This window comes from Paenibacillus sp. FSL M7-0656, assembly GCF_038003225.1.
GTDB lineage: Bacteria > Bacillota > Bacilli > Paenibacillales > Paenibacillaceae > Paenibacillus > Paenibacillus amylolyticus.
Window position 1 is genome coordinate 980415 of sequence record NZ_JBBOOT010000001.1, and the last position, 230686, is coordinate 1211100.

Genomic DNA, 230686 nt, shown 5'->3' on the forward strand with positions numbered 1-230686 from the left:
TGCTCGTTGTGTGTAGTATTCATGGCTATTCAATCCTCCGCTTTCATCAGAACATCTCTCGGCTTAATTGTAACGCCACAACTAGTTTACCTTGGCTGTCGTGACCGGCGAGAATCAGTCTTTCTTGTTCCTGCTCATCAATATGTGTAAGTCCTTCGGCGTAAAGCCATCCCTGCGTTGTTTTCAGACCAACACGGTATGGACCTGTACCTGAAATGGACCCCTGCGTATATCGTATGGCCGCATTAGTAATGAATGCCGATGCTGGATGTTTTGTACTGTCCATATGTTGTGCGTAAGCACCTGACGTAAGTTCTAGATGTACGTATAAGTCCTGATCAGCAAGATTATTGATCCGGAGCTGAATGTCTTGAGGTTTAATCGGTTGCATAGCGGCCTCCTTATCTAATGTAATTGTACAAATTTCATTTTAACATAACCACAAGAGAATATACATGGAGTGACCCTGTCGACCTCACATAGAGCCCTCTCATGATGATTCCAGTTTGAAAACAAGAACAGATTTGCGTGGTTTTTTCTCTTTTTATTCATGGATCATATCTATATTATGAAGTGTAGGCAAAAACGCCCGTGATGAAGAACCTTAAATCTGAAATGCATCTTGCTCCAACATGTTTGGAAAGGAGTTTAACTCGACTTGAAATCTCTAATACAACTACTTCATTTTGGCTATCATCAGGCCATGAGCTGCATATTTCCCGTAGCGATCTTTGGAACACTGGCCCTGTCCAGTGTAATTCCTATTCCTTTCCTTCATCGATATGATGCTATTCTGCTCGTATTGCTTGCTGTGCAGTACCTGATGTATCGAAGCGGCTTGGAAACCAAGGATGAAATCAAGGTCATCTGTGTATTTCACATTATTGGCCTGGTGCTAGAAATCTATAAAGTATGGATGGGATCATGGTCATACCCTGAGCAAGCATACAGCAAAATCCTGGGTGTCCCTCTTTATAGCGGATTCATGTATGCAAGTGTAGCCAGTTTTATGTGTCAGGTGTGGCGAAGACTGCGAATGGACATGACCGGATGGCCTGGTTTTGCACCTTCGATGCTGCTCGGAGCAGCCATCTATATTAACTTTTTCACTCATCATTTTATGCCCGATTTCCGCTGGTGGCTGACGGCGCTTGTATTTATTGTCTTCTGGAAAACCTGGATTATTTACCGGGTACGAGCAACGACCTATCGAATGCCCTTATCGCTTGCTTTTATCATTGTCGGATTCTTCATTTGGACTGCTGAGAACGTCGCTACATTTTTCAATGCCTGGAAATATCCTGATCAGCATGATGCCTGGCAACTGGTTAGCTTTAGCAAAATTAGTTCGTGGTTCCTGCTGGTCATCATCAGTGTCATCATCGTTGCACAGCTCAAATATGTGAAGGCCAATCGAACCGCAGATGATTCAAAGTCCAGGTAACTATTTATTCTCTAACCGTAAAACAGCAACAATCTTAGACTCGTACCTAAAGTCTTCGAATGCCGCTGTTTTTTACTGGAGTTCTATTTGAGATTATTCAATAAATAATGAGCCAAAGCCATCTGCCTCTTCAATGTCTTTATTGATTAAGAGGTTCTCCTTTTCATCATATGCTTTGATTGTATAAGGAGGAGTAGCTGATGAAGGCAGGAATGCATACCAGATTTGTTGGTTCTCACCTGCCTCAACCAGCTTCGCATCGAAAGTTTCGGGCTTTTCATTTTGCTTGATTTCAATAGTTACACGTTTGATAGTGGAGTCTATGATGTCACCAAATAACATCGGTAACGGGGCCGAGACTTTTTCCAATTTCGGTATGCTCATATAATTCAACGCAAACTTGGATTCAACTGATTCATTAATGGAATATCCTCCACCCCATACCCATTTCCATCCGAAAATGTTCTTGCGGGTATACTCCATCTGAAGATTACTGTTGTTTTCCCGACCCTTTTTGTGCGTAAACAAAATCATGCCCCCGTCCACAGCCTCCTGATGAATGAATTGGGAGGTATAAGATTCACCTCTAAATTCTTGAACGGCCCCTTGAGGACTGTTCGCTATAGGAATATGTATAGGTTCATTCAATCCCCAAACTTTGGATATCCGTTGATCGGCTAGCCCGCCAGCTCGTTCATTCATATACATATATGCCAAGATTGACAGGGGCGATAGTAAAATTACCATTGCAGTGATTAGCAGAATTCTCCTGTTACGCTTGATTATCTCCATGTACACTCCTTATGATAACGATGAAATATTAAATACAATCACTCTGATATTACCATAATTAGCATATTAGTTCTTGTTTAAATATAATTCGGACAACAAAAAAGGCCGCCATTGGCGACCTTTCAAGTCATTCATTGAAGCTATTCTCCCAGAAAGATTACTTCGGTTTCCAATTCAACTTGGAACGTATCATATACTTTCTTCTGAATAAATTGGATCAGATCCATATAATCCTGGGCAGTAGCATGATCCACATTTACGATAAAACCTGCATGCTTCATGGAGATTTCAGCACCTCCGATGCGAGTGCCCTGCAAGTTACAATCCTGAATCAGTTTACCGGCAAAATGTCCTTCGGGTCGTTTAAATACACTTCCACAAGAGGGGAATTCAAGCGGCTGCTTGGATTCTCTTAGGAACGTTAATTCCTTCATTTTGCTTGCAATATCTTCCTTGTTTCCTTTTTTGAGCCCGAATTCGGCCTCCAGTATGATATAGTGATCCATCTTGAAGAGACTATTTCGATAACCAAACTTCATCTCTTCTCGCGGAATCTCCAACACTGCGCCGTCTTTGGTGATCACAGTCGCACGTTCCACAACATCGGCGATCTGACCGCCATAAGCACCCGCATTCATGTAAAGTGCGCCCCCCGTGCTGCCAGGAATGCCACAAGCAAACTCCAAACCGGTCAAGCTATGCCCCAAAGCAAGTCTGGATACCTCAATGATATCAACGCCGCTTTGCGCAATCATGCTCTCCTCATTCACTTTAATTTGATCAAAGTGGCTAAGAGAAATCGTTACTCCCCGGATACCCCCGTCTTTAATAATGACGTTTGAGCCTTTTCCAATGACCGTCAGAGGTAACTGATGTAAGTTGGCAATTTCCACGATTTTAGTGATTTCGTCTATCGTTGTTGGATGGATGAGAATATCTGCGTTGCCACCTATTTTAATAAACGTGTGATTTTTTAGTGGTTCATTGAATTTCACTTTTTCCAAAGGTATCTGATGCTCAAAAATATTCATGATTTTCTCTCCCTGAATTCATAAAGAAATGATTGCACCATCGCGAAAATGAGATGCTCCTTCTTTATTATATGCTAAATAGGAGATTTTGTTTGAAATTATGTTGTTTTCATTATAATTAATCACATTCTCTTTAGATTTTGAACTTTTCCGTGAGTCCCTGCATGGAAGCAAGCTGTTGCTCTGTTGCCGCAACTACATGATTATGAGAATTCTATGTCTGTTTGAGTCAGCTTGGCTGATAGCTCCCATAAACGAATAGCTTGCTCAGGGTCGATGGCATACTTCTTGACCCCATAGAAACCTCCATCCTCTGGAGCCATTTCACTGATGTCACAATCCTCGCAGTAGACACCGCCTTTTCCCTCAAGCTGAGGAGAGGTTGCTGCCCAGACCTGCGTCGCTGCCCCCTGCTCAGGTGTTTTGAACGCAGGGTTGGCCACTTGTCCAGATTCATCAATCCAGCCCAGAGCAATCATTTCCTCTTTTGGCATATGACGCTGTAGTGGTGTCATAATTCCGCCTGGATGAACTGAGAAAGCCCGTACGCCGTGCTCTGCACCTCGACGATCCAGCTCAACGCTGAATAAAATCGTTGCTGTTTTGGACTGTCCATAGGCAGGGAATTTCTCATATCCATGTTCAAATTGGATGTCATCCCAACGAATCGGTGAGAAATGATGTCCCGCTGATGCCAAGGAAACAACACGTGCTCCCCCCTGACTTGCAAGTGCTGGCCATAACAGATTAGTCAGGGCAAAGTGGCCCAGATGATTGGTTGCAAATTGAGCTTCCCAGCCAGGACCAACCCGCGTCTCCGGGCAAGCCATGATGCCCGCATTAAGAATCAGCATATCAATGTTCCGATCACTCGCCAGAAACCGCTCCGCAAAAGCACGAACGCTGGATAAATCAGCGAGGTCCAATTCATCTATTTCGACACCTTCCAGACCCGAAAGTGCTTCCTTCGCAACCGCTGGACGACGTGCAGTCACCACTACACGGGCTCCCGCATTAACAAGCGCACGTGTCGTCTCCAACCCCAGGCCGGAATATCCACCCGTTACAATAGCAAGCTGTCCGGACAAGTCCAGATCCCTCAATACATCCTCCGCTGTACTATTATGGTTGAAGCCAGAGTCCATTTTAAGTTGTAAAGTTCTAGTATTATTTTCCTGTGTCATTCTGTTCATCTCCTTAGTAATATTTCTACTTTTTCAAAGTCTACACCCTAGAGCGTACTCTAAGTCAAATGGAAGTGAATACATCACCTGCAACTTCTCCGTGCAATCTGCAAAAGTAAAAAAAGCCGCCAGTTGGCGACTTTCGTTGAAATGATTATAGTCATCCACGTTACGAATCACCCTGAACGGTGGATAACGAAACAAGGACCGGACTGGCGAAATCAGAGGCCTCTTCTCCTTTTGGATTATGAAGACGGAATAGAAATGCTTCCTCTTCTTCTGATTTCCAGACCATATAATCGCTAATGCCTTCTTCACCAGAGGCCTGAAGATAAAGCTCGGCATGACCAAGCGGGTGTTCTACCAGTTCTCCACTATAATCAGATACCTTACCGGCTTTTTCTAATTCTTCTTTACCCGCTGTCTCCAGTTCTGCCAGATTATAATCCGAAGGCAGTGGTTCAATATCTACATAATAGTCAGCGTTACTAGTCAGTGACAGACGGCCTTGAGCAGCATCAAATGTGAATTTCTCGAATACGTACAAGGAAAATCCTTCTCCTTGTTGCAAGGTCGCCTCTAGTGATTGATTGCCATCTGCGGTCAACATTTCAAAACTTGAGGTCTGTGGACGCTCCGTTTCATTTGCTTCTTCTGTTCCATCTGTTTCAGATGGTTGTTCATTTTCTGTTGAAGGTGCTGGAGCAGGTTCACCTACTGGCATTGATGGTTGAGGGCTAGGCAAAGGTTCATTACTACCAGAGCAAGCTGCAAGCGTTAGAACTATAACGATTAACGAGATACTCATCATAATAGAACGTGGTTGAAACATCAGGTTCATTCCCCCTGTCTATATTCTGTGCTTACATGTTATTACCCATAGCAGAGACTCGGAATCCATAGGTCCAACCTATGAGTTTATCCATAATCGGTATTTCCCTAGGGTCAGGGAAGAACCCTTGATACAGACACCTCGGCATCGATCGAAAGACGCAAGGTGGATATCAATGCCACGCTGGAGGATCAATTGATGTGGTTGGAGGAAGCGGGGTTTCGTGTGGCAGATTGCATGTAAAAATACTTGGACTTTGCAGTGTTTTATGCGCAAAAATAAAAAAAGACCGGATTATAAGCAAGCTATGCCGTAATCCAGTCTTCTCACATATTTTTCATCTTAAATCACTTATTTCAGCGATGCTGGCAGCTTAACGCCGAGAAGTTTGCCTTCGGTTTGGATGATGATCATTCCGTTTGTCTTTAACGTCGTGTTATGCAGATCTCCACCGGTGGAGACGCGGAAGACCGACTGACCCGACATCATGTTGAGGACAAGCAGTGTGCCGTTACGTTGTGCTCGATACATCCCTTTGCCGTAAACATCAATCTGAGAAACGGGGGCATCACCATGCCACTGGACCTCTTGACTATTAGCCAGCTTGATGCCTGTAAGTTCTCCCGTGTTTCCGTTTTTGAAGATCAACCTTTCCTGTGTAATGCCAAGCCACACCATATTTTCTCCGTAAGGGCGCTGAAAAGTTCGAAGTGGCGCGGGACCCAGCTTGGTTGAGGTCAACGAATACTCCGCTATCTTATCCCCTTGTAGAATGTATAGTTTGTCTTTATTGGAAAATATCCCTCCATACCCATTCACATACGGTGGATCCCCCGGCATGGTCCACTTATACTCCTGACTTCCTTTTAACACACCGGTCTTCAAGTTGTACGCATTAACTTTCCATTTGCGTTCTGGTGAAGACTCGTCATTTTCCAACATCGAAGAATAGTAGTCCGCTGAGTAAACAAGACCATCTTTGATCTGAATAGCTTCCCCCTGACCAAAATGACCCCATAGCTTCTTGCCCGTTTTCTTGTCATATGCATTAAGCTGTAAGGATGTAAGTGCCCCTTGGACAAAAAAGGTTCTCAGCACCACACCATTAGATTCTCTCAAATACTCAGTACCATTACCTTCACCTAATGGTTCATCTGCTTCCCAGCGCAGTTTGCCTGACTGGATGTCCAGTGCAAACGTTGTACTCCCCTTAATCACGTAGAGGGTATCCACCGTTGGAATCAGAGCTTCCGTACGGTTATACGTATCAATCCAGGTGGATGTGCCTGACTGCCATTTTGCTTTGCCTGTCTTCGCATTCAAGGCATATGGCTTGTGATCAATGGTCAGTCCGTAGAGAATCCCGCTTTGATAGGTAATATATGGAGTCAGGTCTTTGCCGTAAGTCCACAGCCGTTTACCTGTTGTCGCATCGAGTGCAATCAACTTCGATCCAGCAAACGTGAATACTTTTCCTTCTTCTGCGATGGCATTAACTCCAACATACGTCTCGTTCATATTCAGATAGTTATCTACTTTTGCTGTCCAAGAAGGTTTCAGTTCAGGTACAGTGATTCGTTGATACGAATACCAGTTACGGATGGATACATCCGATGCTTCAGCATGTGCCTGCGATGGCAACACGCCGATAACGCCGTGAACCATCAGCATTCCGGCAGTAATGCCTGCAATGATGGGTCTTCCTGCTCTTTTTTTCCATTCCTTATTCATTTGACGTTTATGTATATTGACCATGGTAAATGAATTCCTCCTGTTATTAAAATCCTGAGATATAACTACATAAACATAACGTGTGATGGGTCCAAATAGTTACGGGATTGTTAAATTATTCAAAGAAAATATCAAAAAAGCCGCCACTAGGCGACTTCTTGATAAATGTATTTTTTCGGAGATAAGTTGCGAACGTGACTCATTAATGAAGTTTCTACTTTACTTTAGTTGAATCTGGAATACATCACCGGAGTCCCCACCAAAAACGATAAAACCACTTTTCGGGAGTTTCGTCGATTCCTGATTGGTTGCTACAGAGAAGTCAACCATTTCCCCTTTATCATTATACACTGCATAACCTCCGGTCTTGGGAGAATCCACCGTGATGGATTTGTTACCCGATCGGGCGTCGATCGCATACCACCGGGCTTGACCGTTTGCCGGAATAGTCGTAATTCCTTTTTTTCCACCAAAGATTGGAGTAATCGCATCCTCGGCAATGTATTCTTGCCCATCCTGGAGCAAAATCTCGGCGCCATTCTTTGTGTAAAATTGCAGATCAAACGCGTCTCTTCCGTTCATTACAGGAATCTCGGCGATATTCTCTGCGTTGTTTGCATCCATGATTTGCGTGCCATTAGCATAGCCATTTTTGGCATCAACAGACAAGTTCTTGATCAGCATCGATGGAAGCAGATAAAAAATCGATGTTATTTTTTCATCCAACGCGTAATATTTCGAGCCGTCACGAGCTGTCCATTTCTCTTTCGTTGCTGCGTCAAGCGCATTATGATCCAGTTTTTGATAATCATACGTGTTCATTACCGTTTGGCCTATGCCGGGTAACGTAATCATACCCTGAACTTTAACATATACCTTGTCATTACGTTCCTTCACAAAACTAGCTTTCACACTGCCATCCGCACTTGTAAAATGTTCGTCGCCTGTGTACACATATTTCTGCTCTGGAATAATTCCACCCAACAAGTCTGGCAGTTGCATCTCACCATCCTTAATCGTTATATCCAATGTCTCTCCTACCGTACCATAGAGACCGGAGTACGCGCTTAATTCTGTTGGCATCTTCACTTTGTCGGGTGACGAGAAGGTCTGATCGGGTTTAACCTTGTCGATGATGCCTTGATCCGCCAGAACTTCCAGCAGCACTTTGCTGGCAAACATCTGATTGTAGATGGAAGATCCGCCAGATGATAGAACCGCCATTGAAATATCATGTTCGGGTATAGTGATTAACACGGCGTGGTACAACATGGTATCCCCGCCTTTGGCAAGCGCGGTAACCCCATAATCGCTGAAAGGTGCAAGGTCAACCGAATCCCATCCCAAGCCATAATTGATCGTATTTTGCTCATCAGATACCCATATGCCCTTACGATATTCATGAGATTGCATGGCCTTCACAGCAGATTCGGACAGAATATCCGGTCTGTTCCCCATTAAAACCTCTCCGAATTGACTCAATTCTTCTGCGGTAGAGTACACTCCGCCTGTGCCGATAATGTTTGCATTTTCGGTAGGCATCTTCATCTCAAGTGTAGGCCAATAGGTTTCGGATAATTGCGCTCTGTCAAAGGAATCTAGTGGTGTCTTCGTTGATTCCAACTTCAACGGCTCGCTGATGAACTTGACGATATATTCGCTGTAGCTTAATCCACTCACCCGTTCAACCAGGATTTCAAGCAATTGAAAACCGTCATTGGCGTAGACGGAGTATGCGCCAGGTTTGGATTTCAGTTTTTCGGACTGAAGTTTGAGCAATAACTCATCATGATTGCGGGTGTCATTATCTTCAAACAACATGCTGTTTCCATAATGTGTACCGTAAAGACCGGATGAATGATTCATCAACATGCGCGGTGTGATTTGAGTATAGCGCGCATCTGCCATTTTAAAGTCCTTGATATACGAAGTAAGTGGCTCATCCAGATCTATTTTACCGGAATCAACCAGCTTCATGGCGGCTGTCGTAACAACCATTTTGCTAACCGAGCCTATGCCATACATGCTATCCTTGTCTATTGGCTTCTGTGATGCCTTATCGTGCAGTCCGACACTATCTGATAAAATATATTCCCCTTCATCCATGATCGCATATTGCACACTGGTGACACCGTAGTTTTGCACCATCTCCTTGGCGATCTGCTCCGCCCGTGCCTCAATCGTACCGCTGTTATTCGCCTCTGCTCTGACATCTGCCAGCGGTGTAATTACAAGCACCGCTGTACATAAAAGACTAATTAGTTTCTTCATCCTATGTCCTCCCTCAAATGTTCTTATGAATGAATTCATCATATCCGGGAAGAGACTGATCAAACGCAAACGGACCCTGAATGGAAAAAAACAACCCCTGAACGGCAGGTTCAGGGATTGTCGGTGTGGAACGGAAGCACGACCATGTTGTTAAATTTCCGATGCTGATGCTCAATACTCATATGTCCACCATATTTCTCGCACATTCGCGATATATTGGTTAGACCGATCCCATGGTACTCCGGATTGGGCTTGTCACTTTTCAAGTCAACGATCGGTTGCTCCACATGATTCATAATCTGGATGACCAGTGTAGATGATGTGGAGTGAATGGCAATCAGGATATATCGATCCTCAGCCTGTCTAACCTTCTTGGAGGCCTCAATTGCGTTATCGAGCATGTTACCCAGCACCACACACAGATCGTACCGATCGATCTGAATATGTTGTGAGTGGAGCTGGATTTTGGTGTCGATTTTGATCCCGTTTGCCTGCCCCATAGCCAAGGTATTTGTAACGAGTGCATCAATGACCAGATTGCCGGAGTTCACCCGCTGGTACGCACCTTCAATGGTATTTAATGTTGACTTGATATGGTCACCTGCCGCTGCCAGTTCGTTACGCTGGATACATTCATCAATATACAGAAATTGCTGATTGATATCATGGATGATGGATTTAATGTTTTTGAAACTGTGAACGGTCTTCTCATAGTTGGCATCCTGGTAGTCCATCTGACGCTGTAACTGGGTATTTTCATGCGCAAGCTGTACCTTTTCCACCATATTATCGAATACATATACAATGAACACGTTGAGAAATAGAGAGCCTAGTACGGAAAAGACGTAGAATATGTTTTTTTCACTATATATGGAGGCCACATTGATCTGATAGATCGTAATAATGGGTACGATGAGAAACAGCAAATAATAACGATAATGCACGGCAAAACTTCTGCGTTTAGCCACTAAACGTACAATTTGAATAACAATGAACATGATACTGCAACCAACCAGCATCACCTTGGAGAGAATCCAGTGGTTTTCTCCGTTGAACTGTTCCCATGAAATGAATTCTGTGGATTCCAAAACTCCGAGAATATATACAGCTATCGTATTTGCCATTGTAATCAGAACCGCATACAGGATGGTAAAAACAAGCTTGATTTTAAACTCCACTTCATAGGACTGTGCCAGACTGAAGATTAACAGCAGAGCAACAGCAGTAGAAATGATATCAGAGAAGGAAGAGACCAAATAAAAATAACCCAACATGAGAAATACTATGAAATAGATCGCTCTGCGCGGCTTTCGTCTGGACTTGCCCAACACAGAATCAAAATAAAAATTCGCCTGAAATGCCATAAGTAAGGTCACAAAAATGATGGAAAAGATCATATAGGTACCCATATCATTGAATCCTCATGATCATATATTTGGTGTAGGCATCCTTGATTTCTTTGACCTTGGATCGACCTATGGGCAGTTCCGTTCCATTCAACATAATGACTTGGGTACCGGAAAACTTCTGAACATGCATAAGGTTAATGATAATCGAGCGATGGATCTGCAAAAAACCATGGTCTTTCAAACCGGTAGCATAACTAGATAGAATGCCTTTGGTCTCATGTACATTTTCCTGTGTTACAAAATTCAACTTGTTCTTGATTGTTAAACTTTTGACGACCTCAATCCAGAGAATATCATCATATTTCAGCAACAGTTCATCATAGTCTGATTTGATTAGTACATACTTTTTGTCCAATGCCTGAAAATATTGACACAGCTTAATCATCTTTTCCTCGAAAACTTGCGGCTGGATTGGCTTGATCAGATATTGAAAGGTGATGACATCAAAGCTCTCCACCATATATTCCGGGTAACTGGTCAGAAACATAATCTGTACATCCAGAAACTTCATGTTCCTGATCTCTTTAGCGGTCTGAATCCCGTTCATTCCGCCCATCTCCACATCCAAGATGAGAATATTGAATGTATCCCCAACCTCTCTGTAGTGTGAGAGCAATTGTTCACCAGATGTGAATAGGCTAATTTGAAAATCAAAATTGGTTTTTAGAGATAAGGAGACCAGCATGGATTTCACACGTTCTCGTTGCTGCTCCTCATCATCACAGATTGCAATATTGAACATGGGGGAACATCCGCCTTTCATCGACATCGACTCTGAATTTCACTCTCGAATATACTATTTTAGCATAGGTTTCGGAGTCGAATGGGGATGAAATGCATTATTCCGACCCTAAAACGCAGATCAACAAAAAAAGTCGCCACATTGGCGACTCTTGAGCTTGTAACCTTCTCCAGCATTCCTATGAAAAGTCCGGTCTGTTATTTTGTTTTTTTGGGCACAGCATGACGGTAATATCGTATTACCTTGCGATACATCGTCTTGTCCTTTAATTGATTGAATATATATGGGTCAGGTTTGACATTCACTTCAATAATCCAGGGTTTCAGACTGTGGTCAAGGCCGATATCTACACCGATTTGCTTAAGATGCGGGTACTTTTTTTTCATATGACGAGCTATGCGCAGGCTAAGCTCATTCATTTCTTGAATCAGTTCATTTCTGCGTTTGGTGGATGCATGTGATTTTAGCAGCTTGTGAATATCCATCGGTGTACCACCACTATGATAATTGGTTACGATTTTCTTTGGATGACCCAGTCGCCCGATGATTCCGGTGGCTTCCCAATGTTTGGTCGGGCTTAGCTGTATCATGACACGGATGTCAAAAGGTCTGTTATTGTGCTTAAGCAGATGGATTCCTCTCTGAATCAGATAACTTCTTTTATTCACCAGACGAGTCAGACTGTTATAAAACGATTCAAAACTGTCAAACGTCAGACGTTTTTGCTCTATCTGATAGACAAAATGTTGCTGACTTTCCATCTCCGCCTTAATAACACCCATCCCGAAAGTACCTCTCTCGGGTTTGACATAGACCATCCCATATTTGCTGATCATGGATTTCAGATTCGTTTTGTTATATTTCTGTGTGTCGGGGATGAACGGTTTAATTAATTCATTATTAATGATCAATTTTGTTTTTAACCACTTGCTTCTTAACGGCTGCAACTTATCAACTCCCATGTCGTAAACTCTCCCTTCAGCAACCGCATCAAAGCCTGCTGTTTGATCAAGATCCTGCAAGCATTATATGTAATACCGATAAAGGAACCCTCAACAAAAGCCCCTATTCGTAAAAATGTATATTTGCACATGCCCTGACCAAAACACTTTTGCACACATACCATATAATGAGTCATCACGATTTGTGCAAGGAGTTGAGAAGATGTCTGTCCAGCCTGGAATCCGGTTGAACAATGCGCCTAAGATTGATGTTCTTATACCAGCGATCGAGAAAGATTTGGCTACCCTACCCCTCGTCATCGATAACATTCGCCGTTATGTAAAACATCCCATTGGAAGCATATATATTGTTTCTCCGGTCAGCACCAAGATCAGAAAACTCTGTTCCCTTAAAAACTGCATTTTTGTTAATGAGCGATCCGTCCTGCCTATAACCAAAAACGACATACACTACCAGTCCTCCCGATGGAATCGGTCAGGCTGGTTATATCAGCAGTTGCTCAAAATGAACGGAGATTCCATTGTGAAGGCAAAGTACTTTCTAGTCATGGATGCAGATACCGTACTGATTAAACCTCATTCATTTCTTGTAGAAGGCAAAACAGTCTTTTACTGCCGTGACTGGAGCCAGCCGGAATATTTCAATACCTACCGCAAGTTGTTAGGCATGAAAGCTCCGCGCCCCCGCTCTTTTGTCACCCATTATATGCTGTTCGACAAATCAAAACTCGCTGCCTTAAAACAGAAAATTGAAGCGGTTCATAAGCTGCCATGGTACAAAGCGATCATCTCCAATATCAATAAGAAGAAACAGTTTGGTTTCTCCGAATATGAAACGTATGCCAATTTTATGTATACGAAAAACCCAGGCAGCATGGTCCTTAGAAGTTCCAAGAATAAAAGTCTGAATGTGAACGCTTCTTCGTTAAAAGAGCAACAAATCCGCAATCTGGCTCTTAAATATCGTTCTCTTTCCTTTCATAAACGGAAAATCTATAGTAAAGCTCCCTGAGCTTAAGGAGGAAGCCCATGCATATCGTAATGCTGTGCGGCGGCTCTGGCAAAAGGCTCTGGCCGTTATCCAATGAGCTTCGCTCCAAGCTGTTCATAGATATACTTCCATCACCCGCTGGAGGTAGGGAATCCATGATCAGCAGAGTATGCCGCCAGCTTGACAGTTCATCCCTAACGGATTCAACACTCATTATTTCACATCAAGATCAGGCTAATATTACGGCACGACATACTCAAGGCAAAATACCAGTCATTGGGGAACCTTATAAACGAGGCACTTTTACTGCGGCGGCCTTAGCGACGTTATATCTGCAATCCTTCCGAATGGCCAAAGATGACGATGTGATCTGTATCGCGCCAGCTGATGTGTTCGCAGGTGAAGATTTTTTCAGCAACTTCCAATTACTGCCGGATATACTGAAACACTCTCAAGCCGATATCGCTTTAATTGGGACAAGGCCTACACATGCTTCAGAACAGTATGGATACATCCTGCCGGATGGGGAAGAACGTAATGCTTATGCGCCCATAACACAATTTATAGAAAAACCCGAAGCCTCCATTGCTGAAACGCTGCTACAACGTGGGGCACTATGGAACTGCGGTGTGTACGCGTTCACTGTCGCGTTTATGATATCCCATATTAAAAAAATGGGGCTTCCGGTTCATTATGATCAATTGTCGTCCCTGTATGAAGCGTTGCCTGAACGGAGTTTTGACAAGCATGTTGCAGAAAAGGCACAGCGAGCCGTAGTCCTGCCTTATGAGGGAGTATGGCAGGATATTGGAAGCTGGGATACGCTGTGCGCACAGTTAGATACCCATGTAATCGGACATGGCGGAATCTCGGGTTCTTCCTCCGATTCCTATATTATTAACGAGCTTCCCTACCCCATCCAAGTCATTGGCGTGCCAGGTATTATCGCTGCCGCAAGTCCGGATGGCATTCTCATTGCCAACAAAAATAATTCAAATGAAATTAAAGCGCAATTGGGTAACTTGCCATTAAAACCGATGTATGGTGAAGCAACCTGGGGCAGTTATCGTGTCATTGAGAGTTCGTTAGACAATGAGAATACAACTGTAACCACATTAAACATAACGGTTCTACCGGGCAAACATATCGGGTTGAACTGGCATAGAACTGGGTGTAGAGCATGGACCGTGCTTGCAGGCAGTGGGCAAATGCTTGTCAACGGAAAGGTCATGCAAGTGAGTATGGGCAATCAGTTCGCGATTACCAAGGAGAGTCTCTTTTCTATTCTGGCTGAAACCAGGATGGTGATCCTTGAGGTCCGGATCGGAGTAACAGAGGAGAAAGACAACATACTTTTTGAAGAAAAAGATTGGAATGTAATCCTAAAAAGTGCAGGTTCATTTAACGCATAATGATAGAATGAACCGGTTCAATCTGCGTGTCTTATAGCCCCTTCCATTCGCGGAAGGGGCTCATTGGCATAATTAAGGGAAACCTGACACTTCTTCTCCCTATATCTTAGTTAAACAACTTGCGAAGTTCCTCTACTTCCAGACGTGCAACTGGCTGGTAAGCGGAACTTTGTACATAACGCTGGAAGCTGTATAACAACTGTCTGCCCTCCAATGTAGTCATCAGACGCTCCAGATTCAGCGCTCCCATCAGCACTCTCCCCTTCCGAACCCGACACTCCATCAACAGGCCGAGCTTGTGGTTTCGCTCAAAATTGTCAATGGTCTGCACGATCGGATTCAAGTCTTTATCCAACTCATCCAAGATGATCGATGACGACTCGGACACGATGCTCCACCACGGATAAGTTGAGTGCTCCTCTGTGACAAAATGTTCGAAGGCCGGATGATCCTGTTGAATTAACAAGCCCATTGTGCCCACAGGAACTTCTCTTTTCATATTCTCCGAGATGGATCGGAACATAGGGTAAGACCAGAAATCGGTGCTATAGAAACCTTGGATCGCGTGTTGAAGCTCATTGGGATTCGGGAAAAGTAAAATATCCTCGCCCTGCTCAAGCAGCGCCAACGCCTGTTCCGAGAGTTCGGTAAATAGATTCAAACCGCTCAGGTCCACTTCCTCCTGTCTCGGGTAGATCCACAGGTCGTAAGACTTACGGATATCCGTGCCCGGAATGGACAGTCTAAGCTCCACTTTGGTCATATTGGAGACTTCAGGAATGCGAATGCTGAGATCCGCGACATTCACATAATGTTCTCCATGGGTCGCTGGCAGGTCTGCTTTCCCTTCTGTAAGGGTGGAATCCTCACCATGTAGCTCCCACTTCAGATGACGTCCGTCCAATGCCTGTCTGCGGAAGTAACTTAGTTCAATGCGTGCTTCGAACAATTCACCCGCTTGATAATTATATTTGGGGAATCTCGCCAACAACACAGCGTCGGAACAAAACGTTCTCCACTCCTCAGGTGTAATCATGCCTTTGGAATCCATGAATGCGTCCAGTACACCCACCAGCGCCGTTCCCTGACCACTGAAATCCTGAAGATCCAGCAGCTGGAACCCGGCTAGTTGCTTCGAACGAAAAGCAGCTTCCAGTTCTTCCTTGTAACATGCGACCGCGAGTTTACCAGAGGCTCTGAAGTATGCTTCCGCCAGATGTCCCAGCCCGTTGGCATTCAGACGCTCTCGAAACACTTCGAAATTCTTGGCTTTGAGAGAACCCGTATACTTGTTGATCTCCTCGAAATTAGGAAACGTGGCGTACTGTCCAATTTCATGCGAGATGATTGGTACGTGTGAGACAAGTTGGTCACTTCCAGCTTCGGCCTGCACTGTTTTGGAACCTGTCCCATACTGAATCTGAATCTCTTTGTCCCCAGTCTGACCAGAAGGGTCAGCATCGCTGCCTTGCTCAGGTACAATGTTTGAATCGTAATCTTTCAATGTATTTGGCAGGTCGGTCTGCACGTGACCGAGCGGAGCATCACACATCGCATATGAACCTCTGAACAGGCGCTCTTTGGAGAAACGAACCCCGCAGAAGAATTCACTTTCCTCCAGAATGTCCGGCACAAACTGAAAGTTATTCGAACCTTCGGTGTATAGATGACGATGATCATATGCTTTGTATGCCTTCAGGATCGAATTCAATCTGTCCTTGCTTCCCCATAGTTCATTCCCCATGGACATCATGACAAACGAAGGATGATTACCAAAAGCACGCAGCATCGCAAATCCTTCGCTAATCAAGTAATCCTGCTCGGCTTGATTATGCCCATCCGAAGATTCATCCGTAATGGTTCCCCAGAACGGAAGCTCAGGCTCCATGTAGATGCCGAGCAGATCCGCTGCAATAAAAGCAGCCTCCGGAGGACAACAGGTATGGAAACGGTAGTGATTGATACCGTAGGACTTGGAGATAGCGAGAATACGAACCCATTCATCCACATCTGTTGGCGCGTATCCCGTGAGCGGAAAGATCAGCCCGTCATGTTTGCCTCGAAGAAACGTTTTGCGACCATTAATAGTGAATTTGTCTCCGGCAGCCCGGAATTCCCGTAATCCCGTCCATACTTCGGTGGAATCCAGCACTTCGCCGTCCTGATCTTGCAGTTGAATGTGAAGTTGGTACAGGTTAGGTTCATCATCACTCCATAACATAGCATCTTCACCAATCTTGTACGTCAGCTGGATTTCCTGCGAATTCGGGGCGAAAATCTGTTCCTCGGTCGTATACACCGGATCTGCACTGACTGCAACAGCTGAAACCACGATTCGTACTTCTTGCAGGTCACCAACAAGTGCTGCCTTGATATCGAAAGATCGAGTCGCAAGATCGGGATAGACCTGAACATTATCCAGGAAAACACGCTCGAAAAATTGAAGTTCCAATTTCCCTGTGATGCCGTTCCAATTCGTCTGTGTGTCTTCGGATGTAAGGTGACCCCCTTTGGTTGGATAATTGGTATTGTCCACTCGAATGGTAATTGTATGAGTCCCAGCGGTTAGCCCTGCCTCAATCTCGTAACGGTGAGGTGTGTTCAGACTGTTTTGTGTTCCGCATTCCACCCCATCGATCCAAACTGTGGTTACTCTTGTTCGTTCCAGATGCAAGAAGCAACATTTTCCAGCCAAGTGTTCGGGAATTTCAATCTCTCGTGAAAACCAGGCATAACCCTCAAATAAGTACTCATCCGTCAGCGCACCGATTAACACATTCTCGTTTTTCTTGCCCTTGGCCGCATGAGATGTAGTATTTGGCAATGTAATAACGTCTGAGAAATTCAAACCACGTTCCGCCTTATGTTCATCAAGTTGGAGTTTCCATATGCCTTCCAGATTTATTGCTTCTATCATGATAGTGTCCCCTTTTAGATTCATATAATCGATAAAAGTAATCGCTTCCAATGAATAGAAATCGTTTTCGAAAAACATACCTGTATTATAAACTCGATTGACGCCCTCGCATAGATCATTTACAAATAAAAAAGTCGCCAATGCTGGCGACATCTTATGGATACCTATCCTGTATCCTGAACAATTTTAAAATATGGTGGGAACCATACCCCCGTCCATCCGGATGGGAGAGCCTCTGAAGGCTGAAGCATATGGGCTGCATACAAATGCAGCGAGTCTGCCTATTTCACTTGGCTTGATGAATCGCTGTAATTCGGACTGTGGCAGATTACTCTTCATAAAGTCTTTCTCCTTTTCCTCGAAAGTGAGTGCCTCATCAGGGTATATGCCCTCAATGATTTCTTGTACGTTTTCAGACAGTGTTGGACCTGGCAGGATCGTATTGATCGTAACCTCGGTCCCTGCTGTCAGTTTGGACAAACTTTTGGATAATGACAGCAGCATTGACTTGGTCATGCAATACTGAGGCATCTGGCCTGAAGGCATAAGGGCTTCTTCACTTGCGATGAAAATAATACGCCCGTCATTGTTCTTCACCATTTTAGGTAAATAAAATTGAGACAAGCCATTGGCAGCTAGTACATTAATACGGAAATATTTCTCCCACACTTCATCATTTATGTCTTCATAACTCATGATTTCATATATCCCCATGTTATTGATTAATATATCAACTTCAGGAAATTTCTCGAATAAAGCTTGGCGTTGCCCCAGATCCACAAGATCAGCGGTAGCCTTTTGCGGAGAGGTCTTTGGAAAAGTGGACTTGATTTCACGAACGGTTTGTTCCACCTCTTCATCATTACGTCCATTAATCAGAACATTTACTCCTTCTCGAGCGAGCTCAAAAGCTATTGCTTTACCGATTCCTTTTGTTGATCCTGTAACTAAGGCTGTTTTCTCTTTTAGTCCCATATCCATCCTGCATTTCTCCTTCATGATTACAACTATCCGGCAGCTGCTTCTGGACATTGCCAATAGCTTCATGCACCGGATAGGTATAATATTACGTAGTCTGAAGGGCCTAGTAACTAGCACTTTGCGCCAGAGTTATTGCCTGACACGCCAATTTGAAGGTGTATCCCCTTCCCAGATCTTGAAAGCACGATAGAACGAATTCTGATCTTCATATCCAACCAGAAATGCCACTTCTTTGATATCAAGTGAAGGATCTGCAAGGTACGCTCGAGCCTGCTCACGTCTGGCCTCGGTTAATAATTGCTTGAAGTTTGTGTTCTCCTCCGTCAGTCGCCGCTGCAAAGTACGATCACTCATGCGAAGCTCTTTGGCGACCGTCTGGATGTCAGGGCGCTTTCCTGTGAGGCTGCGTTTCATAATCCATTTGACCACTTCAGTAATGGAACGATTGCTCTCTTGTTCGTCGAGCGACCGATCCAGTGCCGGGGTCAGAATCTCCAGTAACTCCTCGTTATACGATAGAAATGGAAGACTCAGATCTTTCCGTTCCAGCGTCAGCCGATTATAGTTGGAATTCGTATCGACTCGGCAGCCGAAGTAATCCTCAAGGGTGGCTACGTCACCCATCGGTTGGGAGAACTCAGCCCGTTTTGCAATCAAAGGCTGTCCTGTGCCCCTCCGTCCAAGTTCGATCAGAAATGCCAGCGTAATACCGACCAGTAATGGCGGACCTGGTTGCTCCTTATGTAACCATCCTAGTTCAATGATACATTCCTCACCTGCTTCGGTAATCTGCAAACTCTCGGGAGGACACATCTGCTTGTAACGCACCATGCGATTCAACGCATCACGATAATCACGAGCATGGTACATCGCCAGTACAGGCGGAGGATACTTCGATATTTCATATCCGGTTGCAAGTTTGATGATGCCCTCGGCGGTGTCCCCATTGAGATCAGAGTAGGCCTGCCAGATTGCGAAGTATTGAGATTGGGTCACTACAGGTTTATTTATTGTCTCAAGAGATAGTTGTGCTGTACGAGCGATGTCATCAGCACCAATCCCTAATTGATGTAATCCAGCCCAAAAGCCTGGATGAACTTTAATCCGATCATTCGGTTGAGGTTGCATGTATACAGACTCCTTTAACTTGTTCCATTTTTATTCTGATTTCTAATTATAGAATGGATGTACCTATTTTTGAAACTTACCTCAGCGAGCCATTTCCGGGTAATACGAAAACACGACTAACCATGAATGGTCAGTCGTGTTCAAGTCAATCATTCAGAATATTATGAAAGAATGCACATTTTGTATGTTCAGCTACTCATTCAACGCAGTTTTGATCAAAGCATTCACTCGTGAGTTAAACAGCAGACCGATATGGGATACGAGGGAAACCGAAACGTTGTTCGCCCCGTTCAACCGGGAAAGTACCGGGGACACAATCGTGTCACTGGTGGAATAGATCGAAGTCACCTTTATTCCACTCGGAGCTGTCGTTGTGGTCAATCGATTAGCCCCGCCAAGGGTAATCAACTTATCCACTTTGGAAGCGCCTCCACGGTTAAGTATGTAATAGAGACTATTAGCTCCACCCATGCTATGAGCTATAATATTGACTTTTGTATGACCCGTTTGGCGCAGAACATCATCTACGAATCGACTAATTGCTGCGGAGTTCAACAGCTGGTTTCCTTGTTTGCTAGGAAGGTCAATCGCGAATAATTCGTCTCTTGTCCACCCTTGGCTACGCAAATAACTCTCAATTGCTGTAAAATTGCTATCTGAACCGGTCAATCCATGTACCAATACAATGGGTGTACGTGCCGTAGCTGCAGAAGCCTTTGAACTCGATCCTATTCCAGTTATTGATAAGGCAAGGATCATACTCATGAATACAACAAGTATTAATTTGGTCTTTTTCACTTCATTACCCTCCTGTAAAATGTTTTATATTCCATATATTACAATCTAACATATGGAATATAAATGAATCTTTAGTCTCATTTTTACAGGAATGTCTAAAGGATACTACAACTAACATCATTACATTTTTATCAAACTCTAGTTCTCTACTTCTTATCCTTCAACGATATCTGCACGTAGATCTGTTGCAATCTCAATCATTTTGGGTACAATAGCTTCGTTAGAAATAGCTACATACAGATCCCCCATGTACAAACGAAAAGCAATCTGTGCACCCTCAAGGTCCCACATAAAAAAGTCCCCCTCAATGGTCATGGTGCTCTCTGCTCCTACAATGTTAAGAACCGGTGAATAGGTAAAATCGGGTTGGGATTCGAAGTAGAGTTTGCACTCTTCCAGCGAGATGGATTGTTCGGCATTACTATCTTGCATGGATCGGGTAATTCGAAAACGCTGATTCATTGATTTGCCTCCAAAACTTTATTAATATATACATGTTGCACAGCATTATATTTTCTCATTTCCGTCTTCCACTGTCAAAACCATACATGATCGATTCTTCAAATTCATATATACTGAATACAGTGCACAACGAATTTCTACAATCAGGAGGAGTCAAATCAATATGTTAAAAACAGAATTCATTGATGTACTATCCCTTGTCTCACATAAATTATATGATTCGGCTGCTAACGTTATGGACACGGCAAGCAGGTTAATTCCTGCAAACACGTTTTGTATTGCCCAGTTGGATCATCTATCCACCAAAGTTCTGAACGTATATAATCGTGACAAACTAATTCTGGGTGAGGGGCTGGTCGTTGACAACGCCGAGTCATACTGTGCACTTGTGACTGAACATTCCCAAGGCCCGTTAGTAATCAATAATAATCTAACACATCCATTAACCAGACATATGGACGCAACCGAATTCGTAGGTGGGTGTTCATTTGTCGGTGTGCCTATACATAATGAGAACGGAGAAATTTACGGCTCCCTTTGCTCATTTGATCAGGATTTCTATTCCTATCAACAAAAGGACGTGGATCTGCTTCTCTCCTTGTCTTCCTTTTTCACGAGTCTTCTTGAGATGGAAACAACTCTGCAACAATTAAAACAGGCGGAAGAGACCGCTGCAAAAGTGCTTGAAGAAAAGAAAAATTTGCTGGCCGTTCTCAGCCATGAAATCCGGACGCCAATGAATGGTGTTCTTGCAATGGCCAATCTGTTGCAATCTACCAGGCTGAGTGAGGATCAATCGTTATATGTTAATGTCATTGAGTCAAGTGGCGCCAGCCTTCTGTCGATGATGGATCAGATTCTGGACTACTCCAAAGCAGAAGCTGGTGCGATCTCTCTGGAGATCAAGCCCTATAGTGTCTCTGACACAGTTGAACATGTATTACAATTATTCTCTTCTGAAGCACAGAAAAAAGGAATTAGGTTGTACGCAGAATATAATATTAATGATCATCTGATGCTTATGGGCGATCAGCACAAAGTTCGTCAGATTTTAATCAATCTCGTTGGGAATGCACTTAAATTTACGGAGAAAGGTGAAGTATGCATCTCTACTGAGGTATCTGCTGATACCAAAGGTACTCTCCATGCATCCTACGAAATAAAGGATACGGGCATCGGCATCCCACAGGATCGTCAGGATCTGTTGTTCAAATCCTACTCCCAGATTCATGGTAATTCAGGAAAGTATGGCGGAGCAGGGCTTGGCCTGTCCATCTGTAAACAACTCGCCGAATTAATGGGTGGCATTGTATGGCTTAAAGAGTCCAGTCCTATGGGCAGTCGGTTTGTCTTTAATATTTCCAGCGCTTCACCCAACGTCCATACGAATATCTGAATGATGAATATATTATTCTATCTGAAACAGATAGGAGGTATATACGTTGACTCAATTTCTGGATGCAAGATCATCGCAAAATGCCGCCTTGTTTAATTCTATCTCCATACCGATTCCAGTGATTTTTACGCCACAATTATTCGGCCAGATTGGTCTCATCACCGCTGGAGCCGGAACCAATCTAAGAGTTTCATTAAAAGGAACCATCACGGTGCAATTGCCACGTGCACTTTTTATAGTGAGGATTACTGTGGTAAGAGGAACAATCGCAACCGATCCAATTGTATACTCGGGAAACCACACATATGGTCTGAATGGTCTGCTTAACCCTGAAGTGATTGTCTTCTCTTCCACTGACTATAACCCACCACTTATGCCTCAATTAACCTATACCGCTTTTATCAGCACAAACCTGCTCGGTACTACTCGGGTGGGACCCGAGAGTTTCGACGGATTTGTCGTTTCAGATTGAACAAACACGTACAACCCCATACCTCTAATCGGTTTCCCGTAGATTAGAGGTATGGGGTTGTTTTTACGATTAACATAACTATTTTTAGAGCGAGCTATTAATCAGAGACCACAAATCCATCAAAATTCTCGGGACCAACACGGACTGTTCCCAGCAAGTTGGAGCTTATAAAAGCAGTGTAAGTTAATTGTGGTAAAATCGGTGGATTAAAATCATTTCCAGAGAATGTTATTACTTGTGGTGCCAATACACTTAAACCAAATGTGGACGTTGCGGAGTAAATAACCGGGTCCGTTGACAAGGTACCTCTTACAACGGTAATCGTTATTCCCGCAAGAGCTAAAGGTAATTGTACAGAAACCGTTCCTTTAAATTGAACTCTGGGATTCGCTCCTGCTCCGGCAGTTTGCAGACCGATTTGACCAAAGAGCTGTGGGGTGTTCAGTAATAATATTGGAATAGCTATTGAGTTGGCCAAACTGGCATTTTGTGATGTTCTTGCATCCAGAAATGTGCTCATCAATCTACCTCCTAATGTTGGGATAGGATAGTATATTCGTAGCGTACTATTGTGTTTGGACTTCTAGCCAACAACTCACCAAAGCTATCATTTAATTTCACTATCGTCGGAAGAATCTATTAAACAGCGATATGATATATATGACTATATTCCAGACTCTTATATTGGAACGATATGAAAATTTTGTTATGATACATATGCTAGATTACTAGATATGGTTATAAAATATAATTCTACTATTATGTACGGAGTTGGAGGAGACATACGATGCTTATTAAACGTGTAGGAAAAATCGCCGCGGTTACTGTAATTGCTCTCTCTATTCTTGGAAGTACCCCCAATATCGGTGGAGCCTATGCTGCCCCGGCCATCTCAGTTCAATTGGATGATGTGGCCCTGAAATTTGATGCAGCTCCACGAGTTGATAAAGGTGTCACTTATGTTCCGTTTCGGACGGTCGGTGAAGCCCTAGGTATCGATATTACCTGGAACAGCAAATCACAGACTGTAAAAGCAACGAACACGGTGAAAGGACAAACTACCGAGGTACTATTACAAGTTGGCAGCACCACAGCGACCGTAAATGGAAATAAAGTTACACTCGCAGCTGCACCCGTTCAGCGGGAGGGCCGCGTACTTATTCCACTAAGTTCGTTCAGTAACCAATTCGGTGTACAAGTAAGCTGGAATCAAGCAACCAAGACGGTCTCCCTTGTCTCCCCACAACGCGAGATGCACCTGAGAGCCTTCTATGCATTGCAATCCTTTCAAGAAAAGGACCTTATTACTTCCATGAATTCCGTAGCCTTTGGCTGGAGCCGCATTGATCGTGAAGGTCAGTTTACGCTCCAAGGAGATGAGTACCGCCTCCCTGCTGCTGCGGGTGATATTACACCGCAGTCCATCGTTGCTGATGCAGCAGATCAACAGATCCAACCACAGCTCATGGTGTATGCCTTGGATGGAAACGGAGAACTGACCAAAGTTCTGAGCGACAAGAGCCTGCGGCAGAAATCGATTGAAGGTATAACTGCTGCTGTCACAGAGCATGGTTTTGACGGAGTTGTTCTGGATTTTGAAGGACTGGGCTTTAAACTGGATGTAGTAGAACAACAGAAGCTGCTCAATGCTTACGTGAAACAATTAAAAAGTTCCTTGCCCCAGGACACAGCTTTATCTCTGGCAGTACCGCCGCTAAATAGTGCTTATAAAGGTTATGATTATAAGACACTTGCCTCTATTGCAGATGATCTTATCATTATGGCCTATCAGTATAATCCGGTTGGCACCAAATCTCAGGTACCTGAGCCAAATAGTCTTGTAGATCAGGCAATTCAATTAGCCATACAGGCCGGTGTCCCAAAGAGTAAACTTCTGCTCGGTATCAGTCTAAGCAGTGAAACGCCGCCCTCTGTTGATGATAAGCTGGGTCTCGCCAAACGTTATGACCTCAAAGGAGCCGCGTTCTGGCGTCTGGGTCTGTTCCGTTCCTACAATACGAAAATGGAAGATGCCGTGAACGCTTCTGTGATTAAAGAGTAAACATTCTGACTGGATGCAACTCACTACTCACTTAAATAAAAGAAGGACCAAGCCTCTGGTACGCAGAGACTTGGTCCTTCTTGTTCCCATCATCTTACTTTATAAATTTATCCACACTTCCAAATATAAGCTTCACAAACTGGGTAGGACCAGGCAAACGGGGCTGAAAGAGAAGAATGATCCCAATTACTGCCGCCACAGCAGTAAATCCCGCGCTCACTATTCTGGCTCGCTTCTCTTTGCTGCTCTTCCACTCTCCATACACTATCGCAGTCGCCAGCATCAATATTCCAAGGATTGAGCCTAGTTTCATTCAATCACCTCTCTTCCAGGCTTGTACAGGAGCCGATTCTGTTCAACTTTCGTCCTCATTAGGTATCCCCTGTGGTCCTGTTGATTTTCCGGTACGTACTACATGTGCATCTACGTTGACTTCCACGTCCATATCAGGATAGATGGTTTCCCAGTTCTTCTCCTGCGCTTTCCATTGATGCGGGTAATATCTGCGGAATTCAACTGCGAATTTGAAGAAATCGGAGCGCAGCTCTTTCTGGGACATGTCTAAAGCATCATGAGCCAAAGATGTGAGTTTAGCCGACCATTCCTTTTCCAGTTTAGTTAATACAGCGGGATCAGTCAGATTTGCATCCGTCGTATTTAACACCACTTCTCCCCTGGTTTGGATGTCGACCTTCATACTCCACTGTTTGTTTACAATTCGCGGCTTCAAGGAGGTTTTATTTTCAATGAGTCTTATCGAAAAAGAACCCTTTAACGGCTCAAACTCAACGGGCATGATAATGCTGTTCAGTTCTTTTGCAAGTAGTAATACACCTACGCTTAGTGGTTCTTTGACCGTCTTGACATAACGATCCTTCTTATACATACTCAGACCTTTCACATATGGCGTAGTGGTCAGTTTATCCTGATCGGGCTCCGGGGGTAAGATTAACATGCGAGACAAAATGGCTGAACTGCTCGGACCTTCAATAGATTTAGCCAGTTCAAGCGCAGTAACACGTGTACCTAACTTCAGATTGGCCATCTCACGTAGCGATTCAGCAGAACTTCGCTCCAGCGGATCAAGTAACGCAAGGATATCTTTCGCAGCCTTTTCGCTGGAAAAGACATATGCATGCTCCCTGAACTGGGGGTAACGCAGGAAGAAATCGATATACTCGCGGATACCGCGTTTGCCGGCTTGCTCACTGATGATGATGACTTCGCAGTGGCCCCAGAACATATTCCGGGGAACTTTACGTTGTAACCGATTCAATGCCTCGGCAATTGTACGTCCTTCCGCTGTTCGAATCATTGTTACCCCGCTTGGACTGCCTCCACTCCCACTGCTATCTCCTGCACTCGCCTTCCGCGGAATGAAAATCTGTGAAGTCAATTGTACTTTGCCATCTTCATAATCTATCCCTGTAGCCAGCACGATAGCCAAATCGTTTATCTCGATACGATCCCAGCATCCACTTAAAAGCACACAACACAATATTGGCATTAGTAGTACTCTATATATTCGCAAGTGCTCCTCCCCCATCAATCAGGTGTTCGCTCGATTCTTCCGAAAATGTGCCCACCCTTTCTTCAGCCATGCGACACCGTAGATCATAGCCGGAAGGATTAATAAAATGCTGATCGTATACAAGTTGGCTGAAGCGCTAACCAAACTGGAAATACCGGATCCACCGGACACAACCCAGTAAGCAAATACCATGCACAGGAACGAAAGTGGCGCAACCACAGGTTTGTAGTCCCGCAAACCAAACCATTCCGCGGTTGATGTAGCAAAGATATATAAAAAAACGGAAATTTTAACGAAAATACCGAAAATCCAGATAGCAATAATAAGGGATTCGATATGTTGCAGAAAGTCCGCAATGGTTATGTATCTTGCTGCGATCATGACCGGAAATACAAATGTATCCGTCAAATCACCAATTAAAAACAGGCAAAACAGATTGGTCACTGTCATCGCAGTTGTTGTAAATACAAGGGAACCCAGCATGACCCGGGTTATTCGTTTTTTTTCATTCACATAAGGTAGCAGAAAAGCCAACACGATATATTCACTAAACCATGCAGCAGGTGCAGCAGCCCCCGTAATAATGGGAATTGGACCCTTCTCCATAAAAGGAAACAGCTCGGCAGGATTCAGTTCACCAATCAACAATATAAAGATCAAAGCCAGCAGAACGATCAGCAGGGTAACAAACACCTGAGCGGTTCGTCCGACAACTTCAATCCCGAGTCTGACATTAATCGCACATACAACAACCATCGTCCCCATCACAACAAACAAAGGTGTACGCGGAAGTGCATTATTGACAATGAATTCACCGTATTCCCGAATAATCAAGCCCGTCAGGTGGGGCAAAAAAGCGATATATATCAGACCGAATAACTTGCCTGGAATCCGACCAATAATCAATACGCTGGATTGAATGAGCGTTTTTCCAGGGTACAGACGATCAAGTCCAACGGAAATACCAATAGCAGCCAATCCAACGATTGAACCTATAATTGGGGTCATCCACATGTCATGTCCTGCATAGTGCATTGTAATTCCAGGCACAGACAGGATAGCCGTCGCGAGAATGGCGGGAAAGACCATAAATGCCAATTGAGTCACCGATATTTTCCCTTTGTCCGTCAACATATGTAATCCCGCTCCCTTGTTTGCTTGAATGTAGATTGTTCTAGTGTGGTTTGTTCCTTGGGGATGGACGCCACCATACATCCTTAAGTTCCTTAGCCATCGTCGGTGCTACCGGTGAGAGATAAGGTGTTCCAAATGAACGAAGACTGCTTAGATGAATGACAACCAAGATGACTCCCAGCATGACACCCGTGAGTCCCAACGTTCCTGCAAGAAACATCATGGGAAAACGTAGTAGACGGGTCGCGATGCTGGCAGCATAGCGAGGGATCATGAAAGAAGCGATACCGGTAATCGCTACAATGATAATCATGGGGGCTGAGACAATTCCGGCACTCGTCGCCGCTTGCCCAATAATTAAGGCCCCCACAATACTGACCGCTGATCCGACCTGCTTGGGCAATCGGACGCCAGCCTCACGCAATGCTTCAAAGGCAATTTCCATAATGAGTGCTTCCACCAGGGCAGGAAAAGGGATCTCTTCTCTCGCCCGAGCAATACTGAGAAGTAATACGGTAGGAATCATCTCCTGATGAAACGTCGTAATCGCTACATAAGCCGATGGAAGCAGCATGGATAAAACAAAAAAAATGTATCGCAGCCAGCGTACAAAAACACTCATGAACACATTTTGATAATAATCTTCGGGAGATTGTAACATGGAAAAAATGGTTACTGGCGCGATAAGGGTAAACGGCGTTCCGTCAACGAGAATAGCAAACCGACCTTCCAGCAAGTTGGAAACAACAACATCCGGGCGCTCCGTCGCAATCATCTGTGGAAATGGTGAATATCGCTGGTCAACAATGCCTTCTTCAATGTACTGACTCTCCAGTACGTCTCGGAGCTTTAAATCGCCAAGTCGTGTCTCCACTTCCTTAACAAGTTTGGGATCAATAATCCCCTCCATGTATACAAGTGAAATACTCGTGTTTGTACGATCTCCCATGTTACGTGTATGAATCTTCAATGCAGGTGTCTTGAGACGTTTGCGCAATAAAGACATATTCATGGTCAACGACTCTGTGAACCCATCCCGTGCACCACGCACGGTCGATTCAGCTAACGGTTCTTCCGTTGAACGATTTGCAGCTAGGTATAGAGGGTATGTAGTTCCTCCTATTGAACCGTCCAGTAGTAACAGAGCTTCTCCTTCAAATATGGCCTGTACTGCCTGAGTAGTCGTTTCAACTTGCTTAACAGAAGCTAGCGGAACATGCGCAGCTTTGATCCCCATTTCCTGAAGGGGCGTTAGTACCTGTCGTTCCAGCCGCTCCGTATCGCATACCCCAACACAATATACGCATAACGCTGAAGTAAGACACGCGGTTTGGAATGTATGAAATACAACGTCCGAGCAACCCGCAAAAACGGAGCGTAACATTTCTTGATCAATAACAAGTTGTCCGGTTAATGGCAGGTCCTGTTGTGTTATTGCTGATGTGTCCATGACGCCTCCCCTTTCCGTAAACGCTCCGTCCAGATATTCTCAGTTAAAGGTATCCTTTACTTATCAGATGGGATATATACGCAAAATATAGAATCCAAAAAAAGCCGCCCTCATGAGCGACTCTGATGATATAAAACGCTATTCATCCCTATCCTTTCACAGCACCCAAAGCAACACTCCCAATAATCTGTTTGGAAAATATAGAGAATACAATAATAATAGGCAGGATTGAGATCGCTACACCCAAATACAAGAGCCCATAATCCATCCCATAGTACCCCTGCACTAGCGCAACCAATACCGGAAGTGGATATTTATCCAGGGAGAAAAATAGCACCAGCGGTGTTAGGAAATTATTCCAAGATCCGATAAACGTGAATATGCCAAGGGCGGCGATTGCCGGCCCCAGAATAGGCAGTACAATCTGATTGAACGTCCGGAACTCACCGGCACTGTCCACCCGCGCAGATTCAATAATCTCATCCGGGATGCTGCTCTCCATGAACTGTTTGATAAAAAATACATTAAACGCGTTAGCCGCAGCAGGCAAAATAATTGCGGCATAACTATCCAGAAGTCCCATCATGCTGAATAGTCGATATACGCCAATGAGAGCCAGTTGACCCGGTACCATCATGGTTGCTAACAGAAACAGGAACAACCCGTTTCGTCCTTTGAATTTAAATTTGGCAAATCCATACGCAGTTAAGGCCCCAATATACAGAGATAATACGGTCGATGTTCCGGCAATAAATATGCTGTTGGCAAACCCACGCCAAATGTTGATTTTGGATACCATGTTCATATAGTTATCAATCAAGAATGATCCGGGAAGAAATGTAAACGTCGAAGCAATCGTTGCATTGTTATGTGTGGAATAGATGAGCATCAGATAAAATGGAATAATGCAGAGCACGGCAAGACCTGTCAGCAACAGATAGATGATGATTTTGCCTGCCGTCAGGCCCCTTGTATTGGCATATTGCTGAATCGCCGCATTTGGTTGTTCAACTGATTTTGCAGTTTGCATAAGAACTCCCCTCCCTATGAACGGCTCTTCCGCTTGGTCATGATGAAGGATGCAACAGACAACAATATGATAATGATGAACAGGCAAAATGCGATGGCAGCGCCGTAACCAAATCGTGTGCTCTGAAATGCTACATTATAGAGATACATAATGCTCGTCATGGCTGCTCGGTCAGGACCGCCATTGCCGTTGGTTAGTGTAAATGGCTGATCGAAAATCTGGATGCCACCAATAATGGATGTAATCATCTGAAACAGAATAATTGGACGGAGCATCGGCACGATAATATGGATGAAAATATGTTTCTTTTTCGCACCATCCATCTGGGCAGCCTCCAGCAGAGAAGGGTCAATGCCCTGAAGACCGGCTAGGTAGATGACCATCGAATAGCCAAAGTATTGAAAAAACAAAATGGATGATACAATCAGACGCATAAACCAGGGGTCATTTTTCCAGTTAATTGGATCTTGTATTATGCCGGTCTGCACCAAAAAATGGTTCAGTCCGCCAGACTGCCAGTCAAAAATCAAGCTGACAAGCAATCCAAGTGATGCCGCCGTAACGATGTTGGGAAAAAAGTATACGGCTCTGAAAAAGTCCCGTCCTTTGAGCAGCTTATCATTCAAGATAAAAGCCAACACAAGTGAGATTGTGAGCTGTGGAACTACAGATACGCCCCAGATGAATAACGTATTAAACAAGGTTTTGTAGAACAACGGATCTTGTAATACGGCAACGTAGTTACCGATCCCTACAAAATCAGGTGTCGTGATCCCATCAAAGTTGGTGAAACTGATGTAGAGGGAATATAAAATGGGATACAACCCAAAAGTGGTGAAAATAATAAAAAACGGAGCAATGAAGTAGTAGCCGTAATGGTCCTTGCGAATCGTTTTGGCAAACATGTTCTATCCCCCCAGTTATCATCGGATGTGTATATTCAATCGCTTACTTCTAGGGCGTGTCTGAGAACTCCGAAGGAAGCAGATTTTGCCGAATCTTCGTTCCAAGCAAGAAAGTTTTCCGCAGGCGTGCCGGGGCACGTCAAGGGAAAGTGACGCAGCAGGGGGCGAAAAGGCGGTAAAAGATGCACTTCAGTGAGTTTTGAGACATGTCCTAAGCTAATCCACTTCCAGCTCCGGAAATCTCAAGGTAACATCACGTTTGATTCGCTTTACGACTTCATCTTTGGTCTGAATGTCCTTATTGAGATATAACTGGAGTACAATCTTGTAGATATCATTGTTAATCGTGGCATCATATTTGGTGCGTTCGTATACAGGTACCCGTTTTGCAGCCTCCGAGAAAAACTCGAAATGCTTTTGTCCTCCCAAATAAGATGATGAGAGAGACGGGGCAAGTTCATCATTCACAACCATGTTACTGGTGAAATAATCCTGTTCTTTCGCTAACTCGGATAGAAAATCGTGGTCAAAATTATAGAACTCAATAAACTTCCAGGCCAAATCCTTTTTCTCACTTTTACTGTACATCGCGATATAGGTTCCACCTGAACTAAAGGCTGACGGTCCCTGTGCCAAGCCCCACATGCCTTCGGTATCCGGAGCGTTTGCCTTGAACGTATATTGCAAACCCCAGGTTGCCCCGGGATAAAACATGACCTCTCCTTTTTGCATGGATGCAGCGTAACCGGCACTTCCATCTTCATACTCGGCAAGTACATTCCGCTCACGTGCTTCACGTACAAGATCGAGCACTTCCAAGTACGTTGGATCGATAACAAGTTTGCCGTCCTTCACCCAAGGTATACCATCATATGAATTCGATATAGCATTCCAATTCGCCAATGCATGTACTTTATTCCCGCTAAGTTGCTGTACCTTCTCTCCGATCTCGAAGATCTTCTCCCATGTATCGATCTGTGAACCCACCTTCTCAGGATCATCGGTGCCCAGATATTTCTTCGCCAAATCCCGACGATAGTAGATGCCCCCTGGTGTTCCCTGATAACCTATCGCTCTGACATTTCCCTCACTGTCCTGTTCATTGGCCTGAACAAAAGCATATTGTTCCTGGATAAGTTCATTGGCGTTATACGGCGAAGCTGATAAATTCTCCAGATATGGAACGTCAATCAGCTCTCGAATATTCGCATTTTCAATCATAAATACATCTGGAGCCTTCGAGGTTGTCTGTAGCGCAGATTTCAGCTTGGTGATATAGAAATTACCGGGGATGTTGACAAAGTTCACTTTGATGTCAGGATATTTCTGTTCAAATTTCTCGATGGCGTACCCTGCTTCATCTGTAAAACTCCACACGGTAATCTCCTGTTGCTTGGTTTGATTCGATGGGCTGAACTGACAACCAGCTAACAACATCGCTGCACATACCAATACAATAGTTGGCTTAAACCACTTCTTCATAGGCCCCCTCCTTCAAAAAGGAAACGCTTACAATTTATTAGAGTATATTGATTTTGGAGAGGGCTTTCTCCACAAATATTGTGCATTACCCTCCATATTTTGTGATATTCGTACGATGTTTCTTACGAAATTCGGACGGTGTGCAGTCATTATATTTTTTAAAAAGACGATTATAGGAGTTAACATTGTTAAATCCGTGTCCGATCGCAATCTCCAGAATCGTATCCTGACGGAACAATAAGGCCCACTCGGACTTGATAATTCGAAAATGATTCAAGTATTCCATCAGTGTTACTCCCTTGATCTCTTTGAACAGCTTGCAGACATGGAACTTGCTGAATTTAATATGTTCCGCCACCTGTTCCAGCTTAATGGGCTCAGCATAGTGCTCCTCCAGGTATTCACAGACCGATTCAAGGAATTCAAATTTTTTGGAGGAAGTACATGCCCATCCTGAAGATGAAGATTCATCGGTGGTAACCGGTACTTTGGTACGTAATAAAAGTATGATGAGATCATACAACCTAGATACCATTAACCATCGGTATCCCGGCTTCTGATTTTTCTTCTCGGTAATGATGTCATCTATATATTGAGTCAGATTGCTCTGACTTCCCGTATTCGAGGGAATAACTGTTGTTTTGTTGAAAAGTTGTCCGAGATCCTGAATTTCGGCTTCGGTCGTGAAACTCCCGGTTAACAATTCGAGTCGGAACAAGATAATGGTCAAATGTTCGGTCCCCGGCAAAAAGCAGTGTACATCCCCTGGTTTGATCAGCAACACATCCCCCTTTTCTAACTCACACACGTGGTCGTTCACGCCAATTCTGGCGCTCTTACCATTGACGAGAACCAGTTCAACCTCATCATGCCAGTGTGCAGCATAATTGAACTGATTTCCTGTATGAATTACCCGAATGGGAAAACCTTCTTGCATATGGCCTGTCTCCAAAAAAGTGGGTACGCCCATCGTATCAACCTCCATTTATTTCCAATGCAAAATACTCCTCGTCTTTATATTATGCATTAATGGCTACTCTCCTTTCTTTTTAAGAATTTAAAATTCTATAGAATACAAAAAAACTCCTCAACTCAGGTTGAGGAGCCGAACAGAATCACGTTCCACGCATTGGATGTCCAGTGTATATAACGTCTCTACGATCTCTCCATTCAGCAGTTGGAAGAGAACATGACCTGCAAGCTGGCCTGCATCCCTCTTCGGCTGACGAAATGTGGTTAGAGGTGGATTCATGTACTGAGATGCAGGTATATTGTCAAAGCCAATTACGGATAACTGCTCAGGTATTGAGATATCATGCTCCCTGAAGGCTTCCAAGCCGCCGATCGCCATCTCATCATTTGCAAAAAATACAGCGGATGGCAACTCTCCTTCAAGCAGTTTCTTGGCTGCATCGTACCCATCTTGCTTCATGTATTGTCCGCCAATTTTCCATTCGGGGTTCTCTTCGATACCTGCCTCCTTCAGGGCTTTCAAATAACCTTGATAACGATGGAGATTACATTCCGATTGTGACGGGCCACTAATATAAGCTATTGTACGATGCCCTTTATCGATCAGATAACGGGTAGCCAAGTAACCGCCTTGCGTATCACTCATCAAAACCTTTACAATATGTTGAGCATCCAGATCCCGATCCATGACAACAATCGGAAACCCTGCTTCAGATGCTTCAATCAGCAACTGATCTTGAATATTCTGAGCAATAACAATAGCTCCGTCAATTCTTCGTTCACGAATGTAACGATGGGCTGTCGACTTCTCTCCACCCAACGAACTACATACGATCATATCGTATCCATGACTCATAACGACGGTTTCTATTCCGTTCACCAAATCCGAGAAATACGGACTGGACATGTCATGGACAATAATACCAATGGTTTGTGTACTATTTCGTTTTAATTCCGATGCAGGACCATGCTTAACGTAATTGAGTTGACTCGCTGCCTCAAGTACTCGGAGTCTTGTCGGCTCACTTACATTCCCTTTATCGTTGAGTACGCAAGATACGGTCGAACTAGCTACACCAGCCATCTTGGCTACATCTTTAATCGTTGTCATCATATATACTCCTCAAAAACAGTTTCATCTGTTTAGTTCATTATGGCAGTAACACAGCAATACACACGGGATAGTTCACTAGCATTTTAACACGTCAGTCCAGTCATGTCTCTTAGCAAAACATCAACTACGAAAAAACATATTTAAGAAACCGAGGTGCCTTCATGAGATTTAGTGAATATGTAATAGGTCAGCGTTACGAAACCACATCCTTGGCATTATCCAAGCGTGATATTATTGAGTTTGCCACAATCTATGATCCACAGTACATGCATTTGGATGAGGAAAAGGCCAAACAAGGCCGATTCGGCAGTTTAATTGCTTCTGGCATGCAAACGATGAATATCTCCTTTAAATTATGGATTGAGGTTGGGGTCTATGGAGAGCATGTCGTGGCGGGCACTGGAATGAATAACATTCAATTCCTGAAACCGGTCTTTCCGGATGATGAACTTCATGTCATTGCAGAAGTCATTGGGCTGACTCCCAGACGAAAAGGAAATGGGATTGTTACAGTGCTGCTGAGTACTTTCAATCAGAAGAATCAAAAGGTATTTCAGGCAGAATTAAGTGCTTTAATCGATAATTAAGGCTGAGAAAAAGCTCAAAAAAGCCGCCAATTGGCGGCTTTTCGTAGATATATCACATTGAAGCATTTTTAAGCGTTATATCCTTTCAATACCTGCCCCAAAATCTCTACACCCTTGACAATCTGTTCGTCTGAAGGGGTTGAGAAATTAAGTCTGATGGCATTACAAGGGTCTTGCTCGTTCACCAGGAATGCATTTCCCGGTACAACCGCAACCCCTTGTGCTGCCGCTGTCTTGGCATAATCAAGCATTGGCACATGTGCTGGCAGATCACACCAGAGGAACAGTCCACCATCCGGTTGGGTATAGGTAATGGACTCACCCATATGCTCTTGCAGCTTGTCCATCATCAATGTTGCTTTTCTCCGATAGACCTCACGAATGCTGTTAATGTGCCCCGCGTAATCATACTCTGTCATGAACTTATATGCCAGAATCTGTGGAAGCATGGCCGTATGTACGTCTTCTCCCTGTTTGGCAACAACCATCTTCTCCACGACTTCATGGGGCGCTTGTACAAAACCAACGCGCAGTCCTGCCGACAAAATTTTGGAGAATGATCCAACATAGATGACCAGACCCTCATCATCCATAGACTTGATGGTTGGCACATCGTCTCCATTGAATCGAAGTTCTCCGTACGGGTTATCTTCCAAAATCATAACGCCATACTTCTTAGCCAGCTCGTATATGGCCTTACGTTTTGCAAGACTCGTTGTTACACCGGTAGGATTCTGGAAACTTGGGATCACGTAGATCATTTTCACATTAGGCTCCGTTTGCAGCGCCTGTTCCAGCTTCTCGATATCCATACCGTCCATCTCCATCGGAACACCTGCAAGCTTTGCACCAGATGCCCGGAAGGAGTTCAGGGAACCAATAAAGCTCGGGCTCTCACAGATGATCGTGTCCCCTTCATTACAGAATACTTTACAGGCCAGTTCAATCCCCTGCTGCGCTCCAGATACAATGAACAATTGATCGGATGGTTTACCTGTATCAAAACCTGTCTTCAAATGTTGAGTCAATGCTTCCCTGAGGGGAACATATCCTTCCGTAATCCCATATTGCAGAGCTGTGACGGGGTCATGCTCCAGAATGGATTGAGTGAATGTGCGAATCGCCTCAATAGGAAAGGTTTCCGGAGCAGGATTTCCCGCGGAGAATGGAATCACATTTTGCCCCGAAGAAGCCTTCAGAATCTCACGAATAATGGATGGTTGCAGTGCTGCGATACGATTGGAAAATGAATAGTTCATCTTAAATAGTGCCTCCCGACATTTCATCTGAATTAACTCTCTATCATTACATTAGATTCTATTATACGAGCATTTCCCGAATTTCCAAACTGTCTCCACAAAATTAATGCTTGTACGCCAAAAAAGAGGCCGCCGTCAGCAACCTCTTTCGCATAAGTATTGAGCAAACATTCAGCCTGTTAGCGCGCTGCGTTCATCTCGGATAGCCGTGTGGCCTTCACAACATAAGCGGCTAGACCGGGGATCATCCGAGCCAGACCAGGATAGAATTTATTGGTTTTGGCAAAAGCCAGCTTTTGAATTCTTCTTGCGCGTCTGAGCAATTGAGTGAATTCCCGGCTTGCTTCCAGCGTGTAATTACTCTGCCAATCGGCATGTTCAATGTCACCTTGCAGGTACTTGTCAGTCCACCTTGCACACAGGAGTGAGGAGCGAAGAGCAATGGACATTCCGTCTCCACATAAGGGTGGTATCATCAGCATGGCATCCCCAATATGCGGATATTGGGACCACGGCTCAGGAACGTTGGACAGATGCAAGGGCGCAATCGACACTTGCGTTCCATCTACAGGTTTTCCCTCGGCTAAACGGGCTGCCAAGCTCACGTTTGTCAGGGATGCCGCCTGTAAAATATCGTTTACAGACTTGCCACTTCCCTGGACGGTATCCAGTGTCAACAATGCGGCGACATTCACAATACCATCCTCAATCGGAGAAATGCCCACGTAACCACCCTCGCAAAAATATAACTCTACCCGTGCGGGAATCTCTATCCCGCTGAAGTGGGACTTAACGCCAACGTATACGGTTTGGTCCCGCAGATCAGGTGCGGAAGCCATCCCGCGCGGCTTTTTGGTCCCATGTGCCCCGATAACGGCTTTGGCTCTGTAGCTGATCCGCTCATCTCCCTGTTTCACCTGAACCTCATAACTGGCATCCTCAAGCTGCTCGATGCTCGTTAAGGTCGCTTTGGTCACAATCTGGGCTCCGGCCTCCAGAGCCTTCTGATGCAAAATCTGGTCCAGCTCATATCGACTTATGCCATATGCGAATCCCGGCAGCGGTGCTTCGATCACTCCGCCTTGTGGCATAACGATTTTGGCATGATCCATCGTGCTAGGTTTCTTCGACTGGTCCAGTAGGTGAATGTCCAGAACTTCTAACATCTCCTTGGTTTCGGGTGACATGAACTCACCGCAGGTTTTGTGCCGCGGGAACTCCTGGCGATCCAGCAGAAGGGTCCGATGTCCTTTCCCTGCCAGTTGCATTGCACATGTACTGCCGGCAATTCCGGCTCCGATGACAATCACATCTATCGATTTCGACACGTAAGATCACCTGCCTTTCGTGGGAATTACAACAGAATAACGGAATAAGGGCTTCCATTCATAGGTCATCGTATCATGATTGAGACGTTGTTTAAGTTCCTTCCAATCCCTCCCTGTAAAACCTTTGGCTACGGAAAGAGGCCCATCATGACGAATATAACGATTGCGCGAGATCATCCGTGTAGTAATCCAGACCGCCTTATAGGATACGGGGTGGCGGTGAATATCATTAATAACGACACCGTATCTGGATGCTCTTAGCATATGAGAAACCATATCAACCAGCTGATCTCCGTCAAAATGATGTACAAACTGGGAACCTGTCACAATATCTGCTGAAGCATCCGGCAGTTGTGTAAGATCGGCACGTTGTACCCGGACTCGGGATTCGTCACGGAATAGTTGTCTCGCTTCATCACACGCTTCTTCCGTCAGATCAACCAGCGTAATTTCAAGCTGAACACCCTGACGATCTGCCCATTGCAGTAGTTTCTGGTTCACATCTCCTGAACCTGCCCCCACATCCAGCAAGGTCAGCTTATTCGGCTTACCGACTGAGTTCCACAACTTCTCTACACCAGCCAGAGTTGGGCCAGGTGCTGCAAATATTTTGTTAAGACGTCTCAGATGTCTAAGCGCTTCACGCAGCTCCTCCCCTCCCAGAGAGAAGTCATCCATCAGTTCATCTTCCTTGGCTCGAATGGACAATGTTCTAAAAAAGGACATGATCGTGCTCCTCCATCACTGAAGATAATGAGGGGACATAAGTGAATTTCATCAACTCTGCGGTGAGTCCCGGTCCAAATGCCATGGCTACACCATCTGTGGAGGATTGACCCTGTGCCTTCATGTCCTCACGCATCGCGTTCAGTACAAACAGAATGGTATTGGAAGATAAGTTACCATACGTTCTGAGGACATCCCTGCTATACTTCGTTTGCTCGTCTCGCAACTTCATTACATTCTGCACAGAGTCCACAATCCCGCGTCCTCCCGGATGAATGGCCCATAGTTCAGGAAGCTGTTCACTTTGCAATAAGAGACGCAGTTCCTCTTCCAGATGAACACCTAACAGCTTCGGAATACGAGGGGATAGATACAGGTCATACCCCAGATTCCCCACCTCCCAGGTCATATCTTCAGTCGAATCCGGAAGAAGCACAGAATAACCCGTTCCCAGACTCAAATAATTCTTGTGCTGAGATTCTGGTGTGCCCACTACACAAGAAGAAGCAGCGTCTCCGAAGAATGAAGCTGCAAACAGCGCTTCCCGATCTTGTACGGGCTGAAAATGAATGGTGCACAACTCTACACAGACCACAAGGACCTGTGATCCGGGAGCTCCCTGCACCACATCTCGTGCCATCTGAACGGCTTTCAGCCCTGCGGCACAACCCTGAAAGATTAGCGGCAGTCGATTAACTCGGGCAGACAAACCCAAATGACGGATGAGCATAACATCAAGACCCGGCAGATACTGACCGGTGCAGCTGACCGTGATGATATGTGTGATGCTCTTTGGAGATACGCCTGAATCTTCCAGGGCTTTCTCTGCCGCCTCAATCCCGAGTGGAAGCGCCTCTCGCTTGTATGTATTCATTCGTTCTTCGGTTGTCGGGATGTCTGATCGCTCACCAGAGGGCAGATAACGGCATTCTTCCAGTGAACCCAGATAGCTCGGTTCCACGGTATATCGTGTTTCAACACCACAGGACTTGAATATTCGCTTGGCAAAACGGGCCAAATCTGGCCGATCCTGAAGAGAAGAAGCGATTAATTCTGCAATATCTGACTGCGCTACGGAGTGAGCAGGTAGAGCCGTCCCCATGCCAAGAATCGCGATATCGGATGGACTGTTATATTGGTTCATAATAAACCTCCTGGTATTGGTCATTATTTCCTCTAATTTAACAACTCTTACCCTTAACGATATCGTTATAATCTCAATAAGGCTCCTAATCTAGTTTATTAACACATCCGCAAGCTCAGAAGCTTGGTTTCGCCAAGCCATTGAAGCAATCACACCAATGAACGAAAAAAAGCCGCCATTAGGCGGCTTCAAGGTAACCAGATTCCTACTAAGCGTCATTCTGATACACGTTATTTGGAAAATGCTTCTATGATCTTGTCACTCATTCGGTACCAGGCATCCTCAGCCATCTGGAGATCCCCAGAATGCGTAAATCCATGAGCGGCTCCCTCGTACTCCTTAAGTGTCACCTTCACACCGCTTGCTTCCAGCCTTGCTGCATATGTTCTTGCTTCTTGGGCCAGTGAATCTTTCTCCGCGGTAATGATCAATGCTTCTGAAAGTCCCTCTACTGATGTTGCAAGCACAGGTGAAGCCAACGGGTCTTGCGCCTCTTCTGACGTTTCAAGGTACATAGCATTGAACGTTCTGGCGATATCGGCTGGAATGGCTTCTGCAAAACTCGGTTTCTCGGCCGGATCTGTAGCCACATCCAATACGGCATAATCCATAATTTGCAGAACAATTGGCAGCTCGCTACCTCGTTGCTGATTCAGTAAACACACTGCTGCAGCAAGATTACCACCAGCGCTATGTCCCCCAATAGCGAATAGAGACGGGTTAACCGAGAAGGATTGCGGGTTGGCATGGACCCACTGTACAACGTCGTAACATTCATGAACCGCCGTTGGGAACTTGTGCTCTGGTGCAAGACTGTAATCGATATTAACGACCACACAATCAGATCGATCAGCAATCAAGCGACACCATGGATCATCCATCTCTGCTTGTCCCAAGATGAAACCACCCCCATGCATATTAAAGAAGACCGGCAGAGGCGCGGAATGCTCCCTATCCGGTGTATACACAAGTACACGTGTATCCCCTTTAATTGTAGGAATCATGACTTCTTTTACTGTGACCGCATACGTGGAACTGGGTTGAAGAGCTGCACCTGTACCGACGACATTTTGACGCATACGTTGTACCATTGCCAATTGTTGTTGTTGATCCATAGATATCACTCCTTTAGTGGATTGCCAATACGCCTTCTTCCGTTGTCACTTTAAGTATAGATGACACTTGTCTATTCCGTCATGTGCAAATCATTTGATATGTATTGATCAACATGCTGAAACGTCAACCAAAATTACCTTCCCCTGCTCTTAATGCTTCAATGTTAACATTCAGTGCCAGGAGATTGGTTTGGGTCCGTGCTTGTTTCCTTTTTTTTGTGGAACATCATCCAGCCCCCCATCAAACAAAATAAAACGCTGCACCCCATGCCAAACAAGCTACTGGTTTTTAATGCAAGAGGTGAGCCTTGCATGGTAAGTAACGTCGCTTGGGTCACCACGATGGATACCATCGCATCGGTGAAGTTAATCATTTTCAATGTAGATATGATCGGGTTATGGAGATGACGGTTCGCCCAGGTACCATACACGGCAAAAACCAGCTTGGTAAAAGCAACTGTAGATACGATATACACGATGTTACCCTCATATATGAAGGCATCGCCGATTAGATACATTCGCAGGCAGACCATCGAATAGGACACGCCTAGTAAACACAGGAACAGACCTCCGCGCTTATATACCGTAAGTTCTAATCTATATCTTTCTTCGGGAGAGTCCATTCTCTTGGTAACTGTATATTTATGGAGCACTTGTCCTTTTGCCACACACAGAATCAGATAATATACAGCATTTGTAATGAACCATCCCGAAAGCAGATATATGCCCAGGATTAACTTGCCTATCCCTGTTACAGCATTGATAACAAGGGAAGCCACATTAAACAAGGCCGTTCGATCTTGTTTATTTCCAAGGTAATGCAACCAAATGGACTTCAAATATGTCTTCATTTTCATAGGATATTCATTCTGTTAGAGAAGCAGACCATTAGCCTTTTCACCTACCTCTTAAATGTCAATAACATGATGAATGAGGTGTAGAGAAAGTGGTATATGTTCTCCTCATTCGGCCAAAGACTCCCGAACGCTTTTTGGAAGGGATTTGACAACCATATCATACGAGTGATCGATCATGACATAGACATCTTCATCGGACAATGAACCATCCAGCGTAATGGTATTCCAGTGTTTTTTGTTCATATGATATCCTGGTCGAACCGCTTCATGCTGCTCTCTCAGGTTCTCTGCAATAATGGGATCACATTTTAAGTTTAATAGACCATTTTCTTCTTTGTCTTCGAAAAGTAATGCGAATATTTTCCCTCCGACCTTCATCGCGACTGGATCAGGCCCAAATGGATAATCCTTGGTCGCACCTTTCTTCTTCAAACTGTATTCAATCATCGTATCCTTCAAGTCAGTACCTCCCTTTCACCAGTGGACGATATAATGATACCGAATGTAAGTTCGTATGTAAATAAGCTCGTTGCACATAAAAGCACATAATAAAACCTCCTCCAAATGAATGGAGAAGGTTTTATCTGGATTTATTTAGATCTTAATTGGCTCTATCATTCCTAGTTTTGCTGCTGCGGCTGAATGAGCCATGGTTAGATTTACTGCTACTACTGTTTGATCTACTGCTATTGGGTCTACCGTCGTTTGAACGACTACTGTTTGATTTACCACTCTTGGCAAACCATTCGGATTTGGGCTTGCGTGCCGGGTTAGCTTTGGACTTCGCCGGTTTGCCTGCAGCCGATTTGTTGAACGAAGGTTTACTGCCTGATGCTTTGCTGGTTTTATCAAACACAGGTACACCTGTCATTGGATACGGATGACCTTTTACTTCAGGAATCGTCTTTTTGATTACTTTCTCGATATCCTTCAGGAATGGAAGTTCGTCCTTCTCGCAGAACGAGATGGCCATCCCGCTTTTGCCTGCTCGACCTGTACGGCCAATACGGTGAACATACGTTTCCGGAATGTTAGGCAGGTTAAAGTTAATGACATGTGAAAGTTCCTCTACGTCAATTCCTCTTGCCGCGATATCCGTCGCAACTAATACACGTGTTGCACCACTCTTGAAGTTGTTCAGTGCCCGTTGTCTCTCGTTCTGAGACTTGTTGCCATGAATAGCCTGTGCCGTAACATTCGCTTTGGCCAAATCACGTGTAACCCGGTCAGCGCCGCGCTTCGTGCGTGTGAACACCAATGCCGTGACGATGGATTTATCCTCCAAAATTTGGTTCAACATATGTTGCTTCTTGCCGTTTTCCAACAAATAAATAGACTGCTCAATGCGGTCTACCGTTGAAGATACCGGTGTGATTTCTACTTTGACTGGATCAACCAGCAGGGTTTTAACCATTTTGGTGATTTCAGGAGGCATCGTAGCTGAGAAGAACAGCGTCTGCTTTTTGTTCGGCATTTTGGCAATGATTCTTTTCACATCATGAATGAAGCCCATGTCTAACATCCGGTCTGCTTCATCCAAAACGAGAATCTCAACCATCTTCAGATCAATACGTTTCTGGTTAATCAGATCGTTCAATCTACCAGGCGTTGCGATAATAATATCTGCACCTTGATTCAACGCACGCTCTTGCACTTTTTGCGAAACGCCGCCAACGATTGCCGTACAACGAATGTCCGTATACCGGCTATATACCTTGATATTATCCGCGATCTGAATAGCCAGTTCTCGTGTTGGTGTCAAAATTAATGAGCGAATATGTCGTGCGGACTTCGATCCTTGCCCTTTGGATCTTTCGCTTAATAATTGAATGATCGGCACTGAAAATGCTGCCGTCTTGCCTGTTCCTGTCTGTGCACATCCCAGCAGATCTCTGCCAGCTAATACAGCTGGTATGGCCTGTTCCTGTATAGGGGTAGGATTAGTATAGTTTGCTTTGCTTAACCCTTCCATAATAGAGGGGATAATATTTAAGTCCTTAAATGTCATGTTGTCTCCTTCATTTACGCACATCTATCAATAAGACGCATCTTTTATTTCACACGTAACGTATAAGGATACCATTAAAAACGCAATTTGTACATTATCTTTTTAAAATCACTTTGTTTAACTGACCAATTTAAGACCAACTGCCGATCCGAGCACCATAGCGATAAACAGAATTCGTAGGGCATTTCGAGGTTCTCCATAAAACACCATGCCCAGAATGGCACCACCGGAGGCTCCGATTCCCGTCCATACGGCATATGCTGTCCCCATCGGAAGAGTTTCCATTGCAATGGACAGGAACATGAAGCTTAAACCAAACCCGACTACCAATAGAACCAGTGAAATGAGATTACGGTCTTTGTGCAACTTGTTTATCATCAGCACTCCGATCATCTCAAATATACCTGCCAAGATAAGAAATACCCAGTTCATTATAGCTGCACCTCCTTATTCTTCTCTTTACTCAGCATTTTAAGACCAATTACGCCGAGTAAAAGTACACCAATCAGCACCATTTTTCCGCTTTGAACAGTCGCATTAAACAGAACAATCTCTGCAAGTACCGTACCAGCGGTACCCAGGCCAACGAATACGGCATATACGGTTCCCACAGGCAGTGTCCGCGAAGCTGCAATCATCAAGGAGAAACTAATGATAATTGCAACCAACGTAAACCCCCATTCCAGCAGACCACTGGCATGTTTCAATCCAATGACCCAACCCACTTCAAACAACGCAGCAATTACAACCGACATCCACGTTTTATTCATTCTTGTAACACTCCTTCTCTACTACATTTTTTTGTACAACCCGTAAGGTACATTAGCGAAAAAACAAAAAAAGCCCGGGAAACAAACTGCATGTAGCAGTTCATCTCCCAGGCTTTTATCCCTCCGTGGCACAACCAACAGGTTGCGGGTTTTCTCTCGGACCAGACCGACATATCCATCGCGGAACCCTAGAAAACCTGTTTTTATTCTAATGTGTCTCCAATTATACACACTTCCACTATCTTGGCAACCCCGTAAGTGTGATCACGCCATTTATTTGATAATCAAACCCATTAATCCTACAAATGTGGCGGCTTGATGTGGTGAAATCACACAACCGTTGAGATCTTCCATGGTCAGCACCAAGGAGTCAAATTCGCAATCGCTAAGATCCAAATCCTTCATTTTGGTCCCCGTTAAGGAAGCTTGGTCGATGTTACATTGACTGAACTCCATTTTTTGCAGTGCCAGATAGGCAAAGTCCGCACCAATCAATGTACATTCCGAGAAGGAGACCTGTTTCAGATGGGCAAAACGGAAATTGCTGTAGTCGCCTAGACCATGAAGGAAACTGACATTTTGCAATCGGCTATTGGAAAAATCAGTTCCGACAAACTTGCAGTTATGCCATTCGATCCGGTGCATGAAGGCACCAGAGAGATTGACATTGGAGAAGTCGCAGTGTTCGAACCTGACATCGGTGAATTCAAATTGTTCCAAGGTAGACTCCGAGATGGTCACATGTCTAAATACAACATTTTCAAAGGAAACCTTACTCGCTTCCTGTTGATCCAATGTAATGTTCTCGATCAGTTTGTGTTTGTACTCCACTTTGGATTCCAGGAATGCAATCGTTTCCGGTTCGAGCAACTGCTCCTGAATCTTGGGTTTGTCCATTTTCATCCCGTATTCCCCTATTCCTTAATAGCTACAACTCGCAGTCGGCTTCTGTCCAGATACCACTGTCCATCCCGCATCAGTTGTGGCTGTACTTTTTTCTCAACTGCTTCCATAATAACATCCTGTTCCGCAGGTGTGATACCACTGAATAAATACTCCGCGAAGCTGGTCAACCACTTTCTGGCACCTGGCTTGAACGGGGTAAATTGATCCACATGCTGAGCCAGACTAACTCGAAATCCGTGTTGCTCCAGAAGATTAGCATATTCGCCAATGGTCGGGTGATACCACGGATTCCGTCCTTCCCATTTGTATCCACGGGCATCCAGTTCTTCCTGTACCGCTGTAATTAATATAGCCGTGTTACCATTTGCAGCAAACTCAGCCACGAATCGCCCGCCCCTCTTGAGCGCTAACTGTATTGATTGTACTACAGCTGGAGCATCCTTTATCCAATGCAGAACGGCATGAGAGAAGACCGCATCAAACGGTTCTTCTGTCCGATAATGACAAGCATTTGCTACTTGAATATTCATATCAGGGTATTTCTGTTTAGCTTGCCTAATCGTCTCTTCTGAAAAATCTATACCTGTTGGCAGCGCTCCTGCGGCTGCAATTTTGGCTGTCAGTTCGCCATTACCGCAACCTACATCAAGAATACGTTCACCTTGGGATGGCTGGAGCAATGATAAGATAGGTGTGCCCTGTAACGTAGCAAAAGGAGCGGAATGACCACTCGATGATTCGTTCACTTGACCGGATGAATGTCCGTTATTCATAGATTATAATCTCCTTCTCAATTAAGGATCTAATGTATCTATAATAACTTCAATATAAGAGAACTGTCAATTCACTCATCAGATCACTATAAAAAAAGCCGCCGAATGGCGACTTTAACATTAAGAATTCGGATCAACTGAGATTTTGTTAGCCCACATATTCCATATTTCATACTCTCCTTGAATTTGTTCTGTAAACTGATGTTGTCTCGACCTCTACGGTAACTAGCTCTAACCAGCATGTGAAGTATATCTCTCGATGTACAGAATTTTCTTCATACTTGATCTGTGATTCGAGCCTGTCAATCAAAATTTGCCTCACATGGTTTGATAACCACTTCATCACCTTACTCACCAACTTTTCGAATAAACTTTAATCGCTTGGCTCTGTTAACATACTCTTAGTATGCCGAGTCATGGGTTGCAAGCGGTATATCAATCGTCTTAATTGATTGCCTGATCCTCTCAGGCCCTCTTCCAATTACCTGATTGCTTCCATGAATCTCCCGGTCATCGGGCAGATTATCAAGGCATCCGCCGATGCACCCTACTTAAGTCTCAAACTCGAATTCACACCGAACCAAATTCTCGAAGTACTTAACGAATGCAATATCAAGGTAACATTCAACGAAAACGCCAGACGAGCCATGTTTGTAGGTCAGATGGAATCGTCCATTCAGGACGCTGTACTCCGACTTGTTCGATTGCTGGATACGCCGGGAGAGATACCGTTTCTGGCTCCGTTGTACGTTAAAGAAATCCTGTTCCGTCTCCTTCAAGGACCTTACGGAGGAGAACTGGCGCAGATTGCGGTTGACGGTAGCAGCACTTATCGGATCAGAGAAGCGATTGAGTACATCGTTCATCATTGGGAACAGCCATTTCGCATTGAAGATCTGGCTGAGACCGCCAGCATGAGCGTCTCTTCATTCCATCGTCACTTCAAAGAGATCACAGCTATGAGCCCATTACAATTCCAGAAACAATTAAGATTACAGGAAGCCCGGCGACTTCTGATGGCCGAATCTGCTGACGCGGCAGATGTAGCGTTCCGGGTTGGTTACGAGAGTGCTTCTCAATTTAGCCGCGAATATGCACGCATGTTCGGTGCGCCGCCAAGAGCCGATATCCGACGGCTGAAAGAGAAATATGACATGGCCTTGAGTGAGTAACCGAGTATTCACTCTCTATCTCACAACTATCACACAAAAGGCAAACCAAAAAAGGACAACCACAATGAGTTGTCCTTTTTTCAGTATCAGAATTCTGCGTAATATCTTTTGGAATTTTCAAAATACTCGTATTTATGAAAGGAAATCGGAGCTGTTCTCCTTAATTTTTGAACAAGATTAGACCAATGCTTCGACCCGTTCTGGCACGTGGATCTCTCCGTGCAATAATTGAGCGATATCACGAGTCAGTGCATCCACATTCTCTTGACGAGTTGCCCAGCTGGTGCAGAACCGCACCGCACTGTGTGTATCGTCAACCTTTTCCCAGAAGGTGAACGTATAACCGTTGCGTAATTTCTCAAGCAAACGATCAGGCAGAATCGGAAACTGCTGGTTGGTTGGTGAATCGTACAGGAAGCGTACCCCCTGCTGTTCAAGTGAGTCATGAATTCTCAAGGCCATATCTATGGCATGGCGAGAAATATCGAGGTACAGACCGTCTTCGAACAACGTTTCGAATTGGATACCTAGCAATCTGCCTTTGGCAAGCAGGCCACCTTTTTGTTTGATCATATAACGAAAATCAGGTTTCAGTGCATCATTCAGGATAACAACCGCTTCTCCCATCAATGCGCCAATCTTGGTTCCCCCGATGTAAAACACATCACACAAGCGAGCAAGATCAGCAAGTGTCATATCGCAAGCGCGTGAAGCGAGTGCATATCCAAGACGTGCTCCATCCACGAAAAACGGAAGACCACATGCTCTGCTCACTGTATGCAATGCTTGCAGTTCTGCCTTGCTGTACATCGTTCCATTCTCCGTTGGTTGGGATATGTAGACCATTCCTGGTTGAACACAGTGTTCCGGCGACGACTCATTCATGTGGGCATCGTAGACTGCTCTAACCTGCTCAGGGGTGATCTTTCCGTCCTCGCTTGGAACTGTGAGTACCTTATGTCCCGTAGCTTCAATAGCTCCCGTCTCATGAACCGCAATGTGTCCCGATGTCGCAGCAATCACACCTTGATATGGACGCAAAATAGAGGCAATTACCGTTGTATTCGTCTGTGTGCCACCAACCAGGAAGTGAACATCAGCTTGCTCATTGTCACAAGCCTGACGAATAAGCATTCTCGCCCGTTCGCAGTGTCCATCCGTGCCATACCCGCTCGTCTGTTCCATATTGGTTTCCATCAGTCTTTGTAAAATGCGTTCATGCGCACCTTCGTTATAATCACATTCAAATCGTATCATCGTGTGGTCTCTCCTGCCTTCTTGTTCAACTTCTCTTGTATGTTCATCATGGAGGTGTATACCTCTTGAATCTCTTCTTCATTCAATTCTTGCATCAGCTTCAGGATCTGTTGATCGGATCGGTCATTCAATTGGGCATACAGTTCCTCACCCTTGGCTGTCAGACGAATCAGACTGACCCGGCTGTCGGCCGCAGAATCCACTTTCACCAGCAGTCCTTCCTTGGACAGCTTGTTCACAATTCGGCTCATGTAACTGCGATCAATGGTCAGTGTATCTACCAGATTGTTCGCAATGCTCTCCCCCCGAATTCCAATCTCAATAATGACTCGTACTTCTGCAAACGAATACCCTGTTCCAAGAATATGCTTATCGAGTACACCAAGTATGTTGGTATAAAAACGGTTAAAACGTCGCATGTCAGCCAGTATATCTGGATTTATGTACTGAGAGTCGATGTCAAACCCTCCTTTTTAGTGGACATTGTCAACATTATAATAATCACGTTAGTGGACGTTGTCAACATTATATTTTACATAGCATTTTATAACTTCATTTTTAATATCCAATCAATAAAAAAAGCCGCGCATATGCGCGGCAAGGTTTACTTGTTTTAGTACTTTATCCAGATACTTAGTCAGCTGCTTAAGTTTCTATATAAATTGACTAAACATTTACACAAAACGGAGAGGACAGAAATAACCTGAAGAAGCGGAGCGTTCGCCTTTATCCCCGGATTTCCCCTTTAGATAAGAGGAATAAAAAAATCTGGGGATAACAGCGATCGGAAGGTTGTTCTGTCATCGAAGTGGCTAGTGTAAATTCAATTTACATGGATTAAGAGTGACTATATTGCACCTGATGAAGACGGCTGTATATCCCTCCAGCGGCGACCAATTCCTCGTGGTTACCCTGCTCAGCGATACCATCTGTGTTTACTACGATAATTCGATCTGCATTCTTGATAGTTGTCAGTCTGTGTGCAATCACAAGTGTAGTTCTGCCCACCGACAATTCAGCGAGTGATTGCTGGATCAGTGCTTCCGTTTCCGTATCCAGCGCAGAGGTTGCCTCATCCAGAATAAGAATGGGTGGATTTTTCAAGAACATACGAGCAATAGATAACCGTTGCTTCTGTCCTCCGGATAGCTTGACTCCACGCTCGCCAATGACCGTATCCATGCCATCAGGCAACGTGAGAATCAGTTCCTCCAATGAGGCACGACGGGCGGCATCCCAGATTTGTTCATCCGTTGCACTCAGATCACCATAAGAAATATTCTCCTTAATGGTACCCGAGAACAAAAATACATCCTGTTGAACGATTCCGATATGCTTGCGCAAGGATTGAAGCTTAACGTTACGAATGTCGACGCCATCCACAGTGATACGTCCCTCTTCTACCTCGTAGAATCTGGGCAGCAGGCTACAGATCGTCGTTTTGCCTGCACCCGAAGGACCAACAAAAGCAACCGTTTCCCCTGGTCGAACAGACAGACTGATATCACTTAGAATTCGCCGACTGGATTCATATCCGAACGAGACGTTCTCGAAGCGAATATCACCCTTCACACTTTCGAATTCAACGGCGTTTTTGCTATCCGCAATCTCAGGTTCTGTATCAATGATCTCCAGATAACGCTTGAAACCAGCGATACCCTTTGGATAACTTTCAATGACGGCATTGATTTTCTCGATCGGGCGGAAGAAGATATTGGACAGGAGCAGAAAGGCCATAAAGTCACCCATATTGATTCTGCCATCGATATAAAACCAAGCCCCGCTGATCATGACAAACACCGTAACAAGTCGCATCATCATATAACTGACCGAGATACTTTTCGCCATCGTTTTGTAGGCAAGCAGTTTGGTTTTACGGAAATTCTGATTATCCACCGCAAAAAGTTCTTTCTCATGTTCTTCGTTGGCGAACGATTGCACAACACGCATACCCCCGACGTTGTCTTCAATACGCGCATTGAAATTGCCGACGTCTCCGAAAAGTCGCCGATACGTCTTTGTCATGCGACCACCAAATACGATAATCACCCAAGCCATAATTGGGATAATGATAAAGGTAAGCAGCGCAAGCTCCAGATTAATGTTAGCCATCAGCCAGAACGATCCGATTAATGTCATTATTGCGATGAACACATCTTCAGGTCCATGGTGAGCAACCTCGCCGATATCATTCAGATCATTCGTAAGATGACCAATTAAGTGGCCTGTTTTACGATTATCAAAGAACCGGAAGGACAGCTTCTGCAAGTGAGCGAACATCTTCTCACGCATGTTGGTCTCAATGTTAATGCCCAGCATATGTCCCCAATATGTAACTACATAGTTTAATACGGTATTAAGTGCATAGATGGATAACAGCACAACACAGGCAAGCATAATGAGAGGCCAATCCTGACCTGGCAACAATTCATTAATGAATTTGCTGACGGCAAGGGGGAAAGCCAACTCCAGAAGACCTGCGAGTACAGCGCATCCAAAATCAATCAAAAACAGTTTTTTATAGGGACGATAATACGAAAAAAAACGGCGAATCATACTTATTCACTCTCACTCTCCAGATCCTTATTGGGGTTTACATCTTCATTTTGCAGCTCGAACAGATGGATATACTCGTCGATGACCTGATCAATAGCTTTTAACTCCCCACTGATCACCGGGCGAATATGTTCATACTCCTCCTGTCCAAGTTGTCGGACAAGCGTTGTTCTCCGATTCTGCATTTGTTCCAGAAAAACAAGAATTCGGCCGCGACGGAATGTCTGCGCACCACGGCCCCGTTTTCCCTCATGTTCACCATGACCTCTTCCACGTCTGGAACGTTCACCACGTTGCTCACTGTCACTCATATCGCGTCTCGGACGCTCACCTTGACGTACACTTCCATCCATCTCTTCGATAGGACGATCTCTCATTTGTGCCACCCCCATTACGTGTATACATATGTATACAACGTGTTCATGTATACGATTGTATACGCGACAAAAAGAAGTGTCAACCTAAATTTTCCAATAGATAACGAAGTATGTATATTCACCATCTCCCTAACAGAAAAAAGCCGCGATTTCGCGACTTCTTTTGTTGGCGACACTATTTTATCTCACTCATAAACTTTCTATATTCTTGAACCATTTCTTTGGATCGGGTGTGATGCAAATAATGTTCTCCCTCAAATGTCATCACTTTTCCATGTACAGAAGCTTTGACTTGCTCTTCATGTAATGGTATCCATCCTTCCGTTTCGGTATCATTCGCTTGTAAGAAGAAAATCACAGGAAGATCTTTGGGGAAGGACAGGTTCTCAGCTTCTTTGAAATTAGGACCAAAGTTTTCACCTTCATTCAGGTTGTTCGGATTAAACGTATTTTTGAGTGAAAGTATTCTAATTTGTTCTCTGGTTTCTTCATCAACATCGGGTGCAATCAGTTGATCAGGGGCCAGTTTCATTAACAATCGGTAGAATCCTGATTTTTTAAGCAGTTTGTACGTTTCGGTTGGAAATGGATCATCATTACCTCCCTGCGTTGGGACACTGCTCTCAATTCCGACAAATGAACTTACTTCGTTTGGATATTTATTCACATAATCCAGGCCGTATATCCCTGAAATCGAGTGAGCCATAAGCGTGTAATTATGAATACCAAGTTGCTGTAACGCTTCATGAATTTCACTAACCATATTTTCAGTGGTACGCTCTTTTTCAGTAATGTCACTTAATCCATAACCGAAAGGCTCAATGACAACAACTTTGTAAAATGGAGATAACTCATCGATAAGCGGTTTGAAATCAAGGGCTGGGGCAGGTGTTCCGTATCCAGGAAGCAATACCACCGTTTCTTTGCCTGTTCCTTGAATCAACACATTCATGTTTTTCCCGTCAACTGCTACAAACTGACCATAGGGATTTATTTTCCCTTCTTCCGATTTGTTGCTAAATACATTAACAATAAAAACAGTGGCAATAAATAATGCAAAAGCGATAACGATGGCTCCGAATATTTTGAGCAAAATGATTAATATTTTTTTCATCATGATGGTTCTCTCCTGTTGAGTTCGTTTGGTGTTCAGCCGTTTGGAAATCCATTCATTTTATTTTTTTAATGAAATTTCGAATTTGGAACCAACCTCACCTGCAAATACAATACGGCCGTTTTCTGGTAAAACAACATTATTCTTACGGCTGACCACGCTGTGATTAATACAAATTCCGGTCTGGTCATAGACAGCAAAGGCTCCATTTTCAGGCAACTTCACTGTCATGACTTTTCCTTTCGCAGTAGCTGGTACCGAAAACCATTTGGCATATCCATCTGCTTGAATGGTTGTTGCGGATCGTTTACCCGAATAGATTGGTTTCACCATTTCCTCACTAGCGTATACATAACCTGAAAATGTAAGATACTCTCCTCCGTTCTTTTTGGAGAAATGAATGTCCATCGTATCACGTCCGGCAGTACCCGGAATCTGCAATTGATTGGCTGCTTCGTTGGCTCCAATAATCTTATTATTGGACATATACCCCGGATTCTCTTTATTCAACTGAATAGGCAGGATCGATGTAGCATTAAGATAGAGCATTGATGTGTATTTCTCATTCACCAGATAATATTTTTTACCATCGCGCTTTGCCCATGCAGCGTTAATCTCCTTGGATAATTTATTGGCTTCAAGCTTCTCCCCATTATATTCTGAGAAAGCCAGCTGTCCGAGTCCTGGAACGGATATATAAGATCGTGACCACAAGTAGGTTTTCCCATTTTTCTCCACAACGAATTTCAACTTGTCTGTACCTTCGTTATTAACAAAAGTACCATCTGCTGTATAGGTGTATTCTTGAGCCGGATTACTCGGAGCTGTAAGTGAAGATACAGTCATTTTTCCAGCCGTATTTATTTTGATCTTCATAACCGAATTATTGCCGCCATATATACCTGCATACTTGGATATTCCTTTAGGCATATTTGCCTTCACAGGTACGCCAAATGATTTTTCTGGCTTCCGCTCTGTAATGATGTCCTTTTCCTCAAGTGCACTGAGTAATAATTCATTCGCAATGAAATTATTGGTTAAGCTTGACCCGCCTGAAGAGATAACGGCTGCAGCCATATTGTATTCCGGAAGTACCACTAATGAGGACTGATAAGATAACGTATCTCCACCTTTCATAACGGCCTTAATGCCGTACTCGTTGAATGGGAACAAGTTCACACTATCCCACCCCAACCCATAAGACATCAGCGTATCGCTATCCTCTGGCCACATACCTCTTCTATACTCTTCTTGCGCCATAGCTTCTACAGACTTACTGGAAAGAATACCATCAACTTCTCCCGTGAAGATTCTTGAAAATTTGACCAGATCTTCAGCGGTGGAATACAGACCTCCAGTACCGATGATATTATAATTCTCTTTGGGAAGTGGTCCCTCATAAAAAGGGGAATAGATTGCCGCCATGTCTGACGGATTAACCACATCCTGTGGTGATTTGGTATGTTTCATATCCAAAGGCTCCGTGAAATACTTGTGTATAAATGCGGTATAACCGATGCCGCTCACTCTTTCGACCAGAATCTCGGCTAACGTAAAGCCATCGTTGCTGTAGACTGAGTATTCGCCGGGATCTGCTTTCAGGTTTTGATTCGCCAATTGCTCCAGAAACGTATCATGTGAATACGTGTCATTATCTCCGTACAATGTGGCATTGCTGGTTGAGGTGCCCAGAAGACCGGAGGAATGATTCAGCAACATACGGGGTGTGATCTGTTTGTATCGGTTATCTTTCATTGTAAAGTCAGGCATATAGTTCACAACAGGTGCATCCAAATCAATCTTGCCTTCGTCAACCAGCTTCATTACAGCGGCTGTAAGCATCATTTTACTGGTTGAACCAATGCCATAGACGGTGTTCGAAGTAAGAGGCACCTTATCGTTTATATCGTTTTTGCCCGTTTGACCGGACACCACAATCTCTCCACCATCGATGAGCGCATATTGCAGACTCGTCGTACCATATGTCTCGGTCAGTAATTTGGCTTTTTCGATCACGGCTTTCTTTGTTGTCTCATACGTAAGGTTGCTGTTGTTCATGGGAGTCGGTGCGGCCATTGCAGACATTGGGGCAAGTATCGTCAGCATGAGAGTCACAGCAGCTATAGTATTTCTCTTTCTTGCTCTCCTCACACTCATCTTCAGTTTTGTTACCTCTCTTGGTTTCATTCTTGCATCTACTCCTGTCTTCATCATTGTGTTAAGCCACCTTAACGTGGGCGCTAAAGACAATATAACAAACCAAGATGTCCCCCTAATGACTGCAGCATGAACGGAGGATGAACAGGCAAAAAAAGTTTGCATCATCATACGCAAGGAGGTTTATATAGAGTGTCATAGCTAAGAGAAGACATGAAATCCAATCACTCTGTGGGTGTTGTGATTGGCAAGATGACTATGAAGGTCGTTCCTCGTCCATATTCGCTCTCCACCCGGATGTCCCCTTGATGAAGCGAGACGATCTGCTTTACAATAGCTAGTCCCATACCGCTTCCTTCATATTTCTGACTGTGGGAACGATCAGCTTTAAAGAAGCGGTCAAATATACGCTTTTGGTCTTCCGGGAGAATACCAATACCCGAATCCGATATGCGGATCGTCACGTTCTTGATATTCTGTTTGATCCTGATGCTAATTCGGGCACCATCTTCGGAAAATTTGATGGCATTGCCGAAGATATTGATCCACACCTGATTTAACTGGTCATGATTGGCCGTGATTTTGGTGGGCTGCAAATCAAGATCGAACTGAATGTTACGGGCCGACCATTGGGGTTGAATAGCGACGATTACTTGTCTGATCTGTTCATCCAGACTTAGCGTGGCGAGCCGCATTTGCAATGATTGAGATTCAAGCAAACTCAGCTTTAGCAGACTATCACTTATTTTGGACATTCTTGCAGTTTCAGTGATGATAATATCGAGATAATCGCTTCTTTCGTCATCCGGGAGGTCTACCTGCTTGAGCGCTATAGCAAAACCGGAAATGGAAGTGAGCGGAGACTGAACTTCATGGGACACGTTTGCTACGAATTCCCTACGCATCTGCTCAAGCTGCTTTAGATCGTGCATCATTTCTTCGAAACTACGAGCCAGAGCACCTATCTCACCCTTTTGTTTAATATTAAGCTTGACATTGAAATCTCCGGCAGCTATAAGCCGGGTCGCTTCTGTCAGCTTTTTGATCGGTCTCACCAGAAACATAGCCGCAATTAGTATCAATAGGCTTCCTGCTATTAACGAACAAATCATAAAAGTTAAAACAAACTTGATGAGAAATGAGGTGGAAGAGGAAGTGAGGGGCTCTACAAACATTGCTTTGCTTCCCATTTCAGTTTTTATCGGCAATCCCAAGAAGAACGTATCGATCCCATTGAATTGGACCCTTTCCCCATCCAGCACTTTCTTCACTTGTTCCGTCGTCACCGGGAAAGGATGTTGTTCTTTAAGTTCTCCGTAGGATTGGAATTGATCCGTTGCTTTATAGATTCGAATGTGATAGGAATTGAGTTGTTTCATTTCACTTATAAACATTTCTGCTTCATGTAACGGCAATGTCTCGTAGATGCGGACGATATCCTGGCCAAAGTCAAGCAAGGAGCCTTGTAAGTTTTCGTTTAATTTATCTTGAAATATCCAGGTTGTAGCAAGAAAAGAAAGGATTGTGCCCCCAATCACGGAGACCAGAAAGGTCAGGACTACACGTGTATAGAGGGAGCCGGTCACTCTTGCACCTCTAGCCGGTAGCCAAGTCCCCGCACCGTTTCGATACGAAAATCGGAGATATCGGCAAAACGTTCGCGTAGACGTTTAATATGCACGTCTATCGTTCGATCATCGCCAGTATAATTAATTCCCCAAACTTGATCGATTAATTGCTCCCGCGTATAGACTTGTCCCGGTAATCCAGCAAGTTTATACAATAATTCGAACTCTTTAAGCGGCAAGGTGAACGACTCTGTACCCCTCAGGACCTTATAAGTCTGCCGGTTCAGAATAACGTTTCCTAATTGGATGGTCTGCGTTAATCCTATACGGTATCGTTTCAACAGTGCCTTGACGCGAGCCATCAACTCAAGCGGATCGAATGGCTTCGTCATATAGTCATCTGTCCCGAGCTGAAATGCTTGTACTTTCTCCCAGGTCTCGTTTCTTGCCGTCAACATTAGTAACGGAAGATCCGGATTGGCTCTTCGAAGTTCCTCGCATAATGCCCAACCGTCCATGACTGGCATCATAATATCAAGAATAACCAAATCGACTGGCATGGAGGTATAGATAGCCAGGGCTTCCTTTCCGTCTACGGCGTTGATGGTTGTAAGTCCGTCGTTGCGCAAAAATAAACAGACGAGTTTGCGAATGTTCGCATCGTCGTCAGCAACCAATATCGTAGGCAACGTTTCCACTCTCCTAAAAAAGAATAATTCTTCAGTTGAGCAATAGCGAAGAATTCTAACTGAAGTGACAAACTAATTATAGTTAAATTGAACAAAAGCAGCCGATAACTTTGATCGGCTACTTTCTTAGTTTCTTTCATAAAACTAACTACGGCACAACATCTATTTTAATGAAATTTCGAAAGTGGAATCCACGTCACCTGCAAATACAATGCGGCCGTTTTCTGGTAATACAACCTCATTCTGACCGCTGACTACGGTGTGATTAATACAAATCCCCTTCTGATCATATACGGCAAAGGCGCCAGTTGCAGGCATTTTAACCGTCATGACTTTTCCTTTCACCGTTGCTGGTAACGAAAACCATCTGGCATATCCATCTGCTTGAATCGTTGCTAGAGATTGTTTACCCGAATAGAGTGGTTGTACCATTTCCTCACTGGCGTATATGCTACCAACGGCTGTAATGTACTCTACTCCGTTCTTTTTAGCAAAATAAATCTCCTTTGTATCACGTCCAGCCAGGCCAGGGATTTGCAGCTCCGTGACTGCTTCGTTTGCTCCAATAATCTTAGTATTGGATACATACCCAGGCGTCTCTTTGTCCAAATGAATAGGGAGAATTGGTGCCGAATTGAGATAAACCGTTGATGTATATTTCTCATTCAGAAGGTAATATTTTTTACCTTCACGTTTCTCCCATGAGGCCGTAATATCCTGGGATAATTCATTGGCTTCCAGCTTTTCCATTTTATATTCGGAGAAAGCCAATTGTCCAAGTCCTGGTAAGGATATATAAGATCGATACCACAGATAAGTCATTCCATTCTTCTCCTTAACAAATTTCAACTTTTCCGTGCCTTCATCGTTAACAAAAGTACCATCTGCTGTATAGGTGTATTTTTGAACCGGATCACTTGGAGCTGAAGGTGTGGATACAGTCATTTGTCCAGCAGTATTCATTTCGATCTTCTTAACCGAATTATTGCCGCCATATATACCTGCATTCGTGGCTATTTCTTTAGGTATATCTGCCTTCACTGGAACACCAAACGATTTTTCCGGCTTCCGTTCTGTAATAATGCCCTTTTCCTCAAGTGCGCTGAGTAATAATTCACTCGCAATGAACTGATCTTTGGCACTTGTCCCACCTGATGAGGTAACGGCTGCAGCCAGATTATATTCCGGCAGTACGACTAATGATGAGTGATACGATATGGTATCTCCACCTTTTGTTACTGCCTTGATACCATATTCACTGAATGGGTACAGATTTACACTATCCCACCCTAATCCGTAAGATATAGACGTATCGCCACCCTCTGGCCACATGCCTTTTTTGTATTCTTCTTGCGCCATGGCTTCTACAGACTTATCGGTAAGAATGCCTTGGACCTCTCCCGTGAAGATTTGTGAAAACTTCGCAAGATCTTCAGCGGTGGAATAAATGCCTCCAGTAGCGATAACATTATAATTCTCTTGTGGAAGCTGACCCTCATACATAGGAGAATAGATTCCCGCCATTGCTGCCGTGTCAACCACATCCTGTGGTGTTTTGGTATGTTTCATGTCCAAAGGTTCCGTAAAATATTGGTGTATAAAAGCTGTAAAACTCATGCCGCTAACACGTTCAACCATAATCTCGGATAACGTAAACCCATCGTTACTATACACCGAGAACTCGCCGGGATCTGCCTTCAGGTTTTGACTTGCCAATTGGTCCAGAAACGTATCATGTGAGTACGTATCATTATCCCCATACAATGTGGCATTACTGCCCGTGCCTCCCAGCAGACCGGAAGAATGATTCAACAGCATGCGTGGTGTGATTTGTTTGTAGCGATGATCTTTCATCTGAAAATCAGGTATATAGTTCACAACAGGCAGATCCAAATCCACCTTGCCTTCGTCAACTAACTTCATAACAGAAGCTGTGAGGAACATTTTACTCGTTGATCCTATGCCATAGATCGTATCCGGCGTAAGAGGCACCTTGTTGTTTTTATCGTTTTTACCCGTCTGACCGGACACCACAATCTCTCCACCATCGATAAGGGCATATTGCAGACTTGTGATTCCATGTTTCTCGGTGAGTAACTTGGCTTTCTCCATCACGGTTTTCTTGGTTGGTTCATACGTAAGATCACTGCTACTTGTAGTAGGCGCAGCCATTACAGACATTGGAGCTAACATCGTTAATGCCAGCGTTAACACGGCGATTGAAATGCGTTTTCCCTTTTGTCGTCCCATTCACATCATCTCCTGAATTTTAAGTGTTTTGGTTATTTGATTTCTTCTGGGTCTACAAATTTCACCTCCGGATACAAGTCGTTTGGTCCCTGAATGAGATCTCCACCCGTTCCTTTCAGTTGCTTGTTAAAGAAATCGAGTACATATTGATTTACGATGTTTGATCCTCTTTTACCATTGATATCTCCTGTGATACCGGACAGTTTAACCAGCTCTGAATAGAACTGAAGGTCCGTGAAATTGAAGTGCTGGGTTCCTTCTACATAGATCACTTTTCCCCCATGATTCATAACATTTTTCATAATGTGCAGCTCATCTGAAAGAGATTTAGTTACTTCATCATCCGAATTTCTATCTATTTCAAAGTTGGCGAACCACTCTTCAAAACTTCCCGATCGGATGAACATAAACGGCTTGTTTATATCATCTCTATTTTCCACTTCATATAGTGATCCATCCATATTAACTCCGGCCTTGATTCTCTGATCTAAATACGTTGCATTAAACGCGGTTGCACCCCCGAAAGAATGCCCCATCGCGCCGATGTGATCTAGATCGATTTTTCCTTTAAACTGACTTTCGATTGCACCTGAATTCAACTTTTCGATTTGATCGATTACAAACTCCACATCTTTCGTCCATATACTCCCTGTTTTTGTACGTTCATCTAGTGTAGTCGTACTTTTTTTGTAATCCGTTACACGGCCATCTGGAAAAAGGGTAGCAAAGGTGCTATACGTATGATCGATGGTGACCACGATATACCCATGACTGGCCAGATTCTCGGCCTGTGATACATGTAGAACTCTACTGGTTCCCATACCATGAGATAGTAGTACCACGGGATAAGGACTTGTAGAAGGTAATATTTCAACATCTTCATAAGAGTTGGTTTGACTATACTTCAAGTAGTCGAGCAAAAATTCGGGCAGTTTTAAAGAATTAGAGAAGCTCTGAATATACTTTTTGAACATTTCTTTATCTTTTGGAAACAGCGTGTCACGCTTGTTATTATTGCTGTTTTCAGTTGGGTACCAAACTTGAACCATTAGTTCTCTCTTATCGCTTTGATCTTCAGTGAAGATTTCGTCTCTGTTCTGGTCTGTTAAATGAAATGTTTGAGTACCCACCTTCTCTGGACCATCAAGCTTCGGCAGATTAAAAACAGGTAAGTATACAGACAAGACGGTAGAACCAACAAGCAGAATAACGATTAAGGAAGATAAACTATATTTCAAGAACTTCCCTATTTTAAGATTCGCCATCTTATCGGAATGTCTGAATAAAACGATGATTATGAATAGAGCCGTCATGATATATACCAAAAGCAACTGCCATCTGTATCCCTCAACAAACAATTGAACTAATAATATAACGCTACTTCCTATACCCAAACCCAAACCTATTTTCTTTGCACTTCTTTTAATAAATAGTAGGTCTATGAGTAACGCGAAACAGGATAGAACTAACAGTATCTCAAATAATCTCAATTGAATTCCTCTCTCTCATCACGGACTTTTACAGAATTATTATTTCGCTTCGTTCATGAATGCTCTAACATCTTCAGCTATTTCTTTGAATAACGTATGGTGCAAGTAATGTTCGCCATCCATGGTGATTACTTTCCCATGTACTGAATCTTTGATCTGCCCTTCATGCAGCGGTATCCATCCTTCTACACCTTCATTATTCGCTTGTACAAAGAGAAGAAGTGGCAGGTCTTTAGGGAAGGTTAAACCTTGGGCTCCTTTAAAATTGGAAGCAATATGGTCCATCTCATTCAAAGTCGTGGAACTGTTCGAGTTTTTATTCGACAGCATGTTCATCTGCTCTACGGTATGTTCATCAAATGCGAGTCCAGCATAGGGGTCACTACTAAATTTGACCACCAATCTTTGGAGACCTGATTTTTTAAGAAATGCGAACGTTTTAGTAGGTAATTTGGCATCCATACCCGGTTGTGTTGAAACACTGCTATCAATTCCGACAAATGCCGTGACCTCATCCGGATATTTGTTCACATAATCAATGCCATAAATGCCTGCAATGGAGTGACCCATGAGCATGTACTGATGAATATCGAGTTGCTGCAGAGCTTCATGAACTTCACTTACGATATTCTCTGTGGTTCGTTCTTTTTCAGTAGCATCACTTAATCCATAACCGAATGGCTCAACCGCCACAACTTTGTAATATGGTGATAGTTCGTCAATGAGCATCTTAAAATCAAGCGCTGGTGCTGCTGTTCCAAAACCAGGCAGAAGTACAATCGTTTCCTTGCCTTCACCTTGAATGAGTACATTCATATTTTTCCCGTCTACAGATACATGCTGACCATAGGAATCGATTTTCTTGGCCTCTGAATTACTACTGATCACATTGGTGATATAAACAATACCTAGAAATAGAATAATGGCGATTACGATTGCTCCTACTATTTTCAGTATCATGTTTCTCACTTTTTTGGCCTTTGATCTATTCTTTGTTTTCTTTTCCGCAGGCTGCGTCGTCAGTGTTATCTTCTCCTGTCTTGAACTGATAGTTCGATTTTCTTTTTTGCTACTAATGAAATCTTATCCAATGAAAATGTACTCCCCGTGACGTCAATATGAACTGAATATGAACAAGCCAATTCATTTATATTTACTGCTGCGTCATAAATCCCCTGAATTTTTCAGCAATTTCTTTGGCATGGGAACGATACAAATAATGATTTGCTTCCAGCAACACCACTTCACCACGCACAGAGTTCTCTATTAACTTCTCGTGTTCCGGAACCCAATTGTCTGCTGCCGGATGATTCTTTTGAACAAAGAAAAGAACCGGAAGATTAACAGGGAAAGTTAGTTGTTCAGATGCTTTAAAGTTGGAATACATACTTTCTGCCTCATTTAATTGCGTGGTATTATACATATTTTTGCGTATCAGAATGTTCAATTGTTCTTTCGTTTGCTCATCATAAGGCAGTCCATCATAAGGGTCAGCACTCAGTTTCAGTTGCACTCGGGCGAAACCCAAGTTGCGGAACCATTTAATCGGTTGTGTATCTGATGAATCAATCTTCTGTTCACTTATCGCTGGAACACTGCTATCCAGCCCAACATATGCACTTATTTCATCTGCATACTTGTTCACGTAATCCAGGCTATAGATCCCCGAAATGGAATGACCCATGAGGATATAACGATCAATATGTAGACGCTGTAACGCTTCATGAATTTCACTGACGATATTTGCTGTGCTGCGTTCCTTTTTGGTCTGATCGCTCAATCCGTAACCAAAGGGCTCAACAACGACAACTTTATAATATGGAGATAACTCGGAGATAAGAGGTTTAAAATCAAGCGCTGGTGCCGCTGTTCCAAAACCAGGCAGAAGCACAATCGTTTCCTCGCCTTCGCCTTGAATGAACACATTCATATTTTTTCCGTCTACGGATACATGTTGACCATACGGCTCCATTCTTTTTTGCTCCGAATAACTGCTGATTTTATTGACGGTATATACGATAGCTACAAAAAGTAAGATTGCTATAATGATTGCGCATAGTACTTTAAACAAAATACCTAACACTTTCTTGGTTTTGCTTTTACTCTGGACTCCTCTGTCTGCTTGTAGTTTCACATTCATCTGCTCCTATCCTCATCTGTATATTGGCCTGGCAGGCTGCTTAAGAAATCCTAATCAAGAAAGATGTACTCCCCATGACCGGAATATGAACGGAGTATGAACAAGCAAAAAAAAATGTCCTATGTAACATACAAGGAAGCTTGCATGTTACATAGGACATGAACATTTGGTTTAGATAATCCGATGGATATTCTATTCATTGACCCTATCCTGTGAGCCTAACTATCCGTTGGTGGATGGATGGGCAACGTGACAATAAAGGTCGTGCCTTGACCAGGTTCGCTTTCCACTTGGATGTCACCCTGATGAAGGGACACGATCTGTTTAACGATAGCAAGTCCCATACCACTCCCGTCATATTTGCGGCTGTGGGAACGATCTGCCTTGAAAAAACGGTCGAATATACGCTTCTGATCTTCCAGGGGAATTCCAATGCCCGTGTCGGATATTCGAACAGTCACATTTTTGAAGTCCTCTTCGATACTGACTTTAATCATACCGCCATCCTCGGAAAACTTGATGCTATTTCCGATGATGTTTGTCCATACCTGATTTAACTGATCGTGATCAGCCGTTACCTTCACGTTCTCCAAATCAAGCTCGAAATGAATGTTGCGCCCAGACCATTGCGGTTGAAGCGCCACGATGACCCGCCTGATCTGTTCATCAAGGCTTAAGGTGGTGAGCCGTAGTTGCTGTGACTGCGATTCAAGCAAACTCAGCTTCAGCAGGCTATCGCTCATTTTGGACATTCTTTTTGCTTCTGAGATGATAATATCCAGGTAACGGTTTCGTTCTTGTTCTGAGAGATTTACTTGCTTCAGTGCCGAAGCGTAACCGGATATCGAGGTGAGCGGAGACTGAACCTCATGCGAAACATTGGTAACGAATTCCCTGCGCATCTGCTCCAACTGCTGAAGATCATGCATCATTTCTTCAAAGCTGCGGGCCAATGTACCAATCTCCGTCGTTTGTTTAATGTTCAGCTTGACGTTGAAGTCTCCAGCTGCAATCCGTTTGGTCGCTTTGGTCAATTTTTTGATCGGTCTAACCAGATATACAGAAGCAACCACAATCAACAAACTTCCTACAATCAAGGAACAGCTTGCAAAAATCAACCCAAACTGGACCACAAAAGAGGCTGAGGGGGGTGAGAGTGTTTCTAGAAACATCGCTCTTGTACCCGTTTCCGTCTTGATCGGTAGCCCCAAAAGAACGGTAGCGATACCTTTAGGTGTGTCCTGCACAACCCCTCCGTTTAACACCTTCTTGAGTTGATCCGTCGATACGGGGGATGATTTATGTTCGTTGAGCTTCCCATAAGACTTGAAATTGCCCGTTGCATCATAAATTCGAATATGATACGAATCAAGTTGTTTCATTCTACTAACGAATGATTCTGCTTCATCAGCAGGCAGCGTCTTATAAATCTGCACAACGTCCTGGCCAAAATTGCGTATGTTAATTTGAGCATTTTCATTCAATTGATCTTCGAACATCCAGGTTGACATAAAAAATGAAATAATCGTGCCTGTGATGACTGACACCAGAAAGGTCAGAACAACACGAATATATAAGGATCTGATCATTCATAGACCTCAAGTCTGTACCCTAGCCCACGCACCGTTTCAATCCGAAAATCAGGTGTTGTCGCGAATCGTTCGCGCAGGCGTTTAATATGTACGTCTATTGTTCGATCATCTCCCGCGTAATCAATACCCCATATCTGATCGATTAATTGCTCCCGTGTATAGACTTGTCCTGGTGTTCCAGCAAGCTTATACAGCAATTCGAACTCCTTAAGTGGTAACGTAAGCGACTCCGTGCCTCTCATCACCTTATACGTCTGACGGTCCAGAATGACGTTGCCAAACTGGATTGTGTGTGTGGAGCCGATTTTGTATCGTTTCAGTAATGCTCGGACACGAGCGGTCAGCTCTAATGGATCAAACGGTTTGGTCAAATAATCATCCGTACCCAGTTCGAATCCTTTCACCTTCTCCCAAGTCTCTCCTCTCGCCGTCAGCATGAGTAACGGGAGGTCGGGATTGGCTCTTCGGAGTTCTTTGCACAGTGCCCAACCATCCATGACAGGCATCATAATATCAAGGACGACCAGATCCACTGGAGTTTCGCCATATATAGTGAGAGCTTCCTTACCGTCCGCAGCTTCCACTGTTGTGAATCCATCGTTTTTGAGAAATAGACAGACGAGTTCACGAATGTTCGCATCGTCGTCTGCAACGAGTATAGTAGCCATATGTTTTTTCTGTCCTCTCCGTTACGTTTAAATATATAGTCCAACTTGTATAGTAAATATTAAAACATCTTGCTTATAGTATATCCACAGCAAACATCGTATGTTCTTTCAACGTTCCCTGGATTGGCACAGGCTGTGACCCATTCTCCTTGAATCCTGCTTTTTGAAGGACACGAATGGAACCTGTATTATCGGGTACAGCGCCAGCTTCGATTCGAGTAATTTCAGTTTCGTGTTTGGCAAATTCCAGTACACATTGCAGGGCTTCGCTCATATATCCTTTTCCTTGATGCAGAGTATCCGTCACATAACCAACGATCCATTTTGGGGTAGAATCCAGTATGATCTCGAACAAAGAAATTTCACCGACGAGTTCATCCGTTGTATGTAGAAAAATACCAAAAGAATAGCGATTTCCTTCTTCTCTCTTCTTGTTCCAGCTCTCAATGAGTGACCTTTGCCCTTCCAAGCTGTAGAAAGACTCGTCCCGATCACTTGCTGATATGTTCTCTATTTCCCCACGGTTGCGAACCTGTAGATCCAGAAGCAATGCGGCATCATCCACATTCCAAAATCTCACATAGATACGTTCTGCACTATATTTCATCACATTATTCCTCCTCTATTAACGTTAGGTGCAATTGTAGCATGATTATATCAGGTCATTATAAGAGTACGAGCGGATCAACGAGAATTGTTTCGCCAGAAAATGCGGGGAATATGGCATATCATTACGCAACCAGGCAACGATGGTTCCAATCAGAGCCGAAGAACCGTACCATATTGCGATTTCTTTGTGAATGCCGGATTCTTCGAGTTCATCTTCCATCTCTACCCGATCAATTTTGGCTTTGACCAGCGTACTCAACAATTTAAGCAGTCGTTCGGTAAAAATCGGTGTGCGCTTTGTAGCAAGAACCACTTGATAGAACGAGGCGTTCTCTGCAAAATGCTCCAGTAACTTGACTAGAACAGGCCAAGCCTCTTCCGTTCTTTGTTTCTCAAAATGAGGGGCATATTCATCCACGATCCGTTCAATATTCTCAATCATCTCATCCGCCATCTTCTCCATCATATCCGTAATATCACGATAGTGCAGGTAGAAGGTTACCCGATTGATCGTCGCTCGTTCGGCAATTTTGTTGACTGACAACTTCTCAATATCCATTTCCTGCAGCAATTCAACAAATGCACCTCGAATTAACTGACGTGTTCGCAATATTCTTGGGTCCACGGCTGATTTCTTCTCGTCTTTCACGTGTATCCCTCCCATCAAATTTTAAACATTACAATTTTAAACAAACAGTCGTTTATTTTTGATTTACACAACAAATTCATTTTATTTGTAAAATAAACGACGAAAACACGTCATAACGTAAATTGTAATCTGTCCGAATATGTATATAATTCAATAAATACAATGTAAACTATACAACACGTTGTAAATTTAGTCACGTGTGGATTGAAAGGATGAAAAGGATTGAGTCAGGCTAGAGTACAAGAAGAATTATCCGTAAAGAAAGGCCCCATCCTGTTTATCATGATTTTGGGAGCCTTCCTTGCAACGTTGAATCAAACGATCATGAGTGTCGCTACACCGGAACTGATGGGTGATTTTAACATCTCCGCCGCAACAGCACAATGGTTAACGACAGGTTACATGCTGGTGAACGGGGTGCTTATCCCGATCACGGCCTACTTCATGCAACGCTTTTCAACCAAGCAATTATTCCAAGCTTCCATGTTTATTTTCCTGATTGGTACTATCGTATCTGCTCTTGCAGATAACTTTGGCACACTGCTGACAGGACGTATGATTCAGGCAGCGGGTGCTGGCATTATCATGCCGCTCTTAATGCACGTTATTTTGACCTTGTTTGCTCCTGAAAAACGAGGATCTGCAATGGGTATGGTTGGTTTTGCCATCATTTTTGCCCCTGCAATCGGGCCTACCCTTGCCGGTTATATCCTCGAGAACTACTCTTGGCAAACGATGTTCTACGGCATGATTCCATTAACTCTTATTGTCATTGCTTTTGCGTTTGTATACCTGAAGAATGTATCCGAACGGGTCAACACAAAGTTCGACACAATCAGTGTGGTGCTCTCCACGATCGGATTTGGCGCATTGCTCTATGGTTTCAGCAGAGCAGGAAGTCTGGGATGGTCAAGTGCAGAAGTTCTTATCTGCATTGGGGCTGGAATTGTTTCTCTTGCCCTGTTTACATGGAGACAGCTCGTTTCTGAAACTCCGCTGCTTGATCTGCGGGCATTCAAATACAACATGTTCTCCTTGACCACGGTCATTAGTATCGCGATTACAATGATCATGTATGCTGACATGATGTTGCTTCCCTTGTATCTCCAGAACGCACGTGGTTACACTGCACTGGAGTCCGGATTATTACTCCTTCCGGGTGCTCTTGTCATGGGCTTCCTGATGCCAGTAGCCGGAAAATTGTTTGACCGATTTGGAGCGAAATGGCTCGCTGTTATCGGGATGGTGATCACCATCGTGACAACAATTGGTTTCATCGACTTAACGGATTCAACCAGTTATGGTTACCTGGTATTAATGTCTACCGGCCGCCGAATTGGTATGGCTCTGCTCATGATGCCGATTCAGACTGCGGGACTTAACCAACTGCCACCAAGACTTGGTGCACACGGTACAGCTATCTCCAACACCGTCAGACAAGTGGCTGGTGCTGTAGGTACTTCATTACTCGTAAGTGTCATGACCTCCCGTACAACAGCGCACGTACAGGATATGATGGCGACTGGTGCAGCCAATGGTCTCAGTCAAAAACAGCTTGCTACAGAATCCATGATCCAGGGTATCAATGATGCTTATGTTGTTATCATCGGTATCGCTGTTGTGGGATTGGTCCTTTCCTTCTTTATCAAACGCACCAAACAAGCCAAAGAGGAAGAAATCAAACAGGTGGTAAGACAAAAAGTTTCTATGAATTCAAATTAAGGTGTCCAACCTCATACTTGCTTGCATAACAAAGCGGCAGATCAAGACGTTTACGTCTGATCTGCCGCTTTTTAGGTTGTGTCCCGTATGATTCCTTCTCACTCCGCAACGATCTTCACTGGCAGATGGGTCAATGACTGTCCCGGAGCTGAAGTGGCCAGATTATTCTCCAGATCAAAGGACTCCACCGGTTCAATCCGAGCAATCTTCTCCACAAATGCTGTCAAGGCAATGCTTAGTTCCATTCTTGCCAGCGGGGCCCCTAGACAAAAGTGTGGGCCATTACCAAAGGTAAGATGTCTTTTGTTATTACGACGATGAATATTCAGCTCAAAGGGGTCTTCAAACATCTGCTCATCCATATTGGCTGCACTCATCCAGGAGATGACAACATCTCCTTTTTTCAAATCCACTCCGAGCAGTTGATTATCCTGCTTTACTGTCCGATGCCGCTTGGCATTATGGAACCTATAACGAAGCATTTCTTCCACTGCGAGCGGAACCCATTCGGGGTTCTGCCTGAGTTGGCCATACAAGCTCGGGTCATCGTAGAGGAAGGAATAGAACGTATTTGAAACCATATGACTCGTTGTCTCTATAACGGCTCCAAGCAGAAGCATGGTCGTGCGAACAACCTCATCCTCCGTGAACTTCTCCCCCTCAACATCCACGTTCAACAGATCGGTAATGATATCCTCACCAGGATGAGTCCGTTTATGAACCACAATAGGATACAGGAATTGATAATACTCTTGAGCGGCAGTTTGCTTTTTCAGTTCACTCTCCTCAGCCGTCTTGGGATTGATGGGTTGAAACAGAATATCTACCCAGTTCTTGAAGCGATGGCTGTCTGTAAGAGGGATGCCAAGCAGATCGGCCATAACCATCGAAGGTAGCGGAGCGGCCAATGCTTGAACAATATCAATGGTCGTATTTGGCTCAATATCGGCTACCAGCTGCTCTGCAATGTTGCGAATTCGTGGCTCCCAGTTTTTCAGACTACGCGGTGTAAAAGCAGCGGATAACAACGAACGACTTTTTTGATGACGGGGAGGATCGATACTTGATATGTTTAATTTGTCTGGAGGTGTGCCTTCATTGTTCTTTGCTCCAACGGCAATGGTCGTCCGGGTTCCTTCGGCCGAAAAATACTCATGATTACTGAGAACCTGCTTCACATCATCGTATCTGAACACATTCCATGTGTCTGTATCTTCGTGATAGTACACTGGTTGCTCAGACAGCATTTTTCGAAACCAGTGAAGTGGGAAAAACTCTTCAGATCTCGACTGAAACCCCGTAATGTCCTCAACACGTATCACTTCTTTATACATTTGGAATCCACCTCTCAGCATAGTTTCGTGATTGGTTACATGGGTATCTGAATTGACAGTTCAGCACCTGATTCCATTTTATACCATATGTTCACTTATTGATATAAACCATTTGAACAAAATCAGAAAAACCCCTTAATATAAGGGGTTTTCGTTTTATACGTATCGTATATTATTTCTGTCGATGTCTCAGAGAGATAAGCCATACGAGCCGATCAATCGCCTAGTCTCGCTAATGCTTCCTGTAGTTGCTCCAGTTGTTCAGACAGGGTTTCAATCAAGTTCTTCGTTTGGCTTGCCTTCTCCATTAAGACTTGCTCTTCAGAATTGTCTTCGGATGCATTCCTGATTGGTGATGACTTCAATTCCGACAATTCGCTTTTGTATGTTTCTTTTTTCTCCAAAGCTATGCGCAGTTTTTCTTTTGTCGTACCGATCTGATGCTCCAGATATACGATATCGGACGAGTTCGCTCCATCGGATACACGTTGTGAATATGTCATGACTCACCTCTTTCAATTTCATCCATTGCTTTGCCAACAGTGTAGGGCTCAATATCGATATCCAGCTCCATGCCGAGAGCTAGTTTCGCCAGTTGACTCCCGATAAAAGGACCCATGGTCAATCCAGAGGCTCCAAGTCCATTCGCGGTAATCAGACCTTGCCAGCCTGGGACAGCCCCCATTACTGGCAGAAAGCCAGGTGTGAACGGACGGAACCCAACTCTTACCTCCTGGAATGTGCTATTGGCTAGCCCCGGCGCCAGTTCCAGACCTTTATTCAAAACTTCCTGCATGCCCCCTGCAGTTACTCTTGTATCATAACCCTCCACATCACTTTCATGAGTGGCACCAATCACAATCTTCTGTTGATCAAAGGCCAGCAGATATTGATCAGAAGGTGGCATGATCACAGGCCAGCGGCCTGTATCCTCCCCATCCGTGACATGTAGATGCATAATTTGTGCCTTTTGATAATGCACTTTAAAGTGTATGCCGAGTGGCTTCAGCAGTTCGTTGGCCCATGCACCTGCACAGACAACGACTTCATCTGCCAGGAAACTCTGATCATTAACACTCACACCAATGACCCGATCTGCTTCGAATTGAAGCGTGGCGTCTCCATGGATCACTTCCGCTCCATTTCGCTGTGCAGACCGGATCAATGCATCGCGCAGCGCTCTTCCATCTATACGTGCAGCACCACTGATATGTACCGATTGATAACGTTCATCCAGCAATGGAAAACGTTCACGGGTTTCTTTGTCATCTAGAGGTGTAATGTCGCCAATCTCCGGCGCATCTGTTTTGCGAAGACGGGCCCGCTCTTCCATCTTGTTGATTTTGTCCACGTCCGTATGAATACTAAGCGCGCCCACTTGAGCATAACCGGTTTCCGTTTCTCCTTCGGCTTTAAGCTCCGCTATGATGCCAGGATAGAACCGCGCACCAGCCTTGGCGAGCTGATACCAATCCTGATTACGTCGCTGTGACAGCCATGGACAGATGATACCGGCAGCTGCATCCGTTGCCTGTCCTATATCTTTTCGATCTACGATGATGACCTCTGCGCCATGTTTGGCTAATTGATAGGCTGTTGATGCCCCCAGAATACCCGATCCGACTACGATGACTTTCTTCATGTTTGCATCCCTTTCCTTAATCACTCATTCGTTATAGCGTATACCGTTTCGCATTCTGTTGGCAAGGCGGGCGTACTTTTAGATCCATAAATCAAAGGCTGATCAGACCACAGTTCATACTCATTCATCCAATTAATAATTGTTGAAGCATTTATATGAAAACGTTTTATATATTGCCCGTCATTAAATTAAAATTATTCCATTTATGTAATATAATTCTTTCTAGGTTTCTTTTAACGCTGTAACCACGCCACTTACGCACATGATCCTTTAACGAAAAGAGGAATAACACGACGATGCCGAAACCTAGTATGGGGAATCCACTGGATACCGATATGCCGCTCATGATTACAGGGCAAAACCAGTTGACCGTTGATGAATTGATGAATTGGAGCGACCATTCACGGGATTACAGCATTGTACAGTGCATCGGAGGAACAGGGCGAATCGCAGCAAAGAATCATGAATTTTCGATCAAAAAAGGGACCGCTCTCATTTTGTTCCCGGAGGTAACCTACCGTTACCACAATCTGAGTGATTCATTACGATTTGATTGTCTGTCTTTCAATGGCTATTTATTGCCACGGTTCTTGCATACCTTGCAGATCGGGGAGCTGCGCGCCTTCAAGCCGGATGGAATGCTTCATATCCTGTTGCGTGAAATTACGTTGGCGCTGCAGTCCCGGCACAAGGATCAGATCTGGCACGTATCCGCATTACTGTACATGCTTTTGGTCAGATTAACCATTGAAGGTGAACGCTATAGTGCTTACGAACGTTCTGATGCCCGATTAAGATTGGATGAAATCATTACTTTTATCAAACAAAATTATCATCAGGATATTTCTCTCCCCATGTTGGCTGAGCAGATGGACGTTACCGAGCAACACCTCAATCGGATATTCAAAAAAGAATTTCAAATGACTCCACTAGAGTATCTGATGCGATATCGGTTGTTGAAAGCCAAGGAAATGCTCATCGAAAATAACGCTACGACCGCTCATGAAATAGCCAAAGCCGTTGGTTTCAACAGTGCCAGTTACTTTGGATCAGTGTTCAAAAAATACGAAGGGATCTCCCCTATCGAGCTACGCAAGCAGTATCTGGATTAAAGCGCCTCCATATCGATCTCGGCCAGCGAGGATAACCGCAGTTCATGCATGGCGAATTCCAGACCACGCGTTACCTCGTTAGGTACGATGATACAACGAATACCTGCCGCATTGGCTGCCTTCAAGCCATTAGGTGAGTCTTCGAACACAATCGCTTCGGAAGCCTCGATCCCAAGACTCTGGAGAGCAAGAAGGTACAGTTCAGGGTCCGGTTTCACTCGTTTCACATCCTCGGATGTATGAACGACTGTGAAATAATCGAAAATGCCTAATTTCTGCAAGTAACCATGCACCCAGTCCCGTGTGGAGCTGGAAGCAACCGCTAGCTGAATCCCCTTTTCCCTCGCAGACTGAAGCAATTCATATACCCCCGGAAGAATGGCAGCCTGTCCCAAATAGACTTCGTATTTCTGTTCAGAGAGAAGTTTGATATGATCATGATCTATCTTTTTTTGGAGCGCTTGCTCCAGATACAGAAATGGATGAAATTCCTCAAAGGATGTCCCCACATTTTTCGACCATAGCTCCAGACCAAGTTCAACTCCGTGCTCTTCATAAATATCCCGAAACGCATAATACCAAGGTGTCTCTGTATCAACAATGAGTCCATCAAAATCAAATATAAATGCTTTTACCATGAACCTGTTCTCCCTCCAGGGGAGCGGATTAGAAACGTGCGGTCAAGTCCGGATGAGTAACGTTCACCGATAAAAAGTGACACGTACAGCCCGTTCCAGTTGGCGACTGAACAACTAATCCAGCTCGAAGTTCCCCTTGTATCGGCATGCCGAAATAACGAATTAGTTTCCACTCATCCCCATCGGGTGAATAAAAGAATGATATGCAGCCCTCTACTTTGCGTATACGCAGATAGGGATTAGGTACGGAGACTTCAACCGAATTACAATCATCGGATGAACCATCACGTGTCACCACCGACACGATGGTAGGCGCTTTTCCATCATATTCAAAACAAATTTTGCACCAGTTACGATCATCCGCCATCACCATCAGACATCCGGAATCATATTGATTTTTCATATCAACGGTTAATTGGGTTGTGATTTCGAAGTCCTCAGGCACAGGTATGGACAGAAATGGTGCGGTTGCACGAATATGCTTGCCCGCAGGGTCTTGGAAAAAGTCGGTGTCCGCCTTCGCTTCCACCAGCACACCTCCCTGATCCGTGTAGGACCAGATTTCGGGCTCGTTCATCCAACTCCATTGCTTCCGTGCTTCTGTTGTCATTACGTTAGTCATTTGTTAGCAGCCTCCCAAGTTAAAATATGTTCTAGAGGTAGTTCTATTTTTTTCTGTACTACATATTCGCTCCAGATACAGTAAACCCCTTTTTCTACATATTTTTGTAAGGTTCCAGCACTTGGGAGTGCTTTTGCGGATCTGGCAGGAAGAACATGATGACCATGAGTACAACATATAGACCAAGAATGACGCTGAATAACAGTGTTGGATTGTGATGGTAGAGCAGGCCCGTCAGGTAACCGGATGGAATGGCTGTAAGCGTCATGACGGTCTGCACGGCCGAGAACATATCGGCTTTCTCATGCGTACCCAATCGGTTCATCAGCAGGGAATCCCGGTACGTCTGCAAAATGAAGTTACCCGCAGCGAGCACTATTAGCGTGAGAAACAACATCCCTATATTCCCCACAGGGATCAACAGAAACAGAATGGCTCCGGCCGTGCTAAGCACGATGGAAAAACCAACATACTTTTCTTCCGAACGCCGTTTCAATCGCGGAATGATGACCAGATAGAGCAGCATGACGGTTACCGCAGTCACTACTGGGATAAACGAAATGACACGGTCATCAAATTTCAACTGTTCCTTGAAGAAAATGACCTGAAAGAAATTCAGCTGCAAGATCAGATTGGACAACACCGTGATCAGAATAATCGGAAAAAGTCTCCGTTTGTAGAACGATTTTCCAAACAGGCGCAGACTGGAACCCAAGCTCTGAAGCACGCGGGTTTTACTATGCAATCCCATAAGTTCCTTGCCGACCTCGGTCTCATCCGTGTATCGGTTACGAATGAAAAACATGGCGGTCATGAGGATGCCTCCGACAAAGTAAATGCTGGCGAGTGTAGGCACAATACCATAATCAGCAATGACCACCCCGGCAATAGGCGTGAGTACACCTGCCCCTGTAATAATCATGTTGAGAATGGCAAACACCTTCGATCGTTTGTGTTCCTCCACATCCTCTATGATCAGACAGTTAAAGGCGACCGTTACAAACTTGGATGTTGCATTCAGTAAATAAGCGATCAGGAACAGCCAGAAGTTCTGGGAGAAGGCCCAGATGAACATGGGAACACTCCAGGCAAGCAGATCAAAAATCAGTGTTGTTCGTTTCCGGCCCAGCTTATTCGTAATGGAACCCGCAAACAATTGAAAGATAAAGGCAAAATAAAGATTCACCGAATTGATTAAACCGATTTCTATGTCCGAAAGTCCGGCTTCCTTCATATATAAAGGAGCGTAAAAGAGAACGATCGTGCCCGGAATGGCCCATACCGGTTCGAGTAAAATGGAGTAGCGTGGATTCTTCGGCAAATCTTGAAGCAATTTCAATCGATATCCCTTCCTTCTGCGGTTTTCACCGCTGCGAATTCAAACTTCTCGCAGCGGCAAACCCGCTAATGTCTACATGCTTATCGTACCTCTTATAGGATAAGAGCTGTTTTGACCGAATTCATCGGCAACTTCTCTCCAGTATGCATGTCATAACCAATCGTTCCATTAAAGGCCTGTTCATAATCACTCAGCAGTTCCTTGGCTGTCACCATCTGTTCCAGTTCCGGGATGCTTTGGGCAAATTTCAGTGCCGTACTGATCATCGAGTGATTAGCAACTGCACCGATGATACTAATACCATCATTAATCACGGCTGTTGATTTGAACGTCACCTCATAGCTGTCGTCATATCCCATAGGAATAATTTTGCCGCCTTTGGCAATCAACTCAAACCCTACATGAAGTTGGTTACCAACCGCGTCCACTACAATATCAAACTTTTTGTTATTATTGATCTCGTATACTTTATCCAGTGTCAGATCCTGAGGATAAAACACATGATCCGCGATTCCTGAAGCGAACTCTTTGCGGTATGGATCAACTTCCGTACCTACAGTAAGCCTTGCCAATCGTTTGCTAACAAGCTGACACAGGGAACCGATTGCACCAGAACCGAGGACCAGTACGGAGTCACTTGGCTTAGTCCCTGCTTTCATGAACGTCTGAAGTACACATCCCAGTGGTTCGATCATCATGGCCGTTTCCCAACTCATGGAATCCGGAATGGCATAGATATACTTTTCGTCCCCGACAAAATATTCAGCAAAGGTTCCGTGTGTCGTCATCCCTACTTGATAATCATCAAAATTCTCGCAGTAGATGAACAGACCCTCACGGCAGTATGAGCAGGTACTGCAAGATTGCGTGGGATCAACCAATACCCGATCACCGATCTTGAAACCACGAACTTCGTCGCCCACCTCAACCACTGTGCCTACGCCTTCATGACCAATGATCGTTCCTTTATTCGCAGGCACTTTGCCTTTGACAATATTCAGATCTGTACCGCAGATGCCGGAACCATAGATTTTAATTTTTACCTGGTTTGGCTTTTGGATGGTTGGCTCCTCAATCTCCTGGTAAGTCACCTGTTTGAGATCCTGATATACGAGTGCTTTCATTGAATAATTCCTCCTAGTCGATTGTCGATTATGATCTATGGATTAAGCTTCAAACGTTTTCGAAAGTTGCATCGCATGAAGATGTTCTTGCTTCTGAATCTCTTTCCAGTCTGACAGGATCTGCAACAGCGCTTCCTCGACCCACAGTAATTCTTCCCGTGTATGGGCATCAGAGAAAATAAAGTATCCTTTGGTGAAAATACCGAAGTGAGCCATTCTCTTCACCATGAACTCGCGGAAAGGATCGGTTTGGAAGTTATCTTCAGCCAAGGATTGAATGCAGAAGCTTGCATATGTCCCTCTCACTTCCAATTGATCCGTCAATCCGAGTAACACAAGTTCAGATTCCAGACGATCCATGATCCGGGTTGCCGGATCACGCCAAGTCGGCCATACTTTCGCATTTTTCATTAATCGTTCACAGGCAATGGCTGCCGCGAGCGCTGTCGTTTCACTGGAATGGGCATTACTGAATCTGACCTGTCCTGACAAAGACATTAAGTGCTCAGGCCCCATAACCGCTGCGAGCGGTAAACCGTTGGCCATACCTTTAGAGATACAGAGCAGATCAGGCCAGATGTCATATTCTCCTGCTGTAGCCTGCTTGCCCATTCGAATACCGGAAGTTACCTCATCGAATATGATAATGATGTCCAGAGACCGACATAGGTTTACGGCTTGCTCCAGCGCGTCCTTTTTCCACTCGTTGGGGCACAGAACAATACATGCGATATCCTCGGGAGATGCGGTAATCTGGGCCTCAATTCGCTCCGTAGTAGGCTTGTTGATCCAGATCGTTGAACGCTCGATATCCACCGGGATGCCACGTTCTTTCGTCTGGCCACCATAATAACCGTAGGCAGACCAGTCGTGCCACCCATGATACGCTGTTGCAATAACCTTGCTTTTGCCACTAGCGGCACGGGCCAGACGCACGGCCCCACTCACTGCATCGGCCCCACTCTTAGTGAAGCGCAGCGATGGATAACGACCGTCGAACCGCTCCAGAATCAACTCCGCACATTCAAGCTCGATGTCGGCAGGTAAAGAAAAGCTTGTCCCTTTTTTCAACTGGTGAATGACAGTTAATTGGACTTCATGTCTGGCATGGCCCCATGGCGCCGTACCCATGGCCATTTCGCAATCCAGCCATTCATTTCCGTCGATATCTGTAAATCGGGAATTATAAGCCTCTGCACAACATACGGGGGTATGGCCCGGAAATAAACGTTCAGGTGCTTTGGCTAAAGTGCTGCATCCGCTCGGAATTACCTTCTCGACTTGTTCCAACCACTCCAGATTACGGGTAAACCGTACGGCACGATCGAGCGTGCTCTCTTTTTCTTTCACCTTAAGTACCTCCCTGTTTATTTTCGTTGTGAGTGAATTACCGAACTTTGGTTCCAGGCCAGCATCCATCGTATATGCGATCCATCGTGATCACATTGCCATACAGATCAATGATCAGATCCTTGGCTCGATGAGCATGTCTCATCTCAATCCAGTAGCGGTTCTCCAGCAAACGGGCGAAATTGTCCACCAAAAACAGTAACCGGTTCTCACTATGAATCAATTCCTTGCCCAGTACCTGTGGCAGCCAGATGGCCCCGTTGGAATTAAAGCGGTTTGAATAGTCCCGTACTTCGGCTACATTTGCAAATTCGGCTTCCTCCAGCTTATTCCAGAATGTATCGGCATCACTTCGAACCTCGGCAAGGTCAATCCCGACAATCGGCAGATGCTGGTATTCCTCTTGGCTTTCCAGTTGTGCTTTCAGATGACTGAAAACGAATGGCCACACATCAGCCTCGATTTGACCGCCCCACTTTTTCCAGAATCGTGCCAGATTGTTCTTCCGGTTGAAGTTGCGGTGAATGCCGCTGCTGCGTTCCCAGTGATATGCTTGAATATTCGGATTAATGACTGTATCGTATCCGGCTGCTCGTGCCCGCATCTGATAATCAAAGTCCTCGTATCCGTTAAAGAACTTCTCATCGAGGTTGCCGATCGTCTCATACACCTCCCGCTTCATGCCAAACATGGCAAACACCACCAGTTGAACAGAGAAGGTTTCTTTTGGGATATCATCAGGAGATGCGTTCAGGAACAGGTGTCGGCCGATGGTGTCCGCAAAAGCAATGCCGCAATGCTGCACGCCTCCTGTTTGCGGATACAACAGAACCCCTCCAATCATGCCGATTGTAATATCGCTATCCAGTGTCTCTTTCATCATCGGTTGCCAGTTCGGTTGAAGAATGGTGTCAGAATCCAGGAAGAAAATGTACTCTCCCTTGGCAAGACTCAGTGCGCTATTAATCGACACGGCGCAACCGAGTGGAAAATCATGCTGAAGAATCTCGATGGTCACACCTTCTCTTACGTCTTGCTTCAGTTTATCCAGATGTTGAAAGACTGCTGAGCCGGAACCATCGTTGATGAAAATAATCTGAGTGGATGGGCTTACCGTCCGGAGTAGCGAATCTGTGAACAGGTTCAAAATGTTATAGTCCTGGTTGACTGGCACAATAATGGTGTAAAGCATGGAATCCCTCCTGATTTGGGTTGATGGAATGAGTACATAAGCTGATTTTGAACTGCACAATTGAAGGTATTTCTGTCCGGCCCCCTCACTTGAATATTTTGTCTTTATTTGGTAATGATTTGAATCTACTAGAAATTTATATCATTTTTTGTAAACTGAAAATCTTAAATTCTGAACTCTGTTAATATTTGAATATGTGAGAAAATCAAGTTTTTGTAGCTTGCGCACTGAGAAACGCTGTTGTGAACGCAAAAAAACACCCTCAGAGAGTCTCCGTTCCTCATGTAACGGATTCTCTCTGAAGGTGTTAAATTGTTCATCAAGCTCAAATTATGAATTACTTTATCTACAGTTGAATCTCTACATTTTTGTCCGGATCGCTGTATTTATAGATGCCCGGATTCAGTTCAATATGTCCATCAAATGGAATATCTTTGTAGGTATCTATATGAATTTTTGCAGGTGTCATCCCTTGGGGGTTAATTTCAGGAAAGACTTCTTTGCCATTGATCCGAAGCATTGTTTGGTTAATACCTCTGAAACTAGGCGTTTTGGAATATGACTCTACAATTAATTTCTCCCCATCCCTATAATAAGAAAATTGTATTTCAAGTCCATCGACAGTGAGTTTGGTGTATTGCTTTTGTTTCTTGGGTTCATTTAAATGAATCCAGTTTTTAGTTGTATCTCGTTTCTGAACAATGGCATCTTTTAAGATGAGTTTCATTGGAACATCAGACCAGTTTTGATACCACTCAGGAGATTCAAAATCAAACAATTGCTGATTATTTTCAGAACGCCCCCCTTTCGTGGCTTGCACCCCTGTGATTGTTTTATCATCTATAATCATCTGAATCGATTTATATTGAACAATACCTTCTGTATATGAACCTTCTTCATCAATTAAAATCTGAAGATTCAATGGAGTAATCACAAGTTGATCTAAAGTAACACCGGTTTTTGCTTGGAATTCAGGATTGGTATACAGTTTTTTCGTATATATCGCCTCACTTGCTTTTTTCCCATTTGCGACAAAATCGAATTTCCAAGTACCTGTCAATCGTTTTGCTGCTTCAACATAATTGAAATGAAGGTTCGCATTCGCCCAATCCGCTTCCGATATATCAAATACCTGTTCAATCAACAATCCTTTTTCTTCGTTAGGCAAGATGGTCGGAATAGCATCTACAACCTGGGACCCGGTATGAACTCTCAAGTGAGGTTTGACGCTTTCCAAATCTGATGCTGCTACCTCGACTTTATAACGGATGACCGTTTGATTATCTGCATGTCTAACCGATTCAATATGAATCGCCGGAAACTGTGAAACACCAGTAACCATTGATTCTCCAGTATGTTGATTAGATTTCAGGAAAATATCCCTATCCCGATAAAGGATAAGATTCTTTGCTTCGAATGTAAACTCTTTGGTACCACCTTTTAAAGTATCAGCTGTTTCATAGATCCCAATGAGTTTCTGACTATCAGGATCGTGCCCCAAATAACCATATACGTTCGCTCTCGCATCGGATTCTCCTATTATAGTATTTTCCTCAGTCGCAAATTCACTATATGGAGAAAGATCGATTGATGTGTCCAGAGATATGAGCATTTTCATTTTTTCTCCATCTGTTACAACACCGCTTAAATTCATTGTCACACCTGAACTAGCGGACTGAAGATCATATTGCTGACCGATACCATTATTTATTGCGCTTGCAACGCCCCGGCCTCCGATTCGATCCCAATCAATCGTCATACTGGCGAATACAGGAATAGCAACAAGTAAGAAAAAAGTAAAAATGATGCTTATAGGAATTGCTTTAGCTCGATATCCAGCAGGCTTTTGTGAAGAATTCAGATTGACTCGTCGTTTATGTGCTTCTTTTTCAATGGTTGTCCACATCAAGTCATAATCCGGAGGAGATATGTTTTTTTCCTTATTAGAATACTGATTCATTATTACTCATCTCCTTTAGTTGAGGTTCAACCATTTTATTGAGAAGTTTTAACCCTTTGTTTAATCTGGATTTTGCAGTCCCTTCAGGTATGTTCATAACTTTAGATATCTCAGGTACAGTCAAATCATTGATAAATCGAAGGACAACAACCATCCTAATCTTGTCAGGAAGCCCACTATATAATCCTCGTAGCTCTTCTTTTGTTTCCCTATGGTACACACCCTCTTCCACAGGGTTATAACTCTGGGATTTGGACAACAAATAATGCCGCATTTCTTTCAACCATCCAGATTTCCGTCTTCTCATAACGTTATGACACTCATTTGAAGCAATTCGCAATATCCATGATTTCATATTCCTTACCTTAGTTCTGTCAGCCAAAATAACTTTGACAAATACTTCTTGGCAAATGTCCTCGGCATCTGCTTGATTCTTCATCAGATAATAACAGAAGTAATAAACTTGCTCTTTGTACAATTCAAAAATTTCTCTGTCAGTCATTCTATCCCCCCCTTTGCCGTGTTCTCATTAATAAGACAAATAATGTTATGTAATCGTTCATTTTGTTTATAGTTGGTTTTGCTAAGTTCTCGGATACCTAGAATAGATTAGTTCAATGTCTCTGCTTGAACAGGTCTATATACATGTAAACAAGCAAAAAAAGCCGCTAAATTAGCGACTTTATGAAATCATTTGGTCATCGAGTAACGAGCTGATGCTGTTGAGTTAATCTCACCCCTATTTTCATCTCTGCTTAAATCCATGATAAAACGTATCCACCACAAGCGCAGGGGCTGCTTTTCTCGCGATATGACCACTTACAACCTGCTGCCACGTCAGGAACATGATGGAATACAACACATCGACAATCCAGGTTTTATCGAGATCGGAGCGGAAATAACCTTTCTGTTGTAACAGACCGACCGCGTGTAATACAGGTTCTCTCAGTTTCAGATCTGCTCCCTCAATCTCGGGATTATAGTTAATGGTGGTGTCATGAGCCAGAAAATAAATTTTGTCGCCTAATGGAATCAGCGCCTCGATCAGCTCAGGTATGTACTTTTCACAATGCTCCTCATCCAGTTGGATTTCTTTCATGGTCTCACTGACCACCTCGATTGCGCGTAATCCGAGATATACCATAAGCTGTTCGCGGCTTTCCACGTATCGATGTAACGTAGCGATTCCGATTTTTGCAGATTCCGCAATTTCATTCATGGAAGCATTCGGTTTTTCAATCAGCAATTTGGTGGCCTCGTCCAAAATGGAATGGAGCCTGGTTTGTTTGATTGTTGTCATTTCCTTTTTCATTGGTATTACACCTCTTGGCGAATTAGTCTACAATTGATCTAGTCATCCATCAAATGATTGGATGAGATTATAAAATTATAGCATACTTCCTCACGAGTAATACTAAAAGCCGCCATTTGGCGGCTCTTAACATGGTTATCTTTCACGTTACTTACAGTTCGATGATTCTCGTTGCAATATTTGTACAAAATTCACGATCATGCTCTACAAAAAGCAGGGTTGGCGAGTATTCCAAGAGTAAATCTTCGATCTGCATACGTGAAATGACATCTACAAAGTTGAGTGGTTCATCCCAAATATGCAGATGAGCTTTCTCACTAAGACTTTTAGCGATGAGCACTTTCTTTTTTTGACCTGCGCTAAACGTTGAGATATCTTTCTCCAATTGCAGTCTGGAAAAATCCAACTTTCGAAGTATCGATTTAAACAGGCTTTCATCAATCCCCTGTGTGGCCGCATACTCAGATAAATGCCCTCCGAGATCGGACGTGTCCTGCGACACATACGAGATTTTAAGCTGATGATCCTTTCGGAAAAGACCTGTATAAGGGATATCTTCACCACAGATCAGTTTAAGAATGCTTGATTTGCCAGATCCATTTTTACCGTACAGGGCAATACGACCCCCGTTTTCAACCGTGATACTGACATTCTTACACACCGTATTGGAGCCGTATGATATCGACACATGTTCCAATTCAACAAGTTCCTGCTTGTGAAAATCCAGCTGATGAATCTGTAAACGTTCTGCACTCTCGATGTTTTTGAGAAGTTTGGATTTCTCTTGAATCGCAGATTGCTGCCTTTGTTCGATATTTTTGGAACGTTTCATCATTTTGGCAGCCTTGTGCCCAATATATCCTTTATCCACCTTGGAACCGGAATTTCTCGTACCATTTTTGGTTTTTTCAACTTCATGCGACCATCCACCGGTCCGTTTGGCTGAATCGGATAAACGCTTGATATCCTTTATTAATTTCTCATTACTCGCAAGTTCAAACTGATCTTGCCTTCTTTTATTTTCCCACCAAGCGGAGAAATTGCCTTTCTGAATCTCGATGTTACTTTTATTGATGGAAAGGATATGGTCCACGCTGTGATCCAGAAACGCCCGATCGTGAGATACCAAAATAAATCCACTCTTGCTGCCAAGATAATTACTGACAATTTGTCTTGCATGAAGATCAAGATGATTGGTAGGTTCATCAATGAGCAGAAACCGATTATCCTTCAGGAACAAAGCAGCCAGCATCACCTTTGTTTGTTCTCCGTTGGATAACGTATCAAAAGGCCGATACAACACATCTTCTGACACTTTTAACAGGTTAAGCTCGCGCACAACTTGCCAGTGTAGATATTCAGGATGAATCTCGCTGATGACATCAACGGTCATGGCTCCCTTATTTTCTACCTGGAAAGGAAAGTATTCAAAGCTAACATTCGCAGAGATATGTCCGCTGTATTCATATTTGCCAAGCAACAGATTGAGGAAAGTCGTTTTGCCTCTGCCGTTCCTTCCGGTAAAACCCAATTTCCAATCGGAGTCCAACTGAAAACTAACATTTTCAAATATATTATCGTAACTGCCTTCATAAGCAAAGGTCAGGTTGGTAACGTTGATTAAAGACATGCATATCATCCTTTTTATGTGAAATATAAAAGTAAACTGACGGGATTTCACCATAGAACATGGCATGGATTCCCTCACTTTAATATTTGAACATAATCAGAATTTAGATTCGCTTATACAATAAAGAAACCTGGCGATAAACCACTCAGCGCCAAGTAGATCTATGCATAGGAGGACAAAGTGCCGGATTCTGATTAGTCATATTGTGAACCATGCCACTGTTCATGTTTGTTGACAGGTCCACATAAACATCCACAACCTCTAATTCAGTCATGACTCTATCCCCCCTTTGAAAGTTCAAAATTTAATACAGAAAACTTAACATGGAATACGATATGGGTCAAGACAGTGTAGCCTCGATCTCATCTTCCATCCCCGTACCGTTAAACCATTGTGTTTTCTGGCTTACACACCTCTACGTAAATTTTGATGATGTACTCATCGGGGTTACTTTCTGCAAAATAAGTGAGCAGGTCCAGTGCATACACATGTCCACAGACTTGCAGTCCCTCTTTTTCTATCTCCTCTTTCATGAGGGAATACGTCTCCGGCATGCTTTCGTATGAACCTCGATGATTCATGACGGCATACATCCCTTTTGGCTTAATCCATATCGTTTCCCCTGGAATGGGAGCTTTTATTTTGTTGCCAAAGTAATCCGGATAGTATTCTCCTGCCTCATAGTGCTCCTGAGTTAAGATCGTCCATACCGGAAACTCATAGTCGATCATCTGTTCATCACAATGGCTCCTGTATTCAATGAACTTACGGAAGAATTCCTTATCCCCATCCCCTTGCTCCAGTTGTACAGCAATAAAATACTCCAGCTCACATTGTTCGATATGCAGCCCTTCAGGAGAAGCATCCGTGGCTTGTTTCGTCATTTCAATGGCACCACTTAGCAGCTTTTGCATACGTTTGATTCGTTGTTGCTCCGACTCAAGTGCCTTTAATTTCTGTTCAAACAGCTCAATTAACAATGGTGTATTCTGATTTTGAATAAACGACTTAATCTCTTGGAGTGAGCTTCCTGCCTTCTTCAGCACATGTATGACATCCAGCACATACGTTTGTTGCATACCATAATAGCGGTAGCCCTTGGCATTGGTATATTCAGGCTTTAACAGCCCAATCTCGTCATAATGAAACAAGGTATGTTTGGTCACTCCGCAGATCTTGGCAAATTCACTGGTGGTAAAATGTTGTGCGTGATGTCCAGCCATCTATGGGCCCTCCATGGTCATATGTAGTCTAAGTTTTATCAATATACATGCATTATAGTGTGTAAAGAAAAGTTTGACTATAGGGTTACCCGATAGTTTAGTCTTTGAATTGTAAGTTATTCATATCGCCGGAGGGAAACATGTCTAAATTCAAACGTTGGATGATTCTTGTTATTGTCTCAAGTGCACTATTACTCATTGTGATGGATATGACCATCCTGTACACCGCTTTACCCAGCTTGACCCATGATCTCGGTGCATCTGCTTCGGAGAAATTATGGATTCTGAACGGTTACTCCCTTGTCATGGCGGGTCTTCTTCCTGCAATGGGAACACTCGGGGACCGTCTTGGTCATAAAAAAATATTTACCCTGGGCTTGGTCGTATTTTCTGTTGCTTCTCTTGCTGCTGCCTTTTCTCCAGTACCGGCTGTGCTAGTCATGAGCAGAATTCTCCTAGCCGTAGGTGCCTCCATGATGATGCCAGCAACATTGTCGATTATCAGAGTTACGTTTACGAATGAGCGAGAACTCGCACTGGCAATCGGCATCTGGGGTTCCATTGCATCAGGTGGTGCTGGATTGGGACCGATTGTTGGTGGACTGCTTCTTCAACACTTCTGGTGGGGTTCTGTGTTTCTGATTAACCTGCCCATAGCCATTATCGCTTTTGTATTCGCCTTGAAAATGATCCCTAAACATCAAGGGGATACCTCGAAAAAGTGGGACTTCACCAGTTCCATTCAGATCATGATTGCCATGGTCGGAATTATCTATTCCATTAAGGAATTCACAAGACGCGAAGGATCTCTGACACTCGCTATCATAGCTGCTGTGATCGGTGTTCTGTCCCTGATCATCTTTATTCGCCGTCAGAATAACAGTCCCAATCCGCTGCTGGATCTGTCCTTATTCAAAATCCCAAGATTCAGCACCGGCTTTATTACCGCACTGGTTGGCTTGTTCGCACAAATGGGTGTGCAATATATGGTCACTCAGCGGCTTCAGCTGGTGGAAGGCATGTCACCTCTTCAGGCTGGACTATTCACCGTATCCATACCTGTTGCAGCACTCATTGCCGGACCTGTTACGGGGGCCATTATGCACCGTGTGGATGTTGTATATATCAAAAGCTTCACTCTCTTCATCGCTGCCCTTGGCATGGGGACGTATCTGATGTATTTCAATGCTGGGTTCACCGGGCAGATTATCGGCTTGGCACTGCTTGGTGCAGGTCTTGGATCAGGGATGACCGCTGCATCACATTCCATTATGAGTTATGCCCCACCACACAAAGCGGGCATGGCCGCTTCCATTGAGGAAGTGGGTTATGAGCTGGGCGGAGCATCCGGTATTGCGATCATCGGCAGCATGTCGACCCTTTTCTACACAATCGCTATGAAGATTCCTGTGGGAATTAGTGTGCCAGCCAATGCGAAAGACAGTTTGGATGAAGCGCTTATCGCTGCCGAAAGCTTGCCTGCTGCGTCTGCTGAATCGCTCAAAAATGCCGCCTTTGCTGCATTTGACCAATCCTTCTTTGTTGTCATTGCAGGTGTGACCGTATTTCTGTTCATTGCTGCTCTGATTATGAGTTGGGTTGCTGTGCGATTGAAACGAGCCCCAAAGCACAGCGTTAAAACGTAATGAAATTCATTTCATGAAACAAAGCGAGGTATATACGAAATATGTCAAAAGAAGAGGATTAACTCAATTAAATTCACATCAAAAACCACTACCTGATTTGTTTCAGGTAATGGTTTTTGATATGCCTGATAACCGAAGCTTACCACCATGCGGCACCTCACGGAAGGTAGGCATCCTCTACCTCAACTTTTCGTTCATTCCCCATCGCAATGTATCTTACGTTAATGACATTTCCTTTCTGAAAATGGGGAATATGTGTGATTGGAATATAAGTCTCTACAATTGTTGGGAAGGTGCGGCCGTCAACTTGGGTTACAGTCAGATCCAATCGCACGCCAGGCCTTCCATCCCTACTGGATGATGTCTGCACAATATCATGAATTATTGCTTCTGTTGGAATTCCGTCCATCAGAATGCTCTTGCGAAGGTGATGTTTCTCTTTATTGTTACGTAGCAGTTTAAATGCCATAATCGTAGTGATCGTGCCTGTTGTAAGCCCAAAGACAATAATAGCGACAATAATAATTAATGTGACGGTCATGATAACCTCCTTTTAGTTGAAACTTATGTTAACTACTTCTTGTTTAGATCTCTTATTCCTGCCAATTTGCTTGAATGGGAAAGCTTTAACGTCAAAAAAGCCGCCTTAATGGCGGCTTCATGCTGTGTATGTTCAACTCAACTTAGTCTACTTTCGCACCATACGAGCGTACAAACAGAACGGCTTGTTCGCGATCCAAACGTACACCTTTGATATCCAGTGATTTCAGATCGATGCCTTCCAGGTTAGCCCCTCTAAGATCGGCTCCTTGCAACTTGGCTCTGCTTAATACAACTCGGGTAAGATCACAGTCTCTCAAATCCGCTTTGGTGAAATCCGTGTCCGTAAAGTCAGCCTCATAGAAACGAATTCCTCGCAGATCCTGTTTCCCCAAACGTGTATGTCTCAGATTTGTGTAGGACCAATCGCCGTGACTCAGGGTAATGCCATCCATTTGCGCACCAGAGAAGTCTGAGCCTGTCATCTTGCAGGAGCTGAATTTGGAAGCAAAGAGATTTGCACCACCGAAGGTGCAGTTTTCAAAAGCCGATTCCGTATGAATCGAACCATTCATGGAAGCCCCTTTGAAGTCACACTCGATAAAACGACAGTTACTCGTTTCAATTTCTTCCATAGAAGCGTTCATAAATGTACACTGTTTGAAAACACAGCTTATGAGTTCTCCATAGCGCAGGTCACGTCCCTCAAAATGTACTGCTTCATATTCCTGATCCTTATATTGATACACTGGTTACACCCCACATTGTATATTTCTCCGTCTTTCTTCATTAAAAGAACTTTTTATACTATACCACACCCCTGTCAAGTACCTGCTTAAATACCCGCAAAAGTCAAGTTACTTTTTTTATGAGTGAAAACTCTGAAAACTAAAAAAGGAACGCATAAAGCGCCCCTCCAGCTCACACTTTTAACTGTTCCAATGTGGGCTTATATATATGAAACTCTCCAGTTAGCTGCTTGTTTTATCCCTATCAGAAAGCATTACACCAGTTTTTTGGACATCCTGTACAGGGATAACGAAGGTTTATTGATTTCTCCTACTCTCTGGTATCCCAAACGCTCGTAGAGTTTAATAGCTAGTAGGTTTTCCTTTTTAACCGTAAGTGAAGATTTGGACAGACCTTGTGTTATAGCTTGCTCCTCAGCAAAATGAATGAGCTGTGTCCCTACACCAAGTCCTCTGCTTTCAGGCAAGGTAGCCAATGTTCCGATGTGGTACTCGTCGTTCTCCGCTTCTTTTAATGTCACCATGGAGTAGAACTCTTTCCAGTGTTGGAGATTATACTTAATCAAGCTCCATTTCCGAAGTTCAAACAGCTTGGAGAACGTTGGCAAAGCAAGTTTGTTCATTATAGTAGTCGAATAACACATGATCATGCCCAGCGTTTGGTTATCCTTTTTGGCTTCATAAGCGTACTGGTGACTGAATCGGTTCTGATTCGAACGCCATAACTTGTTAAAAGTTTTCTCTATAATGCCTTTATCCTTGGTACCTGCAAGCGAATAGGCCATATATTCAAGTGCCATCTGATTTAGTTGCCCGCCGACTAATGATTGTGGACTGGCTTTTGTTATGGAAATCTTATTCATCGCTGTCACTCCTCTAGGTAGCTGAAATTGGACTAAAACCTCGTAGCAGGTTGGTTGAATGATAACCCCTCAACGATCACATTCACCGTATCAATGGTTAATCCGGTCAGCTGTTCCACATGTAATCTCACATTGTTTTGCAATTCCCTGCAGACTTCATGCACTTTTGTTCCATAACAAACGACAACCTTTACGTTTATCTCCAGTCTTGATTCTACCTTGCGGATATCTATGCCATTTTGTAGACTTTTCCCGCTCCACTTTTTGGTGATGCCCTCTATAAGTCCTGTCGACATGGAGGAAATCTCACTGGTGGTATTCGCGATCTTGCCGACAATTTTGGAGATCACATCATCCGATATTTGAATTTTTCCAAAAACATTTGAAATGGACATCCTAGGTCCCCCTCTTTATACCTGCATTTTTTGATAGATTATAATATCATTTAATATAAATATAAATCATGTAAAGTCCAATTTCAACTTTTGAATTCAGCCGTCCTCATTTCTACCTGTACATAGCAAAAAAACCGCGATCATCGCGGTTTCTTCTTGGTCCATATTAAGGGAACTTCAATTGAATACGGACAGGAATGCGGGAGGATATCCCACTCTCTTTGCTACCTTCTTCTGCTGCCTCTGTTTCTTCTGCTTGCACGATCCACTGCCTGCCAATTAACGATTGTAGCAGTTCAATCTCTTGTGCGGTCAAACGAATATTCTTCAGAGACAACTCATCTTGAACGTAATCCCGATCCACCTTACGGTCAAACCGGAAATCGAGCAATCGTTTCAACCCGTTAATATGCAAAAACTTGAACTCATAACCTTGACGTATCGCCTTTTCCCAATCGTCTCCGATATCATCTGCTGTCTGTAGTCTTTCATCAAAATCCATCGCGGATTCCTTAACCAGAGGCAACAAACGGGAATAGTCTCGACGTTGTAAACATTCAATAATCACTTCTTTTGGTTCCCCACTTGTCAGAACATTCTCTACAAGAAGCCCTACAGGAATGGACAGCTGAGTTCGATTCATTGCTCGCCCTCCTCATTCCCGAGGTACTGATTGAACCAGGCATTCACCTGTTCGAAGCTATCGATACGTAATGAAGGTTTACCGCTTTTCAGCAAACTGTGGTTGGAGCCCGGATAACGAATCAGTTTGGTCTTTTTGCCATATCGTTTTAGCGTAGTATATAATTCCTCCGCTTGCGCAATCGGTGTCCGATAGTCCTGCTCTCCGTGCATGATCAGAAGTGGCGTCTCAATGTGATGTGCATGGGCAAGAGGTGAGCGAGACCACAGGTATTCAGCGTTTTCCGCCGGATTACCACCAATGACTCCCTCGACATAGGAAATTCCGATATCACTCGTTCCATACATGGACAACCAGTTGGAGATACAACGCTGGGTTACAGCCGCCTTGAAACGGTGGGTATGCGCTACAATCCAGTTGGTCATCACTCCGCCATAACTGCCACCCGCTACACCCAGACGTGATGCATCAATGAAATCGTATGTAGCCAGGGCATAATCAACAGCTTCCATCAGATCCCGGTAATCCCCTCCGGCAAAGTCACCACGGCAAGCTCTGGCAAACTCCTGACCGTATCCCATACTTCCGCGAGGATTGATCCACAGCACAGCATAACCTTGCGCAACGAGTGTCTGCATCTCATGACTATATGTTCCCGTATACATTGCGTGGGGTCCACCATGAATCTGCAAAATCAGTGGCAGTTTTCCATCGGTGTCGCGTATTGCCGGTGTAGCTAACCAACCTTGAAGCGGCCATCCATCGGAGGACGTAAACTCTACACGGACTGGCACATTTACAGCCAATTCAGCCATGAATTCATCATTACGCCGGGTGAGTCTGAACATTTCACCACTGTCGATATCCACGCGATATAACTCTCCAGGGCGTTCATCCGTTAACGCAGCGATAATCAGCGAGGTACCATCTGGCGTTAAGGTATACTGATACACATCCTTTTCACCAGCGCCCGTCACAGCTTGATAATTCCCATCTTCTTGAATGCGATACACGTCCACATTCCCGTTATGTGTTCCGAGTACATATACACCACGTTCTGGATGATGGGCATCCGAGATAGGAGAAGGTGACGCACCTGCCGACTTCATATCTCCAAGCGCCGCGTTACCAATCTGCATATCTAATTGAGGTGCGATTGGCCTGGGTATACCTCGATGAACGGGAACACCGTATAAGCTGTTGTGGCTCCCGCTTCCATACTCACGATCACTGGCGATCAGGATCAGCCGCTGCCCGTCGGACGAATAGGAGAATTGGCTTATCGCCAGACTGGAATCCGTCACTTTGAACAGATCACTCTCTCCCAATCGAATGCTGTATACATCGGTAAAGTACAGCAGATCCGCATCAAGCTCCTCGTCCTCTACTTGTTTCGAAATGAAAGAAAGCTGCTTGCTATCTGGCGACCATGCTGGAGCACTGATATTCCATAGCCCGGAAGTCACCTGCGTGATCTCCCCGCTTTTGATCTCATATACAAACAACTGGCTGTATTGACCATCCCACCAACCAGCCCCTTCCGCCTTCGGCGTTGTACGCTCGAAGACTTTACCTCGCAGCTCAGATACAGACTCCTGTTGGACGTCTGCTTTCTTCTGTTGGTCCTCCGGTTGTACTTTGCTGGTAAACGCAATGTACTGCCCGTTCGGTGACCAGATATAACTTGAAATTTTACGTGCGGGAGATATCAGCATGACAGGCTCTTTTTGATCTGAATGGAGCGTCCATAGTCCTTTGCCACCATCCACTGAGCGAATGAATGTGAGCTGTGTGCCATCCGGCGACCAAGCAGGTGAGGAATCCTTTGTTCCATCCGAAAGTGCAATATCTTCATCACCATCGAGGGAAATCCCTCGAATTTGCGTGTTATATTCGTTTTTATCCTGATCTATGGTCTGTTCCACATAAGCCACTTGTCCGTTAGGACTGATCACCGGCTGACTTATCCAACGATAATGACGCAGATCCTCCGGCATAATTGGTCTTTGATTCATAATGATGGCTCCCTTCTCCGTTTATTTATGGGTTGTCTCCGTACGTGGATCAAGCACATCACGCAGCCAATCTCCAAGGAAAATAACACCGAGTACGGTAAATGTAATGGCTAGTCCCGGGAATGTAGCGACCCACCAGCTTGTTGCAACGTATTGTCTGCCATCACTGAGCATCCCTCCCCAGGATACATCAGGTGGTTTGATACCTAGACCCAAGAAACTGAGTGAAGCTTCCATAATAATCGTTGTGCCGACATTCATACCACAGATGACGATAAAAGATGAAAGGATATTCGGCAGAATGTGTTTCAGAATCAATCTTCCATTCTTGGCACCAATCGATCTGGCCGCATGAACAAAATCACGCTCTTTGATACTAAGAACCTCACTTCTTACCACACGAGTGAATGGAACCCAGTTCGTCACCCCGATGACAAAGATCAACGTTGTAATACCCGGGCCAACAATTGCCATCACAACAAGCATGAACAGAATGGTTGGAATCGCCATGAATGCATCACCTACACGCATGATGACAGCATCCAGCCATTTCCCGTAGAATCCGGATACCAGCCCCAGAATCGCGCCAATAATTCCTGACACAATCACGGCACCCATCCCCACGATTAAGGAAACTCGGGCACCATATACAATTCGACTCCACATGTCTCTGCCGAGATTATCGGTACCCAGCCAGTATTCGGCCGTTCCGCCCTCAAGCCATGCTGGTGGTTTAAGTCGGCCCAGCGGATTCACCGCTGCCGGATCATGACTCGTCAATAGAGGTGCACCTATGGCAATTAACACAACCAACAATACAAGCACAGCACCAAACATTCCGGTCTTGCTGATAATCAGTTGTTGCCAGATATAACGAAATCCCGTTGGTGCACGCCCATTGTCTTTTTCCTGTTCTGTACCCGGAATTGGCATTTCATTGCTGCCTGTCATATGATTGCACCTCCTTCTAGTCGTATTTGATGCGCGGATCGAGCAGCCTGTAAGCTACATCCGTCAAGATGTTGATTACTACAACGATAAAGGCAATGACAAACACCGCTGCCTGTACAATCGCCATATCATGTGTGTTGACTGCAACGACCAGCAACTGACCCAGTCCAGGCCAGGAGAATACTGTTTCCGTAATCAAAGTCCCCCCGATCAGACTTGTAAACTGCAAACTCATAATCGTTACGACAGGAATTAATCCGTTCCGAAACGCATGTTTCACAATGACAACCATTCGGCCAAGCCCCTTGCTGCGAGCTGTTCGAATATAGTCCTGGTTGAGAATCTCCAGCATGCTGGAACGAATCAGTCGGGTCATCTGCGCAGCCAGTCCAACGCCAAGTGTAAATGCCGGCAAGATCAGATGTGACAATCCTCCGCGACCGGATACCGGCAATACGCCCAGCATGACGGAGAACAAGAGGATAAGCATAATCCCCATCCAGAAGTTTGGCATCGCCTTACCAATGACGGATATTCCTGAAATAATGAGATCGGTAAACGTATTGCGTTTGACAGCTGAAATGACGCCAAGTGGCACAGCCATAAGTACAGCAAAAAACATGGCGGCTACAGCCAGTTCAAAGCTGGCAGGCAATCTCTCCAGCACAAGCTCTAGCGCAGGCTGATTGTAGCGAAAAGACTGACCAAAGTCTCCCTTTATCGCACTGCCCAGAAACTTCACGTATTGCGTATATAAAGGCTGGTCCAAACCAAGTGCCTGCGTCAAGACAGCACGATCTTCAGCGGTAGCCGTTTCAGGCAACATTAACGCAACCGGATCACCGGTGACTCGAACCAAAATGAATACAATTAATGAAACAATGAACAGCACCGGAATGATCTGCAGTAGTGACTTAAGTACGTATTTGCCCATTCCTTGTTCACCTCCCTTTTAAAAAAGAACGGCAGGAACATGGTTATCCAGTCCCTGCCGTTCACGGCCTATCTTTTCAATGACCGGTTGTTATACCCGATGTTACTGTGCAACAGGTGTAATCTCGTCAGCATAGAACATCTCGTCACTGCGTGGCGCGAAGTTCACTTTAGCATTTGTTCCGTAGACACCTTCCATTTGGTACAGATATACGGCTGGGCGTTCTTCAGAGAAGATCTGTTGTACTTGCTGATACTCTTTCTCACGAGACGCAGGGTCCATGTTCACCAATGCCGATTGAAGCAGTTTCTCTACTTCAGGGTTGTTGTAATCCGACTCGCCTTTTGCTTCTTCCAACATATAACGATTGTAGTTATTCGAAGCATCGAACAAGGAGTTACCAATACCAATCATGAAGATTTCTTTGAATGATTTGGAGCTGTAACGTTCACTGAATGCACTTGCTTCCAGGACATCCAGATTGATTTTGAATCCGGCTTGTTCCAGCATTGCTGCAACAACTTCAGCCTGTTCTTTGTATTGTGCGGAAACGGAGATAGTCATCTCGGCTTCACCTTCCGCATAGCCAGCTTCTTGCAGCAACTGTTTGGCTTTTGCTTGATCATAAAGTGATGTTTTGTACAATGAAGGATCAGCACCGAAGTTGCCTGGTGTTACGGATGTGCGGGTTACGATACCTGCTCCGCCGGCAATGCTGTCCACGATCCCTTGTTTGTCGATAGCCAGGTCAATCGCTTCACGTACTTTCGGATCAGCTGTGATGCTACCTTCTGTCTGACGGAATATCAACTGAAGCACACGCTGGATTGGCGCTTTGACAATCTTCTTATCTGCTTCGCCTTCGATCCGGGCAATGTCAGTGGAGGGAATGGAAGACGCCACATCTACACCACCAGCAAGCAATTCGGATACACGTGTGGAGGCTTCAGGAATAACGCGGAATACCACTTCATTCCATTTTGGTTCACCGTCAAAGTAATTCTCGTTTTTTACCAGTTCCACACGATCATCTTTGGTCCATTTACTGAACTTATAAGGGCCTGTGCCTACTGGTTGTTTCAGGAAAGCATCGAATCCTTTATCCGCAATATATTTTGCTGGCAGAATGCCTGCTCCCATTTTGGACAGACGGTTCAGGAGCAACGGATCTGGACCATCTGTGATGATATCTACGGTATAGTCATCCACCACTTTAACTTCTACGATATTTTTGAAATAACTGTTTTGTTTCAGTGTCTCGTCCTTGGCTACGCGCTCCAGCGTGTATTTTACATCTGCTGAAGTGAATGGATCGCCATTATGGAAGGTAACACCTTCACGCAGCTTAAATCTCCACGTTGTATCATCGACTTGATCCCATGATGTCGCAAGTCCCGCAACTTTTTTCTGTTCACTGTCATTTTTGATCAGATAATCAAAAACGTTGACCAGAACCGCCTCACTGGAAGTATTGTTGTTGTTGTGCGGATCAAAACTCTCAATATCGGTTGCCGCAGCAACGGTCAGTGTTGTACTTGCGCTTCCACTGCCAGTTCCTTCTGTTGCGGAACCATCATTTGTGCTTGTCGATTTTCCTCCGCAAGCGCTGAGTACCATTACGACTGCCAGTAACGTGATCCACAAGCCTGTCCATTGTCTTTTTTTCATTGTGATTGCTCCCCCTCAGAAGTTGTATTCCGTGCCAAAAATTCAAGTGCCACTGCAGACAACATGCCCACACCATAAGGCATCGCTGTCTCATCAAGATCAAACATGGGATGGTGGAGTGGATAGCGAGTACGTTCCTCATCATTCCCAGATCCTAGTCTGAAAAACACACCCGGAACCTGTTCACAATAAAACGCGAAATCCTCGCCCCCTGTGGAGGGTTTGATATAAGTCCATCCCTTCTCCGCATTAACCTGATCACAAGTCTCTGTTAGCAGGTCAACCATGCCGAGATCATTCACGACAACAGGGTATCCATCGCCGTAGACAACTTCGCATCCTGCTCCGAATGAATCACAGACCCCTTTAACAACCTGCTCGATCAGAGCTGGCATCCGCTCACGAATGGCAGGTGAGAGTGTACGAACCGTACCGATCATCTCCACTTCGGGGGCGATGGCTGTTCCCATATAACCTCCCGTGATTTTGCCAATCGTGACTACTGCCGGTTCAAGTGGATCAACCATCCGACTGACGATATTTTGCAATGCGGTGATGACCTGAGCGGATACCGCGATTGCATCAATACCCTCATGCGGACGAGCTGCGTGGCCACCCTTGCCAAACACCTTGATAATCAAGGGATCAGCTGATGCAAAAGCAACGCCCTGACTTACGCCCAAGGTTCCCGTGTCCTGTCCAGGTGTCATGTGTAATCCTGCGATGGCATCAACCTTTGGATTCTCCAGAACGCCGTCCTGGATCATGGCTCTTGCACCTGCAAGTCCCTCTTCTGCTGGCTGGAAAATAAATTTGATGTTGCCTGACTTCGGTCTTCCAAGACCAGTAAGCAGTTGGGCGGCTCCCATCAGGATGGAGGTGTGAGCGTCATGCCCACACAGATGCGCTTTGCCTTCTACTTGCGAACGGTATTCCACCGCTTTCTGATCCTGGATTGGCAAGGCATCCATGTCTGCGCGCAGAGCAAAGGTTGGTCCGTCGGTCTCTCCGCGAAGCAGGCCTGTAACCCCGGTCTGTCCGACATTGCGTGTAACTTCCAACCCCAGGCTTTCCAGATGCTCAGCTACGATAGCAGATGTGCGATGCTCCTCATAACCGATCTCCGGATGCTCATGTAAATCTCTGCGCCAAGCACTTAACTGGGCTTGTAGTGGCTGAGCCAGCTGTATTAGTTCTGAACGATTCATTTGCTGTCATTCCCTTCATTTTTGTCCGATTCAGAAACCAAACGGGCATAGATTGCATCCGCTGAGAATTCGATATGCCTTTTCATCGTCTCCTTAGACTTAGTGCTATCATGGGCTTTCAATGCTTCAAGAATCTCCATATGTACACCGTGGTTGACGGTACGTATCCGGTCATCATAAGGCATCAAGTCAAGCGCCGGATTAATTTTCGTCCGGATCTGTCTGACGGCTCTCTCGCAGTATGGATTCCCCGAAGCCTTGGAGATGGTTAGATGAAATTTCACATCCAGCGCCCTGAACCATTCCCTTGTGCAGTCTGGCTCTATACTTTGCTCCATGTAACCCTCAAGCAACTCCAGTTCGCCTGCGGTGATCCGCTCAGCAGCGAGAAAAGCTCCCTCTGGCTCGATGATGGTTCGATATTCGAACACCTTCAGCATCTGTGACCAATCCCGTTTAATTTCTTCTCTGGTCCGTTTATGCGAATTGGCTGTCAGAGGCAGTACAAATGTTCCGCCTTTGGCACCCACCCTTTTCTCTATCAAGCCTTTCTCTTCCAGTGAAGAGAGTGCCTCGCGAACAGTAATCCGGCTTACGTTAAAAATCTCTGCCAGATCTCGCTCGGCTGGAAGCTGTTCTTCACTCATTAATTCTTTCAAAATAATGGCTTCTTCCAGTTGTTCCCTAATGAACTCACTAACCTTTTTGGTGGATACTTTCTCAAAACGAAATGAAAACGTACTGGACATCTAAACACTCCGATCTGTATATGGTCTAGACCTTATACCATTAATATAATTCCGACTAAACTTATATGCAATACTTTTTTTCAAGTAAATTCATATTTTTTTTCTAATCACCTCCAAATTGAAGCATTTTGGCACAAAAAAGACGCATCTACACGCAGCAGATGCATCTTCGCTTTCGTTATTCTCCTCTATACTTCTTATTGGCATAGGGTTTGAAATCCTCTGTAACCGCAAGTTTTTTGCTTCCCCTCAGGTAAAAGCTGTCATCCGCTCTCCAGGTATGACTCTTTTTGTTCTGTCTGCGGTGATAGACATAATTGTAAGGAGAGGTCGCGTACGCTTTGAATCCTCTTTTTCTGCATTGTCTCAGGAAGGTCACATCTTCCCCTATGGAACGGTCCGTGAAGCGGACTTTTTTCAAGATCTCTCTTTTGAATAAAATAGTGCCCCCTTGAACAAATTCAACCGGTTTATTTTTTTCAGCAGGAGATCTGACCAACAATGTCTTGGATGCGCCCAAATAGACGAGGCACGAATGTTTACCCACAATATCACTTTTGGTCCGTCTAAGTTCTCTCACCTGCTCTGTTAAATAATACGGCGAATAGTAGTCATCATCATCAAATTTGGCAATCAACGAAAAGCGTGCCCTTGTCATGCCAGCGTTCAGGCTTTGTCCTAGGGAAATGCTCTCCGGAACTTGATATACATGAACATTGGCAAGATTCCGAACCCGGTTTTGGTATAATGCCAGATTCATACTGTCATGATTCAGGACAATGATCAGCTCTTTGCTTTTATAACGCTGCCGATTGTAATTTTGCAGGATGTTGTCAAAAAATTGCGGCCGATTGGTACATACAACAATGGAAACACCATGACCCATTTTGTGTTTAGTCAAGACATACCCTCTTTTCAGCTCATTTTTCTCTCATCATATGTGCCGAAACAGAGTCTGGTATGGACCAATAGCTAGTATCTAAAACACCAAAAACCCTCTGCCCCAAATAACAGGACAAAGGGTTTTGTAATCTATTGTTTTTAGCCTTTTCTATGCTTCGCTACCGTTATTCAAGTACACAGCCTTACCTGTGCGAGCAGATTCATAGAGTGCTTCCAGGATTTGAGATACAACCAGCGCTTGTTTCGGTGTAACGACTGGCTCTTGATCGTTCTCAATCGCTTCAATCCACTTTCTCATCTCAACATCCGGTGCGCTCTCGCTCTTACCATCGTAGAAAGCTACCCCGCCTGCACTCAGTTCAATCTCATTGGTGTATAGACGGCTGAATTTCTCACCATTGATGCGCAGTCCGTTCTTCATATCCGCACCCGCTTCGCTACCGCTCAAGCTACATTTCGCCTCATCCACATCCAGTGAGTTCAGTGCCCAACTGGATTCCAGCATAATCGTTGCCCCATTCTCCATTACAATCATGCCAAAGGCCGAGTCTTCTACGGAGAATTGTTTTGGGTCCCACGGGCCCCAGGCATTGGCCGCATTTTCACGTTGTGAAAGCTCATGATAGGTCGTACCCAGCACAACTTTTGGTTGATAGTTATCCATCATCCAGAGCGTCAGATCAAGTGCGTGCGTACCAATGTCAATCAATGGGCCGCCACCTTGTTTCTCCTCATCCAGGAAAACACCCCATGTTGGTACTGCTCTACGTCTAATCGCATGTGCTTTGGCAAAATAAATATTACCCAGGTCACCTGCTTCGCACACCTTCTTCAAATACTGACTGTCTTCTCTGAAACGGTTGTTGTATCCGATGGTCAGTTTTTTGCCGGTACGTTCTGCCGCTTCCAGCATGAGCTGTGCTTCAGCAGATGTCTTCGCCATTGGCTTTTCACACATCACGTGTTTGCCTGCCTCCAGAGCAGCAATTGAAATCTCGGCATGAGAAATATTCGGTGTAAGTACATGCACAATATCCAAAGACTCATCCTTGAGCAATTCCTGATAATCCGTGTAGACTTCGGCTTCAGTAGTGCCATATTTCTGTTTGGCTTCATCCGCACGTTCCTGAACGATATCACAGAAAGCCACCAGTTCAACATTATCCAGTTTACTCAGACTCGGCAGATGTTTACCATTCGCGATTCCACCACAGCCAATAATTCCGATACGATATACTTTACTCATATATATTCACCCTCACTTAAGTATTGGTTGTTTCATTTTGCGAAAAGCCGACGGGGTCATCCCCAGACGTTTGCGAAATACAGCATGCAAATAGTTGGCATTATTGAATCCTGAAGCAAGTGCGATCTGTTCAATGGATACGTTACTTTCCTCCAGATTGCGGCACACGGCGCGCAGACGAATATCCTCCAGTACACGGCTGAACGGCATCTCCGGCTGTACTTGGTAGAAGATTCGCTGCAATTGTCTGCTGCTAATATGAAGTTTCTCAGCTACATGCTCCAGCGTGACCACTGAAGGGTGATTCGCCTCCATATACTGTAGTGCATACTCATAGCGATATACCGACATATCCCGCACAGGGGCTTCCGGTCGATTCCCCCCGGTGTCGTATGCTCGCACGGTTTTGAGTAATATGCTGATGACTAGTTGTTTAATGGACGTATAATAACCTAACAATTTCTGATCACATGCCTCGTAGGCTTCCAAAAAACAATGCATTGCCCGATGATAATCATTCACCGGAGTAAGCGGAAGCGTTCTCAGCTTTTCCATCGTTTCCTCGGATTCTGCTGCTTCCCAGGGATCGACATGCTCTCTTGGCTTGTGAACGATATCCACATGAAGACATAGTTCATCCATGTCCTCTTTGGCATCAGCCTCCTGATAATGAACGACACCTGGTCCAGTCAAATACAGCATACCTTCCGAGAGTGCATGTGTCTGATCATCCAGAATAACTTTACCTTTACCTCTCGGGATAAAATGAAACTCAAACTCCGCATGATTATGGAAATCCACAACTCGGCCCGCTGGAAAAGAAGTCAGATGAAATCGCATCACGCGAATCTCATAATGTCCCCATACCATTAGAATATCCAGTCTCTCCAGGAGATCCTGCCGTTCAAGCATTTTCTCATAAGGATACAGGCTCAAGATTGCACACCTCCTTTATTAAAACTAACCCTTCAACTCTTTCAGAGTAATTCTGCGCCCTTCTTTGGCAGAGAGATTCGCTGCTTCCATCAAACGGGTCAGCTCCATAGCGATCTGCACGTTTTCAGTTGCATCCGTATCATTCTGTATATGTGCAACCCATTGATTGAATGCGCTTTCTCTTTGGTCTGCCAAAGGAAGTTCAGTCCACTCTTGATACTGTCCCTGTGCTGCTTTCGTGCGAATCAATAGCTTTTCTTCGGGTGTTCCGTACAGAATTGTACCTTCCGTACCATGAACCTCAATCGTAAACGGAGAATGGCTGTTCACAAAACCGGCTTCAACAACGCCAACTGCTCCAGAATCCGTAAACAAGGTTGCAACTGCATTATCTTCCACTTCTTTGCCTGTAATATATCCAAAGTTCGCATTAACCCCTGTTACTTCCTGACCCAGAAAGAGTTTGGCGAGATACATTGGATGGCAACCCAGATCAATGAGTGCACCGCCCTGACAATCCTTCAGATTATAGAAGTGTTCAGGCAACCAGTTCGAAATCGCTCCATCATGCGATAAACGCGCTCTTACATAAGTTATTTTACCAAGTAATCCTTGGTTAAGCACATCCTGTATCGTTAGCGTATATCCTGCATTCAGACGCGGTAAGGAGACTGTCATCTTGACCTTGTTTGCCTTTACCTCATTAAGGATTCTGTTGGATTCCACCTGTGTCGACGCAATAACTTTCTCCGTGAAAATGTGTTTACCTGCTTTTGCAGCAACGGTGATCACATCTTCATGGATGCGAGTTGGCGCATCTACAATAACGGCATCGATGTCATCCTTGGCCAGCATATCTTCGAGTGAAGCATAGAATGGTACGTTTAAACGTTCAGCCGCTTCCTGTCCGCGCTTAGCATCTTCATCCCACACAGCGGCGATGACTGTATCCTCATGTTCCTGTGCCTGCTTGATGTAATCCCATGCGTGAACATGCCACAAGCTAATTTTTCCAATTCGAATGGTCACTGTTGTCTTACCTCCATAGGATATAAGGTGAATCTGTAAAATTTACACTCAGCCACTCCGATTGCAGTACCATCTTACGATCACTGTTATCCCCGTATTTTTTGAAACCTTTCTTAATGGAGAAAATCCGGGGATAGCGTATGCTTCCGATGTAGCTTTCTTTCAGAAAGCTTTTAGGTGAACGCTTCGCTTCTACAGATTGGTTCTGCACTCTTCGTTTGCGTGTAAATGTTACATTCATCTTATATAATATTCTGACATTTATCTATAAGTTATCACAGACTTAATCTATTTTTAATAGAAACTCACGACAATAAATGTATAAAATCACGACATGTTTAACTTCTTCTACTCATTCATATAAAACCTCAAAGGATTTTTGATGATGATCACTTTCTCTTCTATCCATCTTTTTCTCGAAACGCAAAAAAAAGCGAAACTCCGTAAAGGAATTTCACTTTAGCTATCAGTTAAGAAAAAAATCTTATAAAATTAAGGGCTACGGCGTACAGTTTCACCATTTAATAAATTAACTTTTTGATCATTAATTGAAATTGTATGGTTATCAACCCATTCCAAGTCTACCTGATCCGTCTTTCCCTCATAATAAAATACTCTTTTAAACCAAAGTGGGCCTTTTAATTCCCCCATAACTCCAAACGATCCCATGGCTCCAGCGTCAGTTTTATAGAAACTTATAGTATAGTGCTTATCTGGTGAATGTGTAGTCGTAAGTAATTGTTTGTACCCAGAAAATATCGATGTAAATGACAAAGCACCCAAAAGGATGAAGATCAATGCTAAGGATAGAACCGTTGAGATCCAACTTCTTACCTTCGTAGACTTGTTCAAATTTTCTTTGAAACCAAGTATAGCTATAGCTAATACTAAAATAGAAAGAATTAGAATTACATAGTTGGGAGGACTAACTAGCCATTTATTATTCATATGAGAATATAGTGAGTACATCGAAACAAAGTACAAAATCAGGACTAAAATCAAAGCAATCCAGCTCATTTTTTTCACTAAAATTGAACCCCCTCTATTTTAAATTATCAATCGTATAGTAACAGGGTTATTTAAAATGATGACTTATTTATATGTTATTTTATGAGAAAATCAAGTAATCCCTAAAGGAGATGCTTAATTGCAGACTCCTGTTTGTCTATGTAAAAGTCTTGTTTTATAGTGCTACCAAAGTTGTCTATTGAATTCGCTATCATTTCCACTTATAGTTTAATTATTCCCTAATTTGGTATAAATGAACTAAGGAGGTGCTGGTGTTAAATCTATAAATACTTTTTTAGGGCTAAATCAATATTACATAGGAAGGTGCCTAAACTGATGAGAATTTCTAAAACGTTTAAAAAAATAGTTCTTTTAGGGTTTTTCGTTGTTCCTTTGAGTCTAGGTTTACTACAAACGGATGCTAACGCGGTTCGATATTCTGGAGGCAGATCCACCGCCATCAATGATGTATGGTACTCAGATTCAGTTTCTTCTTATGGATATGTTTCAGCATTTGATGAAGCTCGATTTAGGTGGAATGAAACATCAAGCAAAGTTAATTTAAAAAGAGTACTCTCATCAAGTGGGACTCCTGATAAATACTATGTTGGTGTAACCAGCATACCTTACCGTTTTGGTTACTACACTCCTTATAAATTATCTAGTTCAGGTGGCTATGTTGAAGCAAATCACAGTGATACTTGGGCTTTTAGTAACGTATCAATATATTATAATAACATGGAGCGCGCCGACTTTAAAACAGACGAGGTAATCTCGAATGCAGGTCATGAGATTGGGCATTCTATTGGTCTTGATCACACTCCATCAGATGGTGCAAATTCGATTATGAGATCTGGTATTCAAAATATCGGCCCTACAACCTATGACATAACTGAAATCAGATTAAAGCGTGGCAATTAATTTTTAGGGAGGTATCTTATGTTTAAATCTCGATCTCTCATAATAGGTTTATCAATTTTAAGTTTATTTATTATATCGACAGGTTTGTACTATTTTCTTCAAGAAAAAGAACAAATGCAAATCAATGAAGTAATTGATATTTCAACTAATTCACTTACTTTTGAAGATGTAGATAGGCTGGACCAGTTCTCAGATCTAATCATTGTGGGATACGCTAAAGATGACTTTGAAAACAGAGAACATATAATCAGCAGTTATGAAGACGGTGCTCTTCAAGATTTCTACACTAAGACAGATATTATTATTGATCAGATCATAAAAAAACCTGACGATTTCCCAGAAAACTCGAAGGAAATAACTATTCTAGAACCTTTAAGTTTAAGAGAAGATAAAAAATTTACGGCTGATGGCTACACCGAGCTAGAGAAAGGTGATAATAATATTATTTTCCTGGCTCAAAACACTTTTGGGGATTACGGTTTAATAAACGGAAGCATGGGAAAATTCAGCCTGGAAAGCAACAGTGACGCAATGAGAACATTCACTACTCAAGAAAAAACACTCTACCAAAAACTTTTTGACTCAATACTCGATAAATATGATTTAAATTAATCAACAAAAAAAAGGCTTCCTTTCTAATTAAAAGGAGTCTTTTTTGTATGAAAGACTGGGGGTCTGTCAATAATTTTGTGTAAACTCTTTTAGTCATAGATTCCCCCGGGGGGATAGCGAATTTACCGCAAGTGTAGACCGACCCTATCTGGGAAAAGACGGAAAGTTGGAGCAGCATTTGCCCCCAGTTTTGGACACGTCCTGTCCATTTCCGAGTGACGTCAATCGTTGCCAGGTAGAGCATCTTTAGCAAGGCTTCGTCTGTCGGAAATCGTCTCTGCGAATAGGTTTTTTAAGACATTTTGTGCATCTTGTGCAGAGACCAGATTGTTCTCAAAAATAAATTCCCGCAATTGTTGTTTTGTCCAAATTCCCAAGTGTTCTCCCAACCTTTCTCTTACTTCCATTTTAATGGGTTTGAGAGTTTACACAATATATTTTACAGACTCTCTCTCCACTTAAGTTATGTATGAACAGTCAACGGAATAAATCATTTTTCTATTAAATAATATGTATGTTCACTTACTCATCACTTTTTTCACATACTTTTCTGCCTTGTAATCTTTTCGAACCTCATGTAGCGTATTGCTATTCGCTTCCGACCAGGATTCAAGGATCATCCTCGGTTCCGCTTCAATAATATCACGCGCCTCAATCATATCACCGTCTCTAAAAGCCTCAATCACATGAATTAAGTCAGTTCGATCAATCAACTTTACAAAGTTAATACCAGCTAATGTCTCACACGATTCTGTGAAGTGGGATGAAGTAATTACGATTGCTTTCTTAGCCTTATAATATCTCATGCAAGAAAACACCTCTTGTACAGCGCTGATGCCAACTGGATAATCTGTTGAGTATCGTTTTGCTTGAATGACATTTCTAACACCTTCCCGATCAGTGAAAACTACGTCAGCACCAAAATCGCGACTTCCTAACGTTTTATAGACCCCTGAATAACCCAACTCAATTAACAATCTGTACAAGTACATCTCGAAGCCAGAGCCATCCTCCATCCTGTCTATATCTGCGATGGTAATGACTTTTAAGTCGTATTTCTCCTCAAAAAGCAGCACTGATTTCTTTTGTTTACGTGCTAAACTCATAACCCAAAGGCTAAGTGTAATAATCACTACAACGATGAATACAAATAAAATATAGATCATTAGGTCTACCTCCATTACAACAAACTAGCACAATAATACCACATTTTTCTATATTGGAAATTAATTATTTTATTGGATAAAAAGAACTTGTACCGTGCATTAAAGTTACTATAGCCTTCAATAAGACAATGTTTTGACTAACAAAAACCTCCTGCCCACGCTACCGTGAACAGGAGGTTTCTATAGTTATGATGTTCAATAATCAACTCAACGTAACGCATACCCTTGTGTAACGATTTTGTACCCGGATACCTTCTGGCTGTGCCCCTCCAACGTGTTCTTAACCCGTTCCAGCACATCGCTCTCATAAACGGAGGCTGTTTCGAATCCAGGCTGTACGTTCAACTCAACGGTTTCGGAGTTCAGATTATACCACCGAGCAATTAAATCTCCGGTTTCCTCTGCGATCTTCAATGTGGAGAATGCCAGTGTCGAACCTTGCGAATTCCACGCTAACCATTGCTTCGTCAAAGGTAGTTCCACCTTGTACCCATCGGCACCGGCATGACTTTCTCGCTCAAATGTATACGCAAGTGCCCCTTGCTGTACAGTCGTCCACGGAATCGGATACACGTATGCGGATGCACATGCACCTGACTGTGCAGCATCGCCCGCAAATGGAATAATCGCATATTCCACACTCTGAGATCCCAGACATTGAGCTTCCGGTGTTTCAAACACACCCCAATCTCCCAGTTCCGAAGAGGCACGCAGCAGCGTAACTGCAATCGTACTGCCCTCTTCATGCTGTAAAATCTCGTATTCATTCAGCCCTTTGTTTGCAATCATCAAGCCATGATCACCATCGGTCACATGTACAAACGCTTGCTGATGCTGTGCATTACTTGGATTCACCCATTCCTTTGCCGGTGTATTGGAACGTTTGGCAATTTCAAAGATGGAATCTGCATAATGCTCCTCTGTCACCAGTCCGGATGGAAATAATGCACGCAGTCGATGATCCTTGGCCTGATTGTTAAAGTCAGATTTTACCTTGACCATATTACTGCCCGCTTCCAACGTATACGTTGTCGTGATCACCAACGGAACAGTGTTCTTGACTCGCTGTGCCTTCCGTTCTGTAAAAGGAACCATTTGGCGCTTCTCCAGCTCGAACAGTTCATCTGCTCCAGCAGGAATATCCCAGCGTAATACACTTTCCATGACCACCCGATACGGAGATTGCTCCACAATCCGCAGGTCCGCCTTCAGATGCTCCGTGGTCAGCGTTGTCTCTCCCTCGGGTTGACGGTAGACATATTCATTGCCGATATCACCGGTATCCTCATATGAATTCAATCCCTGGTATACAGCACCTGAGACCTTATCTTCAATCGTTGCCGTACCATTCTCTTCAACCGTCACCCGCAATTGACCGTTCTCCATCATCATTCCCTGAACCTGGATGAGTTCACTCTTATCGGGCACTTCAGCAATCTCTACTTGCTTCTCGACTGGAATGAGAGCATACGTCTTATATCCCAGCGAAGGTACATCCACCACCTGGAAAGTCACTCTTACTTTACGAGCCATATAAGGCTGTCGGAAGCGATCCTTTGGAAGTTCATAGCCGAAATGCGCACCCAGATTCTTGATTTCTGCCGAATACGTGCGTCCATCTGAATCGACCAGCTGATACGCTGGTAACGCAGCCTCTTCCAACTTTTGCGCAAGGGCTTGAGGATGAGGACCTTCCGGGAAAAATGCTTTGTCCACAATCAGATCCATCTCAATGATTCCATTTCGATTCCATCCACTCGTGTTGAACACAGTGAACAGCACTGCTTCCTCTCCCCAAGCCTCAGCAGGTTGCACACGAATGGACTCAGCAATCGCCTGCGCGCTCTGGGAAACCAACTTCTCTGCAAGTTGTCTGCTCTTGGCAAAGCGGGTCACCATCTCACGGTGAACCTCATCGACACTGCACCCACAGATGCTATCATGTGGGTGGTTCTGCATCAGCATCTTCCATGCATGTGTCAATAGATGATGCGGATAATCTTTTACCCCGGCTATATGGGCCATCGCGGCGAGTGGTTCGGCTACTTTTTCAAGCAACGTCTGCCCCTGCTGGTTCATCTGTTTCAGATAAACCCTGGCAGATGCCGTATTCACCAGTGTTCCCCAACCATCCGTGTGCTGACTGCGAAGCTCGCCCTCAATGGTCGCCAGATGTTCAGGCACTTCCTTCGTAACGGCCTCAATGTAATCGTCAAAATTGGAGTGAATAAATTCTACATCAGGATACAACGCAGCCGCCGTACGTAAAGCCTCAGGCAGATCCGTCTGGATTGGCTGATGATCACAACCATTCATGAACAGCAGATGTGAAGTCGAGGCAAACTTCTCGGCATCCTCCAAATTTTTATCCCAATATACTTGGGCTTTCTCCCGATCAACCGGAACTTCCATCCCATTACAGTACCAGTTCGCGAACAAAATGCCGAGCACTTCCGAACCATCCGGCGAACGCCAGATCATCTCGGAATAGGGAGATTCGTAACTGTCGGCATCAACCACGGCATTATTGAATCCCGTAGGCTTTACCCCGCGCCCGAAGATCGCGTTATGAATGTCCGCCTGTTGCAGAATCTGCGGTGCCTGTCCCATATTGCCGAACGAGTCTGGGAAGTATCCCGTTTTGGATATCACGCCCAAAGGTCGAGCATCACGATGACCGATGAGCAGATTACGCAAGTTGGCCTCGCTGCTGGTCAGAAACTCATCCTGTAACACATACCATGGACCAAAATGAATGCGTCCTTCACGAATATAACGATCGAGCCTCTCCTGTTGTTCGGGCCGAACCTGCAAATAATCTTCACGAATAATCGTCTGCCCATCCAGATGGAAATAGCGATATTCCGGGTCCTGATCGAGCGTATCCAGCAGTTTATCCATCAGCTCAATAAGCAGTACATGATGGTGTTCATAAGGCATATACCATTCGCGGTCCCAATGGGTATGCGAGATGAGATGTGCCGTCTTTTTGGTTGTCATGTTGCGTACCTCCTGTCATTAACCTTTGGTTGCTCCGCCCATGCTGAATCCTTTGGACATGTAACGCTGGGAGAAGATATATAGCACAACCGAAGGCATTGTATAAAGTAGTGAAAATGCAGCCAACCTGCCGTATTCAACCATACCGTGGCTGCCGAAAAATTGATAAATCGTGACCGATGCCGGAAGTTTCTCCGGTGTCTGGAGCAGGATGTATGGCACGAAGAAGTTGCCCCAACTTCCCGAAAACGTAAATATCGCTATCGTTGCAATACCAGGCAACATCAATGGCGCCACGATTCGTCTCAAACTACTCCACACGGACGCTCCGTCAATCCATGCCGATTCTTCCAAATCGATTGGCACCGAATCCATGAAGTTTTTCATCATCCAGATGCCGTAAGGAAGTGAGGATGCAGTCAGGAACAGCATCGTGGCAATGATGCTATTTTGCATTTTGAAGAACAGAAACATTTGAAATACCGGAACCATCACGGCAGTAATCGGAAGAGCTGTCATGAACAAAATGGATAACAGGAAGCTTTTTTTGAATCTCATTTCATAACGGGATAATGGATAAGCAGCAAGAACCGATACCAGAACAACCAATATCGCTTGCCCTCCCGACAGAATCAGGCCTACACCGAATGAACGAAGATTGCTCGAATCCCCGAGTACATCCTTGAAATTTTGAATGGTCCAGGTACTGGGCATTTTGATACCCTGTTGCGCGTTCGGGTCAAATGAAGCCAGAATGATCCAGAGCAGCGGCAATAAAAAACAGAGCCCTAGAAAAACTAGAATCCCGTACTGGATTTTGCGTTGAAGCCCATGTTTGACCATAGGGATCGAACCTCCTTCATGGTTACACTTTCACTTTCATGGATCGCATGTAGAACAGGCTGGCGATAATACCGATGAACAACAGAACCAGAGATATGGCTGTGCCGTATCCAAATTGATAGTTCACAAAGGCCTGGTTATACATGAAGATCGGCAAGGTTTGTGTTGAAGTACCCGGGCCACCACCGGTCATCGTATAGATCAGCGTGAACACACCCAGTGTCTGTAGGGTAACCAACATCATGTTGGTCACGATGGACCCTTTTACCATTGGAATCGTAATGTGTCTGACAATCTGGAACCCGGTGGCACTGTCAATAATCGCAGCTTCTTCAACTTCCTTCGGGATATCATCCAGTGCCGACTGATAGACCATCATTGAAAAGGCTGTGCCGTGCCAGATATTCGCGATAATGACACTCACCATAGGGAAACTGAACAACCAGGAGACTGGATTCGCTCCAAACCAGCCGAGGATCTGATTCAATGAACCATTGTCACTGAAAAAGGCGACCATACAGAATGCCACAACAATCTCGGGTGTCACCCAACCGGCAATGACGATGATGCCGATGACCCGGCGGAACGTCACATTTTTCTCCTTCATTAGAAGAGCCAGAATGAATCCAAGCAATACCTGACCAATCACTGCGGAGAAGATGAGAAAGACCAGCGTACGCCAGACACTAATCCGGAAGTCCGGATCATGGAACATATTAATGAAATTCTGGAATCCGACAAACTCCAAACTCTTGGCTGCCGCCCCAGTCAGAGCCATATTCGTAAAGGCAAAACAGATCGTCAGAATGATGGGAACAATGAAAAACACAAGTAATAACAGTACGGAAGGCATGAGAAACAGAAATGAACCTGGTGCTTTCCTTTTCATAAGTCACTCTCCATTCGAACCGGAAAAAGGGGAGATTATGCCTCCCCCTCCGAATATATCGATATCCTTATTTCTCTTCGATGCTGTCCGCGCCAAGGGAACGGGATACGTTGTCCTTCAATTGTGTAACTCCCTCTTCCGGCGTCAGCTTGCCAGAGGCAATACTCTCAACAATGCTTTGCAATTGTGCGGATACCGCTGCATATTGATCGTTCGCTGGACGGAAGTGAGCCACATTCAAGAGTTCCTGTGCTTCTTTGGTATATGGACGATCCGTATAACCTTCAACTTCTGTGGAATCATTACGTGGGCTGAGGCTGCCTTCCGCTACTACGCGTGCAGTCGCATTTTCCTTATTCATCAGAAACTCGATAAATTTCCAAGCTTCTTCCTTGTTCTTCGCCTGTGCAGGAACAGACCAGGCCCATCCTCCAGACATCGTAGTCGCTCCAGGTTCTTCCCCATTTTGTGTTGGGAATGGTGCAAAACCTATTTTTTCTTCAACGTTGGCGATTGGAGCAGCACCGTTCTCGGCCCATGTCGAACCTGCCCAGCTACCATCTACAGCCATCGCCAGTTTGTCTTGCGGGAACTGTTGCTGGAATGCAATACTGCCAGCTTGTCCATTCAGGGCAACCTGCATGGTTGGACCTGTTTTATCCGTGTTAAAAACTTGATCTATGAATTTGAAGGAATCCAGTAGCCCCGGGCTGTTCACGACCCATTTCTTGCTGGTGTCGTTATACAGCGTGTCCGCCGTACCATAGAGCAACATTTCCAGTGTTTGCATGGTGACACCTTCACCGTTTGCTTTGCCCACGATCATATTAAGTGGTGTCACACCCGGCAGTTTTTGCTTGATGGTACGTGCTGCTTCGAGTACTTCTGCCCAGCTTGCAGGTTTGAATGGAACTTCAAGTCCCGCCTGTTGAAACAGTTCCTTGTTGTACCAGATTCCGCGTGTATCCGAAGTAGCCGGAACGCCGTACACCTTGCCGTCTTCACCTGTAACCCCCGCCTTCAGGTTGTCGATGATGTGTTCTTCCCAATCGGACCATCCCTGAACCTGTGTATCCAGCGGCTCCAGATATCCCGCAGCAGCATCGGATTTGATGATGGATGTATCTTCGGCAATGACATCAGGCGCCGTATCCGGCGATTTCATTTGCAGAACCATTTTGGACGTATAATCGCCTTCACTTGCCAGTACAGGCGCAATGTTGATTTTGATATCCGGGTTTTCTTTCTCGAATTGATCTACCAAGCCTGATTGGAAAAACTTCGTAAGCGTATCTTCAGATCCTGAAGAACGGAACGATACAGTTACTTCCTTCTTGCCATCACTGGTTGTGCCTGTGCTTGAGCTTCCGCCCGAACAGGCTGTAGTAAGAATGAGCAAGGATGTCATAACTGCTGCTACCGGCATTTTCAATGATATTTTTCTCATGATTCGCTCTCCTCTTGTCGGAATTTAACGAACTCCGAACGTTATAATGTACTCGCAGGTTATCTCTTGCTTCCCTATCTATTTCTGTACGCGGAATCCGCAATAATCCATAATCAGTTCACTAAAGAGCATGTTGGACCATGAAAACCATGGACGTGTATATTCATGTGGATTGTTGGCCGAAAAACCTTCATGGGTCAGTCCGGTATCCGCATCCGTCTTATGGATAAGCTGAAGCAATCGTAGTTTTTCATTGCGATCCTCTGTAGTCAGCCCCTGCATCGATAAAGCGATATGCCAGATGTACCCTTCTGGTGTATGCGGACTACCGATTCCCACTGCTGCTGTTCCCTCATAAAAATACGGGTTGTTCGTGGATAAAATGAAACGGCGTGTATTCTGATACACCTCGTCGTTCTCCTCGACATATCCGAGATAAGGTAAAGACAGCAGACTTGGCACATTGGCATCATCCATCAGATTGTGATTGCCTTTCCCATCCGTTTCGTACGCATATATGGTTCCATATTCCGGATGTTCAACGGTGCCATAATCCTGAATACCTTTGTTGATCTGTTCCTCCAACTGCTGAGCAGTCGCTGCCAGCGTTTCATCCTCGAACACGGCTTTAGCAATTTCCTGTAGATATCGAAGCGCCACAACAGCGAACATATTGGATGGAATCAGATAACCATATTCACAACGATCGTCGCTGGGACGGAATCCCGACCAAGTCATGCCTGTGTAAACTGTTTCAGTACCTCGTCCCTCTCGGGTGAGCGTATCGGTTTCGGGAGCATCCAGACGTTGGAACGTGTAGGGTGATTTCGTCTCATGATGCTGTTCCACTTGCCATAACTGCATGATGATCTGGGCTGCTTTACGGAACGTATCATTGAATTGAGTTGTTCTTCCCGTGTTCTTCCACAAGAGATAACTGAGCTGAATCGGATAAGCCAGTGAGTCGATCTCATACTTCCGTTCCCAGATCCAATCATTCATCTGCGTCAGGTCTTCCTGATGTCCTTTTCCACTCTCCGTCTCATTAAAAGCGTTTGCATAAGGGTCCAGGAGAATATATTTCAGTTGACGTTCAACCAGTCCAGCGATCATGTCGGCAATATCTTCATCCTCTGAAGCGAGAACCAGATAAGGTCTGACCTGAGCGGCAGAATCACGTAACCACATGGCAGGGATATCTCCCGTAATCACAAAAGTTGTTCCATCTTCTTTGCGCTGAATTGTGGTTGCCATCGTATTGGTAAAACAATTTTTAAACATTTGGTTGAGTTCCGGATAATCCGGCATACGTTTGTTAACCCGATCAATCATGTCGTATATCGAGGGGGAAATTTCTTGATCATCTCTGGGTGTCAGCATGTTGTCCTCCTTATGTAATCCAGTTTGTTAACCGCTTTCATCATCCTAAAACGAATATAATGTTATGTCAATATATTTATTTGTATATTAGCATGTTATTTTAATTTAACGACACCAAATAATATACCATTTAAAGCAATTCTCCCCATTTTATCCGCACCAAAAAGAGGCCTCGTTTACACGGAGCCCCTGATTGAACACAATGAATATTAAGTTGTTATAATTAACCCTTTTGTTTCACCATACTCGTTGACTTACCCTTCACCAATCGGGCAGGTAAAACAACTCTGTTCACTGTCATTTCGTTGTTCTGCATACTTTGAAGCACCATCTCGAATGCCTGTTTTCCCATATCAAACTGGCTTTGTCTCATATGGGTTACACGGCTTCCTTCGGCAGCATTTGGACTGTCAAAGCAAATGATGGACATATCTTCTGGAATTCTCAGACCAAGCCGATCCGCTGCCTGTTCTGCAAGTAAAGCAATATGATACTCCGCAGCAAAGAGTGCAGTAATCTGGGGGTATTTCTGTAAATGTTCCACCAGTGTCTCCACATCACGGACCTCGACTTGAGGATCAAACACACTTGGCAGTGTCGAAAGAAAAGATTCTAACCACAGTTCCCTGTTCACCAGCACCCCTTGATCATGATGAGCCTCAATGATTCCTTCAATTCGTTCTTCAATCGGTGTAGTGTTCGCCGGAGGCTGCGTCAGAAAAGCGATGTGTCGGTGACCGAGGTTGAACAGATAATTCGTCCCTTCTCGCGCCGCGCCTACATTATCCGTACTGACAGATGAAGCCGGAATTCCTTTCAAGTACCGGTCAATCAGGACAAACGGGAATTTGTTAACGACCAGTTTAAGAATCTCATCGCTGAAATATTCACCCTGTGCCGGGAAAATAATCAATCCGTCCACACCCAGTTCCAGCAGTTCCTGAATGCTCTGTTCCTCCTGCTCGGGAATCCCGAAGGAACGTCTAAGTACGAGAAAACAATCATGCTCTCGCGAAGCTTCTTCCATCCCATATAACAGTTCTGTACCATACATATCACTGAAATTAGTAATGACCAGCCCAATGAGCAGCTTCTTCTCTGGATCTTTAACCGAAGCACGCGGAGCAGATCTGTTAGGTCTTTCCTGTAACAGATCTGCCGTATCAGCAACAAAAGAACCCCGTCCCGGCTGACGAACAATTAATTGTTCACTCGCCAGCATTTCAAGTGCTTTTTTAGTTGTAATCCGGCTCACTCCGAATTCATCACATAATTCCTTCTCCGAAGGAACACGCTCACCCACTTGATATTGATGAAGCTGTATCCGTTCACGCAAGGATTCAAAGATCTGTTCATACATCGGCTTGGATGCCGAGTCTTTACCCAATACAAGCACCTCCATAAATACCCATACTTCTCATGTTCTACATCCTAATATATCATGTTATATCATTAATGTGAAGAAAGAGGCAACTCACCTGCTGACATGTGAGAGCAAAAGAAAAAGCATTCCGATGGATGCTTCATTTCCAAAAGTTTATTATTAAATTTATTTGGTGTAAATAACCATAGCCGAGTAATCTTAGGCGTTAGATGTGAATCGAGTCAACAAAAAACCGACAAGCCCTGATACTTCGGCTTATCGGCTTCTTGCTTAGATGGTCAAAATGCAGTTATCGTCCATGTCACACTTTGTATAATTAAGGTTGCAGACCCTCAGCGGACGGTGAACTCACTTCCGTTCCATTCTCTTCAGGGCTCGAATCTGGTTCTGGAACGGATTGTTCTTGTGCTACGCTGACGAACAATCGTCCAGCTGCTTCAGCCTCTACTTTGTTGCCTGCTGCATCTTGAGCACGAATCACAATGACTCCACCCTCAAGAACAAGGGATGAAGGTGTTGTGTACGTACCTGTGTAACGACCAGGTTCAGTCTCCACCAATGGAACCTCTCCTGCCCCTTGGGCATTCAGATTCAAAGGTAACTGAATACGGAAAGATGCTTGCAGACCAGGTTTACTATCAAATGAAACGGTAACACTCTCCCCTGATGTGATTCGAACATCCTCAGCCGGAGTAATATTCGTAAGTTCTGGCAACGCCGTTTCCACATAGACGGTGCGGGTTACGGTTGTTTTGTTACCAGCGAGATCGGTTGCTGTAATGGTAATTGTGTTCTCGCCTTCATTGACCAATACACGGTGACTGAAACTTCTGTCTTTACCCACTTGTACGGTTTGTCCGTTAACGGTTACCTTATCGAGGAATTGTTCCACGACATTACCCGTTACGTGAACAACTTCTGCATTGATGCGATCTCCTTGAGTTGGCGTAACAATGGTCAACTGCGGTTTGGTCTGATCCAGAATAATGACAACGGGGAGTGAGCGATCGGTCGTTTTCCGGTCCACCACTGCCTCGGCAGTAATCGCATTAATGCCAGAACGGAGCTTCACACCGTATGAGAACTTCCCATTTGCCACCGTTGTAGTGCCAGCGAGATCTTTGCCGTTGTAAAACTTGATCTGAGCGCCGGATGCCGGAGACGTTCCCGACACGGTGAAGGTTGATTGATTCGTATACGTGTTCGCAGGTGCTGTGAGCACAGGTGCATTTACCGGATATCTCACAACTGCACGAATCATGTAGTTACCTTCTTCATCAGGTGAAGTACTCCACGCTCCACCTACTCGCTGCCAGCTTCGACCTGCATTTGGACCATCCTCATCGGTAGCGAGTCCCGGAGCGCTAGTTCCAGCTAAACTCTGTACATACACGATATAGAAATCACCCGTTACAATGACCGGTTCCGGGAATTCAACAGTTGTCCATTGATCGTTACGAAGTGCAGTACCGTCAAATGGTCCAGCCAGTTGTCGTCCCGGAGCTCCGCCCGCACCCGATGCATCATATACGGCATATTGGAACGCTGTGCCTCCAGGTACAGGCCATTCGGTGTTCCAGAATCGGAACGATGCACCTGTCAGTTGAGCGGTCTCCAGCTCTGGTGTCATTCGAACTGCCCAAGCGTTATCCGCAGCATTAAAAGCTCGTGCGTTCTCTGCTGTTCCATCATCATAAGCAATTTCCCCAGGGAAACCGATGAATGGTTTTAAGGCAACATTTGCCTCAGCCGTACCATTACCAGGGACTGTCACAGTAACGGTTTTACTGTAATAATCCGCAGCCCGGATGGACAGGGTATAACTTCCTTCCAATACCTGAATATCGAAGCTGCCATCTGAACCTGTGCGAATTTCACCTACATTGGCATCTTCCACCACGAGAACGGAAGCATCAGCCAGTGGTTGTCCTGTCCGCTCATCCGTTACTACACCTTCAATCTGTCCATGCGGGATTGCCTCCAGATTAAAGTTGGCTTTGGCACCATTGCCATCCGTGATCGTTACCTGCTGAGTTCGAGGATAATATCCATATGCTTCAGCTTTTAACGTGTAATCACCTGCTACGTGTGTGAAAGTATACTTGCCTGTAGCTGGATCTGTCTTCACCGAACGTCCGGTTTCCAGTACGGTAACCGTTGCACTTGCAGGCAGGCTTTGTGGATTAACCGAACCTGTTCCTGGTTTTTCAACTTCCGGTTGTTGCTGTTTCGTTTTGTTAAATTCCGCTTTGTCTGTCCGCGAAATTTTGTACCATGGATTATCATAGGACGGTTTTGGTTTGTCATTGTTAAGCACAACCGCACTGTCCTCCGTTACCGTCTCCGCAGCAACTCCCAGTACACGGAAATCATCAATGAACCAGCCTGTCTTCACAACACTATTATCTGAGGTCAGGCGGAATCGGAATTGAACTTCATTACCGGTAAGTGCATCCAGATCATAAAATACCGGTGTCCATTGTTTACCATTTGTACTATGTGAGAATTTGCCCAGTTCTGACCATGTGGTTCCACCATCCTTGGTGACTTCCACATAGCCGTAGTCGTATCCACTCTCAATCTCGTACCAATGATTAAACGTGAGTGTTCCTTCGGACACATCCGTCAAATCAATGACCGGAGATACGAGTGAATAGTTGGAGCCACTCTCGTACGTATTGTCGAGATCAGTCGCCCAGACATTCGGTGGAGAAACCGCGCTGGCAGGTCCCGTTACCGGAATACCGCGTTCCCACTCATCTTTGGTTCCTGAATGAGTCCAGCCATTATCATCACTGCCATCGAAATGATCGATGTAGATATCCTGAGGCACCTCTACTGTAATGGAGACCTCATTCGATTTGTCGCTTTCATTGCCACTATAATCAAGTGCGGCAACGGTATAATAATACGTCGAATCTGTCACCGTAGCCGTATCTGTAAACGTTGTTCCTGTTGCAGTTCCAATGGATTCATAACCTGCACCTGCGGTTGTGGAGCGATATACCACATAGGATTCGAGATCCTCATCGCTCGGACCCGTCCAGCTCAAGGCTACATTACCAAGAATATCGGCCGTCGCAGACAATCCGGCAGGAGCGCCCGGAGCAATCTCATCCAGTTCTTCTACAGCGAAATCATCAATGTACCAGCCAGCCTTTTGCAATGAATTATCGCTCGTCAGATTGAATTTGATGAACACCTGCTGTCCCGCGTATTCGCGAAGATCCACATATTGTGTCTTCCAATTGCCACCTGTACCCGTGAAGGTTAACAGTTCTTGGAACACATAATCGCTATCCTCGGAAGCGATGTATACCTTGCCGAAGTCGATGTTATTCTCCAGGTCATACCAGTGCTTGAAGGATAATAACGCACCTCCTGCACTCTCGGTTAGATCAATAGGCGGCGCAAGCAGATATGCATTGCTATTCGCCACATAAGTTCCTTGCAGATTGGTTGCAATCACCTTGTCACCGGAGTATGCACTTCCAGGACCACTGGTTGGTGCTCCCCATACCCAGGTACTTCCGGTTCCGCCAGTTGTGAAGCCCAGCTGATCTTCTTCAAAATCCTGAAGATATCCAGGCTGAACACCATTGGACACAGCCACTTTATATACCTGACTTTCGAATCCGTTGTTGCCGTAGTCGTTCACGCGGATATAATACTCCACACCTTGTGGCTCAATCAGAAATGCCGGAATGGTCGCTGTGTACGTACCATCTTTGTTATCTCCAGCAATCCGGTTCATCGGTAGATAAACGTACTGGTTGGTACCTGTCGTTTTGGCAAAAGCCTCGACGGAGACTACTGCGACGTTATCTGTCACATGAGCGCTTAATGGTATATCAATGCCTGTAAAGGCAGAATTAACAGGGGTATGTGCCAGTACCGGCTCTTCCAGATCATCTCCGGCCGTAACCACTCTGCCGGATACTGTGCCGATCCCTTCGAGTACAGAACCCACAGCATCAAGGGCATTAATAATGCCGTGACCGTAGCCGTTATTAGGAGATGTCGGATACTGACTATCCGTTCTCGGCGTGGCTGTATCTGTAATGATCTGCTCCAGCTGATCCACCGTAAGGGAATGATTGGCCTGAAGCAGCAGTGCAGCAAGTGCAGTTGTATGCGGGCCTGCCATGGATGTTCCGTTCCAGCCTCCCTCATATACTCCGCCCGGAACTGATGAACGGATATTCACACCAGGTGCAGATACTTCCGGTTTGATCTCACCATACGGGGATGGGCCCAGCAGGGAGAACGAAGCCAGATTTCCGTTGATATCGGTTGCTCCTGTAGCAAAACTTTCAGGATAGTTGGCTGGGTTAGCAACAGAACCAGGTCCGCCCGGGTTACCCAGTCTCACATTTCCTGCGGAGAATTCCGGGAAAATCTGAGCATCACGCCAAGCTTGGACCATAGGACGGAACCATTCATCCAATCCTGCGCCTCCGCCCCACGAGTTGTTAACGACATCCGGTGCAAGTTCAGGATGCAGATTGCCTTCCGCATCCACCGGAGCGATCAACCATTGTCCGCCATCGAGAATAATGGCATCCGTTGTTTCCGGATTGAATATCCGCACACCAATCCATTTCGCACCGGGAGCAACCCCGATCTGATTGGTGCCATCTGCTTCCGAGCCAACCATCGTACCCATCGTGTGCGTACCATGCCCGTCTCCGTCCGCAGGGAGGGAAGCATTACTGTGCGGGTCATACCAGCTTAGTTCGGGATCAACGATATTGCCTGAAGCATCCAGTCCCCGCCATTTGCTGCGAAGCGCCGGGTGGGTATAATCCACACCACTGTCCAGATTGGCAACAACAATCCCTGTTCCATCGATGCCCCGATCCCACACCGCTGGCGCATTGATGTAATCCAAGTTCCATTCCACGTTCTCTGTTGCAAGCTTGTCCTTTGCAGCAGGCTCTTTGTCTTTGACTCCGACTGAAGAGTCTTTAGTTGGCGTTTGGACAACATCTTTGCCTGATGCCGCATTCGCCGGTTCTTTACTCACTTCGGCTTTCTGTAAGTATCGTGTCTCATTCGGTAGAATCTTCTCCACCTCAGGCAGCAGCGCAATCTGTTCCATGACTTCTTTGGTACTCGTTACTGCCAATGAATTGACAATAAAATAGCTTTTATATTCTTTGACCTTACCCAGGTCAACTTCCTTTTCCAGATAAGTTTCCAATGGATATTGTGTACGCGAGGCTGTTTCTCGCAGAGAGCTGACGACCGAATTACGAACGGACAGCTTTGTGGCTGAAGCCGTTTGTTTGGCTATGGCCGCCTTTTCAAGGGCCTGTTTGGAGACTGCTGCTGTATCCACCTGTTCCTTCATTTTCACCAGATAGGTCACATATTCACTACCATCAAATTCTTTGGTCAGCTTGGCGTTTACTTTGGACTCCGTAACTTTGGCAAGTCCTGATTTCATATCCAATTTGGATGATGTGGAGTTTTCAGCTGAAACCGGATGAATGATCGAAAATGCAAGGAGAAGCGAGAGCCCCATGGAGATGGGCTTGCGTAACCGATTAATCTTTATCAAACTTTTCCACTCCTTTTACCCGGTTTTTTAATTTAGTCTGGTACATATGCCCTTCTCTGCAGAATGAAACGGTAAAATAACCTTTATTGCGTACGAAATAGATACCCTGGATTTCACATAAAGCCTCACCTCCTTTACAGGTCTGGTTAGGGAACAATATGAGTCAGAAGAGATAACAGATCAGTCTATGATTTTTTACTTGGAAGTTTAGGAGATTGAATGAATCGGATTAAACCATGTGAGTGAATAGTTTGGGTGTTTGAATAATGCAATGAGAGTGAATGTCTATAAGCATTCATGTGGAAGGGTAATCTGGAGCGTTAGCAGAACGCTTGCTAAGGAGTGGTGGATATGACTTTCGATCGTAATTCGAGTGAGTAGTTAAACATTTTAATTACATATAATAGTCGATTAGGAATTTAATTGGATTTTATTGGTATAGTATAAAATCATTATTCGATATATACAAGCACTTTATTGAAAAATATAGAAAATAAGTCTATTTAATGCTTTTATGTGTCTCATGTCGCTTACGTATTCATACTCTCATTTCGCATTTATGTATTTCATTTCGCTTAATGAACAAATGTAGTAGTTCTATGAAACTACGACTTGATGTTCAAGGTTACTATTCAAACAAAGTGGCAAAGCAGAGGCTCATCCTACTGTGTCAATTTTCGTTTATGGCGTGTTCGAATCGTGTATTCCCTCTCCGTAATCGTCTGAGCTTATAAATGTTAATTTGTGAACTATATATGAATAAAGTATATATTTAACAAAAATAGTACAGAAAATCATGAAAACTATATTGTATATATTTGGAATTAAATGTAGGATTATCTTGTAACATACATTTGGCGCCAGATCAACCTCACTCTCATCCTAGGAAATGACTGTGAGGAAAGCTACTGCTCTATTGATCTTTTGTCTTTTTGTGAACAGTACGAACTCTAATCTAATTTAAATTTTATATACCAAAAGGAGATGTTTGATTGTGAAAAAATATCAAAAAACAGCAATTGCAGCTCTTTCTTCCATGGCGATGCTTTTAGCATCTGTTCCAGCGGTATTCGCTGATGAAGCTCTTACGCTAACTAACCCTTCCTCCCAGGAAGTTCAGACACAACAACAGTCCCAAGCACAAGAAATTAATATTTTTGCCCAAAATCCCTTAAGAGAATATTTCAATGGTGGATATAGTACCGATATTTACTTGAGTGGAAAAGTCACCTTTAGGTTTAACCCTCTTACAACAGGGGAATATGTGTTTAAAGTTGAAGATATGAGTGGAACCCTGAAGGGAGATGGAAGAGTAATCGTGTCTGATTATGGAACGAAAAGCATCACTCTTGAGAACTTGTATGGTTATCATAAAATTGTAGCTTACTCACCCAATGGTTATGGTGGAAGCTATGATATTTACTACTAATGATTGGTAGTAATAGATATCACAATTATTTATAAAAAGTTCTAACCCCATGGCTCATATGAGTCATGGGGTTACTTTATGATTTTTAAAGAAACGACGATTGAGTCGGCCTCAGATCAAAATTTATATCTCATCATGTAATGTTCACGCCGCCACTTGCATACCCGACAACCGTATTCACAAGTGTGAGTCCGGCTGCCGTTGCCGAGAACACCAGCAGCAGACGTGTCTGTGCAGTCACAGGTATAGTCAATCCGGTTGTTATGCCATTGGAGATACTACCCAATGCAATAATACCGGTGAGTGGAGGTGCCAGTGTAACGACCGCCCCCGGAACCGCAGTAAATGCATTATCAGGAGTAGGTGAACTGAATAATTGCGCAGTGATGGTCACCGTTGAACCAACCAAGGCCAAGGCTGCTGTGGTACTGAAATAGGCAGCAATCGAAGTTATAACGCCATCCCGTGGAACAGAGAACGCAAAGTTAATGAGTGGTCCGACAATCGTTCCTGTTAAATCAATCGTGCCACCCAGAATGCTGACTCCTGTTGCCGAGCTGCCGAAACCGATAAGGCTTGTCGTTCCGACCAGTCCACCAAGAATCGTTGTTAATATGGCGGGTCCGCCAGAAGCAAACGGTATAATGGCTCCTGAACCCGTAGCCCCAGTAACACCAGTGCTGCCAGTTACTCCCGCAATCCCAGTTGCGCCGGTAGCCCCGGTTACCCCTGCAATTCCGGCTGCACCCGTATCTCCTGTCACACCCGTTGCCCCGGTAGCCCCGGTGACTCCCGCAAGTCCAGCTACACCCGTATTCCCTGTGACTCCGGTGGCTCCTGCTACGCCAGGATCACCTGTTGCTCCTGTAACGCCAGCTGCCCCAACAGCTCCTGTACTCCCCGTTGCACCTGTCGCTCCTGTTGCGCCACCTGCTGGGCCTGCCGCACCCGTTGCTCCAGTAACACCTATTGCACCTGCTGGTCCCTGGGCACCAGCAGCTCCCGGTGTACCAGCTGGACCTACACCACCCTGAGCACCAGCAGCGCCAGCCGGGCCTTGTGGACCAGGTACGCCCTGAGGACCCGCTGGTCCTGCCGGACCTTGACTGCCTATGTTTCTAAGCCCTGTTGTGATTGCCAATTCGGTCGCCCGGATCAAAATGACCAGTTGATCTTTCTCAGCCGAATCGATATTCCCCTGTAAAATGACAGATAGGAGCACATCCAGCAATTGTTGCAAATTGGTTCCCACACTGATCGGAGAAAATGGAACGGCCTCTGCAGATACAATGGTAAGCTCCAAGATCGCTTCGAGATCTGCCTTGGTTCCCTTTTTCAAATCCGAGCAATGAACCAGAGCCAGTAATTTACGCAGTACCTCAATCAGAAGTGAAACATTGTGAGGCGTGGGATTGGCAAAAACCTGTACAATTGCTCCCTTCAACTCACCAATTAATTTGAGAAGGAATTCGGCTTCTTTGTCAAAACACTTATGATGGTGGTTATTGTGATGATGATTGTGGTGGTTATGATGGTGCTCGTGATGGTGTTCTTTGTGCTGCTCTCGGGGATGGTCACAGTCCTCAGGTTTTTTTTTCTTAAATCCGCTCCAACCATATCTGATGCGTTTCTTTGGTTTCATCTTTTTGCAGATCCTCCTTAGTGAGTCTCAATCAATCCATTACAGGCGAACATCACTGGTTTGATGATATCAGTATATTAGCAAGCAAGAATTTCGTGATTATTATATAAGTAAATTTCCGAATTACAGTTTTCAGCTTGGAGGAACCTCCATTATCATGGAGAGGATTTTGCATGGAAGTCAGCCCTATGTATAGCCCAACCAAAAGAGCGCTATCCGATGAGTACAATACCCCTGGATGCGCCCTTTTTATATTTACAGTATTTATTTATCTTTGTTGATTAGTCCAATTTAATTTTGAAAACAATAGGCGCATTACTTTTCACAGTTGTCGTTGTGATCGTCAGTGCGTCCGCTGTTCTCTCCCATTTTGGCTGTTCTTCATAGCCAAGTACCTGAATATCTTGAATGACCCCTTGAAAATGATTAGAATTTTCCTTCAGGGATTTAATCTGCACCACCCCGTTATCTGGATAGGCAAGAACCGTGGCATACAGACTGCTTTCTTTTAACGTAAACCGTATATCTTCACTCGTAAATATCTTCGTATCCCCATCCGTGAATTGCCCTTCCTTCACCTCTGTCGGACCCTCGCCAAACGTACGCCAGAATGACGTGTCATAGATCGCTTCCCCATTCACTTCCAGCCACTTGCCAATGCTCAGTAAAATCTCACGATCTTCTTCCGGTATGTTGCCGTCTGCTTTGGGCCCAATGTTCAGCAGTAAATTTCCGTTTTTGCTTACAATATCGACGAGATCCCGAATGATCTCTTCAGCCGTTTTATAGTTATTATTTTCCGTATAACACCATGAGTTTTTAGCGACAGCTGTATCCGTTTGCCAAAAATAGGGCTTGAGCTCAGCGAACTGTCCCCGCTCCACATCCGGAACGGCACTACCAAACATGTAGGCCTCATGTTTATAATTGATAGCTACAGGCACGCCCCACTCTTCGCCTTTGTTATAATAATAGGCAGCAAATTTTTTAAGATAGGGTTTGAACGCAACCGTTTGAATCCACCAATCAAAATAAAAGACCTTTGGCTGATATTGATCGACCAGTTCACAGCAGCGAATCAACCAGTCCTCCAGATACTCCTCGGTTGGAGGTGAGTCATACAAGTCGAAGTGATCCTTGGGTTCAGGCATGGCAGGCCAATAGAAATCCCCACGCTCCAGGGGTTCCTTAATATCTGAATCAAACTCCTTCCCGTGAGACATGAAGAACCAGTGCTCGGCGCGGTGAGACGACACGCATAATGTTAGCCCCTGCTTCTCGTATGCAACCTTCATCTCACCCAGAAGATCTCGTTTGGGGCCCATTTCATATGTGTTATAGTGAGAGATAGAGCTTTTGTACATCTGAAAACCATCATGGTGCTCAGCCACAGGCATAACATATCTCGCTCCAGCCTGTTTGAATAATGTTGCCCATTCGTCTGCATCGAACTTCTCTGCACGAAACATCGGAATGAAGTCTTTATATCCAAAGTCCTTATGAGGTCCATACACCTCAAGGTGATGTTCATAAGCTTTGGTGCCTTGTATGTACATATTTCGCGAATACCATTCGCTATCATAAGCCGGTACAGAATATAGCCCCCAGTGAATGAATATGCCGAATTTCGCTTTTGGGTACCATTCAGGAACTTGGAAGGCGCTAAGCGAACTCCAGTTGTCCTTGAATTTACCGCTCTCAATCGTTGCTTCAATATGTTGCAAATATTCGTTTTTGTCCATGAGATGTTCTCATCCCTTCTGTTATTGTCTGTAGTTGTATTGTAGTGCTACGGCCGAAAGATAGACATGCAGAACACTAACTTTTAGATGGACAATAATAACCTTGTATGGAGATGAAAAGTATGAATCACCAAACTTTGCTTACGAACTACCTGTCCAATCTCCAAGTCGAATTATTCATGGTCAATTACAATCGGTGTGATACGGATTGGCGGGATCTGGATTACACGCCCGATTACAGCAAGTTTTATTTCATATGCGAAGGTGAAGGTTGGCTCAAAATTGGGGATGAGGAGTATTATCCTGCGCCTAATCAGCTTATTTTAATGCCAGAGGGGATCCAACAGTCTTACTCTGCCATTAATGACCGTCCTTTTCTCAAATATTGGTGTCACTTTAGCGCAAAGGTTGGGGGAATCAATTTGTTCCAAATTCTGAAATTCCCACACATCTGTACGATAGATCAACCTGAGTTGATTCAAGCAATCTTCAGCAGTATCCTTACATATGCAAAATCCGATGAAGTCTATGGCCATATGATGGCCAAGAGCAAACTAACCGAGCTACTGTCCCACTATATAATGAATCTGGATCTGGATCAGATCTCTTTTATTAACGTGCCTGTCATGGAGAAACTGTCCACCATTCTGGCTTATATTGATTCCAACATCGAAGAGAATATTTCGGTTCAGGATCTGGCCCAGATCGCCTATATGCATCCAAATTATTTCATTCGATTCTTCAAGCAGCAGATCGGAGTTCCTCCGATCCTCTATATTACTGGCAAAAAAATCGATAAGGCCAAGGAGTTGCTGGCCTGCACCCCGAACACGATAACTGCTATCGCCGAGCATCTCGGTTTCAGTGATTTGTATTATTTCTCCAGACAGTTCAAAAAGCATACAGGGTTAACTCCAACGGAGTACCGCAAACAAAAAACGGGACTTACAACGAAACATGGTCTATAAATAAACTCAAAGCAAAGAGAGAGTTCCCTCATTCGGAACTCCCTCCTATAGACTTGTTTCTGTTCGATTCATGCTGAGTCACTTTCTTGAGTTCGCTCAAATAAGCATAACCATAGTTTTGATCCGGCTCAAGATATGCCCCTTCCGCCCACTCGTTCCAGGCATTAACAAAAAGATATTCACTTTTGTACAGCGTCCTCGCTCGTTCCATCTGTCTGGATAGATACAGCCCAAACTTCTCTGGGGTGGCCCCGAGCGTACTCTGTCCGTCAACACCTCTCCGCGGTGTATTATCCCAATTGACAAAAGCACCTGGATAAACAATTTCTCCGTTACGGTGTGGTGTTCGTTCGAGAATGGAGGACCATACCTTGTCGTAATTCACAGCAATATGCTGCTGTCCCTTGATATTCATTTCGATCCAGATTCCATTCATATGTCCATGTGCAAACGTATAATGCGGTTCAAATTCCATACTCGCATCAAAGATCTGACCATTAAATGTACGGAATCCACCAATGGTCTGCACAAAATGAATCCCTTTCAGCCCATGCTTCAAAGCCAATTCACGCCAAAACTGAATCATTTCCTCACATTGCGGAATACTGGCTGGTCGATAGATCAGAAATAATGGCTTACCTTCCACTCGAATATATCGTTTGTCCTTAAATACTTTTACCAGATAATTAAAATGTTCTTCCCAATCCTCTCGATCCCCATAGTTCTGGGCCATGAGAACATCGGATTCTTGCCCATCCCATTTTCTTGTCCATGTCTCATTGGCCCAGGACAAGCAAAAGGGAAAATCAGGCTCCCCACTATCCAAAATTTCATTCACTGGTTTTTCCAGCAAACGCTTGCCTTTGAACCAATAATGATAATAACAAAATCCATAAATGCCATGCTGTTTAGCAGTTTCCGCTTGCCATTTTCGTACATCTGGATCGGAAAGATCATAATATTTCCCCTGAAATGGCTGTTTAGGCTGATGATGACCCGAATATAAAGGCGCGGCTTTTTTTACATTCGTCCATTCGGTAAAACCGTCCCCCCACCATCGGTCGTTCTCCTCAATCCGGTGAAATTGGGGCAGATGCAGAGCAATTACCTTCAATCAGAACTCCTCCAATGCAGCAACATGATGCAGCCTACGCTCCTGTGATTTTTGGGATGATTTATATGAAAATGATATCCAGCAGTCGCAATGTTTTTTGTAGATGGGATTGATTATATTTCATGTATGCCAGAGTATGGCTAGCGGCCAGTCTCCTTGCATCAACACTCTGCCAGTAATGTTCAAACTTCTGAGTGAGTTCTTCACAAGAGTTGTATTGTTGAAAGTTACTAAGGTCAATCCCGTTGCTCTGATTCACAGATGGTCCTATGAGCTGAAACGTCCCACATGCGGCAATTTCCATCACGTTTTTGATTGATTCGCCACTTTGAATAACCAGTTTACTTCCGTTATATAACATCTGACGAGCTTCATTCGTATGAACAGGCTTGAAATCCCCGATCTGTGCCCAACCCTTTCCATCTACCCGAACCTTTTTGTTATCCAAAAGACCCGATTTGGCAACAGCGGTGACGATGCCATCCGATTCTGCATCCCCGATGATATAAACATCCGATTCGTACTCCGAGGGAACAGCTTGCGGACAGAATATATGTGGATCAGGCGGCATGAACAGTTCATGACTACCAGTGCTTCCCATATGATGCTGATCATCGCTTATTTGGGTTGAATGTTGTGTAAACACGTGATCAAAAATCGGTAGAATAGTTTCGCTTTGATTCACATGTTGATCGGCAGACAACCAGATGGCCTTCTTCACGGTTGATGTCCTTAATGCTGTAATATTCTCATCCGGCAAGTTTTCTTCGCTTCCGATGACCATAATTAGGTCAACATCATTAGAAGACAAGCAGGCTGACACGGATTCGATATATTTAATCTCATTCACATTTCTCACGAGATGTTTCAGACTCTGTTCAATCAGGACGCAATGTGATGACATTTCTCGGTCATTACAAGGAGTGATAAGAAGCACATTTAACTCCTTATAGATCACTTTTGGCACTTCTCGGGTAGGTATGCTTCCCACCTGCATCATTTTCAGCCATTGCTGATTCAGTTCCAATTGCTGTACTTCCATATGTTTACGCATGGATTTGAGTTTCCTGTTCAGAACCACATTCATCTGTCTCAGGAATAACCGGTTCGCATCATGAACTGAACGTTTCTTTTTTGTGGACTTAACCTGCGTTCTTGACTTCTTTTGGATAACAAACCCTCCTGTTCCATGCGAAAACATTCTCTGCCTACAATATGCACGAAATAGTGTTTCGCTAACTCTTTTTGTGCAAAAGGGGCTTTATCCCAAGTATATAATGTGTGGCCACCCGGATCATTCCAGATCTTGTCCTCATAGAATATAAGAATACTATATAGGAGATGATATCTTTGCCAACTTTTGATAGCATCCTTGTCACCGGTAATCAGACGATTAATCAGAATCTGCAGGTCAATGGTAATCAAACCGTTGGTGTCGATCTAAACGTCAATGGCAGTCAGACCATAACAGGCAGCCTTCAAATCAACGCCAGCTCCTCGATTGTCAACCATTTGGGTGTAGGCGGAGTGATTGAAGCTGGAGATAGCGTTAAGGCCGCTACACAATTAATGGCACTTAATCAACCTACTCTTCCACTCTCCCTACCCGTTTTGCAACAACTCAGATATTACAATCCTGGTGTTGCAGGTCAACCCGGTCTGGTCTTAACAGGGACTGCTGGCAATCAATATATACTGTTTGTTGATGAAAGTAGCGGGACACCCCATCTCGCCATTCAACCCGTATAAGATAACCCTGAATCAGATGAGTTTCACCAAAAGAAGCGATATCCGTGTACACTCCGGATATCGCTTCTTTTGGTTTCTTTTCTGATGAAGCCTGGTTATAACTCCATCCTTTTATAAATCTGTGATCAATACGGACAAGACACTCTTGCTTTCCAGCTGGAACTTCATCAATACATCGTCGCGCAGCTTAACCTGTATGTTGCCCGTTTTCTCCCCATCATTAAAGAGGACTAACGCTACGGAACCATCGGCATTTTTAAAAGCCACAGAACAAATTCCATCACCACTGGATGTTGATTCGATCCGAACAGCCTTCGGGCGGATCACAGCACTGAAATGAGCCAGAGCATAATAATCAAGTGTATACGTAAGTTCCTTTGTTTGCTGATTCACCTGTACGATCCCACGACACGTACTGCGGCCAAATCCCGGAACGGTTGGCCCGTTGTTCTCATCAAGTGCCATATTCCAAAGTACAAAGGACTTGCTGTAATTGCGAAGAATCTGAATTCCCGTTCGCATCACATTCGAGAAGGCTTGCTCAAATGGCGGGATCCACTCTCCACCCGAACCTTCAGTGAAATGCACTTCTTTCCCTGCAAAAGCTTCATAAACCTTCGTTTGAGCAGAAGCATCGCCCCCGTACCAATGCCAGGCTACACCATCCACTTCCTCTCCCGCTTGTTCAAGTACGGTCAGAGGATAGTCCGGTTGATCCCAGTTGTGATCGTAACAGAGAATCTTGGTTTGAATATCGTTTTGCACAAAGGCTGGTTTGAGATGATTTTTGATAAAGTCTGCTTGCGCTTCGGCTGGCATCAACATACCAGGATAGTGCCCGGGTTCATAGAGGGCCTCATTCTGTGGTGTAATGGCACGGATCGGTAATCCATGCTTGCCATACGCTTGAATGTATTTCACGAAATATTCAGCATAAACGGGATACCATTCAACCTTCAACTGTCCGGTAATCATCGATCCGCTCGTTTTCATCCATCCCGGTGCACTCCATGGTGAAGCAAACAGTTTCATTTCAGGGTTCAATGCCAACGCCTTTTGCGTTAAAGGAATAACGTCCCCTTCATCATGTGCAATGCTGAATTGGGTTAATTCCGGGTCTGTCTGCTGTTCTGGCATATCGTTATAACTGTATACCGTTCTCGCATAGTCCGAAGCCCCCATTGGATTACGGATGACTGACAGCCCGATCCCTTTCTCCGGATGGAATAGTCGGGTCATGACCTCATCCCGTTGCTCCTCATTCAAGATTTGGTTAATCAAATAGGCAGATGAATCGGTAAAAGAAGCACCAAATCCGTCCATCTCCTGATACGTTAACTGATCATCCAGATGGATGGTCGTTGTCTCCTTATCAGCATCTAGTGGTTTCAATTGCTCTTGGGATAGAGATACAAATAAATCTTCTTCACCCGTAGATTTGTACATTTTGAATGTCGTCATAGGATTCTCCTTTGTATTTCTATTATTGAATGCCTAGTTTCTCTTTGTTCAATTTCATCTTTTCACTGCGTACCTTCACAATCTCTTCCCAACGGTTCTCACCTAAAAATGACTTGTAAGAAGCCAGTGCATTGTCATACGAGGCATCATCCTTGGACCGTACCATACTGACCAGCGTTGTATTCCACTTCGTATTGATTGCTGACAACGCACGAGCTTCAGGTGTACCTTGATCCGGGCTAATATTCTCCAGAATAAAGTGTGGTTTCAGCTTGCCTTTGCCCCACTCCTGCATCTGTTTAATCGCTTCCGGAAAAGCATCTGCACTGAGTGCTTTGTGGCGGTCATGACCAAAGAACATAAACTCACCCATTCGATAATCCTTTTTAAATTGATCCGCATTATGCAGTTGCATGTCTTTCACTGCTGGCAGTAATTCTACACTACCGTCGGCTTTGGTTTGGAAGGTCTCCCCTTCGATCCCGTAATTCATAAGCGTCTGTCCTTCTTCACTCAATAAGTACGTAAAGATTTGAATTGCCTTGGCCGGGTCTTTACAGTCCTTGGAAATAAAGTTGATCATCCAGCCTGTAATACCGGACTGATTCAAGGTTGGCTCATTGCCCTTGGTACTCTGTGGCCCATCAATGGCGACGTATTCTTTGCCTTCATTGGCGCTCATATAAATTTGCAGGTTTCCTCCCTGTTGAGGTGTGCCATCCAGCAACATCGTTGCATATTTTCCCGATTTCACTTTCTCTTCAAAAGCCGTACCATCATCGGCAAAACTGTCATCACTGATATTGCCGTCTCTATACACGGTGTTCAATGTTTTCAACCACGTGAGGTAATCTTCATCCAGGTTACGATCATAGAATTCTCCATTCTCGTTCTCAAGCGGAACACCAATGAAGTCTTGCAACGTATCTCCGAGTGAACCCGTTCCTTCACCTACGGCATTAAAGCCGAATGGAATCAGCGCAGGGAACTCTTGCTTAATTCGTTTCATCACATTCTGGAATTCTTCTGGCGTTCCAATGACCGGACTACCCAAAGCTTCGTACACATCTTTACGAATGATAAATGCCGTTTTGGCAGGAATGTTACCGCTATCATAATCCTCCTGTGTATTGGAATAGTTCGGGTAACCATAGGTTTTACCATCCGCCAATTGGAACCAGTTCAATGTATCGGCAGCCGCTACTTTATTGAAGTAAGGATCATATTTTTCCGCCAGATCGTTCAGCGGCATAGCCCAGGTTGCAGCTTTTTGTACCACAGGAGAATTGGAGTCAAATACGGTCAGCAAGTCAGGCATATCTCCACCGGCGAAAAAGGTGTTTAACTTGGTATCATCACCTGTAATGAATTTGATATTGATGTTCAGATCCTCTTTGATTTTCTTGGTAACAATGTCCTTGCCAAAATCAGTGTTCCACCAGTCCGCATTGACGTACCATGTCAGGTCGGTAGCCTCTTCCTTTTTATCCAACTGCCAAGCTGGCTTTTCCGGGTCAACCGTATAACGATCTTCAATGGATACCCAATTCCCTTCACTGGAGCCACCCGATCCACCACTGCAACCTGTAATCATAAGTACGGCTGTGAGCAGTGTTGCGAGCAATTTAATTCCTTTTTTTCCTGATGCCTTATTCAACTTCAACATATTTTTGTTCCTCCTCAAAATGGGGTATTTGTTGCTCCTATTCCTTGACTGCTCCGAGCATCATTCCCGAGATAAAGTATCTCTGAACGATGGGATAGATCAGCACGATAGGGAGTGTTGTAATAACAATGGTGGCTAGTTGCACGCCTTTGGTCGTTGTTTCAATCACAGCCGAACCCCCGACATTTTGCATGGACTGTGTCTGGGACTGCACGATAATCTCATACAACATCATCTGAAGTGGATACAGTGACTGATCGGTAATGTATAACTTGGTTGTCATAAAGTCGTTCCATTGCCCCACCCCATTGAATAGTGCAATTGTAGCCATGGCAGGCATAGAGAGTGGAATGAAGATTTTCAGGAAAATATGCCAATCCCCTGCGCCGTCAATCTTGGCCGATTCTTCCAGCGAATCCGGGACATTTCGGAAGAAATTCATCAGAATCACGACATCATAGAAGCTGAACAACGCCGGAATAATGTACACCCAGAAGCTGTTTAACAATCCAAGTGATTTGATTAACAGATACGTCGGGATCATACCGCCCGAGAAGAACATGGTAATAACACCCATGGCAACGTATAATTTACGGCCTCTTATGTACTTTTTGCTCAGACCGTAACCAACCATGGCACAGAAGAACACATGTGTTACAACGCCAATCGTTGTTTTGGACACCGATATGAAGAAGGCCTGCCAGATGCCCTGATCATTGAATACAGCTCTGTAATTCTCCAGCGAGAATTCCGGTGACCAGAAGATGAATCCACCTTCCGCCAACGCTTTGCCTGAACTAAAGGAAGAGATGATGACATTCCAGAGCGGAACCAGAATAACGATCGTACAGATGATTAACAAAATCATATTTAAGGTATCAAAGATCCGACTATCAAGATCTTCTTTTGCCACCTTTCCATTCACGCGGGATGCCTCCTTCTACAACACAGATTGATTATCGTTTAATTTGCTTGTGATTTTGTTCGCCGTGACGAGCAGAATGACAGAGATGATGGAGACACCCAAGCCAACCGCCGTTGCATAAGAAAAGTCACCCTGAGACATCCCCATACGATAGACGTACGAATTGATGACTTCAGCTTTGTCGCGGTTCTGGGAGTTCATGAGAACCAAGGTCTGATCCAGATTCGACCCTAATAAACCGCTTACAGTTAGAATCAGATTTAGGCTGATAATGGATCTCATATTAGGCAATGTGATATTCCAGATCTGTCTGAGACGGCTTGCACCATCAATTTTGGCAGCTTCATAATACGTAGGATCAATCTTTGCCATGATCGCCAGATACAGAATCGTTCCCCAACCTGCTTCTTTCCAAATATCCGATAACGTAGCAATCCACCAGTACTTGCCTGCATCCAGCAAGATGTTCTGCGGTTGCGAGATCACCCCTAGGCTAAGTAACAACTGATTAAATAACCCCGTTGTCGAAAACCAGGTGATCAGCATTCCCCCAAGTACGATCCAGGACAAAAAGTGAGGTAAATATGAAACCGTTTGCACAAACTTCTTGAAGCGTCCGCTGTTTAACTCGTAGATCATGATTGCGAGAATGATCGGAATGACAAATCCAATACCTAATTTCAAAAAACTGATCCCCAGCGTATTCACGACCGCATCCCAGAAGTATTTATCTGACAAAATGATTCTGAAATTATCCAGCCCTACCCAAGGAGCGGTAGCCAGCGTATCAATGACCGTGTAATTTTTGAAGGCAATTGTCAAACCGTAAATCGGGATATAACAGAAAATAATCATAAAGATAATGCCTGGGATAATCATCGATTGAATCTCCCATTGTCTCCGATAATCGACTATGAATTCTTTAATCCGTTGCCCGATGGGTTTCTTCCCATTGGGACTGATCGCATTTTTACCGGTTGAAGTCTCTACGGCTAATTTATCCACGTTTTTTTACTCCCCTCCATCATGCATACATGTTTATAAAAACGTTTTTATTTTTGGACATAAAAAACCCCTTTGTTTTTATTTATGTAAAAAAAGACCGGAGAAGAAGCTGAGTCAACTTATGTACGGTAGTCTTTCCGGTCGATCTTCACATGGCTTGAACCTCTCACCACCAGCTCACCCGCCAATTTCTGTGCAGCCCCTTGTTCTTTCTCCTTGATCATACCCACCAGTTGATTGATTGCCAGGATACCCTGTCTTGCAATTTGATTTCTTACCGTTGTAAGCGGTGGAGAAAAATACTGTGCGATATCAATATCGTCAAAACCCACGACACTAACATCTTCAGGTACTTCAAAGCCCTCAGACTTCAACGCATGCATACAGCCAATTGCACTCAAGTCATTCCCTGCAAGAAATGCATCAGGTCGCTTGCCGGGGTGCAAATGAAGAAAAGATTTTATCGCACTATACGTGCTCTCCTCCTCAAAGTACCCTTGTATAATGTAATCTTCATCGATTGGAAGCTGGTACTCCTGCAAAGCAGCCAGATAGCCATCCCTACGCTGTACACTGTCAAACATCGTGTCCACACCCGAAATATAAGCAATTTTCTTGTGCCCCAGCCCAATTAAATACTTGGTAGCTTCATAAGCCGCCACGTACGAGTCAAAAATGACACTTCCCATCGTATCACTCTGATAGACCCGATCCAGAAAAACCGCCTTGATCTTGTCTTTCTCCATGGCGATAATATCTTGCTCATCAATCCGAAGCTCTTCGTAGATAATGACACCATCCACCCGCCGACCCAAAATATTACTCATAATAACGTGTTTATCCTTGGTCACAAATACATTCAAACCATACCCAAGACGATCACATTCGCGAGACATTGACTCAACCAGCTTATAGAAATACGGACCCGATACACTTGTAGTGAAAAAACCAAGCATTTTGGTTTGACCGGACTTCAACAGCTTGCCATTCAGATTGGGCACATAATTTAAACGCTCTGCCACCTTAAGAACATGTGATTTTGTCTCCGGGTTCAAGACATCCACACCATTCAAGGCGTTGGAGACCGTAGATATGGATACGCCCGCTTCCCTTGCTACATCTTTAATTGTTATCTTTGCCATAAGTTTTGTTCCTTTACTATAAAAACGTTTTTATAATGTTTAAATTATCATAAAACCGTTTTCATGGCAACACTTTAATTTGCGAGTTCAGGCATCATGTACTTTATTCATAGCTATATGCCACTGAGGGCGCAAAAAAACGGCTCATGTATGAGCCGCCGTTCATGAAGCTTTAGCTTTCTATTCCTCATCCTGGATATACATGGAGTGAATCTGTTGCAGCTGCTCTTCCAGACGTTCCAAGCGAACAAAACGATCCGCTCGAATATATTCCTTCTGCTCCACAAGCATGATCATTGTTGGAACGGTAAAAATAAGAAACTTGGAAGCAACTTCTTCCACGTCGTTAGCATTAATGTGACCGAGGTATATTGATGGATAAGGTTCAAGCAACGCCCTGATCTTGGGGAGTAAAGCGTGACATACACTGCACTCTGGACGAGATACATACAAAAAAACCAATTCATGTTGTTGAATAACTTCTTCAACCATTTCTATGGATGTTAACTCATGAATATCTTTCATAGAAGCTCAACCCTTTCAATCATTCAATAGCTTGCTCATTTAAACTTTTTCTTTTCAAGTATAGCCTATATGCGTTAGAATCAAATGGAATATATCCCCATATGAAAGAGGTTATGGTATGAAAAAATCATTCTTATTTCTATTCACTGCCCTGGTTGTTGTTACTTCCTTCTCGGCGTATACACCTGTGTCGAATGCCTCAGGCGATATTGGAGTCAGCTTATTGTCCGATCGTCAGCAAGGTACAGTAAAGTAGTACTTGCACAGAAAGTAACAGGCGACAATTCGGATAACATCTGAATTAGTCGCCTGCTTTCATTTATTCTTATTGATTTTTATTTCCAATCTCTCTTCCGAAGATAAGATTCGAATACAAAAGTTCCAAACGGCAGTAGACCGGCGAGTCCACCCATTAACCAGCGTGTTATCTTCCACTTTTTGACCAGAGCCAAGTGAACTAGGGCAATAAGGTACAAAGGAAATAATATACCATGAATCATGCCCATTACGGCTACAGGGGAAGAGATATCTGCAAAATATTTCAGAGGCATAGCAATAAAAATCAACAGAAGTAAGGATACGCCCTCCCATATGCCCGCAATTCTGAATCGGCCTGTCACTGTTTTCATAAAGTCCATTCTCACCTTTCCTGCTAATCGTTTGTGAAATATGTAACTTGTAACATGATACAAAAATCTCACTCCACATCTCCGTACAGATATGTCGTTCTGAAGCTCATATTCAGTATAACGTATGACTCCGATTCGAAGATGCTTCAAATTTGAATAATTATTGAATCCATAAAACCAGATTCCCACATCAGGTCTTATGGATTCAAGTCGTCTCACGCTCAATCAGCTGGTATGTCAGCTGTTCCGTCTGCAACTCCATTTTACCCAATACGGCCCACAATTGATGAAAAGCCTGGGTGGCTTGCTCCGCAATCGGATTGTGTATGGTAGTGATTCCAAGAACACGGGAAAGCTCGATATCATCAAACCCCACAATGGCGAGTTGTTCCGGTACCTGAATATTCCGTCTGCGTGCTTCACTAAGAATGCCGATGGCTGCATAATCATTCGAACATAATACGGCCTGTGGAAGTTCTGGCCCCTCAGCCATTCTTCGCATGGCTTCTTCGCCATCGGAGGAGCTAAATACGGAATATTGATATGCTTCAGTCCACACATGCAACCCTCTGCTCTTCATGAAAGATTCATAGGCTTCACGGCGGCTCTGGGTATTCAAACTTTCAGCCCTGCCAAATGCATTTGCAATTCGGGTGTATCCTCTCGAAACCAGATGCTCCAGAGCTAACTTATACCCTTCTGCCTGATCCATAGCAACAGACGGAATCTCGTCATTCCCCATTCGCTGCCAGGAGACAATCGGACCGTATTCCATATACGCCTTTAATTTCCGAGGATCATTAACACAAGCAATAATAACTAGCCCATCGACTCGTTTACTGCGCAGATCTTCGAAAGCCTGCAATTCAATCTCCGGATCTCCACGGGATGTATAGATAATCGTCTGAAACCCAAAATCCATGGCTGTATCAATGAATTGATTCATGAATGTAAGAATGATCTCACCTGTGGTAGAGGTCACAATTCCAATCTGCTTTGTCTGCCCTGTAGATAACGATACCGCATTCCGGTTGGGAATATAATTCAACTGTTTCATAATATCCGTTATGATCTGTCTTGCTTCATCACTAACATGCGGAGAATGATTAATCACTCGTGACACAGTCGCTTTTGAGTAACCGGACCGCTTCATAATTTCATCAAACTTGGACATCGGAGACTCCCTTCTTGCTAACGAACTATATAAGTTCAACTAAGATTATTTACACTGGCACTTCGATGACAGAACAACCTTCCGATCGCTGTTATCCCCAGATTTTTTGATTCCCATATCTAAACGGGAAAATCCGGGGATAGCGTATGCTTCCGATGCAGCTTTCTTTCAGAAAGCTTTCAGGCGACCGCTTCGCTTCTTCTGGTTATTTCTGTCCTCTCCGTTTTCGTGTAAATTTTAGTTGAACTTATTTAGAATAATAGTATGCCTTAATTTGGGGTCAAAAGTAAAACTTGACGTGTAACCCGTTACAACGTTTAAGCTTTTTTTATGTCATATATGAACAACCTCTTAATATCAATTTGATGAATGGAGCGATACACATGAGCAACTCTCAAAATCATACTTATCAATTCCCGGAAAATTTCCTGTGGGGTGGCGCAATTGCAGCCAATCAGGCTGAAGGTGCATACAATCAAGGTGGCAAAGGATTATCTACTCAGGATGTAGCTCCCAAAGGCATCATGGGGCCAATCACGGAAGAACCAACCGAAGATAACATGAAACTGATCGGTATCGATCTGTATCATCGCTACAAGGAAGATGTAAAACTGTTTGCCGAGATGGGCTTCAAGGTATTCCGTACTTCCATCGCCTGGTCCCGGATTTTCCCAAAAGGGGACGAGCTGGAACCAAATGAAGAAGGTCTGCAATTCTACGACGATCTGTTTGACGAGTGTCACAAATACGGGATCGAACCACTGGTTACGCTATCCCACTATGAGACACCTCTTCACTTGTCCAAAGAATACGACGGCTGGGTTAACCGAAAAATGGTTGGATTCTATGAGCGTTATGTAACTGCCGTATTTAACCGTTACAAAAACAAAGTAAAATACTGGCTTACCTTTAACGAAATCAATTCGATTCTTGAAGCACCCTTCATGAGCGGTGGCATCTATACGCCGAAGGAGAAGCTTAGCAAGCAAGATCTGTATCAAGCGATCCATCATGAGTTTGTAGCCAGTGCTTCCGCTGTGAAGCTCTGTCATGAGATTATTCCTACGGCACAGATTGGGTGTATGATGCTCAGTATGCCTACCTACCCGCTGACACCGAATCCAGACGATATGATCAAAGTCATGGAATTCGAACATAGCAACTATTTCTTCGGTGATGTACACGTAAGAGGTCGCTACCCTGGTTATATGAAACGTTACTTCCGTGAAAATGGAATCGAGATTCAGATGGAAGCTGGCGACGAGGAAATGTTGCTGAATACGGTAGACTTTATCTCTTTCAGTTATTACATGAGTATCTGTCAGACAGCAGACCCGGAGAAACAAATCGCAGGTGAAGGTAACCTTCTTGGGGGTGTACCTAACCCTTATCTGCCAGCAAGTGAATGGGGATGGCAGATTGACCCGCAAGGATTGCGTTATGTGCTTAACATGTTCTATGACCGCTATCAAAAACCACTGTTTATTGTAGAAAATGGTCTTGGTGCTGTTGATGAGTTGATCACGGGTGCTGACGGCGAGAAAACAGTTGAAGATGACTACCGAATCCAGTATCTGAATGATCATCTGGTTCAGGTTGGTGAAGCTATTGAAGATGGCGTTGAAATTATGGGTTATACATCATGGGGTTGCATTGATGTTGTCAGTGCGTCTTCTGCCCAGTTGAAAAAACGTTATGGCTATATCTATGTGGATCGTCATGACGATGGATCAGGAACACTCAAACGTTATCGCAAGAAATCCTTCCATTGGTACAAAGAAGTGATCAGCAGTAACGGGAAAAGTTTGCAACGTTAAGGTTCTTTAAGCAAATGTAACAGATACATTCTTCTATCCCCCAGACATATCACATGAAAGAGTGTCGGTTATACGATACCTTGGCATGTTTTCTGTCTGGGGATTTTATTTTTATTTTCAAAAAGAAACACCCGATGATACACATCGGGCATTCTCCATTAGCGACTATCACGTTGTTCACTATTTATTCTTCACTAGATGTTCTTCACTACATCCCTGCTGTACTTGGTTTTGTCTTCTTCCGTTATCTTGCGAAGGACCCTGCAAGGATTACCCGCAGCAATCACACCAGACGGTATACTCTTGGTCACTACGCTCCCTGCGCCGATGATCGTATTATCTCCAATCGTCACACCGGCAAGAACTGTCACACCGCCACCGATCCATACATTATTGCCCACCGTGATGGGTCCAACGATCTCCAGACCTTCATTGCGCTGCTCAACATCATAAGGGTGGCCTGCTGTATAAAATCCGCAATTGGGAGCAACAAAAACGTTATCTCCAAAACTGATTTTTCCTCCATCCAGCATGACAATATTATGATTGCTATAGAAGTTCTCACCAATTTCAATATTATAGCCGTAATCACATACAAATGGCTGTTCAATCAGGAAACGGTCGGTCGTTTTTCCCAGCAGTTTCTTGATTAACGCTTCTCTTTCATTGATCTTGCCTGGATGGAGATGGTTATAATCGTAACAAAGTCCTTTGGCATGTAAACGCTCTTCAATTAACTCTTGATCATAATTGGCGTTATACAAGAGCCCTAATTGAGATTTCTCTTTTTCAGTCATCATTTCGTAAGCACTTCCCATCTTCTATCTAAAATAATTTAAAGCTCAATCTCTCTAATAATTCTAGCAGGATTACCGCCCACGATCATATTATCGGGAACATCCTTTGTAACCACAGACCCGGAAGCAATGACCACGTTGTCTCCAATGATAACCCCCGGATTAATAACGGCTCTACCACCAATCCATACATTATTGCCAATCGTGACTGGCTTGCCATATTCCGCACCCGTATTGCGTTCATGCGGATGGAGTGGATGAGTAGCCGTATAGATATGTACATCTGGTCCCATTAAGCAATGGTCTCCAATACGAACTTCACACACATCTAATATCGTACAGTTAAAATTGGTATAAAAATGATTGCCTACATGAATGTTATATCCATAATCCACATGAATATTAGGTTCCATGCCCAGGTGTTCACCTGTAGATCCCAACAGTTCCTTCAATAACTTGGTGCGAAGCTCACTATCCGTTTCCGTCGTTTGATTGAACGTCCGCGTCATTTTCCTTGCATACTCTCTGTCCTCAGACAATTGAAGATCCGAAGCCATGTACAGCTCGCCATCCAGCATTTTTTGTTTTTCCGTCTTCGTAGTCATGATCACCGCTCCCTCATTACACATCATGTAATTCAACATTAAATAGTACTTTTAAAAACTCTTTTAATTATATAGATTAGTATGAATAAAGCAAGTTTTGCTCGATATGAAAATGGTTTATTCTACTGACGCGTACTCTAGCGAAACAGCAAAAAAACCTCTACACCCATTAGACTATGGGAATGCAGAGGTTCAAGCTTTTTGTCTAATTTCTTTATTCTAAGCAACCGCCTGAACGGTTTTTTCCTTAACGCTAATGGCATAGATGGCAGTCACCAAACCAAGCAGAATCAGAACAGAACCAACCCATCCGGTGTTCAGAATCGATGAATAATCAATCACCATGCCGCCGATATAGGTACCTAGTGCAATACCTGCATGTGCAATACCTGAGTTAGTGCTAATTAGCGTTTCGGCTGTTTCGGGAGAAGTTTTGATAATGAGACTATTCTGCACAGGCGTAACGGTCCAACTCAGTGCACTCCAGATGCTTAACAATAACAAGAAGGCGATCAAAGGCAATCCCACACTGAACGGAATGACAGCCATACTCACGATAAAGGGAATCAGCACAATGATAATGGCTTTAGCAGGATGCAGACGATCGGATAACATGCCCCCGATTCCTCCCCCTGCAACAGCGGCGATCCCAAACATCATATAGATAAAGGTGACCATCGTCGCACTGGCACCCAGCGTTTCTTGCAAGAATGGCGTGAAATACGCATATAAAGTCAAATGACCCGCAAGCACAAGCAAAGTTGTAGCATGGATTGCCAACATTTTTGGATTCCACAGTGCCGTAAGCTGTTTCTTCAGGGATACAGCAGGAATAGGCTGTACACGATCCATCGCAATCCAGATGGCCACCATAACCACTGCTGTGAGAATAGCGATCAACATAAACACCTCACGCCAGCCTGCCAAGTTACCTACAAAGATTCCAAGAGGTACACCTAGGATAAGTGATGCACTGCCTCCCATGGTAATAATCCCCACGGCGCGTCCTTTATATTGTGGTTCCACAATACGTGCTGCAAGGGTCAGGGAGAGCACAAAAATAAGTGAACCCGTGGCGGCTCCGAGTGCTCTGCCCGCCATCAGCATATAAAAGCTGGTACTGAACGCAGAGATCAGATTACTGATCAGAAAAACAAACAGTGTACACATATATACTTTTTTACGCTCGAATCTGGCCGTCATATTTAATAAAATCGGCGCAGACAACGCATAGACAAGTGAGAAAATAGAGATTAAATACCCGGCTTTCGCCAGGGAAAGATGAAGATCCGTAGCAATCAGGTCCAGAATCCCGCCCAAGATCAGTTCAACGGTTCCGACCACAAATGCTGCGATAGCAAGCACATATACTTTCTTATTCATTTTTGAATCCTCCTATAAAAGTTACAACTACGATAGTAACCCATAAGAATGAAAGTTTCAATAGTTATTTTCATGATTGTTTTCAAACAGAGATATAACAAAAAAACTATCCTCCAAGAGAATAGTTTTAATAGATTAATCTGGTGAGCAGTTTCTCGATTTCAGCATCCTGTAACAGTTGGTCACCGTATTTTTTGGTAATCTGAGTAAGGGCAACATCATGGTAGAAATAATCAGTCATCGCTTTGACAATCGGTTTGGACATCGTCTTGATCGCTCGCCATGAATCGTGCTCCACACCGGCAAACAGCAAATACGCATGATCCACAATAAGCAGCTGTGAAGGTTCTGGCGCATCAAGCAATGGAATCAACGAGTATATCCGGTTTAAGGATGTCTCCATTCCCCCAACGGCAAGCACTTCAACGTACACGCCCTGCTTTTCCTTCTGCTCCAGCAGTTCACGATATTTCTCCATTCGCTCATTCCAGGCCAGAAAAAGAATCGATGAATCTGCTTCCTCGATAAGCTGTTCGATATTCGATGCGATGGAAGACTCATCTTTTAACGTCCAGATATGTTCATCGGTGAATGTACGTTTGATTTTGTAACTCTTCAATTCCTCAATATCTTTCTCAAAATCAGCTTTAATCTTATGAATAATGGACTGAAGATCCACAGCCATATATAGTTTCTTCTTCCCATCCATCGTTGTCAGCACCGTTCCCTTGTCGATCAGACGGTTGAGCACTTCATAGATTTTGGCTTTGGGAACGTTGGAGTAATTTACAATCGATGTGGCATCAAGCGGTTCATCCTGCGCGAATATAGCCTCGTATACCTGACTTTCATATTGTGTAAACCCGAATTTCTGCAACATGGTATGGATCGGCGCATCCCTTCTTAGTGTGTCTGATCTATCTAGTTTAGACGCATGAACTTCCCATGTCCAGTATGTCCCAACTGACCTAGGAATGTGGAATCAAAATTAAATTTAGCGATGTCCCCAAAATAAAATCACTTTCCAGTGGTTATATTAACAATCGTGAATACACATTTTGCTTGTGGAAGGAGCTGTAATTTAAAATGGAAAGTACTCAAGATTTTGTGAAAAAAGTTAACGAAAATGCCGAAAAAGCGCGTCACAATAAAAACAACGGCAAGGGAACGCCAGGGGACAAGCTGCCATCCAAACAGCACTCAACGAATAAGTAGAGTCTATTTATTAAACAGCATGACCTCCGTCTAACACCCTTTCCTCTACTTTTCATCTACTATTAAGAACCTTTAATAGAAAAGAGATGATTAGTATGGCTCGTGTCAATGCTGTTCCACAACCGGATCTGGTATTAATCTATTGGTCTAGAAATCCGCTCATTCCCGGTTCTGCGCGCAGAATCCAAAGTGTACGTGTAATTGGTAATACGTCTCCATGTACTTTCACACTGGTTCCTGGTGCACGGTTGATCAATGCACTGAACTGCTTGCTGGACAATGATATTGGATTCAAAGTGGTATACCGCTACAAAACGTCAGAAATCAGCGGAGTTCTGTTATTGAAACGCAAATGATCAGCATCAAAAAATGGTGCCTCCCTTTAGAGAGCGCACCATTTTTTCATTTTTCATTCTTGGATTATATAATCAATCTTCTATTGGTTAGCTGCGATGGTATCATTCACTTCTTGTGTGATCTGATCCCCGCCAAGTTTCTTCCAATTGGCTACGAAATTATCAAACTCGTCAATCGACAAGTTACCATAGATGATTTTCAGAAATGTCTCGGCTCTCAGTTTATCCAGTGTAGCTTGCTTCGTATTCATTGTTCTCGTCGGTGCATAGATGAATTCATTCATGACAATGAGGTCATTATCTCGATAAAATTTAATCACACCTTGTGAACTCTCTGGGCCAAAGATACGCTCCATATGCCACTTGTCGAGATTCCCATTTCGATAATCCATAATATCGTCATAGAACAGCTTCGCTTCAAGTTCCAATCCGGATGTATCTCCTGTTTTGAGCGCCTGCTCTACTTCATCCTGTGCCTTCACATTTTTGTTGGCTGGCAGGTTGGAGACCGTTGCATTATGAAAACCAAGACCTGTCAGTCCATTCAAATAAGCAGCCCGTTCTTCCTTGGCAGACTCACCGAACATTTTTTCAGCCTGGAAATTGAGCAACTTGATTAGCGCTTCCGGGTGCTCGTAGCCTTTACGAACGGCAAATATACCGCCCAGACTAAGATGATTCTGTGTTTTGGCTGGTTGATCATCAATTGATTGAACCGGGTAAGCCATCCAGTCGATGTTTTTGTCTTTTTTAATCATGCTGCTAACCTGAAAAGGAGCCCATTGTGGCAGGAAAAACATGCCTGATTTGCCTGCATTCACATCCTCCATCATTTTAGCAAAATCCTTCACGCCAAATTCGGGATCAAGCACACCCTTCTGATACAGAGTCTGAAGCTCACGCAATCCTTCTTTCACTTCCGCTTGGATCGTTCCGTTCACGACTTGACCTGAAGCATCCTTAATCCAGGTTTCGAGATAACCATGATAGCCGAGCAAGAACGCATTGATAGGCAAATCCTTGTTCAAGGCAATGCCATACGTATCATCTTTGCCATTTCCGTCTGGATCTTCGAAGGTAAAGGCTTCCGCAATCTGGATGACATCCTGCATGGATTTGGGCGCTTCAAGACCAACCTTTTTTAACCAATCCTGACGAATCCAGATCATATCCGAGGAATCCAGCGAGCCTGGGAAACTCACCATGGCGTATATTTTTCCATCCTTCGTTACCGGCTTCAGACCTGTTCCATCTTCAGCAGACATGAACTCCTTCACCAGTTCGGATGCATACTTGTCATATACATCGGTCAGATCCTCCAGCATTCCCGCTTCATGCAGTTGTTCGAATTGAACAGCACTCACTTTCAGTACATCCGGCAGATCACCACTCGCCAGCGTGACATTCATCTTATCGTTATAATTGGCATCTGGAACAATCCATTCGTACGTTACATCAATACCAAGTTCATCCTTGTACCCTCTGGTCCAAATGTTATTGGCGTGTGTATCTCCTTGGGCAAGCGATTCTTTCCCCGTTTCATTCATGGTGGAAGTCAATTTAATGGGTGGGTCATATTTCGTAAGTGGTCCTCCCGCATCCTGCTGTGTGTTCGACTCAGCTTCATTATCGGCACTTCCCGCACCGGATGAACAGGCAGCAAGTGTGGTGGCCAGTACCATGGTTAATGTTAATAATGAGAACTTCTTGAATGATATATTCATGCGAATCCCCCTTTTTTCTCCTCCCGTGAGGTATAATTTCATTTTATAAAGAAAGCGCTATTACTTCGAGTGTATCCCGTTGACATCTGGTATCTTTGATTTACCATTTGAGATATCATCTAACTTTTCTGATCCCGATACTCTTGAGGGGTGCAACCTGTCGCTTTTTTGAAGAAACGATAAAAATAATGCTGATCACTAAATCCAACTTTCGCCGATATTTCATGCATCTTGCAGGAAGAACCCAGAAGCAACTCTTTACTTCGCTCCACTCTACGGTCATGGATATAGTCGGATATGCCTTTGCCGGTAATCCGTTTGTACCAACGCGACAGATAAGAAGGGTTAAGAGAAACTTCCTGTGCGATCCGTGTGAGTGAGAGGTCATCCTCGAGATGGTGCTTGATATAATGATGGATCGTGATCAGAATCTGTGATTGGTCATTCAGGCGGGCATCGCTTCGTTTGGAGATCATCCATTCGTATGCCGATTGATAAAAGATGACCAGATCGGTCCATGCGGTATGGATGTCAAAATGCAACATTCGGGAAAGCGATATTTCTTCCATTGCTGACTCATACAATCCCAGTTCGTGCAGAACTTCAATGAGCACATTGGCTGCACCCGTATACGTTTTCATGCGGAAGAACGGATCTGGAAGTCCCTCCTTCGCAGCCTCGGTCCATTTATGGAAAGGCTCCATCCATTCCCGATCCCCGGCGGTTATTCGCTGTTTGATCTGATCCAGATGCAGTGTTACAACACCCTGTTGATTCATAATGCTAGGGGTGTCGGGCAATTCATCCTGGATATTTACACGCAACAGCTTCTCCATCCCAAGCCCGGGACTCTCATGAATCGACAGGCGTAACTGCCCGATTGCCTGATTAACCCTGCTCCACTCTACCGCCTGCTCGCTGACCATGATGGATACAGACAGGTTCAAGCAGTCCGCACAGGATTGCTGCACAGACTCCAATGTGCCATAGACAAAACGAAGGGTCTGTACCCAGCTCTCCAGCTGACTCCCTCGTTCCCCTTGTGTATCAGATACGTATGGCGGATACGTATCTTGCGATTGAATAAAACACGCGATGACCTGAGTGTCCAGATCAATCGCCTTCACCTTAGCCCTGTCTTGCAACAGCTCCTCCGCAACATTGGCAACGGCATAGCGGATGAGACTGCGATCCGCCTGAGATTGATAGTTGTTCCACTCCTCTACCCGTATAATCACAGGAATAACGAGTTGATCGGATTCGAAAGGTAACTGCACAGCATCCAGTTCTTCTTGAAGTGAAACGATATCTTGTCTATCCGTTCGCTTAAGCACATCCAGTAGCAATTGACGCTGTAACTGGGGCAGTGCTCGTGGCAATTTACTGCGAAACCAGGCAGCTTGGTAGCGAAAATCATTCTCTTCCGAGATCTGTGTTAACGCCCGTTCTACCGCAGCCCGAATGTGATTCATGCCCTCTGTCTTTAACAGGTAATCAACAACACACGGATTTCGAATGGCTTGATGTGCATAATCGAATTCGTTATGACCTGTCAGCAAGAGAACTTTGCATCGTGGCCACCGGTCCATAATCTGCTCAATCAACTGCATGCCATCCATGCCAGGCATACAGATATCACTGAGTACAATATCAATCTTGACCGAGTTCAGCCAATCGATGGCTTCATAGGCAGAGTATGCTTTAATAATCTCCATATCCTGAAAGTTCGCCTTTTGAAAGAAAGCATACAGTCCATCCAAAATAACAGGTTCATCATCTACAATAAGCATCCGCTGCATAACGCTACTCCCCTTTCCATGGAATCTTCACTATAATGCACAACCCACCGAGCTCACTTCGCTGCGCTGTAAGACCATAGGCAGCCCCGAATTTGATTCTTAATCGCTGATTCACATTCAAGAGCCCGGTTATCTCTTCGTTTCCATGTTTCCGCTCTATTTCCTCAAAGGCAGATTGCAGGTAATTCAATGTTTCGTCGGTTAACTGATCCCCATCATCCTCAATACAAATGGACAGTTTGTCCTGATCCTGTTGGTACGAAAGTTGTAAAATGCCTCCCTGGCTACGTTTGGCTAGTGCATGCTCAAACACATTTTCCACGATAGGCTGGATAATAACTCTGGGAATCGAAATCATTTTGTACCTCGCATCCAGATCCTCCAATTCCAATTGAATTCTTGAACCAAATCGGATTTTCTGAATGGATGCATAGACCAGCGCATGGTCAATTTCAGCCCCCAACGATACCTCTGTATGAGAATCCCGAGACATGTACCTGAAATATTGACCCAGATAGTCGGTGAATTCCTGAATGAGCTCCACATTTTCCACCTCAGCCATCTGCTTGATGCTGAACAGACTGTTGTATAAAAAGTGAGGTTGAATCTGGGATTGTAGATGTTTAAGTTCCGCTTCACTTGTTCGAATCCGTGCAACATAATTCTCATCGATCAAAATATGTAAGCGCTCTATCATATGGTTGAATCGAGAGTGCAAATAGCCGAATTCATCCCTTCTGGATGATGGAATATGTACACTTGTCTGGCCCTGCTCTGCCATCCTGAATCCTCGAATGAGTACCGCTAAGGGTTGGTGAATCGATCTGTAGATCGAAAACGAGAAGACAATAATGATCACAACCGACATGAAGGTGACCATCCATAACCATACGTTGTATTGTTCCAGCGGTGCCCTCAGCACATCTTGCGGTATAGTGGCTGTCAGCGTGAACGAGTGATCCTTATCATGTAATGAATAATAGAGATATGGATCGGATTGAAACTTCGTAACTTGCATGGACTCGGACGGTTCAGGCAATACGGATCGGATTGATTCCACCGGTGCAGACTGCTCGGATGAGGAAATCACCACATGTTGCTGTTCACCAAAACTCAGTGTAATCTCACTTTCGCCCGTTTCCGATAGCTGCTGCAAACGATGTTTCAGTTCTTCAGCAGACAAGCGTATCCCTAATATGAAATTGGGTGGTTCCTCATGGTTCATGTTATATGGATTACTTTTCAGAAAATAGAGATCGTTATTGGAATGTGATAATTCGCCATTTAGATTCCCCATCGTGGCGAGCAGATTCTGCCACTCGTTATCCTCTACGTCCCGAATCCCGTCCGCAGCACTGACCCGTTTGTGCAGAGCAGGAACATAGTACACCACATCACTAATGTAGGGACTTGTCACCATGATCTGACCCAGCTTATTGTGGATATTGTTCAGACTGGACGTGACTTCATACCTGCTCATAATCGCGGCTCGTGTACTTAGCGTGGACATGGTTTCATCAAATGAAAACTCGGTAACCAGCGCACTCATTCGTTCCAATTCGAATTGCAGATGATTATGGTAGAAGTACAATTTGGACTCATGTGCCTTCTCCACCTCCGTCTGCATTTGTTTGGAGCTAAGTTGCGTAATCATAATGCTTATCCCATACAAGGGTAGAATGACCAGTACAAAAGCAATCATCAGTTTGACAACAATGGATGACTCTCTCCATCTCCCCCGGATGATTCGCAATATTCCCCTCCTCCTCTCCTCACGCTCTCTCCTCAATAGCAAAAAAGGAGCCAGAAATCGGCTCCTTCCATCGATCGGTTTTCCTCCTACCGATCTTATCCCTTTACACTTCCAACGACAAGCCCATGAACGAAATACCGCTGCAGGAACGGATACACAAGCAGGATCGGAATAACGGACAAAAAGATCTGGGAAGCTTGAGTGGTTCTATCCGATACCTGACTTAAGAGCGTTGCATCCTCCAGCGTCATCATCTCGCTCTGAATCATCGTCACCTGCTGTAACATGGACTGAAGATATGTGGCCAGCGGATAACCTTCCGGACTCTTCATGTAGATCATGCCATCGAACCAGGCATTCCAGTGACCCACCATGGCGAACAACGTAATGGTCGCGATACTGGGAAGTGAAATAGGAAGGTAAATGCTGCATAGGGTTCGGAAATGTCCTGCCCCATCCATCCAGGAAGCTTCTTCAAGCTCCTTCGGCAGTCCTCGGAAGAAGTTAAGCATTAAAAGTACATTAAAGATCGGAACAGCGCCTGGCAAAATCAAAGCCCAGATGGAATCCAGCAGCCCCGCTTCCTTAACCACCAGATAACCCGGAATCAGTCCTCCACTGAATAACATGGTGAATACGAATATCCAGGCATAGAACGTTCTTGAACGGAATTTGGCAGCCTCTTTGGAGAGCGGATAAGCTACGAGAATGGTAAAGATCAGATTGGTCGTAACTCCCAGAACTACACGAAGAAGGCTTGTACCGAATGAGTTCAGGAATTGCTGATTTTCCAGAATGTATTGATAAGAAGACAATGTGAAATCCACAGGCCAGAATGTGACACTGCCCGCTTTGACCGCATCACTCGAACTAAATGAAATCGCTAATATATTCACAATCGGGAACAGGCACAACAAGGCAAGAATCGTCAGGATGACGTAGTTAAACCCTAGGAACCACCGATAGGCTCTTGAAGCATGGTGCATGACTCTGCCTCCTTTCTAGAATATCCGATAATTCGCGAACCGATAGGCCAAGAAATAACCAAGTCCGATAAAAATGAAAGACACGACGGATTTGATTAGACCCAACGCTGTCGATACGGAATACTGTGCATCCTGCAATCCGATCCGGTAGATCATCGTATCCAGGATATCTCCTGATTCATATACCAATGGGTTATAGAGGTTGAACACTTGGTCAAAGCCACCATTAAGTACGTTTCCCAGACTAAGCGTTACCATCAAAATCACGATCGGGCGAATGCCTGGCAGTGTAATATGCCATGTCTGTTTCCATCTTCCTGCACCATCCATAACAGAGGCCTCATACAGAGATTTATCAATATTCGTGAGGGCAGCCAGATAGATAATGGTCCCAAATCCAAATTCTTTCCATTGGTCTGTGATGACAAGTATGTAAGGGAACCACTCGTTACTGGCCAGGAATTGAATTGGGTCAATCCCTACGGCTTTCAGCAACATATTAACGATACCGGTGCTTGGAGATAACACATCCACGATGATTCCCGCCAGAATAACCCATGAGAAAAAATGAGGCATATAGATCACGGTCTGGATCGTTCGTTTAAATCCTGTCTTGCGAACCTCATTGAGCAATAAGGCCACAAGTACGGGAATTACCAAGCCGGACACAATTTTCATCGTTGATATAAATACCGTATTCCATACAACCTGCGAGAACCCCGGTAGATCGAACAGGTACCTGAAATTGTCCAAACCCACCCAATTCATATTTTTGAATCCGGCAATGGGAGAGAAATTCTGAAAGGCAATAGAGAGCCCCGCCATCGGAATGTAACCGAATAGAATAATAATGAGCAGGCCAGGCAGAATCATGAGATGAAGCGGAACGTTTCGGATAAATTGTTTGTAGTTGGAACGCATAAGCTGACTCCTCCTTCAACATTTATTATAGGAGCAGCCAGATCACGGCAATAGTGTGGGCTATTTACTTTGGGTATCTTTTGTTGACTCTCACCCCTGGAACGCCAAAAAACCGCGATAAACGCGGTCTCTTGTTCACGATATGAATTTAATTCAGAATATCCATCACCAATACATTCACTGAATGAGCTGTTAAGTTAACGACCACCGATGTATCCGACAGTGTAATCTCCTGTTCTTGGGGAACCACTTTCTCATCATTCTTCTGATTCACATTCGGAATATGCACCAAATGATCCTCTCCAGTAAGTGTGATCAGTCTGGCTGAAGCATCCACCTTCAGATCCTGAAGGCAAATCCGGGTTGATTTATCCACACCATCTGCATTCACCAGTTTCACATACACATGCCCTGTGTCCTTCGTAACAGAGTGGAATACTTCCCGGTTGTAAGCTTCCAGCTTGTAATCCAGAACCTTGCTGGTATTACGTCCGTCTGTATAGGAGCAAACCAGATTCTTTCCTGTATCTCCACCATAGTTAACCGTGATTGTATAATGGGTTCCATTCTCGAGTGGTTCATAGTTGGCCGCTCTCAGGTTACCTGCTGCCGAACTGGATGAATAATCTCCCAAGGTGTATCCTTCGATCCCTTGTTTGTACACCTTCAATCCTGTGGCATTTCCCCCGTAACTGATCGCGTACTCAATGACATCCTTGTTCTCAGGCGAGATATCCGTCAGTCCCACACCGATGTAAAAACCATCCTCACCTGAAATTCTTTCAGCCTCAACGTGAACTTTGTAGTTGGTCCATTCGTCATTCAGCAGGTACAATCCATTCAATCCACTTGATTGTGCCTTCAAAATGAGCCCTTTCCCTGGGGTTAATGTATATCCTTCCGATCCAGGAATCTGTCTCCATACCTCACTAGGCTCTGTACGTTCCCTGAAATCTTCATCAAACATCAAACTGCCATCCACATTGGACGTCACTGTAACTCGTTTCACCACGATGTCTGCATGACCTGTTGCAATCTCGATACCTCCACGAGGAATGAGATTCAACGGTTTGCCTTTGCTATAGGTGGAGAATGAAGTCTCAAGCACCTGATCCCCTACATATTTTGCAAAAAGCTGCTGTACATAATAATTCGGTGTATACCATACTTTTTCATCATCAAACCAGATGCAGTCTGGCGTCCAGCGGTAAGTACCATCCGTCAATACCTTGTTGAACAATGGCGCATAGGCAGCCAAACGAACAACATCCGCGTTATTTTCAAATCCAGTCATGATCGCAGCTTCTGCGACCGCACCTGCCAGCGTGTTTTTGTCCGTGGAAGCATATTCTCCAACAAATACTTTGGATGTTTCTTTCCAATCGATACTTCCATCTTCAAGATAAGCCCGGTCATAGTAGTTGTATCGATCCGCGTTATTCAGCAAATATTCATTGGAGCGGTAGTAGTGCTCATCCGCAATGGTGTCCATATAATTGTCCTGGTTTTCATACCAGGTTACCGTCTCCTCAATCACCTCTGTGCCATCTGCAAAAGCAACCTGAGCTGATCCGGTGAGGTTTCCGCTGAGGAATTTCCATCCTTCCTGGTACGCATCATCATCCGCCTGAGCACCAACCGTCGAGATAATGTGCAACTCATGATCAGGATAGTTCCGTTTCATGTAGTCATCTATTGAACGTTTGAATACTTCAAAGTTGGCAAAAAATTCAGTGCCCCAGTTCTCATTGCCTACGCCCAGATAACGAAGATCAAACGGTTCAGGATGGCCCATCTGGCTTCGTACAGCCGCCCATTCGTTGTGTTCAAAGTCTGTACTGAGCGCAAAGTCAATCAGATCTGTAAAGTTGCGGATATAATAATCCCTTAAAGCGCCACCCGCAGGGTGAGCATAGTCCGAGCGCGCCTGACACAACACACCGCAAGCCATGACTGGAACCGGAGCGGCATTGAGATCTTCCGCCAGTTGGAAGTACTCCATATAACCGAGGCCCATCGTCATCATGTAACCCCAGACATTATAATTTTCTTTGCGGAGCTCAACCGGACCCACAGAATCCTTCCAGTCATATACGTTATCCCAGATAAAAGATCCCTCCGAGATACATCCTCCCGGAAAACGCAGGAACTTCGGATGCAGATCTGCGAGTGCCTGGATTAGATCTTTTCTCAATCGATAGTTCGGGTTACCTGTGTAGTTAGCATGTGCCGTAGCCGATATTCCCTCTTCTGTCGGATCAGCTCCCCATACATTCTGAGGGACTAGGGACACCATATCGATGGAGATGTCACCTGCAAACGTAAGTGCCAGTTGACCAAGTACAGTCTCCGTTCCGATCAGAGACAAACCGTATTTCTTCCATGTGTTCCCACCTTCAACATGCAGCGTTACCGAATCACTGATGGAAGTGTCACTTCCATCCTGCAATTGAACAGTGATCGTTCCTGCCGATTCTGCTTTTGCCCATACGGTAAAGTCATATGATTCACCCTGCTTGATGGACATGGCACAATGCTGGTTGGAGTCTGAGAATCCACGATTCCGAATCGTAGCCCCATCCTGAACCGTTACATAATAAGCATTTACTTCAGGGTCTTCCACGTTAAAATGAACGTTTAGTCCATCCGTATGCTGTACGCGCATTTTCTCGGTGTCGCCTGACCAGGCAAACAAAGGTTCACGATTTCGACCTGTCGAACAACCACATTCTCCAGAGTCATGCGAGTACGTATCAAATGCAAAAGACTCAAATGATCGATTCTGAACAAGCTCTGCATAGATTCCGCCATCTGCCGCGTTGTTAATATCCTCGTAGAAAAGTCCATACATGACTTCACTGATATCCGCCACCTTCTGATCTCCATGGATAGTGACCGTGTAAGGCGGGAGATGCGCTGGCACAACAGACACGTCAAAGCTTTGGCTCAGCTTACGATCACCTCTGTTCAGAAGCGCACGGAGCGTAACCTCTTGTGCTGATGTGATCATCTGAACTTCCCCGCTCTCGGACAAGACTTCCGGCTTACTGGAGCTCCATTCAACAGACACTTTACCACCCAGCAAGTCTGCAGGTAATGATACATCCTTGGTGATGATTCGGTTGGGGAAGGACAAGTACTTGTCCGCCGCAAGCTTCACAATCGCTTCATCTGTCAGTGACTCACACATCACTTCAATGACTTCATCCATGGTGAGTGCTGCCCCATAGATCCGAAAGTCGGATAACGAACCTGCAAAATCCACATCCGCTGCATACTGGGAACGTCCAATATAATTCTGGCTATAATTCTCAGGATCAGTGAACGTATCAAACCATTCGCGCAATTTGGCATAATTGCCGCTGGACGTCTGACTGATTGAACCGTCTGCGGCCTTCTCCCCATTCACATACACAATTGGACCCGCACTGCTCAACGTTCCCCCTTGGCTGCCTGCCACGGTGAGTGCAATATGCAACCATTCTCCACTTGCAACTCCTCCACTTGGGTGGACAACCAGATTATCGCCGGCATATAACGTTCCCAAGAGCTGACGTGTCAGAAACAAATACGGCCCCTTCTCCCCTTTGCCAAAGTCAAAAATGCGTTCCCACACATTAGACCCCTTGCCCAGAAACACCCAAGTGGCAATCGTGATTCCCGTGTTATCGCTTACATCACGAAGCAGATTCGAGGGTAATTGCAGATAAGAAGTTCCATTCGCTCCCCCGTTGAAAGTCACCGCCGTTCTGCCTTTCAATTCGGATATCACAGGCGGGATCTCGCCTTTGGTTATACCATCATGGCCCTTACCGGAGCTGTCCTTCCCGATCTGAACGGTATCTTCAAACGTGTATTGTGCAATTAATTGATTTTGATATGTGCTCATGTTCTTACCTCCTATGTAGTTGGGAATTGTCGGTTCACGCTTTTGATTCGCATTAATATAAAATGATTGATAAATAGTTAAATACATTTCTTAAACGTAATAATATCGCATCATCGATCCCCATTTCAATCCTAAATTTGAGAAAGACAACTGGTTTATTTGAATGTAATGACCTTTATCGGCTCTTCCCATCTCTTATTTATTTTTCATTTTACTCTTATAAACATTACATTTATGGTTTACAAACATATAAATCAATTGATAATATAACAAATGAAAGCGCTTGATATAATGAAATACTTAAAGGAGGTCTGCCGAACCTTTTATCGTGTGCTGCCAAGTATCGGTTGATTTTTCATTCCGGGAAATAGGAAAGGGGAAACGTATGAAACGTTATTGGGTTCGCGTACTTAACATTTCTGTACTAAGCACCACTTTACTTACTGCAACAACTTTGGCACCGGTATCGGTGTTCGCAAATGGTTCAGGGGCAACCGTGGGTAACTCGCAGAGTTCCACCACACCTATCGCTAATCCTGCTCCAACATTTAAAAATGTTTCCGTTCATGACCCTTCTGTCATTAAGGTGGATGATACGTTTTATATTTTTGGTTCACATCTGCAAGTGGCTAAGTCCAAAGACTTTCTGAACTGGGATCTGGTCGCCTCCGGCGTTACAGATAACAACCCTGTTGTCCCCAATGTAACCAAGGAATTCGCTGAAGCGCTGGAATGGGCGCAGACGGATACGTTATGGGCAGCAGATGTCATTCAATTGGCGGACGGCAAATTTTATATGTACTACAATGCTTGTAAAGGGGACTCTCCGCGATCAGCGCTCGGCATTGCTGTCGCAGACAATATCGAAGGCCCTTATAAGGATCAAGGCATTCTGTTGAAATCCGGCATGTGGGATCAGATTAGTGAGGATGGTACCATTTACGATGCAACGATTCATCCCAATGTGGTCGATCCGGATGTCTTTTATGATAAAAACGGCAAGTTATGGATGGTGTATGGCTCGTATTCCGGAGGGATTTTCATTCTGGAGATGAATGCAACGACAGGTAAACCACTGCCGAATCAAGGTTATGGCAAAAAGCTGACCGGAGGCAATCATAGTCGTATTGAAGCACCTTATATGCTCTACAGTCCCGAAACCGATTATTATTATCTGTACCTGTCTTACGGTGGACTAGGTGCTGATGGAGGATACAACATTCGTGTTGCTCGCTCCCAAACACCGGATGGACCTTTCCTCGATGCGGAAGGAAACGATATGATCAACGTTAAAGCGGACAAGGATAAACCGTTGTTTGATGATCGTTCTATTGAGCCTTTTGGAGTCAAATTAATGGGGAACTTCCTGTTCGAGAGACAGATCGGTGATCCGGGCACAGGCATAGGTAGCGGTTACGTATCGCCAGGGCATAACTCTGCTTATGTTGATCCGGAGACTGGAAAACAATTTCTCATCTTCCATACTCGCTTTCCTGGGCGTGGCGAAGAGCATGAAGTTCGCGTGCATGAGATGCAGATGAATGCAGATGGTTGGCCCGTTGTTTCTCCATATCGCTATGCGGCTTTGGGAGAGGATACAACGCAACTGACAACTCAGGATATCGCTGGTCAGTACCAATGGGTGAATCATGGTAAGGACATCACGGCGGACATCAAGCCATCCCAGACGGTTCAGTTCACGGCAGATGGGCAGATTCATGGTGCCGTGACAGGAACATGGAGTCTTGGCGCAGACAACAAGGTTCAGATCACATCGAATAACGTTGTGTACAAAGGCGTTTTCACACATGAATGGAATTCAGAATCTCAAAGTACGGTTCTGACCTTTAGCGCCCTCTCCTCCTCCGGGATTGCCATCTGGGGAAGTCAAAGTGTTGAACGGAGTGATCAGGACATTGTAGATGCGGTAAAGAAGGATCTGAGCATTAGCAGTACGGATCATGTGTTCTTCAACCTATCTCTGCCTACCAAGGGAACAAGTGATGCAGAGATTACGTGGAAAAGCTCCAATGCTTCGGTTCTATCCACTACAGGTGTAGTACAGCGACCTCGCGCCGGTAAGGGCGATGCCAAAGTGAAATTAACCGCAACGATTCGTAAAGGAACTGCGGTAAGCTCCAAAACGTTTAACGTTATCATTCCACAGCAAGCGGTAAGCCCATTGCTCGGTGAGTATACTTTTGAACACAAGAAAATTGGCAAAGTCGCACAGGATTACAGCAAAAACGAATATCACGGACAAGCCTTTAACGTGGTCAGTTCTGCTGCTAGTGGCAAAAATCAGGCTGCTACATTCAATGGGACAGACAGTTACATTCAGTTACCTGGACTCATTACAGATACAACGGATTTCACGTTTAGCGCCTGGGTCAATTGGGATGGCGGCGGGTCCTGGCAGCGTATTTTCGACTTTGGAAATGGTTTAACGAGGCATATGTTCCTCACGCCCTCCCAGCATAATGGAGCATTACAATTCACCATTCATAATGAGGGACGGGATCAGAGCCTGATTGCAGCAAATCCACTGCCTTCCAAAGAGTGGGTTCATGTCGCTGTAACCCTTCAGGGTGATGTGGGTACTCTGTATGTGAATGGTACATCGGTTGCAAGCAGCTCTGAGATGACTTTTAACCCGAAAGATCTGCAGGTAACGGAAGCTTATGTAGGCAAGAGTCGTTATGCGTCTGATCCGTTCTACAAAGGCAGCTTGGATAATGTAAAAGTATATGATAAAGCTTTAACAGCCAAGGAAATACAGCGTCAGGCTAAAGAAAAGCCATAAGTTAGAGTCCCCTTCGCTAGAGGTTGGGGGCTCCATAGTGCACACATCAATAAAGCAGCCAATGTTTTGAACTGAACCCTTTGTGAGACACGACTAACGAGGGAGTTGCAGTTCATTACATCAGGTTGCTTTATTGTCATTCCTTTCATGTATGCATTTATTCGTTCATCGTTCGTTACATTCACAGATGGATCTTTGCATCTCACTTCGAATAATGAATGACCATGTTGAATTTGTTCGTCTTAGCACCGGAGTTAACGTAGGCGTGAGGCTTGTCCGCTCCAAAACGGATCGACTCCCCTGAACTCACCGTATAATCTTCCGCCCCTACTCTAATCGTAACTTCACCTTCAAAGACCGTAATAAACTCTTCCGTACCTTCGATATGCGGTTCAGCTTTCAACTCAGACTTGGGGTCCATCTCCATCATGTACATTTCAAAGCGGCGTCCTTCTTCAAAAGGAAAATGCGGATATATTCGAACCCTGCCCTCATCTTCCATCAACACTTGAATATCATCGCCCGTTACAACGGTCGTATCTGACTTCGGCTCGTGAATCAAAGCAGTAAAGGAGGTTTTCAGGCCATTAGCAATCTTCCATACGGTTGCAATGGATGGATTGGATTCACCACGTTCAATCTGACCAAGCATGGTCTTGCTAATACCAGACATTTCGGCGACCTTGTCCAGACTGAGTTTTCTTTGTTCCCTAAGCTGTTTCAGGTTCTGAGCAAGAATACTATTAATGTTTTTCAAAAATCCATCCTCCTCATTTCATAATTTTGTTGTGCTATATAACGCACATATTGTACAATAATAAAGACCGTACGCTATAACGTACATTTCAGGTCATTATATCACACAACTAAGAAGACGTGGAGGAACCATGAACATTATACCTTTAGTGACCTATGCCATCATTGCTTCATTTACACCCGGACCCAACAACATCATTTCCATGACGCATGCCAGAAATCAGGGGTTCCTCAAGACCCTTCCTTTTATTAGTGGAGTTGCAACCGGCTGCCTGCTTATTATGTTTCTGTCCAGTTATTTCAACCTTATTCTTCATCAATATATTCCCAGGATCGCACCCTTATTGAACGTGTTAGGGTGTGTGTATATGCTCTATCTGGCTCTCAAAATCATGCGAAGTAAACCTGCAGATTCGCAAGAAAACAAGGTCAATCATTATTCATTTCTATTTGGGTTCACCCTGCAATTCATCAATCCCAAAGTCATTCTGTATGGGCTTACTGCCATATCCGTTTTTGTTCTGCCTCTTGGGCAGTCCCATGTTCATTTAATTGTATTTTCCTTGCTGCTCACCTTCATCGGTATTAGTGCCAATATGACCTGGGCGTTCGGTGGCATGTTATTCCAGAGCTTTTTATTAAGATACGAGCGTCCTGTTAATATCGTCATGGGTATGTTGTTAATTTACAGTGCACTATCAATACTGATGTAAAATGCAATAGAAAAAGCGTCCACTCATTCAATGAGCTGAACGCTTTTATTTTTTTATCCTAATTCCGGTCTCCACCATGGATGTGTAGGATAATCCTCCGTATGAAGCACAACCTTCTCGCCGATTTTGGGAGTTGCAATCTTAACATTCAAAGCATGTGCAGCCTTCGTAATCCGTTCGACTGGTTCATTCCAGGCATGATAGGCAAGCGTAAATGCGGCCCAATGAATCGGAATAAGCAACTTACCCCCTACATCCAAGTGTGCTTGCACTGTTTCTTCCGGCATCATGTGAATGTTGGACCAACGCTCGTCATATTGCCCACACTCCATCAAGGTCAGGTCAAATGGACCATATTTACTGCCAATTTCCTTGAAATGAGGACCGTATCCGCTGTCCCCACTAAAGAACACCTTCGTATGTTGTCCAGCGATAACCCACGAACACCATAAAGTAGAATTACGGTCGAATAATCCTCTGCCAGAGAAATGTCTTGCTGGCGTGCAAGCGAATGTTAAACCTTTGAAGGATAACTCATCCCACCAGTTATGTTCGGTAATCTGTTCCGAAGGCACACCCAGTTGAATCAGACGACGACGTACCCCAAGCGGTACGATAAATCGCTTTGTTTTATCCTTCAATCTGCGAATGGAGTCATAATCCAGATGATCATAATGGTCATGCGATATAATGATTGCATCCAGCGTTGGGAAATCCTCCGGTTGAATCGGTAGATTGGTGCTGTAACGTTTGGTACCCACCCAGGATACGGGAGATGGACGATTGCCCAGCATCGGATCAAAGAGCAGTCTGTGCCCTTCAATTTCGAGTAAAAAAGCCGAATGTCCGAACCATGTAACCTGTGGATTATCGGATGCACTGAAGGTTTCAGCAGGTTCACATATCTCCATAGGCATCGTGCCAGTTGGCCTCCGCTCTACATTGCCACGCATGGAATCTCTCAATATACTGATCAAAGACTTGAAGTTCATGCCTGCTGATGTTGGAAGCTGATTTTCGTATTTTGTCATTATACATACCTTCTGTTCTATATAATCAATCTATGGTTCAACATTTGATTAAGATATATTCAACTATATCAGTTGAACTACACATTAACACTAGAACGTAGAGGACAGAAATAACCTGAAGAAGCGGAGCGTTCGCCTTTATCACCAGATTTTCACCTTTATAAAAGTGAATCAAAAAAATCTGGGGATAACAGCGATCGGAAGGTTATTCTGTCATCGGAGTGAGCAGTGTAAATATTCTTTAGTTCAACTTATATCGTAGCTATATATTAATTCATTGGCCGTTGATATACAATTTTCACTAGAACACGCCCATTCCCCATGATCGGAAATAAACTCAATTAAGATAGAATTAAGACTCTGTTTTCTCTCCTATAAGATTGGGCATATATGATAGAGAAAATACATGGAGAGTATGTGAGAGAACATGAAGAAATGGCGCAAAAGATTAGTTAAGTTTTTGATATTTGACCTGGCGATAGTTCTGTTGCTTCTGGGTACTGGCGTGATCTACCAACAAGTGGGTCTAAGGCAGGATGCCAAAACACTCGACCCCCCTGGTAAGCTGTACGAAGTCCATGGAGACAATATGCATCTATATACTGGTGGAGAAGGCGATGTAACGGTAGTACTCGCCTCCGGCTGGGGGACCGCTAATCCCTATGTAGATTATTATCCATTATATGAAAAGCTTGCTCCCAACACAAAATTCGCTGTATATGACCGATTTGGCTATGGATATAGTGATCAGACCGATAAGAAACGTGATGTCGATACCGTAGCTGAAGAATTACACGAGTTGTTGCAGGTATCTGGACAGAAGCCACCTTATGTATTGGTTGGACATTCGCTCGGCTCGCTGGAAACCATCCGTTTCGCACAAAAATACCCGGATCTCGTCAAGGGTATCGTTATGATTGATGGCGGAAGCCCCGAATATTATTCGAATGACGATGACTCTTTGGCAGACACAATTGGTGGTTTTGCGAATAAATTCCGTATCCAAACCGGACTATTCCGCCTCTCCATGCAATCTGATATGGTTGTCGAAACTTCTAATGCCAATCGTAATGAACTGAAACTTGAACCCGATGATCTGAAAAAATTGGATACAACTGCGCTGTTGCACAACTATGGTAATGTGAACACGTTGGATGAATTACGTGAGATAGCTGCCAATGCCAAAGTGGTTGTAAATCACAAGCAAACCTTACCGTTTCCACTCACCATACTGACGGCTGATTACCTTGGTGCAAGTGAACCCGAATGGGATAAATCCCAAGTAGAGTTCAAATCCTGGTCAGATGATTCTAAACAGGTAACCATTAAAGATACCGATCATTACATCCATCAATATCGCCCTGATATCGTTGCGGATGAGATATTGGCCCTGGTGAAGAAGTAACGTACAACCTGCTAAAGTAAGGCTATGTTATATCATAAAAGAAACCCCAAAGATTCTCTAATATCTTTGGGGTTTCTTTTATGTGATTTATTGTGCTATCGCCAGTCTTGGCCGTTGGGACCTGAAATCGCTGAAAGCTTGTTCGATCTCTAATGAAGTCAACTGGTGACGATAAAAGTACTGTTTCATCGCCTCCATTTCGGTACAATCGCCATTGTAGATGTTATCAATTCTTCGAATGACCTGGTTATATAAGTTCTCACGTCTGGAGTTTACAGGCTCACACAACCAAAAGTTCATTCTCTTCACATCACCTGTCTTGGTCCAGAGTAAATTCTCATATCGGATGACATCCCAGTCCCAATATCCAGCATGAATCTGCTGAAGTTCCGTCGTAAACATATCGTATATCAAGTTGGGAGGAATGTGTCCATAGGTTACACGGTACTCTTTCAGTTTGTATGCTTCAATCCACTCTGTCAGGGTGTACTCCCCTGGTGAATACGCATACAATTTAGGTGCATAAGAATTACTCTGCAATGCCCTAAGTGCCTCACTTTCCATCTCCCCATCCAATCTTGCCCGTGAAGCATATACCTTGAGACAATAGTCTTGCAATCTATATACAACCGAGCTATTACTAATAAGCGATGCCTGTAGAGTGAGATGGCCGTTTTTTTCGTAGTGCAACAGCATCTGTTCAATGTTATTACCAATGGGATTGATGATGATCATAATGAAGTCTCCTTGATTAAAAATAAAATATAAACCGTTTTCGAATTGGTTAAAAATTGTACTATTACATTCTATATTACCCTTTTATATTAGTATGAACATATACAATTTTGCCGGAACATGAAGTATTTGCTCTGAAATTCATTCTTTAAACCGCTGTATTCCGGCTACATTTTTACTCTAAAGGCTGTAACCCGTTTCACGTCAACACCAAAAAAGATAGAATAAATACGCAAAAAAGCGATGCGTCCCTAAAGTTAAGGATACATCGCTCTTATACAATATCTAATTATTATTGTTAGTTAATGGATTAATGCATAGGACCTTGTTGTCCTGGCGTTGATCCTACTTTGACCCGTTTCACGAAGAGTGAAGTAATCAGACCGATAATCGACAGAACTAATGCGAATACAAACGCATTCTGTACACCTGACGTGAAACCTGCCAGTTGATTTTCTGGACTTTCCGGGTTCGCCACTCCGCTCAAAAAGCGGGATTGTCCTGCGCTCAGTATACTTACCGCAACAGCCGTACCGATCGCTCCGGATACCTGTTGCAACGTATTCATGATGGCAGTACCGTGAGGATAATACTCACGTGGCAATTGGTTCAGACCATTCGTCTGTGCAGGCATCATAATCATCGAGATTCCGACCATCATGAACACATGCAGCGTAATAATTTTGGCCAGTGTTGTTGTAGGTGTAATTCCAGTGTACATGAAGAGTACAACCGTTACGACAGCCAGACCAATAATCACAAGCCACTTCGGACCAAACTTGTCAAACAGTCGGCCCATGACCGGAGACAGTAAACCATTCAGCAGACTACCCGGCAATAGAACCAGTCCGGCAGTTAACGCTGTAACGGCCATACCTTGTTGCAGATACATTGGCAGGATCAGCATGGATGACAGCATCATCATCATACAGATGAATATCAGGATCAAGCCAATCGTAAACATCGGATATTTGAACGCTCGCAAATCCATCATTGGCTGTTTCATTCTCAACTGACGGATACTGAATAACAGCAAGGACAACACACCAATAACGAGAGTGGCAACAACGACCGGACTCGTCCAGCCTCCGCCAGTTTCTCCATGTCCCCCTGCACTACTGAAGCCGTATACGATACCACCAAAACCAAGGGTAGAAAGGATAATGGACAGTACGTCAATTTTGGGCTTGGTCAATTTCGAAATATTTGGCAAGAACAACAAGCCGCATACCAGTGAGATAATGAAGAACGGCAAGGAGATCCAGAAAATCCAATGCCAGCTCAGATTAGCCAGAATCAGACCGGAGATACTCGGACCACTTGCTGGTGCAAACATGATAACCAAACCAATCAATCCCATGGCAGCACCACGTTTTTCAATCGGGAAAATAACCAATATGGTGTTAAACATCAGTGGCAACAAGAGCGCTGTACCTATCGCCTGCAGTACCCGTGCCACTAACAGAATTTCGAAGCTAGGTGCAAGTGCAGCAACAAATGTTCCTGCAATCGAGAAAATCAAAGATGTTGTAAACAACTGTCTTGTGGTAAACCACTGCAACAGCATACCGGATACCGGTACCAGGATTCCCAACACAAGCAAGTAACCTGTAGTTAACCATTGAATCGTTGTAGGACCTACTTCCAGTAGAGCCATAAGTGGCGTCAATGCCACGTTTAATGCCGTTTCTCCAAACAGACCAATAAAGCCGCTCAGCAGCATTGCGAACAAAATCGGAAATACCTTGTATTGCTTTGTTTCTTGTTGATTCTGTGCAGAATCAGCCTTCATGGAAACCTCCACGATCCCATCCTCCTCAAACGTATCAAACTTTCTTTTTCTCTGTCTCTTGGTATAAATTATTGAATCTGTTTGGCGTTCTTCGTCACAACCGACAAATACTCAGCAGCCGTCAGCAGAGGCTGTTTATCCTGATTCGTCAGGCTGATAATCAGTGCTCCCTCCATCAAAGAAATGATCAGAAGTGCCGTCTCCCGCGCCTTCTCTTCACCAACGCCATCCAGAATCAGATGTTTCTTAATGACATCCTGCCAATCTGCAAATACACCCTGACATGCAATACGCAACTGCTGACTAATACACGATGTCTCCACAGCTGCCCAGAAGCTGAATGGCAGAAATCCGGTAAACCCGGCTGCTTCTGTTTCATGAGCCAAATCATGAATAAATCTCTGAATGGCATCCCCCGTATTGTCGTGGGCTGCAAATGTTTTCTCAAATGTCTGCAAGATATGTTCATTGGCTTTTTGAATACACTCGTGCGCGAGCTCTTCCTTGCCTTGCGGGAAATAATGATACAACGACCCTTTCGGCGTACTACTCTCTTTGATGATCTGATTCAGACCGGTCGCATGATATCCTTGTGAAAAAAACAGTCTCGCTGCTGTGCTGACAATAGACTCTCTAGCATTAGACTTTTCACTCAACGAAAGCCACTTCCTTCAAATAATTATAACAATCGGTCTATATAATTAAACTCGTTCAGATAAGGACTGTCAATCATTTTTATTTCAAATTTTAATGTAAACGCTAACAGTTCAGGAGTGAGAAAATGAACCGAGCGACGGCTCATGGTCAGATCATGATAACAGCCGCTAATTTGGAGACAAAGCTCCAGATTAAGCGGCTGTTTGTTAGCTTGAGTATATTAAGGACTGTATATTAGTAGATATTGGAGTCATCTCCGTCTTAATGTACCTCCTCATGCACAGTTTTAGGAGTTTCACCTGTTCGTTTATTACCTGCCCACACGTCTTGCACGTAGCGTCCTTCGGCCTGAAGCTGAATGAGCCAGTCCTTCGCTTGCTGCACCGTTGCTCCCTGCACCTTCTGATACGCTTGTTGCAAAGTCTCTTCTACCGCAGGGGCCATCTGGCTTCCATCCCCGCATACGTAGAGTTTTCCTTTGCTCATCAGCATGTGAATCAACTGTTCGGAATTCTCCTTCATCAGATGCTGTACATACGTTTTGGGCTTGCCATCCGCACGAGAAAAAGCAGTGTGTAGTTTAACGATCCCTTCTCGCTCGTATTGTTCAAGCTCTTGACGATATATGAAATCTGAATCATTCCTGCAACCAAAGAACAAATGCGCATCACTCAGTGGCAAACCTCTCTGTTTCATGACCGCTCTCGCCTGAAGGAAACCTCTGAACGGCGCAACACCCGTCCCCGGTCCCACCATGATCATGGGTACGTCAGCCTCTTTCGGCAAACAAAATTCGGATTCCGGCGTACGTACAAACATCAGAATACGTTCTCCGGATGGACAACCGGCAAGGTACGATGAAGCAACTCCCAGATATTCGCCCTTACCACTCCATGCAGGTTCTCTTACTACCGATACGGTTATACTCGCTTGCTCGAAATTCAGGCTTGGCGAGCTGGATATTGAATAATATCTGGGCTTAAGCGGAGGCAATAGTTCAAGGAACCTTTCGAATGGCAGCTCACACGCCTCATACTTTTCTAGCAGGTCCAACATGGTGATACGATTGGCAAGAATATCATCCCTGTAGCTGTTTTCGTCCAACATACCTTCCAGTTCACGCTTATGAGGTGGACATACCGTATGATTAGCTAACTCCTGCAACTGTGTTCTGGAGACTGGTGTCTGCAATTCCACACAATAAGCGAGCAACTCATGAATCTTGACGGGTCTGTTCAGTGGTAGGTGTGTAAGATGGCTGACGTCCGAAGTTAATTGGATCGGAGTATCCCCACGTAGTCCGAACCGACTGAGTATCCGATCCACATTCTGCTTCTGATTACTAGGCAACACGCCGAGATGGTCACCTTCTCTATAACTCATGCCTTCAGGCAATAACACTTCGATGTGACGTGTGCTTCTTCCACTTCCCAGCGCCTGAAGCTCTTTATTAACTACAACCGTGGCATAGCTGGCATCATAAGTTCGTGCAAGTGGCCTATCCGTTTTCTCGCGGACAAACTCCATTTGAAGTCTGCTGGCGCTTGGCTTGGAGGATTTGATTGCTTCCTCGCTAATCCCCAAGACACTCAACACCTGTGGCCACAACATCTGCTGCCACGCCTCGACTTGTTTCTCCATATCACCTCCAGCATCGGCTTCTCCACGGGATAACAGTCTTTTACCTCCCAATTCTTCAAGCCTCTCATCTATTAATCGAGGAATGCTCTGGTACGTCCCGGACCAACTCCGATCTCCACAGCCCAGAACGGTATAATTTACATCCCTTGCTTCCTCTGACTCTGCTCCCTTTAACCATTCTACAAATGCCGTAGCATTTTGCGGAGGTTTTCCGTTATACGAAGCAGTGACGATGAGAACGACACCTTGGCGGGGAATGCGGCCAACCCACTCATTCAGAGGGGCTGCTTCACTTGGGATTCCATAAGAATGGCCTTTCTCCGCAAGCTCTCGGGCAATGCCTTCTGCCGTTCCCAGATTGGAACCATATAACACCAGGAGCGATGGGTTACCGTCTGCTTCAACGGACAACATTTCTCTCGTCTGGCTATCACTTGCTACATTTTTATGAACAACAGGAGCAGGTTTCTCTTTCGCAGATACCGTCGACTTATTCCTTGTTTGCGAAGCCACGCGGGCTTTCACCTGAATCCGGAAGTCTCCCGGCTTCAATGTCAGCGTCTGTTTAACATCCAACTCATAGTTGCTATAATCGATCAGTTCAAAATGTTTAAGGACCATGCCAAGCACAAGTGTTGCTTCATATAAAGCAAACTGCATCCCGATACACGCTCTCTCCCCATTACCAAAAGGTTTATACGCATGATGAGGCACTTTCGCCGTATCTTCAAATCGCTCTGGACGGAAAAGCTCTGCATCCTCTCCCCATGCCTCTCTGTCACGGTGTAGCTGGGGCAGGAGAATACTGCAACTTTCGCCTTTCTTCAAGGGGTATTTGCCACCTATGACGGTGTCTTCTTTCGCATATACGTCAAATCCCGGAGCGGTTGGCCAGAGACGTAACGATTCACTGAGAATCATGCGAATGTATGGAAGCTGAAGAATTTCCTCGTACTGCGGTGAGTCACTGACCAATATCTGATCCACCTCGTCATACGCCTTTTGAAGCGATTCCGGATTTTTCAGTAGAAAGTAAAGAGCAAAAGATAATAGACCACTCGTGGTTTCATGTCCGGCAATGAGAAACGTAATAATCTGATAACGGATGTTCTCATCATCCAACATTTCGCCAGTCTCCGGATCTTTGCCATTCAACATACGTGCGAGCAAGTCGACCTCTTCGGGTGCTGAACTCGCTTTACGTTCCTCTATAATCTGATCTACCAGAGAGAACATCGTCTGAATATCCGCTTGGAACTGTCGTTTGGTTTTCACCATAAGCAGATTCTGAATTTTCAAACGTGAGCTCTTTTGCATAGCTTCATTTAATGCCCGAACCATGCTTTCAATAAAAGGACTGTGATCCTGTCTGTAAAAACTGTTAAATCGATAATTGAATCCACATAGTCCAATGGTATCCAACGTAAGGCGTGTCATATCGTCCGCAACATCAATCGTATCGTTGGAATTGAGGCGTGCCCATTTGTTGATCAACTGTTCGGCAATATCAACCATCATCGGATGATAACCTTTCATGGCCTGTTTGCTGAAGGTGGGAAGCAGAATGTTGTGGGCCTTTTTCCAATTGGGCTCCGATGTTCTGCTTGTAAATAAACCATCGCCTCCAAAGGCACGTACATTTTCGAGTTCATTGTATACATATTTGTCAAACCGGGACACATCGCACAACTCAGCGACAAGATCTGGTCCAGATACGATTAAACCGGAATAACCGGGAACGGTAAGTCGATATATCGGTCCATGCTGTTCAGCCAGAACGCCTAGCGACAGCGTGGGTTTATCTTTATCAATTAAGGGCAGATTGCCAAGTGGCCCATACATTTTGGGCTGTGGAATGTAAGTTGCATCACTCATGATGATCACCTCTTATCTCTACGCCGTGGAGCAAGGTATTCGTTAGCCATATGATGGCTGCTCTGCTTTCATTCATAAGTGATCTCTCCTTTGAAGATTATATAAATGATAGTAATATGTATCGTTTGATAATACAATAAACCATAATTGATTTAATATCAAATTTTCTTCCGGCTGAATTACTTTTAATTGAACCGTTCAACGTTTAAATTGAATAACAACAAATAGAGGAATGCATATGCAATCCCCTACTGTATGAACCAATGACGTTATGATTCTATGACGCTTTTTAATGTATTCTAATGATGTCTTGACTCATCCCACTTCTCGAAATTCAATTCATTATTAATGCTTACCGCAGACAATGCCCCCAGAGACGCAGCCGTGATTGCCTGATATATCTCGGATGCTGCATCACCAGCACTGTATACACCCGCTACAGATGTTTTGCCTGAAGCATCAACTATAACCGTTCCTGATTCTGTAATTTCACAACCGATGGCCTTTGGCAGTTCTGATCCGGTAAACAGTTTCGGTTGGAAGAAAACTCCTGTGCAAGGAATCGCTGTACCGTCATTTAGTACAACTTGCTGTACCATCCCTTCTTCAGAATTAATGGATTGAATCGGTGCATCGAATACAGTAACATGATGCTGCTTCAGCTCTTCACGGTGCTCATCGGTTAAGGAATCTGATCCATTCGTACAGATCGTATAACGTTCTGTCCAGCCGGATATGACTTTTGCCATATGTAATGCGTTAACTCCACTAACGATGATGACCAGCGCTTGGTCTCTTAACTCCCATCCATCACAATATGGACACACAAACGCACTTTTACCGTAAACTTCTGTTAATCCGTTAATATCCAAGGGAAGGTCTTTCTTGCCTACCGCAAACAAAATCTTTTTCGTGCGATAACTTGCCCCCTGAGTAGTCTTAACTACAAAATCACCATCGCTACCTGTTATCGCAGTTGCCGTATCGGATGCAAATTGAACTGAGGGATACGCTGCAATCTGATCTTTGGCAGCTTTCCGGAATTCACGTGGACTTGCCCCATCTCTTGTCACAAACCCATGAGTCTCCCTTGTAACCCAGTTACGCGGTGTCTCATCATCAATGACCACAACGTTCTTGCGGGCCCTGCCAAGTACTAGAGCTGCATTAAGCCCCGCTGGTCCTCCACCAATAATAAGTACATCCAAGAGTTGATTCATATTACTCATACTATACACCCTTTCCAGACATTTAATATCTCTAATTAAGTTTTAAAAATAACCTCCGCTTTCTCTTAAGAAAGTAATATCGGAGATTTACAAGAACACATTTTAAAAAAGACTATTAAAGATATCTTATATCTACAATAAACAAAACCTAACCATTTTGCAACATATATCTTTAACTACGTTCTTCAATCCAATCTGTGTGAGTTGAATAAAAGATTATTTACACTTACACTACAATGACAAGAACAAACTTTATATCACTGTTATACCCGGATTTTTCGATTCTCTCCTGTAACACAGAAATAATTATTTAACAATTAAAAACAACCTTGTTTTTAAATTGTTCACAATCAAATGACATTATTTTAAATACTAAAACGTTAATTAAATCACATAGTGTATTGAATGGTATAATAGCGACATAATATATAAGTATAGATATAGGAAGTGAGTTCTTGAAAACATTGAACAATGGTTCACAGACCAATATCAGCCTGGAGTATAGCTCGATTCCGAAAGTATTCTTCGATACGATCAAAATCGGAATCATCAAGTCCAACCTGATCGCCATGTTTGCGGGTTTAAGTTTGGCTTTATATGTATTTGATGCTTCAATCTTAGCTAATATTGTACCAATCATCCTTTCCTTTATTGGATCTTCTCTCATTATTGGAGCTGCAGGGGTGTTTAACAACTTGTATGATCGTGATATTGATGCGATCATGGAACGTACGAAGAAACGTCCTACCGTTACGGGACGCGTAGATACCAAGTCGGGTCTAATTCTCGGTATTGCAATCACCATCATCGGGGGCATCATGTTGTACATCGCTTCCCCATCCGCTGCTGTATTTGGTATTTTGGGTCTGTTGCTTTACGTGTTCCCTTACACGATGTGGACCAAACGTACAACGATCTACAACACGGAAGTGGGAAGTCTTTCGGGTGCTGTGCCTCCACTCATCGGTTGGGCAGCCATTTCACCGGAACTGGGTCATTTTGAGATCTGGGCATTGGTCGTTACGATGCTCTTATGGCAAATGCCTCACTTCTACGGGATTGCGATTCGTCGTTTTGACGAATACAAAGCTGCTGGTGTTCCCATGCTACCCGTTGTTAAAGGCATCAGACGGACATACATTCAGACAAATGTGTATCTGGTACTGTTACTGATCTCCAGCTTTTTATTCTGGCCGATGAGTCCGTTTGTCGCTATTGTGGCATTTCTGGTTAGCTTGGCTTGGCTCATTCTCAGTGTGGCTACCTTTGACAAGAAAGAAACAGAGAAATGGTCCAAACGGATGTTTATCTTCTCCATTAACCATATCACTATTATCTTCCTGGTCATCATTGCGTATTCCTTGATTGCTCAGATGATGAGATAAAAATATTCCATCTTTCCACTCGTTATAACGATAAAAAGCCTTACAGACTGTCCTCTTTCAAGGAGCGTCTGTAAGGCTTTTTTGTTTTTTTATTATCTTTTCTAAATTTTCAAAGCTATCCAACTTTGGCGGGGGTTTGTTCCCCTTGCCACAGCAGCTGCATCTCTTCATTGGTGGCAAGCAATTCGGCCAAACTTCCCTCGGCTTCAATGCGTCCATCTTTCATCACGATAATGTGATCTGCTTTGGAAAGTGCTGCCCTGCGGTGAGAAACTGCAATGCAGGTGACATCCGGCTCTTGGAACAGCCCTTCCCATACTTGTTGTTCTGTCTCCACATCCAGTGCACTGGACAGGTCATCAAAGATAAACAGGTCCGCCTCCGTCATTAACATGCGTCCTGTGGCCGCGCGCTGAATCTGCCCGCCTGACAGCATCACCCCTCTGGGACCAACCGGGGTCTCAAGCCCCTGATCCAGATGTTTGATATCCTTCTCCATCACAGCCAGACGAATGGCTTTTTCAAGGGCTTGCTCGGTGTTACCCTGTTTGCCCTGGACGATATTTTCTTTCAACGTATCACTGAACAATCTTGGCACTTGAGGGGTATACGCGGCTCTAGGCGGCATCAGGAATGTGGCTGGATCAACAGCCGCTCCATTCCAGTGAATGTCCCCTTTTTGTTTGGGTAACAGTCCAAGAAGTGTTCGTACAAGCGTTGATTTACCTGATCCGATCCGTCCCGTAATCACAAGAAATTGTCCGCGTTTCAGACGAAAACTGATCTCTTCTATGCCATTTTCAGAATTCGGATATTGATAAGTCAGCTTATTCACCTCAAGAGATTGCAACTTCTCCTTAGGGTCCCTCTGTTCACTTACAAGTTCCGGCGGATCTTCATACAGATAGATTTCCCTCGAATCCATGATCTGGTCTTCTTCCCCTGGGCGGAATAGCTTACGCATACGATCATAGGATACCTTGAGCCTTTTGTGCTGAAACACCATATAACCAAACAGTGAAATGCTAAATCCGATATTGGCCAGATAACTGGTGAATAAGGCAAAATCACCTACGGTAAAATTCCCTGCTTTCATCTCAGCTGCACACATCAGTAGAATCAATCCGGTACAGATACTTAGAACATGCTGATTCATCGATCTCATCCACTGCTTGAACAGATTGTCTCGAAGTGCAGCCTGGCGACGATCTTCATTCAACTGGTTGAAACGTGAAGAGACATTCTCTTCGGCCTGACCCAGTTTCAGGGCTTGCACTGCTCCAAACGTTTCCGCAATAAAACTGGTAATTCGCCCAGTCGATTCACGATTAACCTGTGCATACTTCCGAGCCCGATTTCCGGACAGGTTGTTAAGTAAGGTAACGACCACCAATGGCAGCACGGCAACCAATGTGATCTGCCAATTAATGTTCGCCATAATGACGATGGACACAACAGCAAATACGAGCCGTCCCCAGAAGTCCACCCATGATTCTACATACTCGACGACTTCATCGACATCATCCCGAAAGCGACTCATCGCCTCCCCTGGTGAAGCCGGAAGATTACGCCCAGGCCAGCGCATGATCGCTGCGAGCATGTTGGTTCGTAAAATCGCCTGAACATGATACAGATACGTAACCCATGCATAGAAGGCTACAAAAAATGTGCCCACCCGTGCCATTCGGACCAAAGCAATAAAGATAAGCGGCACAGCAAGCCACATGTAGTCATTGGAGCCCACTGTTGTGCGATCAAAAAACCATTGCATTCCAATACCAATGGCTAGCGGCAAGGAATGAAATATACACCATAACATTCCGTTGATTACAAATAACAAAGGCCTGAATCGAAACAAACGGCCTATAAATCCTGCTACAGTCATGCCAATTCCTCCTCTCTGCCTGTAATCAGCAGTCTGGCATAGTGAGATGCAGGGTTACTGGCAAGTTCTTCTCTCGCTCCAAACTCCAGTACCTTCCCATCACCGAGCACCATAATCCGGTCAACTTTCTCCAGCGTAGCCAGTCGGTGAGCAATAATCACTCCTGTGGATTGTTTCATTAACTGGTCAATTGCAGATTGCAACATACCTTCGGTCGCAGCATCTAGACGCGATGAAGGCTCATCCAGAATAACCAGACTCGGTTCGGTCAGGAATACGCGGGTTAAGGCAAATAACTGTGCTTCCCCTGCCGACAATGAAGCTCCGCCTGCAGCCAAATACGTATTAAGTCCTTCTGGTTGTGAATTAATCCATTGGCTAAGTCCAAGGCGATCCGTCGTCTCCTTGATCATCTGATCCGATACATCTCCATTGAACAGGGTCAGGTTATCACGCAGCGTGCCATCAAACAACTGCACATCCTGTGTCACCATTCCCACCCTGCGATAGAGCGCTTGTAAAGAAAGCTTTGTGATATCCGTTCCACCTACACGGATCGTACCCCGATCCAGATTGTACAGCCGGAGAAGAACACGACTAAGACTCGATTTACCGCTACCTGTGCGACCGATGATTCCTAGACGTTCACCAGGCTTAATGGCAAAAGTAATGTCCTGCAATACCGGTTTATCCTGGTTATAACTGAAGTGCACCTGACTGAATTCCAGACCAAGAGGTCCTTCCGGCAATTGCTCCTCTGTGCCCTCTTCAATCTCACTCTGCATGGACAACAGCTCTCTGGAGCGCAGCATGCCTGATTTTGCTTTTTGGAACTCCTGCACCTGATCTCCAAGCATCTCAATCGGATCATTCAGCATCTGCGTATATTGGTAGATCAGAAATAATGTTCCGATACTAATTAGACCTTCCATATAATAATGCACACCCAGCAAAAGCACCGCAGTGACCGCCAGTGCGAACAGAACTACTGTGGTATTCCACGGAATAACCCGTAGCAGCCAGGCTTTTCTCCCCTTACGGAATACCGTGCGCATCGTGCGGTAAAAGCGGTTCATCACATAAGGCACATGACCATTTGCTTGCACATCTTCAATCCCGGCAATGCGTTCTTCAATTAATCCGAACAGAGAGGCACTTGCCGCACGTTCATTTTTGGAAGAGTCCACGCCTAGATTTCGGATAAAGACCATGAAAAGGATCGATAATAATGTGAACACGGTCATCACCAAAGCAATGGGCACATTAACACTGAACATGAATCCGAGAATTCCGGCCAGCAGCACAAAACTCCCGATCACTTGCACAATGAACATTGCGAAAAAATTGGAGATACTCGTTACGTCACCATCCACACGTTCAATCATCTCTCCAGGTGTTTTCACATTATGAAAACGCATATCAAGACGCAGGCAGTGCTTCAGCAGATCTCCGCGCAGTTGATTCGTGGCCCGCCAGGCCACGTCGTTCCCCAAATAACTGACCGCTACCGTGATGAGTTGATTAAACACGGCAACAACCAGAAATATTCCTGCGAGCTGAACAAGATTGGTGAGGACTCCCCCACTTGCTGCTGTATCAATAAATCGTTTAATAATCTGTGGATTCAAAAGCTGAAGCCCCGTTGATGTGAGCAACATGATTAAAAGTAAGGCCAGCCGTCCTTTAACGGGTTTTAGATAACGCAGCAGCCATGACATGGAGATTTTCTCTGTTTTGGGCACAGGTCCCACCTCTTTATCGGTTTATTTAATTGTTCTTGGCTATTCATATTTGTTGATGATCTTAACGACAGCAAATTTGCGATCACTAGGATGAGTCATACATAATGACATTAAAATCGGGATTTCCCGCCCATAATTGATATGTAGAACATATGTTGACCATTGTACATTCTCCTTTTTAACAAGTTAGTTTTTATAAAATAACGCTCCAAACGCTCCTTTCCATGTGAACAAATTGGGTGGAATGCATGCCAAAAAGCCATAGATGAACTAATGTTCATCTACAGCTTGTAGCCAAAAGAGATCGAATGAAATGCAAAGCATTTCCCGTATCTCCTCTGCATCGCAATAATGATGAGCGTCCACGACAGAGGTGCACAAACATGACTGTCCCAACGCGATCATTGCAAAAAAATTGGATTAATGTCACTATGCTCATGCGTATTCAGTTATCGATTCGAAATCTGTATAGGCATAAACATAATCATCATCCCACCCGTTTCACATATTTGTTGTTTATTGTATTCGCTGGACTAACATCCGTCAAGATAATTTTAACTGAATTGTTATTTAATTCATGCCATTAAACTTTTCAATTCTCGCTACATACTTAATGATGTAGGCTCTGTTTGTTTTTCTCTAACAACAAGACGTCGATGTGCGATCAGAAGAAAAGGTACTCCCAGGGCAGTCGTCAGTGCAATCGGTAGAAAAACAGCGAAACCATTCTCCGCTCCAAATTGACTTAATAACACCCCGCCCATGACAGGAGCAATGACACTACCGATATTATTGAATCCGATGGTACCGAAATACGTCCCTTTCCATTCCGGCTTCGCAATCCGGTCAATGAGCATATCCATCATGGTGAACAACAACACTTCCCCAATGGTAAATAGTATGACACTCATCATCATCATGAGCACACCTTCAGCGATTCCAACCATCATCAGACTGGTTGCCACCAGCAAGTTACCCACAATCAGAGGAACAAGCGGTGGGAAGTTTCGGAAGGTTCTCACAAGAGGATACTGAATAATCAGTACCGTCACGGCATTCAGGGATAGCATGTACGAGAACATCTGACTTCCGTTCTCAAAGATCGGGCTCCTCGCCAAGTACTGTGCCAACGTAGAACTGAAGTGTCCGTAACCCAGCACACAAAATGTGGTACCGATTAATACCGGCAGAAATACCCGGTCGCGACCGGTGGTCATCAGTGCTTCACGCAAACGTGGGGCAGTAGTCTGGTGACGCTCCGGCAGATTGGCATGCTGTAGCTTGAATTGCAGAAATAATACAAGTCCATAGGCTATGTATACCAAGCCGGAAATCACAAACGGAAACGTCGATTCAGATGATCCCAGCTGAAATCCGATAATTGGCCCAAAGACTACACCGAGATTAATTGCAGCATATCTGAGGTTGAACACCAGCAATTTGTTCTCCGGAGAAGTAATATCCGATAACAGTGCTCTGGAGGTGGGCTCAAATACTGCGCGGCATAATCCGTTTAACGTATTGGCAACAAAGAACACCCATAGATGCTCTGCTGCTGAAAAGATAAAAAATACACCTGCCCAGCTAAATACTGAGATTAACATCACGATTTTGCGACCGATTCGGTCCGAAATATAACCTCCATAAAAGCTGACCATTACACCTGCCAGCGAGCTAACGGCCACAGTAATACCGGTCTGGGTCGGTGTAGCATCTAGTACACGTGTCAGATAGATGGATAGAAACGGGATACTCATTGACGTCACAAGACGTCCAAACATGGTTCCGATAATGATCGTCCATGCCAGGGGGTGAATTTGCCTTAAATATTGCTTCATGCGAACTTCTCCTATTCTTTCTAAATGCTTCAAAAGTGAACTTTTTGAACTACCTCTTCTAATACGTGTTCAAAAAGTTCGGTTTTCAGTACCGAGAAGATGGGATGAAGCTAGAAATGGAGTAGCGGAGCGTAGGGAAAACTACGTGAGCAACGGACATTTCGGCTGAATTCCATATTCGATGCTGATGATGCCTTTAGGCATCTTTCGTAATCAAAAGCGGACTTTTTGAACAACTTCTACTAATGTATAATTGTAACGATAAAAGGGGGAAGTAAAAGTGTAAACATATGATCACACTTTTCACCTTTAATAGAGGAGTCATGGCCATGGATACCCTGCATACACACTTTATAAGGCTCGCTGGGGCCGAACAACTTTCACTCAAACTTCATGAACCTGTAGCGGTAACGATTGATAGCCTGTCCGCTGCCTTGTGCTGCACCCCTCGCAATGTGAAATTCATTCTCAGAAAATTGGAGGAACAAGGCTTTATCCATTGGCAGCCTGGGCGTGGTCGTGGACATCATTCGGAGTTAACGATGCTGCGTAGCATGAATGAAGCGTTGGAAGCGAGTTTTACCGAACTTTTGGGTAAAGGCAAAATGAAAGATGCCATTGAACTCATCGGAACCGTTCAGATGGATGATACATTGCGAGAACAGCTCATGCTCTCCCTTCATCAACAGATGGGATTTCACGGCCACGATGAAACTGCCTCTGGTCAGGATATTCTGCGCATCATGAGGTCACGCCAGTTAGGTGATCTGGACCCGGCCTTTGTTTATACTGCATTTGAAACCTATCTGCTGAGCCAGGTCTGTAATACATTGATCACTTATGACGCCAAGACGGAGTCATTCCTGCCAGCACTGGCGCACATGTGGGAGTGTAGCGAGGACCATCGCTTATGGACCTTCTATCTTCGCAAAGGTGTACGTTTCCACAACGGACGTATCATGACGTCCCGGGATGTGCAAGCGACGTTGCAACGATTGATTGATGTGCATAGTCCGTCCATCTGGTTGTATCGGGATATTGAACGAGCGGAAGTAGCTGGGCATTACTGCATCAAGTTTGTTCTACATCGTCCTAATCGGTTTTTCTTGCATCTGTTCAGTTGTATTCGGATGACAATCCTGCCCTACGATTACAATGTAGCCAATACATTGATAGGTACCGGTCCTTTTCAGATCTCTGAGCTGAATGCAGATGTGCTGGAGCTTACCGCTTTTGATGCGTACTACGGCATCCGGCCACATCTGGATCAAGTCCATTTCTGGTTTGTACCTGACCTGAGTCCAAATGATCGTTATTATGAGTTACCGGGTACAGATCGATTGAGTCTCGCAACAGGCTGTGATCAGACGAACAGTATCAATTATCCGGCGCTTGGTTGTCAGTATATGCTGTTCAATTTTCACAAGGAAGGCATCCATCATCATCCCCTATTTCGACAAGCACTGCGTATCGTCTATGATTCGGTCGCACTTGTAAGAGATCTCGGCGGGAATCGGATCACACCGGCCAGCAGCTTTCTGCCTTGGAGAAGTGCAGCCCAAGACTGGACCGATGCCTCTCTTGAGCATGCTCGTGAATTGTTGCATAACTGTGGGTACAAGGGTGAGGCGGTAACATTATCGTATAAGCATAATAAGGATGCAGACGTTGCAGAGTGGTTTCAGTCTCGTGCAACGTCCATCGGTCTGAACATCAGCATGCAGGCCGTTGTGAATTACTTCAACTCAGAGGAAACCACAAACGCACAATTGATTCTGGCTGAAGAGATACTGGAGGAAGATTGGCAGTACGGCATGATTCATTTTTTCAAAAACCTGTCCAACCATTTTCATATGTGTATGTCTCCTGCATTCCAGTCTCTATTGGATGACAAACTGGATCATTTTGCAAAGCTTCATCGGGCAGACCGTACTGCGCTCCTGGATGAAGCTGAAGCCTTGCTACGTGATCACTGCTGGATCTTGCATGGCTGTCACATGAACAAGCAGGCTGAACTGGATCAGAGCATCTTCGGCATGCAGATCGCAGAATTCGGTTATCTGGACATCTCCAAATTGTGGATCAAAAATCCTTAGAGATTTGTGCATAAAAAAGATGCTAGCTTATTTATGATAAGCTAGCATCTTTTGCTCATGAATCCATTTTCAGGACACTCAGAGATTATTTTTGATGTAATAGGTCTCCAATGCTTGCATAATGGACTCGATTTTGATCGGTTTGCTGACATACGCATCCATGCCTGCCTTCAAGCAGTTTTCCATGTCTCCTCTTACGGCATTTGCAGTTACCGCAATAATGAATGGACAACTCTCGGGGGGCAAAGCATTTTTAATCGCTTTTGTCGCTTCAAATCCATTAAGCCTTGGCATATGCACATCCATGAAGACAATATCATATGAAGTGTGTTTGACCGCCTCGACTGCCTCAACACCGTCCGCCACGTGATCCACGAAGTGCCCTTTTTTCTCAACGATCCTGCTAAGGACGAGTTGATTCACCTCATTGTCTTCTGCAATTAAAATCCGCAAGGCTGATGTTCTGCTCTTCTTCTGCTGTTGATCCAACCTGTTACTCTCTTCACCGTTATTTAATTTAAATTGGGCGGTAAATATAAAGATTGTACCCGGTTCATCCGATTCCTCGATCCAGATCTCACCCTGCATAAGCTCCACCAGTTTCTTGCTAATGGCAAGGCCAAGACCGGTACCTTGAGGTTTGCGGGTCATAAAATTCTCCAGTTGGTAGAAAGGTTCAAATAACTGTTGTTTCCTCTCAGCCGGAATGCCAATGCCCGAATCTTTTACCTGAAAATAAAGCTGCACGTTATTGCCGCACTGCTCCTTAACTCCCACTTTAACTTCCACGCCGCCTTCTGAAGTGAATTTGACCGCGTTGCCGATGATATTGGTAAGTACCTGTTTAAGACGATAAGCATCACCATACACCGGAGTTGGAATGACATCTTCTACGCACATGCGAACATCCAGCTTCTTTTCACGAGCCAGCGGTTTTACGATTTGCACCGTCTCGGTCACGATCTCTACGAGATCAAAAGGATCTTCTACCAGATCGGTTTTGCCTGATTCGATTTTGGAAAAATCAAGAATATCATTAATGATGGCCAGCAAGGAATCTCCACTCTTCTGGATGATTTCGATGTATTCCTTTTGTTCCCCGCTAAGTCCAGGAGTATCCAAAAGCAAATCCGTCATCCCAATTACACCGTTCATAGGTGTACGGATTTCATGACTCATCATCGCCAAAAATTCACTTTTGGCCTTATTCATTCTCTCCGCTGTCTCTTTGGCTACCAGCAGTTTTTTCTGCTCCGTAATATCCTTCGCAATCAGGTAAAACCCGACATTGGATGTATTAATAATAATTGGAGCAAGCGTAGCCAAGACTTCTGTCTCAGATCCATCCGTGTGCCGAACAGCGTTGATCTCCTTTTCAGCCATCTCATAGTTACTGCCCAGAATCAGACCCAGATTACCGGCTCCGATAAATCTGCTTATGCTTGTACCGATCATTTCAGCCACGGGACAACCCGTCATTTTCACCGCTACTGGATTTGCATTCATAATATTACCATCCATGTTAAACGAGATAATGGCGTCATGATTGTATTTCTTAAGCGAAGTGTATCGCTCGACAGATTCCTGCAATTTAAATTCGATGCGTTTGCGTTCAGTGATATCCTGTAGTGTTCCGTTCAGCTGAACTGGCTGACCATGCTCATCAAACGTAATTAATCCACGCAAGTGAAGATACTTCTCATTCCCATCAGAGCTGATGTGTTTGTATTCAAAATCGAGCGGTTCACCCTGTTTTACCCCTGCAATATGTTTTTGTAAAGAGGTTATATCTTCAGCATCCATAACATTAAAAACATCACTTATCCGATATGGTTTGCAGGTGCGTTCAAGTTCAAAAATCTCAAAGATCTGATCTGAAAATGTAATATGGTCTAAGACCATATCCCATTCCCAACTACCGATCAAGGCGATACGTTCAGCCTCTGCACTGATATCCTTTTGTTTTTTTCGCTCTGATATATCTCGTCCAATTGTAAAAATCTGCTGTTCATGCTCCGCATCACCAAAGACCTTGTATGTGGTTTCAAACCAAAGATAATGCCCGTCTTTATGGCGGACTCTAATATTCAACAGATTACCTTTAGTCAAATCCATCTGTGAGATCCGTTCCAGATCTTGTGGGTGAAAGGAAGCATTATTGTTTTGGCCAATGACTTCTTCCGGGGAATAACCTAATATTTGTTGGACTGACGGTGAGCAGAACCGACAAACTCCCTCTGAATCGGCAATATAGATGATCTCCTGAGCATGATCCGTAATAAGTTTGAACATTTCTTCACGATGGAGGAGTTTTTGTTCAGACAGTTTACGATTGGAAATATCAACAATATGGCAAACGGAATAAAGCGGTTCATCCGTAATTTCGCTTCGAACCAAGGAAACATGTATTGAACACCATAAGATGTCACCATTTTTATTAATGTAACGTTTTTCGTATTGATTTTCTTTAGATTTACCTTCAAATAGCTCATAACTACAGATCATATCTTGTGAGAAATCATCAGGATGTGTAATATCCTGATACGTGAGATCCATTAATTCATCACTTGTATAACCTAGCATACAGCAAAAAGCAGGGTTCACTTTCATCCATTGCCCTGTTGGAGCAACGAGTGCAATCCCAATAGGCGCTTGGTTATAGATCTGCTCGAACAATTCATGATGATCGACCTTTTGAACCTGCATTGTAAGTTCTCCTTTTGGCATAGACTACATGTAAATTTTGTCGAAATCTAAAATTTTTACTGATATAAGATGTTCTATAAGAATTAGTCAGTTTTAAAACAACAGTACCTGCTTAATACCCAGAATTTCAACCGTTGAAACAAATCTTTTTAAGAGATTTTTGTCTTTAAACCAAACAAGGCCCGGAATCCATCCACATGGAATCCCGAACTTTGTCATTATATATCATTATGAGTCATATGCAACACGGAATCATTAAAAAAATGGGTTAGCGCTTGCGACCAATAAGATAATCCAATAAATGTCTCAAAAATGGAATAGGTTTCGGCATCTCGTTCAATGCATCTGTAGCAAGACAATAATGCTCCCACATCGCTTTCTTCGCGCCTTCATCACCCAGAATAGACACAAAGGTTGAATTGTTGTTCCGCTCATCCTGACCTGCAGGTTTCCCAAGAATGAGGTGATTTCCCTCGAAATCCAGCAAGTCGTCCTTGATCTGGAAGGCGATCCCCGCATGATAAGCGAACTTTTTCAGCGCAGCCATCTCCGGTTCCTTCACTTGGGCAAGTATCGCTGGCATGACCAGGGCAGCTTCGAAGGCAATGCCAGTTTTGTAAAAACAGATCATGTTCAACTGCTCCAGCGTCAATGCCTTGCCTTTGGAATTCAGATCCATGGCCTGCCCCATACACATATCCTCTGCTTTTTCAGCCGAATACTGGATGAGTCTGAGCACGGTCGCCGCATCAAAACGATTCAATGAGGATTGCTCTCCAATCGCCTTCTGAATGAGAAACAGACCCGTAAGCTCTGCTGTGGCACTATTGTGTACATGGTGCAGCGTGGAACGTCCACGTCTTGTCGAAGCATTATCCTGCGTAGGCAGATCATCAAAGATCAGGGAAGCGGTATGCATGTACTCCAATGATCTTAGCAGCGGAACGATGGATGATTCATGAAGACCATACTCGCGCACGCCCATAACCCAAGTTAATATCGGACGTAACCTTTTTCCGTCGCCTTGCAAGCTGTAATTGGCCGCATCGATCAGCGTTTCTTTCATCTCATGAAGGCCACCGGGCTTCGCAATCTGCAACTCCACATTAATCTGTTCGCGAACCGTTCGAATGGTCTGTTTGAACTCCTCTTTTTCCTGCTTGTCATTTTTCAATTGAAGCACAACCTGATCTCGTAACAATTTATCAAGGAAATCAACGTCATCTGCTTTTCGCACCATCTGTTGAACCAGTTGATTGAATTCAGGCTGCCCAGAGGCAAAGATCGTCATCACTTCATCATATTTTTGCTGCCCCAACCGTTCTTTACAACGCTTCAGACCGTTAATGGCACGATCCAGTATGACCTCGCGGGTCTTGGCGTCCGAGTTATATACATCATGGATTAGATGAGAGATGACTGCCCAATACAATTCATATGGATTAATCAAGTCGGGACGCAAATCTCGATACTTCAAATAGTAGGTATACGGAGTTACTGCCCCTTCTTCCATATCGTCAAACATATCGGCAAAATCATCAGCCAACTGATTATATATCCCGTAATAGAACGTCCTCAGATCAAATCCTTCATCCACTGGTGCACTGAGAACAGACCGGACGATTAATCGGGAAGAAGAGGATTTGATAATAATCGGAATGTACAATTCTTCATTGCTATAATTCGCATTGGCTAATTTCTTGTTGCGATCGATCTCCTGAGACTGAAAGAACACATAGGATTGCTCTAAAAACGTGCGCTGTTTCTCTGGATGCTGGTAGTTCTTGATGTACTCAAATGCTTCCCGAAGCTCGGAATGTACATATTCAATTACTTCAAGATTGCTGCCTTTCCAATCTCCCAGATCAGGTACAACTCCGGTAAGAAGTGCATCGCGTATCATCAGGGAATATTGCTCTTTTTCCTGAACAGTCAAAGCTTGAGAATCCAGCAGATCATCCACAAATGGATACGTTAAACCGTACGAATAACCAAGTCGAATCGCCGCATCAAATCTCCGGGCGCGTTCTTCAGGTGGTGTCTGCTCATTCATCTCATCGTCCACATGAAGGACCACGCCGAGAATGATCTTGATCAGCTTCCGTTGCGCCTGCTCTGCATCCAGCTCCTTCGGGATGTTGGATGCTACATTCTTTAATTTGTTCATCACCCAGATGACAGCGGATTCTATGTGCTCCTTCTGTCCCCACCGGTACAACGCAGCCAGACTGATATAATCAGGCTGTCCTTTGCGCCCAGTGGCAGAGCCCATAAAGTATTTTTTAGTATTCTGGACAACATTCTGAATTCGGGCCTGCGTACCCGGAGAATCAAGGGCTTGCCCCAGATCTCGCATATAAATATAGGAGATACTCCGATCCAGGTAATCGTCCAGCTTTCCTGTAGTATTCAGCCAGTGGATATATCTATGAACATCCCGAGGATCCGGTTTTCTTTTGCTAGGTGATAAAAGAGAAAGCCAGGCAAAACGATGAATATGTTTCTTTTGCCATACATGAATATCTTGGGTAAGTGCTGTGGTATACGTATTATCCATAATTTGCTGCCTAAGAGAAGTAAAATACTGAGATGCTTTCTGCTCAGCTAGCCGATATCCTGCATCAGCCTGTTCTGTAAGTACGTTATTCATAGGGTGGATACCTCAAATTCTATTAATGTTAAACATGTATCCATGAAAGGAGATGAGGTGCTCCATGGACGAAAACTGAACTCATTTGATCGTGTATCCAACGCTTCAGCTCATGTTCATAACCTTTATACGGCGATCCAACCGTTTGGTTACGAAATCGTCATTGTTCATTTCTACATACGTGATTTTACAGAATGGAAGACCAGACTTTGACCGCTGTGATGGCGATAAGTACGATTAATGCATATCGAAGTACCCTCACATTGATCATTGAACTAACCCGTGAACCAAGGGATGCTCCAAGCAGACTGCCGATCACCGTATAGATGATGGGTTCCATCGGAATGTCTCCACCCGTAATTTTCCCTATAACGCCGCCGATTGCGGAGATAAATACAATCGCCAGTGAAGAAGCAATCGTCGTTCGTACGGGGATATTGAGAATCGTCAGCATGATAGGAATAAGGATAAAGGCACCACCCGCACCAACAATTCCTGATACAATACCTACTGCAAAAGCCGTGCCTGCTGCAATCCATCGGTTAAACACCAGTGGAGCTGAGGTATCAAGCTTTCCCTTTCCGGGAATCAGCATAAGCACAATTGCTATGATCGCCAGAATGCCATAGATCAGATTAATAACTCTTCCGTCCAGATGACCGGATATGAACCCGCCGATCAGACTGCCAGCAAGAATGCTGGAGCCCATGTATAGCACCAAACCTCGGTGAACGATCGCCCCACCGCTTCTACCCGTTTTTACTTTTCTGCGGAATGCAATCACACCAGCAAGTGAAGCGAAAAACACTTGAAACATACTAATCGACGATACCTGATGTGCTGAGAACGGCTCCAATCCCACCCAGGATGGAACATATAACAGTAGCGGATAATTGATAATGGCCCCACCAATACCCAACAAACCGGAGAAGAATGAACCGACCAGACCCAGTATAAACATGATGACAAAAAGCAGAAGATCCATCGGTTATGCGCTTCCTTTCGTGCTATATAAATCTCATTTCGATATCACTCAAAAGTGCTATACACAGCGAAAATTATCCGTTATAATAAAAACCAAGTAAATTAATCCGAAATGAGTGATTAAGCATGTTTAACGTGTTGAAGACTCTTTTTGAAAATAAATGTCCACAGTGCAACGAAAAATTACAAGTTCATAACGATGCGTTATGCTCGACCAAAACCTGTTCTCAATGTCATTACAAAGAAGAGAGTTATGGCTCTCTCGGAGTTCGAATTGTATATGACACACCACAAAATGATAAAAAGATACGACCTTGCTAATTGTATCACGATCTCTGAAATTTCGGGATGATTCGACAAACTTATTTCCATCTCATATGCCACGATTACTTTATAATGAAAATACAAAAACGGTGCAAAACGAATAAATCGTTCTGCACCGTTTTTTTCTGTTTTTCTTTTTTTGAGATGAGTTGTCTTAATTATAAAAGGGTACTTATTTAGTTTTGAAGCTGAGGAATCCATCATCTACGGCTACGGTTGTACCATTAACTGCACTGGCTGCATCACTGAACAGGAATGTAACCACACTGGCTACTTTCTCGGGTTGAATAAGCTCTCCACGCATATGTTGAGTAGCAAGCGCATCCTTCATGGCTTGGTCATCACCCAGAATCGGTGTTTCGATAAAGCCAGGTGCTACACCAACTACACGAATTCCATGCTCAGCAAGTTCCAATGCACCGGATTTGGACATCATAACAACAGCAGCCTTGGCTGCGTTGTAGTTGAAGCTACCTACTGCAGCAACACTTCCATAGATCGAAGCTGTATTTACAATGGTACCCTGTACGTTCAATTCAACCATTTTTTTCGCGCCATAATACATACCATAATATACACTGTGCTGATCTACATCAATGACTCTGTGATAGGATTCCGGGTCCATCTCCAGAAATGGCTTCACAAGTCCAATGCCTGCGTTATTGAAAATACCGCTTAACGTACCATATTGCTCTACGGTCCAGTCGATCAGGGCTTTGATCTCGTCCCCTTTGGATACATCCACTTTGTACGCGCCCGCTGTTCCGCCTGCTGCTTCAATCTCTGCCGCAAGCTTCTTCGCTCCGTCTTCATTATAGTCAGCGACAACAATAGTCGCACCTTGATCCGAAAGTTGAAGTGCTGTCTCTTTACCAATACCACTTGCTCCACCTGTAATAATGATTACTTTTCCATTGTGTTGAGTCATGACTCTGTTCTCCTTTGGCAAAATATATTTAGGTGTAGTTCTAAACTTATAGTAAGTAACTATATTTTATTAACTTATATACTTATCATACGCCTCTGTCCCAACCTTGTCAAACCATAGATCATCTTCACATAAATAAGAGATAAATGTCATATACATCTCCTATTTACATGATATAGTCTAGCTCCTGTGATATTAAATATGCATCCGTTTTCGGAAAATAAAAAAGCGAGCATAACGGTAATTCAATCATTCCGATATCTCGCCCTTCTCAAGTATTCGATTCCAAACTGGATTGTCTTAATGCGGTAAGATCAATTTAACTTATTCACCCTGAAGTCCGCTAAGCGGATCTTTCAAATTATTGATATTGGTGATCAGTTCAGGAATGCCTGTCTTCTCCCAATTCTCTGCCGTAAAACCTTGCTCTGCAATTGTATTCTCGAAATTGTCTACAACTTCTGTTAATTGAGTATTGTAACTGACCAGATTTTCATGAATACTCTCTCCTATTGCAGGAGCAGTCAACTGAGAAAATTCACTTGCCTCTGCTTGGATCAGATCGATTTTCTCCTGAATCTGCGTTGTTATCTCCGGATTATTCACCGCACCCGATGCAAGCTCTTGCAGATCAGCTCCGGCGTTTGATACCTGTTCTATATAATCAGTAGCCCCACTCACATAATTTAAACTTTGATTAGCTTGTTCCACGACAGAACAGGCCGAAATCAGCAGAATACTTGATGCAATAAGGCCTGTCATCATTAATGTGTGCTTTCTTTTTCTTATGAACATGATCATCTCCCCTTCTCCTAATCGGAATCCTTGTTCCAAGTCCATGATACCTGTTCAGACTGCTTCTTTGCAAATGGGTCTGCAGCCAACGTTATTAAGATGTATAATGGTAAAATCACACGGTAAAGGGATGTCATGATTATGCTTCAAGCCTTAAACCAACGCTTGAACCGCATCATGCCACTGATTACCCCAATCAGCATTATTATTGGCGTGTTATGCGGGAGTTTTCTTTCTTCTTATACCTTTTTATCCCCTTGGCTTTTTGCGTTCATGACGTTCGCTGGAAGTATCAGTCTTGGGATACGGGATTTTGTGAACGTGCTGAAAAAGCCGTTCCCCCTGTTTGTATGTCTGTTTATTTTGCATTTGGCGATGCCTCTAATTGCTCTTGGTATGGGTCATCTGGTTTTCCCTACAGATGCGTACACCATAACGGGCCTTGTTCTGGCAGCCGTGATTCCGACAGGAATAAGCAGCTTCATCTGGGTCAGTATCTATCGGGGCAATATCGCACTTACGCTATCCATCATCCTGATTGATACCATGCTTGCTCCTTTCGTAGTGCCCGGGGTGTTATCCCTGTTAATCGGCACCAGTGTTACACTGGACACAGTAGCCATGATGAGCAGTCTGTTCTGGATGATTGTTGTACCATCCCTGCTCGGTATGCTGCTGAATGAGTGGACCAAAGGCGCCATTGTCCCGGTCTGGGGACCAAGGTTGAATCCGTTGTCCAAATTGTTCATGGCATCAGTCGTTGCGATTAACGGATCTGTCGTTGCACCTTATTTGGCCGATTTCAACTGGAAGTTGGCTGGTCTTGCGGTCATCATCATTTTCCTGGCATCATTCGGTTATGCACTAAGTTACTTCATCGCCCGATTGCTAGGCTGGAACGAGGCCGATCAGGTCGCTCTGGTGTTCAATGGAGGGATGCGTAATATCAGCGCAGGTGCAGTACTGGCTGTTTCTTATTTTCCGCCACCTGTTGCTGTCCCGGTTGTGCTTGGCATGGTATTCCAACAGATGCTCGCTTCCCTGACAGGTTATCTGCTCGGTCGTCGCTCTCAGCTTCTGCATAAGTCGGATAAGACATCCGCGGCCTAACAAAATACTGGATGATAAAAAAACGCCGACATGATTGTCGGCGTTTTTCGTCACTATAACCCTCTACTGTAATATCTCTGCAGTAGTCTCTTTAAACTAATGCTACCCATTATCCGATCCTCGCCCACAATACAAAAAAACCATCAACAAGTGATGGTTTTTCATGAAATATCCTGTTCAGAAATCTGTTGCTGCTTATGATGCCGTATGCTTATTTCGGTTGAATATATCCTTCAGCTTTAAGCAGTTCTGCGATCAGAACCGCACCACCTGCAGCTCCGCGGAGCGTGTTGTGGGACAATCCAACGAATTTGTAGTCATAAAGTGAATCTTCGCGCAGTCGGCCTGTGGAGACACCCATTCCGCGTTCGATGTCACGATCCAGTTTAGTCTGTGGTCTGTTCTCTTCTTCAAAATACGTAATGAATTGTTTTGGTGCACTTGGCAGAGCCAGTTCCTGCGGACGACCTTTGAACTGCAACCAACGCTCCAAAATTTCGTCTTTACTTGGTTTTTTCTCGAAGTTTACAAACACGGTCGCCAGATGTCCATCCGTTACCGGCACACGAATACATTGTGTTGTAATTAATGGAGCCGATGCTTTGACGATCTCATTATTTTCGATGCTGCCCCAGATCCGGAGTGGTTCCTGCTCACTCTTCTCTTCTTCGCCACCGATGTATGGAATGACATTATCAAGCATATCAGGCCAGTCCGTAAAGTTTTTACCTGCTCCGGAGATTGCTTGATACGTGGAAGCCACGACCTGAGTCGGGTTGAACTCACGCAAGGCGTGCAGTGCTGGCACATAGCTCTGAATCGAGCAGTTTGGTTTTACAGCAATGAATCCGGTTTTTGTGCCCAAACGTTTGCGTTGAGCTTCAATCACGTCCAGATGTCCCGGGTTAATCTCAGGGATTACCATTGGTACATCTGCTGTCCAGCGGTGAGCCGAGTTGTTGGACACGACAGGTGTGCCTGTTCTAGCGTAAGCTTCTTCGAGCGCTTGAATTTCATTCTTTTTCATATCAACCGCGCAGAAAATAAAGTCAACCTGGCTTGCAAAAGCCTCAACCTGGGAAGCATCCTGAACAACGATTTTTTTCACAGCTTCCGGAATAGGAACTGCGAGTTTCCATCTGCCTTGTACGGATTCTTCATATGTTTTACCTGCCGAATTGGCGCTTGCAGAAATAGCTGTTACTTCAAACCATGGATGTTGATCGAGCAGGTCCACAAAACGCTGACCCACCATTCCTGTTCCTCCGACGATACCAACTTTCAATTTTGCTGACATTCAATCATCATTTCCTTTCGGTTTAAGTGATTCTTCTCTTCAAATCAATTTCACAACTCACCAAAAACGTATTATGAAATTGACTTCCTAAATTAACACTATTCAGGCAATTCCAAAGCGTGTAGTCACAGCCCCGGAAAAACCAAAAAATCCCATCCCCAAGACAATAGTCTCAGGGACGAGATTGAACTCTCGTGGTACCACCCAGATTCGCCAATATGTCACCATATCCGCCTCTTCAAGTAAAGGTTTACAACCATGTTGCTAGCTGTAGACCGTTCATACTCTAGCTCTGTAACAGGAGCTCCTGTCACACCATCCCTTAACGCTAAGTTCCGATGTGCTGCTCTGAGTCTTTATTCAATAAAAAGTTCTTTACTCCTTTTCAGCTGCCGGAGCTCTCTTTGAAAGAATGATTTTTATCTACTCGTCTCTTCGTCGCATTTGCTATTGCGATTATAATATCAAAATTACTGTGATGAAGTAAACACATTTTTTTAGATTATGGCATTTATATGTTTCCAGCGGAGCTGAACCATTCAATTATCACAAGAAAAACTTCAGCTAAACGGTCTGTCTTCTGTGAAAAGTACGTGATGAACTTTTATCTTATAATATACTGCAAATAGCTATTTCTTTACTGCTTTTTGGCAACCATCGCATACGTTCCCAGTGGGCTCCCGGGCCCCGAGACATGATGTGTCTTAAGTAATTTCAGTTCGGAAAGAAGAAGTGTCTTTACTTTGTCCGGGATCGGAAGCAGTTTCAGTTCCACAGGCGCTTCTGCCAGTGTCATTTCGGTTTCCCAGCGACCGTCCTGCAGCTCGGGAGAATGGATCGAATTCTCTTCCTTAATCGTCCAGCCTGCCGCAGAGACAAGCTCTTGGATGTCCTCCGGTGTAAAGAGCGTGCGCACATTGGAGAAGCTGTTCTCCTTGTAACATTCGACCTGGGACTGAATCAGAACGGATAACCAATGTGAGAGCTGGCTCACATCTGTAACTCGGGCATCCCATTCTGCAAAACATAACTGATGTCCCCACGTCCTAACCTTGCTAAGAATCTCAGCGAGTTCGGCAAACGATTTCAAGTACCAAGAACAATGGGAAAGTACGATAACATCAAACTCATTCTCGGCGAATTGAACCTGATCACTTAAAATGTCGAAATCATAATCCATTCGAATTCGATCACCCAGTGGAGATCTCCGCAGCTTGGCTGCCGCTTCGCCTACGGTCAGCGGTGTACCATAATCCTCTGGTGCAATATCTACACCATGAACGTACCCGTGCTCCCCCACCAGATGTGCAAGCACGGCCGTTGTATCTCCCTGACCACACCCGATTTCCAGAACCCGGCTGCCTTCCTGTATCCCCCAAAAGAGTCCCAGTTTCATCCGATGCTCGGTCTGAATGTACTGAATGGCGGCGTTGTCCTCCACGTCCATATACTTAATAAGGTCCCTGATGATAGATTCATTCATGATTCCTCACTCCTCAAAGAGCAACTCGAACTTCTTGCTAATTGTAGCGTTACTGGAATAATTGTACAACACTGGAGTCTATGACAGAACCATGGCACGGAGGAGAACTCGTCCTTTAGCAGATCTAAACCTCTGCTACATATCAATTCCTATGCCAACTGAGTTGCAAGCTTCTGAAGATAGGGTGTCAGCATGGGCTGTAATTCCTTGCGCAACAGTCCGATCTCCAAGATCGCCTGAATATATCCGAATTGATCGCCTATATCGTAGCGACGCCCCTCCAGTTCAAGGGCCAACAGTTCCTCCACCTGACTTACTTCTTTCAAGGCATCCGTTAACTGATATTCCCCTCCAGCACCTCTCTCGATCTGATCCAGAATAGGAAAGATGGAAGGTTTCAGAATGTATCGTCCCATTACGGCTGTTCGGGATGGCGCTTCTGCAAGAGAAGGTTTTTCGACCAGATTGGTGACCCGGTGAACCCGGTCCTCTGCACCATTCGAATCAATAATGCCATATTTGCTCACATTTGCCGCGTCTACCTTACGAACACCAATGATCTGGTTGCCTGTCTTTTCGTAGAGATGAACCATCTGTGCAAGTGCAGGCGGATCAGACACCATTATGTCATCTCCCAGCAGTACAGCGAAGGCATCATCCCCTACAAATTGCCGTGCACACCCAATGGCATGCCCCAGACCCAGTGGTTCCTTTTGACGAATAAAATGAATATTTGCCATCTCGCTGATGGCCTGCACCTCTTCCAGTAAAGACTGTTTGCCCTTGGCATATAAAGAGTGTTCAAGTTCAACCGATTTATCAAAATGGTCCTCTATGGATTTTTTGTTGCGTCCAGTCACAATGAGGATATTCTCAATTCCTGATTGCACTGCTTCTTCAACAATGTATTGGATGGCCGGTTTGTCTACAATCGGTAACATCTCTTTGGGCTGTGCTTTGGTCGCTGGCAGGAAACGGGTTCCGAGACCCGCTGCCGGAATAACTGCTTTTTTAATTCGCATATCATCATAGACTCCTTTCATTTGCTTCTTATAACCAATAATGCACGCTGTGGGCAGCTAAGTAGCGATACGAAACACCCAATATCTGCTGGCTATATAGTTCAGAACCATCCCCATCAAGGTCGCCAGGATTTTACTCATCACGAGACTCCAACCCAGCATGTCTTGCAAAGTCATCAGAATGAGAGCGGATAACGCAAGAACGATGAGATTGGTGATTAGAAAACGAACAAGTTTCGCTCTATCGCCGCCCCCTCGTGCCGTATCTCGAAAAGTCCACCTGCCGTTCAGCCAATAACTGTTCGCAACACCGCAGCTGTACGAGATTACTTGAGCCATCAGAACCGGTACACCGCCCACTGCAAGCAAAGCAAACACCACCGCATCTACTGCCGTATTCGCAACACCCACAATACCGAACTTGAAGAGTGTCACCAGACGCTTAGTCATGATGAGCAACTCGAACTGTCAATTGGGATTTTGCTTGCTGGCCCTCGGCCTGCACCACATCTCTCACAATGTATAGCGGACGCGCCTTGGTCTCATCATAGATGCGGCCCACGTACTCGCCCAGAATGCCCAGCATGATCAGGATGAATCCGTTAAAGATCAGCATGATACTTACAATGGATGGCCATCCCTTAATCGTTGAATCCGTAAAGATGGCCGAAACAATAACCGTTAACATATAGATGAATCCGCCAACCGACAGGATCGCACCTACATAACCTGCGAGCTTGAGCGGTTTATACGAAAATGAAGTAATGCCGTCCAGGCTTAGTTTCAACATGCGTTTCAGCGGATATTTTGTTTCACCTGCCAGACGTTCATCACGTTCATATTCAATCGCAGTCTGACGAAATCCGACCCAACTGACCAACCCCCGCACAAATCGGTTTTTCTCCGGAAGACGTTTCATCTCATCACATACTTTGCGGTCAATCAGGCGAAAATCTCCGGTGTCTACCGGGATATCCGTATCCGTTGAAGCACGAAGTACACGATAGAACAGACTCGCCGACCATTTCTTAAAGCGAGTTTCCCCACTTCGTCTGGTGCGACGGGCATATACGACTTCATAGCCCTCTTTCCATTTGGCGATCATATCCAGTATCAGTTCGGGAGGGTCCTGCAGATCCGCATCAATAATAACCACCGCATCCCCCACTGCATAATCCATACCAGCTGTTATCGCAATCTGATGTCCGAAGTTACGGGCAAAATCTATCAGCTTCACACTCTCGTCCCAACGGGCGTAATCACGGATCATCTGTGCACTTCGATCCACGCTGCCATCATTAACAAACAACAGTTCATAACTCTCTCCTGTGCTGCCCATGACCTTCTTCAGACGCCGATAAGTCTCCTCGATCACCGCTTCCTCGTTATACATGGGAATAATAATGCTGTATCGGTACGCGTGAGCCATGTTTGTCCCCTCCCTTTTCAATGGACTTCGTTCGAGATTTTTATTTCGTCTACAATTTCACTTCATACAAAGTCGTCTGTCCGCCAAATCCGAATCCAAATCCAAGTCCAGCTTCATTCTCCGTGTCTCCGTTATCCATAGTTCCGCTGTCCGTACCTGTCTTCCACTCTGACGTTGGAATCTCGGTTCCGTGCTCTTTGATCCAATCGCTAATATCTGAGTTTCCTCCGCGCCCACCCATGCCACCAACCATGAAGTATTTCACTTGCCCGCTCTTGACGAGTTGCTCCAGTTCCTCCGTTGTGTACACCGGGTCTGACCCTGAGAAACCTCCAAGCGTAATGACCGCTGCTCTTTCATCGATGATATAAGGTGCTGCCTGATTATAGTCCGTAGTAGCGAAGAGATACGTTTCGCCTGTATTGTGCTCCTTCAGATAATTCAGTGTGGCTGTATCCACTTCTTCGTTACGGTTGCCCATTCCGCCACGGCCACCCATTGTAGGCATTTCTGTGTCTCCTGCACCGTTACCCATCGGCATGCCCATTCCTGCTCCACCAAACATACCATTGGAACCAGTAGGTCCTGCTGCCGGAATCATGCTGTTGCCACCATAAGTTATTGGGGTGAATGCCCAGTAGATTGGACCAATCAGCATCACTATGAATCCCGCGATAATGAAGCCCTGTTTCCATTGATGTGTGCGATGAAGCATAACGATTAGGATGACCGTGACCAGAATGCCTGCGATCAATTCACTAATGGACCAGCCTGCACCAATCGTATCGTTATACACCTGCATGATATACCAGCCGAACAGAGTCGTCAGCAACACGGACACCGGAAGCAACCATGCCTGCCAGCCATTGCGATCACGATATGACTTCCACATCGCTACAAATCCTGCGCCAGTCAGCGCCGCAATTGGAGGTGCAAGCATAATCAGATAATACTGATGGAAGAAACCTGCCACACTGAAAAAGGCAGCAACGGGAAGCAGCCAGGTCAGCCAGAACAAGGCTTCCTTGTGCTTGTTGGTTATATTTCTCCGTCTTAATCCTGCAAATATGGCAATGCATCCAAGCAGCACAACTGGCAGAAGCCAGCTAGCTTGGCCTGACAGTTCAGTCTGGAACAGACGCAGAGGACCTTTCTCCCCCGTACCAAACATTCCGCCCATGCCTCCGCCGAAATCTCTTCCGTTTGGCATTTCCATATCATTTGGCATCTGCCTGTTCGGGAAATTGCCATTCGAACCATTCATGCCGCCCATGGTGTTCAAGCCGTTCGAACCACTCATATTATCGTTATTCGGTGCATTGACATCTTGCCCAACGCCAGGAACATCACTGCCTGTCTGATTAGGACCTGAAGACGAGTCTCCTCGATTGCCACGATTATCTCCCTGTCCCATACCATTTGGCATACCTGCGTTACCTGCAGTATTCTGCTGACCCGTTAGGCGAGCCAGACCATTGTATCCAAAGGCGAGTTCCATGACCGAGTTTGTTTCACTGCTGCCGATATAAGGCCGCTCGTCTTCGGGTATAGAATCCACAGTGACCGCCCAGGATAAGGAAACCACCGCCAGAACCGCTGTGCTGCCGATCAGCAGGATGATCTTCCTTCTCCATTTCGCCTGAAATGCAATCAGATAAAACAAGTAAAAAGCCGGGAGAATCATGTAGGCTTGAAGCATTTTCATATTAAATGCTACGCCTATTAACCCAAAAGCAACCAGAATGCGCCAAGTACTGCCTTGTTTGCTGCCTTTGAACAAAAACCATGAACCCAGCAGTAGTGTAAACACCAACATGCTGTCAATATTGTTGGTACGGCTGACTGCCGCCACGACAGGCACAGTCGCCAGCACAAGTGCCGAGATTCGTGCTGCTGCAAGACCATATGTAGGTTTCACCATGAAATAGATCAGGAGCACCGAACCGATTCCCGCTAATACCTGCGGCAAAATAACGCTCCATCCGTGCAATCCGAAGACATAGGCAAAGGCCGTCTGGATCCAGAAGACAACAGGTGGTTTATCTACAGTGACCGAGCCTGCCGAGTCGAGTGAAGCATAGAAAAAGTTATGGAAGTTGCTGAGCATACTCCCAACGGCAGTCGTATAATAGGAATTGGCATATTGATCGTTCCAGATGCCGTACCCATTCAGAAATGCCGCCAGTAATACAATCGGCAGAAGGACAAGATCCATCCTTCTTTTGATGTTATTCAATGTTAATCACTCCTTCAAAGTTCTTCATGTCTAGTATTGTGACATGCCAAAATAAAGCTGGGATGAGTGCCCGCTGAATGTTGTCTGAGGATAATTCACAATCCTTTCAGCTAAATTTCAGTTTGGCAAGCGATAATACTACATACAGTCCCTCCGAAGTGAGGGAGAAGTCTAGATGAAACGGGCAAGGAGAGAAAGCATATTATGAAGCTTAGCAGCGGAATTAAAATACTATTGGCTGATGATGAACCACATATTTTACAATTTCTAGAGCTTGGATTAAGCAATGAGGGCTTTGATGTGCGCACCGCACCCGATGGAGCCGCTGCGCTTGAGTTGGCGCTTGAATTCAAGCCACATATGGCTATTCTGGATGTCATGATGCCTGAGATGGATGGATTCGAAGTGGTCGAGCGTCTGCGTAAGACCGGTGCCGAGGTTGGTGTAATTATGCTGACAGCGAAGGATGAAGTCGAGAATCGGGTTAAGGGCCTTTGGTTAGGTGCTGACGATTACATGATCAAACCCTTTGCCTTTGATGAGCTGCTCGCCCGGATTCAGGCCAGACTGCGGAATCAATTTCCTTTATTAATAGGAGCCGTCACCCACGGTCCCTTCCGAATTGATGATCAGCGCAAAGAAATCACCTATCAGAATCAGGTCTTGGAGTTATCTCCTACCGAATACGAACTGTTAAAATTTATTGTTCTTAATCATGGGATTGTGCTTAGCAAAGCGACCATTCTGAGCCGGGTTTGGGGGTATGATTTTGGCGGGGAAGAAAATATTGTGGAGGTATACGTTCGTTCCTTGCGCGACAAACTCGGAGATAAAGAGCATAAACTCATTCGCACACTTCGAGGTGTCGGGTACAGGGTGGATCTCTGATGAACTCGCTGCCAAAGAAAAATAAACTTCGTTTAAGACGTCTCCACCACTGGATCTGGCCTCATTCACTACGTTCTCAATTGCTCTCACGTTCTTTGTTCGTGCTTGCCGGGCTGTTATTGTTAATCGGTATTCTGCAATTCTGGATCATGGAAAGCTTTCTCTACCGGAATCAGGCAAAAACCATGGAAGAACAGCTCATGTCCATGCCCCCGGTTTGGCTCGGTATCCAGTCACGTAACGGCTCTTCCAACAATCCTTTTGGTGGACAGGTAGGAAACGGGTCTGGTAATCGGGTGTTGTTTATTCCTGACCGTTCACTAGCCCTGTTTGATAACCAAGGTACGTTCGAGGATGTTTTTGGGGAAGACGGTCTGAAAGCCCCTCAACTATCATCCGCTGAATATCAGGACATTACAGATGAGTTGAAAGAACAAAAACACATTCCCTACGAGATCGTCACGGATAGCCAAGGGAATGAGCAATTGATTGTATTCGCTTCACCCGGTCCACGCAATCGTGGTTTACCAATGGTGCAGATGGGCACGGCTACAAAGCCACTGAGAGACTTGATTATTAAACAGCTTCTGATCTTCATCATGTTATCGCTGTTGGCCATGGTAGCCGGTCTTGTTCTATACACTAAGGTATTACGCCGGACGCTGGTTCCCCTGTCCAACATGGTGAATAAAGTACAGCAGATCGATGCAGGCAGCCTCGCAGAACGGCTTCCCGTCATTCAGGGACAAGAAGAAGTGGATCAGCTCGCAGTTTCATTTAATGGCATGCTTGAAAGACTGGAGAATTCGTTTGAAGCGGAGCGGGAATCGAAAGAGCAGATGCAACGTTTCTTGTCTGATGCTTCTCATGAGCTTCGTACCCCGCTCACCTCCATTCACGGTTTCATTGAAGTTCTACAGCGGGGTGCAGCGACCAATCAAGATCAATTGTATAAAGCACTGGACAGCATGCACGGCGAATCGGTGCGAATTAACAAGCTGGTTGAAGATTTGCTGTTACTAACCAAGCTGGATCAGGCCCCAAAGCAGGAGCGGGAGGTCATTCAGCTGGATAGTCTGCTGCTCGAAATGCAACCACAACTTGCCATGATGGCTCAACAAAGATCCATTCATCTCGATTTGACGGCTGAAGTATATGTACTGGCTGACCCTTACAAGCTGAAACAGGTTGTGCTGAATCTGTTCCATAACGCGGTGCAGCATACCGATCCTGAGCATGGAGCCATCTCCATAACATTATATGCCACGCATCATAAGGCTGAATTATCAGTGAAAGATAACGGCACAGGCATTGAACCTGAACATCTGCCGCATATCTTTGAGCGATTTTACCGCACAAGCAGTTCTCGTTCGCGCAAACAAGGTGGCGCAGGTCTCGGTCTCGCCATTACCCGCTCGATTGTGGAGTCGCATGGTGGGAATATTACCGTACAAAGTCAGGTAGGCGTGGGAACTGAATTTATGATATTAATGCCGTTGTATAAGGCTGATGTCTAGGCTGAGCGTCGGCTGCAAGTAGGCTATACGTAAGCTATAAGTTGGCTATACGCAGCTTTACGTAAGATCTACTTGATCATTACGCAAGCTCTAGGCAAGCTCTCCAAACGATGCTCATCTTCCATTTTAATTCCGGCTTTTCATTGCATGACGAATTCCCCCACTCATTTCGGTTGAGGAATGAATGGGGGATTCTTTTTTTGTATCCGATTGGGTAGAGTGGTAGCCCAATGGCTTTCGGGCTAACGAATCTGAGGCGTCTTATTCGAGCATTTGAAGCGTCCGCAGAGATCTAATGAACCTGAGCCACGTTATATTAGAATAAACAACCGTTTACTGCGTTTTTCTCAGGGGATTTCAGAAAATAGCGTGTCTGATGTTCCTTACAATTTAAGAAGCGTACCTAGAGGCCGAATAAGACGTTCTGAGTTCGTTAGAAAATCGTCTAGGCATTCACTAAGATTAGCCAGGATCAGCCATCTTGGACCTTAAGACTTTTGAGACCTTGGTATCCATCATCGTATAGCTTGCCTAAATTTGAATATGAGTTTGAGTTTGAGTTTGAGTTTGAAGATACACGCTAAAATTCATCCCGTTCTATCGTTGCTTTTGGCAACGGCGGATTACCAAGGGTACACGCCATTTTCATCTAGGAACTCCCCGTTATGGCGTTTACCATCCGTCGCATAGTGCACGATAATCGCAGCGCCGGCTTCTTTTGATTTACCGCCTTCGGCATTGCCATTAAGATCTGTTGATGTAAATCCGGGCGTTACTGCAAAGACTTGCGCCCTGCTGTTTTTGAGTTCATAAGCCATCGAAAGTGTCATGGCACTGTTGGCCGTTTTGGATGAATTATAGTCGAAGGCATTTAAAGTAAATTCCGCATTTTGCATATGGTCCAGAGAAGCCATGTCAGTTGATACATTAATGATTGTGCCTTCATTATTTTTGATTAACGGGAACAATCGCTGATTCAAACGGAAGGTGCCGAAAAAGTTCACTTCAAAGGCGTTCCGTAGATCTTCCTCTTTTGTATCCGTAAAGGAATGAGAGAAAGCACCCGGCATACCCGCGTTATTGATCAGAAGATTTATTGCAGGATAACTCTTGTGAATCGTATCGGCTGCCTGCTCAATGCTCTTCAAGTCGCACATGTCGATCTGTACAAATTCTACATCTAACCCCTTGGAAGTTAACTCTGAGACAGCTGCTTCCCCCCGTTCGACACTACGTGCGCCAAGGATAACTTTCCAACCGGCTTCACCCAACTGCTTGACGATTTCATATCCAATTCCTTTATTTGCTCCGGTTACAAAAACAGTCTGTTTCATGCGAATCCTTCTTTCCATAATTTGATTTATATTGAACAATGTATAAGTTACTATGCTACACTTAGTGTAGGTCAAATTATTTTTATAAAAAGGGGGATTAACATGTTAACGATTGGAGAAGTAGCAAAAAAAGTTGAAATCTCCATTGGAGCGATCCGCTTTTATGAAAGAAAGGGACTGCTAAAACCTGCTGCACGAAATGAGCAGAATAACCGTCTTTATTTGGAGGATGATCTGAACTGGCTGGTTTTTATCAAATGCCTTCGCGAAACCGGGATGAGTGTGGAAGACATCAAAAAATATTATGATCAGGTCAACGAAGGAACCTCCACGCTGAAGGAAAGAACCAAGCTGATTGAGGATCAAAAGCAAAAGTTGCTGAATGATATAGAGGAGAAAAAAGCGCAGCTTGTTCATTTGGATAACAAACTGGAGCGCTATTATCGAGGAGAAAATTATTAATATAAGCCTTATGCTATAGATTAACCTTTTGCATTTATGTAAGGGAGCACGTATCCTAACAAGGTTTCCTCAGTAGCTTCTTAAAATAAATACAAAAAAGATCAGACAGCCAGAGCAATAACTGTCCAACCTGATCCGAAACTTTCATTTTATAGCCCTTCACTATGGGACTACGTTCTATTAAAATTGGCCTTGTTGCTTACGCAGGTGGTAATGGTTATACTTTTCATCCTCGATCTCGATCGAGCTGACCCGTTCAAAATTACATTTCTGTATCACCTTATTAGATGCTGGATTGGTAGTCAAAGCGATGGCATTTAACACTTCCACGTTTGTATGTTCAAACAAATACTCCGTCATTCCTTTGAGCGCCTGCGTGGTGTAACCACGATTTCTGAAGTGTTTCGAAATACCGTACATAATCTCCCGATTGGATGCTGGCAGTTCGTCCTTAATCCCTGAGCAACACCATCCTATAAACTCATCATTTTCTTTGAGTACGATAGCCATACGTAAGCATAAATCTCCGATGTCTCCTCCCGCCACCACAGCTTGTTTAAAACGCTGATTCTCAGGAATTTCATATTCGGTGAGCCACAGGCTCCTATCTTCAATCGTAGCGTTCCATCCCGGTAAGAATTCATACACCTCGGGTTGCCACGTAATTTCTTGCAGTTTCTTCAAATCCTCGAGTCGATACTCACGTAAATAAATATCCTTGCAATCGATGATTAATTCATCAGTTTGTATAGGTTGGTTCATAAGGTTGCCTCCACATTTTAATTTACATTACATCATTATAGAGCCGTGTACCATTCCCTTAAAGGCAATGCCTTGATATGTATAGCGTCAGGGTCTTGGGTTTTTTCGAGTTGGGGAAAATACTCTGGATATTGAGCCAAATATTCGCTAACACACCATCGAACCGACCAGTTAATATCTGTTGACCATTTTATCCAATTGTGTATTTCCTCCTTTGGAGCATTTTGCAATAATCCATGCATATACCATCCACGCACTCCTCCTTCTGTTTCATGCTTTAAATGCACCCAATACAACTTTCGCTCTTGTTCATTCATCGGTTCGCCGAGGGTCGATACTGCAATTTTACGAACAATAGCGGATGAATCTTTCGTGAAACTCCATAACTCTTCACGTGATAATTCGTCCCTCTCAACTAAAACTGTTAAAGAGAGCGCTCTTTCGGTATCATCGATTGAATGAATTGCGCTATAGAGATTTTGATTTTTTATACTTATCATGGGTAAAGTTTTTTTTATGTACCTTGGCTTATCTGCCCTGTTCATATAACGAATTGTATTCTCAACATTAATTCGAGGAGCCAGGTTATCATTACCCTCAAGTGGTTCTCCATGCTCGACTAACAAGTGTCTTAGCATCTCCGCACTTAGACTCGGAAATTGGGAGAACAAATGGGCCGCAACACCAGCCACAAGCGCAGCCGATCCAGAGGTGCCCCCATAAAAAGATACGCGCTGACCAGAATCTTCAGTTTCATAAGAGGGGATTGTAAGGTGTAGTCTAGGCGCTAATATATCTGGCCTAAAGTGGCCATCTCCATTTCTACCATAAGGTTCATCAGGGAAAGGAACGTGTAATGAACGATCGGCCTTTCCACGATCAACGTAGCCTCCTACTGCTAGATATTGTATTGGAGGCATGATGTTATTTAAACGTGTATTTCCATTCGAACAAATAACCAAAATGCCCTGTTGCACAGCTGTCGCCAATGCTTTAACCGTTGAGTTTTCACTCGTATTTTTAAGATAAACTTCATTATCTAATGCCTGCCAACCACTACTTAAAATAATTTTAATATTCCATTCGACCCCATGTTCAAGAATCCATTCCATTCCTTTTTTCAGACGTTCTCCTTCTCCAGTTGTAAATGCGCCATGATCTAAAACGATTAATGTTGCTGCTGGTGCAATCCCGACGTGAATTTGTTCCTCTAACAGAATAGGTTCATGAGCTAAAGCCAGTACACTCATAAGGCCATGTTCACCTTTCCGATTATCCTCCTCCCTGTTCATAGATGAAATGTCTCGCACAGAGACAGTCATATTTTCATGTACGGCAACACATTTGATTCGTGTATTTAAGTGATTTACGAGATGATGTGGTTTAATTGAATCGATAATTACAATCCCCACACCCAGACCAGAAGTGTGAAAATCAGGTTGTTCAGCAAAACCTAACCTTTTCCATGTCGGATCGGGTATTGCTCTATCCACACGATCACCTCAGATTTGATATCATTAGAATACTCTCTCGCCTTCCGCTTAAAGTACATTATCATTCATCCAACTAAAATCGGCAGATTTCGAGCTCTCTGGCGATCTTATTTATACTAGAATCATACAAGGCCCTCTTTTTCCATAAACTCATCTTTGGTTAATCCAAAGAGGATCATATCCTGGTATTTTCCATCGGTGTAGATCACCTGGCGACGCACACCTTCCTGAATACATCCAAGTTTTCTCATCATGGCTGCAGAAGGTTCATTTCCTTCGAGTACAGAATCATTGAATTTGTTGAGCCTACGCTCGAAGAAGGCATACTTCAGTAAGATTCGTACGGCTCTGGTCCCGTATCCTTTTCCTCGATGATCCCTGTCAATTTGAATGCCAATGCTAAAGGTACCGTTCCTTTCATCAATGCTGTTCAGATTCACACCTCCGACATTTTCACCATCCATATTTACAATTGTAAACATGATCCGTCCTTTGGCTAAAGAAAAATCAGAGAAGTTTTCCGTGAAACTCTTCGCTTCAACATGGGTTGGCGGCAACTCTACTGCACACTCTAATAACCGACGGGCGGGTGTATCAAAGAGGTCGATCTCTCTCAATTCGCCGCCCCCTAGATTATTTTATCTCCAACTTTAAGATCCATCTTTATGGCTTTTCAGATCTTCTATAATTTGCTTATGCGTAGACAAGAAATGTTCTGGTATAGAATGTATATCAAAAAATCTTGTTTCTATGGATTCTTCACTTTCTATTATAGTTCCAGAAAAATCTTTGCTTTTAAACATCACTTGCACTAATGCAACTTCATCTCCATTACCATAAACCACTTCGTACTGGGGCCCAGAATATATCGAGAATAAATCCATGGAGTTCAGTATTAGACCAGTTTCTTCGTAGACTTCTCTCTTGGCTGTCTCCTGGACACTTTCTCCCATCTCCATAAAACCACCGGGAAATCCCCAGAATCCATTATCCGACCGTTTCTGCAATAGAATTCTTCCAGCCTTATCGAACACGATTGCTCCTGAAACCACCATGATCACTTTGGAATTACCAACAAATGACCTCACATACTTAATATAGTCTTGCTCCATGGACCGTCTCCTTAGCTTGTTTTATATAGAATATAATAACCCATAATGTGGAATTGGAGGAGATTTGTTTTCATTAAACACAACGAAAATAACCCCCGAACAGGATAAAACCTGTCGGAGGCTACGCTCTAATTTATATCAAAATCCCTTTACGATTCTTCCGTATATTGAGGCTTGGACACGTTATCCGGAACCGTTTCGTCAAAAACATCCTGACCTGGATAATCCCGTACTTCTCCCTCGTGAAGCTCATGATTTTCATAATCAAAACGATGTGCAGACCGCTGGTCCACCCGCCACGGAGAACTTTTCCCAAGAGACTCGGATAGTAAAGATGAACCGTAAGGGCCCTCCGGGAATTCTTCGAGTGTGATATCGTTTCGCTGCGACTCCACCGTAGACACATCGGTATATTCTTGCCGTTCTTCTCGCAAAAACTTATCTTTCATCGCTTATCCCTCCTGATCCACTTCAGATGACCAACGTCCACTTATTGTGAGCGAGGACAAACGCATTTATGCATGATCTTTGGAAAACACTGCGTTTAGGTTTTGTTCCATTACCGGATCCATCACGTTAATCATCGCCATCACAATTGGCGAATCCATATCAATAGTACAAAAACAATGAGGCCAGCGAGGCTAATCCAGGTATCACGTTTGGACCATACCAATAATGATGAACGTCCTCCGAGCGTAGAGTGCTCTCTAACTTTACGCATTTCCATCGCAATGGTCATATCCTCTGCACGTTGGAACAGTGCCATTAACAAGGGAATCACCATCGGACCCAGGTCACGAATTCGAACGGTATTTGGTCTTAAAGCCGCCTTTCCACGTGCCCGCACGATCAGTGAGAATCGCTGCCACTCACTCCAGATCATCGGGATAAACCGAAAGATTAACGATACAGCAAGAGCAAACGAAGCTACGGGCAACCTGATCTTTTTACCGATACCGAGTACCCAGTTAAGCCCTTCTACCATTCGCCCATAAGGTGTCGTCAACGAAAACCAAAGGCTTGCCAATGTGACGATAAACAAACGATACACATTCAGCAAAGTGCCCTCCGCCTGCATCAGGGAAAAGCCAAAGTGCAGACCTCCTCCCTCTGTTGAAAGAGTTGTCCCAGATAACGCCGTTGAGATGATGAAAAAGAATAATAATGGCTTCATTAACTTCATACATCCAGCCAAAGTCTGACGCGGGAGCACGGCAAGTGCTGCTACTACCGGCACCAGTGTTAAAGTCAATCCCAGCCATCGCTGTTGAAGCATAGCTGCGGTGACCAGCAAAATATACAAAATCCATTTCAGACGCGGGTCCATAACGCCATATAATCCGCCTGAATGAGTCAAGGTGTTCGGAAGAAGCTTTGGATCATCTTCAGTTTCAACGGACGACAGCTTCAGTGCTTTTTTTTCATACTTCATTACATCGCTCTTGACTTCCATTGTTACCGTCCCTGATGCTTCTTTCGATCCGTTCTGAATCCCCACCTCAACTGACGTGGACTGAACAATACTTTCAGCCATCTCCTCTGGCGTCATCGCGGTCAAAGACAGCTCAAGACCCGCTTCTCTTAACTGCTGTGCCAGTCTCATCGATGGTGGCAGTCCAATCCCTGTTTGCTCCAGCAGTTCAGGTCTTTTGTGAAGTTCTCTCGGCGTAAGATCAGCGATTAGGCGGCCTTCCTGCAACAACAATACTCGATCCGCACAAGGCAAAAATGTATCCAGATCATGGGTTGCTACCACACCCCCACCACCTGCCAGACGATGTTGCTCCAGTACATCCAGCAAAAGCCCGACACTTTGCGCTTCCAACCCGGCGCTCGGCTCATCCAGCAGAAGCCAGTGTGGGTTGGTCACACTTCCGAGAGCAAGTCCAAGCCTGCGCTTCTCTCCCCCACTTAGTGCAAATGGCGACCTGTCAAGATGAAAACGCCGGTCTAACTCCGAGGACACTGGCGGGTCCCATTGGTTCAGTGCTTTTGTGATCTGCTCTTGTTGCTGTTTCTCTGAAAGACGATAGGGACGCAGAGAATATGAGAATTCACGCTGAATACTTCGGGCAAACAGTTGTTGTTCCGGAAATTGAAACAATAGTCCCATTTGCAATAAAATCGACTGCGGCACTTTTCCTTCTTTCCAGAAAGGTGTGCCATCCAATGTGATACTTCCTGCATCGGGCGGTCTCAGACCAGCCAACGTCTGTAATAAAGTCGTTTTTCCTGAACCGGTGCAGCCCAGCAGCAAGGTGATTTCCCCACTGTTCAACTGTACACTCACATCTTCAAGCAGTGCACGTTTGCCCGATTCCGATGCTTCTATACGTATATTGGTTAGCTTGATCTCCAACGTGCGACCTCCTTGGCCAGTTGCTCAGGTCGCAGTGGCATGGCTTCTGGCATCATACCTTTTTGCTTGAGCAATAACGCAGTTTTTACAGTAAAAGGAGGGTCCAACCCTAACCGTTCACAGGGAGATAGCTGTACATTTTCCCAAGTAGCCTTCTCATTCGTCTCTTTTTCATAGTAAAAGGACTCCGGCTCCCCGTTGTACACACAACGTCCCCTCTCCATAGCAATGATTCGATCACACAGGGTTGCTTCCTCCAGATGGTGTGTAATCCAGATCACCGTTGTCCCCCGCTGGGTAATCTTCTGAACGATGGCCTCGATACGGTCTCTTGCTCCCGGATCAAGCATGGCTGTTGGCTCATCCAGAATCAATATATCCGGTTTGGCAGCGAGTGCTACAGCAATATTAAGCAGTTGTTTCTGTCCACCGGATAATTGTGAGACAGCCTTCTCCGGGGGATATTGAAGTCCTACGGTATGTAATGCATCCTGCCGGCGCTTTAATTGCTCTCCTACAGAATCCATCAATGGTGACAGCGCAAAATGAAACTCCTCTTCAATCGTATCGCCTAGTACCTGTGCATCCGGTTGCTGCAGTACACCCCGAACGGTAAGTTCATCCGAGATATCCCGTACCCCTCCAGATAGTGGAATGAATCCAATCAGTAGTCCAGCGAGTGTGCTTTTTCCACTGCCATTCGCCCCTACAATACCAATCCATTCTCCTTGGTGCAGCGTAAGTGAGACCCCATCCAGTGCTTTTCTCACCTGACTACCTTCGGAAGCATAATGCACTCGAACATCTTCTAATGTAATTATAGGCAGGTTGCCTTGCATCGTAAATTAGTCCTTTCCCTTTCTATTGTTATGTGGTACGATCCTAATCGTTAACCACATTTATATAATTGGTTAACAATCATATTACCAAAATGGAGAGGATTGTTCAAACATGAAATTATCTTTGCGAGGCATTGTATTCAGCGCACTTATGGCCGCAATTTTAGTACTTTTTGGTTACATAAGCATTCCCATTGGCTTCTCCCCAGTACCGATAACATTACAAACTTTGGCTGTCATGCTGGCCGGAGGATTACTTGGTCCACTCTATGGTTTTCTAAGTGTCACGATGGTTGTTCTGCTCACCGCTCTTGGATTCCCCTTGCTGCACGGGACCGGAGGACTTGCAGTACTTCTTGGACCTACCGGAGGATATGTGATGATGTGGCCGTTCTCCGCTTTATTGATTGGATTGTTGCTTGCACGAATCAACATCAAAGGTGTAACAGGATTTATTCTCGCTTTTGTTGTATTTGAACTATTTGGTTCATTGCTTGTTTATGTATCCGGGGTCCCTTGGCTTGCTTATGCTTTCAAAATGGACTTACCTGAGGCCATGATTCAAGGGTTCTATCCTTACATAATTGGGGATCTGATCAAAGCTGTATTTGCTGCCATCATCATTGCGCCAGTGCGCATGGTTTTCCCACCTCAACGTCTCACTGGTAACATGCATTCCACGGTTATAAAAGCGGATTCTTAATAGAAGCTACATAAGGTAACTAATCTGCCTATCTTTGAAAACGACGAAACCGCCAAAATCACTTTGGCGGTTTTCGTTACTTCTCTTCCTCTAAGATTGTTCTGTCATCGGAGTGATCCGTGTAAATATTCTTTAGTTCAACTATATATTCACCTGAATTAATTGACGCTCTGTAATCTGAAATTGTTGATCCGCTGTATTTTCAATAAACCTCTGATCATGAGATACATACAGAATTGTTCCTTCATACGCCTTAATAAAACGCTCCAACGCTTCCAATGCATGCATATCAAGAAAGTTCGTCGGCTCATCCAACAATAGAATGTTATATTGTCCAAGAAACAAGTGACATAATTGAAGACGAATCGCTTCTCCTCCGCTTAATGTCCCAACATTCTTCAGCAAGTCATTACCTGTAAACTGCATCGCATGCAACGCACTTCTGAGCTCTGATTCCTCATATTCCGAACGATTCTTCAGGAATTGTAATACGGTCTCTTTTGTCGTGAAACGATAGCTCATTTGCTGAAAATAACCGAGCTTTGCTTTTGGAGACATTGTGATCTGATCTCCCACATGGAAAACATGGTTAAGCAATGTGCTTTTCCCACTGCCATTGGCTCCGGTTATCGCTATTTTTTGTTTTAATGGAATTTGAAAACTTACATCCTCCAACAATATGTTTCCATCCACCTCAAGTGTAAGGCGATCTGCCATAATCGGAAATCGATTGTGCAGCTCCAGTGTCTTTGGCTGACGGAAGATCATAGGCCGATCCTCTTGCACCGCTTTTACCTCGTGAAGTTGTTGCATCCGCTGTTCAATCGCTTTGGCTGCGCGGTGCACCGCTTTTTGACTGGTGCCTTTGGATTTGGTTTCAACCATACGGTTTGTTTTTGCCTTGGATTCTTTTTTGGACATGCTTCCGGCCTGCGTTATTTTCTCGGCTTTCTTCATCTTTTCCCGAGCAGCCAGCTCCAATCGTCTTTTCTCCTTGGAAAACTGCTCATGGGCCTGGTTTTGTTGTTCACGCTCCAGCCTCTTCTGTGCCTGATAATCACTATAGTTGCCGGAATATACGCGAACCTCACCTTGATGGATTTCCCAGATCGTGGTCACCAGTTCATCCAGAACCGCACGATCATGACTGATCAGCACAAGCGCTCCATAATAATAACGCAATTCATCCAGCAAAAATGTAATGCCCGCTTGATCCAGGTGTGTCGTTGGTTCATCCAGTAACAGTACTTCATGATAATGAGTGAACATTTGAGCCAGTTTTAGACGGGTCTGTTCTCCACCACTCCATGGCTGATCGTGTTGAGGTATCGCTAATTTACTGAGTAAAGCCCCGTCAACTTCGATACTTTCGTTAGACTGGGGCGGTTCCACTTGTTCCAAATAACCAAACTCTGCAAAACGTTTTACCTTTCCGGCTGTTGGCTGGATCTGTCCCGCAATGAGTTTCAACAATGTACTTTTACCCTGACCATTACCACCCACTACACCAATGCGATCCAGTTGATGCACAGCCAGTCGCTCAATGTTCAGTATTACTTTATCCATATAGGTCATCTCAACCTGTTCTAATTCAAAACATATCTTTTCCATATTCGCTACCTCCGAAATAAGATTTATTTCGTATCGATAGCGAAGCACGCTTCTATCGATACGAGCTTATCGTGCCAGCTCGTATCAATAGAACAGTAACGTCATCATAGCGGTTACCCCCAGTAGTCTGTATTTAGCGCCTGTACCTAATTATTTACCTGAGTAAGATAATCAGAAGAAAAAACAAAGAATCACAGGCCACGGCCTGTGATTCAACGTAAACGGGAAAGCGAGTATAACACTTATTTTTAGGTCAGGATGATTGAAAATGACAGACTGATCCCGTTTACTCTGAACCAAATAGTCAGAGCCTTTGAACGTATTCAATTACCGATTCAAAGGAAGGAAGCGCAGTCTCATTGCATGTGTCATATTCAATAATCCACCTTTCATTATCATGTATAGATGTACAATTCTAATTATAATTTTCCAATTCCACCATGTCAACGGAACGATGAAAACACTATACCATCAGATTAGTACATCAATCTACTTTTGTTCCTGAACATTACCGCTACTTAATTTTAATAGAAGCTCTTGGCTACTAACCTGACCTGTAGCCTGCGGAATCACTTCTTCGTAGTTGGCTGAGTTGGTTACTATAATTGGCGTTACCGTATGATAACCAGCAGCCTTAATCTGTGCAATATCGAATTCAAGCAACAGATCTCCCGCTTGGACCCGATCGCCTTCCTTGATATGGGAGACAAAATGCTGCCCGTCCAATTTAACGGTATCAACTCCCACGTGAACCAATATCTCAGCACCGGTGTCTGATACTACAGCCAAGGCATGTTTTTTCTTGAATGCAACGGTAACTGTGCCGTCAAAAGGCGCTACAACTCTGCCCACAGTTGGCTCAATCGCAATCCCTTTACCCATTGCTCCCGATGCAAAGGCCGGATCCGGAACTTCCGACAATTCAACAATCGTTCCTTCGATTGGGCTAAATACAATTTCGTCCGAAGCATTCGTTACACGAACAGATTGCTGATCGGATGTCGTAGATTCGGTTTTTATTTCTTCTTCAACCGGATCTTTGAAGCCCATGATGTACGTCAGTACAGCCGAAACAACAAAGGATACTACGATACCCAGAATCAATCCTGGGAAACCTTGTCCACCTGGTCCGTAGAAGATTGGCAAGGTCAGTAGTCCCGGTGCGCCAGATGCAAATGCCAATGTACCTGCTTGACCAATGATAGCTCCACCAACTGCACCACCGATTACGCCTGCAATGAATGGACGTTTCAGTGGTAATGTTACCCCATAGATGGCCGGTTCCGTAATACCGAACAGAGCCGTCAACGTGGATGATCCAGCCAGCGTTTTCAGTTTTTTGTTCTTGGTTTTCAGCATAACCCCAAAAGCAGCACCCGTTTGAGCAAAGATCGAAGCTGTCGCAGCGGGTTTAACACCATCCTGTCCATACACTGCAACGTTGTTGATAAATACCGGAATCAGACCCCAGTGTATTCCGAAAATAACGAGCAGCTGCCAGCTTGCACCCATAACGGCTCCTGCGAGCAATGGACTGAATCCAAATGCGGCAACCAGTCCAGCTGCAATTCCATTACCAACGTATACGCCAAATGGTCCAAATACAAGCAATGTCAGAGGTACCATAATCACTAGCAAAAATAATGGCGTAACAAAGTTTTTCACACTATCGTGAAGTGTTTTATTAAAGAACTTTTCCAACTTGCTCATGACAATGACAGCTAAAATGATAGGAATAACTGTAGATGAATAGTTCATCAAGATGACAGGGATACCGAAGAAATCCGTTGGTGTTCCCTCTGATTTCAACGCGACGATGGACGGATAGATCAGTGCTCCTGCAATCGTCATCGCGACAAACATATTTCCCTGGAATTTACGTGCTGTTGTAACCGCTAACAACAGAGGCAGGAAATAGAAGAGACTATCTGCTGCTGCATACAAGATCGTATATGTTGTTTCTGTCGTTTCCAGCCATCCAATATTGCTCGCAATCAACAATAACCCTTTTAGAATACCGGCTCCCGCCATAACACCCAGAAGTGGTGCAAAGATGCTGGATATGATATCGATAATCCCCCCGAGCCCTTTGGCTGCTTTGCGAGGTTTTTCTTTATCAGTCGAATCGTCCAGAATGTTACTGATCTGTCCAATGGCACTATAGACTTCAGGCACCTTGTTACCAACAACCACCTGGAATTGTCCTCCATTTTCTTTGACTGCGATGATGCCTTCTGTTTTCTCAAGTTTGGCTTTGTCTGCCTTGGCATCGTCCTTCAATACAAACCGTAATCGTGTTGCACAATGAACCAGCGATTCCACATTTTTCTCACCGCCAACCAGTTCTACAATCTCTTTGGCCAGTTTCTCTTGACTCATGATCTGCACCCCCACTTTTTCTCAAACAGGCCTCTTACCGATTTTTTTGCACGCAAAAAACCTAAGCCTTGAGCAAGGGGACACAATGGTCCTGTCCTTCTCATGACTTAGGTTTTGCCTGCATAACCAGTAACAATCCCAGTTAAATCGTATTCAATTCCTGTTAATCACATATTATTATAATAAAACCATTTTTGTCAACATTTAAATATTATCGATTAACCACTCGTTCGATATGAACCGTCAGATACAACTTTTCTTCATTGGTCAGCTCATGGTTGTACTCTTTTTTGACAAACAACTCAATTTTCTCCGTACACGCTGCGGCATCCGGATGTTTCTCCTTGATCATGTCATAGAAATGATCATAGTTGTTGTCGTAATGCGTACCACTGAGCACACGCTGGGAGAAGAACTTCAGATGTGTGATAAAGCGAAAATAACTGAGAGAGTCCTCATCAAATTCCATTTTGAAATGATATTTCGCTATATTAATAATCTGCTGGATAAACTTCGTAATATTCATCGTTGTAATAACTTCTTCGTTCATCTCTGCGTTGACAATATGAAGAGCAATAAAAGCGGCTTCATCGGGTGGAAGCTCAATATTCATACGAGTGTTGATCTGTTCCAGCGTCCTCAGGCCCAGTTCGAATTCGGGCTTGTACAACTGTTTGATCTCCCACATTAATGCGTTCTTGATCTCCACGCCTTCCCGATAACGTTCAATCGCAAAGTTAATATGATCCGTAAGAGATACATAGATGTTCTCATTTAATTTTCGGCCCAGATTCTCACGCGCATACGTGATGATCTCTTCCACAATTTCAATCAGTTCCATCGGAACTTCGCGCAGCAGCATTTTGAAATTATCGGATGTTTGTTTGTTTTTCAATGCAAATACTTTCTGGATGCGGGTCTCGTCTACTTTATCCCCCGGCTTTTTCTTAAAGGCAATCCCACGTCCCATCACCACAAGCTCTGCTCCATCCGCTTGATAGATGCTAATGACGTTATTGTTGATAACCTTTGCTATTTTCACTTCAATCCCCCCGTCACGTTCCACTCTCTTGGCAGTTATACATCGTCTTTTGGGCATACAAAAAAAACCTGAAGCATCACAAAATAAACAAGACATGGTGGTCTGCTTTTTTTGGTGCTTAGGTTTTGCCTACGTCGTGTAGTAACAATCCCAGAAACGATATAATTGCGTCAAGTATAGCGCGAACCTGACTATATGTCAACGCTTTCAATGTGAGGACAATCGGAAGTCCCATGGTTATATAAATTGAACTAGAGAATATTTACACTAACTACTCCGATGACAGAACAACCTTCCGATCGCTGTTATCCCCAGCTTTTTTATGTCCTCTCCGTTTTGTGTAAATGTTTAGTTCAATTTATATAGCTGAAACTTCCGATGTTTTATTGCCGTACAAGACCATTTTAATTCAGAAAAATATAAATTACGCGTCACCCAAGTTTGTTCCGTTGGATTCGATCACATTTTTGTACCACTCAAAACTCTTCTTCTTCAGTCGTGTCAGCTCACCTTGACCTTCATTATTACGATCCACGTAAATGTAGCCATAACGTTTTCTCATCTCACCTGAGGAGGCACTTACAATATCAATAGGTCCCCAGCTGGTGTAACCGATGATGTTCACTCCATCCTGAATGGCCTCACCCATTTCAGCTACATGTCGTTTCAAGTAGTCAATCCGGTACGCATCATCCACTTCACCTTCCGGTGTAACCTCGTCATTGGCACCAAATCCATTCTCAACAACAAACAGCGGCTTCTGATAACGATCATGTAGTTGATTGGCGGTAATGCGGAATCCTATGGGATCAATCGTCCAGCCCCACTCGGACTTCGCCAGATATGGATTGGCTACCGAGCCAAATACATTACCACTGGTCATATTTTTGATAACTTCCGGATCGGTACTGGTTGTACGACTTGAATAATAACTGAATCCGATATAATCTACGGTATGATTCTTCAAGATTTCCGCATCACCCGGCTGCATAACAATGTTCAACTCGTGATCTTTGAAGAAACGTTTGGCATAACCCGGATATTCCCCACGTGACTGCACATCGATGAAGAAATAGGACTCTCTATCTTTTTCCATGCCCTGGAACACATCTTCCGGATTACAAGTATACGGATAGAAGCTTCCTGCGGCGAGCATACACCCAATCATGGCACCAGGAATAATCTCATGACATGCCTTGACTGCCAGTGCACTTGCAACCAGTTGGTGGTGAGCAGCCTGATATTGAATTTCCTTGATGTTATCCCCTTCATTAAACGCCAGCCCCGCCCCAAGGAACGGAAGATGTAACAGCATGTTGATCTCATTAAATGTCATCCAGTATTTCACCTTGTCTTTGTACCGAGTGAATACCGTTGTAGCGTAAGTCTCGAAAAGAGTTACCAGTTCACGACTTCTCCAGCTGCCATACTTCTCGATCAGATGCACAGGCACATCGAAGTGAGCTAATGTAACCACAGGTTCAATGCCGTTTTTCAACAATTCATCAAATAGGTTATCGTAAAATTGTAATCCGGCTTCATTTGGCTGTGAATCTTCTCCTGTCGGGAAAATCCGTGCCCAAGCAATGGAGACACGCAGTGCTTTGAATCCCATTTCGGCAAATAAAGCAATGTCTTCAGGGTATCGGTGATAAAAATCGATTGCTTCATGCGAAGGATAGAACTCGGTAGCGAGCGGCGTAAAAGCCGGAACATTGCCTTTCATAATATTTCTGCGGTTCTCACCTGTTGGTAGCAAGTCAACGATACTCAGCCCTTTGCCATCTTCCAGATACGCGCCCTCAGCCTGATTGGCAGCAATGGCTCCACCCCACAAAAAGTCTTTAGGAAACTTAAAATTCGTCATCATCATTCTCCTTCCAAATATGTAATTCAGCTACCCGCTCAAATCGTTAGAATATTAAAAAGACAAAATAGAAAAAACCCGAACCAGCCTGGGTACACGATTACGTGTAAACAAGCCAGCTCAGGTTATGCCCATATCGGTAACATTCCCAGATCATGATTATGCGGATTGGATAAAACTTTAGCAAGAATCAGAACAGTTGTCAACTTCTTGAAACCGGTTTAGCTTCGGATTGCCCACTACGATATTTGATAGAACGTAGCACATGTGCCGCCAAGAATCATCTGTTGATCTAGTATAGGTAGGCCATTAATGTGACTTATAATGAGACCGAATACTTCAGAATATGGAGCTGAAACGTTGCTCACGGGCCAGTCGGACCCGAACATTAACCGTTCTGCACCAAAGGCTTCTATGGCGATATTCAGATAGTCTGTAAAATCCTTTGGAGTCCAATTTGCCCAGTCTGCTTCCGTCACCATCCCTGAAAGTTTACAGTACGCATTGGGTTGTGCGGCCAATGACTCAAGCGCTTCTTTCCAGGGTGAGAGTATACCTGATTTTATGTCGGGTTTGGCTAGATGATCAAGTACAAATCGCTGTTCAGGAAACGCCTTAACCAGTTCAACGGCATAAGGCAGTTGCTCCTTGGACACCAACAGATCATAGGCCAAATCATACTCCTTAAGCAATGAAATTCCGCGCTGAAAGTCTTCTCTCAATACATACTTCAGATCAGGTTCATCCTGTATGACATGACGTACGCCCTTCAGATACGGATTGGACGCGAACAATTCAAGCTGATTCCGAACTTCATCCGAACAAAGGTCCACCCATCCGACAACACCTTTGATACATTCATGCTGATCTGCCAACTGCAGAAGCCACTCGGTTTCTGTCAGTGATTGTCTGGCTTGTACCGCAATACATCCATCCAGTCCTGATTGCACCAATAAAGGTTCAAGATCTTCCGGAAGAAAAGATTGACGAATGGCTTTCATCTCTTCGCCAATCCATCCGTACTCGGCGGCATTGTATTCCCAGAAATGTTGATGTGCATCCAGTTTCATATTAGATCCCTCCCAGGGTATTTAAATCTAATTATCATTCAAAAGCAACCATATGATTTTCATTTCCAATGAAATAAACGCTTACTACACAATCTATCAATATGACAAAATCACTGATTTTTACATGATTTTTATTCCAATTGTGAAGGTATTGTCCAATATTAAATCATGATATAGTAAATTACGAAAACGCTTTCAGTACATAAATCGGTGGTGATTCTAGTATTAAAGAAGTGAATTTTTGTTTGCGTTGAGCTCTATTTCCACCCTGCTTAACCGCTATTCAAGTTTAACCATTCTCTATTCGAAGGAGACTATATTAATGAAAAAAAACCGCAAATCAGTCCTTTCTCTTACGCTTGTGACTGCCATGATTCTATCTCTATTCTCCTCGGCTATGGCTTCAGCTGCAACTGACAACAGCGAACAGGCCAATGCATCACCCGCTCCAAGCAAAATGCAGACCTATGTAAACGCCATGGAGCCTGGCTGGAATCTGGGTAACTCTCTGGACGCCGTTGGTGAAGATGAAACTGCCTGGGGCAACCCACGCATTACGAAGGAACTAATTCAGTCGATCGCAGCTGAGGGCTACAACAGTATCCGTATCCCTGTGACCTGGGAAGCCCACATCGGTGACGCACCCGACTACACAATTGATTCCGCTTACATGAATCGGGTTCAGGAAGTAGTAGACTGGGCGCTTGATGCGGATCTCTACGTCATGATCAATCTTCACCATGATTCCTGGCGCTGGATCAGTTACATGGAGAAAGACCATGACAACGTGCTTGCACGTTATAACGCTGCTTGGACTCAGATTGCGGACAAATTCAAAGATGCATCCGATAAACTCATGTTCGAAAGTGTTAACGAACCACGTTTCTCCGAAGGCGGCACAACAGATGCAGCGATTGGATATCGCATGCTGGACGAATTGAATACTTCTTTTCACAAGATCGTAAGAACTTCGGGTGGAAACAACGAGACACGTCCTCTTGTACTTCCAACGATGCATACCTCTTCCGCTCAACCTGATCTGGATGAACTGAATAAGACCATCCAAAAATTGAATGACAGCAATATTATTGCAACCGTTCACTACTACGGGTTCTGGCCATTCAGTGTGAACATCGCAGGTTACACCAAGTATAACGAGGAAGTACAGAAGGACGTTACCGACACTTTTGATCGGGTATACAATGCTTTTACAGCGAAAGGCATTCCAGTTATCGTTGGAGAGTATGGCTTGCTTGGGTTTGACCAGCACACAGGTGTCATTGAGCAAGGCGAAAAACTGAAATTCTTCGAATTCGTTGGACAATATCTGCGTCAGAAACAGATGACAACGATGTTGTGGGATAACGGACAACACTTCGGTCGCACAAGCTTTACTTGGTCTGATCAGGAATTATTTGATACCATGAAAGCCAGTTGGACAGGTCGCTCATCAACAGCTGAAACGGACCTCGTATATCTTAAACAAAATGAAGCTATTCAAGATAAAAAGGTAAAACTCAATCTGAATGGGAACAAATTCAATTCCTTGAAAAATGGCAATACGCCTCTTGTCAGAGGTAAAGACTATACGATCAAAAAAGATGTACTTACGTTAAAATCCAATCTGTTAACCAAATTGACAGCCCCTGGTGATTTGGGCGTAAATGCCACACTCACGGCTGGATTCAATGAAGGTGCTGACTGGAACTTCAATATCATTAAATATGACACACCTAAGTTGAACGATGCAACTGGTACAACCAGTGCATTTGCCATTCCGACTACGTTTAACGGGAACCAACTGGCAACGATGGAAGCAACATATGCAAACGGAGAGAACGCCGGTCCACAGAACTGGACTTCGTTCAAAGAATTCTCCTACACATTTAGCCCAGATTACGAACGTAATGTGATTGAACTGAAACCGAACTTCTTCAATGAAACCAATGATGGCGAAGTCACGCTTAAGTTCCATTTCTGGAACGGAGATGTGCTGACGTACAAAATCACGAAAAATGGAACCAGCGTTGTTGGCGTAACTTCCAAATAAGAACTCATCTAACGTTCTGTTCAGAGCTTTAAGCTCTGACAGAACGTTTTGTTTTTGTTTCACAATTGATCGAATAACGTACAAGTGCCCCTTCATACCTTTACACTAACTGGGATTGAGGGGGAAATGTCATGTTTAAACGTGTAGACCGTCTTGCCATCGAACTACCCATATCCAATAATCCGGACCCTAATGGAGCTAGTGCAGTTCAGGAGTTGCTTGGTGGAAAGTTCGGGGAAATGTCAACATTAAACAATTATATGTTTCAGTCATTCAATTTCAGAGGCAGATCCAAGCTGCGTCCTTTTTATGACATTGTTGCAAGTATTACTGCGGAGGAATTCGGCCATGTCGAACTTGTCGCCAATACGATTAACCTCATGCTTGAAGGTTCAACATCACCAGGTGACCCAGACTCCACACCACTGCGTGTTGGTAAAGACGCACGGATGACGTCACACTTTATCGAATCGGCCCAGACAGCGCTCCCGTATGACTCCATGGGAAGACCCTGGAATGGTTCATATGTCGTGAGCAGTGGCAATCTGATCTTTGATCTGCTGCATAATTTCTTTCTTGAATGCGGAGCCAGAACTCACAAAATGAGAGTCTACGAAATGACGGACAACAAAACAGCCCGAGAAATGACAGGTTATCTGCTTGTTCGCGGCGGTGTGCACGTTCTGGCGTATGCCAAGGCACTGGAAATTGCAACGGGTGTGGATGTAACAAAGATGTTTCCTATTCCAAAACTGGATAATAAAGCTTTTGAAACGACACGTAAATGGGAAGCCATGGGCGAGCACCGCAGACTGTACACGTTTAGTGACAAGGATTATCAGGGCATTGCCCAGATCTGGAAAGGAACACACCCAACCGATGGCGGTAAACTGGAGGCTTTTGCAGGCTTGCCGGGGTATGGGGGACCAGTGCCTGAGCTACCTGATCTGCCGGAAGAATTTGCGCCAGGGATATCCGCAGAAGATCTGATGCAGATTGCAGAGCGACTGAAACGTCACGCTGGCCTGTAGGATCACGATTAACGTTTGTTTTTCATGGGCGTCGATTAGATAACCGTAAACTGGTGCTACCTTGTATGCTGGAACTCTTTGTTTAATTAGATTATTGATGATCTGTTTCTTTGATTTCTTATGGCGCACACAAAAAAGGGAAACGGGGGAGATACATCTCTCCCCGCTTCCCACTTTACACGCCTCTATTGTGGCTCAGTAAATTTCACTACCAGCACCGTTTCCCCATTGGCTTGCACACGACCGGTTGAGGCTGCTGTAACAGTTGCTATCGCTTCGTTTCCACTTGGGATCAACACAGGTGTAATCAAAGGTAGACCCGCAGCCTGAATGACATCCATGTCAAATTCGATCAACAATTGACCTGCAGTTACACGATCTCCGCTATTCACATGTGCGGTAAAACCGTTTCCTTTCAGTCCAACCGTATTAATTCCGATATGAACCAACATCTGTACACCTGTCTCATGCTCCAGAATCACCGCATGTTTACTCTTGTTCATGACATGTGCGATGACACCATCAAACGGTGCATATACTTTGCCTTCTGATGGCTCGATGCCAACGCCCTCACCCATATGTTTTTCCGAGAACGCCGGGTCAGGAACCTGCTCCAGAGCAACGACGGTACCGTTCATTGGCGAAGCGATTTCGAGAAAATCTACCTTAGGACGATTGCTTGTAACGGCATCGGTAACTGAATTAATACGCGGATTAAATTCCTCTGCTTTAAGTTCAGTTGATGTTACTCCACTGTTCTCATGGCTCACCGATTCTTCTGCGACCGGTTGATCCTTATATCCGAAGAACCAGGTAAGTGCAAATGCAATCGCCATGGCAACCACGTTGGACAAGATATACAACGGCAGTTGGCTGTTCAGATAGAGCAGTGTACCAGGAATAACCGTTACAGCCATGCCTGTACCCTGCAGATGGAACAAGGAAGCGATGAAACCACCTACACCACCACCAACCAGTCCCATAATAAATGGTTTCACATAACGCAAGTTAACTCCGAAGATCGCTGGCTCCGTAATGCCCAGAAATGCGGACAAGGAAGAAGGTAATGCGAGTGCTTTGAGTTTCATATTTTTGGTCTTCAGACCGACTGCGAGACAAGCCGCTCCTTGTGCTGCCATGGCACAGGTAATGATGGCGTTGAACGGATTGAATCCCGTTTTCTCCAGTAGCTGAATCTCCAGGAAATTAAAGATGTGATGTACACCGGTAACGACAATAATCTGATGGAAGAATCCAATGATAATACCTGCGATTCCAAACGGAAGATCCAATACGGCAGTTGTTCCATGCAGCACCCACTCTTCTAGGGAATGGAATACGGGACCAATCGCGAATAATCCAAGTGTGATCATAACCGTTAACGTAATAAAAGGAGTCAGAATTAAATCCAGTGCCTCGGGTACCCGTCTTCTTAGTACCTTCTCAAACTTGGCTCCAATCAAACCTACAAAGAACGCAGGCAGAACCGAACCTTGATAACCCACGACAGGTATAAAACCGAACATATGCAACGGCTGTGCTGATCCATCTGCCACCGCGTAAGCATTGGGTAATGCAGGATTGACCAGCATTAGCCCCAGTACGATACCAAGTACTGGACTTCCGCCAAATACGCGGAATGCGGACCACGCTACAAGTGCAGGTAGAAATGCAAATGCGGTATCCGTCAGGATTTGAGTGAACAACAGGAAATTGGCCGAGATATCATCCGGTGTTGCACCGAATAACGCCAGAATTTCATTCTGGGTAAGTAATCCGCGCAATCCCATGAACAGTCCTGTAGCTACCAGTACGGGAATGATGGGTACAAATACGTCACCAAACGTGCGGATAGCCCGTTGAAAAGCATTTCCTTCTTTTTTCCCCTGACTCTTTACATCTTCCTTGGACGTTCCTTCGATGCCCAGCTTCTCAACCTCTTCAAAGATTCGATTCACTGTTCCCGTACCAAAGATAATCTGATATTGACCTGAGTTGAAAAAGGCGCCTTTCACCTTCTCAATATTCTCGACCGTTTTCTGATCAATCTTTTCTTTATCTTTCACCATGATGCGAAGACGAGTTGCACAATGTGCAAATGATGCGATATTCTCTTTGCCCCCGATGGCATGAATGACTTCTTGGGCAATCCGTTGATTCTCCGACATGTTATCTCATTCCTCTCACGTAATACTTAATAATTCCATTGAGTTGCTTCAAAATCAGCTTTGCCTCCGCGTGCAAAGAAACGAATGTCCACGCTGTCCCGGCTTGGGAAAATGCGGCTGGTAAAGACCTCTTCCCCATCGTTCACAAAGATCTCGACCGAGGACGAATCTACGAACAGATGGAACTTAATCACTTCCGCAGTAAGTGTGCACTGCCGTACAACGCCATTCTGCTCTGCCAGCTCGGTACCAGACATGGTCCGATCCAAGACAACTTTCTGCTGAATCCGATCATACAGAAGAACCGTTTTTTCAGTTCCATTTGCCCGGAATTCGATGCCTACAACCTCTGCTTCTATATGGCCTATCTCACATATCAGTTCATAGGCAATCCCATTAAAACCAGTGAAAGATCGACTCTCATTATCAATTGTTGCGCGAACATGTGTACCTTTATCCTGCTGACGTAATTGGACCATCTCTTCAACCGGTTGTTGAATTAACTTGCCGTCACGGAATGACAATTGCCGAGGAATGGTCAGGCAATGAGCCCAGCCACTATCGTCTGTTGGATATTCCAGATCGGGAAGTCCCATCCATCCAACCAGAATACGTCTTCCGTCCGGGCCCTGCATCGTCTGCGGCGCATAGAAGTCGAATCCACGATCCAACTCCTGAAATTCATCATGATTGAACTCTCTCGTCTGAAGATTGAGCGGCTCACCGATCAGATAACCGGATTGAAAAATATTCTGATAATGATCTCCCGCTGCATCTAAGCCTTGCGGGGAAAAGACAAGTACACCTTTCCCGTCCATCTCCATATAATCCGGGCACTCCCACATGTAACCAAAGGAGGTTAATTGCGTACGAATTTCACCAAGGAACTCCCAGTTGTTCACATCAAAGGAGCGATACAGCACTGTACATCCCGTCTCGTCTGTTCTCTGCGCACCAATTACACAATAATACGTGTCTCCTTGTTGCCACACCTTGGGATCTCTGAAGTGTTCCGTATATCCGGCTGGCACAGACGAGATCACGGGATCATTCAGTTTGGTTACTGAACCGCTTTCATCCATAACTGCCAGGCATTGATACGGATGTCTGACCCAATCCTCATCCCTTGTATTGCCTGTGTACAGCAAGTGCAGCTTGTCGTCTTTTTCAATCGCACTGCCGGAATAAGCTCCGTGTGAGTCATACCTGCCACCCGGTTCGATTCCAATCCCGACATTTTCCCAGTTCACCAGATTCTTTGAGCGGGTATGATACCAGTATTTCATGCCATGTTCTGTCCCAAGTGGAAACCACTGATAGAACAGATGATAATAGCCTTGATAATATGCAAAGCCGTTAGGATCATTAAGTAGACCTGTTATCGGCTGAATGTGATAACTTTGTCTCCAAGGACATACGGATATCTGTGCTTCAAGCTTCGCAATCTCTCCAGGCTCCGCTTGCTCAATTCGTCTGTAGCGTTGCTCTCTAGTCATTTTCATAGCTGTTCTCCATTCAAAATATAGGAACCGGTTCCATTGGGCACAAAAAATAATTCCATATGGCATTAATGCCTGCCCGTATTCGCATATCCGTATTGGATATTCATAATGGAACCGGTTCGATGGAATTATCATAAAGGATGTTTTTATAATTTGTCAACGCTTTCTCGAGGAATTAGTTCTACGTCCAGTGTTGTTCGTTCCTCCACCGACTCGCCTTTGACCAGTCGAATAATGTGATTCGCCGCTACTTTCCCTGCCTGTAAATAATGATATTTCACAGTCGTCAGCGTGGGGTGAATCATCTCCGTAATATCATATCCGCCAAATCCGGTAACAGACAAATCCTGCGGTATGAGGATTTTATTGGAGAATGCAATCTTCATCACACCCAGTGCGATATTATCCGTGGCCCCCACGATGATCGTTGGTGTGGTCTCTTTCAGTATGGCTTCAGCGGTAACGATGGCTTCAGACATCTTAAAGCTTGTCTCATAATACTTCACTTCACATCCACCACACTCGGCGATTGCTCGCTGGAACCCTTGTTTACGATAGATTCCTACCGCCCGATCCCTCTCGCTAACCCCCATATACACGATCTTGCGGTGACCCTGTTCGACGACATATCTGCCCATCTCATAACCTGCCTGATCATCATTGTGAACCAGACTGTGCAGTTGCTCATGCTGCTGTCCCACCAATAACACCGGAATCCGTATATCCTCAACGGCCTTCAGATGTGCTTCGGTCACTTCAGCAGCCAGCAGAATAATACCCGATACCTTCTGTCGTGCAAAATCATAGATGGCATCAATCTCGCGTTGCATGTCCTGACTCGTGTTTGCGATCAGCATCTGATACTGATTACTCCGCAGTTCTTCATCAATTCCGATCAATGTCTGTGATGTTGCAAAAGAATCAAGACGTGGCACAACCGTACCGATGATACTGGTCTTCTTAGCCTTCAGACTCTGTGCAAATGTATTGGGAACATAGTTGTATTGTTTGATAATACGCTCAATCTTCTGGCGTGTATCCTCACTAACCGATCCGCCATTCAGGAAGCGAGAGACCGTGCTTTTTGCCACACCTGCCATCTGAGCGATATCAGAAATCGTTTTATTCATAAAGACTCCTCTTGTTTCTTTAACTAGTTTACCTTTTATTATACTTCGAATCGCGAACCTATGGCGAATTTGATTCAACTCCATTTAATACACATCACGTTGTACAACTCCGAATAAACAACAAAAGCCCGATGGCAATGTGACGTCCATACCGAAGTATGATCCGACATTCATCAGGCTGTTAAGCTTCCATATACATGTTTGCACAGACCATTAGGGCAAGGATAATCCCTATCCCTGCTGACTCAGACCTCAATAATAATTGGCAAGATCATAGGTCTTCGCTTCGTTTGAGCGTAAATATAGTGACCGATCTCGTCTTTCAGCTTTCTTTTGATCACATTCCACTGATTCACCCCAGCCCCGGTCAACTCACCCATCCGGTATAGAACAAGCTCATGGATCTCATGCATGAATTCTTCCGAATCCTTAACAAATACAAACCCTCTGGAGATAATTTCGGGTGACGTGACCATCTGTTTTTCCGTTTTGCTCAGTGTAGTCACAATCACCAGCATGCCATCGGAGGACAGTTGCCTGCGGTCGCGAAGTACAATATTGCCGACATCCCCCATGATCAGACCGTCTACGAGACTATTTCCTGATGCAATTTTGGGACCCAGCGAAGCAATGCCGTCTTTGTACTGGACCATATCCCCATTATTCACGATAAACACATGATCACGCTCTATACCTACGGATTCAGCAAGCAGTCTGTGTTGATACAACATGCGAAACTCACCGTGGATCGGAATCAGATAATCCGGTTTCATCAGGGTAAGCATCAATTTGAGTTCTTCCTGACTGCCGTGTCCCGATACATGCATCCCAGCTGCACCACTTGAACCATATATCACACGTGCTCCAAGAACATACAGGTTATCAATTACATGTGCAAGATTTCGTTCATTGCCCGGAATGGCTCCGGCAGCAATAATGACCGTGTCCCCGGCGTTAATTCTTACGTGAGGATGTTTACCGGATGCCAAACGTGACAATGCTGCCATCGCTTCTCCCTGGCTACCGGTGCATAATACAACAACTTGTTCTGGTGGAAACTGATCCGAATCGATAGCTTCAATCAACAATCCATCAGGAACTTGCAAATACCCCAATTCACTGGCCACCGATACCACATTCACCATACTTCTGCCCAACAGTGCCAGTTTGCGCCCCGTCTCGAATGCTGCATTCACAATCTGCTGTACCCTGCTGACATTCGACGCAAAGGTCGAGATGAATACTTTTTGTTTTGCACGGATAAAGGCATCCAGAATGTGATCTCCTACAACACGCTCGGAAGGTGTAAATCCCGGTCTTTCTGCATTGGTACTCTCGGAGAGCAAAATATGGACACCCTGTTTGCCAATCTCGGCCATACGGTGCAGATCAGGGAAAGGTCCATGTACAGGAGACATATCAAATTTGAAATCTCCGGTATGCACAACATTGCCTGCTGGGGTCTGAAAAAAGATACCAAGACAATCCGGTATACTATGGCTGGTTGCAAAAAAGGAAACCTGGATCCCTCCCAGCGTAATGCTGGAATGAGCATCGATCGTATGCAAGTCGGCTTTGCGCAGCAACCCATGCTCTTTCAGTTTAAGTTCGATCAGCCCACGAGTGAGCCTGGATGCATACACCGGAATGTTCATTTGTTTTAACAAATAGGGAATGCCACCAATGTGATCTTCATGTCCATGGGTAACCACAAGACCCCTTACTTTATCCAGATTCTCCAGCAAATACGCTACATCCGGAATGATCAGATCAATACCAGGCAATGTCTCATCGGGAAACTTCGAACCACAGTCAATCACGATGATGTCCTGATTGTACTGGATGAAATACATATTCTTCCCTATTTCATTCACGCCGCCAAGTGCAGCGATATACAGTTTGTTGTGGGCTAGATTCAACTCTATTATTCCTCCTCTGCGTGGCAATCGTGTACGATACTGATCTATATTCCTAGTATGGAAGCAATCGCCTCAGTTATGCATTTCAGCGTGATTATGCCAAAAAAACCACCATGGAATTTTCATTCCATAGTGGTTTATATGAAAAATAAATACGATTACACCAATGATTTATCACGCTGTAGTAATACGTCTTGTTCATAGGTTTTGATATCAGTGATCCACTTTTCACGAACTGGAACGCCTTGCTGAGCACAATAGTAGTCCCAGATCGCGCCAAACGGATAGGATTTGAACTCTTCCGTTAAGGCAAGGCGCAGCGTGTAATCCCCTTCCAATTCGGCTTGTTTCAAGGCATCCACTGGTTCGAGCATCGCACGCAGAAGAGCTTTGATCGTGTTGCGAGTCCCCACAACCCATGCAGCTACACGGTTAATGCTTGCATCAAAGAAATCCAGTCCAATATGTGTGGTCGCAAGCAGATCATGTCGAACCAGTTCACGGGCAATTTCCAGCAACTCATCGTCCATAATTACCACATGGTCACTATCCCAACGCATCGGGCGGCTTACGTGAAGCAGAATGCCACTTGTAAACAAAGACAAGGACGACAGTTTATTGGAAATAACCTCTGTTGGATGGAAATGACCCGCATCCAGGCAGATTAACGTATCATTTTGCAAACCGTAACCCATATAGAATTCATGAGAACCCACCACATATGCTTCCGAACCCAGACCAAACAGCTTACTCTCTACCGCGTCCAGGTTGTGCTCCGGGTTAAGTGGTTCGCCGAATACTTCATCCAGCGATTCTTTGAGACGTTTGCGTGGTGTCAACCGGTCAACCGGATTATCTTTGAATCCGTCCGGTACCCATACATTGGTTACACAAGTCTGACCAAGCTGTTCCCCGAAATAAGCACCAATCCGGCGGGATGCCTTGCAGTGATCAATCCAGAACTTGCGAATTTCAGGGTCTGGATGACTGAGCGTGAACCCGTCACTTGATTTTTCATGGGAAAAACATGTTGGGTTGAAGTCCAGACCGAGTCCTTGTTCTTTGGCCCATTTCACCCAGTTCTCATAATGCTTTGGCTCAATCTGATCCAGTTCAACCTGATCGTCTGTATCCGTGTAGATCGCGTGTAGATTGACCTTATGTTTGCCAGGAATCAGAGCAAAAGCTTGCTCCAGATCGTTACGAAGTTCTGCCGGGGTTGTCGCAGCGCCCGGATATTGACCTGTAACGGAAATACCACCTGTTAACTCCCCATCTTTATTCAGAAATCCTTTGACATCGTCGCCTTGCCAGCAGTGTACGGAAACTTTGATCTCCGCGAGTTTGTTCAGTACCTCGTCCGTATCAATTCCGTGCTGGGCATACAATGCCTTGGCTGCTTCATACGCTTGCTTGACTTGGTTATCCATCCGCAAGAACCCTCCTATTTTAACGTGTAAATGCTGCCGGTACTCCGCCATCAATGGTCATCATACAACCGGTTGTTTTTTCGGATTTCGAAGAAGCAAAGAATGCGATTCCTTCCGCAATATCTCTTGGATAGATATTCACGAGCAATGTCGTCCGTTTGCGATAATACTCTTCCAATTGATCCGGTTCAATTCCATATGCCGCTGCACGTTCGTTTCTCCAGGAACCGTTCCAGATCGCTGAACCCTGTAGAATGGCATCTGGAAGAATCGTGTTGACACGAATGCCATACTCTCCACCTTCTGCTGCAATACAACGTGCCAGATGCGCTTCCAGCGCTTTCGCTGAACTGTAAGCAGAAGCACTCTTACCTGCATACACCGAGTTCTTGGACCCGATAAATACCATGCTTCCCCCAATACCCTGCTGTTTCATCAGCTTGAACGCTTCACGAGCCACGAGGAAATACCCTGTACCCAGAACATTCATATTCAGGTTCCATTCTTTCAGGGACGTTTCGTCAAATGGGCTGGATGTCGCCAATCCGGCATTGTTCACGATGATATCCACTCCGCCATATTGCACAGCAACATCTGCATAAGCAGATTGAACGGCTTCCTCATCGGTTACGTCCATTTTCAGCGCATAAGCACGATTCGCACCGTACTGATCATTAATTTCCTGTGCTACTTTCTGTGCGCCCTCCAGGTTGAGATCAGCAAGCACCACATGTGCGCCTTCAGATACCAATCTGCGTGCTGTTTCACTTCCGATACCACCTGCGCCGCCTGTAATAAACGCCACTTTACGGGAGAATTCGGTTTCTGCTGGAGCCAGGGACAATTTGTACAATTCCAGCGGCCAGTACTCCACATTGTAAGACTCGTTTGCACTAAGTGATACGAATTGGCCCAAGCTAGTAGCCCCACGCATAACGGCAATCGCTCTGTGATACAACGCTCCGCTTACTTGGGAAAACGCCCAGCTCTTGCCTGTGTTGATCATGCCCACACCTGGAATGAGGATAACGCGTGGTGCCGCTTCGAACATGACATCACCTTCGTTTTTGTTGCTCTCAAAATACTGTTGATACTGCTCTTTGTAGGCAGCCACACCTTCTACCAACTTGGCTTTTAAACCTTCAATATCTTCCGCATTCGGTGTCCAATCGATGAACAGAGGTACCACTTTGGTATGTACCAGATGATCCGGGCAAGCTGCACCCACCTGTGACAATTCTGGTGAATCTGCTCCGCCCACAAAAGCAAGTACGTCCTCTTGATCGTCAAAGGACAAAATCATTTTTTTGCTATCCGACACCGCTCCACGAATTGTTGGCATCACACGTGATACGATCTGACGACGAACATCAGCGGCGAGTGCAGGGTGTTTCACACCACCAAACAAACTTTCTTCGTTCACTTGTGCTTCGATGAAAGCTTCTGCTTCATTGATGATCTTGATCGTTTGAGCGTAACATTCCTCGGATGTTTCTCCCCACGTCACAAGTCCGTGTTTTTCCATCAGTACGAGTTCGGCATTGGGATTCGAGAATACGCTTTCAGCAATCATCTTAGATAACGTAAACCCTGGACGTACATAAGGTACCCATACAAAACGATCACCGTAGATCTCTCTCGCCAATTCCTTGCCGTTATGTGCACAGCACAAGCTGATAATGGCATCCGGGTGCGTATGATCAACATGTTTATATGGAAGGAATGCATGCAGCAGAGTCTCGATAGATGCACGTGGGTGCTTGGCATCAATCATGCAATGTCCCAGATATTCAACCATCTCTTCATCCGACATGGATTCACGTTCAATTAATGGTCGAATGTCTTCGAGCCCAAGTCCGGTAAAATGTTTCGCTTCCATGGAACCCAGATCAGAGCCGCTTCCCTTCACATACATTACTTCTACATCACGACCACGAAAATCCTTCACTGTCGTTTTGGTAGATGTATTGCCACCGTAGATGTTACATACACTGCGATCAGTTCCAATCAGATTGGATCGGTAAACCAACTGCTCAAGTCCTGTTGTTTTCTCAGATGCCTGCGATGCATTCCATAAACTCTGTACCATTTGTTTCCCTCCGATAATGTTTGTTTTATTCCTAATCCGAGTTTAACATCTTTGTTTTATTTTGAAAACAAAATATTTTAAAACCAAACGGAAATATTCAAAAGTCATTATAGATTGAACTATTTTATTAAAAAAACACCCTGACGTAACCGTCAGAGTGTTCCTGTTTCAACGGCGGATTAGAAAATCCCCGCTTTTTGAGAAGTTTTTTTAATTCCATAGGTATCATTCACTACGGTGTTTCCGAAGCTCGTCAAACTTCCGTTCGGACCTGTAGCCATGTCCAGGTAGTTCAGACCAGAACTGTTTCCATACCAGGACCAGGCCAGCCAGCCCACCCCTTTTTCCTGACCATATCTCATGATGGCATACTCGTCCACATCACCGTTTGTGTGGTATCCCCCGAACTCACCAATGATCAGAGCCAATCCTTTGTTCAGCACATTTTCCATATTGGCTTTGACGGTTGCAGCATCTTTGCCAGCATACTCATACATATGAATGGAGAAGACCGTATTTTTCTGAGAATCGGTTGCAAATACACTTTGTCCATAATCCACGATGGATTGAGGGAACTGTCCCCATCCGGCTGCATCCACAATTAGCGTATTTTTAATTCCCGCATTTCGGAGTTTCGGAATGGCTTTTTTGTAACCATCAGCCCACGCACTTCCATTCCACGTTCCATACCATTCATTGGCGATATTGACGATGACCCGATCTTCTTTGCCAATCAAAGCTTCCTTAATGCTAATCCAGTAGTTCACTGCCGCATCCAACGAATTATAGTCATCTTTCCCTGTGGCGTCATGCACCTCGAGTACAGCTATCATTTTATTTTGGTTAACCACATTAATAATATTTTTAACAGCGTTCAGATCATCTTTGGTGTACAGGCTACCATTCGAAAGAACAATGCGTACCGTATTGGCACCTGTTTTGGCGATTGCAGGGATAGCGGTATTCAAATCATTTTTGAACCAGGAATGTCCGTGATTAACACCTCTCATGACAAAAGCCTTGCCTGTGGAATCGTATAACTTGTTACCGCTTACATAAAATCCTGTAGCAGCAGATGCTTTGGGTGCTGCACTCCCTAATACCATGAACATGAGTGTAGCAATAACCGTGAAGATTGTACACTTTTTCAGATTAACCATTCGTTTGGAACCTCCTGTATTTGTTTTTTTTATTTCAATTAACCCTGCTCTAGGCAAGAAGTTAACTAAAATCGTTGGTAATAGAAGTTTTTTTATTATTAAATAAATAATAATTAACTTTATCTAAGTTACGTTATTTAGTTTAAATAAACTTTATCGTTAAGGTTATGAAGTTATAATAAATTGAAAACGCTTACCAGTCAAGATCTTTTTTCCATGATTAGGAATCATTTTGTTTTTAAATAACACAGCAAAAAAGGCTCTTTCCCCTCACAATCGTTCGGAGAAAGAACCCTCTGTATTATTAACTAAAGTTAACTCTTGTTTAAATCTTGTTTATCTGTTATTTTGTTTAACTCCTGATTTAGACTAAGCGTCTTCTCTAACTCCCGCCAATACCAAACCAACCCGATACTGTGGTCTCACCCGAATTTCATTAAACTTTCCAATCTCCACGCCCTCAAACCGCTCCACATAAGCCTGATTCACATAACTCTCAGTCGTCCCTTTTCGAATTGGGGTTATAGACAGACGAAGCGCGTGATCAGCCAACAAATGACGGGATTGCTTCAAACCAAGCATCCAGCTGTGTCCATAGTGAATATGATCCGTTAACATCTGATGATGAATATGTGCTGTTGCAACGTCTCCTTCATAATCAATCTCAATCCACACGTCATCTACTTGTTCCGGCCACGCTGTGTCCAATCTCAGTGTTGCTGCATACTCTTTCGGATAATCAACCTCTACAGCAGGCTCGTAAGGAGAAACTTGGAATGTATACGTACCGAATATTCCCTGCTTCGACTGGGATGACACAGCATATTTCGAAGCTGAAACATGCTCTGGAGCCGGATAAAAGGATACCTCCATCTCTGGTTGCTCCACAGATGTACATAGGAGCATCTCATTCTGTACATACAGATGACTGCTGCTAATTACAAGCCTTTCTTCTCCGCCCACACGGAAACGGTAGGCATGTAATGCCTCTTCACGGGTTAATGTAATGATACGTATGGCTATACCGTCCGATGTTGTAATCCCCAGATGATGGTCCTTGCCGGCAATCGGATGTATCACAACTTCATTCCCCTGCTCTGATATTGTACCTTCGGGCATCTCCACATTTGTAACAGATGATGCATCAACAACATACTCAGGCGCCATGCCTTCATGGGCATAAAAGACAGCCGTAAGCTCCTGATTTACCATAAATCGGGTCAGTGGCTGAACGGTAGCACTAATGATCTTCATTCCACTCAGATTCATATGGAAAGGCAGAATGGCTGCCATGCCGGATTTCAGTTGCATCGTTCCTTCTCTTGGATATAAAACAGTCCCTTTGCTGGTATGCAGCTCCAATTGTATATCACGATCAGGCATCGCCACATGATCCTGATAATTATTCATGAACAGGAATCCCGAGCCATCTTGTTGGCGAACAGACCAACGCATATCCATCGTGTTCTCCGGTGTTATCGCATGTTGACCATCCGGTACAACACAGCCCATTGGTGCAAGTAACTCACCGTATCCTTCCAGGAACATGGACAAGGTACGAATGCGGTCATACGATTCACCAACACGCCCAAATTCCCCGAGTGGCGATTGGTAATCATACGTCATTTTCGGCAATGCCTGCTCGTTCATATATGAATTTTTGCCTATCGGATTGGTCCCCCCGTGATACATATAATATCCGACTAGATTACTGCCATTCGCCAGCTTCACAATGGTCATCGCCTCGACACTGTCCGCATCAACAACCGGCCGAGCGTGATAACTGACCTGCATGCCTCCACCAAGCTCGCAATACGCAGCAGGGTACTCCAGACTGTCATAATCCACTTCTTCCACAGGATTCATATGCAGATCCCGGAATAAATACTCCCGGCTTGGAGGCTGATTGGGAATCCATGGTGTGTACGCATACCCCGCTAGCATAGGCAATGTTCCTTCTTCCGGCACCGCAGCATTGCCCCAGGCCGTGGCAGTATAGAACATCGGCTTCATACCGACTTCTTCGGCAATATGGCGAAGCATCTTCAGATGTTCTCGCCCGTCCCGGCCGGAGGAAATGTATTTTTCGCGGGTATATCCCCAGGCATCCATGGGTGCGCCAGCGTGCATATACTCATTTTCCAACTGTACCCCGATAACAGGGCCACCCTCCTGATAAAAGCAGCCGTTGAGCTGACGGGCAATCTCCCGATATAATCGCTTAGCGTAATACAGATATCCTTCATCGTTCGACCTGACTTCAAATGGATAACTGAATAACCAATCCGGCATTCCACCATTACGCACTTCCCCATGACAGAATGGACCAATTCGTACGATCAGAGGCAACTCATGTTTGCCACACAGATCCACAAAGTGCCGCAAATTCAGATTTCCTGACCAATTAAATTCGCCTTCCTGCTCCTCGTGAAAATTCCAGAAAACATAGGAAGCGATAATGCTCACCCCGCCTGCCTTCATCTTCAGTAATTCTTCTTCCCACTGCAAGTAAGCGAATCTGG

General features: G+C 44.5%; 190 protein-coding genes, 1 pseudogene, 1 riboswitch and 1 other annotated feature (2 of these 193 only partly in view). Of the genes and pseudogenes, 32 read left to right on the forward strand and 159 right to left on the reverse strand.

The annotated features are described in order from the left end of the window. Together bshB2 and MHI01_RS04170 are read right to left on the reverse strand one after the other, a co-directional pair. On the reverse strand, positions 1-23 hold the 5' end (the start) of the coding sequence (gene bshB2 / locus MHI01_RS04165; protein WP_253508297.1) for a bacillithiol biosynthesis deacetylase BshB2. Its footprint begins 652 nt before the window's first position; only the first 23 of its 675 coding nucleotides appear in the window; its start codon is at positions 21-23; its stop codon lies off the left edge, out of view. A 23-nt stretch (positions 24-46) separates the two neighbouring features. Then, a complete protein-coding gene (locus tag MHI01_RS04170) occupies positions 47-391 on the reverse strand; it encodes a YojF family protein (protein ID WP_017688572.1) in 345 nt (114 codons plus the stop codon). Positions 392-658: 267 nt separating this feature from the next. Here MHI01_RS04170 and MHI01_RS04175 point away from each other — a divergent pair, with 267 nt between their 5' ends. Beyond that, positions 659-1444, forward strand: coding sequence for a DUF817 domain-containing protein (locus MHI01_RS04175; protein ID WP_100526184.1), 786 nt, complete (start codon positions 659-661; stop codon positions 1442-1444). Between the two features lie 93 nt (positions 1445-1537). Here the strand turns inward: MHI01_RS04175 and MHI01_RS04180 are convergent, their stop codons facing one another. The 9 genes from MHI01_RS04180 to MHI01_RS04220 form a co-directional block, all read right to left on the reverse strand. Then, the gene (locus MHI01_RS04180) at positions 1538-2152 is read right to left on the reverse strand and encodes a hypothetical protein (RefSeq protein WP_340982598.1); all 615 of its coding nucleotides are present in this window, start codon (positions 2150-2152) and stop codon (positions 1538-1540) included. Between the two features lie 224 nt (positions 2153-2376). Then, positions 2377-3285 carry a UDP-N-acetylmuramate dehydrogenase gene (murB, locus tag MHI01_RS04185; protein WP_390925642.1) on the reverse strand — a complete coding sequence of 303 codons (909 nt, stop codon included), beginning with the start codon at positions 3283-3285 and terminating at the stop codon, positions 2377-2379. A gap of 185 nt (positions 3286-3470) precedes the next feature. Further along, the gene (locus MHI01_RS04190) at positions 3471-4451 is read right to left on the reverse strand and encodes an SDR family NAD(P)-dependent oxidoreductase (RefSeq protein ID WP_253508293.1); all 981 of its coding nucleotides are present in this window, start codon (positions 4449-4451) and stop codon (positions 3471-3473) included. A gap of 169 nt (positions 4452-4620) precedes the next feature. Next, positions 4621-5283 (reverse strand): hypothetical protein, encoded by a 663-nt coding sequence (locus MHI01_RS04195; protein WP_315372135.1) that lies wholly within the window; start codon positions 5281-5283, stop codon positions 4621-4623. A gap of 351 nt (positions 5284-5634) precedes the next feature. Beyond that, positions 5635-7038 (reverse strand): outer membrane protein assembly factor BamB family protein, encoded by a 1404-nt coding sequence (locus tag MHI01_RS04200; protein ID WP_340982599.1) that lies wholly within the window; start codon positions 7036-7038, stop codon positions 5635-5637. Between the two features lie 195 nt (positions 7039-7233). Continuing rightward, positions 7234-9285, reverse strand: coding sequence for a serine hydrolase domain-containing protein (locus MHI01_RS04205; RefSeq protein WP_340982600.1), 2052 nt, complete (start codon positions 9283-9285; stop codon positions 7234-7236). A 110-nt stretch (positions 9286-9395) separates the two neighbouring features. Beyond that, complete coding sequence (locus MHI01_RS04210; RefSeq protein WP_253508285.1) at positions 9396-10694, reverse strand: GHKL domain-containing protein; 1299 nt, start codon at positions 10692-10694, stop codon at positions 9396-9398. Between the two features lies 1 nt (position 10695). Then, on the reverse strand, positions 10696-11436 hold the full coding sequence (locus tag MHI01_RS04215; RefSeq protein WP_253508283.1) for a LytR/AlgR family response regulator transcription factor: 741 nt from the start codon (positions 11434-11436) through the stop codon (positions 10696-10698). Positions 11437-11633: 197 nt separating this feature from the next. After that, complete coding sequence (locus tag MHI01_RS04220; RefSeq protein WP_253508281.1) at positions 11634-12398, reverse strand: YheC/YheD family protein; 765 nt, start codon at positions 12396-12398, stop codon at positions 11634-11636. A gap of 202 nt (positions 12399-12600) precedes the next feature. On the opposite strand from MHI01_RS04220, the gene MHI01_RS04225 reads away from it, so the two are divergent. Beyond that, a complete protein-coding gene (locus MHI01_RS04225) occupies positions 12601-13410 on the forward strand; it encodes a DUF6492 family protein (protein ID WP_047842887.1) in 810 nt (269 codons plus the stop codon). A gap of 17 nt (positions 13411-13427) precedes the next feature. Next, positions 13428-14801: a sugar phosphate nucleotidyltransferase gene (locus MHI01_RS04230; protein WP_101313692.1), complete on the forward strand. Its 1374-nt coding sequence runs from the start codon at positions 13428-13430 to the stop codon at positions 14799-14801. Positions 14802-14907: 106 nt separating this feature from the next. Here the strand turns inward: MHI01_RS04230 and MHI01_RS04235 are convergent, their stop codons facing one another. The 5 genes from MHI01_RS04235 to MHI01_RS04255 form a co-directional block, all read right to left on the reverse strand. Beyond that, positions 14908-17718: a glycoside hydrolase family 2 TIM barrel-domain containing protein gene (locus tag MHI01_RS04235; RefSeq protein ID WP_340982601.1), complete on the reverse strand. Its 2811-nt coding sequence runs from the start codon at positions 17716-17718 to the stop codon at positions 14908-14910. 186 nt (positions 17719-17904) lie between these two features. Next, complete coding sequence (locus MHI01_RS04240) at positions 17905-18699, reverse strand: SDR family NAD(P)-dependent oxidoreductase (protein ID WP_340982602.1); 795 nt, start codon at positions 18697-18699, stop codon at positions 17905-17907. A 129-nt stretch (positions 18700-18828) separates the two neighbouring features. Further along, complete coding sequence (locus MHI01_RS04245) at positions 18829-19827, reverse strand: AraC family transcriptional regulator (RefSeq protein ID WP_340020309.1); 999 nt, start codon at positions 19825-19827, stop codon at positions 18829-18831. 192 nt (positions 19828-20019) lie between these two features. Then, a complete protein-coding gene (locus tag MHI01_RS04250; protein ID WP_051449755.1) occupies positions 20020-20592 on the reverse strand; it encodes an esterase/lipase family protein in 573 nt (190 codons plus the stop codon). A gap of 186 nt (positions 20593-20778) precedes the next feature. Then, positions 20779-21087: a hypothetical protein gene (locus MHI01_RS04255; RefSeq protein WP_036608134.1), complete on the reverse strand. Its 309-nt coding sequence runs from the start codon at positions 21085-21087 to the stop codon at positions 20779-20781. A gap of 163 nt (positions 21088-21250) precedes the next feature. Between MHI01_RS04255 and MHI01_RS04260 the strand changes: the two genes are divergently transcribed. Both MHI01_RS04260 and MHI01_RS04265 read left to right on the forward strand, forming a co-directional pair. Further along, positions 21251-22483, forward strand: a complete 1233-nt coding sequence (locus MHI01_RS04260; RefSeq protein ID WP_036608137.1) for a GAF domain-containing sensor histidine kinase — start codon at positions 21251-21253, stop codon at positions 22481-22483. A gap of 46 nt (positions 22484-22529) precedes the next feature. Further along, positions 22530-22955 (forward strand): hypothetical protein, encoded by a 426-nt coding sequence (locus MHI01_RS04265; RefSeq protein ID WP_253508273.1) that lies wholly within the window; start codon positions 22530-22532, stop codon positions 22953-22955. Between the two features lie 97 nt (positions 22956-23052). On the opposite strand, the gene MHI01_RS04270 is transcribed toward MHI01_RS04265, so the two are convergent. Then, entirely contained in the window at positions 23053-23475 is a 423-nt protein-coding gene (locus tag MHI01_RS04270; RefSeq protein ID WP_076249393.1) for a hypothetical protein, read from the reverse strand. 267 nt (positions 23476-23742) lie between these two features. Between MHI01_RS04270 and MHI01_RS04275 the strand changes: the two genes are divergently transcribed. Continuing rightward, positions 23743-25017 (forward strand): stalk domain-containing protein, encoded by a 1275-nt coding sequence (locus tag MHI01_RS04275; protein WP_340982603.1) that lies wholly within the window; start codon positions 23743-23745, stop codon positions 25015-25017. A 94-nt stretch (positions 25018-25111) separates the two neighbouring features. Here MHI01_RS04275 and MHI01_RS04280 read toward each other — a convergent pair whose 3' ends face one another. The 9 genes from MHI01_RS04280 to MHI01_RS04320 form a co-directional block, all read right to left on the reverse strand. Next, positions 25112-25330: a hypothetical protein gene (locus MHI01_RS04280; protein WP_036608149.1), complete on the reverse strand. Its 219-nt coding sequence runs from the start codon at positions 25328-25330 to the stop codon at positions 25112-25114. 42 nt (positions 25331-25372) lie between these two features. Beyond that, a complete protein-coding gene (locus tag MHI01_RS04285) occupies positions 25373-26563 on the reverse strand; it encodes a Ger(x)C family spore germination protein (RefSeq protein ID WP_340982604.1) in 1191 nt (396 codons plus the stop codon). 3 nt (positions 26564-26566) lie between these two features. After that, positions 26567-27682 carry a GerAB/ArcD/ProY family transporter gene (locus MHI01_RS04290; RefSeq protein WP_339286793.1) on the reverse strand — a complete coding sequence of 372 codons (1116 nt, stop codon included), beginning with the start codon at positions 27680-27682 and terminating at the stop codon, positions 26567-26569. A gap of 40 nt (positions 27683-27722) precedes the next feature. Beyond that, the gene (locus MHI01_RS04295) at positions 27723-29132 is read right to left on the reverse strand and encodes a spore germination protein (RefSeq protein WP_340982605.1); all 1410 of its coding nucleotides are present in this window, start codon (positions 29130-29132) and stop codon (positions 27723-27725) included. Positions 29133-29280: 148 nt separating this feature from the next. Beyond that, on the reverse strand, positions 29281-30162 hold the full coding sequence (locus MHI01_RS04300; protein WP_083684212.1) for a carbohydrate ABC transporter permease: 882 nt from the start codon (positions 30160-30162) through the stop codon (positions 29281-29283). A 14-nt stretch (positions 30163-30176) separates the two neighbouring features. Further along, positions 30177-31067 (reverse strand): carbohydrate ABC transporter permease, encoded by an 891-nt coding sequence (locus MHI01_RS04305; protein WP_036608160.1) that lies wholly within the window; start codon positions 31065-31067, stop codon positions 30177-30179. Positions 31068-31283: 216 nt separating this feature from the next. Next, on the reverse strand, positions 31284-32549 hold the full coding sequence (locus tag MHI01_RS04310) for an ABC transporter substrate-binding protein (protein ID WP_340982606.1): 1266 nt from the start codon (positions 32547-32549) through the stop codon (positions 31284-31286). Between the two features lie 85 nt (positions 32550-32634). After that, the gene (locus tag MHI01_RS04315) at positions 32635-33519 is read right to left on the reverse strand and encodes an AraC family transcriptional regulator (RefSeq protein WP_017688600.1); all 885 of its coding nucleotides are present in this window, start codon (positions 33517-33519) and stop codon (positions 32635-32637) included. 117 nt (positions 33520-33636) lie between these two features. Next, positions 33637-34632 (reverse strand): LacI family DNA-binding transcriptional regulator, encoded by a 996-nt coding sequence (locus MHI01_RS04320; protein ID WP_340982607.1) that lies wholly within the window; start codon positions 34630-34632, stop codon positions 33637-33639. Between the two features lie 164 nt (positions 34633-34796). Here MHI01_RS04320 and MHI01_RS04325 point away from each other — a divergent pair, with 164 nt between their 5' ends. Further along, a complete protein-coding gene (locus tag MHI01_RS04325) occupies positions 34797-35222 on the forward strand; it encodes a MaoC family dehydratase (RefSeq protein WP_076249399.1) in 426 nt (141 codons plus the stop codon). Between the two features lie 68 nt (positions 35223-35290). On the opposite strand, the gene MHI01_RS04330 is transcribed toward MHI01_RS04325, so the two are convergent. From MHI01_RS04330 to MHI01_RS04385, 12 genes are all read right to left on the reverse strand, one after another. Continuing rightward, positions 35291-36481 (reverse strand): aminotransferase-like domain-containing protein, encoded by a 1191-nt coding sequence (locus tag MHI01_RS04330; RefSeq protein WP_076317962.1) that lies wholly within the window; start codon positions 36479-36481, stop codon positions 35291-35293. 179 nt (positions 36482-36660) lie between these two features. Beyond that, positions 36661-37809 carry an NAD(P)/FAD-dependent oxidoreductase gene (locus MHI01_RS04335; RefSeq protein WP_315371617.1) on the reverse strand — a complete coding sequence of 383 codons (1149 nt, stop codon included), beginning with the start codon at positions 37807-37809 and terminating at the stop codon, positions 36661-36663. A gap of 6 nt (positions 37810-37815) precedes the next feature. Beyond that, complete coding sequence (locus tag MHI01_RS04340; protein ID WP_127548355.1) at positions 37816-38535, reverse strand: methyltransferase domain-containing protein; 720 nt, start codon at positions 38533-38535, stop codon at positions 37816-37818. Further along, a complete protein-coding gene (locus MHI01_RS04345; protein WP_340982608.1) occupies positions 38522-39679 on the reverse strand; it encodes a type III polyketide synthase in 1158 nt (385 codons plus the stop codon). The genes MHI01_RS04340 and MHI01_RS04345 overlap by 14 nt, the downstream gene beginning before the upstream one ends. Positions 39680-39909: 230 nt before the next feature. Next, the gene (locus MHI01_RS04350) at positions 39910-40794 is read right to left on the reverse strand and encodes an alpha/beta hydrolase (protein ID WP_340982609.1); all 885 of its coding nucleotides are present in this window, start codon (positions 40792-40794) and stop codon (positions 39910-39912) included. A gap of 164 nt (positions 40795-40958) precedes the next feature. Continuing rightward, the gene (locus MHI01_RS04355; protein WP_101314060.1) at positions 40959-41651 is read right to left on the reverse strand and encodes a hypothetical protein; all 693 of its coding nucleotides are present in this window, start codon (positions 41649-41651) and stop codon (positions 40959-40961) included. Positions 41652-41756: 105 nt separating this feature from the next. Continuing rightward, positions 41757-42110, reverse strand: coding sequence for an MmcQ/YjbR family DNA-binding protein (locus MHI01_RS04360; RefSeq protein WP_076249404.1), 354 nt, complete (start codon positions 42108-42110; stop codon positions 41757-41759). A 142-nt stretch (positions 42111-42252) separates the two neighbouring features. Continuing rightward, positions 42253-43659: a DEAD/DEAH box helicase gene (locus tag MHI01_RS04365; RefSeq protein ID WP_036608186.1), complete on the reverse strand. Its 1407-nt coding sequence runs from the start codon at positions 43657-43659 to the stop codon at positions 42253-42255. Between the two features lie 117 nt (positions 43660-43776). Then, positions 43777-44091: a DMT family transporter gene (locus MHI01_RS04370; protein ID WP_100528056.1), complete on the reverse strand. Its 315-nt coding sequence runs from the start codon at positions 44089-44091 to the stop codon at positions 43777-43779. Continuing rightward, positions 44091-44429 carry a DMT family transporter gene (locus MHI01_RS04375; protein ID WP_100528055.1) on the reverse strand — a complete coding sequence of 113 codons (339 nt, stop codon included), beginning with the start codon at positions 44427-44429 and terminating at the stop codon, positions 44091-44093. The genes MHI01_RS04370 and MHI01_RS04375 overlap by 1 nt, the downstream gene beginning before the upstream one ends. 102 nt (positions 44430-44531) lie before the next feature. Then, positions 44532-44632: riboswitch (guanidine-I (ykkC/yxkD leader) on the reverse strand. Between the two features lie 70 nt (positions 44633-44702). Then, complete coding sequence (locus tag MHI01_RS04380) at positions 44703-45332, reverse strand: pentapeptide repeat-containing protein (RefSeq protein ID WP_076249406.1); 630 nt, start codon at positions 45330-45332, stop codon at positions 44703-44705. Positions 45333-45343: 11 nt separating this feature from the next. Beyond that, complete coding sequence (locus MHI01_RS04385; RefSeq protein ID WP_036670812.1) at positions 45344-46108, reverse strand: methyltransferase domain-containing protein; 765 nt, start codon at positions 46106-46108, stop codon at positions 45344-45346. A 452-nt stretch (positions 46109-46560) separates the two neighbouring features. On the opposite strand from MHI01_RS04385, the gene MHI01_RS04390 reads away from it, so the two are divergent. Continuing rightward, complete coding sequence (locus MHI01_RS04390; protein WP_445744894.1) at positions 46561-47280, forward strand: AraC family transcriptional regulator N-terminal domain-containing protein; 720 nt, start codon at positions 46561-46563, stop codon at positions 47278-47280. A gap of 177 nt (positions 47281-47457) precedes the next feature. Here the strand turns inward: MHI01_RS04390 and MHI01_RS04395 are convergent, their stop codons facing one another. The 16 genes from MHI01_RS04395 to MHI01_RS04470 form a co-directional block, all read right to left on the reverse strand. Continuing rightward, positions 47458-48537 carry a threonine aldolase family protein gene (locus tag MHI01_RS04395; RefSeq protein ID WP_340982610.1) on the reverse strand — a complete coding sequence of 360 codons (1080 nt, stop codon included), beginning with the start codon at positions 48535-48537 and terminating at the stop codon, positions 47458-47460. Beyond that, on the reverse strand, positions 48534-48956 hold the full coding sequence (locus MHI01_RS04400) for a MarR family winged helix-turn-helix transcriptional regulator (RefSeq protein ID WP_036670809.1): 423 nt from the start codon (positions 48954-48956) through the stop codon (positions 48534-48536). Before MHI01_RS04400 ends, MHI01_RS04395 begins: the two co-directional genes overlap by 4 nt. Positions 48957-49374: 418 nt before the next feature. Next, entirely contained in the window at positions 49375-51093 is a 1719-nt protein-coding gene (locus tag MHI01_RS04405; RefSeq protein ID WP_340032913.1) for an ABC transporter ATP-binding protein, read from the reverse strand. A gap of 2 nt (positions 51094-51095) precedes the next feature. Next, a complete protein-coding gene (locus MHI01_RS04410) occupies positions 51096-51470 on the reverse strand; it encodes a hypothetical protein (RefSeq protein ID WP_282321519.1) in 375 nt (124 codons plus the stop codon). Between the two features lie 175 nt (positions 51471-51645). Next, positions 51646-52587: an alpha/beta hydrolase gene (locus MHI01_RS04415; RefSeq protein ID WP_340982611.1), complete on the reverse strand. Its 942-nt coding sequence runs from the start codon at positions 52585-52587 to the stop codon at positions 51646-51648. 57 nt (positions 52588-52644) lie between these two features. Beyond that, positions 52645-54771 carry a serine hydrolase domain-containing protein gene (locus tag MHI01_RS04420; protein WP_340984825.1) on the reverse strand — a complete coding sequence of 709 codons (2127 nt, stop codon included), beginning with the start codon at positions 54769-54771 and terminating at the stop codon, positions 52645-52647. Positions 54772-54965: 194 nt separating this feature from the next. Next, the gene (locus tag MHI01_RS04425; protein WP_127548339.1) at positions 54966-56327 is read right to left on the reverse strand and encodes a sensor histidine kinase; all 1362 of its coding nucleotides are present in this window, start codon (positions 56325-56327) and stop codon (positions 54966-54968) included. Continuing rightward, positions 56324-56998, reverse strand: a complete 675-nt coding sequence (locus MHI01_RS04430) for a response regulator transcription factor (RefSeq protein WP_340982612.1) — start codon at positions 56996-56998, stop codon at positions 56324-56326. Before MHI01_RS04430 ends, MHI01_RS04425 begins: the two co-directional genes overlap by 4 nt. Before the next feature lie 162 nt (positions 56999-57160). Continuing rightward, positions 57161-59248: a serine hydrolase domain-containing protein gene (locus tag MHI01_RS04435; protein WP_340982613.1), complete on the reverse strand. Its 2088-nt coding sequence runs from the start codon at positions 59246-59248 to the stop codon at positions 57161-57163. Between the two features lie 32 nt (positions 59249-59280). Next, positions 59281-60738: an alpha/beta hydrolase family protein gene (locus MHI01_RS04440; RefSeq protein WP_445744895.1), complete on the reverse strand. Its 1458-nt coding sequence runs from the start codon at positions 60736-60738 to the stop codon at positions 59281-59283. 39 nt (positions 60739-60777) lie between these two features. Further along, positions 60778-61698, reverse strand: a complete 921-nt coding sequence (locus MHI01_RS04445; protein WP_340020298.1) for an alpha/beta fold hydrolase — start codon at positions 61696-61698, stop codon at positions 60778-60780. A gap of 193 nt (positions 61699-61891) precedes the next feature. Beyond that, positions 61892-62878, reverse strand: coding sequence for an alpha/beta hydrolase (locus MHI01_RS04450; protein WP_405159269.1), 987 nt, complete (start codon positions 62876-62878; stop codon positions 61892-61894). A gap of 218 nt (positions 62879-63096) precedes the next feature. Further along, positions 63097-64467, reverse strand: coding sequence for a sensor histidine kinase (locus MHI01_RS04455; RefSeq protein ID WP_340982615.1), 1371 nt, complete (start codon positions 64465-64467; stop codon positions 63097-63099). Then, positions 64464-65138: a response regulator transcription factor gene (locus MHI01_RS04460; RefSeq protein ID WP_017688634.1), complete on the reverse strand. Its 675-nt coding sequence runs from the start codon at positions 65136-65138 to the stop codon at positions 64464-64466. The genes MHI01_RS04455 and MHI01_RS04460 overlap by 4 nt, the downstream gene beginning before the upstream one ends. A 73-nt stretch (positions 65139-65211) precedes the next feature. Further along, on the reverse strand, positions 65212-65745 hold the full coding sequence (locus tag MHI01_RS04465) for a GNAT family N-acetyltransferase (protein ID WP_282321526.1): 534 nt from the start codon (positions 65743-65745) through the stop codon (positions 65212-65214). A 45-nt stretch (positions 65746-65790) separates the two neighbouring features. Then, positions 65791-66396 (reverse strand): TetR/AcrR family transcriptional regulator, encoded by a 606-nt coding sequence (locus MHI01_RS04470; protein ID WP_047842851.1) that lies wholly within the window; start codon positions 66394-66396, stop codon positions 65791-65793. Between the two features lie 282 nt (positions 66397-66678). Here MHI01_RS04470 and MHI01_RS04475 point away from each other — a divergent pair, with 282 nt between their 5' ends. Then, complete coding sequence (locus MHI01_RS04475; protein WP_237175774.1) at positions 66679-68118, forward strand: DHA2 family efflux MFS transporter permease subunit; 1440 nt, start codon at positions 66679-66681, stop codon at positions 68116-68118. Between the two features lie 98 nt (positions 68119-68216). Here MHI01_RS04475 and MHI01_RS04480 read toward each other — a convergent pair whose 3' ends face one another. From MHI01_RS04480 to MHI01_RS04490, 3 genes are all read right to left on the reverse strand, one after another. Continuing rightward, complete coding sequence (locus tag MHI01_RS04480; protein ID WP_340982616.1) at positions 68217-69452, reverse strand: cytochrome P450; 1236 nt, start codon at positions 69450-69452, stop codon at positions 68217-68219. Positions 69453-69667: 215 nt separating this feature from the next. Further along, positions 69668-69955 carry a hypothetical protein gene (locus MHI01_RS04485; RefSeq protein ID WP_340032909.1) on the reverse strand — a complete coding sequence of 96 codons (288 nt, stop codon included), beginning with the start codon at positions 69953-69955 and terminating at the stop codon, positions 69668-69670. After that, positions 69952-71094: an NAD(P)/FAD-dependent oxidoreductase gene (locus MHI01_RS04490; RefSeq protein ID WP_340020292.1), complete on the reverse strand. Its 1143-nt coding sequence runs from the start codon at positions 71092-71094 to the stop codon at positions 69952-69954. Before MHI01_RS04490 ends, MHI01_RS04485 begins: the two co-directional genes overlap by 4 nt. A gap of 296 nt (positions 71095-71390) precedes the next feature. Between MHI01_RS04490 and MHI01_RS04495 the strand changes: the two genes are divergently transcribed. After that, positions 71391-72206 carry an AraC family transcriptional regulator gene (locus MHI01_RS04495; RefSeq protein ID WP_340020291.1) on the forward strand — a complete coding sequence of 272 codons (816 nt, stop codon included), beginning with the start codon at positions 71391-71393 and terminating at the stop codon, positions 72204-72206. Here the strand turns inward: MHI01_RS04495 and MHI01_RS04500 are convergent. The 11 genes from MHI01_RS04500 to MHI01_RS04550 all read right to left on the reverse strand — a co-directional run bounded on the left by MHI01_RS04500 (position 72203) and on the right by MHI01_RS04550 (position 84596). Continuing rightward, the gene (locus tag MHI01_RS04500; protein ID WP_127548321.1) at positions 72203-72844 is read right to left on the reverse strand and encodes an HAD family hydrolase; all 642 of its coding nucleotides are present in this window, start codon (positions 72842-72844) and stop codon (positions 72203-72205) included. The two genes, MHI01_RS04495 and MHI01_RS04500, sit on opposite strands and share 4 nt — an antisense overlap. A gap of 28 nt (positions 72845-72872) precedes the next feature. After that, on the reverse strand, positions 72873-73466 hold the full coding sequence (locus tag MHI01_RS04505) for a DUF1349 domain-containing protein (RefSeq protein ID WP_340020290.1): 594 nt from the start codon (positions 73464-73466) through the stop codon (positions 72873-72875). A 94-nt stretch (positions 73467-73560) separates the two neighbouring features. Further along, on the reverse strand, positions 73561-74805 hold the full coding sequence (locus MHI01_RS04510; protein WP_051449724.1) for an MFS transporter: 1245 nt from the start codon (positions 74803-74805) through the stop codon (positions 73561-73563). 92 nt (positions 74806-74897) lie between these two features. Further along, entirely contained in the window at positions 74898-75929 is a 1032-nt protein-coding gene (locus MHI01_RS04515; protein ID WP_340982617.1) for a zinc-dependent alcohol dehydrogenase, read from the reverse strand. A gap of 42 nt (positions 75930-75971) precedes the next feature. Then, a complete protein-coding gene (locus MHI01_RS04520) occupies positions 75972-77279 on the reverse strand; it encodes an aminotransferase class III-fold pyridoxal phosphate-dependent enzyme (RefSeq protein WP_340982618.1) in 1308 nt (435 codons plus the stop codon). A gap of 37 nt (positions 77280-77316) precedes the next feature. After that, positions 77317-78471: a glycosyltransferase family 2 protein gene (locus MHI01_RS04525; protein WP_315372923.1), complete on the reverse strand. Its 1155-nt coding sequence runs from the start codon at positions 78469-78471 to the stop codon at positions 77317-77319. 346 nt (positions 78472-78817) lie between these two features. Next, positions 78818-80431, reverse strand: a complete 1614-nt coding sequence (locus MHI01_RS04530; RefSeq protein WP_101314040.1) for an RNA polymerase subunit sigma — start codon at positions 80429-80431, stop codon at positions 78818-78820. Continuing rightward, positions 80415-80933: an RNA polymerase sigma factor gene (locus MHI01_RS04535; protein WP_101314039.1), complete on the reverse strand. Its 519-nt coding sequence runs from the start codon at positions 80931-80933 to the stop codon at positions 80415-80417. The genes MHI01_RS04530 and MHI01_RS04535 overlap by 17 nt, the downstream gene beginning before the upstream one ends. Before the next feature lie 243 nt (positions 80934-81176). Continuing rightward, complete coding sequence (locus MHI01_RS04540) at positions 81177-81743, reverse strand: TetR/AcrR family transcriptional regulator (protein WP_036608234.1); 567 nt, start codon at positions 81741-81743, stop codon at positions 81177-81179. Between the two features lie 151 nt (positions 81744-81894). Continuing rightward, positions 81895-83373 carry an Lsa family ABC-F type ribosomal protection protein gene (locus tag MHI01_RS04545; RefSeq protein WP_340020289.1) on the reverse strand — a complete coding sequence of 493 codons (1479 nt, stop codon included), beginning with the start codon at positions 83371-83373 and terminating at the stop codon, positions 81895-81897. 383 nt (positions 83374-83756) lie between these two features. After that, the gene (locus MHI01_RS04550) at positions 83757-84596 is read right to left on the reverse strand and encodes a MerR family transcriptional regulator (protein WP_340982619.1); all 840 of its coding nucleotides are present in this window, start codon (positions 84594-84596) and stop codon (positions 83757-83759) included. A 140-nt stretch (positions 84597-84736) separates the two neighbouring features. Between MHI01_RS04550 and MHI01_RS04555 the strand changes: the two genes are divergently transcribed. Beyond that, complete coding sequence (locus MHI01_RS04555) at positions 84737-86242, forward strand: MFS transporter (RefSeq protein WP_340982620.1); 1506 nt, start codon at positions 84737-84739, stop codon at positions 86240-86242. Positions 86243-86399: 157 nt separating this feature from the next. Here the strand turns inward: MHI01_RS04555 and MHI01_RS04560 are convergent, their stop codons facing one another. The 17 genes from MHI01_RS04560 to MHI01_RS04640 form a co-directional block, all read right to left on the reverse strand. After that, entirely contained in the window at positions 86400-86783 is a 384-nt protein-coding gene (locus MHI01_RS04560; RefSeq protein ID WP_340982621.1) for a hypothetical protein, read from the reverse strand. A gap of 142 nt (positions 86784-86925) precedes the next feature. Beyond that, complete coding sequence (locus MHI01_RS04565; RefSeq protein ID WP_340982622.1) at positions 86926-87531, reverse strand: pentapeptide repeat-containing protein; 606 nt, start codon at positions 87529-87531, stop codon at positions 86926-86928. A 254-nt stretch (positions 87532-87785) separates the two neighbouring features. Next, positions 87786-88394 carry a GNAT family N-acetyltransferase gene (locus MHI01_RS04570; protein WP_340982623.1) on the reverse strand — a complete coding sequence of 203 codons (609 nt, stop codon included), beginning with the start codon at positions 88392-88394 and terminating at the stop codon, positions 87786-87788. Positions 88395-88426: 32 nt separating this feature from the next. Continuing rightward, the gene (locus MHI01_RS04575; RefSeq protein ID WP_340982624.1) at positions 88427-88789 is read right to left on the reverse strand and encodes an Asp23/Gls24 family envelope stress response protein; all 363 of its coding nucleotides are present in this window, start codon (positions 88787-88789) and stop codon (positions 88427-88429) included. 166 nt (positions 88790-88955) lie between these two features. After that, positions 88956-89432 carry a hypothetical protein gene (locus MHI01_RS04580; protein ID WP_076327708.1) on the reverse strand — a complete coding sequence of 159 codons (477 nt, stop codon included), beginning with the start codon at positions 89430-89432 and terminating at the stop codon, positions 88956-88958. Further along, a complete protein-coding gene (locus tag MHI01_RS04585; RefSeq protein ID WP_340032906.1) occupies positions 89429-91447 on the reverse strand; it encodes a S9 family peptidase in 2019 nt (672 codons plus the stop codon). Before MHI01_RS04585 ends, MHI01_RS04580 begins: the two co-directional genes overlap by 4 nt. A gap of 21 nt (positions 91448-91468) precedes the next feature. Continuing rightward, positions 91469-92398, reverse strand: coding sequence for an ABC transporter permease (locus MHI01_RS04590; RefSeq protein ID WP_340032905.1), 930 nt, complete (start codon positions 92396-92398; stop codon positions 91469-91471). Between the two features lie 16 nt (positions 92399-92414). Beyond that, the gene (locus MHI01_RS04595) at positions 92415-93332 is read right to left on the reverse strand and encodes an ABC transporter permease (RefSeq protein WP_253508187.1); all 918 of its coding nucleotides are present in this window, start codon (positions 93330-93332) and stop codon (positions 92415-92417) included. Positions 93333-93434: 102 nt separating this feature from the next. Further along, positions 93435-95000 carry an ABC transporter substrate-binding protein gene (locus MHI01_RS04600; RefSeq protein ID WP_127545891.1) on the reverse strand — a complete coding sequence of 522 codons (1566 nt, stop codon included), beginning with the start codon at positions 94998-95000 and terminating at the stop codon, positions 93435-93437. Then, positions 94997-96208, reverse strand: coding sequence for a M20 metallopeptidase family protein (locus MHI01_RS04605; protein ID WP_076317980.1), 1212 nt, complete (start codon positions 96206-96208; stop codon positions 94997-94999). The genes MHI01_RS04600 and MHI01_RS04605 overlap by 4 nt, the downstream gene beginning before the upstream one ends. After that, positions 96205-96957 (reverse strand): FadR/GntR family transcriptional regulator, encoded by a 753-nt coding sequence (locus tag MHI01_RS04610; RefSeq protein ID WP_127545888.1) that lies wholly within the window; start codon positions 96955-96957, stop codon positions 96205-96207. The genes MHI01_RS04605 and MHI01_RS04610 overlap by 4 nt, the downstream gene beginning before the upstream one ends. 178 nt (positions 96958-97135) lie before the next feature. Then, entirely contained in the window at positions 97136-97858 is a 723-nt protein-coding gene (locus MHI01_RS04615; RefSeq protein WP_253508185.1) for a glycosyltransferase, read from the reverse strand. A 150-nt stretch (positions 97859-98008) separates the two neighbouring features. Next, positions 98009-99106 (reverse strand): Gfo/Idh/MocA family protein, encoded by a 1098-nt coding sequence (locus tag MHI01_RS04620; protein WP_036608277.1) that lies wholly within the window; start codon positions 99104-99106, stop codon positions 98009-98011. Between the two features lie 12 nt (positions 99107-99118). Continuing rightward, positions 99119-100042 carry an AraC family transcriptional regulator gene (locus tag MHI01_RS04625; protein WP_340904382.1) on the reverse strand — a complete coding sequence of 308 codons (924 nt, stop codon included), beginning with the start codon at positions 100040-100042 and terminating at the stop codon, positions 99119-99121. Between the two features lie 24 nt (positions 100043-100066). Beyond that, positions 100067-101071, reverse strand: a complete 1005-nt coding sequence (locus MHI01_RS04630; protein WP_340982625.1) for a Gfo/Idh/MocA family protein — start codon at positions 101069-101071, stop codon at positions 100067-100069. Positions 101072-101078: 7 nt separating this feature from the next. Next, positions 101079-101312 (reverse strand): hypothetical protein, encoded by a 234-nt coding sequence (locus MHI01_RS04635; RefSeq protein ID WP_340982626.1) that lies wholly within the window; start codon positions 101310-101312, stop codon positions 101079-101081. A gap of 251 nt (positions 101313-101563) precedes the next feature. Then, a complete protein-coding gene (locus MHI01_RS04640) occupies positions 101564-102088 on the reverse strand; it encodes a DUF5412 family protein (RefSeq protein ID WP_340984826.1) in 525 nt (174 codons plus the stop codon). Positions 102089-102415: 327 nt separating this feature from the next. Between MHI01_RS04640 and MHI01_RS04645 the strand changes: the two genes are divergently transcribed. Both MHI01_RS04645 and MHI01_RS04650 read left to right on the forward strand, forming a co-directional pair. After that, positions 102416-103000 carry a hypothetical protein gene (locus tag MHI01_RS04645; protein WP_340982627.1) on the forward strand — a complete coding sequence of 195 codons (585 nt, stop codon included), beginning with the start codon at positions 102416-102418 and terminating at the stop codon, positions 102998-103000. An 18-nt stretch (positions 103001-103018) separates the two neighbouring features. Continuing rightward, entirely contained in the window at positions 103019-103612 is a 594-nt protein-coding gene (locus tag MHI01_RS04650; RefSeq protein ID WP_340982628.1) for a hypothetical protein, read from the forward strand. Positions 103613-103734: 122 nt separating this feature from the next. Here MHI01_RS04650 and MHI01_RS30975 read toward each other — a convergent pair. From MHI01_RS30975 to MHI01_RS04695, 10 genes and pseudogenes are all read right to left on the reverse strand, one after another. After that, a pseudogene (locus MHI01_RS30975) lies at positions 103735-103883 on the reverse strand (IS256 family transposase); the annotation flags it as partial. Further along, positions 103834-103989: a hypothetical protein gene (locus tag MHI01_RS04655; protein WP_340982629.1), complete on the reverse strand. Its 156-nt coding sequence runs from the start codon at positions 103987-103989 to the stop codon at positions 103834-103836. The gene MHI01_RS04655 and the pseudogene MHI01_RS30975, both read right to left, overlap by 50 nt. Before the next feature lie 141 nt (positions 103990-104130). Continuing rightward, complete coding sequence (locus MHI01_RS04660; protein ID WP_340982630.1) at positions 104131-104778, reverse strand: restriction endonuclease; 648 nt, start codon at positions 104776-104778, stop codon at positions 104131-104133. Between the two features lie 207 nt (positions 104779-104985). After that, complete coding sequence (locus MHI01_RS04665; RefSeq protein ID WP_340982631.1) at positions 104986-107778, reverse strand: alpha-mannosidase; 2793 nt, start codon at positions 107776-107778, stop codon at positions 104986-104988. Between the two features lie 18 nt (positions 107779-107796). Beyond that, on the reverse strand, positions 107797-108621 hold the full coding sequence (locus MHI01_RS04670; protein WP_036608291.1) for a carbohydrate ABC transporter permease: 825 nt from the start codon (positions 108619-108621) through the stop codon (positions 107797-107799). Between the two features lie 22 nt (positions 108622-108643). Then, entirely contained in the window at positions 108644-109510 is an 867-nt protein-coding gene (locus MHI01_RS04675) for a carbohydrate ABC transporter permease (RefSeq protein WP_036608294.1), read from the reverse strand. A 67-nt stretch (positions 109511-109577) separates the two neighbouring features. After that, the gene (locus MHI01_RS04680; protein WP_036608296.1) at positions 109578-110957 is read right to left on the reverse strand and encodes an extracellular solute-binding protein; all 1380 of its coding nucleotides are present in this window, start codon (positions 110955-110957) and stop codon (positions 109578-109580) included. A gap of 78 nt (positions 110958-111035) precedes the next feature. Beyond that, entirely contained in the window at positions 111036-112337 is a 1302-nt protein-coding gene (locus tag MHI01_RS04685) for a glycoside hydrolase family 125 protein (protein ID WP_340982632.1), read from the reverse strand. A gap of 223 nt (positions 112338-112560) precedes the next feature. Continuing rightward, on the reverse strand, positions 112561-113733 hold the full coding sequence (locus MHI01_RS04690; protein ID WP_340984827.1) for a GntR family transcriptional regulator: 1173 nt from the start codon (positions 113731-113733) through the stop codon (positions 112561-112563). A gap of 304 nt (positions 113734-114037) precedes the next feature. Beyond that, entirely contained in the window at positions 114038-119284 is a 5247-nt protein-coding gene (locus MHI01_RS04695; RefSeq protein ID WP_340982633.1) for a S8 family serine peptidase, read from the reverse strand. Positions 119285-120278: 994 nt separating this feature from the next. Here MHI01_RS04695 and MHI01_RS04700 point away from each other — a divergent pair. Then, a complete protein-coding gene (locus MHI01_RS04700) occupies positions 120279-120713 on the forward strand; it encodes a hypothetical protein (RefSeq protein WP_340982634.1) in 435 nt (144 codons plus the stop codon). 133 nt (positions 120714-120846) lie between these two features. Here the strand turns inward: MHI01_RS04700 and MHI01_RS04705 are convergent, their stop codons facing one another. Continuing rightward, positions 120847-122355, reverse strand: a complete 1509-nt coding sequence (locus tag MHI01_RS04705; RefSeq protein ID WP_340982635.1) for an exosporium glycoprotein BclB-related protein — start codon at positions 122353-122355, stop codon at positions 120847-120849. A 281-nt stretch (positions 122356-122636) separates the two neighbouring features. Continuing rightward, entirely contained in the window at positions 122637-124097 is a 1461-nt protein-coding gene (locus MHI01_RS04710) for an alpha-L-fucosidase (protein ID WP_340982636.1), read from the reverse strand. A gap of 122 nt (positions 124098-124219) precedes the next feature. On the opposite strand from MHI01_RS04710, the gene MHI01_RS04715 reads away from it, so the two are divergent. Beyond that, positions 124220-125065, forward strand: a complete 846-nt coding sequence (locus MHI01_RS04715) for an AraC family transcriptional regulator (protein WP_127545850.1) — start codon at positions 124220-124222, stop codon at positions 125063-125065. A 28-nt stretch (positions 125066-125093) separates the two neighbouring features. On the opposite strand, the gene MHI01_RS04720 is transcribed toward MHI01_RS04715, so the two are convergent. After that, positions 125094-126179 carry a glycosyltransferase WbsX family protein gene (locus MHI01_RS04720; protein WP_340982637.1) on the reverse strand — a complete coding sequence of 362 codons (1086 nt, stop codon included), beginning with the start codon at positions 126177-126179 and terminating at the stop codon, positions 125094-125096. Between the two features lie 61 nt (positions 126180-126240). Then, positions 126241-127233, reverse strand: coding sequence for a hypothetical protein (locus tag MHI01_RS04725; protein WP_340982638.1), 993 nt, complete (start codon positions 127231-127233; stop codon positions 126241-126243). A gap of 287 nt (positions 127234-127520) precedes the next feature. Here MHI01_RS04725 and MHI01_RS04730 point away from each other — a divergent pair, with 287 nt between their 5' ends. Beyond that, positions 127521-127928 (forward strand): hypothetical protein, encoded by a 408-nt coding sequence (locus MHI01_RS04730; RefSeq protein WP_253508163.1) that lies wholly within the window; start codon positions 127521-127523, stop codon positions 127926-127928. A gap of 111 nt (positions 127929-128039) precedes the next feature. Here MHI01_RS04730 and MHI01_RS04735 read toward each other — a convergent pair whose 3' ends face one another. The 6 genes from MHI01_RS04735 to MHI01_RS04760 all read right to left on the reverse strand — a co-directional run bounded on the left by MHI01_RS04735 (position 128040) and on the right by MHI01_RS04760 (position 134652). Beyond that, a complete protein-coding gene (locus MHI01_RS04735; RefSeq protein ID WP_340982639.1) occupies positions 128040-129389 on the reverse strand; it encodes a glycoside hydrolase family 30 protein in 1350 nt (449 codons plus the stop codon). A 22-nt stretch (positions 129390-129411) separates the two neighbouring features. Next, complete coding sequence (locus MHI01_RS04740) at positions 129412-131055, reverse strand: sugar ABC transporter substrate-binding protein (protein WP_340982640.1); 1644 nt, start codon at positions 131053-131055, stop codon at positions 129412-129414. Between the two features lie 37 nt (positions 131056-131092). Further along, entirely contained in the window at positions 131093-131980 is an 888-nt protein-coding gene (locus tag MHI01_RS04745; protein ID WP_017688674.1) for a carbohydrate ABC transporter permease, read from the reverse strand. A 15-nt stretch (positions 131981-131995) separates the two neighbouring features. After that, complete coding sequence (locus tag MHI01_RS04750; protein ID WP_206099103.1) at positions 131996-132985, reverse strand: ABC transporter permease; 990 nt, start codon at positions 132983-132985, stop codon at positions 131996-131998. Positions 132986-133104: 119 nt separating this feature from the next. After that, on the reverse strand, positions 133105-134127 hold the full coding sequence (locus MHI01_RS04755) for a LacI family DNA-binding transcriptional regulator (RefSeq protein WP_340982641.1): 1023 nt from the start codon (positions 134125-134127) through the stop codon (positions 133105-133107). A 180-nt stretch (positions 134128-134307) separates the two neighbouring features. Continuing rightward, positions 134308-134652: a thioredoxin family protein gene (locus MHI01_RS04760; RefSeq protein WP_036670761.1), complete on the reverse strand. Its 345-nt coding sequence runs from the start codon at positions 134650-134652 to the stop codon at positions 134308-134310. 118 nt (positions 134653-134770) lie between these two features. Here MHI01_RS04760 and MHI01_RS04765 point away from each other — a divergent pair, with 118 nt between their 5' ends. Beyond that, a complete protein-coding gene (locus tag MHI01_RS04765; protein ID WP_017688678.1) occupies positions 134771-134908 on the forward strand; it encodes a hypothetical protein in 138 nt (45 codons plus the stop codon). Positions 134909-134987: 79 nt separating this feature from the next. Here MHI01_RS04765 and MHI01_RS04770 read toward each other — a convergent pair whose 3' ends face one another. Then, positions 134988-135290, reverse strand: a complete 303-nt coding sequence (locus tag MHI01_RS04770) for a DUF3817 domain-containing protein (protein WP_315370756.1) — start codon at positions 135288-135290, stop codon at positions 134988-134990. Positions 135291-135486: 196 nt separating this feature from the next. After that, on the reverse strand, positions 135487-136455 hold the full coding sequence (locus tag MHI01_RS04775) for a LacI family DNA-binding transcriptional regulator (RefSeq protein ID WP_315370757.1): 969 nt from the start codon (positions 136453-136455) through the stop codon (positions 135487-135489). Positions 136456-136838: 383 nt separating this feature from the next. On the opposite strand from MHI01_RS04775, the gene MHI01_RS04780 reads away from it, so the two are divergent. Next, the gene (locus tag MHI01_RS04780; RefSeq protein ID WP_340982642.1) at positions 136839-138272 is read left to right on the forward strand and encodes a glycoside hydrolase family 1 protein; all 1434 of its coding nucleotides are present in this window, start codon (positions 136839-136841) and stop codon (positions 138270-138272) included. A 194-nt stretch (positions 138273-138466) separates the two neighbouring features. Here MHI01_RS04780 and MHI01_RS04785 read toward each other — a convergent pair whose 3' ends face one another. From MHI01_RS04785 to MHI01_RS04800, 4 genes are all read right to left on the reverse strand, one after another. Then, the gene (locus tag MHI01_RS04785; protein ID WP_340982643.1) at positions 138467-139069 is read right to left on the reverse strand and encodes a sugar O-acetyltransferase; all 603 of its coding nucleotides are present in this window, start codon (positions 139067-139069) and stop codon (positions 138467-138469) included. 38 nt (positions 139070-139107) lie between these two features. Further along, positions 139108-139674: a sugar O-acetyltransferase gene (locus tag MHI01_RS04790; protein WP_340982644.1), complete on the reverse strand. Its 567-nt coding sequence runs from the start codon at positions 139672-139674 to the stop codon at positions 139108-139110. A gap of 219 nt (positions 139675-139893) precedes the next feature. Next, entirely contained in the window at positions 139894-141057 is a 1164-nt protein-coding gene (locus MHI01_RS04795) for an MFS transporter (protein ID WP_340982645.1), read from the reverse strand. 127 nt (positions 141058-141184) lie between these two features. Then, the gene (locus tag MHI01_RS04800) at positions 141185-141937 is read right to left on the reverse strand and encodes a TrmB family transcriptional regulator (RefSeq protein WP_036670754.1); all 753 of its coding nucleotides are present in this window, start codon (positions 141935-141937) and stop codon (positions 141185-141187) included. 206 nt (positions 141938-142143) lie between these two features. Here MHI01_RS04800 and MHI01_RS04805 point away from each other — a divergent pair, with 206 nt between their 5' ends. Both MHI01_RS04805 and MHI01_RS04810 read left to right on the forward strand, forming a co-directional pair. Beyond that, positions 142144-142272: a DUF4023 family protein gene (locus MHI01_RS04805; RefSeq protein WP_047842809.1), complete on the forward strand. Its 129-nt coding sequence runs from the start codon at positions 142144-142146 to the stop codon at positions 142270-142272. A gap of 95 nt (positions 142273-142367) precedes the next feature. Continuing rightward, positions 142368-142628 carry a hypothetical protein gene (locus MHI01_RS04810; RefSeq protein ID WP_047842808.1) on the forward strand — a complete coding sequence of 87 codons (261 nt, stop codon included), beginning with the start codon at positions 142368-142370 and terminating at the stop codon, positions 142626-142628. A gap of 80 nt (positions 142629-142708) precedes the next feature. Here MHI01_RS04810 and MHI01_RS04815 read toward each other — a convergent pair whose 3' ends face one another. The 6 genes from MHI01_RS04815 to MHI01_RS04840 all read right to left on the reverse strand — a co-directional run bounded on the left by MHI01_RS04815 (position 142709) and on the right by MHI01_RS04840 (position 153700). Next, positions 142709-144352: an extracellular solute-binding protein gene (locus MHI01_RS04815; RefSeq protein ID WP_253508145.1), complete on the reverse strand. Its 1644-nt coding sequence runs from the start codon at positions 144350-144352 to the stop codon at positions 142709-142711. A 119-nt stretch (positions 144353-144471) separates the two neighbouring features. Beyond that, complete coding sequence (locus MHI01_RS04820; protein ID WP_340982646.1) at positions 144472-146151, reverse strand: response regulator transcription factor; 1680 nt, start codon at positions 146149-146151, stop codon at positions 144472-144474. A gap of 4 nt (positions 146152-146155) precedes the next feature. After that, on the reverse strand, positions 146156-147904 hold the full coding sequence (locus MHI01_RS04825; RefSeq protein WP_340982647.1) for a sensor histidine kinase: 1749 nt from the start codon (positions 147902-147904) through the stop codon (positions 146156-146158). Positions 147905-147999: 95 nt separating this feature from the next. Then, positions 148000-148890: a carbohydrate ABC transporter permease gene (locus MHI01_RS04830; RefSeq protein ID WP_127545810.1), complete on the reverse strand. Its 891-nt coding sequence runs from the start codon at positions 148888-148890 to the stop codon at positions 148000-148002. A 15-nt stretch (positions 148891-148905) separates the two neighbouring features. Further along, positions 148906-149811 carry an ABC transporter permease gene (locus tag MHI01_RS04835; protein WP_340982648.1) on the reverse strand — a complete coding sequence of 302 codons (906 nt, stop codon included), beginning with the start codon at positions 149809-149811 and terminating at the stop codon, positions 148906-148908. A gap of 148 nt (positions 149812-149959) precedes the next feature. Continuing rightward, the gene (locus MHI01_RS04840) at positions 149960-153700 is read right to left on the reverse strand and encodes an alpha-L-arabinofuranosidase C-terminal domain-containing protein (RefSeq protein WP_340982649.1); all 3741 of its coding nucleotides are present in this window, start codon (positions 153698-153700) and stop codon (positions 149960-149962) included. Between the two features lie 385 nt (positions 153701-154085). On the opposite strand from MHI01_RS04840, the gene MHI01_RS04845 reads away from it, so the two are divergent. After that, complete coding sequence (locus MHI01_RS04845) at positions 154086-156503, forward strand: family 43 glycosylhydrolase (protein ID WP_340982650.1); 2418 nt, start codon at positions 154086-154088, stop codon at positions 156501-156503. A gap of 202 nt (positions 156504-156705) precedes the next feature. Here the strand turns inward: MHI01_RS04845 and MHI01_RS04850 are convergent, their stop codons facing one another. Beyond that, positions 156706-157260, reverse strand: a complete 555-nt coding sequence (locus MHI01_RS04850; RefSeq protein WP_340982651.1) for a helix-turn-helix domain-containing protein — start codon at positions 157258-157260, stop codon at positions 156706-156708. A 130-nt stretch (positions 157261-157390) separates the two neighbouring features. Here MHI01_RS04850 and MHI01_RS04855 point away from each other — a divergent pair, with 130 nt between their 5' ends. Beyond that, entirely contained in the window at positions 157391-157972 is a 582-nt protein-coding gene (locus MHI01_RS04855) for a LysE family transporter (protein WP_127545800.1), read from the forward strand. Between the two features lie 53 nt (positions 157973-158025). Here MHI01_RS04855 and MHI01_RS04860 read toward each other — a convergent pair whose 3' ends face one another. Further along, the gene (locus MHI01_RS04860; RefSeq protein ID WP_282321575.1) at positions 158026-159003 is read right to left on the reverse strand and encodes an MBL fold metallo-hydrolase; all 978 of its coding nucleotides are present in this window, start codon (positions 159001-159003) and stop codon (positions 158026-158028) included. Between the two features lie 427 nt (positions 159004-159430). Between MHI01_RS04860 and MHI01_RS04865 the strand changes: the two genes are divergently transcribed. Further along, positions 159431-160408 (forward strand): alpha/beta fold hydrolase, encoded by a 978-nt coding sequence (locus MHI01_RS04865; RefSeq protein WP_340982652.1) that lies wholly within the window; start codon positions 159431-159433, stop codon positions 160406-160408. An 87-nt stretch (positions 160409-160495) separates the two neighbouring features. Here MHI01_RS04865 and MHI01_RS04870 read toward each other — a convergent pair whose 3' ends face one another. The 5 genes from MHI01_RS04870 to MHI01_RS04890 all read right to left on the reverse strand — a co-directional run bounded on the left by MHI01_RS04870 (position 160496) and on the right by MHI01_RS04890 (position 168328). Beyond that, positions 160496-161143: a hypothetical protein gene (locus MHI01_RS04870; RefSeq protein ID WP_340982653.1), complete on the reverse strand. Its 648-nt coding sequence runs from the start codon at positions 161141-161143 to the stop codon at positions 160496-160498. Positions 161144-161453: 310 nt separating this feature from the next. Then, positions 161454-162935, reverse strand: coding sequence for a DHA2 family efflux MFS transporter permease subunit (locus MHI01_RS04875; protein ID WP_047844296.1), 1482 nt, complete (start codon positions 162933-162935; stop codon positions 161454-161456). Positions 162936-163003: 68 nt separating this feature from the next. After that, positions 163004-163591: a TetR/AcrR family transcriptional regulator gene (locus MHI01_RS04880; RefSeq protein WP_047842796.1), complete on the reverse strand. Its 588-nt coding sequence runs from the start codon at positions 163589-163591 to the stop codon at positions 163004-163006. 262 nt (positions 163592-163853) lie between these two features. Then, complete coding sequence (locus MHI01_RS04885) at positions 163854-167108, reverse strand: bifunctional cytochrome P450/NADPH--P450 reductase (RefSeq protein WP_127545788.1); 3255 nt, start codon at positions 167106-167108, stop codon at positions 163854-163856. A 299-nt stretch (positions 167109-167407) separates the two neighbouring features. Continuing rightward, on the reverse strand, positions 167408-168328 hold the full coding sequence (locus MHI01_RS04890) for an NAD(P)/FAD-dependent oxidoreductase (RefSeq protein WP_340984828.1): 921 nt from the start codon (positions 168326-168328) through the stop codon (positions 167408-167410). 464 nt (positions 168329-168792) lie between these two features. Here MHI01_RS04890 and cyoE point away from each other — a divergent pair, with 464 nt between their 5' ends. Then, a complete protein-coding gene (cyoE, locus tag MHI01_RS04895; RefSeq protein ID WP_036608378.1) occupies positions 168793-169722 on the forward strand; it encodes a heme o synthase in 930 nt (309 codons plus the stop codon). 115 nt (positions 169723-169837) lie between these two features. Here the strand turns inward: cyoE and MHI01_RS04900 are convergent, their stop codons facing one another. The 3 genes from MHI01_RS04900 to MHI01_RS04910 form a co-directional block, all read right to left on the reverse strand. Further along, positions 169838-171607, reverse strand: a complete 1770-nt coding sequence (locus MHI01_RS04900) for an ABC transporter ATP-binding protein (protein WP_340982654.1) — start codon at positions 171605-171607, stop codon at positions 169838-169840. Beyond that, positions 171604-173349: an ABC transporter ATP-binding protein gene (locus MHI01_RS04905; RefSeq protein ID WP_339286704.1), complete on the reverse strand. Its 1746-nt coding sequence runs from the start codon at positions 173347-173349 to the stop codon at positions 171604-171606. Before MHI01_RS04905 ends, MHI01_RS04900 begins: the two co-directional genes overlap by 4 nt. A gap of 602 nt (positions 173350-173951) precedes the next feature. After that, entirely contained in the window at positions 173952-175187 is a 1236-nt protein-coding gene (locus MHI01_RS04910; protein ID WP_340982655.1) for an MDR family MFS transporter, read from the reverse strand. Between the two features lie 329 nt (positions 175188-175516). Here MHI01_RS04910 and MHI01_RS04915 point away from each other — a divergent pair, with 329 nt between their 5' ends. Continuing rightward, on the forward strand, positions 175517-177283 hold the full coding sequence (locus MHI01_RS04915) for an ABC transporter substrate-binding protein (protein WP_340982656.1): 1767 nt from the start codon (positions 175517-175519) through the stop codon (positions 177281-177283). A 78-nt stretch (positions 177284-177361) separates the two neighbouring features. Here MHI01_RS04915 and MHI01_RS04920 read toward each other — a convergent pair whose 3' ends face one another. The 5 genes from MHI01_RS04920 to MHI01_RS04940 form a co-directional block, all read right to left on the reverse strand. After that, entirely contained in the window at positions 177362-179989 is a 2628-nt protein-coding gene (locus MHI01_RS04920) for a PAS domain S-box protein (RefSeq protein ID WP_164783161.1), read from the reverse strand. Between the two features lie 268 nt (positions 179990-180257). Then, the gene (locus tag MHI01_RS04925) at positions 180258-182639 is read right to left on the reverse strand and encodes a polyprenyl synthetase family protein (protein WP_340982657.1); all 2382 of its coding nucleotides are present in this window, start codon (positions 182637-182639) and stop codon (positions 180258-180260) included. 187 nt (positions 182640-182826) lie between these two features. After that, a complete protein-coding gene (locus MHI01_RS04930) occupies positions 182827-183624 on the reverse strand; it encodes a sulfite exporter TauE/SafE family protein (RefSeq protein ID WP_127545766.1) in 798 nt (265 codons plus the stop codon). 495 nt (positions 183625-184119) lie between these two features. Then, the gene (locus MHI01_RS04935) at positions 184120-184875 is read right to left on the reverse strand and encodes an SDR family NAD(P)-dependent oxidoreductase (protein WP_047842788.1); all 756 of its coding nucleotides are present in this window, start codon (positions 184873-184875) and stop codon (positions 184120-184122) included. A 324-nt stretch (positions 184876-185199) separates the two neighbouring features. Continuing rightward, positions 185200-185640: a DUF6376 family protein gene (locus tag MHI01_RS04940; RefSeq protein ID WP_124114481.1), complete on the reverse strand. Its 441-nt coding sequence runs from the start codon at positions 185638-185640 to the stop codon at positions 185200-185202. Positions 185641-185811: 171 nt separating this feature from the next. On the opposite strand from MHI01_RS04940, the gene MHI01_RS04945 reads away from it, so the two are divergent. Beyond that, positions 185812-186780, forward strand: coding sequence for a bile acid:sodium symporter family protein (locus tag MHI01_RS04945; protein ID WP_340982659.1), 969 nt, complete (start codon positions 185812-185814; stop codon positions 186778-186780). A gap of 211 nt (positions 186781-186991) precedes the next feature. Here MHI01_RS04945 and asd read toward each other — a convergent pair whose 3' ends face one another. From asd to MHI01_RS04975, 6 genes are all read right to left on the reverse strand, one after another. After that, a complete protein-coding gene (gene asd, locus MHI01_RS04950; protein ID WP_017688716.1) occupies positions 186992-188077 on the reverse strand; it encodes an aspartate-semialdehyde dehydrogenase in 1086 nt (361 codons plus the stop codon). 171 nt (positions 188078-188248) lie between these two features. After that, positions 188249-188525: a binding site (T-box leader), on the reverse strand. 189 nt (positions 188526-188714) lie between these two features. Then, positions 188715-189560, reverse strand: a complete 846-nt coding sequence (locus tag MHI01_RS04955; protein WP_315372795.1) for a class I SAM-dependent methyltransferase — start codon at positions 189558-189560, stop codon at positions 188715-188717. A 149-nt stretch (positions 189561-189709) separates the two neighbouring features. Further along, positions 189710-190582: a UTP--glucose-1-phosphate uridylyltransferase GalU gene (galU, locus tag MHI01_RS04960; protein WP_340982660.1), complete on the reverse strand. Its 873-nt coding sequence runs from the start codon at positions 190580-190582 to the stop codon at positions 189710-189712. Positions 190583-190639: 57 nt separating this feature from the next. Next, complete coding sequence (locus MHI01_RS04965; RefSeq protein WP_315373367.1) at positions 190640-191032, reverse strand: GtrA family protein; 393 nt, start codon at positions 191030-191032, stop codon at positions 190640-190642. Next, positions 191025-192011: a glycosyltransferase family 2 protein gene (locus MHI01_RS04970; protein WP_076327735.1), complete on the reverse strand. Its 987-nt coding sequence runs from the start codon at positions 192009-192011 to the stop codon at positions 191025-191027. Before MHI01_RS04970 ends, MHI01_RS04965 begins: the two co-directional genes overlap by 8 nt. A gap of 49 nt (positions 192012-192060) precedes the next feature. Beyond that, positions 192061-194226 carry a glycosyltransferase family 39 protein gene (locus MHI01_RS04975; protein WP_083677390.1) on the reverse strand — a complete coding sequence of 722 codons (2166 nt, stop codon included), beginning with the start codon at positions 194224-194226 and terminating at the stop codon, positions 192061-192063. A gap of 225 nt (positions 194227-194451) precedes the next feature. Between MHI01_RS04975 and MHI01_RS04980 the strand changes: the two genes are divergently transcribed. After that, positions 194452-195135 carry a response regulator transcription factor gene (locus tag MHI01_RS04980; protein WP_036670730.1) on the forward strand — a complete coding sequence of 228 codons (684 nt, stop codon included), beginning with the start codon at positions 194452-194454 and terminating at the stop codon, positions 195133-195135. Further along, positions 195135-196652, forward strand: a complete 1518-nt coding sequence (locus MHI01_RS04985; protein ID WP_340982661.1) for a sensor histidine kinase — start codon at positions 195135-195137, stop codon at positions 196650-196652. Before MHI01_RS04980 ends, MHI01_RS04985 begins: the two co-directional genes overlap by 1 nt. 623 nt (positions 196653-197275) lie before the next feature. Here MHI01_RS04985 and MHI01_RS04990 read toward each other — a convergent pair. Next, a complete protein-coding gene (locus MHI01_RS04990) occupies positions 197276-197986 on the reverse strand; it encodes an SDR family NAD(P)-dependent oxidoreductase (protein WP_340982662.1) in 711 nt (236 codons plus the stop codon). 102 nt (positions 197987-198088) lie between these two features. Between MHI01_RS04990 and MHI01_RS04995 the strand changes: the two genes are divergently transcribed. Next, complete coding sequence (locus MHI01_RS04995) at positions 198089-198448, forward strand: MerR family transcriptional regulator (protein WP_076249478.1); 360 nt, start codon at positions 198089-198091, stop codon at positions 198446-198448. 180 nt (positions 198449-198628) lie between these two features. On the opposite strand, the gene MHI01_RS05000 is transcribed toward MHI01_RS04995, so the two are convergent. From MHI01_RS05000 to MHI01_RS05030, 7 genes are all read right to left on the reverse strand, one after another. Continuing rightward, positions 198629-199210 (reverse strand): GNAT family N-acetyltransferase, encoded by a 582-nt coding sequence (locus MHI01_RS05000; RefSeq protein ID WP_282321585.1) that lies wholly within the window; start codon positions 199208-199210, stop codon positions 198629-198631. A 35-nt stretch (positions 199211-199245) separates the two neighbouring features. Beyond that, complete coding sequence (locus MHI01_RS05005) at positions 199246-200703, reverse strand: S8 family serine peptidase (RefSeq protein WP_340982663.1); 1458 nt, start codon at positions 200701-200703, stop codon at positions 199246-199248. A gap of 122 nt (positions 200704-200825) precedes the next feature. Then, positions 200826-201320: a GNAT family N-acetyltransferase gene (locus MHI01_RS05010; protein WP_340982664.1), complete on the reverse strand. Its 495-nt coding sequence runs from the start codon at positions 201318-201320 to the stop codon at positions 200826-200828. Between the two features lie 33 nt (positions 201321-201353). Then, on the reverse strand, positions 201354-201815 hold the full coding sequence (locus tag MHI01_RS05015; RefSeq protein WP_074094880.1) for an NUDIX hydrolase: 462 nt from the start codon (positions 201813-201815) through the stop codon (positions 201354-201356). Positions 201816-201964: 149 nt separating this feature from the next. Next, positions 201965-202264 carry a hypothetical protein gene (locus tag MHI01_RS05020; protein WP_017688728.1) on the reverse strand — a complete coding sequence of 100 codons (300 nt, stop codon included), beginning with the start codon at positions 202262-202264 and terminating at the stop codon, positions 201965-201967. 140 nt (positions 202265-202404) lie between these two features. Further along, positions 202405-204174, reverse strand: coding sequence for an ATP-binding cassette domain-containing protein (locus MHI01_RS05025; protein WP_340982665.1), 1770 nt, complete (start codon positions 204172-204174; stop codon positions 202405-202407). Beyond that, the gene (locus tag MHI01_RS05030; RefSeq protein WP_340982666.1) at positions 204159-205013 is read right to left on the reverse strand and encodes an energy-coupling factor ABC transporter ATP-binding protein; all 855 of its coding nucleotides are present in this window, start codon (positions 205011-205013) and stop codon (positions 204159-204161) included. The genes MHI01_RS05025 and MHI01_RS05030 overlap by 16 nt, the downstream gene beginning before the upstream one ends. A 112-nt stretch (positions 205014-205125) precedes the next feature. Here MHI01_RS05030 and MHI01_RS05035 point away from each other — a divergent pair, with 112 nt between their 5' ends. After that, positions 205126-205716: a biotin transporter BioY gene (locus MHI01_RS05035; RefSeq protein ID WP_074094877.1), complete on the forward strand. Its 591-nt coding sequence runs from the start codon at positions 205126-205128 to the stop codon at positions 205714-205716. A gap of 141 nt (positions 205717-205857) precedes the next feature. Here the strand turns inward: MHI01_RS05035 and MHI01_RS05040 are convergent, their stop codons facing one another. From MHI01_RS05040 to MHI01_RS05060, 5 genes are all read right to left on the reverse strand, one after another. Beyond that, positions 205858-207327: an Msr family ABC-F type ribosomal protection protein gene (locus MHI01_RS05040; RefSeq protein ID WP_340982667.1), complete on the reverse strand. Its 1470-nt coding sequence runs from the start codon at positions 207325-207327 to the stop codon at positions 205858-205860. Between the two features lie 489 nt (positions 207328-207816). Continuing rightward, positions 207817-209706: a beta-glucoside-specific PTS transporter subunit IIABC gene (locus tag MHI01_RS05045; RefSeq protein WP_340982668.1), complete on the reverse strand. Its 1890-nt coding sequence runs from the start codon at positions 209704-209706 to the stop codon at positions 207817-207819. A gap of 211 nt (positions 209707-209917) precedes the next feature. Continuing rightward, complete coding sequence (gene licT, locus MHI01_RS05050; protein ID WP_215075086.1) at positions 209918-210748, reverse strand: BglG family transcription antiterminator LicT; 831 nt, start codon at positions 210746-210748, stop codon at positions 209918-209920. 424 nt (positions 210749-211172) lie between these two features. Beyond that, entirely contained in the window at positions 211173-212615 is a 1443-nt protein-coding gene (locus MHI01_RS05055; protein WP_340982669.1) for a 6-phospho-beta-glucosidase, read from the reverse strand. A gap of 239 nt (positions 212616-212854) precedes the next feature. Continuing rightward, positions 212855-213685, reverse strand: coding sequence for an amidohydrolase family protein (locus MHI01_RS05060; protein WP_340982670.1), 831 nt, complete (start codon positions 213683-213685; stop codon positions 212855-212857). Positions 213686-214007: 322 nt separating this feature from the next. Between MHI01_RS05060 and MHI01_RS05065 the strand changes: the two genes are divergently transcribed. Both MHI01_RS05065 and MHI01_RS05070 read left to right on the forward strand, forming a co-directional pair. Continuing rightward, positions 214008-215735 (forward strand): cellulase family glycosylhydrolase, encoded by a 1728-nt coding sequence (locus MHI01_RS05065; RefSeq protein ID WP_340982671.1) that lies wholly within the window; start codon positions 214008-214010, stop codon positions 215733-215735. A 131-nt stretch (positions 215736-215866) separates the two neighbouring features. After that, the gene (locus tag MHI01_RS05070; RefSeq protein ID WP_282321597.1) at positions 215867-216766 is read left to right on the forward strand and encodes a manganese catalase family protein; all 900 of its coding nucleotides are present in this window, start codon (positions 215867-215869) and stop codon (positions 216764-216766) included. A gap of 185 nt (positions 216767-216951) precedes the next feature. Here the strand turns inward: MHI01_RS05070 and MHI01_RS05075 are convergent, their stop codons facing one another. The 8 genes from MHI01_RS05075 to MHI01_RS05110 form a co-directional block, all read right to left on the reverse strand. Beyond that, on the reverse strand, positions 216952-218934 hold the full coding sequence (locus MHI01_RS05075) for a sucrose-specific PTS transporter subunit IIBC (RefSeq protein WP_340982672.1): 1983 nt from the start codon (positions 218932-218934) through the stop codon (positions 216952-216954). A gap of 26 nt (positions 218935-218960) precedes the next feature. Next, positions 218961-220436 (reverse strand): glycoside hydrolase family 32 protein, encoded by a 1476-nt coding sequence (locus MHI01_RS05080; RefSeq protein ID WP_340982673.1) that lies wholly within the window; start codon positions 220434-220436, stop codon positions 218961-218963. Between the two features lie 146 nt (positions 220437-220582). Further along, positions 220583-221566 carry a LacI family DNA-binding transcriptional regulator gene (locus MHI01_RS05085; protein WP_340982674.1) on the reverse strand — a complete coding sequence of 328 codons (984 nt, stop codon included), beginning with the start codon at positions 221564-221566 and terminating at the stop codon, positions 220583-220585. A gap of 245 nt (positions 221567-221811) precedes the next feature. After that, complete coding sequence (locus MHI01_RS05090) at positions 221812-223485, reverse strand: ribonuclease J (protein ID WP_340982675.1); 1674 nt, start codon at positions 223483-223485, stop codon at positions 221812-221814. A 158-nt stretch (positions 223486-223643) separates the two neighbouring features. Further along, a complete protein-coding gene (gene rhaA, locus MHI01_RS05095; protein ID WP_340982676.1) occupies positions 223644-224915 on the reverse strand; it encodes an L-rhamnose isomerase in 1272 nt (423 codons plus the stop codon). A 19-nt stretch (positions 224916-224934) separates the two neighbouring features. Beyond that, the gene (locus MHI01_RS05100; RefSeq protein ID WP_127545697.1) at positions 224935-227004 is read right to left on the reverse strand and encodes a bifunctional aldolase/short-chain dehydrogenase; all 2070 of its coding nucleotides are present in this window, start codon (positions 227002-227004) and stop codon (positions 224935-224937) included. A gap of 179 nt (positions 227005-227183) precedes the next feature. Further along, the gene (locus MHI01_RS05105; RefSeq protein ID WP_373865011.1) at positions 227184-228116 is read right to left on the reverse strand and encodes a glycoside hydrolase family 5 protein; all 933 of its coding nucleotides are present in this window, start codon (positions 228114-228116) and stop codon (positions 227184-227186) included. A 417-nt stretch (positions 228117-228533) separates the two neighbouring features. Continuing rightward, positions 228534-230686, reverse strand: partial view of a beta-galactosidase gene (locus tag MHI01_RS05110; protein ID WP_340982677.1) — the 3' portion only. The gene runs 187 nt beyond the window's last position; only the last 2153 of its 2340 coding nucleotides appear in the window; the start codon falls outside the window, past its right edge; the stop codon is at positions 228534-228536.

Bases quoted from the DNA above. Each gene is read 5' to 3' on its own strand.
- MHI01_RS04965 (WP_315373367.1), bottom strand. From the start codon at position 191,032: ATGACTAAGCGTCTGGTGACACTCTTCAAGTTCGGTATTGTGGGTGTT.
- MHI01_RS04765 (WP_017688678.1), top strand. From the start codon at position 134,771: ATGAAAAAATCATTCTTATTTCTATTCACTGCCCTGGTTGTTGTTACT.
- MHI01_RS04855 (WP_127545800.1), top strand. From the start codon at position 157,391: ATGAACATTATACCTTTAGTGACCTATGCCATCATTGCTTCATTTACA.
- MHI01_RS04410 (WP_282321519.1), bottom strand. From the start codon at position 51,470: ATGAGAGATCGTCCTATCGAAGAGATGGATGGAAGTGTACGTCAAGGT.
- MHI01_RS04550 (WP_340982619.1), bottom strand. From the start codon at position 84,596: ATGGCTGGACATCACGCACAACATTTTACCACCAGTGAATTTGCCAAG.
- MHI01_RS04770 (WP_315370756.1), bottom strand. From the start codon at position 135,290: ATGGACTTTATGAAAACAGTGACAGGCCGATTCAGAATTGCGGGCATA.
- MHI01_RS04435 (WP_340982613.1), bottom strand. From the start codon at position 59,248: ATGGGACGACAAAAGGGAAAACGCATTTCAATCGCCGTGTTAACGCTG.
- MHI01_RS04350 (WP_340982609.1), bottom strand. From the start codon at position 40,794: ATGGATCAACAACAACAATTGGCAATGGTACAACGTATGCGTCAAAAT.
- MHI01_RS04665 (WP_340982631.1), bottom strand. From the start codon at position 107,778: ATGACAACCAAAAAGACGGCACATCTCATCTCGCATACCCATTGGGAC.
- MHI01_RS04515 (WP_340982617.1), bottom strand. From the start codon at position 75,929: ATGAAAGCACTCGTATATCAGGATCTCAAACAGGTGACTTACCAGGAG.
- MHI01_RS04365 (WP_036608186.1), bottom strand. From the start codon at position 43,659: ATGACATTTAAGGACTTAAATATTATCCCCTCTATTATGGAAGGGTTA.
- MHI01_RS04830 (WP_127545810.1), bottom strand. From the start codon at position 148,890: ATGCACCATGCTTCAAGAGCCTATCGGTGGTTCCTAGGGTTTAACTAC.
- MHI01_RS04420 (WP_340984825.1), bottom strand. From the start codon at position 54,771: ATGAAACCAAGAGAGGTAACAAAACTGAAGATGAGTGTGAGGAGAGCA.
- MHI01_RS04835 (WP_340982648.1), bottom strand. From the start codon at position 149,811: ATGCGTTCCAACTACAAACAATTTATCCGAAACGTTCCGCTTCATCTC.
- MHI01_RS04540 (WP_036608234.1), bottom strand. From the start codon at position 81,743: ATGAAAAAGGAAATGACAACAATCAAACAAACCAGGCTCCATTCCATT.
- MHI01_RS04810 (WP_047842808.1), top strand. From the start codon at position 142,368: ATGGCTCGTGTCAATGCTGTTCCACAACCGGATCTGGTATTAATCTAT.
- MHI01_RS04415 (WP_340982611.1), bottom strand. From the start codon at position 52,587: ATGATGAAAAAAATATTAATCATTTTGCTCAAAATATTCGGAGCCATC.
- galU (WP_340982660.1), bottom strand. From the start codon at position 190,582: ATGCGAATTAAAAAAGCAGTTATTCCGGCAGCGGGTCTCGGAACCCGT.
- MHI01_RS04480 (WP_340982616.1), bottom strand. From the start codon at position 69,452: ATGTATAAAGAAGTGATACGTGTTGAGGACATTACGGGGTTTCAGTCG.
- MHI01_RS04930 (WP_127545766.1), bottom strand. From the start codon at position 183,624: ATGGATCTTCTGCTTTTTGTCATCATGTTTATACTGGGTCTGGTCGGT.
- MHI01_RS04530 (WP_101314040.1), bottom strand. From the start codon at position 80,431: ATGAATCAGTATTCTAATAAGGAAAAAAACATATCTCCTCCGGATTAT.
- MHI01_RS04195 (WP_315372135.1), bottom strand. From the start codon at position 5,283: ATGTTTCAACCACGTTCTATTATGATGAGTATCTCGTTAATCGTTATA.
- MHI01_RS04310 (WP_340982606.1), bottom strand. From the start codon at position 32,549: ATGAAGAAGTGGTTTAAGCCAACTATTGTATTGGTATGTGCAGCGATG.
- MHI01_RS04505 (WP_340020290.1), bottom strand. From the start codon at position 73,466: ATGACTAACGTAATGACAACAGAAGCACGGAAGCAATGGAGTTGGATG.
- MHI01_RS04225 (WP_047842887.1), top strand. From the start codon at position 12,601: ATGTCTGTCCAGCCTGGAATCCGGTTGAACAATGCGCCTAAGATTGAT.
- MHI01_RS04560 (WP_340982621.1), bottom strand. From the start codon at position 86,783: ATGACCGTCACATTAATTATTATTGTCGCTATTATTGTCTTTGGGCTT.
- MHI01_RS05105 (WP_373865011.1), bottom strand. From the start codon at position 228,116: ATGTTCATGGTATTAGGGAGTGCAGCACCCAAAGCATCTGCTGCTACA.
- MHI01_RS04475 (WP_237175774.1), top strand. From the start codon at position 66,679: ATGATTTTGGGAGCCTTCCTTGCAACGTTGAATCAAACGATCATGAGT.
- MHI01_RS04460 (WP_017688634.1), bottom strand. From the start codon at position 65,138: ATGGCTACTATACTCGTTGCAGACGACGATGCGAACATTCGTGAACTC.
- MHI01_RS04490 (WP_340020292.1), bottom strand. From the start codon at position 71,094: ATGAAGAAAGTCATCGTAGTCGGATCGGGTATTCTGGGGGCATCAACA.
- MHI01_RS04860 (WP_282321575.1), bottom strand. From the start codon at position 159,003: ATGACAAAATACGAAAATCAGCTTCCAACATCAGCAGGCATGAACTTC.
- MHI01_RS04345 (WP_340982608.1), bottom strand. From the start codon at position 39,679: ATGAACCAATATAACAGTCCATCCGATATCGCGATTCTTGGCATGGGG.
- MHI01_RS04295 (WP_340982605.1), bottom strand. From the start codon at position 29,132: ATGGACACATCAGCAATAACACAACAGGACCTGCCATTAACCGGACAA.
- MHI01_RS04645 (WP_340982627.1), top strand. From the start codon at position 102,416: ATGAGAATTTCTAAAACGTTTAAAAAAATAGTTCTTTTAGGGTTTTTC.
- MHI01_RS04935 (WP_047842788.1), bottom strand. From the start codon at position 184,875: ATGACTCAACACAATGGAAAAGTAATCATTATTACAGGTGGAGCAAGT.
- MHI01_RS04985 (WP_340982661.1), top strand. From the start codon at position 195,135: ATGAACTCGCTGCCAAAGAAAAATAAACTTCGTTTAAGACGTCTCCAC.
- MHI01_RS04755 (WP_340982641.1), bottom strand. From the start codon at position 134,127: ATGGCAAAGATAACAATTAAAGATGTAGCAAGGGAAGCGGGCGTATCC.
- MHI01_RS05080 (WP_340982673.1), bottom strand. From the start codon at position 220,436: ATGAAAATGACTAGAGAGCAACGCTACAGACGAATTGAGCAAGCGGAG.
- MHI01_RS04685 (WP_340982632.1), bottom strand. From the start codon at position 112,337: ATGCTGACACCCAGAGATGATCAAGAAATTTCCCCCTCGATATACGAC.
- MHI01_RS04575 (WP_340982624.1), bottom strand. From the start codon at position 88,789: ATGTCCATTTCAAATGTTTTTGGAAAAATTCAAATATCGGATGATGTG.
- MHI01_RS04845 (WP_340982650.1), top strand. From the start codon at position 154,086: ATGAAACGTTATTGGGTTCGCGTACTTAACATTTCTGTACTAAGCACC.
- MHI01_RS04355 (WP_101314060.1), bottom strand. From the start codon at position 41,651: ATGAAAATGAAGACATATTTGAAGTCCATTTGGTTGCATTACCTTGGA.
- MHI01_RS05070 (WP_282321597.1), top strand. From the start codon at position 215,867: ATGTTTAAACGTGTAGACCGTCTTGCCATCGAACTACCCATATCCAAT.
- MHI01_RS04275 (WP_340982603.1), top strand. From the start codon at position 23,743: ATGCTTATTAAACGTGTAGGAAAAATCGCCGCGGTTACTGTAATTGCT.
- MHI01_RS04525 (WP_315372923.1), bottom strand. From the start codon at position 78,471: ATGCTTTACACCATTATTGTGCCAGTCAACCAGGACTATAACATTTTG.
- MHI01_RS04375 (WP_100528055.1), bottom strand. From the start codon at position 44,429: ATGAATAAAACGTGGATGTCGGTTGTAATTGCTGCGTTGTTTGAAGTG.
- MHI01_RS04680 (WP_036608296.1), bottom strand. From the start codon at position 110,957: ATGAGAAAAATATCATTGAAAATGCCGGTAGCAGCAGTTATGACATCC.
- MHI01_RS04235 (WP_340982601.1), bottom strand. From the start codon at position 17,718: ATGATAGAAGCAATAAATCTGGAAGGCATATGGAAACTCCAACTTGAT.
- MHI01_RS04675 (WP_036608294.1), bottom strand. From the start codon at position 109,510: ATGAAAAGGAAAGCACCAGGTTCATTTCTGTTTCTCATGCCTTCCGTA.
- MHI01_RS04230 (WP_101313692.1), top strand. From the start codon at position 13,428: ATGCATATCGTAATGCTGTGCGGCGGCTCTGGCAAAAGGCTCTGGCCG.
- MHI01_RS04465 (WP_282321526.1), bottom strand. From the start codon at position 65,745: ATGAAATATAGTGCAGAACGTATCTATGTGAGATTTTGGAATGTGGAT.
- MHI01_RS04610 (WP_127545888.1), bottom strand. From the start codon at position 96,957: ATGTCCAGTACGTTTTCATTTCGTTTTGAGAAAGTATCCACCAAAAAG.
- MHI01_RS04315 (WP_017688600.1), bottom strand. From the start codon at position 33,519: ATGGGCGTACCCACTTTTTTGGAGACAGGCCATATGCAAGAAGGTTTT.
- MHI01_RS04840 (WP_340982649.1), bottom strand. From the start codon at position 153,700: ATGAGCACATATCAAAATCAATTAATTGCACAATACACGTTTGAAGAT.
- MHI01_RS04970 (WP_076327735.1), bottom strand. From the start codon at position 192,011: ATGGCTCACGCGTACCGATACAGCATTATTATTCCCATGTATAACGAG.
- MHI01_RS04785 (WP_340982643.1), bottom strand. From the start codon at position 139,069: ATGACTGAAAAAGAGAAATCTCAATTAGGGCTCTTGTATAACGCCAAT.
- MHI01_RS04220 (WP_253508281.1), bottom strand. From the start codon at position 12,398: ATGGGAGTTGATAAGTTGCAGCCGTTAAGAAGCAAGTGGTTAAAAACA.
- MHI01_RS04920 (WP_164783161.1), bottom strand. From the start codon at position 179,989: ATGCAGGTTCAAAAGGTCGATCATCATGAATTGTTCGAGCAGATCTAT.
- MHI01_RS04805 (WP_047842809.1), top strand. From the start codon at position 142,144: ATGGAAAGTACTCAAGATTTTGTGAAAAAAGTTAACGAAAATGCCGAA.
- MHI01_RS04715 (WP_127545850.1), top strand. From the start codon at position 124,220: ATGAATCACCAAACTTTGCTTACGAACTACCTGTCCAATCTCCAAGTC.
- MHI01_RS04820 (WP_340982646.1), bottom strand. From the start codon at position 146,151: ATGCAGCGGATGCTTATTGTAGATGATGAACCTGTTATTTTGGATGGA.
- MHI01_RS04590 (WP_340032905.1), bottom strand. From the start codon at position 92,398: ATGACAGGCAGCAATGAAATGCCAATTCCGGGTACAGAACAGGAAAAA.
- MHI01_RS04760 (WP_036670761.1), bottom strand. From the start codon at position 134,652: ATGAAAGATATTCATGAGTTAACATCCATAGAAATGGTTGAAGAAGTT.
- MHI01_RS04240 (WP_340982602.1), bottom strand. From the start codon at position 18,699: ATGGATATGGGACTAAAAGAGAAAACAGCCTTAGTTACAGGATCAACA.
- MHI01_RS04795 (WP_340982645.1), bottom strand. From the start codon at position 141,057: ATGAATAAGAAAGTATATGTGCTTGCTATCGCAGCATTTGTGGTCGGA.
- MHI01_RS04370 (WP_100528056.1), bottom strand. From the start codon at position 44,091: ATGAACTGGGTATTTCTTATCTTGGCAGGTATATTTGAGATGATCGGA.
- MHI01_RS04400 (WP_036670809.1), bottom strand. From the start codon at position 48,956: ATGCGACGTTTTAACCGTTTTTATACCAACATACTTGGTGTACTCGAT.
- MHI01_RS05085 (WP_340982674.1), bottom strand. From the start codon at position 221,566: ATGAATAAAACGATTTCTGATATCGCTCAGATGGCAGGTGTGGCAAAA.
- MHI01_RS04285 (WP_340982604.1), bottom strand. From the start codon at position 26,563: ATGGGGGAGGAGCACTTGCGAATATATAGAGTACTACTAATGCCAATA.
- MHI01_RS04705 (WP_340982635.1), bottom strand. From the start codon at position 122,355: ATGAAACCAAAGAAACGCATCAGATATGGTTGGAGCGGATTTAAGAAA.
- MHI01_RS04250 (WP_051449755.1), bottom strand. From the start codon at position 20,592: ATGAGTATGATCCTTGCCTTATCAATAACTGGAATAGGATCGAGTTCA.
- MHI01_RS04190 (WP_253508293.1), bottom strand. From the start codon at position 4,451: ATGACACAGGAAAATAATACTAGAACTTTACAACTTAAAATGGACTCT.
- MHI01_RS04740 (WP_340982640.1), bottom strand. From the start codon at position 131,055: ATGTTGAAGTTGAATAAGGCATCAGGAAAAAAAGGAATTAAATTGCTC.
- MHI01_RS04925 (WP_340982657.1), bottom strand. From the start codon at position 182,639: ATGAATAACGTACTTACAGAACAGGCTGATGCAGGATATCGGCTAGCT.
- MHI01_RS04245 (WP_340020309.1), bottom strand. From the start codon at position 19,827: ATGCAACCTCAACCGAATGATCGGATTAAAGTTCATCCAGGCTTTTGG.
- MHI01_RS04330 (WP_076317962.1), bottom strand. From the start codon at position 36,481: ATGAACTATTCATTTTCCAATCGTATCGCAGCACTGCAACCATCCATT.
- MHI01_RS04660 (WP_340982630.1), bottom strand. From the start codon at position 104,778: ATGATCTATATTTTATTTGTATTCATCGTTGTAGTGATTATTACACTT.
- MHI01_RS04725 (WP_340982638.1), bottom strand. From the start codon at position 127,233: ATGCGTAAACATATGGAAGTACAGCAATTGGAACTGAATCAGCAATGG.
- MHI01_RS04555 (WP_340982620.1), top strand. From the start codon at position 84,737: ATGTCTAAATTCAAACGTTGGATGATTCTTGTTATTGTCTCAAGTGCA.
- MHI01_RS04940 (WP_124114481.1), bottom strand. From the start codon at position 185,640: ATGATGACAGGCCTTATTGCATCAAGTATTCTGCTGATTTCGGCCTGT.
- MHI01_RS04875 (WP_047844296.1), bottom strand. From the start codon at position 162,935: ATGAAGGCTGATTCTGCACAGAATCAACAAGAAACAAAGCAATACAAG.
- MHI01_RS04900 (WP_340982654.1), bottom strand. From the start codon at position 171,607: ATGACTGTAGCAGGATTTATAGGCCGTTTGTTTCGATTCAGGCCTTTG.
- MHI01_RS05075 (WP_340982672.1), bottom strand. From the start codon at position 218,934: ATGTCGGAGAATCAACGGATTGCCCAAGAAGTCATTCATGCCATCGGG.
- MHI01_RS04870 (WP_340982653.1), bottom strand. From the start codon at position 161,143: ATGATCATCATCAATCCCATTGGTAATAACATTGAACAGATGCTGTTG.
- MHI01_RS04885 (WP_127545788.1), bottom strand. From the start codon at position 167,108: ATGAGTGATGCAACTTACATTCCACAGCCCAAAATGTATGGGCCACTT.
- rhaA (WP_340982676.1), bottom strand. From the start codon at position 224,915: ATGGATAACCAAGTCAAGCAAGCGTATGAAGCAGCCAAGGCATTGTAT.
- MHI01_RS04635 (WP_340982626.1), bottom strand. From the start codon at position 101,312: ATGAATGTAACATTTACACGCAAACGAAGAGTGCAGAACCAATCTGTA.
- MHI01_RS04890 (WP_340984828.1), bottom strand. From the start codon at position 168,328: ATGAATCAACTCTTGGATGTACTTATTATTGGTGGAGGACCAGCGGGG.
- MHI01_RS04945 (WP_340982659.1), top strand. From the start codon at position 185,812: ATGCTTCAAGCCTTAAACCAACGCTTGAACCGCATCATGCCACTGATT.
- MHI01_RS04380 (WP_076249406.1), bottom strand. From the start codon at position 45,332: ATGAAAATGGACAAACCCAAGATTCAGGAGCAGTTGCTCGAACCGGAA.
- MHI01_RS04535 (WP_101314039.1), bottom strand. From the start codon at position 80,933: ATGACTGACAGAGAAATTTTTGAATTGTACAAAGAGCAAGTTTATTAC.
- MHI01_RS04800 (WP_036670754.1), bottom strand. From the start codon at position 141,937: ATGTTGCAGAAATTCGGGTTTACACAATATGAAAGTCAGGTATACGAG.
- MHI01_RS05030 (WP_340982666.1), bottom strand. From the start codon at position 205,013: ATGCAAGGCAACCTGCCTATAATTACATTAGAAGATGTTCGAGTGCAT.
- MHI01_RS05035 (WP_074094877.1), top strand. From the start codon at position 205,126: ATGAAATTATCTTTGCGAGGCATTGTATTCAGCGCACTTATGGCCGCA.
- MHI01_RS04980 (WP_036670730.1), top strand. From the start codon at position 194,452: ATGAAGCTTAGCAGCGGAATTAAAATACTATTGGCTGATGATGAACCA.
- MHI01_RS04605 (WP_076317980.1), bottom strand. From the start codon at position 96,208: ATGAATCGTTCAGAACTAATACAGCTGGCTCAGCCACTACAAGCCCAG.
- MHI01_RS04600 (WP_127545891.1), bottom strand. From the start codon at position 95,000: ATGAAAAAAAGACAATGGACAGGCTTGTGGATCACGTTACTGGCAGTC.
- MHI01_RS04170 (WP_017688572.1), bottom strand. From the start codon at position 391: ATGCAACCGATTAAACCTCAAGACATTCAGCTCCGGATCAATAATCTT.
- MHI01_RS04305 (WP_036608160.1), bottom strand. From the start codon at position 31,067: ATGTTTGCCAAAACGATTCGCAAGGACCATTACGGCTACTACTTCATT.
- MHI01_RS04210 (WP_253508285.1), bottom strand. From the start codon at position 10,694: ATGGGTACCTATATGATCTTTTCCATCATTTTTGTGACCTTACTTATG.
- MHI01_RS04975 (WP_083677390.1), bottom strand. From the start codon at position 194,226: ATGGATCTTGTCCTTCTGCCGATTGTATTACTGGCGGCATTTCTGAAT.
- MHI01_RS05045 (WP_340982668.1), bottom strand. From the start codon at position 209,706: ATGAGTCAAGAGAAACTGGCCAAAGAGATTGTAGAACTGGTTGGCGGT.
- MHI01_RS04735 (WP_340982639.1), bottom strand. From the start codon at position 129,389: ATGACGACATTCAAAATGTACAAATCTACGGGTGAAGAAGATTTATTT.
- MHI01_RS04180 (WP_340982598.1), bottom strand. From the start codon at position 2,152: ATGTATATGAATGAACGAGCTGGCGGGCTAGCCGATCAACGGATATCC.
- MHI01_RS04910 (WP_340982655.1), bottom strand. From the start codon at position 175,187: ATGAAGCAATATTTAAGGCAAATTCACCCCCTGGCATGGACGATCATT.
- MHI01_RS04485 (WP_340032909.1), bottom strand. From the start codon at position 69,955: ATGACATATTCACAACGTGTATCCGATGGAGCGAACTCGTCCGATATC.
- MHI01_RS04280 (WP_036608149.1), bottom strand. From the start codon at position 25,330: ATGAAACTAGGCTCAATCCTTGGAATATTGATGCTGGCGACTGCGATA.
- MHI01_RS04990 (WP_340982662.1), bottom strand. From the start codon at position 197,986: ATGAAACAGACTGTTTTTGTAACCGGAGCAAATAAAGGAATTGGATAT.
- MHI01_RS04200 (WP_340982599.1), bottom strand. From the start codon at position 7,038: ATGGTCAATATACATAAACGTCAAATGAATAAGGAATGGAAAAAAAGA.
- MHI01_RS04790 (WP_340982644.1), bottom strand. From the start codon at position 139,674: ATGACTACGAAGACGGAAAAACAAAAAATGCTGGATGGCGAGCTGTAC.
- MHI01_RS04450 (WP_405159269.1), bottom strand. From the start codon at position 62,878: ATGAATGTGAAACTACAAGCAGACAGAGGAGTCCAGAGTAAAAGCAAA.
- MHI01_RS04640 (WP_340984826.1), bottom strand. From the start codon at position 102,088: ATGAGCTGGATTGCTTTGATTTTAGTCCTGATTTTGTACTTTGTTTCG.
- MHI01_RS05000 (WP_282321585.1), bottom strand. From the start codon at position 199,210: ATGAACCAACCTATACAAACTGATGAATTAATCATCGATTGCAAGGAT.
- MHI01_RS04405 (WP_340032913.1), bottom strand. From the start codon at position 51,093: ATGATTCGCCGTTTTTTTTCGTATTATCGTCCCTATAAAAAACTGTTT.
- MHI01_RS04915 (WP_340982656.1), top strand. From the start codon at position 175,517: ATGGATACCCTGCATACACACTTTATAAGGCTCGCTGGGGCCGAACAA.
- MHI01_RS04395 (WP_340982610.1), bottom strand. From the start codon at position 48,537: ATGATACGATTTGAATGTGATTATAACGAAGGTGCGCATGAACGCATT.
- asd (WP_017688716.1), bottom strand. From the start codon at position 188,077: ATGTCAGCAAAATTGAAAGTTGGTATCGTCGGAGGAACAGGAATGGTG.
- MHI01_RS05040 (WP_340982667.1), bottom strand. From the start codon at position 207,327: ATGGAAAAGATATGTTTTGAATTAGAACAGGTTGAGATGACCTATATG.
- MHI01_RS04780 (WP_340982642.1), top strand. From the start codon at position 136,839: ATGAGCAACTCTCAAAATCATACTTATCAATTCCCGGAAAATTTCCTG.
- MHI01_RS04865 (WP_340982652.1), top strand. From the start codon at position 159,431: ATGAAGAAATGGCGCAAAAGATTAGTTAAGTTTTTGATATTTGACCTG.
- MHI01_RS05060 (WP_340982670.1), bottom strand. From the start codon at position 213,685: ATGAAACTGGATGCACATCAACATTTCTGGGAATACAATGCCGCCGAG.
- MHI01_RS04260 (WP_036608137.1), top strand. From the start codon at position 21,251: ATGTTAAAAACAGAATTCATTGATGTACTATCCCTTGTCTCACATAAA.
- MHI01_RS04650 (WP_340982628.1), top strand. From the start codon at position 103,019: ATGTTTAAATCTCGATCTCTCATAATAGGTTTATCAATTTTAAGTTTA.
- MHI01_RS04385 (WP_036670812.1), bottom strand. From the start codon at position 46,108: ATGAATAACGGACATTCATCCGGTCAAGTGAACGAATCATCGAGTGGT.
- MHI01_RS05015 (WP_074094880.1), bottom strand. From the start codon at position 201,815: ATGGAGCAAGACTATATTAAGTATGTGAGGTCATTTGTTGGTAATTCC.
- MHI01_RS04995 (WP_076249478.1), top strand. From the start codon at position 198,089: ATGTTAACGATTGGAGAAGTAGCAAAAAAAGTTGAAATCTCCATTGGA.
- MHI01_RS04270 (WP_076249393.1), bottom strand. From the start codon at position 23,475: ATGAGCACATTTCTGGATGCAAGAACATCACAAAATGCCAGTTTGGCC.
- MHI01_RS04595 (WP_253508187.1), bottom strand. From the start codon at position 93,332: ATGGGCAAATACGTACTTAAGTCACTACTGCAGATCATTCCGGTGCTG.
- MHI01_RS05065 (WP_340982671.1), top strand. From the start codon at position 214,008: ATGAAAAAAAACCGCAAATCAGTCCTTTCTCTTACGCTTGTGACTGCC.
- MHI01_RS04670 (WP_036608291.1), bottom strand. From the start codon at position 108,621: ATGGTCAAACATGGGCTTCAACGCAAAATCCAGTACGGGATTCTAGTT.
- MHI01_RS04255 (WP_036608134.1), bottom strand. From the start codon at position 21,087: ATGAATCAGCGTTTTCGAATTACCCGATCCATGCAAGATAGTAATGCC.
- MHI01_RS04205 (WP_340982600.1), bottom strand. From the start codon at position 9,285: ATGAAGAAACTAATTAGTCTTTTATGTACAGCGGTGCTTGTAATTACA.
- MHI01_RS04495 (WP_340020291.1), top strand. From the start codon at position 71,391: ATGCCGAAACCTAGTATGGGGAATCCACTGGATACCGATATGCCGCTC.
- MHI01_RS05055 (WP_340982669.1), bottom strand. From the start codon at position 212,615: ATGACGAATTTTAAGTTTCCTAAAGACTTTTTGTGGGGTGGAGCCATT.
- MHI01_RS04215 (WP_253508283.1), bottom strand. From the start codon at position 11,436: ATGTTCAATATTGCAATCTGTGATGATGAGGAGCAGCAACGAGAACGT.
- MHI01_RS04570 (WP_340982623.1), bottom strand. From the start codon at position 88,394: ATGAATAAGATTTCCATAACAAAAGCCAGTCCACAATCATTAGTCGGC.
- MHI01_RS04730 (WP_253508163.1), top strand. From the start codon at position 127,521: ATGATATCTTTGCCAACTTTTGATAGCATCCTTGTCACCGGTAATCAG.
- MHI01_RS05100 (WP_127545697.1), bottom strand. From the start codon at position 227,004: ATGGTACAGAGTTTATGGAATGCATCGCAGGCATCTGAGAAAACAACA.
- MHI01_RS04815 (WP_253508145.1), bottom strand. From the start codon at position 144,352: ATGAATATATCATTCAAGAAGTTCTCATTATTAACATTAACCATGGTA.
- MHI01_RS04500 (WP_127548321.1), bottom strand. From the start codon at position 72,844: ATGGTAAAAGCATTTATATTTGATTTTGATGGACTCATTGTTGATACA.
- MHI01_RS04620 (WP_036608277.1), bottom strand. From the start codon at position 99,106: ATGAGTAAAGTATATCGTATCGGAATTATTGGCTGTGGTGGAATCGCG.
- MHI01_RS04445 (WP_340020298.1), bottom strand. From the start codon at position 61,698: ATGATACTGAAAATAGTAGGAGCAATCGTAATCGCCATTATTCTATTT.
- MHI01_RS04325 (WP_076249399.1), top strand. From the start codon at position 34,797: ATGAGATTTAGTGAATATGTAATAGGTCAGCGTTACGAAACCACATCC.
- MHI01_RS04585 (WP_340032906.1), bottom strand. From the start codon at position 91,447: ATGAATCAAAGACCAATTATGCCGGAGGATCTGCGTCATTATCGTTGG.
- MHI01_RS04290 (WP_339286793.1), bottom strand. From the start codon at position 27,682: ATGTTGACGGACAAAGGGAAAATATCGGTGACTCAATTGGCATTTATG.
- MHI01_RS04545 (WP_340020289.1), bottom strand. From the start codon at position 83,373: ATGTCTTTAATCAACGTTACCAACCTGACCTTTGCTTATGAAGGCAGT.
- MHI01_RS04710 (WP_340982636.1), bottom strand. From the start codon at position 124,097: ATGGACAAAAACGAATATTTGCAACATATTGAAGCAACGATTGAGAGC.
- MHI01_RS04300 (WP_083684212.1), bottom strand. From the start codon at position 30,162: ATGCAAACTGCAAAATCAGTTGAACAACCAAATGCGGCGATTCAGCAA.
- MHI01_RS04340 (WP_127548355.1), bottom strand. From the start codon at position 38,535: ATGTCCTTTTTTAGAACATTGTCCATTCGAGCCAAGGAAGATGAACTG.
- MHI01_RS04580 (WP_076327708.1), bottom strand. From the start codon at position 89,432: ATGAATCGAACTCAGCTGTCCATTCCTGTAGGGCTTCTTGTAGAGAAT.
- MHI01_RS05020 (WP_017688728.1), bottom strand. From the start codon at position 202,264: ATGAAAGATAAGTTTTTGCGAGAAGAACGGCAAGAATATACCGATGTG.
- MHI01_RS04455 (WP_340982615.1), bottom strand. From the start codon at position 64,467: ATGATCAGATCCTTATATATTCGTGTTGTTCTGACCTTTCTGGTGTCA.
- MHI01_RS04320 (WP_340982607.1), bottom strand. From the start codon at position 34,632: ATGACAACGATTAAAGATGTAGCCAAGATGGCTGGTGTAGCTAGTTCG.
- MHI01_RS04775 (WP_315370757.1), bottom strand. From the start codon at position 136,455: ATGTCCAAGTTTGATGAAATTATGAAGCGGTCCGGTTACTCAAAAGCG.
- MHI01_RS04955 (WP_315372795.1), bottom strand. From the start codon at position 189,560: ATGAATGAATCTATCATCAGGGACCTTATTAAGTATATGGACGTGGAG.